This is a genomic window from Ureibacillus sp. FSL E2-3493, from assembly GCF_038077515.1.
Lineage (GTDB): Bacteria > Bacillota > Bacilli > Bacillales_A > Planococcaceae > Ureibacillus > Ureibacillus halotolerans.
Genome location: NZ_JBBOPK010000001.1, coordinates 2334901 through 2565586, shown reverse-complemented (window position 1 = coordinate 2565586; position 230686 = coordinate 2334901). Strand labels below are relative to the sequence as shown.

The window sequence follows — 230686 nt, the reverse complement described above, 5'->3', positions numbered from 1 at the left end:
GTGACTGTTTTGTTAGACCAAATTGTTTCCTTTTTAGTTGGCCAACTATAAAGAACGTTGCCTTCTAGATCGGTCACTTGGCGAATACTTTTTGCTCTTACATAAGTTCCATCTATAAAACTAGTATATGCATCTGCCAATTCAAGAGTCGTCACACCGTAGGATAACCCACCTAGTCCTGCAGCATAGGATTTGTCTTCAGGAACGAGGGATTGAAAGTGGAACTTCTCAATATATTGAAAGGCAGTATTGAGACCAATTGTATCTAACAGCCGTAGCGCGGATGTATTGTAACTATACTTAAATGCCGTAGAAATCGAAACATTCCCATAAACTTTTCCATCATAGTTGTCAGGACAAAAGTCTGCAACACAATATTTTCCACCACTTACAATGGATTTTGGTGTATAATCCGTTGTCTCAAATAGAGGTGCATAGACGACTAATGGTTTGAAAGAGGAACCGGGCTGGCGGAATCCTTGATAAGCTCTATGAAAATCAAATTTCTTATAATCCTTCCCTGCATATAGACTAACAATTTCCCTTGTTTGATTGTCGATGACAACGGCACTACTTTGTAAGCTACCGTTTCCTAAAATTTTATTAATAGCTCGTTCATCTTGTAATTGTTTTTTCGAATCAAGGGCTGTATGAATGATGATCCCCGATTGAAGTAATTGGTTGACTTTTTCGTCAATTTGCTCGTTAATTTTTTGTTTTTCTTCTTCTGATTTTGACTCTTTGAGCAATTGCTCATAGCCTTCAGTTATTGCAACTAAATCCTTTAATTCAGCTAAAACATACGTACTATAGGCAGGGTTTTTTTGAATTTTTTCCTTTGTATTTAAAACAATTTTTTCTTGTTTATATGTATTGGCTTCTTCTTTTGTAATCACATTATTTTCGGCTAAAATATCAAGCAATCGTTCTTGCCGCTTTTTTGTATTTTCAAAATGGTTCAATGGATTATATAAAGAAGGGTTATTTGGAATTGCGGCTATAAAGGCCATTTCAGCGATGGAAAGTTCAGCTAATGGTTTTTGAAAATAAAAACTGCTCGCAGCACCAATGCCATATACTTGATTACCGAAAAACATTTCATTCAAATACATTTCAAAAATTTCATCTTTGTCATACTGCTGTTCCAGCTCATAGGCATAAAAAAGCTCGGTAATTTTACGGGAATAGGTTTTTTCCTCTGATAAATAACGTAGTCGGACAAGCTGTTGCGTTATTGTACTACCACCTTGTTCCATGGAATCTTGGGAGGAATTGACAACCACCGCCCTTGTAATGGCTCCTAAATTGAATCCAACATGGTTATAAAATTCTTTATCTTCACTTAGTAAATAGATTTGTTTAATGATTTCAGGTACTTCCTTTAATGGAATAGGCTGTCTCCACTCAGTATATTCCTCATTAAATACAAATCCATTTCGGTCAACCATTGTTACAGGTAATTGTTTTTCAATGGTAGGGAGCTTAATTTCGCTTTCGATTTGCTCCTGATGGGTTTGGGCTACTGACATTTCATCCGTTATTTCGTTCACAAGTAGCAAAAGAAGAGAGAAACAACAAAATGTAATCATATAGCCTACTACTTGTTTCATATAATTCGTCCTCCCCAAATATTTCCTAACAGAAGAATATCATATATTCAAAAAGAAAAGGAGAGGATTCTAATAGATTCCCCTCCAAATTAATAATCGAAATTATGCATGGCTTTTTAATAGATCATCTAAATATTTTTTTGGATACCTTTGTATGATAATGACCACAATCGCTGCAATGAAAAATAGGAAGCCAGTGGAATAAAAGACAGTAGAAATAGTCGCTAGCCCACTTATAAAACCACCTAATACCGGGCCAATGACATTTCCTAAAAATCGGAAACTTTGATTATATCCCATAATTTCTCCTTGTACTTCAATCGGTGATTCCCGGCGAATAATAGCTGTTGTAATCGGAATAAGGCCACCGGAGAACATACCTAATAAAAATCTCAGTACGATTAATTGCCATAGGGAAGTGACAAAGGCCTGTGGGATAATACATAGGACACTAACTAGTAGTAATACTTTTAATACTTTTTCGTAGCCAATTGAATCGCCTAAACGACCAAAAAATCGTCCAATTAAAATATTCCCGACCCCAGCAGCACTAAAGGTGATACCAGATAAAAGGGCTACTTGTTCGGATGTAGTTAAATGGGAAACGTATAATGATAATAATGGTTGGATACTAAAATTCCCTATTTGAATTAAGGCAGTAACGAACATTATGCTTAATATAAGTGGGTGGTGGAAAATCGCCCAAAGAATATTTTTTCTTGAATAAAGATTACTTTTTTCTTTTCGAATCATTTCAGGCTCATGAATGCCAAAAATGATAATAATGGCAGCAATCGTAATGGCGATGGAAGTGAAAATAAACGTGTAATTAAAGCCGACTGCATCCGCTATAGTACCGCCGATTACCGGTCCAAATAAAGAACCGCCAACGCTACCAATTTGTAGGGTACCTAAGGTTTTGCCAGCAATATTTTTCGGTGTATGTTTACTAATGAAGGCAGTAGAAGTAGGGATAAATCCAGTAACTAATCCCATAATAATTCGTAAAATAAAAAATTGAATTACGTTTGTTACGTAACCCATTAAAAAGATGCTTAGGGCAATACCAAAGCAGTTCATAATCATAATCGGTTTATAACCGTATTTATCAGCAATACGTCCCCAAATTGGAGACATAATAAAGGCGGTTATAAAGGTTGCGCCAAAAATTAATCCTGCCCATTTTTGTACATAGCTCTCTGAAAAATCTCCAAAAGTATTTATATAGAGAGATAAAAAGGGCATAATCATCGTCATGGAGCCCGCGACGATAAAATTAGATATTAAAATAATGATAAAATTATGTTTTCGGTTCGACATTTCTGTTCACTTTCTTCCTAATAATTCTCCATCATTTGTTTCGTGAAATTGATGTTTTGTCAAGTATAACGTATTTCGGAAACCGAAGAAAGGGCAAAAAGGATATTAGCGGAAAATTTAAACGTTCTATGATAAACTGTACGAGGTATTAAATGATTTTTATTTATATAAAGGAATACCTAAATCGAACATATTTTATTGTAAAAGGAGAGACTTTTCATGTTTCCACAATTAACGAAAGAATTAAACCCAGGTGAAGTTTTAGTTGAAATGAATACTACTTTAGGTTCAATCAAAATAAAACTTTTCCCTGAACATGCACCAAAAACGGTAGAAAACTTTTTAGGACACGCAAAATCCGGATATTATAATGGTATCATTTTCCACCGAGTAATTTCAGATTTTATGATTCAAGGTGGTGACCCAACTGGAACAGGGATGGGTGGTGAATCTATCTGGGGCAATTCTTTCGAAGATGAATTTAATGAACAGTTGTTCAACTTACGAGGAGCCCTTTCAATGGCCAATGCAGGTCCAAACACAAATGGTTCCCAATTCTTTATCGTTCAAATGCAACATACACCGAACAATATGATTCAACAAATGGAGCAAGCTGGATATCCAAAAGAAATTATTGAAGCATATGCCAACGAAGGTGGAACACCTTGGTTAGATTTCAAACATACTGTATTTGGACATGTAGTTGAAGGCATGGACGTTGTTGACAAAATTGCGAACGTTGACAAAGATATGCGCGACAAACCGCTTGAAGATGTTAAAATTGAATCGATTACAGTAGTCGAATAATACAATGAAAGAAGTGTGACAACAAAATGGATCGATTCGTTATCCTAGGATTTTTATATTTCCCAGAGGATAAAAGTTCATACATCCCAGCCGCAATAGAAATGGTATTTTTAGTCATCCTATGTTTTTTGGCCTTCATGTGGTTTAAACGTTTGTCTAAAAAGCAAGAACAAAAAACAAAGGATTTGGAACAGCGAATTTTAAGCGAGCGCCAACAAAACATACAATCTAAAGTAGAAAAGTAATGAAAAAAGGGCAACCGTTGTTGGTTGCCCTTTTATGAACTTTATAATAAAGCTTTCTTAAACCGTTCTACTCCATCTTTTACTGTTTCCATGGAACAAGCGACGTTCATTCGTAAATAACCTCTACCTGCTTCACTATATTTTGTACCAGGTTCAATCGCTAATTTTCCTTTTTCAAGAAGACGATGCATCATTTCACTTTCCGTTAAACCTGTATCACGATAATCAATCCAAATTAGGTACGTGGATTGAGGTTTTGTTACTTTAATCCCGTCGATTTTATTTAACTCTTCCACAACATAATCCATATTGTTCGATACATAAGAAATCATTGCGTCGACCCATTCGTCGCCCTTTTCATATGCTGCTTGTACAGCCGCAGCAGCTAGTAAGTTTAAATCGTCACGGCCATGAGCTTCCTTATCTTTCATAAGTTTTAAACGCAACTCTTTATTTGGGACAACCATAATCGCAGCATGAATTCCAGCGATATTAAAGGTTTTTGTTGGAGCGATACAAGTAATAATTTTTGCTTTATCTGCATCCTTTACAGTTAAAGTTGGAACGTGTCGATATCCTTCAAATACAATATCCGCATGAATTTCATCTGAAATAAGTAATACATCATATTTAATACAAAGTTGTACAAGTTTTTCTAATTCTTCTTTTGACCAAACAACACCACCTGGGTTATGTGGACTGCATAGAATGTAAACTTTAACTCCTAATTTAAACTGTTCTTCAAGGCGATTAAAATCATAAGTAAAAGTATTGTCCGTTACATTTAACTCACACTCAATTACTTCGAGTTGTTGAGCTTTTGGGATGTTGAAAAAGGCAGGATAAACGGGTGTAGAAATACAAATTTTATCCCCAGCCTCTGTAAATGTTTCAAGAATGGTTGCAAGGGCAGGTACGACCCCTTGATGGAACATAAGTGAATTCGTGTCAATGTGCCAATTGTGACGACGCTCAAACCAACCCTGTATTGCCTCTTTACAAGCATCACTAACATAGGAATACCCAAAAATAGGGTGGTCTAGCCGCGCTTTAATAGCATCTGAGATTACTTGAGGAATAGCAAAGTCCATATCTGCAACCCACATTGGCAGTATATCAGAAGCGTCTTCCACATTATAAGTGAGTTTTAGACGGTCCTTAAATTGGTCCCACTTAAGACTATTCGTGTTTTTACGATCATAGAGCTCATCAAAATTAAACAAAGTTATCACTCATTTCTTTTTTTAATTATGTATTATATAATAGCATAGTAAATTGTAAATTTAGGGTGAAAACTTTGGAAAATATATTAATGAATAAATCAGCCATTGAATTATTAAAACAATGGGATCCATTTCATATTGGTAGTGACAACTATGACACAGAAGCAGCGGATGTTGTAGCTGCCCTTCAAGGAATTGATGACCCTAGTCAACTGGCAAAAGTAATTCAAACTGTATATGAGCATTCTTTTGAGCAATGGATACCTTTTGAAAATTGTGTTGCGATTTCTTATAAATTAATTGCGATTAAATTTGAAGCAAAATGTATCGTATAAAAAGAAAAAGGACTTCCTTTATAGTTGAAAGGAAATCCTTTTTTTATGCTTGTATGCCGTCTGTTAAATTTGAAGCAGGAACTTCTAATACAGTTGAAAGTTTTAAAATAGTTTGTACTGAAGGAATAAGTTCTCCTTTTTCATAAAGTGCTAATTTTTCAACGCCAACTTGAGTTAATTTCGATAACTCATCGAGGGTTAAATTTCGTTCTTCACGTAAAAATTTTAATTGTTCATGAAATTTTTGTTTCACTTTTAAAGCACTTCCTTTCCAATTTAAACTGGTATTCTATATTATAATTATTTTTTCTTCTAAATTATGAGAATATTTTGTCTGAAATATGAAATTTACAATCGGTTCATTTTTTTAAACTTTTCTTCAAATAATTAATATTCAGTGGGTTAGGGAGATTCTTTGTTCCCTCTTTATACATATGTTATAATTTAACATGACATTTACGTAGATAAAGAAAGTAGGACTGCTTTATGGCAAAAAAATACGAAGTAGGTGAAGTAGTAACCGGTAAGGTAACTGGAATTCAACCTTACGGGGCGTTTGTCGCACTAGATGAACAAACACAAGGTCTCGTTCATATTTCAGAGATAACATATGGGTATGTAAAGGACGTTGCAGATTTTTTAAAAGTAGGAGAAGCAATCCAAGTTAAAATTTTAGATATTGACGAGAACTCGGACAAAATAAGTTTATCAACTCGTGCGTTACAAGAAGCCCCTCCTCAAAAGAAGAAGGAACAACCACGAAAATCTTTACAAGACCGGGTAGATGAAAACGATGCGAATGGTTTTAAATCGTTAAAAGAAAAGTTACAACATTGGATTGAACAATCAGGACAATAAATAAGACAGAGGGAAGGTGTGATTTCCCTCTGTCTTATTTTTTTAGCTTTCTAAGGCGATACTGCAAGTTTTGTCTGCTCATTCCAAGGGCGTTAGCTGTTTTCGTAATATTCCCTTCGTACATATTTAAGACGTTTTGCAAATAATAATTTTCTGCCTCTCGTAAATAATCGTCTAACGGTAATAGTTCTTTATTGGAATGTACAATAAAAAAGTTAGGATTTCGAGTTTTATCGTCCAGTTGTTGAACTTTAAAACGGAAATGTAATGGTAACATTTCATACGTAACTATTTTTTCGTTTGTAATCATAGAAGCGATCTCATCTAAAAGTAATTCAAGTTCCTTTAAATTTCCTGGCCAATCATATTGCTGGAATAAGTTCATCACGTCTGGAGATAATCCTTTAATATTAGAAGCAAATCGTTCACGATGACGGCTAAAATAATCATCGACAAACGGTTTAATATCTTCTCTTCGTTTACTTAACGGAGGAATATAAATCGTCATTGATGCAAAATAATAATAAAGATCTTTCAATAATTGTCCATCGCTAATTAAATCGATTGGATCGTCTCCGATACTTCCGATAAACATATGCTTTTCAGTTGATAAATTGTGTAATAATTTGAGCAATTGTTTTTGCATAGGAATGGATAAAAATTCAATACGTTCAAAGAAAAAAGTGTATGTTTTATCCTGCGACAAATAGTTTTCTAATTTTTCAAAGACCGATTGTTCAGTTCGTCTACTAAATAAGGTGATAAATTCATCATTAGGTGGGCTTAATTCATAATGGATACTTTCAGCAATTAAGTCTTTACCTGTACCATTTTCACCTATTAATAACACGGGGATCCTGGCATGGGATGCTTTTTTAGCATTTTCTATAACTGTTTTCATTTGCTCGGATATGGCTGTAATAATTTCAAAGGTTAACGGTTCACCATATCTTCTTAATGGCTGATATACAAGTTTTTCTAAAGAAGTTATATCTCTGGCAAATTCGATAGCTCCTATAATTTTACCATCGTCCAAAAGAGGGTAAGTATCATTAATCGTTGTAATTTCGTGGCCATCTTTATTCCAATAAGTTTGTTTAACATTCATTTCCTTCATACCGGTTTGGAGGACGCGTAGTAAAGTACTTTCGTTTTGTCTAAAAGCAAATAATTCTAAAATGGAACGATCAGAAACATCTTCTATATCAAAGCCTTCAATTTCTTTCATTTTATTATTATAAATAATCGTATGTCCGTTTTGATCTACCGCATGAATACCTACGGAAACGTGTTCGATAGCGGATTCATAAAATTTTATCAATTGGTTAAGTTGTACCTTCAATAGGGTTCACCTCAAATAGTTTGATTTTTATAAAAATTATAACTTGAAAAACGCAACAATCTTTTGCATTATTATATATATAAATATTAAGTTGGTGCAAATATTTTTTGCACTTATGAATTGCTAGCTAAACACGCACTCTAAGCGTAACTATTAAAGGAGGACTTTTCATGATTCCGTACAAATCTGAGCCATTAACTGATTTTTCTGTTGAAGCAAATCGACAAGCTTATTTAGAAGCTTTGAAAAAAGTGGAAAGTGAACTTGGACAAGATTATCCGTTAATTATTGGTGGGGAAAGAATTACAACTGAACAAAAAATCACATCATATAACCCTGCCAATAAAACGGAAGTAGTTGGTACTGTTTCAAAAGCAAATCAAGAATTAGCTGAAAAAGCAATGCAAGTAGCTGATTCTACTTTTAATACTTGGAAAAAAGTAGATCCTGTAGTTCGCGCTGAAGTTTTATTTAAAGCAGCAGCTATCGTTCGTCGCCGTAAATACGAACTTTGTGCTTGGTTGACGAAAGAAGCTGGTAAACCATGGGCTCAAGCGGATGGTGACATCGCTGAAGGTATCGATTTCTTAGAATACTATGGTCGTCAAATGTTAGCTATTAAAGACGGTCAACTGTTAAATGAAAATCCAGGACAAATTAATAAATACAGTTATATTCCGCTTGGGGTTGGTGTTGTAATCTCTCCTTGGAATTTCCCATTTGCCATTATGGCAGGTACTACAATTGCGGCTGCTGTAACAGGTAATACAGTTCTTTTAAAACCAGCTTCTACAACGCCAGTAATTGCTTATAAATTTATGGAAATCCTTGAAGAAGCAGGTATGCCAGCGGGAGTTGTAAACTACATTCCAGGTTCAGGTGCTGAAGTAGGAGATTACTTAGTAGATCACCCACGTACTCGTTTCATCAGCTTTACAGGTTCTCGCGATGTAGGTTTACGTATTAACCAACGTGCGTCTGTATTAAATGAAGGGCAAATTTGGATTAAACGTGTGATCGCTGAAATGGGTGGTAAAGATACAATCGTAGTAGACGATGATGCAGATTTAGAATTAGCTGCGCAATCTATCGTAACAAGTGCATTCGGCTTTAGTGGTCAAAAATGTTCAGCATGTTCACGTGCGGTAGTTGTAGGTGACCAAGCTTACGAAAAAGTATTAAACCGTGTTGTAGAGTTAACGAATGAGTTAATCGTTGGAGATCCAACGAACGAAGAAACATTTGTAGGTCCTGTTAATGATTCAGGTGCGTTTAAGAAGATTGCTGAATATATCGAGATTGGTAAAGGGGAAGGTCGTTTAGTAGCTGGAGGAAACTATGATGATTCGAAAGGTTACTTCATTCACCCAACTGTATTTAGCGACGTAGATCCACAAGCTCGTATTATGCAAGAAGAAATTTTTGGTCCAGTTCTTGCAATGACAAAAGCAAAAGACTTTGATGAAGCAATTGATATTGCAAACAATACTGTTTATGGCTTAACTGGTGCAGTTATTTCAAATAATCGTTTCCACCTAGAAAAAGCTCGTGAAGATTTTCATGTAGGGAACCTTTACTTTAACCGCGGATGTACAGCAGCAACAGTAGGTTACCAACCTTTCGGTGGATTCAATATGTCTGGTACGGACTCAAAAGCAGGTGGCCCAGATTATTTACAGCTTCACATGCAAGCAAAAACGGTTTCTGAAACTCTTTAGTTCGTTTATAAACTTAAAAGCAGACGTTTTGGCGTCTGCTTTTTTATCGTATGATACCATTAAGAAAATTCAACCTCATATTCTTATGAAAAATGCTTTTAAATTAATAATAATTGACCCATATTTAATAAAAAAGAAATGATTACAAAATGTATAGATATTCATAAACAAATAACAATTAAAGTATGTTACAATGTTTGCGATATAAAATCATTATAATTACTAAAGAGGCGAATCTAGATGGCTGAAAATTTAAATCTTTTTACTTCAACACAAGATGTAATTAAGGAAGCGTTAAACAAGCTGGGTTATGAAGAATCGATGTATGAGCTTTTAAAAGAACCACTTCGTATGTTACGTGTTCGTATTCCGGTGAAAATGGATGATGGTACTACTAAAGTCTTTACAGCATATCGAGCTCAACACAATGATGCAGTTGGACCAACTAAGGGTGGCGTACGATTCCACCCAATGGTTAGTGAAGACGAAGTAAAAGCACTTTCAATGTGGATGACGTTAAAGTGTGGAATTGTTGATCTACCTTATGGCGGTGGTAAAGGCGGTATTATTTGTGATCCCCGTCAAATGTCAATGGGAGAACTAGAACGTTTAAGTCGTGGTTATGTACGTGCGATTTCGCAAATTGTAGGACCTACAAAAGATATCCCTGCTCCAGACGTATTTACGAACGCACAAATTATGGCGTGGATGATGGATGAATATAGCCGAATGGATGAATTTAACTCACCTGGTTTTATTACAGGTAAACCAATCGTTCTTGGTGGTTCTCAAGGACGGGATCGTGCAACGGCTGAAGGTGTTACAATCGTTATCCAAGAGGCAGCAAAAAAACGTGGAATTGATATTAAAGATGCAAGAATTGTTATCCAAGGTTTTGGTAATGCTGGTAGTTTCTTAGCGAAATTTATGAGTGATTTAGGTGCGAAAGTAATCGGCATTTCTGATGCTTATGGTGCATTACACGATCCAAACGGTTTAGATATTGATTATTTATTAGATCGTCGTGATAGTTTTGGAACTGTTACAACTTTATTTGAAAATACGATTACGAATCAGGAATTACTGGAATTGGATTGTGATATTTTAGTTCCTGCAGCCATTGAAAATCAAATTACTGCAGATAATGCTTATGATATTAAAGCTAGTATTGTAGTAGAGGCTGCCAATGGACCAACTACAGCTGAAGCAACGAAGATTTTAACAGAGCGTGGTATTTTATTAGTACCAGACGTATTAGCATCTGCTGGTGGTGTTACGGTTTCTTACTTTGAATGGGTTCAAAATAACCAAGGTTACTATTGGACAGCAGAAGAAGTAAGCGAAAAATTACACAGAAAAATGGTAGAAGCATTTGAAAATGTGTATACTACTGCGACAACTCGTAATATAAACATGCGTTTAGCAGCATATATGGTTGGTGTTCGTCGTACTGCTGAAGCTTCTCGCTTCCGTGGATGGGTATAATCATATAAAATGGGCTATGTAAAGAACAGTTCTTTACATAGCTTTTTTATTTTTCTAATAAAGGGGAGTCTACTTTGAACAATTTTACATTCTACAATCCAGTACGTTTGCATTTCGGTAAAGGTCAAATCGAACAACTGAAACAAGAATTACCTCAATACGGACATAACGTTCTTGTCGTTTATGGTGGGGGAAGCATTAAGAAAAATGGTTTATATGATGAAGTAATGACCATTTTAAATGAATTAAATATGAATGTTTTTGAAATTAGTGGTGTGGAACCTAACCCTAGAGTCGAAACAGCACGTAAAGGAATAGAAATTTGTAAAAAAGAATCCGTCGATTTTGTACTAGCTGTTGGTGGCGGGTCAGTAATTGATTGTTCCAAATTAATAGCTGCTGGCGCTAAAGTAGATGAAGATGCATGGAACATTGTTGTAAAGAAAACAAATGTAGTGGACGCTCTACCTTTAGGTACAATTTTAACACTTGCGGCAACTGGTTCTGAGATGAATTCTGGTTCTGTTATCTCAAATGAAGAAACACAAGAAAAATACGGATGGGGTCATCCATTGGTATTTCCTAAATTTTCTATTTTAGATCCAACTTATACATTCACTGTACCGAAAAATCATACAGTCTATGGTATGGTCGATATTATGTCTCACGTATTTGAGCAATACTTCCATAATGCAACGAATACTCCTATTACTGATGAGATGTGTGAAGGGGTATTACGTACAGTGATTAACACTGCACCAAAATTAATTGAAGACCTAGAAAACTATGAGTTGCGCGAAACGATTTTATTCGCAGGAACTATAGGGTTAAATGGATTCCTATCAATGGGTTCCCGTGGAGATTGGGCAACACATAATATAGAGCACTCTGTCTCTGCTGTGTACGATATACCTCATGGTGGTGGACTAGCAATTATTTTCCCGAACTGGATGCGACACAATGTTTCGGTTAATCCAGAACGTTTTGCAGGTTTAGCAACACGGGTATTTAATGTAAATCCAGAAGGTAAATCAGCAGAAGAAGTGGCATTAGAAGGTATTGAACGATTACGAGAGTTTTGGACATCGATAGGTGCTCCAAGTCGTCTTGCGGACTACGATATTGATGATTCCAAATTAGACGTTCTTGTTGAAAAATCGATGGTAAACGGTCCATTCGGTAGATTTAAAACGTTACAAGCTGAAGATGTCCGAGCTATTTTAGAAATGTCTTTATAATGAAAAGCCCCTTGCAACTAAGATTCTCAGTGCAAGGGGCTTTATGTTATTTCGAAGGATCTTCTTTTGAATTAGCGTTGTTAATTTTCTTTTCTTGCAAATGGTGTTTCCATTCCGTAATGCCGTCTTCTTCGTCGAAGGAAATCGTCACTTTTGAAACACCCTTTTGACTCATAATTAATTCAACTAAATGATCTCGTACATCATCTAAATAGGCTAATGATTTGTTAGGATCTGTTTCTGCAACGAGATCAACATGTAGAAATTCCCCTTCTTTAACTACTTCAAGTCTTTTAATATCCGTTACATTCGGATCTTCCATCACAAGATTTCCAATATGAACAAACATTTCTTCATCTGTTTCGCCAATTGCTCCGCGGGCATTATCTAAAAATACACGTCCGACGACATAGAACATCATTGCACCGATAATCATCGAAACGATACCTTCTAATGCGTGGAAACCGGTATAATAAGCAATTACAATAGCGAGAAAGGCAAGTACATTTCCGCTAGTCGCAACCGCGTCTTCCATCCACACAAGCTTTGTTGCAGGTTTAGCACGTTTTAAATAAGCGATTGATTTTGGAATAGCCATTAAACCAGCATGTTCTTGACCTACTTCATGCAATACTTCTTTTGCAGCTTTATGAAGTACAACTGCTTCTAATACAATCCCTAAAAATAAAACACCTAATGCGATTAATATTCCTTCAGAATTTTCAGCAGGATGTCTAAAGTGATGCCACCCTTCTTTAATTGTTTCATAAGAAAGAATTGCGACGATTAATACGGCGCCTAAACAGACTAAATTTACAACACGTCCGAAACCGTTAGGAAAGCGTTTAGTTGGTGCTTTTTTAGAAAGGGCAGAACCGACAAAAACGAAGAATTGGTTAGCAGCATCACCTAATGAATGCATCATCTCGGCAAACATAGCTACGTTCCCTGTAAAGAAATAGGCAACTCCTTTAATAATTCCTAAAAAAAGGTTTACAAATGCTGCAACAAGGGATGGTTTATTCCCACCCTTTAATAATTTGAAAAATTCACCCATTACATTTCCTCCATTATCCTAGATTTTCTAATTCAATTTTTTGTACATATGGTAATGAATGCAATGTATGATAGATATAGAGCGTATCAGTTCGGAATAAAGTTGAAAAACGAATATCTACCTCGTATAAAAAAAGCTCTGTCGATACAGGTATATCTTTAATACGAATATTATCTATATACATTTCATTTTCTTTCATAAAGTTAAGAAGGTGTTGAATATTTTCTTCTTCCGTTAACCTTACTTTTAAAACATGTTCTTTCATACGCAATCTTTTAGGACCAATTTTTAATAAAAAAGGAGCAATTAGTTCGATTCCTATTACAACAATGACTACTGTAGCGAATGCTTCTATATAAAAACCAGCTCCAACGGCAATTCCGATCCCAGCTGCACCCCATATCATTGCAGCTGTTGTTAATCCAGTAATACTATCATTACCTTTACGCAAAATGACACCTGCACCTAAAAAACCTATGCCGCTAACAATTTGTGCTGCGAGTCGTAGGGGGTCCATTGTAATATTAATATCGTCCCGACTAGGTGTACTATATGCAGTTTCAATCGAAATAATCGTTAATAAACAACTGAAGGTAGCGATAACTAAACTGGTTTTTAAGCCAACTGGTTTCTTTTTTAATTCCCTTTCAATTCCTATTATTAGACTTAATATTGCAGCGATAATAAGCTTCACAATAATCTCGTAGGAGAAAGGTTCGTTTAAAAATAGAATACCCAATAATGGTCCTCCTTTTTCTTGTTGATAACATTGGTTATAAATGACAGAATATGAATGAATGTCTTATTTTATTAATATAGCAAAATTTATCCAAGGGGGTTATCTAATTTTGGAAAAACCAAAAATACATCCATACATTCCAATATTGATAGGTGTTATTTCAATTTCGTTATCTGCAATTTTTGTGAAGTTAGCAGAAGCTGATGCTGGAGTCATTGCTTTTTACCGAATGCTTTTTTCCATATTAATTATGAGTCCGTTGTTTTTTTATAAATTTAAAGGCGAAATAAAAATTTTAACAAAAAGGGATTGGATTTTCTCCTCAATTGCAGGTATTTTTTTAGCATTTCATTTCATTTTATGGTTTGAGTCACTAAACTACACGTCCGTAGCAAGTTCTACAGTGTTAGTAACATTACAACCGTTATTTGCTTTTATCGGTACGTATCTGTTTTTTAAAGAAAAATTATCACTAAAGACAATTGTTTCAGGGATAATAGCCATTTCGGGAAGTGTGTTAATTAGTTGGGGAGATTTTCGGGTGAGTGGAAATGCCCTTTATGGGGATATGTTAGCTTTAATTGCTTGTGGACTTATAACTGGTTATTTATTATTTGGACAAGATGTAAGAAAACGAATTTCTTTAATTACATATACGATGGTAGTCTACTCAATAAGTACAATCTGTCTATTCTTTTATGTACTCATAAAAGGAGAGTCTTTCGGTCCTTATCCATCGATGACATGGGTTTGGTTTTTATTATTAGCAATCATCCCAAATTTATTAGGACATACGTTATTTAATTGGGCGGTAAAATGGGTAAGTACAAATGTTATTTCGGTAGCGGTATTATTCGAACCAATTGGAGCTGCAATTTTAGCTTATTTTATTTTTTTAGAGGATCTAATGACAACCCAAATTGTTGGAGGATTAATTGTAATTGCTGGTATTATACTTTTTGTACTTGATATTAAAATATTAAAGAAGTTTTTTAAAAAAAGTGCTTGATTAGTTTTCTTGGTTATAGTATATTATTACTTGTCCTTAACGACGTGAATGTTTTGAAAAAGTATTTCAAAATAATAATTGACTAATAGTGAAGGATAACTTATAATATAAAAGTTACTATTTGAAGAGTAAGTGGAATTATATTTGAAATAACATTGTTGGAATGTTATAATATAAAAGTTGCTTATTTAAACGGTGACAAAATGAACCTTGAAAACTGAACGACAAAACGTTAATGAAATACAGTTTTAACTTAAGAGTTGAAACAAAATTTTGGACATCATTATGATGCCGGTGTAAATTTAGAGCTTTATCAAATTTTCTTTTATGGAGAGTTTGATCCTGGCTCAGGACGAACGCTGGCGGCGTGCCTAATACATGCAAGTCGAGCGAACAGATAAGGAGCTTGCTCCTTTGACGTTAGCGGCGGACGGGTGAGTAACACGTGGGCAACCTGCCCTATAGTTGGGGATAACTCCGGGAAACCGGGGCTAATACCGAATAATACATTTTATCTCCTGATGAGATGTTGAAAGATGGCATCTAGCTATCGCTATAGGATGGGCCCGCGGCGCATTAGCTAGTTGGTGAGGTAACGGCTCACCAAGGCGACGATGCGTAGCCGACCTGAGAGGGTGATCGGCCACACTGGGACTGAGACACGGCCCAGACTCCTACGGGAGGCAGCAGTAGGGAATCTTCCACAATGGGCGAAAGCCTGATGGAGCAACGCCGCGTGAGTGAAGAAGGTTTTCGGATCGTAAAACTCTGTTGTAAGGGAAGAACAAGTACAGTAGTAACTGGCTGTACCTTGACGGTACCTTATTAGAAAGCCACGGCTAACTACGTGCCAGCAGCCGCGGTAATACGTAGGTGGCAAGCGTTGTCCGGAATTATTGGGCGTAAAGCGCGCGCAGGCGGTCCTTTAAGTCTGATGTGAAAGCCCACGGCTCAACCGTGGAGGGTCATTGGAAACTGGAGGACTTGAGTGCAGAAGAGGAAAGTGGAATTCCAAGTGTAGCGGTGAAATGCGTAGAGATTTGGAGGAACACCAGTGGCGAAGGCGACTTTCTGGTCTGTAACTGACGCTGAGGCGCGAAAGCGTGGGGAGCAAACAGGATTAGATACCCTGGTAGTCCACGCCGTAAACGATGAGTGCTAAGTGTTAGGGGGTTTCCGCCCCTTAGTGCTGCAGCTAACGCATTAAGCACTCCGCCTGGGGAGTACGGTCGCAAGACTGAAACTCAAAGGAATTGACGGGGGCCCGCACAAGCGGTGGAGCATGTGGTTTAATTCGAAGCAACGCGAAGAACCTTACCAGGTCTTGACATCCCATTGACCGCTATGGAGACATAGTTTTCCCTTCGGGGACAGTGGTGACAGGTGGTGCATGGTTGTCGTCAGCTCGTGTCGTGAGATGTTGGGTTAAGTCCCGCAACGAGCGCAACCCTTGTTCTTAGTTGCCATCATTTAGTTGGGCACTCTAAGGAGACTGCCGGTGACAAACCGGAGGAAGGTGGGGATGACGTCAAATCATCATGCCCCTTATGACCTGGGCTACACACGTGCTACAATGGACGGTACAAACGGTTGCCAACCCGCGAGGGGGAGCTAATCCGATAAAACCGTTCTCAGTTCGGATTGTAGGCTGCAACTCGCCTACATGAAGCCGGAATCGCTAGTAATCGCGGATCAGCATGCCGCGGTGAATACGTTCCCGGGCCTTGTACACACCGCCCGTCACACCACGAGAGTTTGTAACACCCGAAGTCGGTGAGGTAACCTTTTGGAGCCAGCCGCCGAAGGTGGGACAGATGATTGGGGTGAAGTCGTAACAAGGTAGCCGTATCGGAAGGTGCGGCTGGATCACCTCCTTTCTAAGGATATATAACGGAATGATTGACCTTGGGTCAATCAACATTAACGTTTTGTGTTCAGTTTTGAAGGTTCAGAAATGAAACTTCAAACTTGCTCCTGCCGCGAAGAAAAGTCTAAGAGGTAACTCAAAGCTTTCGTCGCAAAACTGCACGGAGTAATCTCACTGATGCAAAGTCACGATGTGACTGAAGTCAGTAGTCTTGTTCTTTGAAAACTGGATAAAACGACATTGAAAGCAATAAAATTCAAGCAAATTTTTATTATTCAGCTAAAGCAGAATAATAAAAAAGCCTCCGGCGGATGTCACAGATTTTTAGAGGTATTTAATTTTAAAAACATCTGCAAAGCAGACATTTTTAAAATAAAAATCTGGACGGCAAATTCGTCGAGGACGCATTTGATTGTGTAGTTCTTAAGTCTTTTCTTTATAAGAAAAGCAGTAACTAACTTTTTTAGGTTAAGTTATGAAGGGCGCACGGTGGATGCCTTGGCACTAGGAGCCGATGAAGGACGGCACTAACACCGATATGCTTCGGGGAGCTGTAAGTAAGCTTTGATCCGGAGATTTCCGAATGGGGGAACCCACTGTTCGTAATGGAACAGTATCTTGACGTGAATACATAGCGTCATGATGGCATACCCAGGGAACTGAAACATCTAAGTACCTGGAGGAAGAGAAAGAAAATATTCGATTCCCTGAGTAGCGGCGAGCGAAACGGGAAAAGCCCAAACCAAGAGGCTTGCCTCTTGGGGTTGTAGGACACTCTATATGGAGTTACAAAGGAATGAATTAGGCGAAGCGACCTGGAAAGGTCTGCCGCAGAGGGTAAAAGCCCCGTAGTCGAAAGTTCATTCTCTCTTGAGTGTATCCTGAGTACGGCGGAACACGTGAAATTCCGTCGGAATCCGGGAGGACCATCTCCCAAGGCTAAATACTCCCTAGTGACCGATAGTGAACCAGTACCGTGAGGGAAAGGTGAAAAGCACCCCGGGAGGGGAGTGAAATAGAACCTGAAACCGTGTGCCTACAAGTAGTTAGAGCCCGTTAATGGGTGATAGCGTGCCTTTTGTAGAATGAACCGGCGAGTTACGATTACGTGCAAGGTTAAGTCGAGAAGATGGAGCCGTAGCGAAAGCGAGTCTGAATAGGGCGGTATTAAGTACGTGGTCGTAGACCCGAAACCAGGTGATCTACCCATGTCCAGGGTGAAGGTGAGGTAACACTCACTGGAGGCCCGAACCCACGCACGTTGAAAAGTGCGGGGATGAGGTGTGGGTAGCGGAGAAATTCCAATCGAACTTGGAGATAGCTGGTTCTCTCCGAAATAGCTTTAGGGCTAGCCTCGTGATTAAGAATACTGGAGGTAGAGCACTGTTTGGACTAGGGGCCCATCTCGGGTTACCGAATTCAGACAAACTCCGAATGCCAGATATTTATACACGGGAGTCAGACTGCGAGTGATAAGATCCGTAGTCAAAAGGGAAACAGCCCAGACCACCAGCTAAGGTCCCAAAGTAATCGTTAAGTGGAAAAGGATGTGGCGTTGCTTAGACAACCAGGATGTTGGCTTAGAAGCAGCCATCATTTAAAGAGTGCGTAATAGCTCACTGGTCGAGTGACGCTGCGCCGAAAATGTATCGGGGCTAAACGATTCACCGAAGCTGTGGATGGACATCTTTGATGTCCGTGGTAGGAGAGCGTTCTAAGGGCGTTGAAGTCAGACCGGAAGGACTGGTGGAGCGCTTAGAAGTGAGAATGCCGGTATGAGTAGCGAAAGATGGGTGAGAATCCCATCCACCGTATGACTAAGGTTTCCTGAGGAAGGCTCGTCCGCTCAGGGTTAGTCGGGACCTAAGTCGAGGCCGATAGGCGTAGACGATGGACAACAGGTTGATATTCCTGTACCACCTCCCCGCCGTTTGAGTAATGGGGGGACGCAGTAGGATAAGGTAAGCGCGCTGTTGGATATGCGCGCCCAAGCAATAAGGCGTGGAAGTAGGCAAATCCGCTTCCTAATACGCCAAGCTGTGATGGGGAGCTCTATTGAGCGAAGTACCTGATTTCACGCTGCCAAGAAAAGCCTCTAGCGAGGCGGGAGGTGCCCGTACCGCAAACCGACACAGGTAGTCGAGGAGAGAATCCTAAGGTGTGCGAGAGAACTCTCGTTAAGGAACTCGGCAAAATGACCCCGTAACTTCGGGAGAAGGGGTGCTCTCGTGAGAGAGCCGCAGTGAATAGGCCCAGGCGACTGTTTAGCAAAAACACAGGTCTCTGCAAAACCGTAAGGTGACGTATAGGGGCTGACGCCTGCCCGGTGCTGGAAGGTTAAGAGGAGGGGTTAGCATTAGCGAAGCTCTGAATTGAAGCCCCAGTAAACGGCGGCCGTAACTATAACGGTCCTAAGGTAGCGAAATTCCTTGTCGGGTAAGTTCCGACCCGCACGAAAGGCGTAACGATCTGGGCACTGTCTCAACGAGAGACTCGGTGAAATTATAGTACCTGTGAAGATGCAGGTTACCCGCGACAGGACGGAAAGACCCCGTGGAGCTTTACTGTAGCCTGATATTGAATTTTGGCACAACTTGTACAGGATAGGTAGGAGCCAGAGAACTCGGAGCGCCAGCTTCGAGGGAGGCGTCGGTGGGATACTACCCTGGTTGTGTTGAAATTCTAACCCATACCCCTTAGCGGGGTAGGAGACAGTGTCAGGTGGACAGTTTGACTGGGGCGGTCGCCTCCTAAAAGGTAACGGAGGCGCCCAAAGGTTCCCTCAGAATGGTTGGAAATCATTCGTAGAGTGTAAAGGCACAAGGGAGCTTGACTGCGAGACCTACAAGTCGAGCAGGGTCGAAAGACGGGCTTAGTGATCCGGTGGTTCCGCATGGAAGGGCCATCGCTCAACGGATAAAAGCTACCCCGGGGATAACAGGCTTATCTCCCCCAAGAGTCCACATCGACGGGGAGGTTTGGCACCTCGATGTCGGCTCATCGCATCCTGGGGCTGTAGTCGGTCCCAAGGGTTGGGCTGTTCGCCCATTAAAGCGGTACGCGAGCTGGGTTCAGAACGTCGTGAGACAGTTCGGTCCCTATCCGTCGTGGGCGTAGGAAATTTGAGAGGAGCTGTCCTTAGTACGAGAGGACCGGGATGGACACACCGCTGGTGTACCAGTTGTCTTGCCAAAGGCATCGCTGGGTAGCTATGTGTGGACGGGATAAGTGCTGAAAGCATCTAAGCATGAAGCCCCCCTCAAGATGAGATTTCCCATTACGCAAGTAAGTAAGATCCCTCAAAGACGATGAGGTAGATAGGTTCGAGGTGGAAGTGTGGTGACACATGGAGCTGACGAATACTAATCGATCGAGGACTTAACCAAATCTTAAATGCATTCAATGTCTTTATCCAGTTTTGAAAGAATAATTTTTTCTTTTCATACATACCCAGGAGGATTAGCTCAGCTGGGAGAGCACCTGCCTTACAAGCAGGGGGTCGGCGGTTCGAGCCCGTCATCCTCCACCAAAGCCGGTGTAGCTCAATTGGTAGAGCAACTGACTTGTAATCAGTAGGTTGAGGGTTCAAGTCCTTTCGCCGGCACCATTTTTTAGAGCCATTAGCTCAGTGGTAGAGCATCTGACTTTTAATCAGAGGGTCGAAGGTTCAAGTCCTTCATGGCTCACCAGTTTTTAAATAAGCGGGTGTGGCGGAATTGGCAGACGCACTAGACTTAGGATCTAGCGCCGCAAGGCGTGGGGGTTCGACTCCCTTCACCCGCACCATTTAAATTGCCAGATAAACAAAAGCACATGCGGAAGTAGTTCAGTGGTAGAACACCACCTTGCCAAGGTGGGGGTCGCGGGTTCGAACCCCGTCTTCCGCTCCAAATGTGCCGGGGTGGCGGAACTGGCAGACGCACAGGACTTAAAATCCTGCGGTAGGTGACTACCGTACCGGTTCGATTCCGGTCCTCGGCACCATTTATTGCGCCCGTAGCTCAATTGGATAGAGCGTCTGACTACGGATCAGAAGGTTGTGGATTCGACTTCTGCCGGGCGCGCCAAAGAAGCGAACGGGAAGTAGCTCAGCTTGGTAGAGCACTTGGTTTGGGACCAAGGGGTCGCAGGTTCGAATCCTGTCTTCCCGACCATGACAAATTAAAAATAATATTATGGGGCCTTAGCTCAGCTGGGAGAGCGCCTGCCTTGCACGCAGGAGGTCAGCGGTTCGATCCCGCTAGGCTCCACCAACCATAATAAAGATCCTGGCGGCGTAGCTCAGCTGGCTAGAGCGTACGGTTCATACCCGTGAGGTCGGGGGTTCGATCCCCTCTGCCGCCATCTTTAAGGACCTTTAGCTCAGTTGGTTAGAGCAGACGGCTCATAACCGTCCGGTCGCAGGTTCGAGTCCTGCAAGGTCCACCATAGAAGTATAAAACGGAGGAATACCCAAGTCCGGCTGAAGGGATCGGTCTTGAAAACCGACAGGCGGGTTAAACCGCGCGGGGGTTCGAATCCCTCTTCCTCCGCCATTTCAAATTAAATAAATGATAGTATTATCGCGGGGTGGAGCAGTTCGGTAGCTCGTCGGGCTCATAACCCGAAGGTCACAGGTTCAAATCCTGTCCCCGCAACCAAATGGTCCCGTGGTGTAGCGGTTAACATGCCTGCCTGTCACGCAGGAGATCGCCGGTTCGATCCCGGTCGGGACCGCCATAATATATTCGCCAAAGGCGAAATTGATTGTATGGGTCGGTAGCTCAGTTGGTAGAGCATTAGATTGAAGCTCTAAGTGTCGGCGGTTCGATTCCGTCCCGACCCACCATATATGCGGGTGTAGTTTAATGGTAAAACCTCAGCCTTCCAAGCTGATGTCGTGAGTTCGATTCTCATCACCCGCTCCAATAGGGGCCTATAGCTCAGCTGGTTAGAGCGCACGCCTGATAAGCGTGAGGTCGATGGTTCAAGTCCATTTAGGCCCACCATAAAACATAATTATTCCGAAGTAGCTCAGTGGTAGAGCAATCGGCTGTTAACCGATCGGTCGTAGGTTCGAGTCCTACCTTCGGAGCCATATTGGGGAAGTACTCAAGAGGCTGAAGAGGCGCCCCTGCTAAGGGTGTAGGTCGGGTAACCGGCGCGAGGGTTCAAATCCCTCCTTCTCCGCCATACATAATTTTGTGTTAGGCCCGTTGGTCAAGTGGTTAAGACACCGCCCTTTCACGGCGGTAACACGGGTTCGAATCCCGTACGGGTCATAATTTTAAAAAAATTTATAAAAAGACTTGAAAAATAATGCAATTATGATATTATAAATCTTGTCCTTATTTAAATAGTCTAGTGATGATGGCAAAGAGGTCACACCCGTTCCCATACCGAACACGGAAGTTAAGCTCTTTAGCGCCGATGGTAGTTGGGGGCTTCCCCCTGCGAGAGTAGGACGTTGCTAGGCATTATACCCAGGAGGATTAGCTCAGCTGGGAGAGCACCTGCCTTACAAGCAGGGGGTCGGCGGTTCGAGCCCGTCATCCTCCACCAAAGCCGGTGTAGCTCAATTGGTAGAGCAACTGACTTGTAATCAGTAGGTTGAGGGTTCAAGTCCTTTCGCCGGCACCATTTTTTAGAGCCATTAGCTCAGTGGTAGAGCATCTGACTTTTAATCAGAGGGTCGAAGGTTCAAGTCCTTCATGGCTCACCAGTTTTTAAATAAGCGGGTGTGGCGGAATTGGCAGACGCACTAGACTTAGGATCTAGCGCCGCAAGGCGTGGGGGTTCGACTCCCTTCACCCGCACCATTTAAATTGCCAGATAAACAAAAGCACATGCGGAAGTAGTTCAGTGGTAGAACACCACCTTGCCAAGGTGGGGGTCGCGGGTTCGAACCCCGTCTTCCGCTCCAAATGTGCCGGGGTGGCGGAACTGGCAGACGCACAGGACTTAAAATCCTGCGGTAGGTGACTACCGTACCGGTTCGATTCCGGTCCTCGGCACCATTTATTGCGCCCGTAGCTCAATTGGATAGAGCGTCTGACTACGGATCAGAAGGTTGTGGATTCGACTTCTGCCGGGCGCGCCAAAGAAGCGAACGGGAAGTAGCTCAGCTTGGTAGAGCACTTGGTTTGGGACCAAGGGGTCGCAGGTTCGAATCCTGTCTTCCCGACCATGACAAATTAAAAATAATATTATGGGGCCTTAGCTCAGCTGGGAGAGCGCCTGCCTTGCACGCAGGAGGTCAGCGGTTCGATCCCGCTAGGCTCCACCAACCATAATAAAGATCCTGGCGGCGTAGCTCAGCTGGCTAGAGCGTACGGTTCATACCCGTGAGGTCGGGGGTTCGATCCCCTCTGCCGCCATCTTTAAGGACCTTTAGCTCAGTTGGTTAGAGCAGACGGCTCATAACCGTCCGGTCGCAGGTTCGAGTCCTGCAAGGTCCACCATAGAAGTATAAAACGGAGGAATACCCAAGTCCGGCTGAAGGGATCGGTCTTGAAAACCGACAGGCGGGTTAAACCGCGCGGGGGTTCGAATCCCTCTTCCTCCGCCATTTCAAATTAAATAAATGATAGTATTATCGCGGGGTGGAGCACGAACGAATAAGCATCGTAGCTAAGCTTCAGCGCAACGATTTCGCAAACTTCTTGAGTTGCTATACGAAATCGGGACGGGTTCAGGAAAATCTGAATGCGTCATGTAAAGTCAGTATTATTAAATAAATATTATTATCGCGGGGTGGAGCAGTTCGGTAGCTCGTCGGGCTCATAACCCGAAGGTCACAGGTTCAAATCCTGTCCCCGCAACCAAATGGTCCCGTGGTGTAGCGGTTAACATGCCTGCCTGTCACGCAGGAGATCGCCGGTTCGATCCCGGTCGGGACCGCCATAATATATTCGCCAAAGGCGAAATTGATTGTATGGGTCGGTAGCTCAGTTGGTAGAGCATTAGATTGAAGCTCTAAGTGTCGGCGGTTCGATTCCGTCCCGACCCACCATATATGCGGGTGTAGTTTAATGGTAAAACCTCAGCCTTCCAAGCTGATGTCGTGAGTTCGATTCTCATCACCCGCTCCAATAGGGGCCTATAGCTCAGCTGGTTAGAGCGCACGCCTGATAAGCGTGAGGTCGATGGTTCAAGTCCATTTAGGCCCACCATAAAACATAATTATTCCGAAGTAGCTCAGTGGTAGAGCAATCGGCTGTTAACCGATCGGTCGTAGGTTCGAGTCCTACCTTCGGAGCCATATTGGGGAAGTACTCAAGAGGCTGAAGAGGCGCCCCTGCTAAGGGTGTAGGTCGGGTAACCGGCGCGAGGGTTCAAATCCCTCCTTCTCCGCCATACATAATTTTGTGTTAGGCCCGTTGGTCAAGTGGTTAAGACACCGCCCTTTCACGGCGGTAACACGGGTTCGAATCCCGTACGGGTCATTACTAAACACTCTCAAGATAAACATTATCTTGAGAGTGTTTTTTGTTTAAAATGAAAGAATTTCTCATTGTTGTACAATATTTTACGTTTGAAAAGGCTAAATTAGGTGAACCTTAATTAATAGATAGAAGGAGGTTTAAAATAAATGAATCAATCACAAATGGAACAATTAAAAAACAATTTATTAGAGGAATTGAAGGATTTAAAAGAAGGTTTAGAAACCCACGATGATATAGATCGTACGGAATTATCCAATTATGATAATCACCCTGGAGATAATGCTTCTGATTTAACATCGCAATTAACAGAATATGCAATGGATGATTTTAAACAAGAAAGTATTGAAAAAATAGAGGCTGCGTTAAATGCAATGGAAAATGGAACATATGGAAAATGTGAAGTATGTCAAAAAGAAATTCCATTTGAGAGGTTAGAGGCAGTTCCTACGACATTGACTTGTAAAGAACATAGTCATGAAAAAATTGATATGGAAACTCGACCAGTGGAAGAAGAAATTATGAATGAACTTACACATAAATCATTATTAACGGTCGATTTTGAGGATGGTTCTGGTGAATACCCGTCATCTGATAGTCCGCAGGATGTTCCGCAGGAGATTATTCATCAAAATAATCAAGAAACATCTATTCGAGATCGTCTACAATAAAATGAATAATTGTTCCTTCATCTATAGCAAGAACTATCCATTTTCCTATACAATATAGAAAAACAATGGATAGGCGGGAGAAAAGTGGATATTATTGATTTGCATTGTGATGTGTTGGAGAAATTAACGAGATTAGAAGCGGTCGATTTTCAAAATGATAATAGGCTACATGCGAATCTAAACTATTTACAAGCTGGAAAAGTGAAAGTTCAAGTATTTGCGATTTTTATTCATCCTGATGTCCCTCAAAAAGAAAAGTTTTTAGAAGCAGCCCGTCAAATAGAGGCATTCCATACAAAAGTATTAAGCAAATCCGAGATGGTACACATTACGGATTGGAGACAATTAGATGAACTGAAAGAAGGAGAAATCGGAGCCGTTTTAAGTCTTGAAGGTTGCGATTGTATTGGAGAAGATATAGGAAAGCTTCAACATTTAATCGATGCAGGAGTTAAAATTGTTGGACTTACTTGGAATGAAGAAAATACTGTTGCATATGGGACGTCTGAAGCCCCTTCAAAAGGTTTAAAACCCTTTGCCCATGAAGTCATTCAATTATTAAATCAACATGATATTCTACTTGATGTGGCCCATTTAAATGAACAAGGTTTTTATGAAGTACTCCCTTTAGCAAAACATATCATTGCCAGTCATTGTAATGCTAGAAGCATCTGTGACCATCCTAGAAATCTCACAGATGAGCAAATTAAAGCATTAGTTCAAAATGGAGGAAGAATTCATGTCGTTTTTTATCCTCCTTTTATCGAACCAGCTAAAGAAACTACGACGATAAATGAACTTCTTAAACATATTCAACATTTAACTTCTTTAGTAGGGGTTGAATCGATAGGCTTTGGGTCAGATTTTGATGGAATGGATCCTTTAGCGATTGAAAAGCTATCTAATGCTAGTGAATATCAGAATCTTATTAATGCCTTGTTGAATACTTATTCAATTGAGGAAGTTCAGATGATGGCAAGTAAAGGATTTAGAAATTACGTAATGGGGATTGGAAAGCGTGAGAAATAGATCTTACGCTTTTTTTTAATGGAATCAATTAGTCAATTTTACATATTAAAAATGAAGGCGGTAAGGAATATCGATATTGTATATAAGAAAAAAATGATATGATAGAATAGATATCGAGTGATTCGAAAAGATTATTTAAACAAGCAGATATTTAATTGTCTGTTATTTTTATGGCAAAATTGCCTTTGTTGGAGGGAAAATTCATGCATCAGAAGTGGTTACAAACCACTGAAGTAGAAGTGGGAACAGTCAATTCGACATTAACCTTCTATATTGAAACGATTGAAGTTAACCGATTATCGGCCCTTGCATTCTTTGCAGCAGGGGAGAAACAATATAAAGGACAACGGTTTTTCTGGCAAAACCGTGAGAAAACGTTCACATTAGTCGGATTAGGACATGCATATAAAATAGAAAACAATGCAAATGATGAACGTTTTGATTTCATTGAAAAAGAATGGAAAGCTTTAACGAAAAATATTGTAAAGGAAGAAAGTGAACAACAACCGATTTTATTTGGTGGATTTACTTTTGACCCGAACAATATGAAAGAGGGGGAATGGAACGGTTTTCCCCAAAGCTATTTTGCAATAGCGACTTATCAGCTTGTCATTCGGGATGATAAAGCATATGTAAGCATTCATTTAGTTACGAAGAATGAAAATTGCATAGAAGAGTTTGATTTATTACGAAAAGAGCGGGATCAATTGATTCATGCAGCTCAAGTAAAAGAGTTAAAAATGTATGATAAACCGGTAATGACGAATTATCGAGAAGTTTATAAAGAAGATTATTTAAAAACGATTGCAACGGTAACCAATTTAATTAAAAATAACGAAGCTGAAAAGGTGGTCATTGCGCGTACTTTAGAAATGCAATTTGATGACATTTTAACAGCTCCCCAAGTGTTATCCCACGTAATAAGCGAGCAGCCCGAAAGCTATTTATTTGGATTAGAACGTGACAAACTTTTATTCTTTGGTGCTTCTCCAGAACGATTAGTAAAAGTTGAGAAAGGTAACGCTTTTTCTTCATGTGTAGCAGGTTCGATTAAACGTGGTAAAACCGTTGAAGAAGATAATGCATTGGGAGAAAGTCTTTTAGCGGATTCAAAAAACTTAGGAGAGCATCGCTATGTGGTCGATATGATTGCTCATACTTTTGAACAAAATTGCATTCAATATAAGGTTCCAAAGCAACCGAAACTGTTAAAAATACGTGATATTCAACATCTTTATACGCCGGTTGAAGGGGTATTAAAACAAGATGCAACGATATTACAACTTGTTAAACATTTACATCCTACTCCTGCATTAGGGGGCGTACCTCGTCAGGAAGCGCTTTCGATTATTCGCCAATATGAGTCGATGAATCGAGGATTATATGCGGCTCCATTAGGTTGGATGGATGCAGAAGGAAATGGAGAATTTATTGTGGCGATTCGTTCTGCTGCATTAAAAGAAAATACGGCATTTTTATATGCTGGCGGCGGTATTGTTGCTGATTCCGAACCAATTTCGGAATATGAAGAAACATTAGTGAAGTTCCGTCCGATGTTACGTGCTTTAGGAGGACAACTACATGAATAATCGAGAAATATTAACAAATTACGTTTATAAAATGGTTGCTTCACTTATGCAAAATGGTGTAGAAGATGTAGTAATAAGTCCTGGATCTCGTTCTACACCTCTTGCTTATGCGTTTGCTTCGACGAAAAATTTAAATATTTATCGACAAGTTGATGAACGTTCAGCAGCATTTTTCGCTTTAGGAATTGCGAAAGCAAAAGCTAAACCAGTAGTACTATTATGTACGTCAGGTACAGCAGCTGCAAACTATTATCCAGCAATTGTTGAAGCAAAATATGCCCGAGTACCTTTAATCGTCATTACGGCAGATCGCCCCCACGAATTGAGGGAAGTTGGAGCACCTCAAGCAATCAATCAATTGAATTTGTATGGAGAAAGGGTAAAGTGGAGCGCTGAATTTCCAATTCCAGATGATGCTAAACAAACGTTACCACATATAGAACGTCATATAGCTCGAGGAGTAAATATTGCAACAACAGCACCCTATGGACCGGTTCATTTTAACGTTCCATTCCGTGAGCCTTTACTAATTGATTTTAAAGAAGAACTTCCCGTTCCATCTTTTCAAAACAGCTATGTAGGAGAAGTAACACCTTCTGAAATGGCAAAGGACACGTTAGAAGGAATTATTCGCCAAACGCAAAAAGGTTTTATCGTCGTCGGAGAATTAGCATTAGGTACTGACTTACAATATATTTGGTCCTTTATTCGTACATTGAAATGGCCAGTGTTAATTGAAAGTCTTTCAAACTTGAGAACGAACGTTCCAGCGGATTGTGAGCCTTATATTATTACTACATATGACGCATTATTAAAAAGCGGACCATTTAAACAACAGGTTGCAGCTGATACAGTAATTCGTTTTGGTGCTCAACCTGTATCTAAATTTCTAACGATTTTTTTAACAGAAACTGAGCCAACTCATTATGTAGTAGTTGATGAAGATCCTATGTTCCGTGACTCAGCTGCGGTTTCTACCCACTTTATTCATGCATCCATTGGAAAGTGGTTAAATGAGTTAAATATAAGTGGCAATCGTATTAATGAAGAATATGTAAAACAGTGGCAAAAAGGGGAGACAATCGCGAAAAAGCATATTGAAAATTACAGTGCCAATGAATCCGATGAAGGGGCAATGGTTCGTATGTTTTTAGAAAAGCTTCCGAGTCAGAGTGATTTATTTGTAAGCAGCAGTATGCCAATTCGTGATATCGATACATTCCTTTTACCAACTGCAAAAGATATTCAAGTATTTGCAAATCGTGGTGCAAATGGGATTGATGGTGTAATGTCAACCGCTATCGGTTTTAGTCAAGGTAGACCAAATCGAGAAATGTATTTATTTATTGGCGATTTAGCCTTTTTACATGATTTGAGTGCATTCATTGCTACTCGTTATCAGCCATGTAATATAAATGTGATTGTCTTTAATAATGATGGTGGGGGAATCTTTTCATATTTATCCCAAGCCACTGTAAAAGAGTATTATGAAGATTTATTTGGTACACCAACATCTTTACAATTTGCTGAAATAGCTAAGATGTATGATATGGACTATCTTTCAATTCATACTTTGGACGAGCTATCGCCATTATTTGAACAACCAAAGGCAAAGCCGTTACGTTTAGTTGAAATCTTTACGAATCGTGAGGAAAATGTCGCTGCCCATCGTAAGCTTTGGCAACGAATTCACGAGGAGTTGGAGCAATGATTTTACAAGCCCGTGGCATTAACGTAAATATTCAAATATGGAATGAGCATTTAACGGAAACAATCGTCCTACTCCATGGTTTTACTGGAACCGTTAAAACATGGGGAAAAACGGCTTCGCAATTTTCTGACTATCGGCTTGTTGCCATTGATTTAGTTGGACATGGTCAAACGGAAGCTCCAGAAGATGTGTCACATTATTCAATGGAAGAACAAATTGAGATTTTAGAAAATCTTTTTTATCAGTTGAAGCTAAATCAATTTATTTTAATCGGCTATTCTTTAGGTGGTCGTGTAGCTCTTTCTTATACCGTTAAGTTTCCGGAAAGAATCCAACAGTTAATTTTAGAAAGTGCTTCTCCCGGATTAAAAACGGAAGAAGAGAGAATGGCGAGAAGAAAAGCCGATGAAGAACTAGCGAAAAGTATTGAACAAAATGGACTTCAATCTTTTGTTCAAAAATGGGAAAACATTCCGTTATTTCATTCGCAAAAAAATTTACCGATAGCAGTACAACAAGCTGTTCGGAAAGAAAGGTTGTCCCAATCTGAAATCGGTCTTGCAAACAGTCTAAGAGGAATGGGAACAGGGGCGCAGCAATCCTTATGGGACCAGCTGGATCAACTTAATAGGCCAGTTACACTTATAACAGGAATGTTAGACGAAAAGTTTTGTAACATTGCTCAAGAAATGAAACTGCGATTGCCTTTTGCGGAACTTCGATTAGTTGAAAATGTTGGACATGCAATTCATGTGGAAAATCCTAAACAATTTGCTACAATAGTAAAGGATGCTATAGAGTTTAATGGGACGACTGGATAAGTTTTATCACTAGCTTTGCTTAGCCTAATGATAACTTAGTACAAAATCCTAAACATCTTGCCGCAATAAGTTGCAATCCATTGCAACAAATACGTCATCGTATTTGATAATCAATAAGGGGGTATATACATGGCACGTGAGTGGACAACTTTACATACTTACGAAGATATTAAGTATGAGTTTTACAACGGTATCGCAAAAATTACGATTAACCGTCCAGAAGTGCGTAACGCATTTCGTCCAAAAACAACTGCAGAAATGATTGATGCATTTTCACGCGCACGTGATGATGAACGTGTAGGTGTTATCATTTTAACAGGTGAAGGTGACCTTGCCTTCTGTTCAGGTGGAGACCAAAAAGTTCGTGGAAATGGTGGATATGTCGGAGAAGACAATATTCCACGTTTAAATGTTTTAGATTTACAAACATTAATTCGTAAAATTCCAAAACCGGTTGTCGCAATGGTAGCAGGTTATGCAATTGGTGGTGGTCACGTATTACATATCGTATGTGACTTAACAATTGCAGCTGAAAATGCTCGTTTCGGTCAAACTGGCCCTCGAGTAGGCTCATTTGACGGTGGATATGGTGCAGGTTATTTAGCACGTATCGTAGGTCATAAAAAAGCTCGTGAAATTTGGTTCTTATGTCGTCAATATGATGCACAACAAGCACTTGAAATGGGCTTAGTAAATACAGTTGTTCCATTAGAACAATTAGAAGATGAAACGGTTAAATGGTGTGAAGAAATTCTTGAATTATCACCAATGGCATTACGTTTCTTAAAAGCAGCATTTAATGCAGACTCTGATGGTTTAGCAGGTATCCAACAGCTTGCCGGAGACGCTACACTTCTTTACTATACTTCCGACGAAGCAAAAGAAGGCCGCGATGCATTTAAAGAAAAACGTAAACCAGACTTCGGTCAGTTCCCAAGATTCCCTTAATAGGAAAGATTGAAATAGGAAGCAAGAGAATCTCGATTCTCTTGCTTTTTTATATGGAAAAGAACAGAATAGGAAAGATAAGAATTATAACCTACATATAAATAAGGGCTATAAACAGGTTGTTTCTTTACTTTTTGAATAGCTAGCCCTATAGAGTTAAAATAGTATTGCAATGTACTGGAGGAATGGATATGAATCCGAATTGGATTTTACAACGTGCACATTTAACACCGACTCGACGTGCATTAATATTTGAAGACCAATCATGGACATTCGAAGAAATAAAAAATATTTCAGTCCATAGAGCGAAACAATTAGCAACATTAGGTATTCAACAGAACAGTCGTGTTGCCATTATGGGACCGAGTCAACCGCGCCTTATTTTTATCATGTATGCATGCATGCACCTACAATGTGAAATGGTCATGCTCAATCGTAAGCTTTCAAAGGAAGAATTACAATATCAAATAGAAGATGCTGGAGTAGAAATGGTTTTAGTTGATGACGAGGATATTTCTCTCTTACCTGATAATACGCCCCATCTTTTATTTACAACAATCGAAAATAGTGAAGCGACATCTACTAATATTCGACATGAATGGCCAGATGATCAAACAACATCCATTATGTATACGTCAGGTACGACAGGATTTCCAAAGGGGGTTCGTCAAACCGTCGGTAATCATCAGGCAAGTGCATTATCATCTGTGCTAAATATTGGCCTTTCTGAAGATGATGTGTGGCTGTGCGTAGTCCCTTTATTCCATATAAGTGGATTTTCGATTTTGGTTCGTTCATTACTTTATGGCAATCAAGTAAAGTTGTACAAAAAATTTGATAAAGAAAAATGTGTCAATGATATCGCCAAAGGAAATGTGACCCACATGTCCGTTGTGGCGGTGATGTTAGAGCGTATACTTCAAGGCTTAGAAGAAAAGGGCAGTCAAGCATCTCCTAAGTTTAAGTTAATTCTTGCAGGGGGAGGCCCTGTTCCTGTACATTATCTTGAGCGGGCCCACCGATTAAATTTACTTGTTTCTCAAACGTACGGTATGACAGAAACATCCTCCCAAACAGCTACTTTATCTAACAAAGATGCATTAAGAAAAATAGGTTCTGCTGGAAAACCACTATTTTTCAATCAAATTAAAATAGCTAATGCAACGATGGCTAATGAAGAAGGGGAAATTTTAATTCGAGGTCCCCATGTAACTCCTGGCTATATTGGTCGTTTTTCTGATAAAAGCTCCACTATTGATGGTTGGTTACATACAGGAGATATTGGTTACTTAGATGAGGAAGGGTATTTATATGTACTTGACCGTCGCTCCGATTTAATTATTTCAGGGGGAGAAAATATTTACCCAGCTGAAATAGAGAACGTATTAATGAGTCATGAAGCGGTTCGAGAGGCTGGAGTTTGCGGTGTAGAAGATGAGATTTGGGGACAAGTACCGGCAGCATTTGTTGTTCTTCATTCTACAATTACGGAAGAAGAACTACTTGAATTTTGTAAAGGGAAGTTAGGAAAGTATAAAATACCGAAATATATTTATTTTGTCCCATCCCTTCCACGAAACGGCTCAAATAAATTAATGCGAAGAAAGTTAAAAGAATATATGATATAAAAAAGAGGCTGGGACAAAACCCTCCTCTAAATAAAAAAAGCCGGTGAAATTTTACGAAAAGTAAAATTTCACCGGCTTTGAATTTTTTACAATAAAATAAGGACCTCTTCTGATAAAATTAAGTTACCACACAAAACCATATCGAAAGAAGGATCCTTATGTTTAAAGATTATAACATGAATCAACTCATTTTGCCTTTAGATTTAGAAGTAAAATTACAAAATAATGATATTGCTTTCCATATCCATCATCTAGTTGAAAGTATCCCTCATGAAGCGTTCGAACCATTTCTACGAAATGAGGGGTGTCCTGCCTATCATCCACGTATGATGCTTAAAATTATCTTATGTGCCTATACACAATCTATCTTCTCAGGACGGAAAATTGAAGCCCTATTAAAAGACAGTATCCGAATGATGTGGCTAGCCCAAGGATATGAACCAAGCTACCGTACAATCAACCGATTCCGTATTCAACCAGAAGTGAAAGATTTAATTCGTCAATGTTTCGTTCAATTCCGTTGCCAATTGATTGAAGAAAAGCTTATTGATCAAGAAGCGATTTTTATCGATGGTACAAAAATTGAAGCAAATGCGAATAAATTTACGTTTGTTTGGAAGAAAACCATTGAAAAATATCACCAAAATTTAATTGAAAAGTCAAACCAGCTATACAATGAGCTACTAGAGAGTGAAATCATACCTGAAATTCAACGTGAAAGCGATAAACAGTTATCATTGGAAGAACTCGCTCAATTAGTTCAAAAAGTGGACGATGTCGTAACTGAATATGATAAACAAATTGAAACATCATCAGATGTTCTAGAACGAAAAGCCTTAAGAAATAAACGTAAATACCCGAAACAATTACGCAAGCAGTTGATTGATTTTGTCCTACGTAAACAAAAATACGAAAGAGACTTTGAAATCTTTGGTACACGCAATAGCTATTCTAAGACAGATTCAGATGCGACGTTTATGCGAATGAAAGATGATTATATGCAAAACGGACAATTAAAAGCTGGATATAATGTACAAATCGCAACGGAAGGTCAATATACGCTTGCCTATAGTATATATACAAATCCAACAGATACACGTACGTTAATTCCATTTCTAGATGAGATTGAGCAACATTATTTTGAGTTACCAAAACACATTGTTGCAGATGCAGGTTACGGTAGTGAACAAAACTTTCATGATATCCTTTCGAATAGAAAACGAGAAGCACTTATTACGTATAGTATGTATTTGAAAGAACAAAAGAAAAAGTATAAACAAAACATATTTAATCCCGATAACTGGACGTATGATGAAGAAACCGATACATATACATGTCCTAATCAAAAACGTCTTGAATTTCAATATTATTCTGTCCGTAATGACCACACAGGCTTCCAACGGAAGCTCAAAATTTACGAGTGTGAAGACTGTTCGGGATGCCCATTCCGTTCATCGTGTACCAAAGCTAAAGAAGGCAACAATCGAAAATTAATGGTAAATGAAAAATGGGAACAGCAAAAAGAATATGTAAGAGCGAAGCTTTCAGAAGAGAAAACAAGTGCCATTTATCGAAGACGCAAAATCGATGTGGAACCAGTTTTTGGATTCTTGAAGGCTAATTTGCGTTTCACTCGATTTTCTGTACGAGGAAAATCGAAGGTAGAAAACGAAATGGGCCTCGCGTTAATGGCTGTGAATTTAAGAAAATTCACGGCCATTAACTAAAGAAAAAAAGAATTTACACACCAAAATAGAGAAAGGTGAATTTGAGTTTCCTCAAATTCACCTTTCTCACTATTTGAAGCTAGTTATGTCCCAGCCTCTTTCTTTTAGTTTAATGCTTTTTTGAATGTTTCTATATTTTTTTCCATTAACGTGAAGTATGTTTCATTATTGTTTATATCTTCTTCTGTTAACACACTCAAGTTATGTAACTCCAGTGTGCCTGCACCTACTTCATTTTGTATAACCGAAGAAAGTTTTGAAGAAACGTTTTGTTCAAATAAAATATATTGAATGTTTAATTCTTGTGCCTGTTCTACGATGCTAGCTAGTTCTTTTTGGGAAGGCTCGCTTTGAGAATTAATTCCTGCAATAGCTACTTGTTCTAAACCATATTGTTTAGCGATGTATCCAAAAGAAGCATGGGAAACAAAGAATGTTTTCGTTTTCGCTGCAGAAGCCATTTCTTTAAATTGTTGATCCAACGAATCTAACTCTTCAATTAATAATTCATAGTTTTCATTAAAAGTTACTTCTTGTTCTGGTAAAGAAGCAACAAGTTCTTCCTTAACTGCCAATGCTAAATCCTTTGCTAAAATTGGAGAAAGCCAAACATGGGGGTCGATATCACCGTGATTATGTCCTTCATGTCCTTCACTTTCATCATGATCGTGGGTTTCCCCTTCTTCATGCTCGTGGTCATGTTCTTCTTCTGCAGAAGCATTTAATTGATCATCAGAAATATAGTCTGCTGCTGCAACTAGTTTCACATTTTCGCCTTCTAAAGTCTTTTGAGCATTTTCTACAAAGCCTTCAAGTCCAAGACCAATATAGAAAAATAGATCAGCATCTGCCAATGACATCATATCTTGTTGTGTCGGTTCATAAGTATGTTCATTTGAACCAGGAGGATAAATGGAAGACACATTTACAAAGTCTCCACCAATACGTTCAGCAAAGTAACTTAATGGATAAACTGTTGTATAAACGTTTAATTTTGATGAATCTTGCTCAGAAGAAGATTCATTTTTGGTTGTAGTACTATTTGAAGATCCATTATTCGTACTGTTACATGCAGCTAAACCAATGGATAGAACAGCAATTAACAATAAAAAAGCAAATTTTTTCATTTTATTTCATCCTTTTTAAATAGTAATAATTACGATTTGAAATTTCAACATTCTCAATAATACATGATTCATTAAAAAAATACAATAAAAAAAAGCCTTCGAATTATTTTTTTTTCGAAGGCCATTTTTCAGGAACAGGATCATATCCTCCTGGATGGAAAGGTTGGCATTTTAATATACGGATAGTTGTTAAGATAATTCCCTTTATTGCACCGTGTTTTCGAAAGGCTTCAAGACCGTATTCGGAACAAGTAGGGTGGAAACGGCATGTAGGGGGCGTAACAGGTGAAATAAATTTTCGATAAAATTTAATAAGTAAAATAAAAGGATATTTCATTTTTTGAACTCCTAATCGTATGAATCGTTAGACAGATTGAAATCAAATCTTTTCTATATTTTTTATTATAAAACAAATAGGGTAACAAGATTAGTATTTTTGCATTTTCATAGAAAAGGTTTCGTTCATGATGTTTTAAAGTAATAAAGAACGGTTATAGTAATGATGACATTAACAATAATGTCTGTAAAAAAGGTCATAAATCTTTATTAGTTGTCCAAACTATTCGTAGTATGAACGAAAAAAGACAAAAAAATTATTGATTATCGTCAATAAGATTGAAGAGGTGGATATCATGACAAACAAACCATTAATCGAACAATTAAACGATCTTGTAGCTACTTGGTCAGTCCTTTATACAAAGCTTCATAATTATCATTGGTATGTAAACGGACCTTCATTCTTTACCCTTCATGAGAAGTTTGAAGAATTATACAATGAAGTCACTTTAAATTTAGATGAGGTTGCGGAAAGAATCCTTACTAAAGGTGGAAAACCTGTTGCAACATTAACGGAACATCTTCAAATGTCCCATATTAAAGAGGCAACCGGTTCAGAAACTACGGAAGACATGGTTCAAACAACGATTACTGATTTTAAAACGATTATGGGTTTTTTAAAGGAAGCCATGCAACAAGCCGCTGAAGAAGGGGACGATCGCACGGAAGATATGTTAAATGAAATGGTTCAAAGTTTAGAAAAACATACTTGGATGCTTTCCGCTTTTTTAGGGAATAATCAGTAACTTTTTAAAAGTGAAACGAATCGATGTATCAATGCTAAATTTTGTTCATGAATAGTTCACTTTTTTTCGCTCCATACTGAATAAAAGGAGTGATTGTCATCGATACAACGATATATGTTTCTGTCGTGAACCAGTCATATAGTTATTATCCATTAGGGTTACCTTGTGAATTTAAATTAAAAATGGATAGTGATAAAGCAAGAATTTTTGAAAGGTTATTCATGCAGATGGATTCATTGGAATTTGATAATATTGTTCGTGCCCATTTACCTTATTTACCTTATCATTTAGATGAATCCAATGATGAAATTGACAATCGTTTAAAAAAGATTTATGCGCTAATTCATGAATTTGGTGATGATTATACAAAACAATTTGTAGAACAATTACCGTATTTCCATTGATTACGAAACATCCCTTCGCTAGACTATAATTATGTATAGGAGATGAGCAAAGGGATGTTTACTTTTATTGATGAAAATGGTTGCAAAGTGGATTTAAGATTTGATGATGGTCCATTTGAAATTGAACCAAAACATGTACTTGTTTTCGTTTGTTATAAAGGAAAATGGCTTTGTACGATTAATAAAAAGCGTGGTATCGAATTTCCAGGTGGCAAAGTAGAGCCAGGTGAAACGTTGGAAGAAGCAGCGATTCGCGAAGTATATGAAGAAACGGCAGTACATATTTCAGATTTAAAATGGTTTGCTTATTATGTTGTCCATGATAAAGTCCCATTTTGCAAAGCCGTTTTTACTGGAAAAGTCGAAAGAATTGATGAATTTGTGGAAGAGTATGAGACGTTAGGAATGACGTGGCTTACTACAGAAGAATTAATAAACCATCCCCATTTAAGTTTTTACATGAAGGATAGGGGAATGAAAAAGATGTTACAGGAAGTGAAGCATCATGAAAGACAATGGTAGTATCGAATCAATTCGAAGTTATCCTTCACCAAATCCTAATGTCGTATTAAAAGAAATTATATATTGGTCCCAAGGCCTTCGAGTAAAAGGTTTATTAGCAAAACCCGTCCACGAGGATGATTGTGAAGCATTACTATATTTGCGCGGAGGTTTACAGTCAATCGGTATGGTACGTCCATCCCGGATAGCCCAATTTGCAAGTCAAGGATTTATTGTATTTGCTCCTTATTACCGGGGGAACCGTGGTGGAGAAGGAAGAGACGAAATGGCAGGGGACGACCGTTTTGATGCGATCCATAGTGTAGAAGTTTTAAAGCAATTTGTTGAGAAAAAAGACGTGCATTTATTCGGCTTTTCCCGTGGTGGTTTAATGGCTTTATGGACGGCGATTTTGCGAAACGATATTAAATCGGTTGTAACGTGGGCTGGTGTATCCAATGTTACTTCCATGTATATGGAACGAGTTGATATGCGAAGAACTTTGAAAAGAATTATTGGAGGTTCTCCTAATAAAGAACAGGAGAAATATGATGAACGAACGCCTATTTTTAAAGTGAATGACATTCATGCTCCGGTTTTAATTATTCATGGAACAGAGGATGAGAATGTAAGTATTCATCAAGCCTATGAATTGGAACAAGCATTAATAAAAGAAAATAAGCAAGTTGAAACTTGGTATTCTTCCGGGTTATCCCATCATTATCCACCCCAATTAAACAGACAGACAGTAAAGGCTCTTTGTGAATGGATGAAATTAAAATAAAAAGGGACGTCTAAATTAAAGTGTACCCTTTGTAAAGGACATTTTTAAAAAAGGCTTTTAAGCAACTTGAAGAAGATGGTGACTGTATTGTGCAGGCGTCATCTTTTTTAAGTTCCATTGACCTCGGTAATGATTGTAATAAGTCATATAACTCTTAATCTCTCTTTTTACTTCTTCTAATGTTTCACACGATTTAAAGTCTGTTTCATCTTTAAAATGACCAAAAAACGATTCTTGTGGGGCATTATCCCAACAGTTTCCACGACGTGACATAGATTGCTCTAGTCCCATTTTCTTTACCATCTTTTGAAATTGGGGGCTGGTATAGTGGAACCCTTGATCAGAGTGAATGAATGCGCCATCGGCCAATTTTATCCCATTCTTTTTCAACATCTTTAATGTATTTAATGCAATATCTAGTGTAATTTTATCCGATGTCTCATATGCTAAAATTTCATTGGTTTCGGCATCTTTTATAGCGGATAAGTAGGCACGTTTTCCTTTTCCATAACTCAAATATGTAATGTCTGTTAATAATACTTTTCTAGCGATTCCTTGCTTAAATTTACGGTTTAATAGATTTGGTAAAGTTCTATGTTCTTTCGTTGCTTTGGCCATTCTTCGATATGGATTTGCTTTTCGAATGGGGCAGATGATTTGAAACTTTTTCATGATACGACGAATTCGCTTTAGGTTATATGTAATTTGATACTGATTTTCTAACGTCATTTTAATTTGACGTGCACCTTTCTTACGACCACGGAAATTGAACGCTTTTAAAATGATTTCTTTGACTGTCTCATCTGCCTGATCACTAGCTTGTCTACTAAGTTGTGCTTCTTCTGAAAAATAACGATAGTAGCCCGATCGAGAGACTCCAACTAATTTACAAAGGTAGCTTACCATTCTTTTTAAGCGGTGTTTTTCTATCACATACTGGATCAACTGAAATTTTTGTTCCGCTGTTAATTTCTCTTTTTCTTTATCAACAACCTTTCTGCTAAATCGATCTTTTTTAGTAGTTCATTTTCTGCACGTAATAATGCATTTTGCGCCTCTAACCTTGCGTACTTTTCTTCTATACTTAATTCTCGCTCAAGTGGACGTCCTGAAGAGTGTTTACGTGTATCCACAAGCCCAGCTACACCATTCTTTTGATAAGCAGCACGCCATCGCTCTAAAGCAGACTTTGCACGTTTTTTACCTACGATATCAATATCAAATCCTGCATCTTCAAAAATTTGAAGTGGAAATTTCCCTTCCTCATATTCTTTAATGGCTCTTGCTTTAAATTCATCTGTATATGTTATTGCTTTTTCACTCACTGCTTTTACATAAGGATGTTTCTTGAGTAATTTCTGTTCTTGATCTGTAAATAACTTTTTCGACATGTTCTTCCGCTCCATCAACCATTTATTTTATTTCATTATAAATAAAAGTACCCTATAAGAGAGACCTTTTTTCAAGTGTCTTTCTTATAGGGTACATTTTAAATTTAGACGTCCTTTTTATTATGGATTAAGCTAAAGGGCCACCTTTTTTCAAAATATCTTCAGAAACGTTTGTGAACTTTTTGAAGTTTTCTTTAAATAAGTCTGCTAAATAAGCTGCTTTTTTATCATAAGCTTCTTTATCTGCCCAAGCTTCACGAGGATTTAAAACTTCGCTTGGTACACCTTCTACGGCAGTCGGGATATGTAATCCAAAGATTGCATCTTGTGTAGTCTCAACATTATTAAGTTTTCCATCAATAGCAGCACGAACCATTGTACGTGTATAGGAAAGCTTCATACGGTTTCCAACACCATACTCTCCACCAGTCCAACCAGTGTTTACTAAGAATACTTGAGAACCGTGTTCATCAATTTTTTGACCTAACATTTCAGCATAACGAGTTGCTGGAAGTGGTAAAAATGGTGAACCGAAGCATGTAGAGAATACTGGCTCAGGAGATGTTACGCCACGTTCTGTACCTGCTAATTTTGAAGTAAATCCACTTAAGAAGTGGTACATTGCTTGCTCTTTCGTTAATTTGCTGATTGGAGGTAATACTCCGAAAGCATCAGCTGTTAAAAATACGATTGTTTTCGGATGTCCTGCAACGGAAGGTGTAACAATGTTATCGATAAAATGAATCGGATAAGCAGCACGAGTATTTTCCGTTAATGTTACATCATCATAATCAGGAATACGAGTTTCTGGGTCAATTACAACATTTTCTAAAACGGAACCAAAGCGGATTGCGTTATAAATTTCCGGTTCTTTTTCAGCGGAAAGGTTAACCGTTTTTGCATAACAACCACCTTCGATGTTAAATACGCCATTGTCTGACCATCCATGTTCATCGTCACCAATTAACTTGCGATTGCTATCAGCAGATAAAGTTGTTTTACCTGTACCAGATAAACCGAAGAATAACGCTACATCACCAGCTTCACCAACGTTTGCTGAACAGTGCATTGACAGGATATCACGTTCTGGTAATAGGTAGTTCATAATACCGAAAATAGATTTTTTCATTTCACCAGCGTACTCAGTACCACCAATTAAAATGACTTTCTTTTCTAAAGATACAATAATGAATGTTTCGGAAGTAGTACCATCTACTGCTGGATCTGCCTTAAAGGTAGGAGCTGAAACAATTGTAAATTCAGCCACATGAGAAGCTAACTCATCTTTTGTTGGACGGATGAATAATTGATGACAGAATAGATTGTGCCATGCATATTCATTAATTACTTGGATTGGAAGTTGTGATTCTTTATCAGCTCCTGCAAACCCTTTGAATACAAATAGCTCATCTTTTTCTTTTAAATAGTTTACAACTTTAACGTAAAGGTTATCAAACACTTCAGCAGAAATCGGACGGTTTACATTACCCCAGTCGATTTTGTCTTTTGTGCTTTCTTCTTCTACAATATATTTATCTTTAGGAGAACGGCCAGTATATTTACCTGTTTCAGCACGTAAAGCGCCATCTACAGTTAATGTTGCCTCTCCACGTTCGGTAGCTTTTTCCACTAATTGTGGTACTGAAAGTTGAACATTTATATTTTCTCCGTTTAATAATTCCTTCAGTTCATTTGCAATTTCTACTGAATTCATCGATTTAATACCATCCTTTTTTAAGAATTCCCACTTGCATTGGGAGGGTTGATTAATTTCAAAAATAGTATAACACATTGATTTAAATAATCTATACTAATTCCTGAAAATTATTTTATAATTTTAAAACATTTCATGATTTAGGTAAAATCCATTGACAATTAAAGTTACTTTACGTAAGATGTTGTGTTGAACGGATACTCTTATCCCGAGCTGGTGGAGGGTCAAGGCCCTATGAAGCCCGGCAACCTGCATTTTCATTTTATAATGCGATGGTGCCAACCTGATGCAAGGGGATACCCTTGAACGATAAGAGTGAAAGGTAATGTAATGAAACGACAATTCCTTTTACTCATGCAAAAGTACTTGAGTAGAGGAATTTTTTTTTTCAATTTAGAACACAATGAAAAGGATAGTTTAACTACCTATTTTATATGTGCCTTTCTAAATCCATGTATCAAATTACGAATAAGTGAATTTCACTTGCCATAACTTTTGATGCCACTCGATAAAAACTAGATTTCAAAAATGTTCTACAATACATTTTATACGAAATCTAACACAAAAGGTAGCTAAAAATTGTTCAGAACATGTTTTTGTACATATTTCATTATACAATTACTGTCCTTTTTAACTATCTTTAAAAAGATGGAAAATTTAAGCTAAACAAAAAATATCATTGTGACGGCTTGAAGTACTAATCTTTATAAGTGGGCTAAACATGGGTAATAGAGTACCGTATCAACAACGAGGAAAGAGTCTCGCTATAAACTTAGGAGGAAATCAAATGACAAACCGTCGACTGTTTACATCAGAAAGTGTAACAGAAGGGCATCCGGATAAAATTTGTGATCAAATTTCCGATGCTATTTTAGATGCAATCATTTCTGAAGACCCAAATGCACGGGTAGCTTGCGAAACAACGGTAACAACTGGATTAGTGTTAGTTGCCGGGGAAATTACAACATCTACATATGTTGATATTCAAAGTGTTGTTCGCAATACTGTTGCGGAAATTGGCTATACACGTGGGAAATATGGATTCGATGCAGAAAATTTAGCAGTATTAACTGCTATCGGAGAACAATCTCCTGATATTGCGTTAGGTGTAGATCAAGCTTTAGAAGCACGTGAAGGATCTATGACTGATGAAGATATCGAAGCAATTGGTGCTGGTGACCAAGGTTTAATGTTTGGATTTGCATGTAACGAAACGCCAGAATTAATGCCATTACCAATAAGCTTAGCTCATAAATTAGCTCGCCGTTTAACGGAAGTTCGGAAATCAAAGGAAATTCCATATTTACGTCCCGATGGTAAAACTCAAGTTACAGTAGAATACGATGAAAACAATCATCCAGTTCGGATTGATACGATTGTTATTTCTACTCAACATGATGAAGATGTAACATTGGAACAAATTCAACAAGACTTAAAAGAAAAAGTAATTAATGAAGTTGTTCCTTCTGATTTAATCGACTATGAAACAAAATACTTCATTAACCCGACAGGACGTTTTGTTATCGGTGGTCCTAAAGGGGATGCTGGTTTAACAGGACGTAAAATTATTGTCGATACGTATGGTGGTTATGCTCGTCACGGTGGCGGGGCATTCTCAGGTAAGGATCCTACGAAAGTAGACCGTTCTGCCGCATATGCTGCAAGATATGTAGCGAAAAATATCGTAGCAGCTGGTCTTGCAGAGCGTGCTGAAGTTCAATTAGCATATGCCATCGGTGTAGCTCGACCTGTTTCAATATCAGTGGATACGTTTGGTACAGGTAAAGTAGAAGAAAATAAATTAGTAGAATGGGTAAGTGAATTGTTTGATCTACGCCCAGCTGGCATTATTAAAATGCTTGATCTACGTCGTCCAATGTATAAACAAACGGCTACTTATGGTCATTTTGGTCGCACAGATTTAGATGTCCCATGGGAAAACACTGATATCGCTCAAAAATTAAGAGAAAAGGCCGGACTTTAATTTTCTACATGAAAGAAAATTAGGCTGATTCATAGATAACAAGAAAAAATCTGCGAGATTTCTAAGGTGGTTTTTCCCACTTCAATAGAAATTAAGCAGATTTTTTTTTATTTCGGAATGAATATGTAAAAGAAAAATTAATGGAAGAAAAATTTAAATAATGTTTTAAGCATCCTTTTTACAATAGATAAAATGTATAAAACAATTAAGGAAAAAGCGAATATAAAAACATACAGAAGGATTTTTTGAAAAAACAAAATTAGTTGGTCGCTCCCTATTTCATCTAATGCAATCGATATGATGAGGGGAGTTAAAAATACGATGACCGGTGCAGTAAAAATAATAAGGCTGATTAGTAACCATTCAGATCCCTTTATAAGACGTATTACGAAGCACCCCTTCTTTATTTATATGAACAAAAAATAGAGGTAATACTTCGAAGATTTTAATAAAAAGAGTGTAACATGAAAGTTTACACTCACTTAAGAACATTATTTTTGAATTGATTTGTAGTATTGTCCCTTTTCAACGTATTCTCGGATAATGCGGTCCATATCTTCTCTATCTTCTGGGGTAACCATACGAACTACTTTTGCTGGTCTACCCATTGCTAAAGAATTAGGTGGAATTTTTTTACCCGGTGGTACTAAACTACCAGAACCGATAAATGCACCCTCTCCTATCTCAGCACCGTCTAATATAATGGACCCCATCCCAATTAATGCTCGTTTACGAATCACGCAGCTATGTAATGTTACTTGGTGGCCAATTGTTACTTCGTCTTCTATGATTAAAGGATTGTTCGGGCTTTGATGCAAACAACTTAAATCTTGAATGCTACAGCGTTTCCCGATTATAGTAGCTGATACATCCCCACGAATTACCGTATTAAACCAAATGGACGTCTCTTCACCAATTGTGACATCACCAGTAATTACGGCATTATCGGCAATAAATACAGATGGGTCTATTTTAGGATTTTTATTTTTAAATGGATAAATCATCGAAAAATACCTCGTTTCTAAGTATGATATATTATTATCGTATCAAATAAATAAAAGTATGGAAAATAATAATTGGTATATATATCCACAACTGAATAAGTAATGGGCAGGAGGGTGCGTTATGTGGAAATGGGAAGCAGATGGACAAGCAAAGGCAGTAGTCGTTATCATACATAGCGTTTTTGAACATCATCGTTGGTATGCTTGGTTAATTGAAAAACTTCGCTTAGAAGGTTATCACATTGTTATGGGAGATTTGCCAGGCCATGGCGAACATTTAAAATATTCAAAGGTTCATGACGAAACGATTGAAGAGTATTTAGATTATATTAAAAAGTTAATGGAAAGTGCTTTAACATATCAGTTGCCGGTTTTTATTATTGGTCATGGATTAGGTGGAACATTAGCTATTAGATTTTTAAAGAAGAATACAGTGGAATGTGCAGGTCTAATTTTAGCTTCGCCTTGGCTTCATTTAAAGAAAACGGCTAATTTACTTACGAATGCAATTACAAGTTTAGGAACTATAGCATCGAACAAAAAAATCTCGTTGAAGTTCGATAAAAATATGTTAACTAGAAATTTAGACGGCTACAATGAAATGGTTGATTATTTACCATATCATTCCAATGTAACGGTAAGATGGTTTAAAGATATCCATAATTTAATGAAAAATATGACGGCAGAACAGGAAGGGACATTAGCATTACCCATTTTGTTAATGGTTGCTAAAGAAGATAAAATTACTGATCCTCAGCCTGCAAGAAAATGGTTATTTAATCAAATGTCGTCGGAAATTCAATATAAAGAATGGCCGAACAGTTATCATAACTTATATCATGATTATGAACGGGAAGAAGTATTTACGTATGAGAAGGACTTTATCAATAATGTTATTCGTTCGTTAGGATACATTATTAAATAAAATGACATTTAAAGAAAAGAACTATCCATGAAATTCCTTTCGTTGGATAGTCTTTTTTTATGCGAATTCCAAATAGTAGAATAATGAAAATGAATACAATAAATTATCTTAATATTCTAACGTTTTATTTTTATAGTAATAGATAAAAATTTTTATTGAATTGAGGTTTTAATTTATGTAATATAAAGAATATTCTAAATAATAAATGAAAATGAGGTGCATCCATGATTGAGGAGATTGTTACGTGGTTAAACGATATGTTATGGGGTCCAGTAATGATTTATGGTATTTTAATCGTCGGACTACTGTTCTCCATCTTAACGAAATTTGTTCAAGTCCGAAAAATTAAGGATATGTTTGTCCTAATGTTTACAGGAGAAAAATCGGAAGCGGGTATTTCGTCATTCCAAGCTCTATCAATAGCATTATCCGGTCGAGTTGGTACGGGTAATATTGTAGGTACAGCTACAGCTATTGCTTTTGGTGGACCAGGTGCTGTATTTTGGATGTGGGTAACGGCATTTATTGGAGCATCAACTGCATATGTGGAATCAACATTAGCTCAAATTTATAAAGAAAAGAAAAATGGTGTTTACCGAGGAGGTCCAGCCTTTTATTTAGAAAAAGGTACAGGTCAGCGTTGGTTTGGCGTTGTCTTTGCCGTAGCTGCCATTTTAGCCGTAGCTATTTTAATGCCAGGGGTACAATCAAATGCGATTACTAGTGCGGTAAATAATGCTTTTGGTGTTGAACCGTGGATTACTGGTTTAATTGTTGTAGCGATATTAGCATTTATTATTTTAGGTGGCGTGAAACGTATTGCAAACGCAGCTCAAATTATCGTTCCTTTTATGGCTGTTGCCTATATTTTATTAGCCATTATTGTAATCATAATGAATATTTCCCTTGTTCCAGATGTATTTGCCCTTATTATTCGTAGCGCATTTAATGTTGATGCGACCTTTGGCGGGATGATTGGTGCAGCGATCGCGTGGGGTGTAAAACGTGCAGTTTATTCGAATGAAGCAGGACAAGGTACAGGACCACACTCTGCAGCAGCAGCTGAAGTATCCCACCCAGCTAAGCAAGGTTTAGTACAAGCGGCTTCTATTTATATTGATACATTATTCGTATGTTCAGCAACAGCATTAATGATATTGTTTATGGGTACATATAACACAAATGTAGGAGATGCTAATGGGGAATTAGTAGTTGAAAATGTAGCAGGGGCTACTTATTCAGAATTCACACAATTAGCCGTAAATAAAGCATTCCCTGCCTTAAATGATTTTGGTTCGATGTTTGTGGCCATTGCGCTGTTCTTCTTTGCCTTTACTACAATTATGGCCTATTATTATATTGCTGAAACGAATGTGGCGTACTTATTCACCCAGAAAAGGGAACAATTCTTTACTTGGGTCTTAAAATTTGTCCTCATCATTTCCACTTTCTATGGGGCAATCCGTACATCGGATTTAGCTTGGAAATTTGGCGATTTAGGATTAGGTTTAATGGTTTGGATTAATGTAATCGGAATACTCATATTAATGAAACCAGCTATGTTAGCGTTGAAAGATTACGAGCAACAGAAAAAAGAGGGGAAAGATCCAGTATTTGACCCTATTAAACTAGGAATTAAAAACGCAACCTTCTGGGAGAATTATAAAAAAGATAAATAAAATAAAAAGAGCGGGCAAAAGTAAAATGTACCCTATAAGAAAGACACTTGAAAAAAGGTCTCTCTTATAGGGTACTTTTATTTATAATGAAATAAAATAAATGGTTGATGGAGCGGAAGAACATGTCGAAAAAGTTATTTACAGATCAAGAACAGAAATTACTCAAGAAACATCCTTATGTAAAAGCAGTGAGTGAAAAAGCAATAACATATACAGATGAATTTAAAGCAAGAGCCATTAAAGAATATGAGGAAGGGAAATTTCCACTTCAAATTTTTGAAGATGCAGGATTTGATATTGATATCGTAGGTAAAAAACGTGCAAAGTCTGCTTTAGAGCGATGGCGTGCTGCTTATCAAAAGAATGGTGTAGCTGGGCTTGTGGATACACGTAAACACTCTTCAGGACGTCCACTTGAGCGAGAATTAAGTATAGAAGAAAAGTACGCAAGGTTAGAGGCGCAAAATGCATTATTACGTGCAGAAAATGAACTACTAAAAAAGATCGATTTAGCAGAAAGGTTGTTGATAAAGAAAAAGAGAAATTAACAGCGGAACAAAAATTTCAGTTGATCCAGTATGTGATAGAAAAACACCGCTTAAAAAGAATGGTAAGCTACCTTTGTAAATTAGTTGGAGTCTCTCGATCGGGCTACTATCGTTATTTTTCAGAAGAAGCACAACTTAGTAGACAAGCTAGTGATCAGGCAGATGAGACAGTCAAAGAAATCATTTTAAAAGCGTTCAATTTCCGTGGTCGTAAGAAAGGTGCACGTCAAATTAAAATGACGTTAGAAAATCAGTATCAAATTACATATAACCTAAAGCGAATTCGTCGTATCATGAAAAAGTTTCAAATCATCTGCCCCATTCGAAAAGCAAATCCATATCGAAGAATGGCCAAAGCAACGAAAGAACATAGAACTTTACCAAATCTATTAAACCGTAAATTTAAGCAAGGAATCGCTAGAAAAGTATTATTAACAGACATTACATATTTGAGTTATGGAAAAGGAAAACGTGCCTACTTATCCGCTATAAAAGATGCCGAAACCAATGAAATTTTAGCATATGAGACATCGGATAAAATTACACTAGATATTGCATTAAATACATTAAAGATGTTGAAAAAGAATGGGATAAAATTGGCCGATGGCGCATTCATTCACTCTGATCAAGGGTTCCACTATACCAGCCCCCAATTTCAAAAGATGGTAAAGAAAATGGGACTAGAGCAATCTATGTCACGTCGTGGAAACTGTTGGGATAATGCCCCACAAGAATCGTTTTTTGGTCATTTTAAAGATGAAACAGACTTTAAATCGTGTGAAACATTAGAAGAAGTAAAAAGAGAGATTAAGAGTTATATGACTTATTACAATCATTACCGAGGTCAATGGAACTTAAAAAAGATGACGCCTGCACAATACAGTCACCATCTTCTTCAAGTTGCTTAAAAGCCTTTTTTAAAAATGTCCTTTACAAAGGGTACACTTTAAGGTTGCCTTGCTCTTTTTTATTCTTTAGGGAAATTCTTTACTTTTTCCAATGCTACGATAAAAGGTGGATCATTTTTTTGGTTTAAAAATTCGTACCGGAGAACATGTACATACTTTTGAGGAAGGGAGCTGACGAATTTTAATAGTTCATCCCGTTCCTCTTTTCCACCTTCGTGACCATGATAGATTACTAAAACGATAATACCGCCGATTTTCAATAGTTGTAGTAGTTGTTCTATCGCTTCAATCGTTGTATTACTTTTCGTCACTACATGATGATTGGCACCTGGTAAATAGCCGAGGTTAAAAATAGCCCCACCAATTTGTTGTTGAACATGTTGTGAAATATGTTCATGGCCATCTAAAATAACCGTTGCTAGATGACTAACTCCATTTTCCTTTAGACGATTCTCCGTTGACTCAATGGCTTGTTGCTGGATGTCAAAAGCGTAAACATGGCCTTTCTCTCCAACAAGTTCCGTTAAAAATAATGTATCGTGACCGTTTCCAGCAGTCGCATCGATTGCAATGTCCCCTGCATCAATTGACTCGGAAAGGAGCGTTTTAGCATATTGTAAAACTCGTTGTAACTTCACTACCGTCACTTCCTTTTGGCTAATGCTTTTTTCTTCCATTAAACCATTTCGGTCTTGGACGGAACATATAATTTTCCTTGCCAACTTCCGCGACGTTCGAGTTCAGCATCAATACCGTTTAAAACTTCCCATTTGTTAACACTCCACATTGGGCCAATCATTAAATCAATCGGACCATCACCGGTAATACGGTGGACAATCATTTCAGGTGGAATTACTTCTAACTGATCTGCAACAAGTTTAATATATTGGTCCTTTTCAAGAAATTCCAACATACCTTTTTCATATTGCTTAACTAACGGCGTTCCTTTTAGTAAATGAAGCAGGTGAATTTTTATTCCTTGTACGTCCAGTTTTGCCACTTCACGGGCTGTTTCCATCATCATATCGTAATCTTCTAACGGTAAGCCGTTAATAATATGTGTGCAAACACGGATGTTATGTTTTCGAAGTTTCTCGACGCCTTCTACATAAGTTGCATAATCATGGGCACGGTTAATTAAATTTGCTGTTTTTTCATGAACCGTTTGTAACCCTAATTCCACCCATAAATACGTCCGTTCATTTAATTCTGCTAAATATTCAACAACGTCATCAGGTAAACAGTCTGGACGAGTTGCAATACTTAACCCCATCACTCCTTCGCAGGCTAAAGCTGCCTCGAATTTTTCCTTTAAGACAGGTAGTGGAGCATGGGTATTTGTATATGCTTGGAAATAAGCCATAGTTAAGCCATCTTTCCATTTATGTTGCATTTTTTCTTTAATTTTTTCAAATTGAACTGGGATTGGATCGACCCGATCACCAGCGAAGTCACCGCTTCCGGCAGCACTACAAAACGTACATCCGCCAAATGCAACAGTGCCATCACGGTTTGGGCAATCGAAACCGGCATCTAAAGCGACTTTATATACTTTTTTCCCAAATTCATCTCGTAAATATCGATTCCATGTATAGTAACGTTTCCCGTCGGATGGGAAAGGAAATTGTTGTTCAATCATTTCATTCACTCCTCTATCAAGTATTCTAACACGGGATGTTGTATTGTGCATTTTGTATCATGAAATTCCGTCAATTCAACAATTTTTTTCTTGTACTTCTAGTAAAAGAAGAATACTATTATTTTTTGTGGGAAAAGAGTTTTGGAGGTATAGATATGCCTAAAAAGGTTTGGCTATTAGTTATTGGGACCTTTATTAATATAACTGGGAGCTCATTTCTATGGCCGTTAAATACGATTTATATGCATGACCATCTGGGACAGTCTTTATCGGTTGCAGGACTTGTATTAATGTTAAATGCAGGGGCGACAGTATTAGGGAATTTAGCAGGAGGCCATTTATTCGATAAATTAGGTGGCTATAAATCGATTATGTTTGGCATTATAATTACGGTTATTTCTTTATTTGGCATTACTTTTTGGCATGGTTGGCCCCATTACGTTTGGTTTTTAACGATTATGGGCTTCGGAAGCGGGATTGTTATACCTTCCATTTTCGCATTGGTAGGATCCGTTTGGCTAGAAGGTGGGAGAAAAGGATTTAACGCTATTTATCTTGCTCAAAATTTAGGAGTGGCAGTAGGGCCAGCATTGGCAGGGCCTATTGCAGAAAAGAGTTTTGATTATTTATTTATTTCGAATTTAGGATTGTATGTCGTATTTTTCATTTTAGCTGTTGTCACTTATCGAGATATCGTACCGAAAATTGAGACGGAGAAAAGTAATAATGGGGAAAAGGTGAAATTATCTACTTCCAAATTAAATTTCTACTCGTTAGTTATTTTAAGTAGTGGCTTTTTGTTAGCATGGATAGCTTATTCTCAATGGTCAACTACCCTTTCAACCTACATACAACAACAAGGGATTAGTTTGAAAGAGTATAGTTTACTTTGGACGATTAATGGTGTGTTAATTATTACACTGCAACCTATTATTAGTCCAATTGTGCAAAAGTATGAAAAACAAATAAAGTCCCAATTAGTAATTGGTGTCATCATTATGATGCTATCCTTTACCGTTATTTTGTTTGCCGATAGTTTTAAAATGTTTGCCGCAGCAATGGTTATTTTAACAATCGGTGAAATATTTGTATGGCCGGCTGTACCGACGATTGCTAATATGTTAGCGCCTAAGGGGAAAGAAGGAACATATCAAGGGATTGTGAATAGTATAGGTTCAATAGGAAGAATGATAGGTCCATTTATTGGTGGTATGATTGTCGATTATTATAGTATGAACGTACTAATTTTATTTTTATGTAGTTTATTTATTATTAGTATTGTTCCTTGTTTACTATATGATAAACCAATTAAGAAATCCTCTCATCCTATTTCTATTGATAAGTAATTTTTGCTTTAAAAAGCATTTAACTGGGGGACTTGTATATTTTATGTATTTCCATTAAAATGATTAAAATAATAAAAAAGTACGACTATGAGAAGGAATAGTAGATCTTGAAGCTTTTTAGAGAGCTAGCGGTTGGTGGAAGCTAGTAAGTAGATAAATCGAACTCGCCTTGGAGTCTGTTTTAGTGAAAAAAGTAGCTAAAACCGTCATACCGCGTTAAGGTACTAGAGCTGAGTGTAGTGTCACTAATTTGGGTGGTACCGCGGGAGTTTACAAATATCTCTCGTCCCTTTATTTATAAAGGGGCGGGTTTTTTTATTTTTTAAATATTTCGTCAACTTACCCTGTTAGACGAAAGCTCTATGTATCACGATTTTAAATTGAAAAATTTAGGAACTAATATACTCCAAGATGGATTTGTTTATTATTTCCGTTTCTAGGATAATCTACTTATTATATTAGCTTTTTGACCTAATTTATCATTTCTTCATGTCGAATGATCAGTTCAGAAAACAATAAAGGAGGAACAATGCTCATGAGTTTTAATCATCAACAAATCGAAAAAAAATGGCAACAATATTGGGAAAAAAATAAATCATTTAAAACATTGAATGACGAATCAAAACCTAAATTTTATGCAATGGATATGTTCCCTTATCCATCCGGTGCAGGGTTACACGTAGGTCACCCTGAAGGATATACTGCAACGGATATTCTTTCTCGCTTTAAACGTATGCAAGGATACGATGTTCTTCATCCGATGGGGTGGGATGCCTTCGGTTTACCTGCTGAACAATATGCCCTAGATACAGGAAACGACCCAGCTGAGTTTACAGCAAAAAATATTGCGACATTTAAAAGACAAATTCAAGAACTAGGATTTTCTTATGATTGGGATCGGGAAATTAATACGACGGATCCAGATTACTATAAATGGACTCAATGGATATTTACTAAATTAGTTGAAATGGATTTAGCCTATGTAGATGAAATTCCTGTTAACTGGTGCCCAGCCCTTGGAACAGTACTTGCGAACGAAGAAGTCATCGATGGAAAATCCGAGCGTGGTGGTCATCCTGTAGAACGTCGTCCTATGCGTCAATGGGTATTACGTATTACAAAATACGCTGACCGACTACTTGACGATTTAGAAGAGGTAGATTGGCCGGAATCGATTAAAGATATGCAACGTAACTGGATCGGTCGTTCTGAAGGGGCCGAGGTGAAGTTTGCCGTTGCTGGTACAGAGAAAAACTTTGAAGTATTCACAACTCGACCAGATACGTTATTTGGCGCAACCTATTGTGTATTAGCTCCGGAGCATAAATTAGTTGAAGAAATTACGACTATCGAACATCGTCAGGCAGTAGATGACTATTTAGAAAAAGTGAAAATGAAATCTGATCTAGAACGTACAGATTTAGCAAAAGAAAAAACAGGTGTGTTCACAGGTGCTTATGCAGTTAATCCAATTAACGGTAAACAAATTCCGATTTGGATTGCCGACTATGTATTAGCTTCTTATGGAACGGGTGCTATTATGGCAGTACCTGCCCATGATGAACGAGATTATGAATTTGCGAAAGAATTCGGTTTAGAAATTGTACCAGTACTTGAGGGCGGGGATATTGCTAACGAAGCCTTTACTGGAGATGGACCGCACATTAATTCTGATTTCTTAAACGGTTTAAATAAAGCCGATGGAATTGCGAAAGCGATTGAATGGTTAGAAGAAAAAGGTGTTGGAGAGAAAAAAGTGACTTACCGTTTACGTGACTGGTTATTCTCACGTCAACGTTATTGGGGAGAACCAATTCCTGTCATTCATTGGGAAGATGGTACAATGACAACTGTACCTGAAGAGGAACTTCCATTAGTGCTTCCAAAAACTTCGAACATTCGCCCTTCTGGTACAGGGGAATCTCCATTAGCAAACATTGATGAATGGGTTAATGTAGTAGATCCTGTAACAGGGAAAAAAGGTCGTCGTGAAACGAATACAATGCCACAATGGGCAGGCTCAAGCTGGTATTTCCTTCGTTACATTGATCCAAAAAATAAAGAAGCCATCGCTGATCCTGAACTATTAAAACGTTGGTTACCTGTTGACATTTATATTGGTGGCGCTGAGCACGCAGTACTTCACTTACTATACGCTCGCTTCTGGCATAAAGTGCTATACGATTTAGGTGTTGTTCCAACAAAAGAGCCATTCCAAAAATTATTCAACCAAGGAATGATCTTAGGTGAAGGAAACGAAAAAATGTCAAAATCAAAGGGGAATGTCGTAAACCCTGATGATATTATTAAAAGCCATGGTGCCGATACCCTTCGTTTATATGAAATGTTTATGGGACCACTTGATGCTTCTGTTGCTTGGTCAACGAACGGCCTTGACGGTGCACGTCGTTTCTTAGATCGAATTTGGCGTCTATATACAACAGATGAAGGGAAGCTATCAGAAAAAATTCAAAATAGTTCTGATACAACACTAGAAAAGGCATATCATCAAACGGTGAAAAAAGTGACAGAGGATTATGAACATCTTCGTTTCAATACAGCCATTTCTCAAATGATGGTATTTATTAATGATTGTTATAAAGCTGATATTTTCCCAATGGAATACGCTGAAGGCTTTGTGAAATTATTAGCACCGATTGCACCACACTTATCAGAAGAGTTATGGGAAATTTTAGGGCATACAGAAACGCTTACTTATGCGGCATGGCCTACATTTGATGAATCCAAACTTGTCGATGATGAAGTGGAAGTAGTCGTTCAAGTGAATGGTAAATTACGTTCAAAGGTGAAAGTGGCAAAAGATGTTTCAAAAGAACAGCTTGAAGAAATAGCAAAAGTTGATGAAAAAGTAAAAGAGTTTACGGATGGAAAGCAAATTGTTAAAGTGATTGCGGTACCAGGTAAACTTGTAAATATTGTTGTAAAATAATCCATCATTATGCCTCAAATATATGACTCACATATATTTGAGGCATTTTTGTATATAAAAGGATGAAAATCATACCCTTCAAACAAAATATTTCGTTCGTTTAATAAGTATGTTAAAATAAATTCAACGCTTTAAATCGTTAAAGTAAGGTTTGATTAGGAGAAAAAAATGAAAAATACGTATATGAAAGCTGCAATAGGTTTATATAGTAATTACTTTTTATTAGGAATGGTAAATATCATTCTTTCCTCCAATATGGAAAGTTTAACGGCCAAATGGGGTACAACTAGTACGATTATTAGTTACATTATAGCTGCTATCGGTTTTGGGAAACTATTATCATATAGTAGTTTAGGAGTTTTATCTGACAAAGTAGGAAGGAAGCCGCTTTTAATTATTTCTAGCTTTCTCATGGCAATTTTTTTAGTTAGTATTCCTTTATTGCCAAGTTATAAGTTAGCCTTTCTATTTGCCGTTTTAGCGGGTGTTGCGAATGCGGCGATGGATGCAGGTTCCTATCCGGCATTAGTAGAAATATTTACGAAAAAATCGGGTTCGGCCAATGTACTCGTTAAAGCCTTTATGTCCACGGGTGCAACGATATTACCGTTTATCATTTTATTTTTATCCGATAACGGCTTATTTTTCGGATATTCCTTTTTCTTACTAGCTGCTATTTATCTTTTCAATATGATCATTTTACTGTTGTCCACATTCCCAAAAGTTAATGAAGTTAAACTAGAAGAGAATGAGGAAACAGTGAAACCAATTGTTCCATTTAAATCGGAACCGAAATTGTTAAAAGAAGGTTTATCTTTAATCGTTATTGGTTTTACATCAACGGCATTATTTACAGTAGCTCAAATTTGGTTACCAAGCTATGGACAAGAAGCCGTCTTTATGACTACGAATGAAGCGGTTAAATTGTTAAGTTATTATAGTATTGGATCCGTTGTTTCAGTATTAGTACTAGCCTTTATTTTAGGCAATAAAATAAAAGCAACAACGATTTTAATTGTTTATCCGATGATTACAGTGCTAACCGTTGCCGTTATTTTAACGGTTAAAGAACCTTCTGTTATTACGATTGCTTCCTTTTTCTTAGGTTTCTCAACAGCTGGGGTACTTCAACTAGCTATTACTTTAATGACAGAATTATTTTGGATGAGGAAAGGAACGGTAACGGGTTTAGTTGCGACAGCTTCCAGTGTAGCCTCCGTCGTTATGCCACTTATTACGGGTGCAATTGCAGACAAAGGAGCGATAAATTTTATATTTATATTTGATGGTTTTATCGCCGTAATCGGTATTATTGCGGCCCTCTTTATCTTTGTAAGATATAAAAAATTAACATTAAAGGACTTTTAATAGGAAACGAATCATAATGGTTCGTTCCTATTTTTTTATTTAATTTGTTTAAAAATGCTTCATTTATAACATAATATTAATTTTAAAATCTTTTAAAAAGTCTTTTAATTTAAAAACATAGTTGACCAATAAGAATGGTATGTTTATTATTAAGGTAATATTCGCACTTTTTTGAAATGGAAAAGTGTTTTCATGAGGGGGGTTCGTAATGGGGAAAGTATATATTGTTGGAGCGGGACCAGGAAGTGTCGATTTAATTACAGTAAAAGGGTTGAAATGTATTCAACAAGCCGATGTTATTCTTTACGACCGTCTAGTGAATAAAGAACTGTTGGAATACGCAAAACCAAATGCAGAACTAATTTTCGTTGGTAAGTTACCTAAATTACATGGTGTTATCCAAGAACGAATTCATAAATTACTCGTTCAATATGCTAGTAAAGGGAAAGTGGTAACCCGTTTAAAAGGTGGGGATCCTTTCGTATTTGGTCGAGGTGCTGAAGAGGCGGAAGTGTTAGTGGAAGCAGGTATTCCTTTTGAAATCGTACCAGGAATTACTTCAGGTGTTGCCGCACCTGCATACGCTGGAATTCCTGTTACTCATCGTGATTTAGGTTCTAGTTTTGCCATTGTGACTGGTCATATGCGGGAAGGAAAGGATGATTCTATCCAGTGGAAGGGGTTGGCAGAATCAGTCGATACCCTTGCGATTTATATGGGAGTTGGCAATTTGCCATATATTACAGAGCAGTTAATGAAGTACAAACGTAATCCACAAACTCCTGTCGCATTAATACATTGGGGTACGACGGAACATCAAAAAACGATAACGGGAACATTGGAGTCAATCGTAGAAATTGCGGAAAAAGAAGAAATCCAAAATCCTAGCATGATTATCGTTGGAGAAGTTGTAAAAATGCACGATAAAATCGCCTGGTTTGAACAATCAAAACAATTACAAGAAATATCGAGTTAACAAGGAGGGGGGATCATTATGCAAGCAGTGTTATATGTTGCCCATGGAAGCCGGGTAAAAGCTGGTGTTGATGAAGCAATTGAATTTATTGAAACTGTAAAACCAAAAATTAATGTTGCTATCCAAGAAATTTGTTTTCTAGAATTAGCTGCCCCTTCGATTGTAGAGGGAGTTGCAGCATGTGTTGCTAAAGGAGCAACAAATATTGCTGTCGTTCCAATCCTACTGTTAACTGCTAATCATGCCAAACAAGATATCCCCCTTGAAATGAATAAAGCAAAAGAACTTTATCCCGATGTTACCTTTACCTTTGGTAGACCCTTTGGAATACATGAAAAGTTAATTGAAAGTCTACATGAGAGAGTGTTGGAAAAGGGTGTTGAGCAACATGATGAGATTGATATTTTACTCATTGGACGCGGAAGTAGTGATCCAAGTGTACAAATAGATCTTCAACAAATTGCCAATCACCTTCAAAGCCGGTATCACTACTCAAAGGTAGATATTTGTTTTTTATATGGCAACGGTCCTTCCTTTGAAAAGGCATTAGAGCAATTAAAAAAGGAACGGAATAATCCGGTATATATCGTTCCATATCTTTTATTTACGGGCTTATTAAAAATAGGGATTCAAAAGAAAATAGCTCAACAAGGATTTTTAGAGAATCAAGTTGTGCTTTGTGACTGTTTAGGGTATGACGAAAATGTTCGTCAAGTATTAATAGAGCGCGTAGAAGAAACATTATATTCATATGGGGAGAGTGTCTCGAATGGATAAAAAACAGGCGAATGTTGAGCAGGCAATTGAAAATATAAAAAAAATGCTCGCTACAATGAACTACGGTTCCATAACTTTAATCGTTCAAGACAATACAATTGTTCAAATCGAAAAAAATGAAAAAATCAGATTAAAATAATCAAGTGAAGAGGTGTGTCGTAAGTGAAGTTAGAAGTAACTAATAGCCCTTTTACCGAACAACAAGTAAAGCAATTAAATGAAGTTTTAGCTAATTTAACACACAATCAAAAAATATGGTTAACTGGATATTTAAGTGCAGCAGTTTCAGTGCAAGCTGGTGAAGTTTCAACTGAAGGAAATCAACCAGTATCAAATAATGCTGTTATATCTACACCTGCTAACGTGAAGAAACATATTACAATTCTCTATGCATCGCAAACAGGTAATGCAGGAGGGTTATCTAAAAAATTTGGAGAACAATTAAAACAAGCTGGATTTGAAGTGAATGTTTCTTCCATGAGTGACTTTAAAACAAACGCTTTGAAAAAGGTTGACCACTTACTTATCGTTGCGAGTACTCATGGTGAAGGAGAGCCACCTGATAATGCCATCATGTTCTATAATTTCCTATTTGGAAAACGGGCACCCAAATTGGATCATGTGAAATTTGCTGTTTTGTCATTAGGGGATAGTTCCTATGAATTTTTCTGCAAAACAGGGAAAGATTTCGATGAACAGTTAGAAAAACTTGGTGCTAAACGATTTGTTGATCGGGTTGATTGTGACTTAGATTATGATGAGCCGGCAGCAAAATGGTTTGATGCAGTAAAAGAAAAATTGCAAGAAGGTGAAGTAAGCGAAGTTACGGTTCAAGAGGCTGCACCAACAGTTCTAGCGACAACTACTGAATACTCGCGTAAAAACCCATATACGGCAGAAATTTTAGAGAAAATTAATTTAAATGGTCGTGGATCAAACAAAGAGACGATTCATTTAGAAATATCCTTAGAAAATTCGGGTATTACCTTTGAACCTGGCGATAGTTTAGCTATTTTCCCAACTAATAATGAAAACTTAGTCGATTCACTCATTACTGCATTAAACTTTAATCGAGATACGAAAGTAACGGTAGACGACAAAACTATTTCATTAAAAGAAGCGTTAATGGATATTTTTGAAATTACCGTGTTGTCGAAGCCAGTGATGCAAAAAATTGGGGACTATACAGTAAACGAAAAATTCCATGCATTACTTGCTGATCGAGAGTTATTTAAACAATACACCCATGGCCGTGACTTATTAGATGTTGTTGAATCATTCGGTCCATTTAGTTGGGATGAACAAAGTTTTGTGAACCTATTAAGAAAAATACCTGCAAGACAATACTCCATTTCAAGTAGCTTAGCTGCTTACCCAGATGAAGTCCATGTCACAATTGGTACAGTACGCTATGAAGTAGATGGACGACAACGACTAGGTGTTTGTTCAACACAAGTTGCGGATCGTTTAGAAATCGGAGACAAAGTACGTGTTTATGTTCAACATAATCCGAACTTTAAATTGCCTTCTGATGATACGCCGATTATTATGGTTGGTCCTGGCACAGGGGTTGCACCGTTCCGTTCCTTTATTCAAGAAAGGGAAGAGCGGGGAGCTGAAGGGAAAAATTGGTTGTTCTTTGGAGATCAGCATTTTATGACAGACTTTTTATATCAAACAGAATGGCAAAGCTGGTTAAAATCAGGCGTATTAACGAAACTTGATGTTGCCTTCTCTCGTGACAAAGCTGAAAAAGTATATGTGCAACATAAAATGCAAAAACATGCTGCTGAAATTTATGAATGGTTAGAGCAAGGAGCAGTTTTCTACGTATGTGGAGATAAAGATTCAATGGCTGTTGACGTTCATAATACATTGCTACATATCATTGCGGAACAGGGAAATAAAACAGAAGAAGAAGCAAAAGCGTATTTAGACAATTTGCGAAAAGAAAAACGTTATCAACGGGATGTATACTAAGGGGGAAGTACGTATGGTAGAAAAAATAGTATTACCGCCTCAAGAAGGTAAACCAAGTGATGTGGAAGAAATAAAAGCTGAAAGTAATTATTTACGCGGTACATTGGCTGAATCAATGGAAGATGAGCTAAGTGCTGGAATTTCCGATTGGGATAACCGTTTAATGAAATTCCATGGAAGTTATTTACAAGATGACCGGGACGTTCGTCAAGAGCGAGAACGACAAAAACTTGAACCGGCTTATCAATTTATGGTTCGTGTTCGCATGCCAGGTGGTGTTGCAACACCGACCCAATGGCTAAAATTAGATGAGCTGTCGGATCGTTATGGCAATCAATCCTTTAAAATTACAACTCGTCAAACAGTTCAATTCCACGGCATTTTAAAATGGAATATGAAAAAACATATGCAAGAACTAAATAGTGTTTTATTTGATACGTATGCTGCTTGTGGGGATGTTAACCGCAATGTGATGTGTAATGCAAATCCTTATCAATCTAAATTGCATCAAGAAATTTTTGAATTATCTTCGAAAATTAGTGAACACTTATTACCACGTTCTAATGCATATTATGAAATATGGTTAGATAAAGAAAAAATTGTTGATACACAGGAAGAGCAAGAACCGATTTATGGGGCACTTTACTTACCTCGTAAATTTAAAATTGCGATTGCCATTCCACCGGCAAATGATGTAGATGTTTTTTCACAAGATATCGGTTTAATTGCCGTAGTGGAAAATGATGAGTTAGTCGGCTTTAATGTCGCAATTGGCGGTGGTATGGGAATGACCCATGGGGATACAGCAACGTATCCACAATTAAGCCGTCTAATCGGTTATATTCCAAAAGATAAAGTTGTCGATGCATGTGAAAAAATTATGACAGTACAACGGGATTATGGAAATCGTTCCGTTCGTAAAAACGCTCGATTTAAATATACTGTTGACCGATTAGGTTTAGAAAATGTAAAAAAAGAAATCGAGAAACGATTAGGATATGAGTTTGAAGAAGAAAGACCATATACTTTTGAGCATACAGGCGATCGCTTTGGTTGGATTAAAGGGGAAGATGGAAAATATCATTTTACTCTATTTATCCAAAACGGTCGTGTGAAAGATTTTGAACATTATCCATTAAAAACAGCATTACGTGAAATCGCCCAAATTCATAAAGGGGAGTTTCGTTTTACTGGAAATCAAAATGTTGTCATTGCAAATGTTGGGCCACGAGCTAAAAAGGCAATCGATGAAATTATTGAAAAATATCATTTAACAGATAGTGAACACTACTCAGCATTACGACGTAATTCCATTGCTTGTGTGGCTTTACCAACTTGTGGTTTAGCGATGGCTGAGGCGGAACGTTACTTACCATCTTTAATTGAAAAAATTGAAACAATTTTAGATGAAAACGGCTTGCGAGAACAAGATATTACGATTCGTATGTCTGGTTGTCCGAATGGCTGTTCTCGAGCGGCAATGGGTGAAATTGGTTTCATCGGGAAAGGTCCAGGGAAATATAACCTTTATTTAGGTGCTAGCCATACAGGTACCCGCTTAAATAAAATGTATAAAGAAAATATTGGGGAAGAGGAAATTTTAGCAACTCTTCGTCCTATAATTGAACATTATGCAAAAGAGCGATTAACAGGAGAGCATTTTGGTGATTTCGTTATTCGTGCAGGATATGTGGAAGCTGTAACGGACGGTCGTCATTTCCATAATCAAGCTTAACGATGAAGGATAGGTTCCGCTATTGGCGGCGACCTATCCTTTCTAAAAAGGGGGCATAATATGTATCCAATCATGGTGAATTTAGAATATAAACGAGTAGTAATTATTGGCGGTGGGAAAGTAGCGACTCATAAAACAGAAAAGCTATTGCAGCAAAAAGCGAATATAGTCGTCATTAGTCCAACGTTAACAGATGCGTTATATACATATGCAGTAAATGGAGAAATTGAATGGGTAAACCGTTCCTATCAAGAAGGGGATACAAAAGATGCCTTTTTAGTCATAGCAGCAACAAATGATCCTTATGTAAATAAGGAAGTGAAAAATAGTTGCCTGAACAATCAACTTATTAATGTCGTAGATTCTTCTGAAGATAGTAACTTTTATAATATGGCGTTCTTGGAACGGGGAATGTTAAAAATTGCGATTTCAACAGAAGGAGCTAGCCCTCTTTTAGCTAAACAAATGAAGCGCGATATCATGAGTTTTCTAGACGATAGCTATGATGACTATTTAATTTTCCTTCAAAAGGCAAGAAAGAAAATTAAAACGACTGTATTAGATGAAAAAAGAAGACTATTTTTATTAGGTGAGTTATTGCAAGATCGTTTCCGTAAAAATGAAGTGGAACGGGAACTATTTCTGAAAAATTTATCGTAAAGGTGGTTATAATAGTTCGACTAATAATTTTCGTGAAGGAGAGTAACCTTTGTATAGGTGCCTAAGAAGTTCCTCACGAAAAATAAAGTACAATTCAGTATAAAAACTGGATTGTACTTTTTGCTTTTTATTCTAAAGAGCCTGCACTCATACCAGCGATTCTTCCAGTGACGAGGGCACTTGTAATGTTGTATCCACCTGTGTAACCGTGAATATCTAAAATTTCACCACAGAAAAATAGTCCTTTTTTCATTTTCGATGCCATTGTTTTCGGCTCAATTTCCTTTACTGAAACGCCGCCGCCAGTGACAAATGCTTTTTCCAATGGCAACGTACCGTGAACATCCATTGTAAAACTAACAAGCTCACGGGCTAACTCCCGTATTTTTTCTTGAGTTATTTCCGCTGCTGTTTTAGATGGATCTATACCAACCCGTTCCATTAAAAATAATAACCATCTTTCAGGTGCAATGGATTTCCAACTATTTTTTACAGCCTTTTTTGGATCTTCCTTTGAAAGCTTATTCAAATATTGTAAACATGTTTCTTCGTTATAATCAGTTAACGTTTGAATTCGTAGTTTCACGGGGGCATTGCCGTTCTTTTTACGTTCTTTGACGATAAATTGACTACAACGTAAAATAGCAGGTCCGCTCACACCAAAGTGGGTAAAGAGCATATCCATTTGGTGAGTGACAATAGGTTTCCCCTTTTTATTTAAAACGGAAACAGCAACATCCCGTAAAGCTAAACCTTGCAGCTGTCTAGATTGAATAAAAGGCTCGTTGGATTTTACAGGAACTTCAGTAGGATACAGTTCGGTAACGGTATGACCAGCTCGTTCTGCCCAAGGATAGCCATCTCCAGTAGAACCGGTTTGAGGAACGGCTTTACCACCGACAGCTACTACGACCGACTTTGATAAAATTTCAGTTCCATCTGTTAAACGAACACCTAAAATTTTTTCATCATCCATTAATAATTTACTGACCGCTGTTTGAAGTCGAATTTCAACGTGAAGTCGTTTTAGTTCATTAACAAGGGCATCTACCACATCTTGAGCGCGGTTTGATACAGGGAACATGCGACCGTGATCCTCTTCTTTTAAATGAACACCTAGTCCTTCAAAAAATTCAATAATATTTTCATTATTATAAACGGTAAAAGGACTATATAAAAAACGACCGTTTCCGGGAATATGTTGTATAATTTCATCTACGGACAAACGATTTGTAACATTACATCGTCCTCCGCCTGAGATCGCAAGTTTTTTCCCAAGTTTATTTCCTTTTTCAATTAACAATACTTTTTTATGTTGTTCACCAGCTGCGATTGCTGCCATCAATCCCGATGGACCGCCGCCAATTACGATTACATCTAACATAGTTCGTCTCACTTTCTGAATTTAATTGTTAGTTTTTTGTGAATTCCAATTGCTTACTCTCCACATTATACATAATTATGGAGAAACTATTTGAGTTAATCGACTTTCACATGTAAACTAACATGTAGATTCGTTTTCGAAACAATATTTGTTTGAAATCGTCGACTAATTCAGTCGACTTTTATTTTTCAAAGATATACATATTTTATTCTTATTAATTTCATAAAGATTGGAATGTTTTTATGTCTTCATTAATGAAAGGTACTGCGATTTTAACGATAGGCCTGTTTTTATCGAAAGTCCTTGGTTTAGTTTATGTTTTCCCGTTCTATTCCATTGTCGGCGAAGAAAATGTTGGATTATACCAATATGCCTATATACCATACAACATTATGCTTTCTATTGCGATTTCAGGTCTGCCCATAGCAGTTTCAAAATTTGTTTCCAAATATAATGCAATTGGGGATTATGAAGCAGGTAGAAGACTTTTTAAATCCGGATTTTCTGTCATGCTCATAACAGGTGTTGTGTCATTTATTTTATTAAATTTATTGGCAAACCCGATAGCGAATATTGTCATTGAAGATGACGAACAAATTTATTCAGTTGAACAAATTGCATCGGTGATTCGATGGGTTAGTTACGCATTACTTGCTGTTCCGATTATGAGTTTAATTCGAGGATTTTTCCAAGGATATAATCATTACATGCCTACTTCCGTATCCCAATTAGTTGAGCAAATTGTGCGGATTATTGTTTTACTTGGAGGTTCATTTATTGTCGTCGTACTATTAGACGGTAAAACAGAAACAGCTATTAAGTTTGCCGTATTTGCAGCCTTTGTTGGTGCCCTTGGTGGATTAGTCGTTTTATATTTCTATTGGAAAAAATTAAAACCCGAAATGGATACGCTATTACTCAATAATGTGTCTTCAGGGGAACTTTCTTATAAAGACATTTACAAGGAAATTATTCAATATTCGATCCCAATTGTATTTGTAGGGATGTCCAACTCCTTATTTCAATTAATCGATATGTTAACCTTTAACAGTGCTATGATTTCCATTGGTTTGGCTAAGGTGACAGATACGTATTTAACTATGTTGAATTTCACAACGCAAAAAATTGTCATCATTCCAGTGATGCTTGCGACAGGTTTTTCAATGGCTTTAATACCTACAATTACTAAATATTTCACCCTAGAGGAATATGGCGTTCTTCATAATTCGATGGATAAAACCTATCAAATATTATTGTTCATTACCGTACCGGCTAGTTTTGGAATTGCTATATTAGCCCCCGATATATACCATGTACTGTATGAGCAAAGCGAAATGGGAGCAGAAGTTTTAGCTCATTATGCACCATTAGCCATTCTTTTTGCACTGTTCTCTGTGACAGCTGCAATTTTACAAGGAATCGATTATCAAAAGTGGATTATTTTTAGTTTATTAACAGGTATGTTAATTAAACTTATGTTGAACACGCCGCTTATTAAAGCGATGGAAGTAGATGGAGCGATACTAGCTACTGCAATTGGATATATCGTAACGATTTTCATTAATATCACTGTTATCCATAAAGTGTTACATTATCGTTCGAAAGTTGTATTTAGACGAATATTGTTAATCGCTATTTTAACGTTTGTCATGTCCGTTGCAGTCATTGCTACAAATAAACTACTTTACTTCATTGCAGAACCGACTAATAAAGGGATTACAGCCCTTTATTTACTTATTTGTGTTGGAGTAGGAGTTGTTATTTATGGGTATGCCTCCTTCCGATTAGGACTTGCACAAAAACTTTTAGGAGAACGATTTACGAAATTAGGCAACAAACTTGGATTTAAGTAGGAGGAGTCTCACTTTTGCGATTAGATAAATTATTATCCAATATGGGTTTTGGTACACGAAAAGAAGTGAAACAACTGTTGAAACAAAAGGGTGTAACGGTGGATGGTGTAACGGTAAAGGATGCGTCCATGCATGTGGATCCAGATAACCAAGACGTCAGTGTATATGGAGAAAGGGTTCAATACACTGAATTCATTTATATTATGATGCATAAACCTCCAGGGGTCATTTCAGCTACTGAAGATGTTGCTGAAAAAACAGTAATTGATTTATTAGATCCTTTTGCTCGTCATTTTAAGCCATTCCCAGTAGGACGTTTAGATAAGGATACTGAAGGATTGCTTTTAATTACAAACGATGGACAATTGGCACATAATTTACTATCACCGAAAAAGCATGTCCAGAAAACTTATTATGCGAAAATTGAAGGTGTTGTCACAGAAGAAGATGTCGTGGCGTTCCAGCAAGGTGTGGAATTAGATGATGGCTATGTTACAAAGCCTGGAAAACTTGTTATCCTTTCTTCTGGTGAGAAGTCAGAAATTGAATTAACCATCCAAGAAGGAAAATTCCATCAAGTAAAAAGAATGTTTGAATCCGTTGGAAAAAAAGTAACGTATTTAAAAAGGTTATCAATGGGTAGTTTAATGCTTGATGAACAATTAAAGCTAGGGGAATATCGTGAATTAACGGAAAATGAATTGGAAACATTAATCCATTCATCTAAAGTAGAGCAATTATAAAATTAAAATCGTAGTTTATCTTTACTATGAATAGATAATGAGGTAATGAATTAATGGGGAAAATGGATGAAATTATTATTGTGGCACCACGTGCTCAACTATTCAATAACGAGGAGTTAGCGTTTCAAGGAACTCTTCAAGATAAAAAGTTAGTAGAAGAAATCGTTTCTAACATCAATGCTACTTACACTACAATGAGACGTGGGGATGCTGAGGAAGACGAAAGCTTTAAACAACCTATACCTTATGCAGTAATTAAACGGGGTAATGAAATATTTGTTTACGAACGTTTACAAGGTGCCGGTGAAACACGACTTCATAACAAACTGTCAATCGGTGTTGGTGGTCATATGAATGCTCTTGAAGAGCTAGAAACTTTCGAAGAAGTTTTAATGGAAAACTTGAATCGAGAACTTGAAGAAGAACTTATCATGACAACTAATGAACAACCTGAGCTAAAAGTAATCGGTTTAATTAATGATGATGAGGATGAAGTTGGTCGGGTTCATCTTTGTGTTTTAGTTGTTATTGAAGTTCATGAAAATACAGTGATTGAAGTTCGTGAGACAGACCAATTACAAGGTCAATTCTTTCCAATTGAAAAATTAAAACTTAATCCGTTTTATGAAAGACTAGAAAACTGGTCAAAAATTGCAATGGATATTCTTTAAAATACTTTCTTGGAAAATATTTTTACAGTACGAAACAAATGAAAGAATCAAATAGAAAAGGTATCAAGTTAGTATCTACTATTCACAGAGATTTATTAAAAAATATAACGATGAAAAAAAGAATGACCCCGACGACTAAAATGTACCCTATAAGAAAGACACTTGAAAAAAGGTCTCTCTTATAGGGTACTTTTATTTATAATGAAATAAAATAAATGGTTGATGGAGCGGAAGAACATGTCGAAAAAGTTATTTACAGATCAAGAACAGAAATTACTCAAGAAACATCCTTATGTAAAAGCAGTGAGTGAAAAAGCAATAACATATACAGATGAATTTAAAGCAAGAGCCATTAAAGAATATGAGGAAGGGAAATTTCCACTTCAAATTTTTGAAGATGCAGGATTTGATATTGATATCGTAGGTAAAAAACGTGCAAAGTCTGCTTTAGAGCGATGGCGTGCTGCTTATCAAAAGAATGGTGTAGCTGGGCTTGTGGATACACGTAAACACTCTTCAGGACGTCCACTTGAGCGAGAATTAAGTATAGAAGAAAAGTACGCAAGGTTAGAGGCGCAAAATGCATTATTACGTGCAGAAAATGAACTACTAAAAAAGATCGATTTAGCAGAAAGGTTGTTGATAAAGAAAAAGAGAAATTAACAGCGGAACAAAAATTTCAGTTGATCCAGTATGTGATAGAAAAACACCGCTTAAAAAGAATGGTAAGCTACCTTTGTAAATTAGTTGGAGTCTCTCGATCGGGCTACTATCGTTATTTTTCAGAAGAAGCACAACTTAGTAGACAAGCTAGTGATCAGGCAGATGAGACAGTCAAAGAAATCATTTTAAAAGCGTTCAATTTCCGTGGTCGTAAGAAAGGTGCACGTCAAATTAAAATGACGTTAGAAAATCAGTATCAAATTACATATAACCTAAAGCGAATTCGTCGTATCATGAAAAAGTTTCAAATCATCTGCCCCATTCGAAAAGCAAATCCATATCGAAGAATGGCCAAAGCAACGAAAGAACATAGAACTTTACCAAATCTATTAAACCGTAAATTTAAGCAAGGAATCGCTAGAAAAGTATTATTAACAGACATTACATATTTGAGTTATGGAAAAGGAAAACGTGCCTACTTATCCGCTATAAAAGATGCCGAAACCAATGAAATTTTAGCATATGAGACATCGGATAAAATTACACTAGATATTGCATTAAATACATTAAAGATGTTGAAAAAGAATGGGATAAAATTGGCCGATGGCGCATTCATTCACTCTGATCAAGGGTTCCACTATACCAGCCCCCAATTTCAAAAGATGGTAAAGAAAATGGGACTAGAGCAATCTATGTCACGTCGTGGAAACTGTTGGGATAATGCCCCACAAGAATCGTTTTTTGGTCATTTTAAAGATGAAACAGACTTTAAATCGTGTGAAACATTAGAAGAAGTAAAAAGAGAGATTAAGAGTTATATGACTTATTACAATCATTACCGAGGTCAATGGAACTTAAAAAAGATGACGCCTGCACAATACAGTCACCATCTTCTTCAAGTTGCTTAAAAGCCTTTTTTAAAAATGTCCTTTACAAAGGGTACACTTTAGACAGGTCATTCTTTTTTCTTTATCTATAATACGAAGTCTAGCAACAATTGTTCGCTAAGCTGAATGTATGTTTTAAGCAAACTTTCCTCATAAAATGGAGGTTTTTTGTTGCATTGTATCTAAGATGTCAATTTTACTTTTTTCTTCGTCGTTGTCCATTTACCCCGACTTGGACTTTCGACCAAATCATTAAAGGCTAACACATTCAAATCTCTTTGAATGGTGCGAGGAGTGATATTGAACTCTTCGACTAAATCCTGTGTAGATACCGTCCCTTTATCAAGGATGAACATATACACGTCTTTAATACGATTAAGCATTCTGTCAGTAGTTGGTTTCATAATCATGAACCACTCCTTCGATCTTAATTCTCATGGAAAAGACTAGCGGACGACAAAAGTGCAGAGGCTACTTTGGCTCATTAAATTTCTGCCTTAGACATCCCCTTTTTTATATATTTTTTTGTCAAGTAATTTACTATGACAACGCCATTATATCAGTAAACTATTAATTTTTCCATAATTCTCAGTTAATTATTATAAATTTTACGAAGTCTTTAATATGATAATACGAAAAACACCGGTCGAATATGACAATTAAGCTTGTACTTTATAATAGAAAGAGTAAAATAATCGGTAATAAGTAAAGAGGTGATTAAATGGATTGGTTGAAATTAGCGGAATCTAGAAAAGAAGAATTGATTTCAGAATTACAACAGTTAATTCAAATTGAAAGTGTTCTTGATGAAGAGAGTGCAACAGAGGATGCTCCATTTGGTCAAGGTCCATTAAAGGCTTTACAATTTATGCTTTCAAAAGGTGAACAACAAGGCTTTCAAACGAAAAATGTAGATAATGTGGCTGGTCATATTGAAATGGGAGCAGGCGACGACTTGCTCGGAATTTTATGTCATGTGGATGTTGTGCCAGTAGGAGATTCCTGGACGTATCCTCCTTTTAAAGGGGAAGTAGTGGACGGAAAACTATTTGGCAGAGGTGCCATTGATGATAAAGGTCCAACGATTGCAGCATGGTTAGCTATGAAAATGGTGAAAGATGCGGGCGTTTCATTAAATAAACGTGTTCGAATGATTATTGGGACAGATGAAGAATCAGGATTCCGTTGTGTAACCCATTACTTTACAAAGGAACAAATGCCAACAATTGGATTTGCACCAGACGCTGACTTTCCATTAATTAATGCTGAGAAAGGTATTGCATTGCTTAATTTTTCACAAAAAGCTCAAGTAACGGCAGATGAACAAATTATTGCATTTCAGGCAGGACAACGTTCTAATATGGTACCGGATCATGCAAAAGCGATCATTCAAAATGTAACCTCTGGAGTGGAAGAAGAATTTCAACAATTCTTAGAAGAAAATACGACAGAAGGTACTTTTATTCAAGATGAAGGACGATATATAATAACGGTTAAAGGAAAATCGGCCCATGCGATGGAACCTGAAAAAGGTAGAAATGCGGCTGTGTTACTTGCAAAATTTCTGATTAACTACATTACTACTCCAGCAAGTAACCAATTTCTTTCTTTCATCGTCAATACGTTTGGTGAGGACTACAAGGGTACAAAAATGAAGCTAGATTTTGAAGATATTATGTCCGGTCCTACGACATTAAACCCTGGTGTTATATTATTCCACCATGAACGGGGTGGCCATATTCAAGTAAGTATGCGTTACTCGGTGAGCTATCCATTTGAGGAAAAAATGACAGAAGCTACAAAAGTAGTATCCGATTTAGGATTTGCTTTAGATGTGACATCTAATTCGATTCCCCACTATGTACCAGAAGAAGATGAACTTGTGCAAACTTTGTTGAAAGTATATCGAAAATATACAGGGGATGAATCAAAACCGTTATCTACTGGTGGAGGTACGTATGCGCGGACGATGAAAAAAGGGGTAGCCTTTGGCATGCTTTTCCCAGGTGAACCGGATGTGGCGCATCAGGCGGATGAATATGTATGGATTGATCATTTAGTGAAAGCTGCCGCTATATATGCGGAAACGATTGTTGAGTTAGCTGGGAAATAAAATTTTAAAGGATGGTAAAAAATGGGCTTTGTATTATGGAATGACAAAATTGTGGATGAAAGTGAAGTAAAGATTGATAAAGAAGATAGAGGTTATCAATTCGGTGACGGAGTTTATGAAGTAATTAAAATTTATGATGGTGAAATGTTTACTGCAACAGAACATATTGATCGATTTTATTTAAGTGCTGAAAAAATTAAAATAACGATTCCGTTTACAAAGGATAAACTTCACCAATTATTACACCAATTAGTGGAAGCAAACGAAATTAAAACAGGAAATCTTTATTTCCAGATTACTCGTGGTGCGGCACCTCGTATTCACCAATTCCCTGGGGACAACGTATTACCTGTTTTAACAGGAAATGTGAAGGAAGCTCCTCGTTCAACAGAAAATATGGAAAAAGGTGTGAAAGCAGTTTTTGCAGAGGATATTCGTTGGTTACGTTGTGATATTAAATCATTAAATTTATTAGGTGCTGTATTAGCAAAACAAGAAGCTTATGAAAAAGGGTGTTACGAAGCCATTTTACATCGTGGAGATATTATTACGGAAGGATCATCTACAAACGTATTTGGTATTAAAGATGGAGTCCTATATACACACCCAACAGATAACTTCATTTTAAACGGAATTACACGCAATGTTATTTTAACGTGTGCAAAGGAAATTGACCTTCCAGTGAAGGAAGAACCTTTTACAAAAGAGCAAGCATTGAACATGGATGAATTGTTTGTGTCATCTACAACTTCTGAAATTACACCAGTTATCGATTTAGAAGGGGTAGCTATAAATAATGGAGTCATTGGAGAATGGACTCGTAAATTACAAGCACAATTTGAAACAAAGCTTCCTCAACAATTTCAAGTAAATTTGTCAAAATAATTCATTGAGTTTATTAGTGGGTAGGACATCACCTATCCACTATTTTTTTTGCGTTTCCTCATGTAAAATTGAAGTGGGGATTTAAAGAATAGGAGTGTTTTTTTTGGCTCAATTAGTGAAACTACAAGATTACATTTCAAGATACCAAATCGATTTATCAAGATATCCAACTCAATTTGTTCGTTTGAAAAAAAGTCAATGGGAACGTGTGAAACAACAATGGCTTTCTGGTGAAGAAACACCGGAGTGGCAACATATTGAATCCGATGAAGACACACGACAGGGCAAAAAAACTTTTTCTTTTTTCGAAAAACTAAAGCTGAAAAAAGAGACAAAAGAAATTGAAAATATAGAAGATGTAGATGTTTCGAATGAGCTAATGAATCCGGAGGAAGAAATTCCTGAGGAAGAAACAACGTTATTTTTTGAACCGAAAATTGTGTACCAACCAACTTCGATAGAAGAACTGAAAAAAATGTTCATGGATCAATTTTTTCATTTTCAAATTAAATGGGCAAGTTCAACTTTAAGGGAAAAATCTTATGTGGATCCGAAATTTTTAAGAGATTCGTTACTTCGAACTATTCTTCAACGTTTACCGGATAGCTTTTTAGTACTGTATTATCCAATCATAAAGGTAAAGAAAGCACCTGTTGAATTAGATATTATTTTATTAACACCAACAGAATGTTTATGCATTACATTAGTGGAACAAGAAGAGCAAGCAGTATTTGTTGGGAATAGCGATCGTTTTTGGACAAAAAAGATAGGGAAAACATCGAAAAAAATGTTGAATCCATTAATTCAATTAAATCGGATGGAGTCTATTATTACTCAGTTATTTGCTGCAAATAACGTTGACATGCCAATTCGAAAAGTGCTCCTTTCAAGAAATGGATATTTTGATTATCCAGGTTCTGTTTTTAATGTTCAATTCATTGATAAACGAGAACTTTCCCAATGGATGAACCAATTATCCCGCTATTCTTCACCGATGAAACGGATGCAAATGCAAGCAGCTCAAGCAATTTTACAGACGGTACAAACGACTTCCTTTAACCGTGATATTTGGAAAGTGGAACAACAGGAGCAATAAAAGTGGAATTGTTTTTTATTATTAATGAGCAAGCTGGCAATGGAAAAGGGAAAAAAGTTTGGGAAAAGTTAAGGAAAGAACTACATACCCCTTTTTCTTTTTACATAACAAATCATCATGGACATGCTACTACCATTGCTAGAAAGATTGCTAGCAATTTTCAACTAACTGGACAAAAAATACTTTTGATAGCCGTTGGGGGAGATGGAACAATCCATGAAGTCGTAAATGGTGTGATTGGTTTTAATCATGTATATGTTGGAGCAATTGGTGCAGGTTCTGGTAACGACTTTTCAAGGGAATATTTTACATTCCATACTGCTTATGAAATAGATGAATTTATAAAAGGAAATGAACAATCTTTGCAACAGTTTAATAGCGGAATGGTCAAATGGAGCACTGGACAATCAATTCATTTTGTGAACAATTCAGGAATTGGTTTCGATGCCTTTGTAGCTAAACTGGCGAACCATTCTACTATAAAAAAACGACTGAACAAAATGGGACTTGGTAAGTTTAGTTATGTTTATTTTGTGTTGCTCGGTCTATTTACATTTAAATTATTTACATTAACGGTTGAACAAAATGGTAGTCAAAGAAAGTATGAAAAGGTTTGGTTTGCAACGGTTTCCAATCAACCGTATTTCGGAGGAGGGATGAAAATCTCACCTCAATCTGATCCAATGGATGGGAAATTAGAATTGACCATTGTGTATAACCTTTCAAGATTAAAATTATTACTAATGTTTGTCACTGTATTTTTTGGTAGCCATACGAGATTACAAGAAGTCGTTCAGCAGAAGGGCGACCAATTTACTTTGTACATAAACGATGAATTACCTTGTCATGCCGATGGAGAAGTGATGGGTGTGACAAAAAATAATTCACGCATAGATTACGTTGTCCAAAAGAAAAGTTGGATGTCGATAAAAAGAAATAGCGAGTTTATGAAAAAGTAAGAAAAATAAGCTATAATAAAATGAAATTAGGACATCTAGAAATGAGGATTTAGTAGTGAGATTAAGAAATAAACCGTGGGCTGAAGAATTTATTACAAATCATCCAGAAGTTATTATTCCAAATCCTGAAGAATATAAAGGAAAGTGGAAAGAAGTTTTTGGAAACGACAACCCACTGCATATTGAAGTAGGTACAGGAAAAGGTCAATTTGTTACAGGAATGGCTCTAGCTAACCCTAATATTAACTATATCGGTATTGAACTATACGATAGTGTCATTGTGAGTGCGTTGGAAAAAGTGTTAGATGCTAATACTCCACCAAATTTACGATTATTAAAAGTAAATGGAGCCGATTTAGCAAAATATTTTGCTAAAAATGATGTAAGTCGAGTGTATTTAAATTTCTCAGATCCTTGGCCTAAAACGCGTCATGCAAAACGTCGTTTAACCCACGAAGGATTTTTGAAGTTATATGAGTCCATTTTAGTGGATAATGGGGAAATTCATTTTAAAACGGATAATCGTGGCTTATTTGAATATTCCCTTGTTAGTATGTCGGAATATGGAATGTTATTGAAATATGTTTCGTTAGATTTACATGCCAATATGCCGGAAGACAATATTATGACAGAATATGAAGAAAAGTTTTCTGCCAAAGGTCAGCCAATCTATCGTTTAGAATCTCAATTTATAACGAAGAAATAATGTAAATCGTTTATTTTGAATTCGATTGTCGTTCAATCGAATTTTTAAATAAATATAAGAACAAAGGGGGAGATAGGGATGGATCAACTACAATTTCACAATATGTCCTTAACATGGCTTAATGGGGGCGTCACTTCTTTAGATGGCGGAGCAATGTTTGGAGTCGTACCAAAACCACTTTGGTCAAGAAAGTATCCAGTCAATGACAAAAATCAAATTGAATTAGCTTGTGAACCGATTTTAATTCAATACGAGGGGAAAAATTATTTAATTGATAGTGGTGTTGGGTTTAATAAGTTAACAGAAAAACAACTTCGAAACTTTGGTGTTACAGAAGAATCAACGATTTTAGAAAGCTTGGACCAATTGGGACTTACTGCAGAAGATATTGATTATGTGCTAATGACCCACCTTCATTTTGACCATGCTGGGGGATTAACTCGTTGGGAAGGGGACACACTCGTATCTACATTCCCGAAGGCGAAAATTTATACAACGCAAATTGAATGGGATGAAATGCGTAATCCAAATATACGATCCAAAAATACGTATTGGAAAGAAAATTGGGAACCGGTTCAACATCAAGTTGAGACTTTCTCCGAATCCTTAACGATAGCCCCTGGAATTGAAATGGTTCATACAGGTGGACATAGTGATGGACATGCGATTATAAAGTTAACTCAAAACGGGGAAACGCTAATTCATATGGCGGACATTATGCCAACCCATGCCCATCAAAACCCTTTATGGGTATTAGCATATGATGATTACCCGATGACAAGTGTGTTTGCTAAAGAAAAAATAATGAAAGAAGCTTTAGCAGAAGGGTATAAATTTATTTTCTATCATGATGCTTATTATCGAATGATTCAATGGAGTGCCGATGGAAAAGAAGTGACCGACTCATTGAAACGAAATAAAGAAGCACGAATTCAATTTGAAACAAATGTATAAAAAAAGGGGCTGTTTGATCATTTCAAACAGCCTCTTTCTCTATGAAGAAATTACACTTTTAATAATTCAACAACTACTCCTGAACGAGCATCTGCTGCAAATTCAAATGTTTCCAATTCACCATTTAATACTCTAGTAATTCCTCCACGGTATACGGGAATGGTCATAATACCATTATTATAATCTTCTGTTTTCATATAAATCCAAGAACCATCAATAGGGCTTTCTTTTTTAAACTCTGTTTTTACATTGTCTAGTACTTGATTGGCGGGTACAAAAGGCGAAATTCTTTCAGATGTTTCTTTAATGATAATGGATGCAGCTAAACCCGTGGCCACACCTATTAAAAAATCTCTTAATTTCATTTGCCATCCTCCTTTAAACTATTCCTTATTTTAACACCAATTAAAACAGAAGTCTTGTTCAATCATACAAAGAGAGTGGTCTATGGATAGAAATAATTAACTGGTCTATGCTATAAAAAACCCGTTTTTAATAGTGAGTTTGTAAATTTTCCAATGATACAATTCGAATTACGAAATATATATGATAGAATAGAGAAAAGATTAAAAAAATTAGGGAGTGTTCTTTTATGAATACTGAAACATTACAATTATTTAAAACATTAACGGAGTTACCTGGTGCCCCTGGCAATGAATCCGCTGTTCGAAAATTTATGCGTGGGGAACTAGAAAAGTATGCAGATGAAATTATTCAAGATAATTTAGGTGGCATTTTCGGTGTAAGAAAAGCGGAAAATGACAATGCACCCAAAATATTAGTGGCAGGCCATATGGATGAAGTATCTTTCATGGTAAAAGATATTACAGAAAACGGGATGCTTCGCTTTCAGCCATTAGGCGGTTGGTCTAATCAAGTGTTACAAGCCCAAAGAGTAACTGTTTATGCAAAGGAACAAGAAATTCCTGGTGTAATTGCTTCCATTCCACCTCATTTATTAAGAGGTACTGACAAAAATCATACGATGGAAATTAAAGATATGTTAATTGACGTAGGAGCAGACAGTAAAGAAGATGCACTACAAATGGGTATTCGACCAGGTCAATCAATTATCCCAATTTGTCCATTTACACCGATGGCAAACCCGAAAAAAATTATGGCGAAAGCTTGGGATAACCGATATGGTTGTGGTTTGGCGATCGAATTGTTAAAAGAGTTAAAAGACGAAAAAGTAGTAAACAACCTATATTCAGGTGCAAACGTAATGGAAGAAGTTGGATTACGCGGGGCACAAGTATCTGCAAACATGATTAAACCTGACATTTTCTTCGCCCTAGATGCTTCTGCAGCCAATGATACAACGGGTGATAAAACCCAATTTGGTCAATTAGGAAAAGGGACGTTATTACGAATTTATGATCCAACGATGGTTACCCACCGTGGATTACGTGAATTTATTTTAGATACGGCTGAGACAAATGATATACCGTATCAATATTTTGTATCTAATGGTGGTACTGATGCAGGTAAAGTACATATTTCCAATGAAGGAATTCCAAGTACGGTTATTGGCATTTGTTCCCGCTACATCCATACTTCTGCTTCGATCATTCATGTCGATGATTATGCGGCTGCAAAAGAGTTGCTTGTGAAACTTGTGAGAACCCTTGATAGAAGTACAGTGGATACAATTATAAACAATGGTTAAAATTACTAAGAAGAAAGGTGCCAAATGGGGCATCTTTTTTATTGAGTGGAACGTCCAGTAAAAGTGTTGATGAGGAGATGACAATTTTGTTTGTTGCAATTGGTACGAAAAATAGAGCAAAAACATTAGCTATTACGAATATCGTAAGTATGTATTTTGACAACTTGGAATTTGAGCAATTTGCGGTTCCTTCAGATGTTTCGGAACAGCCTTTTTCTAATGATGAGACGAGACAAGGTGCAATCAATCGTGCCCTTCATACATTAAATGCTTCAGGAGCTGATTTGAACTTCGGACTTGAAGGTGGTGTACATGAAATGGATGGTCAAATGTACTGCTGTAATTGGGGAGCAATGGCATTAAAAGATGGTACGATTATTACAGCTAGCGGTGCCCAATTTTTATTACCAGATGAAATTGCTGTACAATTGAGAGCGGGTAGAGAATTAGGTCCGGTTATGGATGACTATACGAAGCAAAAGGATACACGTTCTTCTTCAGGAGCTGTTGGTGTTTTTACAGCAGGTCTAGTTGATCGAACGGAAATGTTTGAACATATTGTGAAGTTGTTAATAGGACAATATTTATTTTTATTAAATACTAATAAATAACTCTATGAAAATATTACTAAAAACATGACTCTTGCATCATGACCTATTTATCATTTAATATTAATAGAATAGAAAGAGAGGAGTACATATGAAACGTAAATGGCTTCTAGCTACAGCGTGTTTATTGTTATTGTTCGCTTTAACAGGCTGTGGAAAAACTGTCGAAGAGCAAATAGATTCTGGTGTGGCAAGCGCTCAAACTGTTTTTGAAGAAAATCCCCAAGAACCAAATACAAAGCTTGAGGGAATCGAATTATATGTTCCATCGGGTTACAAGGCTGAAAATAGTGAAGATCCCAATAATTTCATTGTGACAAAAGGACAGGATAGTTATATTCTTTTTGTGAATCAAAATGAAACGGAAGATAGCAAACTACATTATCAATTATTAAAAGATGATAAAACAAAACATATTATCAAGGAAGAAACAGTCGAATTTGATGGTGCCTTTGGATTTACTGCAGTGATTGAACATGATGAAGAACAATTTGAACTTGTCGTAAGTTGTGGTGGTATTAAAATGTCTACTATCTCAGAAGATAAAAATATAGATGAGAAACTAGTAGATATGATGACAATCGTTCGTTCTGTAAAGTTACTTGAAAAGTAATAATGGAAGTTAGCAGACAAACTAATCGACTAAAAAACTAAACTTTTGCTACAATAAGGGTAATACTTTAAAAGTACGGTTCACTTTATGTGAACCGTTTATTTTTGTACTTGCAATTTTTGTGAAAAAATTTTACTGCATCGATTGGTAAAGAAAAGCAAGTATTGTAAAATAAGAAAGGATGTGATGAAGTTGAAATCAAAAGAGTTAGTAGAACAATTGAAATTGCGCTTAAGTACGGAGCAATTTGAATTTCATTTTGATAAAGAAAAAGATATGTTGCGACTTAATCATAAATCATTAAATCGAGGGATGGATATTTCCCTTCCTGAAATTATCGCCAAATATCAAACGATAAAAGAAAAAGCCATCGATGAGGTTGTCTATACGATCGAACAAACCTTTCAGGCGATGGAAAAGGAACGAGCTGAAGGATTCCATGATTTATCTTTAGTATACCCTGTTATACGTTCCACTTCTTTCCCGTTAAAATCCAATGAAGGACATACCTTCATCACAACGGATCACACTGCGGAAACGCGTATCTTTTATGCGTTAGATTTAGGAACAACTTACCGATTAATTGATGAGTCGATGTTAGAGAAATTAAACGTTTCGGCAAATCAAATTAGAGAAGCAGCTCGTTTTTCCGTTCGAAAATTACCGACAAATACGAAAAAAGATGAAGTAGCGGGCAATATTTTTTATTTCTTAAATGAAAATGATGGATATGATGCAAGTCGTATTTTAAATGAATCCTTTTTAAAAGAGATGGAATCAAAAATAGAAGGGGACATGACGTTGTCTGTTCCCCACCAAGATGTTCTAATTATTGGTGATATTCGGAACGAAGTAGGGTATGATGTATTAGCGCAAATGACGATGCACTTCTTTTCCGTAGGTGCAGTACCGATTACTTCCTTATCTTTCGTTTATGATAAAGGAGAATTAGAACCAATCTTTATATTGGCAAAAAACAGAGTAAAAAAGGAGCAAGATGACCAATGATCGCCGCTTATAATAAACAATTTGTTGGAGATGTACTTTTAGTCCAACTAGCTACAGAAAAAATCGTTCATACTGAAGTTGAAAAAGTAGGAGATTTCGCTATTTTAAAAGAGAAAGCAACTGGTGAAATAAAAGCTTTCAATTTATTTAATGCAAGTAAATATATGGACTTAAACGTTCAAGGGAATGTGGAAGTAAACCCAGAACTTGTACAAAAAATTGAGGAAGCAATGAAAGCAAACAATGTTTCTATCTCATTAGATGTTGATTTTTCTCCTAAATTTGTTATCGGTTATGTAGAAGAAAAGGAAAAACATCCAAATGCTGATAAGTTAAGTATTTGTAAAGTAAATGTAGGGGATGAACTGTTACAAATCGTTTGTGGTGCACCAAATGTTGAAGCGGGACAAAAAGTCGTTGTAGCAAAAATAGGTGCTGTAATGCCATCTGGATTAGTGATTAAACAATCTGAATTACGTGGAGTCGCATCAAGTGGAATGCTTTGCTCAGCACGTGAATTAGCAATTCCGAATGCGCCATCAGCTAAAGGAATTTTAGTTTTAGATCAAGATGCAGAAGTTGGCGCATCTTTTACGATTCCTTCTAATTTATAATTTGAACATACTTTTTTGAAAGGACGTCTCTTTAATAGAGGCGTCCTTTTTTGTTTTCATCGAAATGTTTTCTCATTGTTATCTTATTGCAATGTAATTATGATATGATTTTGCTAACTAAGGCATATTTATACTATTTATCTATTAAACTCCTAAAAAATAAAAATGAATAGAAAAAATAACCGAAAAAGTTATATCAAATGTGATAGAAAGGTTAAATAAAGATGCCTACTTACATATAATTACTTTATAATAAAAAATGCTATGTTAATAGAAAAGAGTGATCTACATTGAATTGGTTTAAAAAACAGTTAAATAAATTAATATATGATGAAATAGAAGATGAAGAATATTATGAAGATGAGTACTATGAAGAAGAAAGAGTAAAATCAAAAACAAATGATAATGTGATAGAAGAAACGGTTCAAAATAATAGAAAGAGTTTTAAATTCCCATTAATTGATGATCATGAAATGGGGAATACGAGACCCCCTAGTCACGATTTTAACCAATATGAACAACAAACTACCCATCACAACGTGGATCAAGTTAATCGGAAATCGAATTATTTTTATCAACCAAATGCCATTTCCGAAGTGTTTGATGTAGAAGTTTCGGGAATACGAGAACTGTTAGAAAAACGACAAAATAAAGGTAGTTCGACAAGAGGGAATTCCAATCAGTTAAGAAAGGATTCCTATAAAGGACGTCGAGTTGAACAGTCTAAAATGAAGGAACCATTGAAAGAAGATAGGAAAAAAGCTACTTATGCATCAAAAAAGCAAACAGAAACTGTAGATGTTCCTGTTGCCCAAAGAAAATTTGTTCCAAGTCAAGTCCCTTCTCCTATATACGGCTTTAAAAGACCGAGTAACATTAACGATTTATTATCAAAAAAGCAAGGTAGAGTCGAACCTTTGGAAGAAGAGAAAGTTGAAGAAAAGGTACAACAAAGTAAACCCGATGCACAACAGGAAAGTAAAGTAGAGCAAATTTATTCTGATGTTTTAAAAATAAAAGAAGAAGTGGCAAGTACTGTTGACACGATTGCTCTTCCAGAAAGTAAGAAACAAGCTACTTCTTATGAAGAGGAAGAGTCGGTGGAGGTTCCTTCTAATCATTTTTTGCAAATAGAAGATGAACGAGTAGAAAAACCAATCGTATTGGAAGAAACCCTTTATAAAAAAGTAGAAGAGTTTCCTATATTAGCTGAAGAAGTATTGGATGAACCGACTAATGAATTCCAAACTAAGATAGATAGTGTACTTAAAGGGTATGAAGTTGAGCATCAACAAGGGGAAATTATGTCCTTTGACAATCATGATGAGAACGAAAGCTTTTCTTTAAGAGAGCCTGAAATAGAAGTTGAAGAGTTCGATTTAAAAGAAAGCCAAGTCAGTCAACAGGATTTTCAACAAGTAATGGAACACACCCCAATATTCATGCCTATCCAAATTCCAATCGAAAAGCAAGTTGAACTTGAAGAGGCAGTTGTGGAAGAACATCCTTTCGAAGGGGAAAATGCTCAAGTTCAACGCCTTGTAGACATTGCTTTAATGGACAAGTTTGATGACCAAGAGACTGAATCTGATACAAATTCCTTCCTATCAATAGAGCAAGAAGAACCATTTGAACAGAAAGAATATACAGAACTAGAAACATATGAAGAATATGAAGAACATGAACAGTACGAAGAATTTGAAGTAGATGTACAGCAAGATGAGTCTGTGGAACAACAAGAAAAGGTTGAACCTAAAAGAAAAACATTACCTTTTAATGTCCTTATGTTGAAATCAGATAAAGAAAAATATGCTGCGAAATTAGCACAAAAACAATTCAATGAACATAATGATGATATTAAAGAATTTTCTAGGCATACATCTAATGGAGAATTAAAAGAGCAACAACCTATTAATAACAGGCCACATGAGGATGCTACAGCTTTGATAACGACTGACATGGATCAAGGAAAGGAACCGTTCCATGTAGAAGGGGAGACAGAAGAAACAATAAATACAGTTGTTTCCAATGAACCTCAGGGAAAAGTCATTCCAAAACTTTATGTAAAACCTTCATTGGAATTTTTATCACCACCGGAGGAAAAAACAGAAGATCGGGAATGGTTGGAATCTCAAGCGGATGTTTTAGTTGAAGCATTATCCTATTTCCAAGTAACAGCCCAAGTAGAGTCTATTATGCAAGGTCCAGCTGTTACCCAATTTGAGATTACAGTCGGTCACGGTACAAAAGTGAGTAAAATTCGAAACTTAGCAGATGATTTAAAACTTGCTTTAGCAGCGAAAGATATTCGCATCCAGGCCCCAATCCCAGGGAAAAGTTCAATTGGAATCGAAATACCGAATCGTATTTCTCGAGCAGTACGTTTATCCGAAGTAACGACTAGTGAATCCTTTTTAAATTCCGAATCGCCTTTAGAAGCAGCATTAGGATTAGATTTAACAGGGAAGCCGTTAACAATTGATTTGCGTAAAATGCCCCACGGTTTAATAGCTGGTGCTACTGGATCTGGTAAATCGGTTTGTATTAATTCGATTTTAGTAAGTTTATTATATAAAGCAGATCCGAATGAATTAAAGCTAATGTTAATAGATCCTAAAATGGTAGAGCTTGCTCCATTTAATCACATTCCCCATTTAGTAAGCCCTGTTATTACCGATGTGAAAGCGGCAACAGCGGCGTTGAAATGGGCTGTAGAAGAAATGGAAAGACGCTATCAATTATTTGCCCATGCAGGAGTAAGGGATTTAACAAGATTTAATAAACTAGCCGAATCGAACGGGCAATATGGTCATAAATTACCTTACATTTTAATCGTTATCGATGAGCTGGCAGATTTAATGATGATGTCTCCTGCAGATGTAGAGGAAGCAATTTGTCGTATTGCTCAAAAAGCAAGGGCTTGTGGAATTCATTTAATCGTTGCAACTCAGCGCCCATCAGTAGATGTCATTACCGGCTTAATTAAATCCAACATTCCAACTCGTATTGCCTTTGCCGTTTCGTCACAGGTTGACTCCCGTACGATTTTAGACAGTCAAGGTGCGGAACGTTTATTAGGAAGGGGAGATATGTTGTATTTAGGAAATGGGATGAGTGCTCCAATCCGTTTACAAGGTACTTTTGTAACGGATGATGAAATTGAAGAAATTATTGAGCATGTCCGCTCCCAAGGGGAACCAGAGTATTTCTTCCAACAGGATGAATTATTAAAAAAATCCGAAATGATAGAAGAACAAGATGAATTATTTGAAGAGGTATGTCGCTTTGTTTATGAACAAGGTACTGCCTCCACGTCATCCATTCAAAGAAAGTATCATATTGGATATAATCGGGCAGCCCGCTTAATTGATATGTTAGAAAATAACGGATTTATTTCTGAACAAAGAGGAAGTAAACCGAGAGAAGTGTATATTACAGAGTCTGATTTAGCTTCTATGTTTGATTAGATTTTGTATATACAAATAGTGAAAATGAGGGAGGATTCCCTCTCATTTTTTTCGATATAATAAAAATATACATGAATGAGTGAATAAGTAGAAAAAATAAGCTAACAAGTAATTATCCTTTATTAAATTTAATGCTATAATGGGGTATGTTTTTAAAATTTGGCACAAACTAACTTAAATAACAAACGTTCATTCATTGGGATCAAGTGTATCCCGGGAGGTTTTCAATATGACATTTTATCATTTTACAGGAATTAAAGGTTCAGGTATGAGTTCATTAGCTCAAATTTTGTTTGATTCAGGAGAACAAGTACAGGGATCTGATTATGAAACTTATTATTTCACAGAAAAACCATTAAGAGATCGTAACATCACGATATTACCTTTCGATCCAGATAACATTCACGAAGGCATGACCGTTATAGCTGGCAATGCCTTTCCTGATGAACATCCAGAACTTGTTCGAGCGAAGGAATTAGGGGTAGAAGTGATTCGCTACCATAAATTTTTAGGCGATTATATTAAAAAATATACTTCTATTGCAATAACAGGTGCCCATGGTAAAACGTCCACTACCGGATTAATGAGTCATGTGATTGGCGGTTATATGCCAACATCTTTTTTAATCGGTGATGGTACAGGTTCAGGGAAAGAAGATGCTTCTTATTTTGTTATGGAGGCATGTGAATACCGTCGTCACTTTTTAGCGTATCATCCAGATTATGCTGTCATGACGAATATCGATTTTGACCATCCGGATTATTTTTCAGATATAGAAGATGTTAATGCGGCATTCCAACAATTAGCACTTCAAGTAAATAAAGCGATTATTGCTTGTGGAGATGACGAACATCTTCAAAAAATTCAAGCAAATGTACCTGTTGTCTTTTATGGATTTGGTACTCATAATGATTTTGCAGCACGAAATATTGAAAAAACAACAGAAGGTACATCCTTTGAAGTTTACGTGAGAAACGAATTTTACCATAAGTTTTTCATTCCGATGTTTGGAGACCATACCGTTTTAAATTCGTTGGCAGTCATTTCTTTATGTCATTATGAAGGAATTCCGGCGAATCTTATTCAAGAACGTTTAAATACGTATGGTGGAGTAAAAAGACGTTTTACGGAGACGAAAATGGGGAATAGTGTACTTGTAGATGATTATGCGCATCATCCAACCGAAATTAATGCGACGATTCAATCGGCGCGTCAAAAATATCCAGATCGACAAATTGTTGCTGTTTTTCAACCACATACATTTAGCCGTACAGAAGCATTTTTACAAGACTTTGCCGATAGTTTAGAAAAGGCAGATGCTGTTTATTTATGTGATATTTTCAGTTCTGCTCGGGAAAAACAAGGAGCTTTATCGATTGATGATTTAGCAACTTTGATTGAAGGAAGTAAAATTCTTCAAACTGATAAAATTGACATGTTGAAAGAACATAACGATGCTGTCTTCTTGTTTATGGGTGCAGGTGATGTTCATAAGTATCAAGAGGCTTTTGAAGAAGTGTTGAAAGACAATGAAGAAACAGCTTAAACGCCTATGTTTAGGCTGTTTTTTCAAATGAAGGATTTTCACATTTTTTGTCGAATAGTAGATGTAAGTAGACGTAGGAGGTTTTATTGTAAATGGAGATCATTTTATACATCGCAGCATTACTTGCAGCAATTGGTTTTTTAATTTTATGTATTAGTGTAGGTATGACGTTATTCTCATTAAAAAATACGCTAAATAGTATGGCAGGTACCATTGCTGGAATCGAAGGACAAATGGAAGGAATCACACGTGAGACAACCTCCCTATTAGCCAAAACAAATACGTTAGCGGAAGATATTACGGAGAAATCTGAGAAATTAAATTCAGTCGTTGATGCAGTGAAAAATATTGGAGTATCCGTAAATGGATTAAATACTTCTATTCAACAAATTACATCTTCTATTTCTTCAGAGGTAAGTAAAAATGAAGAAAAAATTGCCCAAGTAGTCCAATGGAGCAATGTGGCAATGGAGATTGCTGATAAATGGAAACAGCGAAAAGCAATCAATCAACATGATGTAGATGAAGCTACAGATGAAATTGTCAAAAAATCTTCTAAATTTAAACGAAGAAAATAACAAAGAGGGGGATGTTCAACATGTTAGGGGAAAAACCAAACTATAACGAAGTGAAAAATGCAATACCTAATTTACCACAACTTTATACTGGTATAGATGCTATATATGAAGAGGAGTCGGTGAATATGAAAGATTTTGTTATTGGAGCTTTTGTAGGAGGTATTGTAGGAGCAGCTGTAGGATTATTACTTGCTCCGAAAACAGGAAGAGATTTAAGAAGTGATGTAGCAAGCCAAGCGGCAACTTTAAAGGATAAAGGTGTTACTTTATCATCAACGGCGAAAGAAAAAACAGTTTTATTATCAAATCAGATTAAAGAGCAATCTAGTCAACTAGTTGATAAAGTAAAATCAAAAACAGCAAAAGTACCAACTGTATTTGACGATGGTACGGTTTCATACGAAGGAGAAGAACCTTTAGAAAATGATACGTATGAAGGAATAGACATTGCGGAAGCTTCAAAACCTTCATCTATTTAATAAAAAATAAAAACTGCCCATTCCAATAATGTGTACCCTTTGTAAAGGACATTTTAAAAAAAGCTAGGCAACTTGAAATAGATGATGTCTGTATTGTGCAGGCGTCATCTTTTTTAAATTCCATTGACCACGATAATTGTTGTAATAGATCATATAACTCTTTATTTCTCGTTTTACATCCTCTAATAATTCGCATGATTTAATATTTGTTTCATCTTTTAAATGACCGAAGAAAGATTCTTGTGGCGCATTATCCCAACAGTTTCCACGACGAGACATGGACTGACCTAATCCCATTTTCTTCACAAGCTTTTGGAATTGAGGGTTCGTATAGTGGAAGCCCTGATCGGAATGGATGAATGCACCTTCAGATAGTTTTACCCGATTCTTTTTCAATTTCTTTAAGGTATTAAGGGCAATATCTAGCGTTAATTTATTAGATACTTCATAAGCTAAAATCTCATTCGTTTCGGCGTCCTTAATCGTTTAATTCGTCGGATTCGCTTTAAGTTATATGTAATTTTAAATTGGTCTTCTAACGTCATTTTAATTTGGCGAGCACCTTTAGAACGACCACGGAAGTGAAATGCTTTTAATATAACTTCTTTTACCTTTTCATCCTCTTGATGACGTGCTTGTCTTCTGTTCGCTGCTTCTTCTGAAAAATAACGATAATATCCTGAACGTGAAACCCCAGCTAGTACGCACAGATGTTGTACCATTCGCTTTAATTTATATTTTTTAATGACTGTGTAAATCAGCTGAAATTTTTGTTCAGCCGTGAGTTTTACTTCTTCTTTCTCAACATCCTTTCTGCTAAATCGATCTTTTTTAGCAGTTCATTTTCTGCTTTTAGAAGAGCGTTCTGGGCTTCCAATCTAGCGTATTTCTCTTCTAAACTTAATTCACGTTCCAGTGGACGTCCCGAATGATATTTACGAGAATCTTCGAGCCCAGATGCACCGTTCGTTTGATAAGCTATTTTCCATCTTTTTAACGATGAGTGTACACGCTCCATTCCAACCGCCTCCATATCAAACCCTGCATCTTCAAAGATTCTCTTTGGACCTTTTCCAGTTTCATATTCTTTAATGGCTAGTGCTTTAAATTCATCTGTATATGTAATTCCTTTTTCACTCACTGACTTTACATAAGGATTTTTCTTAAGTAATTTTTGTTCATAAGTAGTAAATAATTTCTTCGACATAAGTTCTGCTCCATCTAATTGTTTTTTTCATTATAAATAAAAAAATACCCCGTAAGAGAGACTTTTTTTAAGTGTCTATCTTATAGGGTACATTTTACAAATGGAAATGGGCAGTTTTTTGTTGTAAACAGTATTATTTAATTCGGGATTGGATGTTCCGATAATATAATTTCTAAATGGTCGCCGCCAAAAATTTCTTCATCAAAGGAAGAAGCTTCCCCATTTCTTAAAATTGTAAAATAACCTTGAAAATCCTTGGGAAGTTGCCAGTTTGAAAAACGGAACACATCTTGGAATCTCCATCGATTAGATTCCTTCTCTACAATCGTTATAGTAGAACCGTTACGAATTGTAGAAGAAGGAGATAAAGCTGTTCCATTAAGTAATACTTCATGGCATTGTTTTGTTAATTCCACCGTTTCATTTTGGAAAGTGACAATGATCTTTTCTTCTAATGATAAATTTAATTTACCCATCATCATTTCTACAGTTGGAAGGGAGTTTTCATCCACTTTAATACGGTCACCATCTTTAACAGGATAGTGAAGTTTACTTGGTTTATCATTAATGAATAAGGTTGGTGTGAAATCCTGTAAAAACATCGGTTGTCCGTCTACATGAATACAAAAAGGTTGTAATTTATGCAATAGATCAATGGCTTTTATATGTTTAAATACGTCTTCGACCGTTTCGATCGTTTCAATGTAAACTCGATCACGATCCTGTAGTTCTAAATCAAGGGAACAGTATTGATCATTTACTTTTACTTTAGGTTCAATATGATAAAGGGTTCCTTGTACCGTAATACTTTTAAATAGGGCATCGTCCACAATGTCACGTACAGTTACTTTAGCGTCCTCTCCATGTCTACCCTCTACTAATGTGATACAATCCCCATTTTGAATGATTGACTTTGTTGACGCCGGTTCTCCATTTACAACAATCGTTGCTGGTTCGCCATGTTCTCCAGGTAAAAAAATGTCGTGGTCATTTACAGTGATGGAAATACCTTGTCCTGGTTTACCGTAGAGCTGTTTTGCCCGTATATTTGCAGCTAAAAAGGCATCAGAAACCGTCATTTCCTTCATTTCAAACAAACGAACAACTTGATCATTCACTGTTACCGTCATGTACTGAATCGGTGCCTTTTTTGCAGCAATCGCAATACCAATAGGAGTTACTAACTCAGGGGTTGATGGGATTGATTCATCTTTTGTTACATTTTGAATGGCGTCGATACCACGAACGGCAACTCGATTTGCAGGAAGGTTCAAAACATGACATAGTTCATTTGTTAAATTAGGAGTTAAACTACCTCCCCCCACTAACATAATTGCCTTTGGAGGTGTTTGATTGTTTAAACGTAAAATTTCAGTGCCAATCGCTTTAGCTAAATTTTGAATAGACGGTTGAATTGCTTGGATTACTTCATCCCTTGGATAAAATTGATCGAATCCTAATATGTCCTTAATAAGTATGTTTTCTTCCGTTGCTAATTGTCGTTTTGCCATCTCTGCCACTGGGAAGTCTAATAAATAGTGGTCACTTAAGCTTTCCGTTATTTCGTCTCCAGCTGTAGGGACCATACCATAAGCAACAATTGTTCCTTTGTCCGTAATGGCAATATCTGAAGTACCTGCACCGATATCAACTAAGGCAACGTTTAAACGTCGCATCGATTGAGGAATTAAAACGTTAATAGCGGCAATCGGTTCTAAAGTTAATGCTTCCATTTCTAAATCTGCTCGTTTAAGGGCAGCTAGTAACGATTCAACAACTACACGGGGTAGGAAGGTAGCAATTACTTCGATTGTCGCTTCATGGCCTTGCTGATCTAGTAAACTACCGATTTCTTCACCGTCTAACTTATAGTATAGGACTGAGTAGCCTACACAATAATAATGATTAAAGGATTCCTCTTCCTTAGAGGAAAGGAGTTGTTGTTGAGCATGTTGAACAGCTTGAAGCTCAAGTCTATTTATATCTTCTTCGGTAAAGATAGGACGATTCTTTATATCAATCGTAACGCTTGCTTGTTCGGTTTTTAATGCACGACCAGCTGCGGCAACACTCACCCTTGTTAGTGGGCCATGTTTTTCTTCAAGCTCATTTTTGATTTCTTTAATTAACTCTGCAACATATAACACGTTATGTATTTGGCCATCTACCATAGCCCGTTCTTTATGTTCTTTTATAAGTATGTCCATGACATGGAAATGGTCATCCTGTTCTTCTAGTATAATACCGACGACAGAACGGGTACCTATGTCTAAAGCGAATAGTTTGGAACTCAAATGAAATCGCTTCCTTTCAAAGGGAATATAGAGAAAACTTTAGCGAGTTGAAGCGCTAAATTGAAATTGCGTGACAATATGAATATTGTTGACTATAATAGGACTATCACTAACAAATGTATCATACATTTCAACGTTCTGAAAGAGTTCGGTACAGAGAGAGGAGAAAAGGAAATGAGTGAAAAAAACTTAGAAATCCTTCGCAGTCAGATAGATGCTTTAAACCTCGAAATACTACGTCTTATTAATGAGCGAGCTGAGGTTGTTAATGAAATTGGTAAAATTAAAGAAAAACAAGGGGTAAACCGATACGATCCTCTTCGTGAACGACATATGTTAGATTTATTAAAAGAACATAATAAAGGACCGTTAAATCAAATGACGGTTGATTATATTTTTAAACAAATTTTCAAAACGGCTTTAAAACAATTAGAGGCAGACAAGAAAAAGGAATTACTTGTATCTCGTAAGAAAAAATCGGAAGATACTGTAATTGAAATTAATAATGAAAAAGTAGGAGTAGGCGATCCAACGTTTGTATTTGGTCCTTGTTCTGTAGAATCCTATGAACAAGTGGCAGCAGTTGCTGCTTCTATCCAATCAAAAGGATTGAAATTAATCCGAGGTGGAGCATACAAACCTCGTACTTCTCCATATGATTTCCAAGGTCTCGGATTAGAAGGATTGAAAATTTTAAAACAAATTTCGAAAGAATACGGCTTAGCAGTTGTAACGGAAATTGTCACACCTACTCATATTGAAGAGGCTTTAGATTACGTCGATGTAATTCAAATTGGTGCTCGTAACATGCAAAACTTTGAATTATTAAAAGCAGTTGGTGCTACAAATAAACCTGTTTTATTAAAACGTGGTTTAGCTGCTACAATCGACGAATTTATTCATGCTGCTGAATACATTATGTCAAAAGGAAATGAAAATATTATCCTTTGTGAGCGCGGTATACGTACTTATGAAAAAGCAACTCGTAATACGTTAGATATTTCGGCGGTGCCGATTTTAAAACAAGAAACGCATTTACCGGTATTTGTAGATGTGACCCACTCCACAGGACGCAGTGATTTACTATTACCATGTGCAAAAGCAGCTATTGCGATTGGTGCAGATGGGGTTATGGCAGAAGTGCATCCGGATCCATCTGTTGCTTTGTCTGATTCACAACAACAAATGGATATTTCACAATTCGATGCTTTCTATAATGAAATACAAAAATTTATGAAACAATATGAATATAAAGCATAATTTCTTTAAAAAACCCAAAAAGTATGTATAGGATACTTTTTGGGTTTTTTATTGGATGAAAAGCTTCAAATATTGAATCTTTATGAAGATTATGTGCTTTATATTGAAAAAGAAATGGAAATTATCGTATGATGAACATATTAATTCAATAAAAGGAGGCGTATCCTTTGACTGTAACGATTTATGATGTTGCACGTGAAGCGAATGTTTCAATGGCGACGGTCTCACGTGTAGTTAACGGAAACCAAAATGTAAAACCAGCTACAAGAAAAAAGGTATTAGAAGTAATCGAACGTCTAGAATATCGACCGAATGCAGTAGCCCGTGGTTTAGCAAGTAAAAAAACAACCACTGTCGGTGTAATTATTCCAGATATATCAAATAATATTTATGCAGAAGCTGCCCGCGGAATCGAAGATATTGCAACAATGTATCGATATAATATTATTTTAGCTAATTCCGATCAAAACGAAGAAAAAGAACTAACACTTCTCGATACAATGCTTGGTAAACAAGTAGATGGCATTGTCATGATGAGTGATGCAGTTACCCCTAAATTACATCAGTCAATGGAACATTCTCCAGTACCAATCGTACTTGCTGGTTCGGTAGATGAATCGAATCAATTTGCTTCTGTTAATATTGATTATTTCCAAGCGTCCTATGAAGCGGTACAGATGTTAATTGAAAATGGCCATAAACGTATTGCTTTCGTATCTGGACCTCTACAATATACCATTAATTCAAAGTTCAAATTAGAAGCCTATAAAAAGGCGATTATTGATGCGAATCTGGAATTGGATGAAAATTTAATTGTATCTGATGATGATACGTATGACAGTGGAATTGAAGCATGGGAAACGTTAAGTGCCCTTGATAATCCACCAACTGCCTTTTTTGCAGGAAGTGATGAATTAGCGATCGGTCTTATTCATGGAGCTCAAGATAGTGGAAGAAAAGTTCCGGACGAAATCGAAGTGATTAGTTTTGAAAATTCAAAACTTGCCCGTATGGTACGTCCACAGCTGACGAGTGTAGTATTTCCTTTATATGATATTGGGGCAGTAGCTATGCGTTTATTAACGAAAATAATGAATAAAGAAACGATTGATAACCAATCCGTAATTATTCCCCACCGAATTGAAAAACGAAAATCTGTTAAATAATAAAAAGGACAACTCATGTTAAAATGTACCCTATAAGAAAGACACTTGAAAAAAGGTCTCTCTTATAGGGTACTTTTATTTATAATGAAATAAAATAAATGGTTGATGGAGCGGAAGAACATGTCGAAAAAGTTATTTACAGATCAAGAACAGAAATTACTCAAGAAACATCCTTATGTAAAAGCAGTGAGTGAAAAAGCAATAACATATACAGATGAATTTAAAGCAAGAGCCATTAAAGAATATGAGGAAGGGAAATTTCCACTTCAAATTTTTGAAGATGCAGGATTTGATATTGATATCGTAGGTAAAAAACGTGCAAAGTCTGCTTTAGAGCGATGGCGTGCTGCTTATCAAAAGAATGGTGTAGCTGGGCTTGTGGATACACGTAAACACTCTTCAGGACGTCCACTTGAGCGAGAATTAAGTATAGAAGAAAAGTACGCAAGGTTAGAGGCGCAAAATGCATTATTACGTGCAGAAAATGAACTACTAAAAAAGATCGATTTAGCAGAAAGGTTGTTGATAAAGAAAAAGAGAAATTAACAGCGGAACAAAAATTTCAGTTGATCCAGTATGTGATAGAAAAACACCGCTTAAAAAGAATGGTAAGCTACCTTTGTAAATTAGTTGGAGTCTCTCGATCGGGCTACTATCGTTATTTTTCAGAAGAAGCACAACTTAGTAGACAAGCTAGTGATCAGGCAGATGAGACAGTCAAAGAAATCATTTTAAAAGCGTTCAATTTCCGTGGTCGTAAGAAAGGTGCACGTCAAATTAAAATGACGTTAGAAAATCAGTATCAAATTACATATAACCTAAAGCGAATTCGTCGTATCATGAAAAAGTTTCAAATCATCTGCCCCATTCGAAAAGCAAATCCATATCGAAGAATGGCCAAAGCAACGAAAGAACATAGAACTTTACCAAATCTATTAAACCGTAAATTTAAGCAAGGAATCGCTAGAAAAGTATTATTAACAGACATTACATATTTGAGTTATGGAAAAGGAAAACGTGCCTACTTATCCGCTATAAAAGATGCCGAAACCAATGAAATTTTAGCATATGAGACATCGGATAAAATTACACTAGATATTGCATTAAATACATTAAAGATGTTGAAAAAGAATGGGATAAAATTGGCCGATGGCGCATTCATTCACTCTGATCAAGGGTTCCACTATACCAGCCCCCAATTTCAAAAGATGGTAAAGAAAATGGGACTAGAGCAATCTATGTCACGTCGTGGAAACTGTTGGGATAATGCCCCACAAGAATCGTTTTTTGGTCATTTTAAAGATGAAACAGACTTTAAATCGTGTGAAACATTAGAAGAAGTAAAAAGAGAGATTAAGAGTTATATGACTTATTACAATCATTACCGAGGTCAATGGAACTTAAAAAAGATGACGCCTGCACAATACAGTCACCATCTTCTTCAAGTTGCTTAAAAGCCTTTTTTAAAAATGTCCTTTACAAAGGGTACACTTTATGTTGAGTTGTCTTTTTTATTTTGCTTGATTGCGAATAATATGTAATGCTTTCATTAACATTTGAGCATTTTTTTCTTCAATCTCTGCTTTACGGGGAATTGGTTCATACAATGGAGTAGGGTCTTCCCACGTTGGGATAAAAGGAACCGGTGATTGGGGCTGCCATTTTTCTAACCATTGGGCAGGTAGGGGACCTGATGGACAAGGCAAGTCTTTCATCTCGGTCCAAATAAAGGACCAAGCCCTCGGAACAACACGCCAAATATCATAACCTCCGCCACCTACTGCTATCCATTTCCCATCACAATATTCGTGGGCTAGCTTATGGGCTAGTTTCGGAATCTCTTGATAGATTTTCATAGTGCCATATAAATGGGTAAGGGGATCGAAATAATGGGCATCCGCACCATTTTGAGTAATGACGACATCGGGCTTAAAATAGTCAAATACTTCTCTAACGGCTTGTTCATAAATCATTAAAAAGCTTTCATCTTCTGTAAAGGCATCGATTGGAAAATTAAAGGATGTACCGTATCCTTGACCGTTCCCCCGTTCTGTCACATTGCCAGTGCCAGGAAAAAGGTAGCGTCCAGTCTCATGGATGGAAAGGGTACAGACGTCAGGATCATCATAAAAAGCCCATTGAACACCATCTCCATGATGGGCATCCGTATCGATATATAATACCCTTGCATTATATTTTTCTTGGATATAGCGTATAGCAACAGTGCTATCATTGTATATACAAAAACCTGAAGCCCGGCCATGGAAACCATGATGGAGTCCTCCACCAAGGTTTAAAGCATGCCTACTTTTCCCTTGCATCACATAATCCACAGCTTGTAATGTACTTCCTACTAATAGTGCACTTGCTTCATGCATATTTGTGAAAATAGGCGTATCTTCAGTGCCGATACCATACATTTCACATTGCTGTGGGGTTAGTAAACCGTGTCCTGCTTTTTTTACCGTATCGATATATTTTAAATCGTGTCCAAGGGCGATTTCTTCATCTGTTGCAACCCTTACCGGTATAATATCATCATCTGATAGGGCACCAATATTTTTCAATAAGTCCATTGTTAAAAGTAAGCGTGTATGATTAAAAGGGTGTGAATCTGAAAATTTATATCCGAGTTGTTCAGGAGAATAAATAAATACGGCATTTTTCATCATAGTTCTATCCCCGGTAAATTTGGCCATAAAACATGGAAGCCTTCTTTTCGTAAATCTTCAATAATTAAAAGAGGATTAATAATTTGAACTCGGATAGATAAAATTTTTGAATGGTCATTTTCAGAATCTGGATAAACTAAAACACTTAAAACGTTTGCTTTATGTTTTTTAAATACTTCGGCTATATTTGATAAAATACCTGGCTTGTCCGTTACCTTAATATCAATTTTGGAAGAAGGTTTGTTAGCACCTGTTAGCTCGATATATGTATAAAGTAAATCGGTTGTTGTAACAATCCCGACTAATTTTCCACCGGTAACAATAGGTAAGCAACTAATCTTTGATTCATATAAAGTAAGGGCAACATCCTCGACTGAATCAAGGGGATGACCGATTAACGGATTCTTTACCATAATTTTGTCTAAAGTAGTGTCATAAGTAACTTGATTTTCATCATCTGTTAATGAAGTAGGTAGTATATTTTTTAAATCATGTTGTGTAATGATTCCAACAACATAATTTTGATCATCCACTATAGGTAAATGTCTTATTTTTTTCTCTTTCAATAGCTGGATAGCATCTTTGACAGTATTAGAAGGTAATAGCGAATAGACATCTTTATTCATAATTTCTTCAATAATCATCTAATTTCCCCCTCGTTAATACATATATCGATTTCTAAAACGTAACTTGTCGAAGCGTTCTAATGTGTCGTCATTTACCCGTTTTCCAACTCGGGCCATTAAACAATTTGCTGGATGGGAACAAATTTCTGGATCATCGGTTGGGTAATATTCGAAGCCTACCACATTCATCATTCTCTCCATCATTTTTCGGTATTCCCAAATATTTAAACCAGTTCCTTTTAAATCCCAATGCCAATAATATTCCGTCGTAATAACTAAATAATCTTCCATCTCATCTCCCATGAAAGAAACTTGTAATAACTTTTTTCCTGCACCAAAACCTCGATAGCTTGGAATGACTTCTATTGCTCCTAATTCAATCATGTTTTCTATAGGATCATCTGACCAACTTTCCATTGGATCGGGATATAGATAAGTTACATAACCAACGACGGTGTTTCCATTACGCATAATGACAATTCGTCCTTCTTCAAGGTTTGCTATTCCTACTAAAGCTTTTTTCTGTTGCATTGGGGGTCTAAAGGATACTAAATCTTCATGGAAATCATAAAGCTGTAAATGTTCCGATGGGACAGGACCTTCTACGATTACAATTCCATGTTTCGTCTCCATTTCTACTGAATAAAAATTTTTAATATGTTCCATTCCAATTCGCTCCACAAAAAATGATAAATCCATTATATGATAAATTATGCACAAAATCGCTGAATTTCGTTAAAAATGCATGAATTATTTCAAAATTTAAAACATTCGACTCAAAATGTTCTGAATATTGTAAAATATGATTAGCTTATTTGAATAGAGAAATAGATTAGCATTTCAAAAACTATTTTGAATAAGTGGATTATTTCGTTTAAGCATTCGAAATTGATGAAAGGGGTAATTTTTATGGGGATAAAAATTACGGACAAACTAGCGATTGTTACGGGGAATCATCATTTAGAAAATTATGATGAAACAGTTGCAACTTTTAATTGGCAAGAAACTGAAAAATCCTTTAGTTGGTATACAACGGGGAAGGTTAATACAGCGTATGAGGCAATCGACAAACATGCAGAAAGCTTTAGAAAAAATAAGGTAGCGTTATTTTTTGATGATGGGATTCGAAAAGAAAGTTATACCTTTTATGACATGATGCGGTTGTCCAACAAAGCAGCGAACGTATTAAAGGAAAACTCAAGCTTACAGAAGGGTGATCGTTTATTTATTTTTATGCCCCGCTCACCTGAGCTATATTTTTCTTTATTGGGTGCTATTAAAATGGGTGTCATTGTTGGCCCATTGTTTGAAGCCTTTATGGAGGGTGCTGTTTATGATCGTCTAGCAGATAGTCAGGCTAAAGTGCTTGTAACAACCCCGAGTCTTTTAAACCGAGTACCAATCGAGAAGTTACCGCATTTAGAAACAATCTTCCTTGTTGGGGAACAAGTAGAAGAAAGTGGAAAAATAATTGATTTTAATCGTAGGTTAAAGGAAGCTTCTAGCTTTTATAATATAGAGTGGGTTGATTTAGAAGATGGACTGTTATTGCATTATACTTCAGGTTCAACGGGTGCCCCAAAAGGCGTTTTACACGTTCATAATGCAATGATTCAACACTATCAAACAGCGAAATGGGTTCTTGATTTACAAGAACAAGATATTTATTGGTGTACCGCAGATCCTGGATGGGTGACAGGAACCGCCTATGGAATTTTCGGCCCATGGTTAAACGGTGCGACGAATTTAATAATAGGTGGACGTTTTAGCCCACAAAGTTGGTATGGAGCTATTGAGCAGTACGGTGTAACCGTTTGGTATAGTGCGCCAACCGCCTTTCGAATGTTAATGGGTGCAGGTTCTAGTATTTTAGAGCAATATGATCTTTCTTCCCTTCGTCATGTATTATCAGTAGGGGAACCATTAAATCCCGAAGTCATCCGTTGGGGAATGGATGAATTAGGACATAGAATTCATGATACGTGGTGGATGACAGAAACAGGTGGTCATATTATTTGTAATTATCCTTCAATGGATATTAAGCCTGGGTCAATGGGAAAACCAGTACCTGGGATTTATGCAACGATTGTGGATGATGAAGGACATGAAGTTCCGCCGTTTACAATGGGTAATTTAGCTATTCGGAAAGGCTGGCCGTCGATGATGCGACAAATTTGGGGAAATCCTGAAAAATATGACTCTTATTTTTTAAAGGGAGAATGGTATGTTTCAGGAGATTCAGCTTATAAAGATGATGATGGCTATTTCTGGTTCCAAGGACGGGTTGATGATGTTATTATGACGTCTGGAGAACGGGTAGGTCCCTTTGAAGTAGAAAGTAAATTGTTGGAACATCCTGACGTCATCGAAGCTGGAGTCATTGGTAAACCAGATCCGATAAGGGGAGAAATTATTAAAGCCTTTATTGCATTACGTGAAGGAGTAGAACCATCGGAACAATTAGCAGAAGATATACGACATTTTGTAAAAGTCGGTCTTGCTGCTCATGCTGCTCCCCGTGAAATTGAATTTAAAGAAAAGCTTCCTAAAACACGGAGCGGTAAAATTATGCGTCGAGTTTTAAAAGCTTGGGAATTAAATCTTCCAACAGGAGACTTATCGACAATGGAAGATTAATAATTATTCATTCATATAATAACGGAAATGTTTCTAGTTATATTCATATTTATACAAAGAAATGAAGGATATTCATCGGTTTTAATGATGGATATTCCTTTTTTTTGTTTAAAAAATTATTAAAAATACAGTTGACTAAATATTTATGCAGAATTATACTATCCTTATCTTAGATGTAAAAAAAGTATATTAACAGATTGGCATAAAAATACATAAACTCATGTCAAAATATTTGGGGTGTGTTTTCAAATTATAGGGGTGAACTATATGAAAGTTGGTATTATCGGGGCTACTGGTTACGGTGGATTAGAACTTATTCGATTTTTACACAATCATCCAGAAGTACAACAGATAGAACTGTTTACATCTTCAGATGAAGGAGCCATTTTTTCATCAAAGTTTGGTCATTTATTAACGATACAAGATACGCCATTACAAAAAATCGATATAGAGACACTAGCCCATTTAGATGTTGTATTTACGAGTACTCCTTCAGGGGTAACAAGTACTCTATTACCTCCTCTAGTTGGTGTAGGACCGAAGATAATCGACTTATCGGGAGACTATCGATTAAAGGATTTAGAGGTATTTGAAAAATGGTATAACAAACAGCCTGCTCCGAAACAGCTTGTGAAGCAAAGTGTTTATGGACTAACTGAATGGAATGAAAGGAATATTCAATTAGCCCATTTAGTCGCCAATCCAGGTTGCTATCCGACCGCTGTTTTACTTTCCATATTACCGTTAATAAAAGAAGGGTTAATTGATCCTAACTACTTAGTCATTGATGCGAAAAGCGGTGTATCTGGAGCAGGAAATAAACTTTCACAAACAACCCATTATAGTGAAATGAATGAAAACTTCTCAATTTATAAAGTAAATGAACATCAACATATTCCTGAAATTGAACAGGCGATTGAGCTATTTGCGGATGTGAAAACGACAATTACTTTTAATACCCATTTAGTTCCGATGACACGCGGAATCTTAGCGACAACATATGCACCAGTAATCAATGGCGTTTCTAATGAACAGTTAACGGAATGTTTAATGGAAACGTATAAAGATCATCCATTTGTCCGTGTTGTTTCTAGCGGCACATCGATAGGAACAAGCCGAGTAAAAGGTTCGAACTATTGCGATATTTTAGTGAAACTAGATGAAAGAACGAATCGAGCAACAATTGTAAGCGTCATCGACAATTTAGTAAAAGGAGCTGCGGGGCAAGCGATTCAAAATATGAACGTTCAATTTCATATGCCTCAAACATTTGGTTTGGATGTCATACCGTTATTTATTTAAGGGGGAGAAAAATGTCAAACGTATTATATGAATTGAAAAAAATATCTAGTAAAAATATAGTTGCACCAAAAGGGTTTTCTGCTGCAGGTATTCATTGTGGTATAAAACATAAGAAAAAGGATTTAGCTATTTTAGCTAGTGAAGTACCTGCCAGTGTTGCGGGTGTATTTACAACAAATGCTGTGCAAGCTGCACCATTATTTGTTACAAAGGAAGTTGTTTATAACACTGGTAAAATGCAAGCCATCATCGTTAATTCAGGAAATGCCAATGCGTGTACAGGAAAACAAGGCATGGCCGATGCATATGAAATGCAAAAGTTAGCAGCTAATAAGCTTGGTATTTCCCCTTCTTATGTTGGGGTAGCTTCAACGGGCGTGATAGGCGAAATGATGAAGATGGAACCTATTCGAACTGGAGTTGAAAAACTTCAATTGGGAAAATCCCTTGAAAACGGTATTGATTTCGCTCAGGCTATTTTAACGACAGATACGGTTATGAAAAATACATCCTATAGTACCCTTATTGATGGGAAAGAAATAATCATTTCCGGTACAGCAAAAGGCTCCGGTATGATTGAACCTAATATGGCTACAATGCTAGGGTTTATTACAACCGATGCCAACATTGAATCAAAGGAATTGCAAGCAGCTCTGTCAGAAATTACGGAGCTAACCTTTAATGCCATAACTGTAGACGGGGATACATCTACGAATGATACGGTAATCGTAATGGCAAATGGATTAGCGGGGAATGACCCATTATCACCGTCCCATCCTGATTGGGATAACTTTTATCGAACATTAAAGGCTGTTGCAGAGGACTTAGCTAAATCGATTGCCCGTGACGGGGAAGGAGCAACGAAGTTAATCGAAGTAAAAGTTGATGGTGCTTTAAATGACGAAGAAGCACGGAAAATTGCTAAAACGGTTGTCGGCTCCCCATTGGTCAAAACAGCTGTATTTGGTAATGATGCCAACTGGGGCCGAATTATTGCAGCTGTTGGTTACAGTGGTGCCAGCATTGATCCTGAAAAAATCTCTATTAAAATCGGACCTGCCCTTATGGTTCAAAATGGTGAACCTATTCCGTTTTCAGAGGAACAATTAACGGATATTTTAAAATCCAATGAAGTAAAAATTACCGTTTCTTTAGCCCAAGGTGATGGACACGGATTAGCGTGGGGGTGTGATTTAACATATGATTATGTCCAAATCAATGCATCCTACCGATCGTAAAAAAATTGTTATTAAACTTGGTGGAAGTACATTAGAAGGTTTAAATAAAACCTTTTTTTCTAATTTTAAAGTTTTACAACAAAGTGGGTATGATATCATCATTACTCATGGTGGGGGACCTGCTATCAATCGAGAGTTAGAAAAGCAAAATATAACATCAAAAGTATTAAATGGGATTCGAATCACGAGTAAAGAAGCGATGGATATTGTGCAATCTACATTAATCGGAAAAGTGAATCCTACACTTGTAGGAGAGTTAAATGAAGCAGGAATAACCGCTATAGGGTTAAATGGTTTTGATGGTCAATTGCTACAGTGTGAATTATTAGATTTTGATACTTATGGATATGTAGGGAAAATAATGAATGTGAATACCGATTTACTGCATCAATTGTGTAAACAACAAATTGTTCCGGTCGTTGCTTGTGTTGGTACCGCAATGAACGGTCAGGGGCTCAACATAAATGGGGATACGGTGGCAAGTGAAGTCGCGTTAGCGATAGAGGCAGAAAGCTTATTACTTGTGACAGATGTTTGTGGGATACGAGTCAATGACGTATACAGGAAAGAAGCTACACCTAGTTTAATCGAGAAGTGGATTGAGGAAGGAGCAATTTATGGGGGAATGATCCCAAAAGTTCAAAGTGCTATTCAAGTTTTAAATTCAGGAATTCCTTCAGTCCAAATTGTGAATGACCAGTTAATCGGAACGACGATTGTTCCTTCCTTTAGTGAAAATGTCGTCTCTAAATAAAATATAAGGGGTGCAAAACAAAAATGAATGCATTATTTAATAATTATTCAAGAAGACCTATTAGCCTTGTAGAGGGAAAGGGAACAGTCGTTACGGATTCCAACGGAAAACAATATTTAGATTTTACGAGTGGTATTGCGGTTTGCAGTCTTGGTCATGCCCACCCTTCTTTAGTGGAAACCATTAAAGAACAGAGTGAAAAAATTTGGCATACTAGTAATTTGTTCGAAAGTCCAGGTCAAGTGGTTTTAGCGGAAAGTTTAATAAAAAATAATCATTTGTCCCATGCCCTTTTTTGTAATAGTGGTGCAGAAGCCAATGAAGCTGCTATTAAACTAGCAAGAAAATATACTGGAAAACACCGTATTATTACTTTTGAAAATTCTTTTCATGGTCGAACGTTTGGAGCGATGTCGGCTACAGGACAAAAGAAAATACATCAAGGATTTGGGCCGCTGCTAGACCAATTTATTTATTTACCTTTTAATGATGTGGAAGCTTTACAAGAGAAGGTAGATGATTCAGTAGCTGCTATTATGCTTGAAGTTGTACAAGGTGAAGGTGGTGTTCATGCAGTTACAGAACCATTTGCTCAAGCGATTCAAGATATTTGTGAAAAAAATTCGATTTTACTAATTGTCGATGAAGTACAAACAGGTATCGGTCGTACCGGTACACGCTTTGCCTTCGAGCAAACACCTTTAAAACCTAACATTGTTTCGATTGCAAAGGGGTTAGGTGGAGGATTCCCGATTGCTGGAATTTTAGCAACTAGTGAATTGTATGAAACATTTGGCCCTGGATCCCACGGTACAACATTTGGTGGAAATCCATTAGCTGTTGCTGTAGCTCAAAAGGTTATCGATATTGTTTTTGAACAATTCTTTTTAGAAGATGTACAAGAAAAATCAAACTACCTCCTTCAAAAATTACATGAAACACTACCAAAAGATCAATTTGCTATTCGTGGAAAAGGGTTACTCCTTGGCATTGATTGTGGTATGGATGTCTCCCATTTTGTAACGGAAGCAGAAGAAGCGGGGTTATTGCTTGTAGGGGCAGGCCCTAATGTCCTTCGTTTACTACCACCATTAACTGTTACGAAGGAAGAGATGGACGAAGCAGTAGAAATTTTGAAAAAAGTGTTATTAACAAACAAAAGCGCAATCTCAACTAGTTGAGATTGCGCTTTATTTATGAATCTATTGATTGGTATCGGTAGAACCACTGTTGACTCCAGCTGCAGGTTTATCTGTACCAGAACCTGTTTCTTTATCAGGATTTTTTCCGGTATCCGTATTGGAATCTTTATCGTTTGTTTTGCCATCCGTATCTTTATCAGTTCCTGCGTTAGCATCATTATTTTGATTATCTTTGTTAGCATCTTTGTCTGCATCTTTATTTTCTTCTTTAGTCGGTTCTTTAGGTTCGACTTCTTTTGTAGCTATCGTATTAGATTGGGAAGACTCTTTACCTGTTATATCGACAGCTACTACCATGTAAGAGCGATCTTTTGCCACTGTGAATTTCAGACTTTGACCGTCTTTTAATGTAGCAACTAATGAACGTTTGCCATCAGTAATTTCATACACTCTGTAACCGACGACATCATTCGAAGACGATTTTGACCAAGTCATTGTTGCCCCTTTTAATGATGCTTTGACACCATTAGGTGCCTTGTCATCGGCATTAAATTTAGCTGAAGAAACGACTTTACTATTTTCACTCTTTGGCCATAGTTTAGAAGGATCTCCTCCTAATCTACCGAGCATTTTATCTGCAAAATCAGGGTTTATACCGGCCCCTCCTTTAATAACAAATTCACTAGGAGTAGATTCTAGAGCGCGATATGCTTTTCCATTAATCATAACCGATGATGCCGAAATTAAACTATCATCAGTACGACTTGGAACAAAGGCATTTCGATTAAATAAATCGGATCGAACAAGACCAGCTTGAGAACACGCCTTCGATGGAGCATCCCCGGAAATTCCACAGAAGGAAGCGGAAATTACATTTTTCGGTCGTGCAAATTGTTTATCCGTATCCACTAATTCAGGGTTTGCATCGTATTGGGAATTCATCAATTTCGCCCAAAGTAAGTTTACTCGTTCACTTGGCTGTCCGTACGTATTATTAAAACGACTAAGGGTTTTCGGTTTGTCATAACCCATCCAAACACCTAATGTTACATTCGGATTATAACCGACTAACCATACGTCTTTATACTCTTGTGTCGTACCTGTTTTAGCAGCAAAATCAGCAGAGAATTTTAAATTACGTCTTGCTTTTGTCGCTGTACCATATTCTAAAGTATCCCTTAACATATCGGTAACGATATAAGATGTCTCAGGCGAGAATACAGGAACAGGTTCTGCTTTGTGCTCGTAAACGACATTACCATCTAAATCTTCAATTCGCTCAATCATATAGGCATCAATGAATTGACCCCCATTAGCAAAGGTAGCAAAGGCATTTGTATTTTCTTCTACTGTTGGTCCTGTATGCATTGCACCGATAGCTAGCGATAAGTTATCACCTTCACCTTCTCTCAAAGTAGAGAAGTCCATTTTTTCTAAATAGGATGTAGGTTGTCTATCTCTAATTGAATCATATAAACGTATAGCAGCTAAGTTTTGTGATTTTGCTAAAGCTTCTCGGGCAGGAATAATACCCATTTCTTGCGTTGCAGAATAGTTGGAAGGTGACCAGCCTCTATAAGAAAACTTCACGTCTACTACAGGACTTCCTGCACCAATTACTCCATATTCAACGGCAGGTGCATAAACTAATAATGGTTTCATCGTCGAACCGTTTTGGCGTTGTGCTTGTGTTGCGTGGTTCAATTGTTCAAGTTTGAAATCCCGACCACCGACAAAACTTAAAATTCTTCCTGTGCCATTTTCAATCATCATTCCACCAAGTTGAACAGGTTCTTCTACCACTTCTTCTTTGCCTGTTTCTTCATTTACCTTTGTGGAAGTATACGTATAACCGTAGCTTTTGAAGTTTTTAGCAGCTTCCTGCATCGCGTCATACATTTCTTTATTGATAGTAGAGTAAATTTTATAACCACCAGAACGTAAATCCCGATCGGCTAAAATCATATATTTTTCCTTTAAGTTTTCTTCTTCCTCTAAACGTTGTGGATCAATGCCATCTTTTTCTGCAAGCTTTTCAGCTAAAATTTTCTTTGCTCGATCTTCCAGTTCATAAGTAAGGTATGGATATTTATCAATTGCTTCTGGTTCCGGTTTACGGAAATCTTTTGTAATATCGTAATTCACCGCTTGTTCATATGCAGTTTGATCTATGTAGCCAGCTGTAAGCATTCGATTTAAAACAGTTTTCATTCGGTCAATTCCCGGTTTTAAACCTTCAGCATCCTTTAATTCACCTGTATTGGTGAAAGGTGTATGGGCAAAGGGTGCTTGTGGAATTCCAGCAATATAGGCAGCCTGTGGTAATGTTAAATCAGCTGCGGAGACACCGAAAATACCTTGGGCAGCAGTTTCGACACCGGCAATGTTAACTCCTGAAGCATTACGACCGTAAGGAATAATATTTAAATAAGCTTCTAATATTTCTTCCTTCGACATAAATTTTTCCAATCTTAACGCAAGTAAAATTTCTCTAGCTTTTCGTTCGTAGGAAACTTCATTCGTTAAAATTTGGTTTTTAATTAATTGTTGTGTTAAAGTGGACCCTCCTGTTTGGGTAGAGGAGTTCGTAAAGTCTTGGAATACTCCACGAAGGACGGCTTTAGGGACAATTCCATCGTGCTCCCGGAAATATTCATCTTCTGTAGCAAGTACTGCATTAATCAAAGTAGGAGATACTTTATTAATAGAAGTTTCTCTTCGTTCGATATCAGTACGAATTTTCCCTATGTAAACTTCATTTGCAAAATACATTTCACTCGTTTCTTCATAGCTATAAATCTGTTCCCTCATTTCTTCTTTAGAAAGGAGTGGATCGTCTTTTACGAGGGATGCAAAATAGCCAAGTCCTATACCGCCAACGAATACGATCGCAGTAGTTAGGAAGATTAAAAATATGAGAGCTAAGTTCCATATCACACTACCAGTAATTCTTAATCGACTCATTTTTTTGGATGAAGCCAAGGTATCTATTTTTTCATTGATATGTTTCAATTTATTTTTTAAATGACTTAACCATTCTTTCACTTTCTCGACCCCCTTAAAATCCTGTTTATTATAGCATATTTCCCACATGTGTTAATATATTTATTGACAATCAATTTAGGAAGAGTACAATATACTATAATAGTTTTTCAAGTGTAGATGAGTCTGAAGTAATGTTTACATTCCCTGTTATAGAGAGCTAGCGGCTGGTGAAAGCTAGACATAATGTAAAACATGAATTACGTTCTTGGAGCTTGAACGACCCCGTTGCGTTAAAACGATAATGAGAGGAAGAAAATCTTATTGATAGATTTCTTCAAGCTGGGTGGTACCGCGTTTTTGTAATGAACGTCCCTGCATGTAATTTATGTTACATGTGGGGACTTTTTATTTTGTTTATCAATTATTTTATAAAATCAAATATGTAAATGGAGGAAAAAACATGACAAACCCTTTAATTGAAGATTTACAATGGCGTGGCTTGTTATATCAACAAACGGACGCAGAAGGTATGGAAAAATTATTAAATGAAGAAAAGGTTTCTTTGTATGTTGGTGTAGACCCAACTGCAGATTCCATGCATATTGGACATATCGTTCCATTATTAACGTTACGTAGATTCCAACAAGCAGGACACCGACCGATTTTACTTGTTGGTGGAGCTACAGGAATGATAGGGGATCCATCAGGACGTTCAACAGAGCGAAATTTATTAACAGAAGAGCAAATTGCGAAAAATGTTGCTGGCTTAAAAGCTCAAATGGAGCGAATTTTTGATTTTAGTAAATCAGAAAATGGGGCAAAGCTTGTAAATAACTATGACTGGATTGGGAAATTAAGTGTCATTGACTTCCTACGTGATTATGGGAAATTAGTGAATGTTAATTATTTACTTGCAAAAGATACTATTGCTTCTCGACTTGAAACTGGAATTTCCTTTACAGAATTTTCGTATACGCTCATTCAAGGAATCGATTTTAATTACTTGTATGATAACTATGATGTACGCATTCAAGTAGGTGGTTCTGACCAATGGGGGAACATTACTACAGGTCTTGAAGTAATCCGTAAAACCCATGAAGAAGAAACGAAAGCATTTGGGATTACGATTCCATTAGTGACAAAAGCAGATGGAACGAAATTTGGTAAAACAGCGGGTGGTGCTGTATGGTTAGATCCAGAAAAAACATCTCCTTATGAGTTTTACCAATTTTGGGTAAATGCTGCCGATGCAGATGTAGTAAAATATTTAAAAATCTTTACATTCCTATCCCGTGAAGAAATTGAAGCTTTAGAAGTTTCAGTACAAGAAGAGCCTCATTTACGTAAAGCACAAAAAACATTAGCTGCAGAAATGACAAAGCTGATTCATGGGGAAGAGGGATTAGACCAAGCAGAACGTATTACAGCTGCTTTATTCTCAGGAGACTTAAAAAGTTTATCGGTAGATGAAATGAAAGTTGCCTTTGCAGGAGTTCCTTCCGTGGAACTTTCAAAAGAGGATAAAAATATTGTTGATTTACTTGTGGAAGCAAGTATTTCTTCTTCAAAACGTCAAGCACGTGAAGACGTAACAAATGGTGCCATTTTAGTAAATGGTGAAAAGGTAACAGACCTAGACTATATGGTAGATGCAAAAGATCGTTTAGAAGATGCCTTTGCCATCATTCGTCGTGGGAAGAAAAAATATCATATGGTGAAATTTAATTAATAAAAAAGGCGATCCAAATTTTGTTTGGATTGCCTTTTTTCATCTTACAAAGTGTTAGCTGCCCTGTAACATATTTACTGATTATTTAAGAAAGTGTGGGGAAATAACCCGTTTTTCTTCCTATTTAACTAGAGATTTCCGAAAAGAAAGGTTTACTTCTTATTATTTTGTGAGGCGATGAATACTAAATTCAAGATCCTTCTGTAAATGATCAATCATTAATTGTTCTGCTAGATGGGCATCATGGGTAGCGATAGCGTTATAGATTGCGGCATGTTCTTCGATTAAATGTGGTCTCTTTTGTTGAACAACAGTTTTTCGAAGTAAATAAATGATGGATTGCATTCGATCGATAATTTTTACGATCTCTGGGTTGTGGGTTTCCTCTACAATAATTTGATGGAATAAGAAATTGGCTTCCATTACTTCTTCCATTGTCCCTTTTTGCCCAATTTCAACACATTCTTTTAGTCTTCCTAGCGCATCTTTTGAAATATAATCAGCGCAATAACGAGCGGCGAAACTTTCTAATAAAATACGTACTTGGAAAATATTGCGAATATCGATCGGTGTTGGACTAAAAATTCGTTTATTTTTTATCAGCCCTTCTTGTTCAAGTTTTGCAATGGCTGAACGAATTGGTGTTCTGCTTATACTAAGTTCCTCGGCAAGTTTTTCCTCTGTCAGTTTTGTATTCGGCTCAATTTTACCTGTTAATATTTGATCGCGTAAATATTCATATGCGTAAGTATAAGAATGTACATCTTTTTTCTTCAAAACAATCGACTCCTGATGTTAAATAATAATCCTAATTATTTCCTATTGTTATTATAGGTTTTTCTATTACTTTTATAAAGATTATTTTATTTTGTGTACATTTAATATAAAAATGTGTACAAAATAAAAAATAATGTGTACAATTCTATATGAAAGTATGAAAGCGCTTTTTTTAAGTGAAACTAAAATATTTTAGAAATATAAATAAGGGAATTTTTCCCTTACATAGATGAAGGAGAGAATGAAGTTGGCTAAAAAGGTTGGATTTGTAGGATTAGGAATTATGGGTAAACCGATGTCCCTTAATTTGTTGAAAGCTGGTTTTGATGTAATGGTATTTGATATTAATCAAGACGCAGTAAATGTTCTTGTAGAAGCAGGAGCAACAGCAGGTTCAGTTGCGGAGATGGGTGAAACTTGTGATTGTATTATTACAATGTTGCCAGCTGCCCCCCATGTGAAATCAACCATTCTTGGTGAAAATGGTATTTTAAAAAATGCTAACAAAGGTTTAGTTATTATAGATATGAGTTCTATTTCTCCAGTAGATTCAGTGGAAATAGCAAAAGAAGCATCAAAATATGGAGTGCATATGATTGATGCCCCTGTAAGTGGTGGTGAGCCGAAAGCAATTGACGGTACATTATCTATTATGGCCGGTGGGAAAGAAGATGTCTTTGAATCAATTAAAGATGTTTTACAAGCAGTAGGGAAAGATATTGTTTTAGTTGGAGACAACGGTAGTGGTGTTACAGCAAAGCTTGCTAATCAAATTATCGTTAACTTAAATATCGCTGCTATGTCTGAAGCGTTAGTATTAGCAGCGAAGGCAGGAATTGATATAGACAAAATGTACCAAGCAATCCGTGGTGGTTTAGCAGGTAGTGCTGTATTAGACGCAAAAGTACCATTAATTTTAGACCGAAACTTTAAACCTGGCGGCACAATTGCTATTAATATGAAAGATTTAACGAACGTAATGGATACTGCTCATAATATGGACGTTCCACTTCCGTTATCTAGTCATTTACTTGAAATATTCCACGCTTTAAAAGCTGATGGGAAACTAATGGATGACCATGGCGGCATCGTTCAATACTATGAAAAATTGGCCAATGTTGAAGTAAAGAGAGTGGAAAAGTAATGGCAAATTTAAATACAAAAGAAACATTATCTAATCTTCTACCTCTTCCAAAGGCGGAATTGGTGAATGAATTATTAGAAAAAGAATTAGCACAATTAAATAAAAAAATTATCGTACTTGACGATGATCCAACAGGTATACAAACTGTTCATCATATTTCCGTTTATACCGACTGGACAAAAGAAAGTATTGAGGCAGGTTTTGCAGAAGAAAATCCGATGTTCTTTATTTTAACGAATTCTCGCGGTTTTACTGCAGATGAAACTAGAAAAGCTCATAAAGAAATTGCAACGATAGTAGAGCAAACGGCGAAAAAATTCGATAAAGAATTTATACTTATTAGTCGTGGTGACTCAACGTTACGCGGCCATTATCCACTAGAAACAGAAGTGTTAAAAGAAACAATTGAAGATTTATCAACTACTCGTTTTGATGGGGAAGTGATCATTCCATTTTTCCAAGAAGGAGGACGCTTTACAATTAACAATGTCCATTATGTACAATATGATGATGTGCTTGTACCAGCAGGTGAAACAGAGTTTGCAAAAGATCGTACTTTTGGCTATACGTCATCGAATCTTGCAGAATGGGCAGAAGAGAAATCAAATGGGAAGTATAAAACAAGCGATGCAACTTATCTCTCTTTAGAAGATATTCGTTCCCTTCAAATTGATCGTTTAGTAGATCAGTTAATGGAAGTAGAGAACTTCAATAAAGTTGTCGTAAATGCTGTTGATTATATGGACGTTAAGGTGTTTGTTATTGCATTAATAAGAGCAATGCGCGCAGGCAAAATGTTTATGTTTAGAAGTGCTGCCGCTTTAACGAAGATTATTGGTGGAGTGAGTGATAGACCTTTACTTACACGACAGGAGTTAGTAAAGGATGATTCTACAAATGGTGGACTTATTATGGTCGGCTCCCATGTAAAGAAAACGACTGAACAATTGGAAGAACTAAAAAAATGTGATTTTATCCACTTTATTGAATTTGATGTTCACCTTGTGTTAAATGATGATGCCTTTAAAGCAGAAGTAGATCGCATTGTCCAATTAACAAATGAATTGATTGCAAAAGGTCAAACGGTGTCTGTTTATACAAGAAGAGAACGTTTAGACCTTGGGGAAAATAAAAAAGAAGAAGAGCTTATACTTTCTGTGAAAATTTCCAATGCAGTAACAAGTATTGTGCAACGTCTAGAAGTTCGTCCAAGCTATATTATTGCAAAGGGTGGTATTACATCGAGCGATATTGGCACAAACGGACTTGGTGTAAAACATGCAACGGTTGCTGGACAAGTGAAACCGGGTATCCCTGTTTGGTATACAGGCGATGATTCAAAATTCCCTGGATTACCATATGTCATCTTCCCAGGTAATGTTGGGTCTAAAACAACATTGAAAGAAGTAGCAGAACTACTTCAACGAAAATAGGGAGGATGAATTGGGATGCTAGTGAATACGAAAGAAATTCTTCTGAAAGCAAAGGAAGAACAATATGCAGTTGCTGCGTTCAATGTGTTTAATTTAGAAACTGTTCAAGCAGCGATTCGCGTAGCAGAGCAACAACAACACCCTGTTATTATTGCTCTTGGTGAACGTTATTTTGGAACAGTGGACGTGGAAGGGTTTGCTAGTCTTGTTAGGGAGTTAGCAATGAAGGCTTCCATTCCAGTAGCCCTTCATCTTGATCATGCCTATGAAAAAGAATCGATTGTACGAGCTATTCGTGCCGGTTTCACCTCTGTCATGTATGACGGTTCAAAATATGAAATTGAAGAAAATACGCGTCGAACAAAGGAAATCGTTGAGATTGCCCATATGGCTGGTGTAAGTGTGGAAGCTGAAATCGGTTCAGTTGCATTAGGTGCCTTTTCAGATGAAGAAGAGGGTGCGGGTACATTAACAGATCCGATAGAAGCAAAAAAATTCGTTGAAGAAACGGGTGTTGATTTTTTAGCAGCAGCTATTGGTACAGTTCATGGTATGTATAAAGGTGAACCAAACATTCGTTTAGATTTATTAGATGAAATACGTAATTTAGTAGATATACCTCTTGTGTTACATGGGGCATCAGGTACACCTGATGAAATTCTACGAGAAGCTGTCGTTCGTGGTATTTGTAAAGTTAACGTCAATACGGAAGTTTCCCTTGCTGCTACCCGTCATCTTGCTGAAAGTTTTGCACAAGAAGAGCGTAAAAATGCCCATTTATCCACAATCATGGCGGATATGCAACAAGCAATGGAAACTGTAATGACGAAGTTTGTCCGACTTTTCATGAATAAATAAAATGGTGGAATGCCGTGGAAACACGGCATTCTAATAAAAAGGAAAGAGGTATATCATCAATGCCAATAGTTTCGATCGTAATAGGAGTTGTGCTTCTATTAATACTTATGATGGGATTAAAGCTAAACGCTTTCATTTCTCTGATAATTGCGTCTTTAGTTGTCGGTATTTTTGAAGGAATGTCACCAGCAGAAGCGATGACATCTGTACAAAATGGTTTAGGTTCTTCCCTTGGAAGTTTAACAATGGTTATCATTTTTGGGGCAGTATTAGGGAAATTAATGACTGACTCAGGTGGTGCCCAACGTATTGCAACATCTATGTTAAATGCCTTTGGACAAAAACGTGTTCAATTAGCAGCTGTTGTGACAGCATCTGTTGTTGGTATTGCTTTATTCTTCGAAACAGGTGTCGTTGTTTTAGTACCATTAGTATTTACAATTGCTGTTGCAGCAGGTGTGCCAATCCTTTATATTGGTATCCCCGTTACAACTGCCTTAATTACAATGCACGGCTTTGTACCTCCGCATCCGGGACCGACGGCCATTGCGGAAGTGTTTGAAGCCAGTATTGGTCAAACGGTAATTTGGGGTGTCATTATTGCCATTCCAGCGATTATTATTGCCGGACCGTTATTTACAAAGTTGTTTAAAAAAGAAGATTTAGAAGTGGAAATACCAAAAGGGTTATTCAATCCGAAGAAGTTTGAAGAGCATGAAATGCCTGGATTTACAGCGAGTCTTCTAACGGCTATTTTACCGGTTCTTTTAATCGCGATTAAATCAATCATTGAACTAGCAGCACCGAATTCAGCAATTCGTCCCTTTACAGATTTCGTTGGTACAGCAAGTACAGCATTATTAATTTCTGTTATTGTGGCGATGTTTACATTTGGGATTAGTCGTGGTAAATCAATGAAAGAAATTATGAATTCTTTCGCTGAAGCTGTAGCAGGGATTGCATTAATTTTATTAATCATCGCTGGTGGCGGAGCATTTAAACAAGTGTTAATCGACAGCGGTATTGATCAATATATTGCGTCATTAATGGAAGGTTCTTCATTATCTCCAATCTTATTAGTTTGGGTCATTGGAGCCGTTTTACGTGTAGCTTTAGGTTCAGCAACCGTGGCAGGGATGACAGCTGCTGGTATTGCAGCACCTCTTGTAGCAACGACAGGTGTTAGCCCGGAACTGATGACTTTAGCAGCCGGAGCAGGTAGTGTTGGTTTCTCCCATGTAAACGATGCAGGTTTCTGGATTTACAAAGAATACTTCAATTTATCAATAGGTAAAACTTTTAAAACATGGACAGTGTTAACTTCTATAGTTTCAATCATTGGATTGATTGGCGTATTAATTTTAGATATGTTCTTATAGACGAAAACACGGTGATTTACGTTTAAACTTAAATCACCGTGTTTTTTATTAGTTTATTAAAAGTAATAAAGAGTCTGATAGATTTAAGCATAATCTTAATTTAACTTTTCAAACCAATTGATACAAGAATTTTAGTTCTTGAGTAGTCATATTAAAATTTTCAAATTTTCACTCATGAAGTTTGTTACAACATTTGTTACTTTATTTGTGTAACAAGCAATTTTTTATAATAAGATTTCCATTAATATTAAATTCAATTAAAAAACCCCGAAAACAAAGGTTTCCCAATGTTCGAGGTTTAGAAAAATTGCTTCTAATTTGAGCAAAAAGATTAACGAGAGTAGAACTCAACGATTAATTGTTCTTGAATTTCAGCTGATAATTCAGAACGTTCTGGAAGACGTACAAATGTACCTTCTTTTTTGTCTGCATCAAATGATAAGTAATCTGGTACGAAGTTATTTACTTCGATTGCTTCATTTACAACAGCAAGGTTTTGAGATTTTTCACGAAGAGAAATCACTTGACCTGGTTTAACGCTGTAAGAAGGGATGTCAACGCGTTTACCGTCAACTAAAATGTGACCGTGGTTAACTAATTGACGAGCTCCACGACGAGTGCGAGCTAAACCTAAACGGTAAACAAGGTTGTCAAGGCGAGTTTCAAGAAGGATCATGAAGTTTTCACCGTGTAGACCTTGTAATTTACTTGCTTTGTTGAATAAAGTTTTGAATTGACGTTCAGTCATACCGTACATATGACGAAGTTTTTGTTTTTCTTGTAATTGTAAACCGTATTCAGATAATTTTTTACGTTGGTTTGGACCGTGTTGACCTGGTGCATAAGGGCGTTTTTCTAATTCTTTACCTGTGCCGCTTAATGAAATACCAAGGCGACGAGACACTTTCCAAGATGGACCTGTATAACGAGACATAGTTTGTCTCCTCCTTTAAATTTGGTTTTTTGCACTGATTGAAACTTAGTTTCCAATCAGTATTTGTAAAACAAAAACCAGTTGTACCCGACACTTGCAGCATTTTATTTTCATGTATCTTCGCCCTTGCAGCCGAAAGGGTTACACAATACACCTTCTAATTTGATTCTTGTTCGAAATTAGAGGAATAAAATACATGCACAGCTTATACAACTGCTGCATTCATTTTACACGAGGATTATTGTATATTTTTTTAAGCCTCGAGTCAAGGAATAACTTTATAAGTATACCATAAATACCGAGGGTAATTTTTAGTAAAATGATATTTGTTAAATTTTTGAAATTGCTATACTATAGTATTATAAAAAATAGATAATAAATCCTAAATTGATGGATAAATATAGTTAATTTTACATAAAAAGTGTATACTTTCTTCATCAAATATATTTGTAATTTATTTCTATTGATATAGAAAAGGTGATGTTATGTTCGAATATTCGAAGAGATTAACTTATATGAAATCGGAGTTATTAGACTTATGCACCAGTTCTGTCAATTCACAAAATCGTTTTCATGAATTTGCTTTACTATTACAAAATTACTTAGAGCAACATTTCCATATTCATCATTGTTGTTTCCTGTTTTATGATGGGGAAGCAGCACTAAAACCTTTTTACGTTCATTCATCTGTACAAGTAGACTATCAACAAATGAAAAAGATTTATTTTAATTCCTTTCTTTCACAACAAAAGGTAGTCGATATAACAGATGTAGAACAAGGTTTTCCGTTTAACCATATGGTTTTCATAAAAGAGAGTCACTTCGATAAATATGGTGTTGTATTTATTCAATCTTCCCCTGAATGGCTCACTTTTTTACAATCTGATTTTTTTGAAGATTTCATCAATTGCGTTTCGAAAGTCTTTTATTTAATTAATGAACAGATGGAAATTCGGCAAAATGAAAATCAATATCGAAAATTGTATAACATGACCGATTTGTTCCATTCGACAATGGATATCGATTTTATTTTGGAAAATATGCTCATTACAATTCAAGAGAATTTTCCAAATCTTGATGTAGAGTTGATCTTATCTAATGATCAAGATCGACAAACGAAACTACAAATAAAACCATTTGATTATTTATCAGAACGACCTACTACAATACAAGCTTTTGTTTCAGGAGAGATCACGATAGAACAAGCCTTTGATTTAAACCGTTGCTTATTAAATGCTCCTATTAACGGTAGACAAGCAATTTATGGAATTTTACAAGTAAGTGCACCGATTTCTTATGTTTTTTCCAATGCCCAAAAGGACTTTATTCGATTACTTGCCCATACATCAGGAAATGCATTGGAAAATGCTAAACTTTATCGACAATCACACCGTTTAATTCGGGACCTTCAATTAATCAATGAAACCTCTCATCATTTGAATAAGCTGTTAACTTTAAACGAAATGTTTCTATTTTTGCAGAAGCAGGTGATGCAACATTTTCAACCGATGGAACTTTGTTTTGTGTTGAAGGAAGGAAATGAATATAAAATTACTGAAGCTACAACGGATTTTTTCAAAACGGAGGAAAGTACCGTATATATCCAACATGTTGTAAAACATTTTGAAAGTAGCCAAGATTCATTGTTTATCGCGGATTTTAGTCGAATTGTTGGCAAGGAAATTTTATTTAAATCTATTATGGTCATTCCAATGATTGTTGAGCAACGGATAAATGGATTTTGTATAGTGTTGCATCATGAACCGTATTTCTTCTCCTTTGATAGTTTTAAATTATTGCAATCGTTAATTCACCATTCATCATTGGCCATTGCGAATTTAGTTTTACGTAATCAATTACAAGAAATGGTGAACCAAGATTATTTAACGAAGCTATATGCACGTAGATATTTAGACCGTTTTATTGAAAGATCTTTAGAAAACGACCGTTCCGGAATGTTTTTATTAATTGATATAGATAATTTTAAACTAATTAATGATACTTACGGTCACCAAGTCGGAGATGACATATTAGTTCAAATTGGTAACCAGTTAAATAAAATCATTGGAACAAGTGGAATTTGTGCAAGATGGGGTGAGGAAGAGTTAGCTATTTACATTCCGAATATTTCAGAGGATGAGGCAGAGAACATAGCAACTGAACTTTTACGAACAATTCCGCAAGCAACGAACCCAACGGTTACGATTTCTGCTGGTTTAGTATTTTGGAATCATGAACAACGACCGGATTTTCATTCAATCTTTTTACAGGCAGACACAGCACTATACAATGCAAAGGAAAATGGGAAAAATCAAGTTTGTGTTTTTAATGGATCGTTTCCTTCGCATCAATAAAAAACTTACTACAGCCCATGGGACGTAGTAAGTTTTTATTCGATATTATAAAAATTGGCTCTATAATATTTGTTGGGGTTTGAAAAAATTTCATAAATAAAAAAGCACGTAATCACCGATTTCTATATACTTGAATTGTCGAGAAACAAGCAATGAAAGGTGATACGTGCAAATGAATTTTAACATGAATATTCCAGGATTAAAAGGTGTAACTGTTCATAAGGTGGAGGAGATGGGGGAACGTATTGTTCTACACGTTTCCATACCAAAAAAAGAACATCAATGTCCAGCATGCAAGAATATAACATCAAAAGTCCATGATTATCGAATTCAAAAAATTAATCATTTAAAATGGTTTGAACGATTAACCGTCCTTTTTTATAAACGTCGTCGTTATGTATGCCAATGTGGGAAACGTTTTTCAGAAAAATCCCCTTTCGTGGATAAATATCAACGTTTCTCGAAAGAATGGAATCAAGTTGTACGAATCCGTTCAATAAAGGCAAAAACATTTAAAGAAGCAGCTGAAGTACTTGGTACATCAAGCTCAACAGTGATTCGTCGCTTTAAAGAAGTAGTAAAGGAACAATTAAATGAAGGGGTTCATTTACCAAAATGTATCGCGATTGATGAATATAAAGCAGATACCGATGCGGGAACTTATCAATTAATTATTGCCAATGCGGAAACACATGAACCAATTGATATTTTACCAAATCGTAGAAAAGAAACCATTAAGGATTACTTGATGAAATACGGTGCAGATGTAGAAATTGTGGTTATGGACATGAATCCAAGCTTTAAAGCAGCAGTTAGGAAGGCGTTAAATCGCCCGATTATTATTGCGGATCGCTTTCATTATTGTCGTTATATTTACTGGGCACTAGATGAAGTACGTCGAAATGTTCAAAAAGAATGGCATGCATATGATCGAAAGAAATGTAAGAAAATGCGTCATGTACTATATAAACGATTTGATAAGTTAACAGAAACGAATCGTTGGTACTTAAATCGTTACATAGGAATGTCGAAGGAACTAAAGCAAGCCTATGAATTAAAAGAAGCTTACTGCGAATGGTTTGATTGGGCAAAAACTTCAAATGATTTGATAGAAATAAAAAAAAGATTAGAAGCCTTTTACCGAAAGGTAGAAAAAGCAAATATTCCGGCATTTTTAAAGGCCATTCAAACGCTAAAAAATTGGCAAGTTGAAATTTTAAATAGTTTAAGTTTTGGATATTCAAATGGTTTTTTAGAAGGAATTAATAATAAATCAAAAGTTTTGAAGCGTAATGCTTATGGTTTTAGAAGCTATGAACACTTTAAAGCGAAAATTTTATTAAATAATTTATCTAAGAAAATTGGGATTCATTTAGGATAATCGGGGTGCCGTGTAATATCACTTCACCCCAACATTTGACATAGAACCTAAAAATTTCATTAATGTTTGAACAAATAGTTCAAGGCCTTCTTTGTCTTCTGAAGTAAAGCGTCCTTTTAACGGACTATCGATATCTAAAACGCCAATCACTTCATCATTTTTAATAAGAGGAATGACGATTTCAGAATTAGAAGCAGCATCACAAGCAATGTGACCAGGAAATGCGTGAACATCATCAATTAACATCGTTTCACGTTTCGAAACAGCTGTACCACATACACCACGACCTACTGCAATTCGTACACATGCTGGTAATCCTTGAAATGGTCCTAGTACAAGTTCACCATCCTTCATTAAATAAAACCCAACCCAATTGATCCGATCTAAAAATTGATTTAGTAAAGCAGAGGCATTGCTTAAATTCGCAATAACATCCTTTTCTCCTTCTAATAACGCATTTAATTGTTTTGATAATGTTGTGTATTGTTGTAAAACCGGACCTTCATAATTAATTTTAGTAAACATACTATTAACCTCCATCATACGTTTTTATAAATCGTTTCATAATGTTGATGCAAATCTTTCACACTATGGGCATCCGATCCGAAAACTAGGGGCAAGGATATAGAACGGGCAAAGTCAATGTATGGCATTGGAGGGTATGGTTCTTTACAGAAGGTTTTACTTAGTCCAGCACTATTGACATCCAGTTCATAACCGAGTTCTTTCATTTTCGTTAACATATCGGTAATGCGAGAATGATCGTTAATTTTCTCACCATGGGCAAGTTGGAATTTATGAATTAAAGTTGGGTGTCCAATTCTCCGAGGTTTAAATCGCCCAAGGTTTGCCTCTAAAGATTTTAAAACTGTATCATAGTATAAGTGATAAAGGGAATCGATTCCACCAACTTGTTTTGCAAAGTCTAAATAAACTTCATCTGAAAAATCAATGCAGGCATATGTATCGTTATGTTTTAAAAAGTGTACCGACAAAATGGCATCATCTAGAAATGGACCGACAATGTCGAGAAAAGCTCTCGTTTCCGTTTCGTAGCCGATAATATAATCAATCTCTAAACCTACATTTATTTTAATCTGTTGTTTATATTGTTCTTTTAATTGTTGAACCGTTTCGATATAAGCTGTTAAGTCCTTTGGATCCATTCCACTGTCCTTATCAGGTGTTGGATCAACGAAATTTGTTGGCAATGGTGCGTGTTCTGTAAAAGTGATTTCGGTAAATCCATGTTCAATTGCTTTTTCAATATAATGCTCGAATGGATCTTTCGTACCATGAGGACAGAAAGGGGAATGGATATGGCCATCTTTTTTCATTTTTGCAACCTCCATTACATTTATTTTTCATCAATATCGTTTACAAGCTAAAGGTTTGGAACGAGTAAAAAGTCTTCTTCATTAAGCTATATATATGGTGAAAAACCGGAACGAATTCTACATAATTTAATTAAATCTAGTTAACTTTAACAAAAACCTTTATTTTTTTAAACAAATGCCTAAAAACATGGTATATTATAGTTACAAAATAGTAGGTACAGTGATTTTTGGAATAGGGGGCTTATGATGCAGTATATCATCATTGTCGTCATCGTACTATTAGCATTATTTATCGGTGGACTTATCATCCGTCGAAAACATAGTGTTGTTATACAGCGACTTGAACAAGAAAAAATGCAAATCCAGCATTATCCTATATTTGAGGAGCTTTCAAAAGTAAAAGCTTTAAATATGAATGGTCAAACGGAAGAGAAATTTGAACAATGGCGAAATATGTGGACGGAAGTGATCGATGTTCACATAATTAAAATTGATTCGATGCTTTTTGATGCTGAAGAATACATAGATCGTTTCAAATTTAAAAAGGCTTCGGTTGTTGAACGGGAAATTGAAGAATATATCGCAACATGTACCGAGAAACAAAATCAAATCATAAATGAATTAAATGAACTGATCGGAAGCGAAGAAAAAAATCGGATTGAAATTGAGCAATTAAAAGAACATTATCGTTCTGCACGGAAAACGTTACTTGCCCATCAATATTCTTTTGGTCCTGCATTAAGCACTTTGGAAACGAGAGTAGAAAATTTTGTTCCGAAATTTGAAGAATTTGATCGGTTAACGGTAGAAGGAAACTATCTTCAAGCAAGGGAAATCGTGCTTGCATTACATAGCGAATCACAAATAATTTTTGATTTATTAACGGAAGTACCTACATTATTATCGGAAATACAAACAAAAATACCGGCAGCAATCCATGAGTTGAGAAGTGGTCAACGGGAAATGGAACAGCAATCGTATTATTTAAACCATTTAGAATTAAATGTTTTCTTAGATAATGTTGAAAAAGAGCTAGATACTTTAAAAGAAAAGTTAGCAGCTTTAGACGTGTCGTCAGTAGGTCCTAGACTTGATGAAATTAATAATGAAATTGAAAACTATTATGATTTGCTCGAAAAGGAAGTTATCGCAAGAAAATATGTTGATCAAAATTGTGATGAAACCTTTAATACGTTAAATGAAGTATTACGTGCAACGAAAGAAATAAGCAATGAAGCGGTCTACGTTCAAAGTAGTTATCATCTTCCAGAAAAAGAAGCTGAAATTCCAAAGCTTGGCTTGAAACAATTAGAAGTCATTCAAAAACGTTTTGAATTACTTGTTTCGCGAGTAAAGGAAGAAAAATCAGCTTATTCAAGTCTACAAGAGGAATTAGTTGAAATTAGCGAGGAAATCGAACGAATTCAAGACGAGCAAGAGCAATTCTCGAATCGCTTGAAAAATTTACGTATTGATGAAAATAAAGCAAGAGCTCAATTAGATTCGTTAAAACGATTACTACAAGAGACGGATCGACAGCTTAATAAAGCGAACATACCAGGTATTCCAGAAGAGATGGATAAACGTTTAGAGGAAGCTGAAGAACAGCTGTTCATTGTAATGCAAAGTTTACAAGAGATTCCTTTAAATATGAGTCATGTTCATAGCAATTTACAAAATGCTGAAAAGTGCATTCAAGAAGTAAATAAACATGCGAAAGAAATGATTGAAAATGTCATTTTAATTGAACGAATTATTCAATATGGTAACCGTTATCGTACGTCCAATTCAAAGGTAAATGAGCTTTTATTACAAGCTGAAGATGCCTTTCATCAATACCGCTATATAAAAGCATTAGAAGATGCGGTGACAGCGGTAGAATTAGCAGAGCCAGGTGCGATTAAAAAAATTGAAGAATTAGTTCAAGATGAGCTATACGCAAAAGTTCAAAACTAAAAGAAAAATGGCCACCTCACAATTGTGAAGGTGGCTTTACTATTAAAGAAAACTGTTAAAAAGGATTCCCATTTTCCATTAAAAGATGGATTTAATTAGTAAATAAAATTAGTTGGTGGTCATTTATGAAAGTTTGCGTTATGATAAATAGCGTTAAATCAAGCTTTGAAGAGAGTGTGATTATATATGAAAGAAAATATTGTCTATCTAGATAATAGTGCAACGACAAAACCGTTAAAAGAGGTTTTAAATACATTTATTCAAGTAAATGAATCCTTTTATGCCAACCCGTCTTCCATCCATGCAGCAGGTGTGGAGGCAAACACATTGCTTGATCGGGCAAGAAGTCAAATGGCCGATATTCTTCATACGGAAGAGCCGCTCGTTTTATTTACTGCAGGCGGAACGGAATCAAATAATTTTGCGATATTTGGTGTTACAAAGGCAAATACTCATATAGGAAAACATATTATTACAACGGAAATTGAACATCCGTCCATTTTGGAAGCTGTAAAGTCTTTACAAAAAGAAGGCTATGAGGTGGACTATTTATCCGTGGATGAAAAAGGTGTCATTTCCTTATCTGAATTACAAGAAAAGCTGCGTAAAGATACCGTATTCGTTAGTATCATGCATGTGAATAATGAAATGGGGGCTATTCAACCGATTGAAGAAGCGGCTAAACTCATTCATGAAAACAGTAGAGCGGTATTCCATGTAGATGCTGTCCAAAGTTTTGGTAAATTACCAATTCGTTTCAACGGAGAAGCTGGACCAGATATTGTTTCAATCTCCGGTCATAAAATTCATGGTTTAAAAGGAACTGGCGTCATAGCCTTCCGCAAAAAAATGAATATCATTCCACTTCTTTTAGGTGGTGGACAGGAAAGAGGATTGCGAAGTGGTACGGTCGCTGTTCCTCAAGCGGTTGCTTTAGCGAAAGCTGCTCGAATGGTGACGGAAAATATGGAACAATCCATGAATAAATATCGAAAATGGTTTAATGACTTATATGAATTTTTAACAGGATTCGGTGAAAATATTCATATCCTATCGACGAAATCCGGAGCAGCTCATATCTTGTCATTTAGTGTGAAAGATTTAAAAGGGGAAATTTTAATCAATGCATTGCAAAGTAGAGGAATTATCGTATCTACTTCAAGTGCTTGTTCCTCAAGACAAAAGAAAACTAGTCATGTCGTTGAATCGTTAAAAGTAAATGCGAATTATAAGAAAGGCGTAATCCGATTAAGTTTTGGACTACTTAATACAGATGATGATATGGAAGCGTTCAAAAAAGCATTTACAGAGGTAATGAATGAATTAAAAGGAGATAATAATTAATGATTTGGAAAGAAATTTTAATCCGTTATGGGGAATTATCCACGAAAGGGCGTAACAAAAAAGACTTCATTAGTCGTCTTCGTACAAATATTCGCCATAGCTTTCACGATATAGCACCTCTAGATATTGTAACGGAACGAGACCGTATGCATATAAAAATTGAAAGTGAAGAGCAATATGAAGTATTGATGAAAAAATTGCCAACCGTATTTGGTATTCAATCCTTCAGCCCTGTAGCTGTATGCGAAAAAGATTTAGATGAAATGAAAAAATTGTCCCTTATTATTATGGAGCAATATAAAGAGAAAGAAATTACATTTAAAGTAGAAGTTCGTCGCTCTGATAAAACATTCCCAATGGAATCCCATGAACTTCAACGAGAAATTGGCGCACACGTATTAAGAAACAATCCGAATATTTCAGTACAAGTAAAAAATCCAGATGTAGAGCTTCGGATTGAAGTGCGAAAAGATGCCATTTATATGATGGCACAAATCATTCAAGGTGCAGGTGGAATGCCTGTCGGTTCCAACGGAAAATCATTACTCATGCTATCTGGAGGGATTGATAGTCCAGTTGCTGGCTACTTATTAATGAAACGCGGTGTTCGTCTAGAAGCGATTCACTTCTTTAGTCCACCATATACAAGTGATAATTCTTTAGAAAAAGTAAAAGTATTAGCAAATGAATTAACGAAGTTTGGCGCAAATATTCGATTACATGTCATTCCTTTTACAGAAATTCAAGTATTAATAAAAGAAAGAGTTCCAAGTAATACAATTATGACATCTACTCGTCGTTTAATGATGCGAATTGCCGATAAAGTACGAGAAGAGATTGGTGCCCTTGGTATTGTGACAGGGGAAAGTTTAGGACAAGTAGCGAGTCAAACGTTAGAAAGTTTAACAGCAATTAATGATGTAACAAATACTCCGATTTTACGTCCGTTAATTGCCTTTGATAAACTTGAAATTATCGATATCGCACAACAAATCGGAACATATGAAACATCGATTCAACCTTATGAGGATTGCTGTACGATCTTTACACCAGCAAATCCTAAAACAAAACCGAAAGTCGATAAAGTAAATTATTATGAAAGTTTTACGGAATTTGATGAATTAATTGAACGGGCAGTACGTAATCGTGAAGTTTATAAATTCCCTGAAACAAAGAAAACAACAGATAAATTTGAAGGGTTATTATAAAAACCAGTCAATCGGAAAAAAAAGAACAATTTACCTCACATCTTTTGTGTATTAAAAAAACAATATCGCACATTCTATATGCACAAGGAGGTGAGAGACATGGCTTCAAACAACAGCGGAAACAGAAACAAGCTTGCTGTACCTGGTGCAGAACAAGCATTAGATCAAATGAAATACGAAATCGCGCAAGAGTTTGGTGTTCAACTCGGACCTGAAGCGTCTTCTCGTGCAAACGGGTCAGTCGGAGGAGAAATTACTAAACGTCTTGTACAAATGGCTGAATCACAATTACGTGGTACTTCTGGCCAATAATATTTAAACAATTTAAAAGGGCTAGTAGCAGAAATGCTACTAGCTTTTATTATGGGGAAAAATATTTTTTAAAAAACTTCAATTATAATTATTTATATGAAATTAATACGGATATTTCTATCTTTCGAGGAATATTTTGATATTTAAGTTGAATATTATTATAATTAGCATAATGTATCAGGGAGATACATCAAAGGGGGATGTATATGAAAAGAGAAGATTTATTAGCTCCTAGAAAATACAACATCGTTGATGAAATTGAGAAATATGCAACTTCAAGTACAAAAACGGCATTAATGATTCATCATGAAAACGGAGAAATTGAGAAAGTTTCCTATCAAGAGTTAATTAAAAAAGCAAACAAGGTTGCAAATTTGTTTAAAAGCAATGGACTGAAAAAAGGTGACGTAGCTCTTGTAATGGTACCTCGCTCAGAAGACGCATATGTTACATACATCGGAGCGCTAAAAGCTGGACTAACGATCATCCCTAGTTCTGAAATGCTTCGAGCAAAAGATATTGATTACCGTATTGTTCATTCTAAAGCGAAGGCAATTATCGCCTTTGAGAAAGAGATTGAGCAATTTAATGAAGTTGAACACTTGGATGGACTAAAATTATTTGTTTACGGTGAATCGAAAGAACCGTGGATTTCGGTAAATGAACAGTTAGATAGTCTATCTGACGTTTTTGAAGGTGTTCAAACAGAAGATACGGATATTGCATTTTTATCCTATACAAGTGGAACGACCGGAAATCCTAAAGGGGTTGTTCATTCCCATGCTTGGGGTTATGCTCACTTACGAACAACGGCTGCCCAATGGTTAGGTGTTCAAGAAGATGATATTGTTTGGGCAACGGCAGCACCTGGATGGCAAAAGTGGATTTGGAGTCCGTTTTTAGCGACTTTAGGAAGCGGTGCAACCGCTTTTGTTCACTTAGGAAAATTCGATCCGAAGGAATACCTTCAAATACTTGAAAATTATCAAATAAACGTTTTATGTTGTACACCTACAGAATATCGTTTAATGGCGAAAGTTGATCATCTTGAACAATATAATTTATCCAGTATTAAAAGTGCTGTATCCGCTGGAGAACCGTTAAATAGTGAAGTAATTAAGAAGTTTTTAGAAGTCTTTTCCCTTCAAGTGCGGGATGGATATGGTCAAACAGAAAATACATTATTAGTGGGTACCTTACTTGGTATGACGCCAAAACCAGGATCCATGGGCAAACCGACTCCAGGTAATATTGTTGAAATCATTAATGAATTAGGTGAACCTACAAAACCAGGAGAGGTAGGAGACATCGCTGTTCATTCATCGACACCAGCTTTGTTTAAAGGTTATTTAAATGAAGAAGAACGAACAAAAAGGCAATACCGAGGAGAATGGTTCTTAACTGGGGATCGAGCATACAAAGATGAGGATGGCTATTTCTGGTTCGAAGGTCGAGGGGATGATATTATCATTTCTTCTGGTTACACAATTGGACCTTTTGAAGTGGAGGACGCCCTCGTAAAACATCCTGCAGTGAAAGAATGTGCGGTTGTTGCCAGTCCAGATGAAGTGCGTGGCAATATTGTAAAGGCATTTGTTGTTTTACGGGATCATAATTTGAAAAATAGCCCAACAATTGTAAAAGAATTACAGGATCATGTAAAGACGATTACGGCACCTTATAAGTATCCAAGGGCAATTGAATTTATCGATGAATTACCGAAGACGTCATCAGGAAAAATTAGACGTATTGAGTTACGTCAAAGAGAAATGCAAAAAGAAATTACGAATTAATGTTCTTATTTCCTAGGGAATAATGTCGAAATGAGGGAAGACTTTAAAGTCGTGTAAAATGACTTTAAAGTCTTTTTATTTAATTTGATAAAATTAAAATTTTTTGAAACAATTGGATTGTAAATACGTATGTATGGATGGAGGAGGAGTAGCAAAATGAATACAAAAAGATGGCTTGCTTTAGGAGCCGCAGTCGTTTTATTAGTCGGTTCCATAGGGTTGAATACGGTTATTTCCATATTCAAAACAGATTTCTTTTCGAGTTTTAATGATGTAATGAGCACAGAACAAACGGTGGTTGAAACTGTTATCGAGCCAGGCGATTATGGTGAACGAATTGCACTTTTATCTGTTGATGGAACAATTCAAGATGTTGGTACAAGTTCCCCATGGACAACACTTGAATATGATCATCAAAATTTCTTATCCCAATTAGAAAATATTTTGTATGACGAAAGTGTAAAAGCGGTTGTATTGTACGTTAATTCACCTGGTGGAGGCGTAATCGAATCAGCTGATATCCATGAAAAGTTAGTAGAAATTAAAGAACAACGAAATATCCCTATTTATGTTTCGATGGGATCTTACGCAGCTTCTGGAGGCTACTATATTTCTGCACCTGCTGATAAAATCTTTGCCCATAGTGAGACTATTACAGGATCAATCGGTGTTATTATGCAAAGTTATAATTTTTCAGAGCTAGCGAACAAATTAGGAATTGAGTTTGAAACAATTAAATCTGGCGAACATAAAGATATGTTTGGTGGAACACGGCCAACTACAGAAGAAGAAAAGGCGATGGTACAAGAAATGATTAACGAATCCTATGAAGCTTTTGTAGATGTTATTGAACAAGGAAGAGGTATGTCCGAAGCGGATGTTAAAAAAGTAGCTGATGGACGTATTTTAGGAGGATCTCAAGCGATTGAAGCAGGTCTAGTTGATGAAATTGGAGGACTTGAAGATACAATTGCGGCTATCCGTGCAGACTATGGTCTAGAAAATGCGGAACTTTTTGAGTATGAATCCAGTTTTGGTGACCTTACTTCGTTACTTGGCGTAAAAATTAGTTCATTATTCGGCCCTTCACCTGAAGAACAATTTTTAACTAAGTTTATGACTTCCAATGGCGGTCCAAGAATGATGTATTTATACGGTGAATATTAAGGAGGAGTTTATAGATGTCAGAATTTGAAAAGAACGACTCAAATGTCTCTCTTCCTAAAAACGAAGCCGTACCTACTATGATTAAACAAACGAAAGTAATCGAACAAATTGAAGAGAAGACGGCAGGATTTTGGATGCGTCTTTGGGCTTTTACTGTAGATTTTTTAATTGTCAGTGCTATTGTAGGAATTGTTGTAAATCCAATATTCCATTTTTTTGACTGGAGTTTTTCAGAAGAAAGATGGTATTCACCTATGACAATCATTTCGGGGCTGTTTTATTATGCGTATTTTGTGTTGACGACAAAATATTGGCAGCAAACCATTGGAAAAATGATATTTGGCTTAAAGGTGAAGTCTTTACATGAGGAAAAATTAGGATGGTTAACCGTTTTATTTAGAGAAGTAGTCGGTCGCTTTATTAGTAATAAACTGCCTATCATTTACATTATGGTTGCCTTTATGCCTAGCAATAAAGGACTAAATGATATTATTGCGGATACGGTTGTTGTACAGGAAAAGGTATTTATTAAACGCAAAAAAGAAATCATTCAAGAAATCGCCCCAAAGGATGAATTCGATGGAGAAAATTCCATTTCACCAATAGGCTAAAGAAAAACCATCTGAACAAAAAAGTTCGGATGGTTTTTTCCGTAAAAATTTGTAAGGTAAGTTATTTGCAAAGAGGGAAATAGGTTTAGTAAGATTATTTACGTAATATAAAGGAGGGGACTTAAAAATGGCACAAGTAACATTTAAAAACAACCCAGTAACATTAGTAGGAAATGAGGTAAAAGTAGGTGATAAAGCACCTGATTTTACAGTATTAGCAAATGATTTATCACCAGTGACTCTTAAAGACTCTGAAGGGAAAGTACGATTAATCGCGTCTGTACCATCTTTAGACACAGGAGTTTGTGATGCTGAAACTCGTCGTTTTAATGAAGAAGTAGCAAGTTTAGGTGGAGATGTGGCATTTTACACAGTTTCTGTAGACTTACCATTTGCTCAAAAACGTTGGTGTGCAGGAGCTGGAATCGATGCAGTGCATACGGTTTCTGACCATAAAGATTTATCTTTTGGTGAAGCATACGGTGTTTATATGAAGGAACTTCGTTTATTAGCTCGTGCTGTATTTGTAATCGACAAAGAAGGTACTGTAACATATGTTGAGTATGTTCCAGAAGGTACAAGCCATCCGAATTATGAGGCAGCGATTGAAGCTGTTAAAGCATTAATTTAATGGTTTCGTTTCTTGCTTTCATAAGGTAAGATAGAATGATTAATAGGCTATTGTCTATAATTTAGTATGGTTAATGTATACCCACTCAAACTTTGAGTGGGTTGTTCATTTCAAAAGGAGTTTATTATGGAAAAGTTTGAGCAAATATTTTCATTCATTAATGATAAAGCAGAGAAGTATGAAAAAGATGAAGGTATGTCCTTTTTAGATGGTGTTTTGCAAGCCCTTGAAGATGTACTTGATGAAAAAGAATCTTGGATTGGCAAAGAGGCAACGAAAGAAGAAGTACGAAAAGCCGTTCAAATCGCTATTTTAAAAGGGATGCGAAAAACTTCTCAACCAAATCATCAAATGACACCTGACACATTAGGGCTTCTAGTTGGTTATTTTGTAGAGCAGTTTTTCGAAGACCAACTAAAAAATAACCCGATTTCTATGTTGGATCCGGCCGTCGGTACAGGTAACTTACTTTTTACTGTGATGAATTTGTTAAATGATAAAGTATCAGCAACAGGAATCGAGGTAGATGAATTATTAATCCGTTTAGCAGCGGATACAGCTGAGTTACTCGAACAACCGGTTTTACTTTATCATCAAGATGCATTACAAAAGATGTTAGTCGATCCAGTTGATGCGGTTATATGTGACCTTCCAGTAGGATATTATCCGAATGAGGAAGTGGCATTAGATTATGAGTTATGTGCCCATGATGAGATGAGCTATGCCCATCATTTATTTATAGAACAGTCGATTAACTATACAAAAGATGGTGGTTATTTATTTTTCTTAATCCCTGCTAATTTATTCGAATCAAATCAAGCGAAGCAATTACAAAAATATTTGAAAAAACATGCTTGGATTCAGGCGGTCATTCAACTACCAGAAAATTTATTTGCTTCAAAAGCCCATGAAAAAAGCATTCTTATTTTACAAAAACAAAGTAAAGAATTAAGAGCTCCCCGTGAAGTGTTGCTAGCAAAAGTGCCAGCTATGTCCAATAAAGAAGCGTTATCGATGTTTTTTGAAAAAGTTCAAATGTGGAAAGAAAATAAATAAAAAAAATTGAAAAGTCATTATAATATTATCCCCTTTAAGTAGATAATGTTAAAAAAACTACAGTACGCTGTAGATAACATTTTACTTAAAGGGGATTTTTCTATGTCGAGAAAAAATAATACGTATTCAAATGAACTGAAATTGGAAATCGTACAGGCCTATCTAAACGGGGAAGAGAGTATGCAAAAAATTGCGGACAGATACGAGATTCGCAATGTTTCGCAGGTAAAGGCTTGGGTGAAGAAATTTAAAGAACTAGAATCGATTGAAGCATTTAACCGTCTTCCATCTACAGGTTCAGGGGCAAAGGGTGTGAAGAATCCGTTAAAAGGCAAACGTGTCCATTTAAAAAATGTAGAAGGAGAAATTAGACAAGCTGTTGAACAATATATTTACTTTTATAACTTCCAACGATTCCAAAAAAGACTCAACCACCTGGCACCGATAGAATATCGACACCAGATGGCTGCTTAGTCTTTTTAAAGTTGTCTACTTGACAGGGGTAAGTCCACATTACTGTAAAGGTAATGGCTTTTTATATTTTACTGCCACGAAAGGATTATTGTCTAAATTTATAGGCTTATGATACATAAAATGATGTATGAAAAATTTAAGATTCTGTAGTAAAAATAGTAAAGTTTTAATAAATCATTTACAGAAGAATTTTAGTTGTTAACGTGTTCCGTTAGATTCAAAAGGAAATGAAAAAAAGTTTTTAGAGATAAAAAATCTTAATTTTTTAAGAAAAAAACTACTTTTTCCTAATTTTTTATTATTAGAAAAATATTTTTTAGTTAACTTCAAAATAGTATCTTACATATTAGCTGGAAAATTGTTATTATGTATATAAATTCAATTATTTGAATACATAAGTTCACAACGGGGAGAGGAATCAGCTATGAAAATTGGAGTACCAAAGGAAATAAAAAACAATGAAAACCGTGTTGCAATGACACCTGCTGGAGTTGTTACATTAATCAGTGCTGGACATGAAGTTTTTATTGAAACAGGTGCTGGTTTAGGTTCATCCTTTACAGATGAAGATTATGTTGCTGCTGGTGCAACAATTGTTAGTTCAGCTCAAGAAGCATGGGCACAAGAAATGGTGATGAAAGTAAAAGAACCAATTCCAAGCGAGTATTCATATTTCCATGAGGGGTTAATTTTATTTACGTATTTACATTTAGCACCGGAACTTGAGTTAACACAAGCTTTATTAGACAATAAAGTAGTTGGAATAGCTTATGAAACGGTTCAATTACCAAATAGATCTTTACCACTTCTTACACCAATGAGTGAAGTGGCAGGTAAAATGTCTGTACAAATTGGGGCGCAATTTTTAGAAAAAATGAATGGTGGAAAAGGTATTCTTTTAGGAGGAGTATCTGGTGTTCCGCGCGGTAAAGTTACAATTGTAGGCGGAGGTATGGCCGGTACAAATGCTGCTCGTATCGCAGTTGGTATGGGTGCCGATGTAACAATTTTAGATTTAAACCCAGAGAGATTACGTCAACTGGAAGATATTTTTGGTTCTTCTGTTCAAACGTTAATGTCTAATCCGTACAACATTGCAGAATCAGTTAAAGATTCAGATTTAGTTATTGGTTCAGTTTTAATCCCAGGGGCAAAAGCACCAAAACTAGTTACTGAGCAAATGGTAAAAAGCATGCGTCCAGGATCTGTCATTGTAGATATTGCAATTGACCAAGGGGGTAGCTTTGAAACAACAGATCGAGTAACGACTCATGATAATCCAACTTACATTAAACATGATGTTGTTCATTATGCAGTTGCGAATATGCCTGGTGCTGTACCACGTACATCAACCATTGCCCTTACAAATAATACAGTACCTTACGCGTTACAAATTGCGAACAAAGGCTATAAACAAGCATGTATTGAAAATGAAGCGTTGAAAAAAGGGTTAAATACATTAGAAGGTCACGTTGTTTATAAAGCAGTTGCTGAAGACCAAGGTCGTGATTATGTACCTGTCGATTCTTTACTTATTTAAGGGAAGCTTATAAAATAAATAACAAGCTACTTGTTAGAAAAAACTAACAAGTGGCTTTTTTTATGGAACGGTATATTTATCAGAAAATACCAACTATTTCGAAATTTATCATTTACTTTTCCATAAAAATGTAATTTAATAGAATTGCTCTACTAAAAATAAAATATTGGGGGAATTCAAATGAAGGGGATATTTCAAAAGTCGTTTACTCTTATGCTCGTATTGATGTTATGTTTACTTACGGCATGTGGTGGGTCAAGCGCAGGTGAAGAAGGCTCAACGAATAGTAATGGTGGCACAATTCAAGCAAAAATTGGCGTAGTCTCCTATTTAACTGGTGCTGGTGCAGCTTATGGAGAAGCCATTACAGAAGGTTTAAAATTAGCCCAAAGTGAAATTAATGAACAAGGGGAAGTTAACATAGATTTAGTAATTGAAGATTCTGCTGGGGAAGCGGAGCAAGCCCTTTCTGCTGCTCAAAAATTAATGAATGATGAAGAGATTCTTGCCATTATAGGTCCTACATTAAGTACAGAATTTTTTGCAGTAGCTCCTGAAGCAGATTTGAACGGCATATCGATAATGGGTACTTCCACTACGGCGGAAGGTATACCGGAAATTGGTGATTATGTGTTCCGAAACTCTATCCCAGAAGCATTAGCTATTCCAACGGCGATGGAAAAAGCCGTTGAAAGAACAGGTGCGAAAAAAGTGGCACTTATTTATGGTAATGACGATGTTTTGACTAAATCGGGCTTCGATACAATGAAAAAGACAGCTGAAGAAATGGGATTGGAAATATTAACGATTGAAACGTTCCAAAAAGGACAAAGCGATTATAATGCACAACTAACAAAAATTAAAAATGCAAATCCAGATTTAATTTTAGCCTCTGCATTATATAACGAAGGGGCTGTCATTATGGACCAAGCACGTAAAATGGGGATCGATGTACCGTTTGTTGGTGGCAATGGCTTTAACTCCCCTCAAGTACTTGAAATTGCTGGAGATGCAGCAAACGGTTTAATCGTTGCTACGCCGTGGTTTGGAGAGTCTGAAGATCCAAAAGTAGTTGAATTCAACAAAAAATATGAAGAAGCCTATGGAAAGCTGCCTGACCAATTTGCTGCTCAATCTTATGACGCATTATATATTTATGCAGATGCTTTAAAAAGAGCTGGTGAAGCAGAACGAGAACTGTTCCATGAAGCTTTAGCAGAAACGAAAAATTTTGAAGGATTGTTAGGAAATTTTTCATTCGATGAAATAGGTGACGTTGTTATGGACGTTAAAGTTGTTGAAATAAAAGACGGAAAATTTGTTGAATTCCAATAATTGCACCTTTAAATAAGTGGAAATGAAAATGATTCATCTTTATGTAAAAAAATAAATTTCATTTTTGCCAATCGAAATAAAAAAATGACTTTAAAGGATGATGATTTTGCTTTTAGAACAATTTATTAACGGAATAACTTTGGGCAGCATCTATGCAATCGTTGCCCTAGGGTTTACGCTTGTTTTTGGCGTTTTAGGTATTATTAATATGGCCCATGGGGAAATTTTTATGGTCGGTGCCTTTGTAGGAGTGATGACGACAGGTGTTTTAGGTTGGCCATTATGGTTAGCCTTTGTTGCATCGATTGTCGTAACAGCAATTTTAGGTTACTTATTAGAAACTTTTACTTTACGACCTTTAAGGGGAAAAAGAGGGGTATCCCATTTGGCTCCTTTAATAAGTACGATTGGTGTTTCCATATTGCTTGAAAACTTATCCCATCATCTATTTGGGGCAGGTAATAAACCTTTTCGTACAGAGTTTGCGGAAATGAGTATTGAAATTGGTTCTATAACGATTTATATCGTTCAAATTGTCATTTTCGTTATTTCGATTTTTTTAATGATCGGCTTATCGATATGGTTATCCAAAACAAAAGCAGGTAAAGCGTTACGGGCAACAGCTGAAAATTTAGAAACAGCTAGTATTCTAGGTGTAGATACAAAGAAAATCATTACGTTAACGGTCATCATCGCCTCTGCAATGGGAGGCATAGCAGGAATATTAGTTGGAATGGCGTTTAACTCTGTCAGCCCACAAATGGGATTAGCTATCGGTTTGAAAGGTCTTGCCATCATCATTTTAGGTGGAATGGGAAATGTCAAAGGTGCCATGGTGGGAGGATTAATTTTAGGATTATCGGAAACATTCCTCGTAGCATATGGTGATTCGGGTTACCGGGATGCCATCGCATTTATCATGATCATCGTCATTCTTTTATTAAGACCACAAGGTATATTCGGATCAAAGATAGTAGAGGGCAGGTGAGTGTATGTTAGCTGATTTTATTAATCCATATCATTTACAAATTGCTTCATTTATATTAATCAATATTCTTCTTGCCATTAGTGTGTACGTCCCATTATCTTCGGGGCAATTATCATTAGGTAGCGCAGGATTTATGGGTGTCGGTGCTTATACGTCGGCATTGTTAACGATTCATTTCGATTTACCTATTTTTGTTGGTATTTTAATAGGTGCTAGTGTTGCGGGATGTCTTGGCATTATTATCGGAATTCCATCTTTAAGATTATCAGGTGTTTATTTAGCGATAGCTACTTTAGGTCTTGGAGAGGTTATTCGAGTCATTTTTGTTAACTGGGAATCCCTTACGAAAGGATCGATTGGATTAACCGGTATTCCCCAAATGGGAAGGGAATTATTAAACTTGGCACGGGATTTCGGTATTCAGCCTGCTATGTTCGGGTTAAGGAATAATAAATTTGTTTATTTAATGGTGTTTGTCATCTTGTTTATTTTAGTCACTGCAACGATCTGGTTTGTTTTTCGCCAACAAAATTCCCGTGTAGGTCGATCCTTCTCATCAATCCAAATGGATGAAAAGGCAGCGGAATCTATGGGGATAAATATTACTTACTTTAAAGTTCTTTCCTTTTCCCAAGGTGCCTTTTTAGCTGGGTTAGCGGGTGCATTGTTTGCCCATGTAATGGGATATATTTCTCCTTCCGATTTTTCCTACCATCGGGCTGTTGAAATTTTAATTTTCACTGTCTTCGGAGGTAGTGAAGTAATTATTGGTTCGATATTCGGTGCAATCTTTTTAACGTTAATACCAGAAGTATTACGCTTTGTAAGCGAATATCGATATATTATTTACGGAATTATGTTAGTTATATTAATGGCCGTTCGCCCTCAAGGAATTTTAGATATTCAATTATTAAGTAAGTTCAAAAGGTTGAAACGTTCTAAAGGAGGGGTCCGTTAATGGTTCTTGAAATACGGAACGTATCAAAAAACTTTGGTGGTATTCACGCTTTAAAAGATGTTTCCTTTCAAATTCAAGAAGGGGAAATTTATGGTTTAATAGGCCCGAACGGTGCTGGAAAAACGACGATGTTTAATTTAATTACGAATATTTTTGAACCAACTTCAGGTCAAATTGTTTTTAATGACGCCAATATTACCGGTTTAAAATCTTATAAGATTACGGAACAAGGAATATGCCGAACGTACCAAAATATTCGCCTCTTTTCCCAAATGTCCGCTTTGAAAAATGTGATGGTCGGTGGTCATTGTAGGAGCACATCTGGCGTATTTACTAGTGTTTTCCGAACAAAAAAGCAAAAGAGGGAGGAGAAAGCACTTACTGAAAAAGCGGAGGAGCTTTTAGATTTAGTTGGATTATTGGAGCATAAAGATGCATTGGCGGAGAATCTTGCCTACGGTCAGCAAAGAAGACTTGAAATTGCTAGGGCGATGGCGAGTAATCCGAAATTGTTATTATTAGATGAACCGGCAGCTGGGATGAATGAAAAGGAAACGGATAGTTTGTATGATTTAATCAAACTTATACAATCAAAAGGAATCACCGTATTAATAATTGAACATGATATGCCACTTGTTATGAAGCTTTGTGATCGGATAACGGTGTTAAATTTTGGAGAGAAACTAGCTGAAGGTACTCCATATGAAATTCAAAACAACGAAGCAGTTATTGAAGCCTACCTCGGTCGAGAGGAGGATGTAGATATTGCTTAAATTAACGAACGTCCAAACCTATTATGGACAGATTCAAGCTCTAAAAGGTATTGATTTAGAAGTACCTGAAGGTCAAATTATTACGTTGCTTGGAGCAAACGGTGCGGGAAAATCGACGACGATGAAAACGATAGCCGGAATTCTAAAGCCAAAAAAAGGGACGATCGAATTTTTAGGAGAAAATGTAACGGGATTAAGGCCAGATCAGTTACTCCGTAAAGGAATCGCCCTTGTGCCTGAAGGACGTGCCATTTTATCTTCAATGACAGTATTAGAAAATTTAGAGATGGGGGCTTATCATCGAAAGGACAAAGGGGTAAAAGAAGACATTGATAACGTTATGAAACGTTTCCCTATTTTGTTTGAAAGACAAACTCAACTAGCCGGTACCCTTTCTGGTGGACAACAACAAATGTTAGCCATCGCTCGAGCATTATTATCTAAACCTAAATTACTTTTACTCGATGAACCGTCCATGGGATTAGCGCCACTAATCGTGTCGGAAATTTTCACGATTATTAAAGAAATAAAAGAAGCGGGAACGACGGTGCTTCTTGTGGAACAAAATGCAAAACAGGCTTTAAAAATTGCTGATTTTGGCTACGTTATGGAAACGGGGAAAATCATCATTGAAGGGAAATCATCAGATTTATTAGCTGATTCTCGAATTGTAGAGGCCTATTTAGGAAGAAAATCAATAAAAGATCAAGAACAATTGCAAGATCAGGGGATATAGATTTTTTACAGGAAAAGGTGATGCGAAAAAATTTTCGCATCACCTTTTAACTTTTTAACAATTAGTTATGATAAAACAACTAATTCTTTTGTGAATTTCGTTAAAACTTCAACGCCGTTTTCAGTCACAACGACATCATCTTCAATACGTACACCTGTCACATCGGCTTTATAAATGCCTGGTTCAATTGTAAAGACCATACCAGGAGAAAGTTCCATTTCATTCGTTCCTGTCACAGATGGGAATTCGTGAACAGAAATCCCAAGACCATGTCCTAAACGGTGGGTGAAATATTCACCGTAACCGGCATCGCTAATTGTATCGCGGGCGATTTTATCTAAATCCATAGCTCGAACACCAGGTTTTACTGCTGCAATAGCTCCTTCATTTGCTTGGCGTACTGCATTGTATATTTCCTTTTGTGCTTCTGACGGTTCTCCAAAGGCAACAGTACGCGTAATATCTGAGCAATAGCCATCATAAATCACACCTAAGTCAAATAAAATCATATCGCCTTTTTGAATTTTTCGATCTCCTGGTGTACCGTGGGGAGATGCTGTTTTAGGACCGGAAAGTACCATCGTTTCAAAGGACATCGAACAACCCTTTTCTTTAATCGCATTTTCAATAGCCGTTAAAATTTCCATTTCCGTTTTACCTTCAGCAATTTCTTTACAGCCTACTTCAATGGCAAAGTCAGCTAAACTTGCCGCTTTTCGTAATTTTTCAATTTCCACTTCATCTTTAATAACACGATATTGGTTAATTTGATCGTCAAGACGAACAAAGTTTGCTTGTGGATATATTTGTTGAAGGGCTTCTAAACGCTCAACTGTTAAATGGGATTTTTCGATTGCCATCGTTGTCATTTGGACTCCGCGGGATTGTACTGCCTGTGCAAGTAACTCCCAAGGGTTGTCTGTATCCAGATGGCCAATTATTTCTCCATTCCAACCAGAAGCTTTCGCATCAGGTGCTTCCATTTTAGGACAGATTAAGAAAGGTTCCGCATCTTTAAAAACCATCACCCCTAATAAACGTTCGTGGGGATTGCTTTTAAAATGGGAAAAGTAAAAAACGTTATCTGGTGTTGTAATAAAAGCTGCATCATATTCATTTTCTTTTAAATAATTTTGTAGTTGATTTAATTTATTCATAAAAACCCTCCTCAAGATTTCAAAAAGATATATCCATTGTTTTGCACCGTTAGCTTGAACGGGGTACAATAAATACGAATAATTCATATTTTAACACTTTTATATAGTATAGCAAAAAGAAGGAAAAAAGCTTATAAAAGCGGAATAAGTAAAATTGAACATCATATTTTAGGAGGATAAATAATGGAATTATCTTATCATGGACATTCAGTAGTTAAAATTAAAACAAATGATACGAATATTTTAATTGATCCTTTTATTCGTGGAAACGGTTCGACAGATTTAAAAGTAGAGGAAGAAAAACCGGATGTTATTTTATTAACCCACGGTCATAACGATCATGTAGGTGATACAGTTGAGCTGGCGAAGGCAAATAATGCCCTAGTTGTAGCACCGAATGAGCTTGCCGATTATTTATCTTGGCAAGGGGTCAATACGCATGCAATGCATATTGGTGGTTCTTATCAATTTGAGTTTGGGAAAGTGAAATTTACACAAGCTTTCCATGGTTCATCGTATGTAACGGAAAATAATGAAATTATTTATACAGGTATGCCATCAGGAATTTTATTTTATGCTGAAGGATTCACAATTTACCATGCTGGCGATACAGCCCTTTTTGGTGATATGAAGTTAATTGGAGATCGTAACGAGATTGATGTAGCCTTTTTACCGATTGGTGATAACTTTACAATGGGGCCTGAAGATGCTGCTTATGCTGTATCGTTGCTAAATCCAAAATCAGTAGTCCCAATTCATTACAATACGTTCCCGGTCATTCAACAGGATCCAAAGCACTTTGCTGATTTAGTAAAAAATAGTAAAGTTCAAATTTTAAATCCAGGTGAAAAAGTAGAATTATAATTTTCCGATATAAATCGAATAGAAATGGAAGTTATAAAAGAAAGTAGCGAAAGGTAATGGAAAGTTTGTATGTAAATCAAACTGGAATAGGCTACTTTCTTTTTTTCTATACATAATTGAAATATGATACACTATTGGCAAGGAAAGATAGATGGGAATAGGTGATCGTAGTGTCTACAAAACATGAGAAAATATTACAATATATCGAATCGTTACCTGTTGGTGACAAAATTTCTGTACGCCAAATCGCGAAGGAAATGCAAGTAAGTGAAGGTACAGCTTATCGCGCAATAAAAGAGGCGGAAAATCGTCGATTAGTTAGTTCCATTGAACGGGTTGGGACGATTCGAATTGAAAAGAAGAAAAAGGAAAATATCGAACGTCTAACCTTCGCTGAAATCGTAAACATCGTAGACGGACAAGTATTAGGTGGTAGAGCAGGATTGCATAAAACCCTTAATAAATTTGTCATTGGCGCTATGCAATTAGAAGATATGATGAGATACACAGATGCAGGAAATCTTTTAATTGTAGGGAACCGATTCAAAGCCCATGAAAATGCCCTTAAGGCTGGAGCAGCAGTATTAATAACAGGTGGCTTTGATACAACGGAAAATAATAAGCGATTGGCAGATGAATTAGAACTGCCAATTATTTCGTCCAGTTATGATACGTTTACTGTAGCAACGATGATCAATCGGGCTATTTATGACCAATTAATTAAAAAGGATATTTTATTAATTGAAGACATTTATGTGCCGATTGAAGAAACCGCTTCGTTAAAAATTACCGATACAATAGCAGATTTCCACAAATTGAATTTACAAACAACCCACGGTGCATTCCCTGTCGTTACGAATGCTAACAAATTAGTCGGTATGATTACAGTGAAGGATGTTATTGGAAAATCGGAATATGAAACGGTCGATAAAGTGATGACGAAAAATCCAATTTCCGGTTCAATGAAAACGAGTGTTGCTTCGGCAGGACATCGAATGATTTGGGAAGGTATTGACTTATTACCTATTGTAAATGAAGACGGTATTTTGCAAGGAGTCATTAGTCGTCAAGATGTATTAAAGGCGTTACAGCATGCCCAAAGACAACCACAACATGGTGAAACAATTGATGATTTAGTTAAAAGTGAAATGAAAGTAATGGGCGAAGAAGATGTGGTCGTAGAATTTACAGTAACCCCACAAATGACGAACCAATTTGGTGCGATTTCTTACGGTGCCTTTACGACATTACTTTCAGAAGTTGGAGCCTTTGCGTTGAAACGGAGAAAACGTGGAGATGCAGTGGCAGAAAATATGACCATTTACTTTATTAAACCGGTTCAAATGGAAAGCGTATTAACGGTTATTCCTCATATTTTAGATATGAGTCGTAAATTCGTAAAAATGGACTTCGATGTTTTCCATGAAACGACTTTAGTTGGAAAAGCGATGATGATGTTCCAACTATTAGAGCGTTAATCATTCAATAAAAAAGCAATATACACCGATTTGTATATTGCTTCCTTTTACTTATTTGTTTAATTCGTATTCTTCTTTTACGAATTGTCCTTCGTGGCGAACTCGTTTGTAGCTTGCAAATGCTTCCATAAATCCAACTAGGATGAATACGGCTGCAATCATAAATCCAACGAGGGTAGGATAAATGATACAAGTATTTAAGCCGAATACCATGATAAAGAGTCCTAGGGCAACGCCAGCTTTTGCTTTGTACCATTTTTTACGAATCGGTAATGTGGAACGAAATTGTCTCGTTTTATAATAAAAATAAGCTACAAAGGATACAACGATAAAAAATACAAAAATATAGTTTAACATTTTTAACCTCCCATTAAGGTGCAACAATTGCTATATGTATGTAGTGCCTTCATTATTGTAACGATTTTTTATTAAAAAAGCTAACACAACCAACAAAAAATAGTAGCTATAGGGGGAAATCCGCTTGAAATTACAAATCATCGACAAAATTGAACAATATGATACAATTATCATTCATAGACATGTTCGTCCAGACCCAGATGCATACGGGTCTCAAATAGGTTTAAAAAGATTGCTAGAAAAGAACTATCCAAATAAAACGGTTTATGCAATTGGTGAGCATGACCGATCCTTAACTTTTTTAGATACACCAGATAGCATTAGTGACGATGTATTTGAAAATGCATTAGTGATTGTAACAGATACAGCTAATACAGATCGTATTGATGATGCCCGCTATACAAAGGGCGATTTTTTAATTAAAATCGATCACCATCCAAACGACGATGCTTACGGTGATTTATTATGGGTTGATACCAATGCCAGCTCTTGCAGTGAAATGATTTATGAATTATTCGTTGAAGGACAAGCATCTAAAGGTTGGGAAATGTCAGATAATGCTGCTCGACTAATTTTTGCAGGTATCGTAGGTGATACTGGTCGCTTTTTATATCCGAGTGCATCCGTCCGTACTTTTGAAATTGCAGGTCAGTTAATTAAGTATAATTTTGATCGCAATGAAGTGTTTAATGGAATGTACGAAAAAGAACCTAATCTATTACATCTTCAAGGTTATATGTATGAAAACTTTGTAATGGATGAAAACGGGGCTTGTTCGATTAAATTATCGAAGGATCTTTTACATAAATTCAACGTCACTGCTTCTGATACTTCCTTGTTAGTCGGTTCTTTAAGCAATATTAAAGGTGTTTGTGCATGGGTTATATTCGTAGAAGAAGAGAATCAAATTCGAGTAAGATTACGTTCAAAGGGTCCTATTATTAATGAGTTGGCGAAGAAGTATAATGGCGGTGGCCATCCGTTAGCATCTGGTGCAACCGTGTACTCATGGGAAGAAGCGGAACGATTAATTGAAGATTTAAAAGTGCTTTGTCAAAATTATAACTAATATAGGAGGGATGAAGTTTGACAGTCGTATATCCGCAAATACGAACAAGTGCAGATCTATTAAAAAGTACAATTCGTATGGAAGAGCTCATCCCTTTTTTACAATCCCAAAAGGCAGAAGCGTGTGCAATGGTAAATACGAAATTGTACGGGCTTTTGCCTTTTTGGCATTCATTAAAACAAGCAGGAATCCATCCAGTAGTTGGATTGTCTGTCCAAGTACAATTTTCGAAGGATCATTCATTACCTCTCTTAATTTACGCTCAAACGGATGGTGGCTATAAAAATTTATTAAAAATTAGTAGTGCCATATCCATTCGAGAAGATGAACTGTTACCGTGGCGTTGGTTAGCAGCTTATTCAAAAGGATGTGCCGTCGTCATCCCAACATCAGAAAGTTTACTAAAGGAACAATACATCTCTTTTATTCAACAAATGGTGGAAACGTTCCATTCGAATCTTTATATGGGGATCTCTCGTAGTGGAGGGATGGTTTCTTCCTTCGAAGGGCAAATTGTACAACTAAGTCATCAATTGCAAATAAAATGTATGGCGATTCATGAATGTTTATATATGAATCGGGAAGATTATTTTGCTTATAAAGTAGCCCGGGCTATTGAAACTGGCGTGAAATTAAATGAGAGCACTCAAATAGAGCAAGAAAATCAATATATGCCTACTGCAATGGAGTGGCGGGAATGGTTTAAGGATACCCCCCAATGGTTAGAAGAAAGCAGACAATTTTTATTAAATTGCCAAGTGGAACTAACAAAGGATCAATATTTTATGCCGAAGTTTCCTTTACAACAAGGGCAAAGGGCGGAAGATGTGCTGACTGAAAAGGCTTTTGAAGGGTTAAAGGAACGTTTACAAACGGATACGCCTAATGAAATATACCGAAAACGATTGCAATATGAATTACAAGTTATCAATTCAATGGGCTACGCTGATTACTTTTTAATAGTGTCTGATTTTATGCATTTTGCAAAAAGTAAAAACATTTTAACAGGTCCTGGAAGGGGTTCCTCTGCCAGTTCCCTTGTAGCCTATTGTCTTCATATTACTCAAGTAGATCCATTACAATTTGGCTTATTATTTGAACGGTTTTTAAATCCTGAAAGGGTAACCCTTCCGGATATCGATATCGATTTTGTTGATACAAAACGGCAAGATGTTATTCAATATGTTGCTCAAAAATATGGACAACAACATGTGGCTCAAATTATTACATTCGGTACTTTATCGGCGAAGGCTGTAGCCCGTGATGTAGCGAGAATGTTTAATTTCGAAAGTGATACATTAGCGATGATTTCCAAGCTAATCCCAAACAAATTAGGTATTTCATTGCAAGAGGCTTATACAAGCTCACAACCATTTAGAACATGGATCGAAGCAGACGATATTCGGAAAACGTGGTTCCAAACAGCGAAAAAGTTGGAAGGCTTACCGAGAAATGCATCTACCCATGCGGCTGGGGTAGTTCTTAGTCCGATGCCTTTAGTGGAAGTAGTACCGATTGAAGAAGGTCATGATGGGATTTATTTAACCCAATGGCCGATGCAGGAAGTGGAACAAGTTGGTTTGTTAAAAATGGACTTTTTAGGGTTACGGAACTTAACGATTTTAGAAACGATTCGTCAATCGATTTATTACACACATAAAAAGTGGATCGATTTTAATCGAATTCCACTGGATGATGCGAAAACGTTCCAATTGTTAAGGGAAGGGGATACAACGGGTATTTTTCAGTTGGAATCAGACGGCATGAAAAATGCGTTAAAGGAAATTGCCCCTACAGAATTTTTAGATATTGTGGCTGTCAATGCCCTTTATCGTCCGGGACCAATGGAGTTTATACCTGTTTACGCTAGAAGAAAGGCAAAAAAAGAACCAGTTGTCATGCCCCATCCGGTGTTAGAGCCTATATTAAAGGAAACTTATGGCGTAATTGTCTATCAGGAACAAATTATGCAAATTGCCCATTTGTTTGCTGGTTTTACAATTGGACAGGCAGACTTACTGAGAAGAGCTGTAAGTAAAAAGAAAAGGGAAGTATTAGAACAACAGCAATCGACCTTTGTAAAAGGTGCTGTACGTCAAGGATATCCAGAACAGGTGGCGAAGGAAGTATATGCGTTAATCGTTCGATTTGCCGATTACGGATTCCCTAAAAGCCATGCGGTAGCATATAGTTTTATTTCTTATCAAATGGCTTATTTAAAGGCGAACTTCCCAGCAAACTTCTATGCAGCATTAATGACTAATGCAACGGGTAATCCAGAAAAACTGTTCCAGCTTATTTTAGAAGCAAAGCAGAAAGGCATTAGTATATTAAGACCGTCCATTCATAGAAGTCAGCGAATTTTTACGGTTGAAGGTGGGAACATTCGATTTAGTTTATCAGCTATTAAAGGAGTTCCCCAACCCTTTTTACAAAAAATTGTTGCCCTTCGAAAGTTGAAAGAACAACCTTTTGAAGATTTATTTGATTTAGCTGTTAGTTTAAGCGGCAGTCATTTTAATCGAAAAGCAATTGAACCGCTTATTAAATCCGGTGCTTTAGATGATTTCGGAAAAGATCGGGCAACCCTTTTAGCAACGGTGGAAGCGGCAGAAAAACATGCCTCTTTAGTTCGGCCAAATGAAGAGGAAAATGATTTGTTTTCTTCGGAAGTTTTACTTTTCGGGAAACCAAAGTATGTGGAAGCTAGTCCAATACCGGATAAATTAAAACTTCAATTCGAAAAAGAAACATTCGGATTTTATTTATCCGAACATCCTGTTGCATTGGAGCGAGCTAAATGGCAGGATATCAATGCAACAACGGCAGCTATAGTTCAATTAAGACCAAATTCATTTGTCAAAATAGTAGGCATGATTGAATCAATCCGTCAAATTCGTACAAAAAAGGGTGAGTTAATGGCATTCATCCAGCTCCAAGATGAATTTGGAACGGTTTCGACTACATTGTTCCCCCAAACGTACAATGAAGTAATTGGCTGGGTTAAAGAAGACCGAATTGTTTATGTTGAAGGGGTAATAGATTATCGTAATGGTAATACACAAATAAAAGTGAAGACGATGACTAATAGCCAATAATGATATAAAAATTAAGAAGTCATTGTAAAAACTGTGCAACGTTGCACAGTTTTTTTCTTTACAAATAGAGAAACATCATGTAGGATAGGTTAAAAGTGGTCAGACCACTTTATGTTTGTTATGTGATTTAGTTTAACAATGCCCATTCATTAATTGGTCCCATGTTAAACGTATAAACGGGAGTTTACAGATTTTGTCAAGGGGTAGACTTATGTGACAAGCATAAGTCCAAAATCTGGACGCAATTACGTAAGGCGTAATTGATAATATTGAACGATAGTGTCTTTTTTTAGTTCCTATTGTCTTGCGAGGTGCTTATGGATAAAAAACAGGAAAACAAAAAAGTATTTTTAGAGATTGTCAAACAGCTGAGAGAGTTAATTAAACACGAGGGGATTCAGCCAGGAGAAAAACTTCCATCAGAACGTGTGTTATCTGAAAGGTTGAATGTTGGTCGTTCATCTGTAAGAGAAGCATTGCGAAGTTTAGAATTGCTTGGACTTATTGAAACGAGACATGGAGGAGGTACATTTTTAGCTTCCATCCATTCGAATCAATTGGTCGAAATATTAGCGTCCTTTATATTACAAGAAAATAAAGCGGTGGAAGATGTCCACACGACAAGAAGGATGCATGAAAAGGAAGCAATTCGCATTATTTGTTCGAATCAATCTTTAAGAAGTTTACCTGTTTGGGAAAGTTTGTTCATGAAACTAGAAGTGGAACATGAAGTAGTTCGAGATCATTTATTGAGGGAACTCATAATCGCTTCTGGTAATCGATTAGCTTTAAAAATTTGGATACAACTCGCGGCATATAGTGCAACACCATTAAAGAAAACGACAACAGAAGAAGAAAAAACGATGCTACAAATTCTTTTAAAATCATTGCAACTAGGCTATGAAAAGGAAGCATTGGAAGCATACGATGATTGGATTCGTTACTTAAAAAAATTAAGGGGGAAAAGCAGTGGCAATTAAAAGTTTATTATCGATTAACAAAAAGAAACAAAAAGGTGTCATTGTAGATCGTAACAAAGAGAACTCCTTTCCCGCAGATTTAATGACAAAATGTCCTGAATGTAAAAAAATTTATTTAACGAAGGAATTAGAACAGAATTTAAAGGTTTGTCCAAATTGTGATTATCATTATAAAATGACCGCTTGGGAACGCGTATCTATATTTATTGACGAAGGGACATTTGAAGCCTTTGATGACAACATTCGAACTTCCAATCCATTAAAGTTTCCATCCTATTTAGAGAAAATCGAAATCGATTCTCAAAAAACAGGATTGAATGAAGCTGTTTTAACGGGAAAAGGAAGTGTTAAAGGGGAACAAGTTGTTGTCGCTATAATGGACTCCCATTTCCGTATGGGTTCAATGGGTTCAGTCGTTGGTGAAAAAATTACTCGCGCAATTGAGAAAGCAACAGAATTGCAAGTACCATTCATTATTTTCACAGCTAGTGGCGGTGCGCGTATGCAAGAAGGGGTTCTTTCCCTTATGCAAATGGCGAAAACGAGTGTTGCTTTAAAACGACATAGTGATCAAGGATTGTTATTCATATCCGTTATGACCCATCCTACAACTGGTGGAGTTTCTGCAAGTTTTGCTTCTGTAGGTGATTTAAATATTGCAGAACCCCAAGCATTAATAGGATTTGCAGGTAGAAGGGTTATTGAACAAACTGTTCGCGAAAAATTACCGGATGATTTCCAAACGGCAGAATTTTTACTTGCCCATGGACAATTGGACGCGATTTTCCATAGAAAAGAAATGCGCGATAAACTTGCAACAGTTGTGAGATTACATCGTAAAGGAGGCATATCTCATGTCTAAATCAATGGCGTTTGAAGAACCTATTGTAAAACTTCGAGAAAAGATTGATGAATTAAAAGAAATCGCTAAAAATGCAGATGTGGATATGTCTGATGAAATTGTAACGTTAGAAACAAGACTAAAACAATTAGAAACGCAAATTTATTCTAATATGGAGCCTTGGGATCGGGTACAAGTTGCAAGACATGCCCAACGTCCAACGACAATGGATTATATAGAAGAAATTTTTGAAGATTTTATCGAGTTACATGGCGATCGTTTCTATGGGGATGATGAAGCAATCGTTGGGGGAATAGCAAGTTTTAATGGACAACCGATAACAGTTATCGGTCACCAACGGGGGAAAACTACAAAAGAAAATATTCGAAGAAATTTCGGGATGCCCCACCCAGAAGGATACCGAAAAGCTTTACGTTTAATGAAGCAAGCGGAAAAATTTAAACGACCAATTATTTGTTTCATCGATACGAAAGGTGCTTATCCTGGGAAAGCAGCAGAAGAGCGCGGACAAAGTGAAGCTATAGCAAAAAATCTAGTTGAAATGGCAGGACTTAAAGTACCCGTTATTAGTATCGTTATTGGTGAAGGGGGAAGTGGAGGAGCATTAGCTTTAGGGGTAGCTAATAAAATTTATATGCTTGAAAACTCTACGTACTCTGTTATTTCTCCAGAAGGGGCAGCATCGATTTTATGGAAAGATGCAGCTTTAGCAAAACAAGCAGCAGAAGCGATGAAAATCACTGCATATGATTTGAAAAATATGGACATTATTGATGATATTGTTCCGGAAGTCGCAGGGGGAGCGCATCGGGATATTCACGTTCAAGCAACATCATTAAAAGAATGTCTAGAAAAGGCATTAGCAGAATTAAATGTATTATCGGAAGAAGAATTAATCGAAGATCGTTATAAAAAGTTTCGAAAAATCGGTCAGTTTAAAGAAGAAGACGAAGTATAATCAAAAAGCGTTTGCGCTTTTCATGAATAAATTTCATTTTCATTTCCATACTTTATATGGTTGGAAAGAGCTCGTCTGAAATAAAAATGACAAAATCCAAAATGGGTTTTGTCGTTTTTTTGTAATAAGGGTAAAATAAAAGTATGAATCGTTATTTTTCTTAAATTTTGATAAAAATTCCATCTTGTTTCGTAATAATTTGCTATTTTGTAAAAGTATCGTTATAAGTAGCTTTGAATAATTACAATGTCTTCATTTTATGCTAATGTGTTTAATATGAGGAAATATTAGGAGGTTTAAGAACGATGAGGAGAATAGCCGTTTTAACAAGTGGGGGAGATTCACCTGGAATGAATGCAGCTATCCGTGCGGTCGTTCGTAAAGCAAACTTCCATGGTGTTGATGTCATGGGGATTTATCATGGATATGAAGGCTTTATTGAAGGTAGAATGGAACTGTTAGATTTAGGTTCTGTTGGAGGCATCATCCAACGAGGAGGGACGAAGTTGTTTTCTTCTCGTTGTCCACAATTTAAAGAAGAACGATATCAACTACAAGGTATTGAAAAAATGAGGGAAGCGGGCGTAGAAGGTCTTGTTGTAATAGGGGGAGATGGTTCTTATCGCGGTGCATTGGCTCTAACTAAAAAAGGATTTCCTTGTGTTGGCGTACCAGGAACAATTGATAATGACATACCTGGTACCGAATATACAATTGGTTTTGATACAGCATTAAATACCGTTATCGAATCGATAGATAAAATTCGAGATACTGCAACGAGTCATGAAAATTCCTTTGTTGTGGAAGTAATGGGAAGGGATGCTGGGGATATTGCCTTATGGGCAGGGCTAGCTGCAGGTGCTGAATCAATATTAATACCTGAAGAAGAGTATGACATCGATGATATCATTAGTAGAATACAGCACGGTGTTTCCCGAGGCAAAAAACATAGTATTATTATTGTTGCTGAAGGTGTAATGTCAGGAAATGAACTAGCAAAACTTTTGAAAGAAAAGGGAAATATTACAACGAGAGTTTCTGTATTAGGACATATCCAACGGGGAGGTTCGCCTTCTGCTCGAGATCGGGTTTTAGCTGGCCGCCTTGGTGCAAAGGCAGTGGAAGTATTACTGGAGGGCAAAGGTGGAAGAGCAGTAGGTATAAAAAATCATCAAGTATATGATTATGATTTAGAAGATGCATTTACAAAAAAACATAAAGCAGATCTTTCGTTATATTCATTATCAAAAGAACTGTCAATATAATAAAAAACGGAGAGAATAATATGAGAAAAACAAAAATTGTATGTACAATCGGTCCAGCAAGTGAATCACCAGAAATCCTTGCAGAATTAATGAATGCTGGTATGAACGTTGCAAGGTTGAATTTTTCCCATGGTAGTCATGAAGAGCATGCTGTAAGAATTGCAACGATTCGTGATGTTGCTGAAAAGTTAGGGAAAACAGTAGGGATTTTACTTGATACGAAAGGTCCTGAGATCCGTACCCATACAATGGAAAATGGTGAATTACATTTAACACAAGGACAAGTCATCGATATTTCCATGACGGAAGTAGTAGGAAATGAAAAACGTTTTTCGGTTACTTATGATCAGTTAATTGAAGATGTAAACCAAAATGACAAAATTCTTTTAGATGACGGTTTAATTGAACTTCGTGTTTTAGCGAAGGATATGGAAGAGGGATTAATCCATACGATTGTTGAAAATGCGGGTGTGCTAAAAAATAAAAAAGGTGTAAACGTTCCTGGTGTTTCTGTAAAACTACCTGGTATTACAGAAAAGGATGCGCAAGATATTTTATTTGGTATTGAACAAGGAGTCGACTTTATTGCTGCTTCCTTCGTTCGTACGCCAAAAGATGTTCTTGAAATTCGAGAATTACTTGAACAAAACGGTGGTAGCCATATTCAAATTATCCCTAAAATTGAAAACCAAGAAGGGGTCGATAATATTGATGAAATTATCGAAGTATCCGATGGTTTAATGGTTGCCCGCGGTGACTTAGGTGTAGAAATTCCTGCAGAAGTCGTACCACTAGTACAAAAATCGTTAATTAAAAAATGTAACTTAGTTGGTAAACCGGTTATTACTGCAACACAAATGTTAGATTCTATGCAACGTAACCCACGTCCAACACGGGCAGAGGCAAGCGATGTTGCCAACGCGATTATTGATGGTACAGATGCGATAATGCTTTCTGGCGAGACAGCAGCAGGTCTATATCCTGTAGAATCTGTCCGTACTATGAATAACATTGCCGAGTATACAGAAAACTCATTAGATTATCGCAACATTGTTACAACTCGTAGCAAAGAAAAAGGCTCTACAATGACAGAAGCCCTTTCACAAGCGGTTGCTTATACGTCCATTAATTTAGGAGTAAAAGCGGTTCTTGCACCAACAGCTAGCGGAACTACTGCTAGAATGATTGCAAAATACCGTCCTGGTGTTTCGATTATTGCCATTACAAATATTAAATCAACAGCTCAAAAATTAACTCTAGTTTGGGGTGTAACACCAATTGTGACACCAAAAGTGTCCACAACAGATGAAGTGTTAGAGTTAGCTGTTGACGCATCATTGAAGCATCAGTTTGTTGATCATGGGGATGTAGTAATTATTACAGCAGGTGTTCCAGTCGGTGAAGCAGGTACAACGAACTTAATGAAAGTCCATGTAATTGGTGACTTGTTAGCGAGAGGCCAAGGTGTTGGTAAATTATCCGTTGTAGGAAATGCGGTTGTTGTGAAAAACGCAGATGAGGCAAAAAGCTACAATACGGAAGGGAAAATATTAGTCACTGTTGGTACGGATCGCGAAATGATGCCAAATATTGAAAAATGTGCAGGAATTATTACGGAGGAAGGTGGCCTAACAAGCCATGCAGCAGTTGTCGGTTTAAGTCTAGGCATTCCTGTTATCGTAGGGGTTAAAGAGGCAACAACGATTATTAAACACGGTCAAGAGATTACAATGGATGCAGAAACAGGTGTTATTTATAAAGGGCATGCTAGTGTTCTTTAAAGATTAATGAATCGATTAAATGAAAGGAGAGCATCTCAAACGGAGAGATGTTCTCCTTTTTAAAATGATAAAGAATGGGGGGAGATGAAACTTTTAATAGAATGAATCGTATAAGAAAGAAGAATACTCTTTAAAATGGAGGGTTATTATTTTGAGAAAGATATTAGGTTTTATTATAGCAATCGGTTTATTGGAAATTGCTATTTTTATATTAGTTGGAAAAGGAATAGGTGTCTTTAACACATTATTGTTGATCATTTTAACAAGTATCATCGGTATTACTGTTGCAAAAAAACAAGGTCTTCAGTCCGTGCAAAATATACAAAATAGTTTATCTGTAGGTGAACCACCTGGACATGCGATGATTGATACCTTTTTAATCTTTATAGGTGGAATTTTATTAGTATTACCAGGATTTCTAACAGACCTTTTAGGCTTTTTATTGGTCATTCCATTTACAAGAAAGTGGTTTAAACCGGCTATTTATTTATGGTTGCGGAAAAGAATGAGAAATGGACAAGTCTTCATTATTCGTAGATAGATTTTTGCTTATATTTAACAGCAATTAATAGTAGAAACGGGCTAAGTAATATTCCGTAAAAGCCAAATAGGAGAATGGAGGCTGCGCTTATAAAGAAAGTGTGTACCGTTCGCAAGTGGAAGGTAGATGCCCACAATAAAGATTCTGCAATTTGTCGTGTTATTTGAATGAAAATATATAAAATGATCAGAGCAAAGCATAAATATTTTTCGCCGATTGAAAAGAAATAAATAGCGATCGGAATAAGAAATAGTCCTATCCCAAAGAATGGTAGAGCATCAGCTAATGAAATTAAAAAGGATTTATTAATCGGATTTTCAAATTGTAACAAAGCCAGTCCACAACTTAATAAAATGAATGTAATAACAAATAACTGAAATTCTACGTAAATGAAATAGCCGAAAAGACTTGTTGCTTTTTTAAAATAATTCTTCCATTCTTCCCGGTATTGTTTCGGAACATATATAAAAAACCATAATCGATTTTTCTTCGATTCAAATATAGAAAAGAAAAAGGCTACTAAGAAAATAAATAACTCAATAATATAAGATAAAATATCTTGTAAAATATTAGCTAGTCCCATTATAGCAGTGTCAATATAGGATAGGGACTTATTAAAAATCGTCTCTAACATAATATGATTTCCCGAATTTAAAATATCTAAGTTTTCGACTTGTACCTTTAATTCAGGATAAATAGAGATGATGCTTTGAACGGTAATATAAAAAAATGAATATGTTGCCATGAAGATTAATATAGATATAAGGATAGCACTTAATATGTATGGTATTTTTAATCGCTTATGACAAAAGTTGATGACGGGATATAAAAAATATCCGAAAAAGATTGCTAAAGAAACGGGTAATATTAACCATAAAAGGATAAAATAAACAATTAAAACTAAATATTTTATGTTATTTTTAAACGGAAAAGTATTGATTTTGTTCGTTTGCAAAGTAATCCACCTCAATTTATGTAATATCTAATCTCGTTCAACTCAATTTTTTCTCTTTTAATCCTTTTTTTCTTTCCCTAATCAATTTTTTCTTAATTTCATCTAATTTCATTCACAAAGCCGTCAAAATTTATTATAATAGTCGTGTAAGCGATTTACTTATAGGTTCATATGAGCAGAACATTTAGGTGCTATATAGAAAAGAAAGAAAGCACTTACAAACTAATAATATTAAGAAGGAGCGATTTTTTATGACAGCAACACGTGGTTTAGAAGGTATTGTAGCTGCAGAGTCAAAAATCAGTTCAATTATCGACGACACACTTACATATGTTGGATACGACATTGATGATTTAACTGAAAATGCTACATTTGAAGAGGTTGTTTACTTACTTTGGCACACTCGTCTACCAAAAGCAGATGAACTTGCCGAGTTAACAAAGGCTCTAGCTGAAAATGCTGAAGTACCTCAAGCAATCTTCGATCAATTCAAATCTTATCCATTACAAACAGTACACCCAATGGCAGCTCTTCGTTCAGCCGTATCTTTATTAGGTGTATATGACGAAGAAGCGGACGACATGTCTCCAGAAGCGAACTACCGTAAAGCAATTCGCCTACAAGCTAAAATTGCAACTGTAGTAACTGGTTTCTCTCGTATCCGTAAAGGATTAGAACCAATTGCACCAAAACCTGAATTAGGATATGCTGCTAACTTCTTATATATGTTACACGGTAAAGAACCAGCACCGATTGAAGTAGAAGCATTCAACAAAGCGTTAGTTTTACATGCTGACCATGAATTAAACGCTTCAACATTCACTGCTCGTGTTTGTGTAGCTACTTTATCAGATATTTATTCTGGTATTACATCTGCAATCGGCGCATTAAAAGGTCCTTTACACGGTGGTGCTAACGAGCAAGTAATGAAAATGTTATCTGAAATCGGTTCTATCGAAAACGTTGAATCTTATATTCAAAATAAATTAGATAACAAAGAAAAAATTATGGGCTTCGGTCACCGCGTATATCGTAAAGGTGATCCACGTGCGAAACATTTACGTGTAATGAGCGAAAAATTAACAAAATTAACTGGTAAACCAGAATTATATGAAATGTCCGTGAAAATTCATGACATGATTGTTGGACAAAAAGGTCTTCCTGCAAACGTAGACTTCTTCTCTGCATCTGTATATGATTCATTAGGAATTGAACATGATTTATTCACACCAATTTTTGCAGTTTCTCGTACATCTGGATGGATTGCACATATTTTAGAACAATATGCGAACAATCGTTTAATTCGTCCTCGTGCAGAATATATTGGACCTGGAATGCAAAAATATGTCCCAATTGATGAGCGATAATTTTATAAAAATATGCTAAAATTGTCTAGGACTGTATTTTTCATAAATTAGTCGGTATGTTACCGACTAATTTATGGCAATTGGCTCCTGTGGGTGTTACAGATTTTTTATCGATTTAAGATATGAAATCTGAATTAGTTACCTAAGGTGTAATTGATCAAATACGGTTCTAGACTTATGAATTTAGGAGGCAACATTCATGACTAACGGTAAAATTGTAGTAGAAAACGGTGTACTTAAAGTACCAAATAACCCAACAATCCCTTTCATCGAAGGTGACGGAATTGGTCCTGATATTTGGGCTGCAGCATCTCGTGTAATCGATGCAGCTGTTGAAAAAGCATACAACGGTGAAAAGAAAATTGAATGGTTAGAAGTACTTGCTGGTGAAAAAGCATTCAACCAAACTGGTGAATGGTTACCACAAGAAACTTTAGATAAAATCAATGAATACTTAATCGCTATTAAAGGACCTCTTACAACTCCAATTGGTGGCGGTATTCGTTCTCTAAACGTAGCATTACGTCAACAACTTGATTTATATGTATGTTTACGTCCTGTACGTCACTTCGAAGGTGTTCCTTCTCCAGTAAAACATCCAGAAGATGTAGATATGGTTATCTTCCGTGAAAATACAGAAGATATTTACGCTGGTATTGAATATGCTCAAGGTTCAGAAGAAGTGAAAAAAGTAATTAACTTCTTAAAAGAAGAAATGGGTGTTAACAAAATCCGCTTCCCAGAAACTTCTGGTATCGGTATTAAACCAGTTTCAGTTGAAGGTACTGAACGTTTAGTACGTGCTGCAATTGAGTACGCTATTAAACATAACCGTCCATCTGTAACATTAGTTCACAAAGGTAACATCATGAAATTCACTGAAGGTGGATTCAAACAATGGGGTTACGCTTTAGCTGAACGTGAATATGGCGATAAAGTATTCACTTGGGATCAATATGACAGAATTAAAGAAGCTGAAGGTGTAGAAGCTGCTAACAAAGCTCAAGACGAAGCTGTAGCTGCTGGTAAAGTAATCATTAAAGATTCTATCGCTGATATCTTCTTACAACAAATTTTAACTCGTCCAAAAGAGTTCGACGTAGTTGCTACAATGAACTTAAATGGTGACTATATTTCTGATGCATTAGCTGCGCAAGTTGGTGGTATCGGTATTGCACCAGGAGCTAACATTAACTATGTAACTGGACATGCAATCTTCGAAGCAACACACGGTACAGCTCCTAAATATGCTGGATTAGATAAAGTAAACCCATCTTCAGTATTACTTTCAGGTGTACTAATGCTTGAACACTTAGGATGGCAAGAAGCTGCAGACTTAGTGACTGCATCTGTTGAAAAAACAATCGCTTCTAAAGTTGTAACTTATGACTTTGCTCGTTTAATGGACGGTGCAACAGAAGTGAAATGTTCTGAATTCGCTAATGAATTAATTAAAAACCTTTAATTCTCCATAAGCGATTTCTAACAATATGAATAATTGGGTAGCTTTTGTGTATAAAGTAGTATTCATTTACTTTATGCACGAATAGCTACCCTTATTTATTTTAGTTCAGAATTTTGTCAATAAGGGGGTAAACTCGTATATAATAAGGATTTAATAAGTCTCCTATTTTATCACATCCGATTTATTACATTTTCTCTTCTCATTCTAAAGTAGCATGTTTGTCGAAAAGGCATATTTTTGAAATGTTCTGATCAACTTCAAACTTTCCATATAATATTGTTATTTTCTGAAATAATTGATACTATGAAATTAATCTCACTATAAAGGGGTTGCTTAATTGCTGCTACGGAAGGGTATAAAACTTGGAAAGAAAATTGATGAAATTACTGTTGGCGAAAAGTTACAAATAACTGAAAAAATCGAGGATAAAGATTTACTTTTATATTTAGGCTTAACAAATGACAGTAATCCACTCTATATTCAACATGATTATGCTCTTGAAACACCATTTAAAAAGCCGATTGTACCGACAATCATGTTAAATGGAATCATTACTTCTGCTATATCGAAACATATGCCTGGTCCTGGTTCCCATGTTCGTGAACAAAATTTAATTTATTTGGAACCGGTCTATCATAACGAAACGATAGAAATCTTATTAGAAGTTCATCATATTGATATTACCCAAAATGTAGTAGATATTTATGTAAATGCTTCTAAAGATAAAAATGTACAGGTATTAGAAGGAGTTATAAAAGTATTGCCTCCCCATTAGTGAAGTGTGGCTTACTGATTTGAAATGGGGGTTTCAAATCGATGTTGGAGGTTCTTTATGTCAAAAACAATTTTAGTGGTAGAAGATGAAGTATCAATTGCAACTTTATTAAAGTACAATTTAGAACGGGTAGGATATGAAGTGCTACTTGCCCATGATGGAAAAGTAGGACTAGATATGGCAATCGAACATTCACCAGATTTAATATTATTAGATTTAATGTTACCGACGATGGATGGTATGGAAGTATGTAAAGAATTGCGCAGTCAAAAGCGAAATATTCCGATCATTATGTTAACTGCTCGTGATGATGAATTCGATAAAGTGTTAGGATTGGAGCTAGGTGCTGACGATTATATGACGAAGCCATTTAGTCCACGTGAAGTTGTTGCACGAGTAAAGGCGGTTTTACGTCGTTTTACACCTATGCAACATCAAGATCAAGATGAACCTGAAAATACCGTTTATCAATATGGTAAATTACAAGTTTATCCAAACCGTTTTGAAGCACTTTTAGACGACGAGCCTTTAGAATTCACACCAAAAGAATTCGAATTACTCGTATATTTATTAGAAAACAAAAACCGTGTGTTAACGAGAGATCAGCTGTTGAGTGCTGTTTGGAACTATGATTTTGCTGGAGATACTCGAATTGTCGACGTACATATTAGTCATTTACGAGACAAAATCGAGGAAAATAGCCGAAAACCGAAGTTTATTAAAACGATTAGAGGGATTGGATATAAATTCGAGGAGCCAAAAAATCTATGAATTCCTATCGTAACCGATTATTTGTGATTTTTATTATATTAACCGGTTCAATTTTAGCTGTCCTTGGCTTCGTTTTAGGTCAGCTATTCCCTTTTTTTATTCAAAACTTTTCAACGGAAACGAATATCGATTTAAATAAAGAGGAAATAGCCTACATTAGTAGGCATTTTAATTATATTATTACTTTCTTATTGCTCGTTTCATTAGTATTAATAGGCTGCGTTGCTAGTTATTTAATTCGAAATTTGTTAGATCCAGTTGAAAATATTACGCAAACTGCTCGTGAGTTAACAAAAGGAAATTACCGTGCGCGCGCTTATGCAGTAGGTCCAAAGAGCATTGTAGAACTAAGAAATTCTATCAATAGTTTAGCAAGGAACCTTCAAGAAATTGAAAAAACTCGGGAAATTGAAGAAGAGCGGTTAAACACATTGATTGAAAATATGGGTAGTGCTCTCATTATGATTGATCGGGAGGCGACCGTATCAATTGTTAACCGTCAATTTTTAAATGGTTTTGATTTAAACATTGAAGAAGTAAAAGGTCGAAACTTTTTAACGTTAGGTTTGCCGGAAGAATTAGAAAAGTTTATAGACCATGTTTTTTTAACTGAGTTGCCTTACAGAAAACAAGTGGAAGTAGTCGTTCATCAAGAGATCCAATATAAACAAGTTTACGGTGCACCGGTAGTAGGTGAACATGGCCGATGGTTAGGTGTTGTCATCGTAATGCATGATATATCGGAGCTAATTCGACTGGAACAAATTCGAAAAGACTTTGTTGCGAACGTTTCCCACGAATTAAGAACACCAATTACATCGATTAAAGGCTTTTCTGAAACCCTTTTAGATGGTGCTTTTAAAGATGAAAAAATGCTTCTTTCCTTTTTAGACATTATTCATCAAGAAAGTAATCGTCTACAAATGTTAATTCAAGACTTATTAGAGTTATCGAAAATTGAACAGCATGGATTTTCTGTTAATCTTATGCCGACGAGTTTACAAGAGGTTTTAATACGTTCTGTTGAATTGACTAGTCCGCGTTTAGATGAAAAAAATATGCAATTTGACGTAGATATTGTTCGAGATGTTACAGTTATGGGTGATTTCAATCGCCTAATTCAAATATTTACAAATCTAATTGCTAATTCCATCACTTATTCTCCTGAAAATACTACCGTTACCCTTCGAATAAAGGAAAATGAAGAGTATGGTATTGTGGAAGTAGAAGACCAAGGAATGGGTATTGAAAAAAATGAAATAGCCCGTATTTTTGAACGGTTTTACCGAGTGGATAAAGCTCGTAGTCGTAATTCGGGCGGCACTGGGTTAGGCCTTGCCATCGTTAAGCATTTAATTGAAGCCCATTTCGGGAAAATAAATGTGGAAAGTGAAGTAGGGAAAGGTACGTGTATGAAAGTGTATATTCCTCTTAAAAAGAGTAATTAACAATTTATTTACAAAACTGTTATTGTAAATTCATATTCGAACGATATGATGATTAACAGAAACCCCCCTATTTCAAATTTAGTAATTAGCTTAAGTTCATAAGAAGTCCCTGAAGGAAGTGTCCCAATTTGTTGGGGCATTTTTTTGTTTTCATACGTTGTTTTAAAGGGGAAAACAAGTACTTTTATTGAAACTTTTTACATAATCGTCCGTAAATTAACTAAAGGTTCATGATACACCTTTAGAAAATAAGGGGGATTATAAATGAGTGTAAAGCGAACGTTATTATTAACAGGTCTAATTCTGCTATCCGCAGTCGCTTTAGTCGTTGTGTTCACTTCTTGGTATACAGTGGACGAATCGGAACAAGCGGTTGTTATTACATTTGGTAATGCAGATGAAACAATAACAGATTCAGGTCTTCATTTTAAAATGCCGTGGCCAATACAAAAGGTTGAAGTTCTATCAAAGGAAACATACAGTTTACAATTCGGCTATGAACAAAATGAAGATGGCGAAATTGAGGCATACGATGATGAAACGAAAATGATAACAGGTGATGAAAACATCGTCTTAACAGACTTAGTCGTTCAGTGGAAAATTACAGATCCAGAAAAATATTTATTTAATGCAGAAAATCCAAAACAAATATTACATAATGCAACATCCAGTGCTATTCGTTCTATTATAGGTAGTTCTACAATTGATGATGCTTTAACAGATGGGAAGGCAGATGTTGAAGCCGATACGCGAAATTTGCTAGTTAGCCTCATTGAAAAATATGATATAGGCGTAAGTATTTTAGGTGTTAAATTACAAGACGTGGAATTACCAAATGATGAAGTTCGTGCTGCATTTACAGCGGTAACGGATGCCCGAGAAACGAAAAATACGAAAACGAATGAAGCGGAAAAATATAAAAACCAAAAGTTAAGTGAAGCAGAAGGGGAAAAGGATGCGATTATTTCCCGTGCAGAGGGGGAAAAAGTTGCCCGAATCCAGGAAGCTGAAGGGGAAGTAGAAATTTTCAAGAAGTTATATGCCGAATATAAAGGGAATCAAGAAATAACACGTCAACGATTAATTATCGAGACGTTGGAAAATGTGCTGCCAAATACTCAACTTTATATTATGAATGATGATGGTGAAACGTTGAAATATTTACCGTTACAACCGACAACAACTTCTCCTGTAAAGGAAACGGAAGAAACAACGGAACCGACAGCAGAAGCGTCTGAAGGGAGTGATAAACAATGAGCAACAACAAATATGATGGGGATTTAGAAAAGTTTATTAAAGCTTTATTTGGCAATAAAAAGAAAAAAAATGTCGTTGATATAGAAGCGGCAAAGGTGATAAAGGAAAAAAACAACAAACAACCTATTAATGGTCGTCAATTTGCCAAATCAGCCATTTTATTCACAGCCATTTTTGCTGTATTCATTATACTCATTGCCAATGTTTATGTTGTAAAGGAAAATGAATACCGCGTCGTTCGCCAATTTGGTGAAGTGGTGAAATATGAAGAAGATCCTGGTTTAAACTTTAAAATACCATTTATTCAAAGTGTTACAACTTTACCGAAAAATTTAATGACGTATGATATGACGGAAGAAGAAATTAACACGCTAGACAAAAAGCGAATTATTATTGATAACTATGCGGTGTGGAGAGTGACAGATCCGAAAGCGCTTATTTCCAATTCTGGTACGTTAATTAATGCGGAATCTCGTATGGAGGAGTTCATTTATTCGGTCCTTCGAAATGAGCTTGGTCAATTAAATTATGACGAAATTATTAATGATGAAAATTCATCTCGAGGTAGTATTAATGAACAAGTAACGAAAAAAGTAAATGAACTTTTAGTAAGTGGGAATTTCGGAATTGAAGTAGTAGACGTACGGATTCGTCGTACCGATTTACCTGAGGAAAACGAACAGTCTGTTTATACACGGATGATTTCTGAACGGGAATCGATTGCACAAAAATACTTGTCAGAAGGGGATGCTGATAAAAATCGTATCGAAGCTCAAACGGACCGACAAGTGAAAGAATTACTTGCAGCTGCTGAAAAGGAAGCCGCTTTAATTAGAGCGGAAGGGGAGTCTCAAGCTGCTCAAATTTATAATAAAGCCTTTTCGGTCGATCCTGAGTTCTATTCTTTATATAGAACGCTAGAGTCGTATAAACAGACGATTGGTGAAGATACAATGATTATTTTACCATCGGATTCTCCTTATGCGAAATTGTTATCGGGATATTTAGAGTAAACTACTGACATCTATAAGTATGGGAAACCATATTTATAGATGTTTTTCTTTTATAGTGTCATATTTTACTACTTTATAATAATATAATTGTTGTTATAATAAAGTTATAATTACTAGAAAGTGAGGTATGGACGTTGAGTAGTATGAATAAATGGATTCAAAATGTATTGCTGGCCTTTATAATGTCTTGTTCGATGACCGCTTTATTTAGTTCAACTCCATACTTTTGGATGAAACTAAATATTTTTCATATACCGATTGTATTTATCGTGGTTTTTTGTTTAACGATTGGAATTGCGGAGGATATTCGAAACAGCTTTAAAAAAGTGTTTAAATTTGAAAAGAGGAAAGATAAACGTCCGATATGGGAAGTAGGGGTAGGGATGATCTTTTTCTTTTCCCAAGTTGGATTTGTTGAAGTGTTTGGACGCCATTTAATGGGGTATGAATTAGGTGGAATGCCGCTTTACTTCGTTTTTGCCTTCATGAATGCCTTTTTACTAACGGTTATTTACGAAGAACTCTTTTATCCAAAACAATCGAAAATACAAGGTTAATATTTTTCATAAATAACACGTATTGATCGTCATCGTATCAATACGTGTTTTATAATGGAAAAAAGGCTCTATTAAGGATAAAGTAAAATAGAGAAGTTATGAATATAAAGAGAATTTTGAGATAAGTGTGAAGGAGACCCATACATGACAAAAGAAAAGTTATTATTATTAGATGGAAATAGTTTGGCCTATCGAGCATTTTTCGCCTTGCCGTTATTAACGAATGATAGCGGGGTTCATACGAATGCTGTTTATGGTTTTACAACGATGCTTCAAAAAGTTTTGGAAGAAGAAAAACCGACGAAAATGCTCGTTGCCTTTGATGCTGGGAAAACGACTTTCCGTCACGAATCGTACGGAGAGTACAAAGGTGGACGTCAAAAAACGCCACCAGAACTTTCTGAGCAATTCCCGTATTTACGAAAATTAATCGATGCGTATCAAATTAAACGATACGAAAAGGAACTTTATGAGGCAGACGATATTATCGGCACCCTTGCGAAACAAGCAGAATCTGAAAATATGGACGTAATAATCGTCTCCGGAGATAAAGACTTAACTCAATTAGCTACAGATAAAGTAACTGTCTACATTACCCGTAAAGGGATGACAGATATCGAAAAATATACGCCAAGCCATATTGAAGAAAAATATGGACTTTCTCCCCTTCAAATTATCGATATGAAAGGGTTAATGGGGGATACATCAGATAATATTCCAGGTGTTCCCGGTGTCGGCGAAAAGACAGCCATAAAATTATTAAAGGAATATGGCTCAGTAGAAGCGCTATATGAACAAATTGATGACATGAAAAAATCGAAAATGAAAGAAAAGCTTGTGGAAAACGAAGAACAAGCGAAAATGTCAAAGAAACTGGCGACTATTTTTACTGAGGCACCGATCGATATTTCATTGGAAGATTTAAATTATCCGGGACCAAATGAAGAAGAAGTTTTAAATGTTTGGCAAGAACTATCCTTTAAATCGTTAATTGAGAAAAGTGATTTCCAAATGGAAGAAAAGGAAACGGCTGAATTAGTCTTTGACATCGTAACAGACGTGACACCAGACATGTTAAAGGATGTTATGGCTGTTCATGTTGAGTTGGAAAATGAACATTATCATACATGCCGTATTTTAGGATTAGGTTTCACTGATGGAACGAAAAACTTTTATATCTCCTTTGAAGATATGAAAAATAATGAAACGATTAAAAATTGGCTCGAAGATGAATCAAAGATTAAATATATGTCTGATAGTAAAGCGGCCCAAGCGATTTTAAACCGTATTAATATTGAATTGCGCGGTGTCGACTTCGATTTAGTTTTAGCGACATACATTGTAAATCCAGCAGTATCGGGCGATGATCTTGCTACATTAGCAAAAGAATATGGCTATTCGGATGTACAAGCGAATGAAACGATTTATGGGAAAGGAGCAAAATGGACTGTACCAGCAATGGAAGTGTTGGCGGAACATGTTTGTCGTAAAGCCTTTGCCATTTGGTCATTACAACCGGTCGTAGAAGAAAAGCTAAAAGAAAATGAACAGTTTGACTTATATCATAATTTAGAGCTTCCTTTAGCTTCCATCCTTGGAATTATGGAAAGCGAAGGGGTTAAAGTGAATATTTCTACATTGGAAAAAATGGGCGGAGAATTAGAACAAAAAATTTCTGCTTTAGAGAAGGAAATATATGAACTTGCAGGAGAGAAGTTTAACATTAATTCACCGAAGCAATTAGGCGTTATTTTATTTGAAAAATTAGGCCTTCCTGTTGTGAAGAAAACAAAAACAGGCTATTCCACTGCTGCCGATGTATTAGAAAAGCTCCAATCGGAACACAAAATCGTTAAATATATATTAGATTATCGTCAATTAGCTAAATTACAATCCACTTATATTGAAGGGTTAATAAAAGAAGTACACAGCGATGATAGTAAAGTTCATACAAGATTCCAACAAGCCCTAACAGCTACTGGAAGGCTAAGTTCAACGGATCCAAACCTTCAAAATATCCCGATTCGTTTAGAAGAAGGGAGAAAAATTAGACAAGCCTTTGTGCCATCAAAGGAAGGCTGGGTTTTATTTGCAGCCGACTATTCTCAAATCGAATTGCGTGTGTTAGCCCATATGTCAAAGGATGAAAATTTAGTAGATGCCTTTATTCAAGGTATGGATATCCATACGCGTACAGCGATGGATGTATTCCATGTGTCAGAGGAAGATGTAACAGCTAATATGCGTCGTGCAGCTAAAGCGGTTAACTTCGGTATTGTGTACGGAATTAGTGATTACGGTTTATCTCAAAACCTTGATATAACACGAAAAGAAGCTGGCGAATTTATAGATAAATATTTGCAAAGTTTCCCTGGTGTAAAAGAATATATGGACAGAATTGTGCAAGAAGCGAAATTAAATGGCTTTGTTACAACGATTTTAAATCGTCGCCGATATTTACCAGATATAACATCTAGAAACTTTAACTTGCGCAGTTTTGCTGAACGAACAGCTATGAATACACCGATCCAAGGTAGTGCAGCTGATATTATTAAAAAAGCAATGATTGATATGGATGCCCGTTTAAAACAAGAAGGTTTACAAACAAAAATGTTATTACAAGTGCACGATGAATTAATTTTTGAAGCACCGAAAGAGGAAATTGAAATTTTAGAGCGAATTGTACCAGAAGTAATGGAACATGCCATCGAGCTAGCTGTCCCATTAAAAGTTGATTTCTCATACGGGCATACATGGTACGACGCGAAATAAGGAAGTGGGATTATGCCTGAATTACCAGAGGTAGAAGGTGTTGTTCGAGAACTAGTGCCTACAGTAGAAGGAAAAACAATCGAACGCGTCAAACTATCCGATACGATCTTCACTTCTTGGGGAGCAGGGAAGCAATGTATTGTTAAAAACATGGATCCCCATCTATTTGAAGAAGTAATGCAAGGAATGAAAATTAATACAATTACTAGAAGATCGAAATATATTTATTTTCATATTGAAAAAGGGGAAGAACGATATCTTTTCGTCAATCATCTAGGAATGACGGGTGCTTGGTTTGTAGTCAAATCGTTGGCCGAAATTGGGGAGGAAAAATTTCGTAAACATGTGCATGCCATTTTTTATTTGACGACAGGAGAACTTCTTGTCTATTCAGATATACGCCGATTTGGTGAAATGCGATTTATGACAAAAATTGAGGAGCATCCCCCCCTTCTTCAAATGGCACCGGAACCATTTGAAGATGATGCTTGTGATTACTTTCTAAATAAATGTGAGCTTCCAAAGTATCAAAATAAGTCGATCAAAGAAGTAATCATGGATGGCCAAGTGATTTCAGGGTGTGGCAATATTTATGCAACGGAATCATTATTTAAAATGGGGATCCATCCGGCTAGGAAGACGAATCGCATTAGTAGAAAAAGAAAAATAGAATTATTTGAAGTGATCCGCGCCATTTTACTAGAAAGTATCGAAAGGGGCGGTTCAACGATTTCAGATTATCGTAATATAAATGGGGAAGCAGGTAGTATGCAACATCGCTTAAAAATGTATGGGAAGAAAAATTGTCCTACCTGTGGCACGTTAACAAAATCGTTGGTCATTGGGGGTCGTACTTCGGTCTTTTGTCCAAAATGCCAACATTAAAAGGTGTGTTGAGAAATGATTATTGGATTAACTGGAAGTATTGCTAGTGGAAAAAGTACGGTTGCAAAGATGTTGAAAGATTATGGTCTTCCAATTGTCGATGCCGATTTAGTAGCAAGAGTAGTTGTTGAACCGGGAACACCGACATTACAAAAAATAGTGGAAGCCTTTGGTGAGGTCGCGTTAACGGAAGATGGGGCGATGAATCGTCAAAAAATCGGAGAAATGATTTTCAATGATGAAGAACAACGTAAACGATTGAATCGTATAATTCATCCTGCAATACGTCAAGAAATGTTGCGTCAGAGAGATGAACATATCGCAAAGGGTGCCCAAACGGTTATTATGGATATTCCATTGTTATTCGAAAGTAAACTTCAACATTTTGTAGATAAAATTTTAGTTGTCTCAGTTACGGAAGACACACAGCTAAAACGATTAATGGAGCGAAATCAGTTAAGTGAACAGGAAGCAACCGCACGCATTTCGAGCCAATTACCTTTATCGGTAAAAGAACAAGGTGCTGATGCGGTGATTAATAATAATGGCACAATCGAAGAAACGGCGGAACAATTACAACGTATTTTACGCAATTGGGAAGTCATTGAATAAAAGAACTTTAAAAGACTTGGTTTTATACCCAAGTCTTTTTTATTTATTATTTTCAGAAAATAGAAATTTTTTAAATCTACAAGAAATATGTTCACCTTTTTATTAAATGTGCTATACTAATTATGAGAAAAAGATAACCTTATTAAAACGTAAATACAGGGGGATATATATATAATGACAGTTTCTATTGCTATTAATGGCTTTGGCCGTATTGGACGCATGGTTTTCCGCCAAGCAATTGTACAAGATGAATTTAATGTTGTAGCGATCAATGCGAGCTACCCATCTGAAACGTTAGCACATTTAATTAAGTATGACACAAATCATGGCAAATTTGAAGGTACTGTTGAAACTGAAGAAAACGCTTTAATTGTTAATGGCAAACGAGTTCAACTTATTAGTGAGCGCGATCCTATTAAATTACCTTGGAAACAACTCGGTGTTGATATCGTTATTGAAGCGACAGGGAAGTTTAACGACCGTGATAAAGCTGCGATGCATTTAGAAGCAGGTGCAAAAAAAGTCATTTTAACTGCTCCAGGTAAAAATGAAGATATTACAGTTGTAATGGGTGTAAATGATGACTTGTTAGATATGGATCAACATGATGTTATTTCTAACGCATCTTGTACAACAAACTGTTTAGCTCCTGTAGCGAAAGTGTTAAACGATACATTTGGTATTGAAAGCGGGTTAATGACGACTGTTCACGCTTATACAAATGATCAAAAAAATATCGACAATCCACATAAAGATTTACGCCGTGCCCGCGCATGTGCTGAATCGATCATTCCAACTTCAACAGGTGCTGCAAAAGCTCTATCTTTAGTGTTACCAGAGTTAAAAGGGAAATTACATGGTATGGCGTTACGTGTACCGACATCAAACGTTTCTCTTGTAGACCTTGTTGTTGATTTGAAAAAGGATGTCACAATTGAAGATGTAAACAACGCATTCAAAGCTGCAGCTGAAGGCCCATTAAAAGGAATTTTAAATTTCACGATGGAACCTTTAGTTTCAACTGATTATAATACAACGACTTATTCTTCAACAGTTGATGGTCCATTAACAATGGTAATGGGTAGTCGCAAAGTGAAAGTACTTGCTTGGTACGATAATGAGTGGGGTTACTCAGCACGTGTTGTTGATTTAACAAAGAAAATTGCAAAAGCTTTAGAAGTAGTAGTAGCTTAATTAAACCAATTAGTTGAGATAGAGGATGGGACAAAACCCACCTCTGAAATGAAAAGCCGGTGAAATTTTACGATAAGTAAAATTTCACCGGCTTTGATTATTTTAAATAAAAAATAAGGACCACTTCTGATAAAATTAAGTCACCACAACAAAATTATACAGAAAGAAGGATCCTTATGTTTAAAGATTATAACATGAATCAACTCGTTTTGCCTTTAGATTTAGAAGTAAAATTACAAAATAATGATATTGCTTTCCATATCCATCATCTAGTTGAAAGTATCCCTCATGAAGCGTTCGAACCATTTCTACGAAATGAGGGGTGTCCTGCCTATCATCCACGTATGATGCTTAAAATTATCTTATGTGCCTATACACAATCTATCTTCTCAGGACGGAAAATTGAAGCCCTATTAAAAGACAGTATCCGAATGATGTGGCTAGCCCAAGGATATGAACCAAGCTACCGTACAATCAACCGATTCCGTATTCAACCAGAAGTGAAAGATTTAATTCGTCAATGTTTCGTTCAATTCCGTTGCCAATTGATTGAAGAAAAGCTTATTGATCAAGAAGCAATTTTTATCGATGGTACAAAAATTGAAGCGAATGCGAATAAATTTACGTTTGTTTGGAAGAAAACCATTGAAAAATATCATCAAAGTTTAATTGAAAAGTCAAACCAGCTATACAATGAGTTACTAGAGAGTGAAATCATACCTGAAATTCAACGTGAAAGCGATGAACAGTTAACATTGGAAGAGCTCGCTCAATTGGTTCAAAAAGTGGACGATGTCGTAACTGAGTATGATAAACAAATTGAAACATCATCAGATGTTCCAGAACGAAAAGCCTTAAGAAATGAACGGAAATACCCGAAACAAGTGCGCAAGCAGTTGATTGATTTTGTCCTACGTAAACAAAAATACGAAAGAGACTTTGAAATCTTCGGTACACGCAATAGCTATTCTAAAACAGATCCAGATGCGACGTTTATGCGAATGAAAGATGATTATATGAAAAACGGACAATTAAAAGCTGGATATAATGTACAAATCGCAACGGAAGGTCAATATACGCTTGCCTATAGTATATATACAAATCCAACAGATACACGTACGTTAATTCCATTTCTAGATGAGATTGAGCAGCATTATTTTGAGTTACCAAAACACATTGTTGCAGATGCAGGTTACGGTAGTGAACAAAACTTTCATGATATCCTTTCGAATAGAAAACGAGAAGCACTTATTACGTATAGTATGTATTTGAAAGAACAAAAGAAAAAGTATAAACAAAACATATTTAATCCCGATAACTGGACGTATGATGAAGAAACCGATACATATACATGTCCTAATCAAAAACGTCTTGAATTTCAATATTATTCTGTCCGTAATGACCACACAGGCTTCCAACGGAAGCTCAAAATTTACGAGTGTGAAGACTGTTCGGGATGCCCATTCCGTTCATCGTGTACCAAAGCTAAAGAAGGCAACAATCGAAAATTAATGGTAAATGAAAAATGGGAACAGCAAAAAGAATATGTAAGAGCAAAGCTTTCAGAAGAGAAAACAAGTGCCATTTATCGAAGACGCAAAATCGATGTGGAACCAGTTTTTGGATTCTTGAAGGCTAATTTGCGTTTCACTCGATTTTCTGTACGAGGAAAATCGAAGGTAGAAAACGAAATGGGCCTCGCATTAATGGCTGTGAATTTAAGAAAATTCATGGCCATTAACTAAAGAAAAAAAGAATTTACATACAAAAATAGAGAAAGGTGAATTTGAGTTTCCTCAAATTCACCTTTCCCACTATTTGAAGCTAGTTATGTCCCAGCCTCCTTTTTTTATTTGTCAAAATATATTAAAATGTAGTTTTGCATACACAAAGAAGAGCTATTTTTCTAGAACAACTAGATTTGTTATAATAAGATTACTAATTAAAAGTGAGACGGGAGAAAAATTTTTATGAGATGTCCAGATTGTCAATATAATGGAACAAGGGTAGTGGATTCAAGGCCAGTAGATGACAATAAAGAAATTCGCCGAAGACGTGAGTGTGAGTCTTGTGGCTTTCGTTTTACAACCTTTGAAAAAATCGAGGAAACACCTTTAATTGTCGTTAAAAAGGATGGTTCCAGGGAAGAATTTAGTCGGGAAAAAGTATTGCGTGGTTTAATTCGAGCATGTGAAAAACGGCCGGTCGCTTTAGAAACGTTAGAGGGGATTGTCCTAACTATTGAAAAGGATTTAAGAAGAATAGGCAATTCGGAAGTCCGTTCGGAAGATGTAGGAGAAAAGGTCATGGATCTATTGGCACATGAGGATGAAGTCGCTTATGTTCGATTTGCCTCTGTTTATCGTCAATTTAAAGATATCAACGTCTTTATTTCTGAGTTGAAAGAATTGCTACATCGCCAAACGGATATAAAAAAATGAATGTGTGGAGGGAATTAAATGGTTCATTTGTATAAAGAAGTGCAGCCTACAGATCATTTTGAAATTAGTCTCCCTCAATTTCTTTCAACAAATGAACGCCAACTGTTAACATTATTTTATCAACCGTTGACAGGTCCTGAACCAATTAGTCTCTATTTAACTTTATGGGCAGAAGGGGAAGATTTACATACTACGCCTATGACCCATTATTATTTAATGAACGTTTTAAATATGTCTATTGGAAAAGTGTTTGAAGCACGTATTGCTTTAGAGGCGATCGGATTACTTCGTACATGGCGAAAGGATGAGGAAGATAGTCGCCATTTTATATACGAATTAATCCGACCCCTTGATGCCCATTCCTTTTTCCAAGACCCATTGTTATCGATGTTTTTATTTTCAAAAATTGGGGAACAGGCATATCGGAAATTGCGAAGACGTTTTATTAAACCGATGAATAAACAATCCTTTAAGGAAGTATCCCGTTCGTTTATGGATGTGTACAAGCCTGTCCATACGAATATACCAAAGGATGTAATAGAGGCAAATAGTAATAATCCAAATCAAAATTATCCTTTTTACTATGAGCAATTTGATTTTAATTTGTTAATGTCTGGTCTTTCAGAAAATCTGATTCCTTCCAGTAGTATTACTACGGATGTGAAGGAAGTGATAGCAAAACTGGCATTTTTATATCATTTATCCCCGTTGGATATGCAAAAGGTTGTGATTTTAGCATTGGATGATAATATGCAAGTTTCTCATGACCGATTAAAAAAGGCGGCAGCAGATTATTATAAATTAACTTTATCGAAGGAAGCGCCAAAGCTAGAGAAAACCTTTGTTCAAAGGGAACATCCAATGCCCGAAAAAATATCAAAGGAACAAGAATTACAATTGTATTTGGAAACGACTCCACCCCTTCAAGTGTTAAAGGATATTAATAATGGGAAGGAACCTTTACCATCTTCGGTTCAATTGGCGGAAGATTTAATTGTGAAACATGGGATGCCCGTTGGTGTAGTCAATGTATTGTTGGAGTATGTTATGCTAACAACGGATATGAAGCTTCCTCGAAAATATGTTGAAAGAATTGCAGATCATTGGATGAGGAAAAATTTAAAGACTGCAAAAGAAGCGATGGAATTAGCTCGTACGGAACGGGATAAATATACGAAGTGGAAAAATGAAAACGACAATAAAACTCAAGTGGCTACTTCCGGCTATAAAAAGCAAGCGAGGGCAAGTAAAGAAATCATTCCGGAATGGTTTTACAAAAGGAATGAAGAAAATAGTGAAAACGAGCAACAAGAACAGAAAGCTATTGATTTTGAGCAAGAGCGTTTGAAAATATTAAAAAAACTTGGTGTACAAGATGGGCAGGTGAACTAACATCGAACCGATTAATCAATCATTAAAAAGAACAATTAAAGTACCGTCCTTTGAAGAACGATACAACCAAATTCGTCGTGAAATATTGGAAAACCGTGAGATTCAACAATTTCTAGCAGAAAATGATCAAATCGTAACGACAGATATGGTCGATAGAAGTTTACCTAAATTACAGGAATATATTAGTCAATCGATTGATTGTTGTCATTGTGGCAATACGGAAAATTGTACAAACTATTTAAAAGGCTTTGTACCAAAATTATATATTTCGCAAAATACGATAGATGTTCGTTATGAAAGATGTCAGCAAAAAATACTTGAAGATGAACGCCGGGAAGTTGAACAGATGATTTCTAGTATGCATATGCCAAAGGATGTATTAAGTGCAACATTGAAAGATTTACAAATTGATCATACGTCCCGTGTCAATATTGCCAATAAAGCGGCAGATTTTATTGCTCAATATAAAAGCACGAATGAACTGCCTACAAAAGGTTTTTACTTATATGGTCAGTTTGGTGTTGGAAAATCCTTTGTACTAGGTGCGATTGCTAACGAATTAGCAACTTTAAAAATTCAATCCGTCGTCGTTTTCGTTCCTGAATTTTTACGGGAAATGAAAAATTCCATTCATGATCAATCGTTAAATGAAAAAGTGGATTATGTGAAACGGGCCCAAGTGCTCATGCTGGATGATATAGGTGCAGAAACATTATCCAGTTGGGCTAGAGATGAAATACTCGGTACCATTTTACATTATCGTATGAGTGAACAGCTCCCAACTTTCATTACTTCTAACTTTGACTATAAAGGCTTAGAACACCATTTAGCACAAAATTCCCGTGGTGACGTTGAAGTGATTAAAGCTGCCCGTATAATGGAACGTATTCGTGCTATTACAGTACCTATTGAAATGGGCGGAAAAAATCGTCGCCACGAAAATTAAAATATTCATCTTTCGTAGTTGCATTTTTGCGACTTCGGGCGTATACTTTCTTAATAATTAATCTAAATATGCAAGCTTTGAAAAGGACAACAAGTTTGTGAGACGACTTTTAGAGAGGGAAGCCTTGGCTGGGAGCTTCCTAGTACGACACATTCTTTACTACCTTGGAGCTTTAGCAGGGATAATCTGCTAACGTCAATCGGTACGTTAACCGACCTAGAGCTTCGTCTGAAACGTTTGTTTCGGAAGGAAGAAGGGTGGAACCACGAGCATACGCGTCGTCCCTTTACGAGGGATGGCGCTTTTTTTATTGAAAAAGGCTTTGTAAGTTCTAATTGTTTCCCTTTCAAAAAGCTGCAAATTTACCATATAAATCTTAAAGGAGAGAAACAACATGTCAGAAGTAATTCAATTAACTTTCCCTGATGGCGCCGTAAAGGAATTTTCGCGCGGTACTTCGACAGCGGATGTAGCTGGTTCGATTAGTCCAGGACTTAAAAAACAAGCTTTAGCTGGTAAATTAAACGGCACACTGATTGATTTAAAAACACCAATTGAAGAAGATGGTGCAATTGAAATTATTACACCAAAATCCGAGGAAGCATTGGAAATTTTGCGTCACTCCACTGCTCACTTAACAGCACAAGCATTGAAACGTTTATATCCTGGTATTAAATTAGGAATTGGTCCAGTCATTGAAGGTGGTTTTTACTATGATGTAGATTCGCCAGAGCCAATTTCTACAGAGGATTTCCCTAAAATTGAAAAGGAAATGAAAAAAATCATTTCTGAAAACATCGAAATTGAACGAAAAAATGTTTCTCGTGATGAAGCGCAAAAAATTTATGAAGAAGTTGGCGACGAATATAAATTAGAATTGTTAGAAGCTATTCCAGCGGATGAACAAGTGTCTATTTACTACCAAGGTGACTTTTTTGACCTTTGCCGAGGAATTCATGTACCGTCTACAGGAAAACTAAAAGAATTCAAATTATTATCGATAGCAGGTGCTTATTGGAGAGGAAACTCTGATAACAAAATGCTTCAACGAATTTACGGTACTGCTTTCTTCAACAAAGAAGATTTAAAACAACATCTTCAAATGTTAGAAGAAGCGAAAGAGCGTGATCACCGTAAAATTGGGAAAGAATTAGAATTATTTACACTATCTCAAACAGTAGGTCAAGGTTTACCTTTATGGTTACCAAATGGGGCAACGATTCGTCGAATTGTGGAACGCTATATTGTTGATAAAGAAGTAAGACTTGGTTACAAACATGTTTATACACCAGTATTAGGGTCTAAAAAACTATATGAAACTTCTGGCCACTGGGGTCATTATCAAGAAGATATGTTCCCACCGATGGAAATGGATAACGAAACATTAGTTTTACGTCCAATGAACTGTCCGCATCATATGATGGTATACAAATCTTCTCTGCATTCATACCGTGAGTTGCCAATCCGTATTGCGGAGCTTGGTACAATGCATCGTTATGAATCATCAGGTGGATTATCTGGGCTGCAACGTGTGCGTGGAATGACTTTAAACGATTCTCATATTTTCGTTCGTCCAGACCAAATTAAAGAAGAGTTTAAAAAAGTTGTGGAATTAATTTTAGATGTCTATAAAGATTTCAATTTAACAAATTATAAATTCCGTTTATCCTACCGTGATCCTGCTGATACTGAAAAATATTATGATGACGATGAGATGTGGGAAAAAGCGCAAAGTATGTTAAAAGAAGCGATGGATGATATGGGGCTGGAATATTATGAAGCTGAAGGCGAAGCGGCTTTCTATGGTCCAAAATTAGACGTTCAAGTGAAAACTGCAATCGGTAAAGATGAAACATTATCAACTGTTCAACTGGATTTCTTACAACCAGAACGCTTTGATTTAACTTATGTAGGAGAAGATGGAAAACAACATCGTCCAGTCGTTATTCACCGTGGTGTTGTATCAACAATGGAACGTTTCGTTGCCTTCTTAATCGAAGAATATAAGGGAGCTTTCCCAACTTGGTTAGCACCTGTTCAAGTGGAAATTATTCCAGTATCCAATGAAGTTCACTTCGACTATGCAAAACAAATCGAAGAAAAACTAATGCAAGCTGGCATTCGAGTAGAAATGGATTACCGTGAAGAAAAACTAGGGTATAAAATCCGCGAAGCTCAAATGAAGAAAATCCCTTACATGCTCGTATTAGGGGACAAAGAAATGGAAGCAGGAGACGTTAACATTCGTCGTTACGGCTCAAAAGATTCGGAAACTGTTTCCTTCGAAAATTTCTTAGAAAGTATTAAAGCAGAAGCAGTAAAATAAATATTTTGTACGAGAATGGTTCAACTTTTTGGACCATTCTTTTTTATCATCTTTCGATCGGGAAATGCAAAAAGATTATCGACAAAAAGTTCATCGTGTTGTAAAATCATAAAGGCAAATAAATCATAGATGAAATTTTGTTGACATCGTAAATCAACAATGATATGATTATTTAGGTTATGAATACAGTTTGTGGTTGAAGTAGAGGCTGCCCGCTTCTCACCTGAATGACGCAATTGCAGTTAACAGGTATTAACACGTTGAATTAATTACGCTGTCTTAGAGCGTATGTATATATAGCGGGCGGACATCTTCTGAAATGTCCGTCCTTTTTTTATGGACATACTTAGGAAGTGTACCGTTCAACCGGGCGTTTTTGCTCTTAATCTCATGTATTCGCGACACAACCTTGGAGGTGGATTCGTATTAGCAAAGACATGTATGTAAACGAAGGCATTCGCTCACGTGAACTTCGTGTAATCGACCATAATGGTGATCAGCTTGGAGTTAAAACTCGTAATGAAGCGTTAGAAATTGCCGCTCGTGCAAACTTGGATCTTGTCCTTGTGGCCCCTCAAGCTAAGCCACCAGTCGCACGTATCATGGACTATGGTAAGTTTAAGTTTGAACAGCAAAAGAAAGATCGTGAAATTCGTAAAAATCAAAAAGTCATCAATATGAAGGAAGTTCGTTTAAGTCCAACAATTGATGAGCATGATTTCCAAACGAAATTACGTAATGCAATTAAATTCCTAGAAAAGGGCGACAAAGTAAAATGTTCTTTACGTTTTAAAGGTCGTGCTATTACTCATAAGGAAATTGGGCAACGTGTTTTAGATCGTTTTGCTGAAGCTTGTGCCGAAGTATCGACGGTTGAACAAAAACCGAAGATGGAAGGCCGAAGCATGTTCTTAGTTCTTCAACCAAAGAACGAGAAAAAGTAATATTGACGAATAGTTTAGGAGGAAATTCGAAATGCCAAAAATGAAAACTCACCGTGGCGCTGCGAAGCGTTTCAAAAAAACGGGCAAAGGAAAATTAAAATTTGACCGTGCTTATGGTAGCCACTTATTCGCTAACAAATCTACAAAACAAAAACGTCACCTACGTAAAGCAAAAGTTGCGTCATCTGGTGATTTCAAACGTATTAAATCTTTATTAACTTACATGAAATAATTTCGTTTATGTAATAAATGTACGTATTTAAATTAAACATTCGGAAGAATTAGCAGGAGGTAATTAGTATGCCACGCGTAAAAGGCGGAACAGTAACGCGCAAGCGTCGTAAAAAAGTTTTAAAATTAGCCAAAGGTTATTTTGGTTCAAAACATACATTATATAAAGTAGCTAACCAAGCAGTAATGAAATCAGGTCAATATGCATATCGTGACCGTCGTCAAAAGAAACGTGATTTCCGTAAATTATGGATCACTCGTATCAACGCTGCTGCTCGTTTAAACGGTCTTTCTTACAGCCGTTTAATGCACGGTTTAAAAGTAGCTGGTATCGAAGTTAACCGTAAAATGTTAGCTGACTTAGCAGTAACTGACGCTCAAGCATTCGCTCAATTAGCTGAAGAAGCTAAAAAAGCAGTTGCGAAATAATTTTTCAATAAATGGCTGGTAGGACATCCTATCAGCCTTTTTGTATATAGAAAAGGAAGGTGAGTTAATCTGATGGAATTAGCATTAATATCATATATTGCCGTAATGTCAATCATCCTATGTATTTTCATGTATGTCGATAAGTCCAAGGCAAAAAAACATGAATGGCGCATTTCTGAAAAATCATTATTTACGTTAGCTATTCTAGGGGGAGCGTGTGGGGGCGTATTAGGAATGTATTTATTCCGCCATAAAACAAAACATAATTCCTTTGCCTTTGGATTTCCGTTAATAGCAGCTATACATATTTATATTGTTGTAAGGATTTTTACGATTTATTAATCAGTAGATATAGGTATGATGGGGTTATTTAATCACATTATAGAATGAGCAGGTGGAAAACAAATTTTGTTTAACTCTACCTGTTTTTATTTTATAAGAAGTTATCAAATAAAAATAACGGATGTGCAACCTCTTTTTGAACGAATCGATAAAAAACGAATTGATGAGGAATTAGAAAAACTATATGCTCGTTCCAAACACTTTTAACAGAAAATATAGGATTGCCTTTCATACATAGTTCATCCCATGTTAGACAATCCTTATTTTACTGTTGTTAAACATTTTGATCTTTCATTAACTGTTCAATAGGATTTTTCCAGTTTATTTTGGCTTTCGGGTAGCTCATTAAAATTTCTTTTTCTAAAAAGTGAAAGTCGTCCTTAGTTAAACCTTGAAGCTTCGTTATATCATGTACCCAAACAAATATGGACACAACCTCAAAGGCATCTTCAGTCGTTCCTAAATATTTCTCTCCCTCAAAAAGGGCACCTTTATAGGAAATGAAAAAGTTTTTTCGGACATTTTTAACATCATCATAGAAGTAATATTGTCCTTTTTCATAGGCTTCATCTAATTTACGTTTTGGATCGGTTAAAAAACGTACGCCTTTATAAAATATGTAAATGATTAGAATGATAATGAGCAGACGGAATAATAGAAGAGCCACGTAAAAGTCCCCCTTGTAAAGACATAGTTACTTCCTTTACGATTAAAGAGAACAATAAGTTTCATTTTTTAAAGAAAAAGAGGGATTTTTTTATGGAATTTAAAGAACTATTTGAAATGCAACGAGAGTTAGATGCATTCATCGAAAAAACGCAAAAGATTGATCGAGATGTTTTTAAGGAAAAAGGGCTCGCTTTAATGATTGAATTAGCGGAATTAGCGAATGAAACAAGATGCTTTAAATTTTGGAGTACAAAAGGTCCTTCTGAAAGAGATGTTATATTAGAGGAATTTGTCGATTCTATTCACTTTTTACTATCTTTAGGAATTGAAAAGGAATTATCATTAGATGCTTGGCCGGAAATTTCAATGAAACAAGATTTAACAGATTGCTTTTTACGCACACAAGATCAAATATTAACCTTTATTCACCAACCAAACATTGATCATTATCGAAGTGTATGGCAATGTTATGGTGTCTTAGCATATAATTTAGGTTTTACCCTTGATGATATTATTCAAGCCTATATAGCAAAAAACGAAAAAAATTATGAACGTCAGAAAAACGGGTATTAATGACCGTTATTTTTGAAAAACTTATAATTGTTTGGGAATTAATATTTCAACATTCGAAATATTAGAGGTATAATAAGGAAAAACACCTATTTAGGAGGCTGCAACATGTCCGAATTAGATCAAACATTAACTATGTTGAAAGAATTAACAGATGCAAATGGAATACCAGGGAATGAACGTGCCCCTCGCGAAGTAATGCGAAAATATATTGAACCATATGCAGATGAGATTGAAACAGACAATCTTGGAAGTTTAATTGCAAAAAAAGTTGGGGATGCCAATGGACCAAAAATTATGGTTGCCGGCCATTTAGATGAAATAGGTTTCATGGTTACTCAAATCGATGACAAGGGCTTTGTGAAATTTCAAACAGTTGGTGGCTGGTGGAGCCATGTGATGCTTTCTCAACGAGTAACAATTACAACTCGAAAAGGGGAAGAAATTATTGGGGTTATCGGTTCAAAGCCGCCTCATATTTTATCTGCTGACCAACGTAAAAAAGTAGTGGATATGAAAGAGTTATTTATCGATATCGGTGCAACTTCTAAGGAAGAGGCCCAAGGATGGGGAATTCGACCTGGCGATATGATTACGCCTTACTTTGAATTCAACGTAATGAAAAACGAAAAAATGTTATTGGCAAAAGCATGGGATAATCGTATCGGTTGTGCCATTGCCATCGATGTGTTAAAACAACTAAAAGATATTAAACATCCTAATGTTGTTTACGGTGTAGGAAATGTTCAAGAGGAAGTTGGGCTTCGCGGAGCAAAAACTTCTACCTTTAAAATTAAACCGGATATTGGGTTTGCTGTTGATGTCGGTGTAGCTGGAGATACGCCAGGTATTACACCGAAGGAATCTACATCGAAATTAGGTGATGGTCCTCAAATCATTATTTTCGATGCATCAATGGTAGGACATAAAGGACTTCGTGATTTTGTAGTTGATGTGGCAGAGGAAAACAACATTCCTTATCAATTTGATTCCACGCCAGGTGGTGGTACTGATGCTGGTTCCATCCATTTAACAGCAAATGGCGTTCCAGCTATGGCAATCGGAATAGCTTCCCGTTATATCCACTCCCATGCAGCGGTCATCCATCGTGATGATTATCACAATACAGTTAAATTACTTGTAGAAATCATTCGAAAATTAGATCGTGATACAGTTAATAAAATTATATTTGATTAATAAATAATGAAAGGGAAGGGTGAAAATGCTCTTCCTTTTTTCATGTCTATAAATAAAAATCATGCATATATATGGTGGAGTATACTATTTTTTGATTCATCGTATAAATGAATATTTATAGAAAATATGGAGTGATAAATAAAAATTATTAACAATATATTATTTTTATACTATCAAAATGTATATTTATTATTGTTGGTATAGATGAAAATTATTATAAAAATACACTTGATTTAATAAATATGCATATGTATAATGAATTACATCATCCATTGTATAAGGGGCGGAGAAAACAATGAAATTATTAGAAGAGGTTCAATTGAAATTAGTTTCCAGTTTAAAAGGGAAAGATTTATTAACGTTGTTAGATTATACGAGCGAGGAAGTCCATGATCTAATTACATTAGCAAGCCAACTTAAAAAGATTACAAAGGCGGGCAAATGTCCAAAGTTATTAGAAGGTAAAACATTAGGCATGATCTTCGAGAAGCATTCCACGCGTACGCGTATTTCCTTTGAAGTCGGGATGAATCAACTTGGAGGAAAAGCAATGTTTATGCATTCCCGAGATTTACAAATCGGACGTGGGGAACCGATTTCTGATACAGGGTATGTATTATCCGGTTATCTTGATGGGGTGATGATTCGCGCGAATTCTCACGAAATGGTGAAGGAATTAGCAGACCATGCCTCTATTCCAATCATTAATGGTTTAACAGATTTATATCATCCTTGCCAAGCGTTAGCAGACTTAGAAACAATTATTGAGAATAAAGGTCATTTTAAAGGATTGAAAATTGCCTATGTAGGGGATGGTAATAACGTTGCCCATTCTTTAGTCGTTGCTGCAGCCCATGTTGGCATGGATATCGTTGTTGCAACTCCTGTCGGTTACGAACCTAATGAAGAAATTATCAAAAAGGCAAAACGCATTGCAAAAGAAAATGGCAGTCTTATTACCGTAACGAATGATCCAGTAGCAGCTGTAAAAAATGCTGATGTAGTTTATGCGGATGTGTGGACTAGTATGGGGCAAGAAAAGGAATCTGCTAAACGTTTAATAGATTTTAAAGGTTATCAAATTAACGACGAGTTAGTTGTCAATGCAAAACCAAATTATATGTTTTTACATTGTTTGCCAGCCCATCGTGACGAAGAAGTGACCGCATCCGTTATTGATGGTCCAAATTCTTATATTTATGAGCAAGCGGAAAATCGATTACATGCACAAAAAGCCGTATTAGCATCCATTTTAGCTTAAAAATGGGGAGCTTCCCCATTTTATGGACTTAAACGAGTAACATTTATTTTTTTACATTGTAGTAGGTGGGAATTGTCCCCACTTACTACAATTACGATGCTGATTTCAATGTGGAAAAAAGTATCGCTACATAGGAATGGCAACTTGGGAGACGCTGAGTTGCCTTTATTTTTTTCCAAAAAAAACAGCGAAAAGAAAATTAGGCAATTTTCTTATCACTGGAATGCACAATTATTGATTGACAATCATTTCTAATTCATCAATCGGAATATTTAATATTTCTAGGATTTTTGTATGGATTTGTTCAATTGACATCTCTAAAGAGAGGGCCAATTCTGCAAATAAAATATTTTGAATAGACATTAATAGCTTTCGATCGTATTCAGGGAATTTCTTGTCGTTACATTCAAGTTCATATTTTTTTATCATTAAAGTTTTAATGATTTTTGCAATATCTTCACGATTCCCTTTTCTTGAAAGATTTGAATACGTTTGAGTACGATGGTTCGTTTTTTCAATCCATTCAATACCAGGTTGTGTAAATACATTTAAAATTGCATTTGCTTCTTCTTTATTCATAATCTCAAGCATGGAAATGGATTTATTATCTACGGGAGTGCAAATTTCTAACTTATTGTTATTGAGTGGATGTAGGACGTAGTAAGTTTTCGTAACACCGGAAAACGTTTTTTCACTGATGTCATCAATATGGCATAATCCGTGAGCAGAGTAGATGATGGTATCTCCAACCTTAAACATATGTTTTGCCCCCTTTTCATCGTCAACTTGGTTGACTAATTTTATTGTACGCTATTTCAAGAGAAATGTCAACTTAGTTGACAATTGAGTAGCCATTCAGTATATTTATTTTCGAATAGATGTACGGGGTGAGAATAGTGGATCATGAACAATTGGATTTATTGGAGTTAATTAGTGAATGTTATAATTCGATTCGAAAAAAAATAGAAGAAAGATGGAGTGAGATAAGCGATATTACCATTTCAAATTCTGAATGGTATATTATGATGAAAATATATAAAAAGCAGCCGACGATTTCTTCTGTTACAAAAAATGTTCGCATTTCGCGACAAGCAACCCATAAATTTATTAAAAAGCTAGAGTCAAAAGGGTTAGTTGAAACGCTGCCGGGAAATAATAATCGGGATAAATGTATTCAATTAACAAATATTGGGGAATTATGTGTAGAGAAATATATCGTATTAAAAAAAGATTTAGAAATGAACATTCGAGAAAAAATTGGTAATGAGAAATTTACGATTATAAAAGAAATTTTGCAAAGTGAGTGGGGAAATTAATAGAGGGCTGACAAAGTATCAAAGAAATGCTTTGTCAGCCTTATTGTTTTAGTTCTGAAAAGCTTTTGAAAGTTTTTCTGTAAATGCTTCTTGCTCTGCTGCGCTAGATGATTTCCACCATTTTTCTAAAAATACACCAAGACCAGGTAATAAATGCTCATCACCACGTGAAATTGCATCTTCTACTGTATCACGGAATTCATTTGCACTATCACCTTTTACATTCGATGTAATGGCATCTCTAATTTGAAAATTCATTGCATTCGCCTCCTCAATGACTAGTCTGCTTCGTCTCGCTGAAACTATACATAGTAAATTCATTTAGAATTGCTTAAATTAAACAAAAATAAATAAAAGGAGTAATTTTTATGGAAATTAAATTTTCAACAAATGTTCAAGAAATACGTGAAGTGATGCTCCAAGCCTTTGAGGAGTATCGTAATGACCCAGCACCTTCTAGTGCGTTAAAGGAAACGGAGCAATCTATTTCAGAAGAGTTGCAAAACGGCGCCTTTGCGTTAGTTGGATATGAAAACAATGTACCAGTTGCAGCCGTTCGCTTTCAATATGTAGAGGATCATGTTTATTTTTATCGTCTATCCGTAAGCCCTATGTGTCAAGGAAAGGGTTACGCAAAAAAATTGTTACATAAGATAGAAGAAATTACAGTTCAACATGGTTATAATAAAATTCAATGTAAAGTTCGTATGAGTGTACGAAGAAACATTCAACTTTATGAATCCATAGGGTATCAAATTTTAAATGAAGAGCTTATTACGAGACCAACAGGTGAACAATTTAAAATTGTAAATATGTTTAAAGAAGTTGCTTTAACCAAGTATCCTCTATAATAGATAGCAAGAACTTAATTCACGATGAAAACATTTTTTACACAGTCCTACTTTTCATGTAAAATTAGGCATTAGAAACAGAAGAAAAAGGCGGTAACTGTCAAATTATGAAACGTATTGAATCAACACAAAATGCCCTCGTAAAACATTGGAAAAAACTTGTCACGACCCGAAAAGAGCGAGAAAAAACAGGGGAGTTTATCGTAGAAGGTTTCCATCTAGTAGAGGAAGCGTTAAAAAATAAAGACCAAATTGTACAAATGATTGTCCGTGAAGGGGTAGACCTTCCTTTACTTTGGGAAACGGATAATATCATGATCGTAGAAGTGACAGAAACTATTGCAAAAGAACTGGCTGAAACGGAAACTTCTCAAGGGGTATTTGCCCATTGTAAACAGCTAGAAGTCAAGTTAGAAGCAAAACAAAATTGGAGAAAAGTATTGCTCGTTGATGCGGTGCAAGATCCGGGGAATATCGGAACGATGATTCGTACAGCGGATGCTGCTGGCATCGATGGGGTCGTATTAGGAAAAGGGTGTGCGGATGCTTATAATCCAAAAACATTACGATCAGCCCAAGGTTCCCATTTTCATATTCCTGTCATTCGCGGCGAGCTAGCAGAATGGATTGAAGATTTACAAGATAGCGGTGTGAAAGTGTATGGAACAGCATTACAAGATGCTATTGAATATACAGAAGTTGAACATTCAGGAAGCTTTGCCCTTATCGTAGGGAATGAAGGAAGTGGCATACATCCGCAACTTTTAGATAAAACTGATCAAAATGTCATCATCCCGATTTTCGGACAAGCTGAATCATTAAATGTAGCAGTGGCTACAGGCATTTTATTGTATCAATTTGTAAAATAAATTGCTTCAAATGAAAAGACAAAGTCAGTTTAAAACTTTGTCTTTTTTGTTATTTAATAGGGGAGGAAGTATTTTATATAGAACTTGGTTAAATACAACAAGCGCTTGAAATGGACTTTAATACAATAGAAGAATAATTTAAATTGCAACATAGAGACAATACTTGAAACCTTTTCCGATTTAACGTAAAATAATTTAAGATTTAGAACATATATGAATAAAAGAAAATGCGCTTGGAGCGGGAAGAGTAAATATGGTTAAGACATTTTAGGGAGCGTAAGCCGAAGACTGGAAGCTTATGTAATGTCATACATATTGAAGTTCACCCCGTAAGCAGCTTCCGGGATCATGTTAAATGAGAAAGGAAAGCCGGCCGATGAGTCGTTATGTCAATGAAGTGATTACAATTTTTTGTAATAACTAGGGTGGTACCGCGAACTTAGTCCTCGTCCCTTTTTTAGGGGCGGGGTTTTTTGTTTTTTCTTAACGAAGGAACGGATACAAAGGCGGATTTTCACTTACAGACGAAAAAACAAAAAATGAACTATTCATAAGGAGGTTTTTATACGTGGAACAACAGTTAAAGCAATTGGAACAAGAAGCATTAACGAAAATACAAGCTGCTGCCAATTTAAAAGAACTAAATGACGTTCGCGTGGCGTATTTAGGGAAAAAAGGTCCGATTACGGATCTATTAAAGGGAATGGGGAAATTATCTCCAGAAGAACGTCCGAAAATGGGGGCCCTTGTGAACGCGGTGCGTGAGAACGTTACAGCCCAACTAGAACAAAGGGCGACTGTGTTAGAGGAACAAGCGATTCAAGAACAACTAGAAAAAGAATCGATTGATGTTACGTTACCAGGACGTCAAGTACGATCAGGAAATCGCCATCCTTTAACTCGTGTTGTGGAAGAAATTGAAGATTTATTCGTTTCAATGGGATATACAATTGCAGAAGGAACGGAAGTAGAAAGAGACTACTACAATTTCGAAGCTTTAAACTTACCAAAAGGTCACCCGGCCCGTGATATGCAAGATACATTTTATATTACAGAGGAAACGCTATTACGTACCCATACGTCACCAGTGCAAGCGCGTACGATGGAAGCAAAAAAAGGGGAACCAATCCGAATTATCAGTCCGGGTAAAGTATTCCGCCGAGATAATGATGATGCGACACACTCCCACCAATTTATGCAAATTGAAGGGCTAGTCGTTGGCGAAAATATTCGAATGAGTGATTTAAAAGGAACGCTGGATAAATTAGCGAAAAAAATGTTCGGCGAAGATCGGGAAATTCGCTTACGTCCAAGCTTCTTCCCTTTTACAGAGCCTTCAGTAGAAATGGACATTTCTTGCTTTAAATGTGGTGGCTCAGGTTGTAACGTATGTAAACAAACAGGTTGGATTGAAATTTTAGGTGCTGGTATGGTACATCCAAATGTACTTGAAATGGCAGGCTATGATTCGAAAAAAGTTTCAGGTTTTGCTTTCGGTATCGGCGCGGAACGTATCGCAATGTTGAAATATGGAGTAGATGATATCCGTCATTTCTATACGAATGACAGTCGTTTCTTATCACAATTCCATCGAACAGAAGGGTAAGGGGGTACGAATATGTTAGTTTCATTAAATTGGTTAAAACAATATGTTGATATAGAAGGAATTGCGCCTGAAGAATTGGCTGAAAAAATTACCCGTTCAGGGATTGAAGTAGATGCAGTGATTAATCGTTCTCAAGGGATGACAAACATTGTCGTAGGTTATATTGTATCAAAAGAAAAACATCCGGACGCAGATAAATTAAATATTTGCCAAGTAGAAGTAGGAGAAGGGGATGTACGACAAATTATTTGTGGTGCACCAAACGTTGCAGCAGGTCAAAAAGTAATCGTCGCATTACCTGGTGCTCGCCTTCCTGGTGGTATTAAAATTAAAAAGGCAAAAATGCGCGGTCAAGAATCCAACGGGATGATTTGTTCCCTACAGGAACTAGGTGTGGAAGGTCGCGTTGTTCCGAAAGCTTATGCTGATGGAATTTACGTTTTACCAGAGGATGCTGTTCCTGGTAGTGATGCATTGGAATTAGTGGGGCTACGGGATATTGTTTTAGAATTAGGCTTAACGCCAAACCGTTCAGATGCATTGTCTATGTTAGGGGTTGCTTATGAAGTAGCTGCTATTTTATCGAAGGAAGTTAAATTACCAGAAATTCAATATGAAACGATTTCTGAAAAAGCAGGGGACTACATTAACGTACGTGTTGAAGCGAAGGAAAACCCATTATATGCAGCAAAAGTAGTGAAAAATGTAAAAATCGCAGAATCACCTCTTTGGTTGCAACATTACTTAATGGCAGCTGGTGTTCGTCCTCATAACAATGTTGTCGATATTACGAATTATATTTTAATGGAATATGGTCAACCGTTACACGCCTTTGATTATGATTCATTAAATTCGAAAGAGATTGTAGTTCGTTTAGCTCACGAAGGAGAAAAGATTGTCACTTTAGATGAACAAGAACGTACATTAAATGCCCACAATCTTGTCATTACAAATGGTGTAGAACCTGTAGCTGTTGCCGGCGTAATGGGTGGTGCTAATTCTGAAGTGACGAATAAAACAACAACTGTTGTCATTGAAGCAGCTTATTTTGAAGGCTTATCTGTTCGTCGTACTTCGAAGGAATTAGGCTTACGTTCTGATTCATCAGCACGTTTTGAAAAAGGCGTCGATCCTAACCGAGTGCTTTTAGCTGGTGAACGAGCTGCCCAAATGTTAGCTGACATTGCAGGCGGAGAAGTATTAGATGGTACAGTATTAGTCGATGATTTAGATAAAACACCCGCGCGAGTAGTTGTATCGCCTGACTACATTAACTCCCGCCTAGGTATGAAAATTTCTTTAGAAGAAATGCTATCTATTTTAAATCGTCTACAATTTGATGTGGAAGCGGCAAACGGTTTATTAATTATTGATGTTCCGACACGACGCCAAGATATTAAAATTGAAGAAGATATTATTGAAGAAATTGCCCGTCTATATGGATACGATGAAATTCCAATGACATTACCAGAAGGAAATGAACAAGTAGGCGGATTAACACCTTACCAAGCTAAACGCCGTATTGTACGAAATGTGTTAGAAGGTGCTGGTCTATACCAAGCGATTACGTATTCGTTAACTTCTGATGAACTGGCCCAAAAATTTGCTTTAAAAACAGAAGATACGACGAAATTATTAATGCCGATGAGTGAAGAACGTTCCACTTTACGTCAAAGTCTGATTCCTCATTTGGTGGAAGCGGCAAGCTATAATGTGGCTCGTAAAGCAGATTCCGTTGCCCTATATGAAATTGGTTCTGTATTCCTTGGTCAAACGGAAGAGCAGTTACCATATGAAGAAGAACATATTGCCTTTGTGTTAACAGGTAAATGGGTTGACCATACATGGCAAGGTGAAAAGTTAAATGTGGATTTCTTCGTCGCAAAAGGCATTATCGAAAGCTTATTTGAAAAATTAGGCTTAACAGATCGTTTATCCTTCTCAAGAACAACAGTGGATGGTTTACACCCAGGTCAAACTGCTGCCATCTACTTAGATGGAGAAAAAATCGGTTTAATCGGTGGTTTACATCCAACTGAGCGTAAACAATACGATTTGAAAGAAACGTATGTGGCCGAATTAAATTTAAAAGCTATTTTAGCTGCAACTGTGGAAGATTTAGTTTATGCTCCAGTACCACGTTTCCCTGCAATGACACGAGATATTGCATTGGAGCTAGATCGCTCAAAACCTGCTGGCGAAATCGTAGAAATCATTCGTCAAGCTGGCACAAAATTATTAAAAGAAGTAAAAGTGTTCGATGTTTACGAAGGAGAAAAAATGGAAGCTGGCAAAAAATCCGTTGCTTTCTCATTAACTTACTTCGATCCAGAACGTACGTTAACAGATGACGAAGTGGTAAATGCCCATAACAAAGTATTAAAAGCATTAACAGAAGCAGGCGCTGAACTTCGCTAATATAAGAGAAGAGTTGCTCGTAATACTCGGGCGCTCTTCTTGTTTTGTTTACTTTTAAAATAGGGAGACCTTCTAGCTGTTTCGCTATTCAAATTTTTATTATAATGAATGGGGATAGCGCAATGATATAAATTTAAGGGGGATGTTTATGTTACAAAAAGAAGAAACAGTTCTTGTATTAATTGATGTACAAGGAAAGCTAGCTGAAATCGTAGATAATAGTGAATTTGTGATTCATAATATTGCGAAAATGACAGAAGGTGTTCAAATTTTAGATATACCTGTTCTTTGGTTAGAACAATATCCAAAAGGACTTGGGCCGACTACGGAAAAAGTTGCCCAAAAACTACAAAATCAAAAACCAATTGAAAAAATTACATTTAGCGCTTACGATACACCAGAATTTGTAGAGCAATTAGAAAAAACGGGACGTAAAAAAGTATTGCTTGCCGGTATTGAAACCCATATTTGTGTGTATCAAACAGCTGTTCATTTACTTCAAAATGGTTATGAAGTGGAAGTATTAGCTGATTGCGTTTCATCAAGAACGGCTAAAAATAGCGAAATTGGGCTTCAAAAAATGATGCAACTAGGTGCGAAGGTAACGAGTGTAGAAATGGCCCTCTTTGAAATGCTTCAAGTCGCTAAAGGAGACCAATTTAAAGCGATTAGTAAACTTGTAAAATAAAAGGGTTCAAATGTAGCCATACTCCTATTTTGGGGTATGGCTTTTTAGTTTGTGGTCGAGTTCTTAATTTACTTAAAAATACATTGAAGGGCATTCGCTTAAAGAAGTGTACGAATTTATAAATAAAAGTTAATTTTTGAGCAGTTACTTTAGTTGAATAACAATCCTCCCTAATCCGATGTATTGCTGATAAACAGTCTATTAAATGGATAATTATGTTAAAGAATAATGGAATGGGCTGGCGATATACAAAATGATTGGTTACAAGGTGTTAAGCCAAAAATAAAGATGGATCAACTTTTAAAAGTGGAAAGGTTTATTGCAAAATAAAAGTATGGCGTGTTTTTTAAACATGTTATTCAATAAAAAAAGCGCATAGTTTTACCTAGCGCCTCTTTCCAATTTATCTCTTTTTCTCCACGAGTTTTTTTGCTTTTTCTGTATTAGCAAAATGCCATTTTGTAATCGACTTTAATGTATCTTGACCTTGTTCTAACCAAATGCGAGCAGCCATTTCATCGACTTTACCACTAGCACCCTTTTGTAATTCGAAGCCGACCATTTCTGCAAGCCGATCCATTTCTTTCAAAAAGGCGTAGCGGGCTAAGATAGAAGCAGCAGCAACGGCGACATGAAGTTGTTCGGCCTTTGTAGAAAACAAAACATTTTCTCGAACAATTTCTTTTTCATTTTTTATATGGTTATAGTAAATGGAGCGTTCTGCAAACTGGTCAATTAAAATATAATCCGGCTTTGCAGGGTCCATTTTAGACAATACATGTTTAATCGCTTGGTTATGAAGCAATGCTTTTATTTTCCCTTGGGAATAGCCTTTCCCTTGAAGTATATTATATTTTTCATTGCGCAATGTTAAGATGCTATAGGTGCACACTGACATAATGTCTGGTGCTATTTTTCGCATAATGCGATCGTTTAACATTTTTGAATCTTTTACACCAAGCTCTGTAATTAATTCAATTTTATCTTTCGGAACATAAACAGCAGCAACCGTTATCGGACCAAAATAGTCACCGGTACCTGTTTCGTCTGACCCAATGACCGACATTGTTGAAAACTGTTCGGGAAGGGTATCGCCCTTTGTTTTAATTTCTTTGGAAGTAGCTGTTTTCGTTTTTACTTCCCCCCAACGACTTGCCTCTCTTTTTGCCCCAACCCCTTGAAACATCACTTTACCAGATTTATAGATCGTAATGGCTGTATCTGGTAGTTTTGCAGCAAAAATAACTCCAGGTGCATTTCGTTCAACGCTTGATGAAGCATAAAAACTTTTCACCTGATTTTGTATATCGGTTGAAAGTTGTAGCACAATATTTGCCATAAATTCGTTCCCTTCTTTGTTCCATGTACTATAAATATTAAGGATGACATAAATCATGATGAAAAAATAGTACATTGTTTTGTGTATCTGTAGGTAATTGATTTTTATAAGATGCTTACATTATATATATTTAAATAAGAATGGAAAAATACTTCTAAGTTTATTTATAGCCTAACAAAAATCCATCAATTATCTAGTACAGAAAACATAGCAAAGATAGTTTGAAAAATAATGTGAGGCTATGATTACAAATTGTCTTCATTGACATATTCCATCTTACCATTTACAATAACCAATTCTAAATTTAATTTTGCGAATGGAATGAGCTAAAAGTCCTGCTAGTATTGGTTTTGTAACCTTATTGTAGTTGTATTATGCAAACTAAAGATGGTATGATATGTATTATAAATTTCGTAATAGATTCAAACGTAGTAGAATTGACCAAACAGTTAATTTGTTTGGTTGTTTTATTCATACTTTGCAAAGAAAAAAAGATTGTAAATGAATCATTGGGTTTTGCTTACGGTTTAGGGGGTATTGCATTGGCTGAACAAGAAAAAAATCGAATATCAGTAGAAATTTTCGGGCATTCGTATAAAATAGTTGGCTCCGAATCTACTGGACATATGCGATTAGTTGCTTCTATAGTAGATGATAAAATGCGAGAAATGCATGTACATAATCCATCATTAGATAGTTCTAAGATAGCCGTTCTAACAGCTGTCAATACCGTACATGAATTATTAAAATTAAAAGAACAAGTTGAAAAACTTGAAGAAGAAGTGAAAAAATTAAAGGGTTGAATTGAATGTTAGATATTATATTACTGATTATATTTGCTGCTAGCCTACTAGTAGGCTTAAAAAGAGGCTTCATCGTGCAAGCTATTCATCTTGCCAGCTTCTTTGTTGCACTGATTGTCGCTTATATTTATTACAAACCGCTAGCAGAAAAATTTGTACTATGGATTCCTTATCCAGGGGTGACAGATAGTTCATCCATGGTACTAGTTTTAGATTCTTTAAATGTAGATGAAACATTTTATCGAATTATCGCCTTTGCGGTCATTTTCTTTGCAGTAAAAATTGCCTTACAAATTCTTGGTTCAGTATTTGATTTTATTACATATTTTCCAATATTAAATTCTGTTAACCGTATTTTAGGGGCTATCCTTTGCTTTATCGAGTTCTATTTCATTTTGTTTATATTAATGTATGTGTTAGCATTAATTCCGATGGGACCGATTCAAAACATGATGGATGGTTCATTCATTGCCAATCTTATGCTTGAGCACACACCAATTTTTACCGATATGGTTCGGGATTGGTGGTATATTTACAAACAATAAGTATATTTGTTATTCGTCTGTCGTTTGACAATCGACTTAAAGGAAATGTCCCAAAGCGACTTTTGGGGCATTTCCTTTTTCAGCGGAATAGTATAGAAATTAGACGGTTATCCACATATGAAAGAGTTGCGGCAAAGTATGTCCCTATATTCTTTCTTAAAGAGGAGGCAACATAAATGAATAAAAAAATGGTCATTAAAACGTTAGAAAAAATTGCCCTTTTATTAGAGTTACAAGGGGAAAATCCCTTTAAAGTATCTGCCTTTCGAAAGGCAGCTAATGCCCTTGAATTAGATGAGCGTAGTTTAAATGAAATTGAGGATATTACGGCTTTAAAAGGAATTGGAAAGGGAACAGCAACCGTTATTCATGAATTGATAGAAACAGGGCAATCTACTCAGCTGAAGGAGCTGGAAGAAGTTGTACCAAAAGGGTTAATCCCATTATTAAAACTTCCAGGTTTAGGTGGGAAAAAACTAGCAAAACTTTATAGTGAACTAGGAATTGATAGTGCTGAAAGTTTGAGAGCTGCATGTGTTGCTCAACAAATTCGTCAGTTAGCTGGTTTTGGACCGAAATCAGAAGAGAAAATATTAAAGGAACTTGACCAATTAGGAGAGCGCAGTGAACGATTACCGATTTGGTATTTACAGCAAATTGTTAATGAAATTAATGAAGTGTTACGTTCTATTACAGAAATTCAGAAATTTTCTGTAGCGGGAAGCTTCCGTCGAGTAAGTGAAATGAGTAAGGATATCGATTTTATCGTTGCTACAGAGAAACCTGAACAAGTAAAGGATCAATTACTGAAACAATTGACAATTAAAGAGGTTGTTGCGGCTGGTGATACGAAGGTATCGATCGTATTAGATGCAGAAGATGTTGTCAATGTTGATTTTCGCCTCGTTACAACGAAAGAATATGCAACAGCCCTTCATCATTTTACAGGCTCGAAAGATCACAATGTACGCATGCGTCAACTAGCTAAGGAACAAGGAAAGAAAATTAGCGAATACGGAGTAGAACAGCCGGATGGTACAATTATGACCTTCGATACTGAAGAAGATTTCTTCGCCCATTTTGGTTTGCCATTTATTCCTCCGATGGTTCGGGAATCAGGGAAAGAGTTGGAACGAGTAGATGAACTCGAAGGACTTGTATCCCTTGAACATATTGTATCGGATTTACACATGCACACGACTTGGTCTGATGGTGCCCATACCGTAAAAGAAATGGGACAAGCTTTAATTGAGCGAGGATATACCCACGGTGTTATTACAGACCATTCCCAATATTTAAAAGTGGCAAATGGTTTGACGCCAGAACGACTTAAAAAACAACGATTGGAAATTTATGATTTCAATGAAGCGAACCTAGATTTTCGTTTATTTGCTGGGACAGAGATGGACATTTTACCAAATGCTACATTAGATTTTGACGATGACGTACTAAAAGAATTAGATTTTGTTATCGCATCCATCCATTCGAGTTTTTCACAGCCCCAAGAAAAAATTATGGAGCGGCTATTTACAGCAATACAAAATCCATACGTCCATATGATTGCCCATCCAACAGGACGAATTATTGGTCAGCGGGAAGGGTATAATCCGGATGTGCCGCAATTAATTCAGTGGGCAGCGGAGTATGGGAAAATTTTAGAATTAAATGCAAGCCCTTATAGATTAGATTTATGTATTGAGCATTTAATGATGGCGATGGAATACAACGTACCGATTGCCATTAATACAGATGCCCACGCCATTGAACAACTGGATGTGATGGAAATTGGCGCGAAATATGCTCAAAAGGCTTGGTTGAAAAAAGAGTTAGTTGTCAATACGTGGTCTTTAGAACAATTTGAAACTTTTATTAGGAAAAACAAGTAAGTATATAGATATGTTACAAAAACAGGAGGTGTTCGGGAGTGATCGCAGAGCGCGCATTGAAAACATTAGAATATGATAAAGTACGTGAACAAGTGGCGAGCTTTTGTACTTCATCAGTAGGAAAAAATGCTATAGAGCAACTAATTCCCGAAACTGATTTTGATAAAGTGGTGGAACTGTTAGATGAAATGGATGAAGGTCTATCCATTTTGCGGGTAAAAGGAAACGTTCCAATGGGCGGTATATTTGATGTTCGTCCCCATGCAAAGCGGGCGCAAATTGGCGGTATGTTAAGTCCAATGGAATTAATGGAAATCGCTAGTACGATTCGTGCAAGTCGCATACTACGAAACTTCATAGAAGATATTGAACAAGAAGAAACGATTACCATTCCACATTTTGTTGAAAGAAAAGAACAAATGCCGATTTTAACGGCACTTCAACATGAAATTAATGATTGTATCGATGATAATGGTGCCGTGTTAGATTCTGCTAGTACGACCCTTCGTTCCATTCGCCAATCTTTAAGGGCAGAAGAGTCAAGGGTAAGACAAAAATTAGAAAGTTTAACGCGGGGCTCCAATGCTGCGAAAATGCTGTCAGATGCTATTGTCACAATTCGGAATGACCGTTTCGTTATCCCTGTTAAACAGGAGTATCGCGGACATTATGGTGGGATTGTCCATGACCAATCTTCCTCTGGGCAGACGTTATTTATTGAACCGGAATCGGTTGTACAGGCAAACAATGAAATTCAACGATTAAAAGTAAAGGAAAAGGCTGAAATTGAACGGATTTTATTGGAACTGTCTGCTAAAGTACAAGAAGTAAGCCATGATTTATTTGTCCTTGTTCAAATTTTAGGGGATATCGATGTCATATTAGCAAAAGGTAAATACGGTCAAGCGAATAAATGTACGAAACCGACGATGAACAAAGAGGGGTATATTCGCTTAGTACGGGCAAGACACCCGCTTATTTCAATTGACGATGCTGTGCCAAATACAATTGAATTTGGTCGAGATATTACAGCGATTGTTATTACTGGGCCGAACACAGGTGGTAAAACGGTTACATTGAAAACGGTTGGTCTTTGTACGTTAATGGCGCAAGCTGGTTTACCTGTTCCTGCCTTAGATGGTTCAGAACTTGCCGTATTTGATCAATTGTTCGCTGATATTGGTGATGAACAGTCTATTGAACAATCGTTGTCGACTTTTTCATCCCACATGGTAAATATAGTGGATATTTTAGCGAAGTTTGATTCCCGTTCCCTTGTATTATTCGATGAATTAGGAGCAGGAACGGATCCACAAGAAGGGGCTGCGCTTGCGATTTCCATATTAGACGAAGTAGTTGGTTCCGGTGCCCGCGTAATGGCGACAACCCATTATCCAGAGTTAAAAGCTTATGGTTATAATCGAAAAGGGGTCGTCAATGCGAGTGTGGAATTTGATGTGGAAACATTAAGTCCTACTTATCGATTACTTATTGGCGTACCAGGTCGTTCCAATGCCTTTGAAATTTCTAAACGTCTTGGCTTAAAAGAATCGATTATTCAACAAGCAAAATCCTTTACCGGATCTGATCGCCACGAAGTGGAATCAATGATTGCTTCATTAGAACAAAGCAGACGTCAATCAGAACGGGAAGCAGAAGAAGCCCATGCTTTATTAGAAGAGGCTCAAAGATTAAGGGAAGAACTGCAAGAACGCTTACGAACTTATGATGAGAAAAAAGAGAATTTAGAAAAGAAAGCAAAAGAAAAGGCACGGAAAATTGTGGATGAAGCGAAGAAAGAATCCGAAAAAATTATCGCTGAACTCCGTGAAATGCGAGCGAATGCAAGTAAAGTTGTAAAGGAACACGAGCTGATTGAAGCGAAAAAGAAACTTGAAAATGCCGCTCCGCAAGAAAATCCAGTATTGAAAAAGCAAGCACAAATTCGTGAACGGGCTCAAAATTTAAAAGTCGGCGACGAAGTTAAAGTTTTAAGCTATGGTCAAAAAGGAACAATCATTGAAAAAGTATCGGACCATGAATGGGTCGTTCAAATTGGTATTTTGAAGATGAAATTAGATGAATCGGATTTACAATATGTAAAACCTGAGAAAGAAAAACAAACCGTTGTTATGACGAATGTAAAAAATCGCAATAGCCATGTGAAGTTGGAATTAGATTTGCGCGGTGAACGTTATGAAGAAGCAATATTGAAAACGGAGAAATATATTGACGATGCCCTTTTAGCAAACTATCCACGCGTATCGATTATTCATGGGAAAGGTACAGGTGCATTAAGACAAGGAATCCAAAATTACTTAAAGGGTCATAAGCGGGTCAAATCGTTCCGTTATGGTGAAGCAGGTGAAGGTGGATTCGGTGTAACCGTTGTAGAATTAAAATAATATAGGGCAAATACATGCAGTGAGCATATCTCATTGTATGTATTTGTGCAAAAGAAGGGGTGACTCGATTGTTTGGTTCGGATTTTTGGCAACACCCTTTAGTAGAGACGGCAGGATACTTCAGTGTTGTTGCCCTTTGCTTAATCGTTTCCATGGTATTATTCGAAATTATTACAAAGTATAAAAATTGGGAAGAAATCAAAAAGGGGAACATTGCGGTTGCATTAGCTACGGGTGGTAAAATATTAGGTGTATGTAATATTTTTAGATATTCAATTGAACGACATTCGACTTTATTCGAAATGATTGGATGGGGATTGTTCGGATTCTTTCTTTTAATTTTTGCGTATATTTTATTTGAATTTTTAACGCCTAGTTTTAAAGTGGATGATGAAATTGCCCGCGATAATCGGTCTGTAGGTTTTATTTCATTTACAATTTCCTTAGGGCTTTCTTATGTCATTGGGGCAAGTATTTGGTAGGAGCGAATCGATGGAGAAATTAGCAAAAATATTAATCGTTGTCTGTATTTTATTTGTCATTGTAGGTATTTATTATTTATTCACTATATAGCAATTGGTTAAAGACTAGTAGAATGTTTTCTATTAGTCTTTTTTTCGTAAACAAATACTATATTAAAAATAAAAAGGGACGTTTTTTGTCAACATTCTACAAAATTTGCAACTCTATTAAATTTCTTTTTAAAATAGAAAAAATAACGCATTATCTAGCGAAAAAGTGAAAGTTTTGTAAAAATAGTTTGAAAGCGTCTTTCTTTTCTATTATAATAATTGTAAGAAAATTTAAAACTTTGAAACAAAGGGGAGTTATGAATGACTGATAAGGTTTGGCTTTCCCAATATCCGAAAGAAATACCTCACAGCATGACTTACGAAAATACACCTGTTCAAAGCTTTTTAACGAATGCATATGAGCAAAATCCTAGTAAAGTGGCGATTCATTTTATGGGGAGAGATGTTACGTTTAAAGAATTATATGAATCGTCTTTGAAGTTTGCCAATTACTTACGTCGACTAGGGATAGAAAAAGGGGATCGAGTTGCTATTATGCTTCCGAATTGTCCTCAATCTGTTATTGCCTATTATGGTACGTTATTTGCAGGAGGTATCGTTGTCCAAACAAATCCTCTCTATACTGAACGGGAGCTTCAATATCAATTGGCCGACTCAGGAGCAAAAGTCATTTTAGCAATGGATATTTTGTATCCACGTATTACAAAGGTGTTAAAAGAAACTGAAATTGAAAACGTTATCATTACGGCTATTAAAGATTATTTGCCATTTCCTAAAAATCTCGTCTACCCTTTCATTCAGAAAAAACAATATGGCTTCCAAGTAAAAGTGGAGCATAAAGGACTGACCCATTTATTTACGGAAGTTTTACGCACGAGTGAGGCAACACCGATCGAAATGGAATTTGATATCGAGGAAGATTTAGCCCTACTGCAATATACGGGTGGTACAACGGGAACGCCAAAAGGAGTTATGCTCACCCATAAAAATTTAATTGCCAATGCGAAAATGTGTGATGTTTGGATGTACCAATGTAAGGCGGGAGAAGAAGTTATATTAGGTGTCCTGCCATTTTTCCACGTTTATGGTATGACGACGGTTTTACTATTATCGGTTTTAAAAGGCAACAAAATGGTTTTATTACCAAAGTTTGATGTGGAGCAAACATTAAAAGCAATTGAAAAACAGAAGGCAACTTTATTCCCTGGTGCACCAACGATGTATATTGGAATTTTGAATTATCAAGATTTAGAAAAATATAATTTATCTTCTATAAAAGCTTGTTTAAGTGGTTCTGCACCATTACCAGCCGAAGTGCAAGAGAAATTCGAAAAGTTAACGGGTGGAAAGTTAGTTGAAGGCTACGGTTTAACCGAAACATCGCCAGTTACCCATGCAAACTTTATTTGGGATAAACGGGTAAAAGGTTCTATTGGTGTTCCTTGGCCAGATACAGAGGCAGCTATTATCCGCTCATCAGATGGAGAATTACTACCTCCTGGGGAAGTCGGAGAAATAGCAATAAAAGGACCACAAGTAATGAAAGGATATTGGAATCGTCAAGAAGATACGGCGATGAGTTTCGTAAATGGATGGTTTTTAACGGGAGATATAGGTTATATGGACAACGATGGCTATTTCTACGTCGTTGATCGGAAGAAAGATATTATTATCGCAGGTGGATTTAATATTTATCCTCGTGAAGTAGAAGAAGTACTTTATGAACACGAAGCGATTCAAGAATGTGTTGTAGCAGGTATACCAGATGCGTATCGTGGAGAAACAGTGAAGGCTTATATTGTTTTACGAGAAGGGAAAAACGTCACAGAGGAAGAATTAAATAAATATTGTCGTGAACATTTGGCAGCTTTTAAAGTACCGAGACAATATGAATTCCGTAAAGAATTACCGAAAACGACAGTCGGAAAAATATTAAGACGTTCATTAGTTGAAGAAGAAAAATTAAAAATGGCGGAATTACAAGCGAAATAAATGAATAGGTTTTATTGACAGAAAGTTTTATAAATTATAATATAAAAATATGAATGAATAGTCATTCATATTTTTGTATTTTTGGTGGTGACAACATGAAACGAGATAAACCCAAATATAAACAAATCATTGATGCTGCCGTTATTGCAATCGCTGAAAACGGCTATCATCAAGCCCAAGTTTCAAAGATTGCGAAACAAGCAGGCGTTGCAGACGGAACAATCTATTTATATTTTAAAAATAAGGAAGATATTTTGATTTCTGTCTTTCGTGAGAAAATGGGTGTTTTCGTTGAGAATTTACGCGAGATTATTGAAAATGGGGAATCTTCAACAGAGAAATTGTCTCAGATGATCGATAATCATTTTAACGTTTTAGCAAATGATCGCCACCTTGCAACTGTCACGCAATTAGAGTTAAGGCAGTCAAACAAAGATCTCCGGTTAAAAATTAACTCGATTTTAAAAGAGTATTTAAAACTGCTTGATGAGATTTTAGTGGAAGGAATGCTAAAAGGGGAGTTTAACTCGACGATGGATGTTCGAATTGCTCGCCAAATGGTATTTGGAACGATTGATGAAACCATTACAACTTGGGTCATGAATGAGTTCCGATACGATTTAATCGAAACAGCACCGAAAGTAAGACAATTGCTGTTAAACGGTTTAAAAGGTTAACGATGTTTCAGTAGGGGTAATGGCCGATTAAATATAAACGTACAATGAACTGAAGCATATTTGTTACAAAGGGAGTGGGAGAATGGAATTTCTAACTTGGAAAGTTGAAGAAGGGGTAGCAATTGTTACAATTCAACGACCACCTGCCAATGCATTATCAAAGGGCTTAATTCATGAAGTCGATGAAATGTTAAGCGCTGTTGAACACGATGATGCGATTCGTGTCATTGTTCTTCACGGTGAGGGACGTTTCTTCTCTGCCGGTGCAGACATTAAAGAATTTACCGAAGTATCTTCAGGAGAAGAGTTTTCAAAACTTGCTAGCAATGGACAACAAGTATTTGAACGTTTAGAATCGTTCTCCAAACCTGTTATCGTAGCCATTCACGGCGCTGCGTTAGGCGGTGGATTAGAGCTTGCTATGGCCTGTCATATTCGATATGTAGCTGAAGATGCAAAGCTTGGGTTACCAGAATTGCAGCTTGGTTTAATTCCAGGTTTTGCTGGAACACAACGTCTACCACGCTATGTTGGAGTAGCAAAAGCAGCGGAAATGCTCTTTACAAGTGAGCCAATTACTGGTGTTGAGGCAGTCCAATGGGGGTTAGCAACTCGAAGCTTCCCTGTGGATGACTTATTATCCAACACGATTGAGATTGCTAAAAAAATAGCTACGAAAAGTCCGATTGCCTTAAAGGCAACGATTGATATGTTGCAATATAGTAAACATAAAGGCTTTTATGATGGTGTTCAAGCAGAATCTGCAAGTTTTGGTTCCGTGTTTAATTCAGAAGATGCAAAAGAAGGAATACAAGCATTTATTGAAAAACGCAAACCAACTTTTTCAGGTAAGTAATTTCTTTAAATAATAAAAAATGGGTTGTGAATTCAGCCTGATAATCGCATTTAGGAGGTTAGGGAAATGAACATTTTTGTACTAGTAAAACGCACGTTTGACACTGAAGAAAAAATTGTCATTGCCAATGGGAAAATTCAAGATGATGGGGCAGAATTTATCATCAATCCTTATGATGAATATGCCATCGAAGAGGCAATCCAATTGCGCGATGCAAATGGCGGTAAAGTAACCGTAGTGACAATCGGTGGCGAAGATGCTGAAAAGCAACTAAGAACTGCTTTGGCAATGGGTGCTGATGAAGCAGTCCTTATTAATACAGAAGATGATTTAGATGAATTAGATCAATATTCTACTGCAGTTATTCTAGCAGAATATTTAAAAGATAAAGAGGTTGACTTAATTTTAGCTGGTAATGTGGCAATTGATGGGGGAACTGGTCAAGTCGGTCCTCGCGTTGCCGATTTACTAGGTATTAACTATGTAACAACGATTACAGATTTAGAGATTGATGGGACAAATGTGAAAATTGTTCGTGATATCGAAGGAGATTCAGAGATTATTGAAACTTCCTTACCGTTGTTAGTAACAGCTCAACAAGGGTTAAATGAACCTCGTTATCCATCTTTACCAGGGATTATGAAGGCGAAGAAAAAACCACTTGCAGAGTTGGAACTGGATGATTTAGACATTGATGAAGACGATGTAGAAGTAAAAGTGGAGACAGTAGATATTTATTTACCGCCTCAAAAAGCAGCTGGTCGTGTTTTAGAAGGTGAGCTTGCAGATCAAGTAAAAGAGCTTGTGAACTTACTTCATTCAGAAGCAAAAGTAGTCTAAAAATACAAAGACGGTATCGGAGGGATCATCATATGGCAAACAAAGTGTTAGTGTTAGGCGAAGTTCGAGATGGTGTTTTACGTAATGTATCTTTTGAGGCAATTGCAGCGGCAAAACAAATTGCTGACGGCGCTGAAGTTGTAGGGGTACTTTTAGGAGAAAGCGTTACTTCATTAGCTAGTGAATTAATCGCTTATGGTGCAGACCGAGTAGTTACAGTAGAGCATCCACATTTAAAATCTTATACTTCTGATGGGTATAGCCAAGCCTTTTTAGCAGTATACGAGGAAGAAAAACCTGAAGCGATTGTTTTTGGACATACATCTCTAGGTAAAGATTTATCACCTAAAATTGCATCGAAATTACAATCAGGTTTAATTTCCGATGTTACAGAAATCGAAGGTTCTGGAGAGGATGCTTTATTCATCCGTCCTATCTATTCTGGTAAAGCCTTTGAAAAAGTAAAAATTAAAGATGGTATTGTCTTTGTGACGATTCGTCCAAATAACATCGCTCCTTTAGAAAAAGATGCAAGTCGTACAGGTGATGTTGCAACCCTAACTGTAGACATTCAAAATTTACGTACAATCATTAAAGAAGTAGTGCGTAAAGCTTCTACAGGTGTTGATTTATCAGAAGCAAAGGTAGTTGTGGCAGGTGGACGCGGAGTAAAATCGGCGGAAGGTTTTGAACCGTTACAACAATTAGCTGATGTACTTGGCGGTGCAGTCGGCGCTTCTCGTGGAGCATGTGATGCAGATTATTGTGATTATTCACTACAAATTGGTCAAACTGGTAAAGTGGTGACACCGGATCTTTATATTGCTTGCGGTATTTCAGGTGCGATTCAACATTTAGCCGGTATGTCTAATTCAAAAGTGATTGTAGCAATTAATAAAGACCCAGAAGCTAACATTTTCAAAGTAGCTGACTACGGAATTGTTGGTGACTTATTCGAAGTCGTTCCAATGTTAGTGGAAGAATTTAAAGCGTTAAAAGTAAATTCTTAATGGATAATTTGTTAAAAACCTTGCCAAAATACAGGTAAGGTTTTTCTTTATGAATAGCTTTACGAATGTCTATTTATTTAGCATTCTAAAAAAATTGTAAATTTTATATTTCAATTTGAGTTCACTTTACTGTTCCTATTTTTTCTATCGTGCTATACTACATTCAGATGTTAGTTTAAGGAGGCTATTTAAATGGCAATTGTTCATGTAACAGATCAAAACTTTTCAGAAGAAATCGCTTCAGGCGTTGTTTTAGTTGATTTTTGGGCTACTTGGTGTGGACCATGTAAAATGATCGCTCCTGTTTTAGAAGAAATCGATGCTGAAATCGGAGATCAAGTAAAAATCGCAAAACTTGATGTAGATAACAACCAAGCTACTGCTGCGGAATATCAAGTAATGTCTATCCCAACTTTATTATTATTCAAAGATGGCGAATTAAAAGGCAAAACTGTTGGATTCCAACCAAAAGAAGCATTAGTTGAGTTCATTAACAACCACAAATAATATACTTGTCCCAAAGGTTTTCATCTTTGGGACATTTCTTTTGAAAACAAAAAGGTATGTCAGAAAAGACATCCTATCCTTTAAAAATCTGCTTACTTTCCACGGTTATTAGCATAATGCTGTTTCCAAAGGAGTCGCGCAGATTTTTTCATTTTTATTAAATCCCTTTTTTACGCCATTTTTTCCTTTATAGTTTCTTATTATTTCTCCCATCTGCCTCTTTAAACCTTTATAATGAATATAAAAACCTTATTAGGGTGATATAAATGAATGAAACAATTCAAAATAAATTGGCGATTTTACCCGATGAGCCTGGTTGTTACTTAATGAAGGATCGTCAAGGAACGATTATTTATGTTGGAAAGGCTAAAATCCTGAAAAACCGTGTTCGTTCCTATTTCACCGGCTCCCATGATGGTAAAACCCAGCTGTTAGTAAGTGAAATTGAAGACTTCGAATACATTGTCACATCCAGTGAATTGGAAGCTTTAATTTTAGAATTAAATTTAATTAAATTGCATGACCCGAAATATAACATCATGTTGACAGATGACAAATCCTATCCGTATATAAAAATTACGAATGAAAAACATCCACGCATTTTAATTACACGGAAAGTTAAAAAGGATAAGGCGAAATATTTCGGTCCTTATCCGAATGCAGGGGCAGCCAATGAAACAAGAAAGCTGCTTGATCGGTTGTATCCGTTACGAAAATGTATGAAACTGCCGAATAAAGTTTGCCTATACTATCATTTAGGACAATGTTTAGCTCCTTGTGTAAAGGAGATTGAAGAACATGTTTATGATGACATGATTGAGGAAATTACAAAGTTTCTAAATGGTGGATTTGAAGATGTGAAAAAAGAGTTACAACAGAAAATGCTCGATGCAGCGGAAAATTTAGAATTTGAACGGGCAAAGGAATATAGAGATCAAATTGCCCATATTGAAACGGTTATGCAAAAACAAAAAATCGTTTCGGGTGATTTATCGAACCGGGATATTTTTGGATATGCAGTTGAAAAAGGGTGGATGTGTGTTCAAGTCTTTTTTGTACGCCAAGGGAAATTAATTGAAAGGGATGTATCCATCTTTCCAATATACCGGGAACCAGAAGAGGAATTCCAAACGTTTATCGGTCGGTTTTACGATATACCTGAGCATATTAAACCGAAGGAAATTTTCATTCCGACGAATGTGGAAAAATCGTTATTAGAAAACTATTTACAAATGAAAGTTGTTACGCCGAAGCGAGGCTCGAAAAAGGAATTGGTCGATTTAGCTACGAAAAATGCTCAAATTGCCATTCGAGAAAAATTCCAATTAATTGAACGGCAAGAAGAACGAACTGTTGGGGCTTGTTTAGAATTAGGTAATGCCATGAACATAGCCCCACCTCTTCGAATTGAATCCTTCGATAATAGCCATATGCACGGAGCGGATGCTGTGTCGGCAATGGTCGTGTTCATCGATGGAAAACCGGCAAAAAAGGAATATCGGAAATATAAATTGCGGGAAACGGCTAAGCACGATGACTATGGTGCTATGCAAGAAGTAATTCGACGTCGCTATACAAGGGTGTTAAAGGAAAACTTACCATTGCCAGATTTAATTATTATTGATGGTGGGAAAGGGCAAATGGAAGTGGCGCGGGAGGTAATTGAAGATGAATTAGGATTATTCATTCCCATTGCAGGTTTAGCAAAGGATGATAAACATAATACATCCCAATTATTGTACGGAGAACCTCCAATCCCAGTGGAAATGAAAAGAACGAGTGATGGATTTTATTTATTACAACGTATTCAAGATGAAGTCCATCGTTTTGCAATTACATTTTTACGTCAACAACATCAAACAAATGCGATCCAATCCGTCTTGGATGGCATTGAAGGGGTTGGACCGAAAAGGAAACAACAGTTGCTGAAACATTTCGGTTCTATTAAGAAAATAAAAGAATCATCGATAGAGCAATTAATGGAAGCCCATATTCCAAGTTCATCAGCAATGGCTATCTACAATCACTTTCATAAAGACACATTGTCAAAGGAATAACGGTGTGCTATTGTAAGTTTAAATATGAATACGAACATGATAGAGGTGCAAGGTTCAATAGTAACCATCTGGAGGATGAACAATTCCTAGGAAAGGTGGTGAAAGGGAGACTTGCCGAAGCGATAAATCCATTGTTCAGATTTATTTGCTGGTTTTGCATTTAAGAAGTGTAAGACTGTCAGAATCAGTCAGAGTGATTCTGGAGGGCTATCTCATAAAAGATTTTACCGATCGGTATATTTTTGAGGCAGCTTTTCACACTCAGTGAGAAGCTGCTTTTATTTTGAAATGGTATAATGAATGTATAAGTTTTCTGAATTGATGAAAAATACACTTTTTCGAAAGTTGTAAAAGGAGTGTGTACCAATGGAGACAATTGTAGTGAAAGTCGACAGTTCTTCCCTTTTAACACCGGAAAGAATTGATAAACTAGCGGAACGAATTTTAAAGCATCGAAACAATGGAAAAAATACTATAGTAGTTGTTCCTTCTATTGAATTACTAGAAGGAAAATTACTTCCTTATTCGTCGATTTTTACCGAAAGAATTGCTGATAGAGAAAGTCATGCGCTAAAAGCGATTAACACGCAAGTTGCTAGTAGTTTACTAGCGATTGTACTAGAAAAGAAAGGATGTAAGGCAGTTTCCCTTTCTGGTTGGCAGGCAGGAATAGAAGCGGTGAAGTCCAATGGAAATATATTAATTGAACAAATACACCACGATTTTCTTCTTGAACGGATACATAACGGGGAAATAGCTATTGTGGCAGGTTCTCAAGGTTATGATCAATATAAAGATTTGTGGACTTTAGGGGAAGGCGGTCCAGAAACGACAGCAATTGCCATTGGTACAGTTCTAGATGCGGAATATGTTGAAATATTAACTGAGCAGGATGGAATTTACACAGCCGAATCCTCGGTTGTAAAGGAAGCTCGGAAACTAAAAGAAGTGACCTATGATGAAATGCTTGAACTGGCCCATTTAGGATCTACTTTTGTTCATCCGAGGGCAGTGGAACTAGCGAAAAAATATGAAATGCCGATCGTCGTTCGATCTAGCACAAACGATGTCGAGGGGACATGGATAAAAGGAGAGGTAAAAATGGAGAAAAATAGAGTTGTTCGTGGTGTAGCATATGAAGCAGACATTATTCGGTTAACAGTAGGTTTTGATTCCTATGAAAATTCCTCTCTAGCGAATATTTTTATGACTCTATCAAAGTTTAACATCGACGTAGATATTATCGTTCAAGCAGCTATCGATGGAGTGAAACCAACCGTATCTTTCTCCATTGCAAAAGAAGATTTTGCTGAAGCTATTAAAGTGTTAGAACAAAATAAAGCCCAATTAGGATTTAGTTTTGCCGATTTTGAAGTAGGCTTAGCAAAAGTTTCAATTGTTGGTTCAGGAATGGTTTCCAATCCAGGTGTCGCTGCCCAAATGTTTGATCGATTACGCAAAGAAAATATAATAGTGAAAATGGTCAGTACGTCGGAGATTAAAGTATCCGTTGTCGTACCGCAAGATGAAATGGTCCGGGCAGCAAATGTGTTACATGATGAGTTTCAATTAGTGGAAGAGTACGTAAATTAAAAAGCCAATTCCATAGATATCCCCTTTCATGTCGATATGGAAGGGGAGTAGTCTTTGGAATTGGCTTTTATAATATGTAGGAATTAATCTACTTTTTCTTTTTTATCCCATTTAAGTGTGAAGACGACTTGTTGCTGTTTCTCGCGTTTTTCGTCGAAACATTCTGTAAGACAACCTTGTAATGCTTGAATTTGTTGAGCGATGAAGCCTGCTTCTAGTCGGAAGGAACGTTCTTCGATTTTTAATAAGTCGGCGTCATTTGTTAGATGAAATATGTAGCCATCCTTTTCCTCTTTATCAAGGGTTAAAACGCCCCAACCTGCGTCTTGGAAGAAGGAGATAATGAGCTGAATATCAGTACATGGAAATTTGCGGGCTAAATCTTTCCCTGCCCAGTAAAGAACATCCTTTTCATGTTTTCCAAGAATGGTAGGAAGTAAATAATCTCGAATAATTTCGTAGCCAAATGCTGGGACAGTGTTGTGGATGTGAGTCATTTTAAAATTACCTCTTTCTTAATTTCTTCATTATTTAGTATAAGAAAGTAAAATATTCTTTAAAAGAGAAAATTCTACCGAGATAGCGCATATTTTTTAATGAAATGATGAGATAAAAAATTGTATGCAACCTTGACGCTCGTAATTCTTGAGAGTACAATGGACATGTCATAATATTGTACCATTATGAAATACACAGTCAATCTATGAACCTTTACAAAATCGTGAAGTGAAATTGGCTCGGGTATTTAAAAGTACTAGGGGGGGTAATAGTCTTGTCAAAAAATCATGAGTTTTACTGGAGACGCTTACATTCACTATTAGGTATTATTCCTGTAGGTCTGTTCTTAGTGTTTCACTTATCACTGAACTTCACTGCTACTGGTGGAGAAGAAAACTACAACAATTCAATAGGGATTATGGAATTGGTTCCACATTGGCTATTGTTAATTGTTGAGTGGGTAGTAATCTACATACCAATTCTATTCCACGGTTTATATGGTGTGTTTATTGCTTTTACTGCCACTTCAAACATACAGCGCTTCGGGACATTCCGTAACTGGATGTTCATGTTGCAACGTATTTCGGGAGTATTCCTTGTTATTTTCATTGCTTGGCACATCTTCCAAACTCGTATCCAAAAAGCTCTTGGTGCAGATGTTGACTTTAATATGATGGAAGAAATCGTTGCTAATCCGTTTATGTTAGCATTCTACATTTTAGGTATTTTAGCTGCTACATTCCACTTAGCAAACGGTATTTGGTCATTCTTAGTGAGCTGGGGTATTACACAATCGAAAAGTTCACAAAAGGTTGCAACTTATGTAACGATGATCTTCTTCGTTCTATTAAGTATCATTGGTGTTGCTGCAATTCTAGCATTCGTATAATAACATAGTAACATTTCCTGGCAGTTTTATAGCAAAGAAAGAGGAGTGAGGAATAATCATGGCGAAAAGCAAAATCATCGTCGTAGGTGGCGGTTTAGCAGGCTTAATGGCTACGATGAAAGCAGCCGAAGAAGGCACTGAAGTTGAATTATTCTCATTAGTTCCCGTAAAACGTTCACACTCTGTTTGTGCGCAAGGCGGAATTAATGGAGCAGTTAATACAAAAGGTGAAGGGGATTCTCCATGGATCCACTTTGACGATACAGTATATGGTGGGGACTTCTTAGCGAACCAACCACCTGTTAAAGCAATGTGTGATGCCGCTCCTGGTATCATTCACTTATTTGACCGTATGGGTGTTATGTTCAACCGTACGCCAGAAGGTCTTTTAGACTTCCGTCGTTTCGGTGGTACGTTAATGCACCGTACAGCATTTGCTGGTGCCACTACTGGTCAACAATTACTTTATGCGTTGGACGAGCAAGTTCGTCGTTATGAAGTAGATGGTTTAGTAACGAAATACGAACATTGGGAATTCCTTGGCGTTGTTCTTGACGACGAAGGTCATTGCCGTGGTATCGTAGCTCAAGATATGAAAACAGAAGAAATCCGTTCATTCCGGTCTGATGCTGTTATTATGGCAACAGGTGGTCCTGGTATTATCTTCGGTAAATCAACAAACTCAATCATTAACACTGGTTCTGCTGCATCGATTGTTTACCAACAAGGTGCATCTTATGCAAACGGTGAAATGATTCAAATTCACCCAACAGCGATTCCTGGAGACGACAAAAACCGTCTAATGTCTGAATCTGCACGTGGTGAAGGTGGACGTATTTGGACTTATAAAGATGGTAAACCTTGGTACTTCTTAGAAGAAAAATACCCTGCATATGGTAACTTAGTACCTCGTGATATCGCGACTCGTGAAATCTTCGACGTATGTGTTAACCAAAAATTAGGTGTTAACGGTGAAAACGTTGTATACCTTGACCTTTCTCATAAAGATCCACATGAGTTAGATATTAAACTTGGTGGTATCATCGAAATTTATGAAAAATTCGTAGGGGATGACCCACGTAAATTACCAATGAAAATCTTCCCAGCTGTTCACTACTCAATGGGTGGTCTATGGGTAGATTATGATCAAATGACTGAAATTCCTGGTCTATTTGCTGCCGGTGAATGTGATTATTCACAACATGGTGCAAACCGTCTAGGTGCTAACTCATTACTTTCAGCGATTTATGGTGGTTCAGTTGCTGGACCTAACGCTGTTAAATATGTAAAAGGCTTAAAGAAACATGCGGAAGATCTTCCTCAATCAATCTATGATGCTCGTGTAAAAGAAGAGCAAGAGAGATGGGATGCTATCCTTAAAATGGATGGTACTGAAAACGCATACCTTTTACACAAAGAGCTTGGTGAGTTAATGACTGACAACGTAACTGTTGTTCGTTACAACGACAAACTTGAATACACTTATAATAAACTTACTGAATTACTACAACGTTGGGAAAACATTAATATCAACGACACTCAAAAATGGAGTAACCAAGGGGCTCACTTCACTCGTCAGTTGAAAAACATGTTATACCTTGCACGCGTTATTACGAAAGGTGCACTTTTACGTAACGAATCTCGTGGGGCTCACTACAAACCAGAATTCCCAGAGCGTGATGACGAGAACTTCTTAAAAACAACAATGGCGAAGTTCAACCCACAAACTGGCGAACCTGAAATTTCTTATCAAGAAGTAGACGTTTCTCTAATTCCGCCACGTAAACGTGACTATTCTTCATAAACATAAGGGGGGTCATTAATCATGACAACAGCAGTAGGAACTGGAAAAACTGTTAAAATGGAAATCCTTCGTCAAGATACTGAAGGTGGACAATCTCGCTGGGAGAAATTTGAGGTCCCTTATCGTCCAGGTATGAACGTTATCTCTGCATTAATGGCAATTCAACAAAATCCTGTTACTGCTGATGGACAAAAAACTACTCCTGTAACTTGGGATATGAACTGTCTTGAAGAAGTATGTGGAGCATGTTCAATGGTTATTAATGGTCGTCCACGTCAATCTTGTTCAACATTGATTGATCAATTGGAACAACCTGTTCGTTTAGAACCAATGAAAACATTCCCAGTTGTACGTGACTTACAAGTTGACCGTAGCCGTATGTTCAATGCGCTTAAAAAAGTAAAAGCTTGGGTTCCAATCGATGGAAGTTACGATTTAGGTGAAGGTCCTCGTATGCCAGAACGTAAACGTCAATGGGCATATGAATTATCAAAATGTATGACTTGTGGTGTATGTATGGAAGCATGTCCAAACGTGTCTGAAAAAGCTTCATTCATCGGACCAGCTCCATTATCACAAGTACGTCTATTCAATACACACCCAACAGGTGCAATGATTAAAGACGAACGTTTAAATGCAATTATGGGTGATGGTGGCCTTGCAAACTGCGGTAACTCACAAAACTGTGTAGCTGCATGTCCAAAAGGTATTCCATTAACAACTTCTATTGCAGCACTTAACCGTGCAACAACTGTTCAAATGTTCCGTAACTTCTTCGGTTCAGACCACATGGTTGACTAATCATTTGGCTTCTTGAAGAAGGAGAAATAGGAAACAAATCCTTTTCAAAAAATATGAAGGGTATCTAAGTCTTTTTATGACTTTTAGATACCCTTTTTATTATGTCTTGCATAAGATAGAACGATGTTACAGAGGAAAGGGTTGTAACATTTGATCGTTAATTTCTTCTATTTGTTTTCCATTCATTTCAGTAGAGTCAAAGGAACTTTTTTGTCGAATGGCGTAAATTTAGTTCAAAGAATGTCGACATAGACAAAAAGGTCACGGCTCCCCCTTTATGTAAATGGACTAGATTTGCTATAATTTAATGAACCGCTATTCATTTTACTTCCTTAAGTTTCACTAAATTCAGTTGATGGATTCCAATTGGGATCATCATGATTGTGTGGACTTAAAAGAAGTTATGACCGTTGGCTTTTCCGAGCTGAATTACTAGTTCAATGGCCATAGCAAAATGATAAAGGGAGAATAGGGAAAATAAAGGGGAAGGGGTTATCGAACATGAAAGCAAGTTATATTGAAGATCCACAAAAATGGGAGGAACAATTCGAATTTTATGTCGAGGTAAAGGTAAGATTTTCGGAAACCGATATGTTTGGACATTTGAACAATACGGTAACCTTTGCATATTTTGAATATGCACGGATTGAATTTTTGAAATATTTAGGTTTTGCCAGCTTCACAGGGGAAATAACGAAAATTCCTGTTGTGGCGGATTTACAATGTGATTATTTAAAACAAGTATATTTTGATGAAACTCTTCGAATCTATGTAAAGGCAGCACGAATCGGAAACTCATCCATCGATATTCACTATCTAGCAAAAAACGAAAATAACGAACCATGTTTCACGGGTAGAGGCACGATTGTTCAAATCGATAAAGCTTCAGGAAAACCAATTCCATGGGATGAAAAAGAAAAATTAATATTGCATGGGAAATAGTTAAAATGCCCTCACAGCCTTTAAACTCTTATCATACTTTACATAGAAGAGGAGATAGGAGGGTGTTGCCTTATGAATAGCCCGCAGCATCGTTCGCTTTTGACGAAAAGAGAACGGGAAATATTCCAGTTACTTATCTTGGATTATTCAACTAAAGATATTTCGCAAAAGTTGGGCATAAGCGAAAAAACGGTGCGTAATCATATTTCAAACACGATTCAGAAACTGGGCGTATCCAGTAGATCACAAGCATTGATTGAATTATTAAGGCTAGAAGAATTATCACTTCATTGATTGGATGCTTGCTATTTCGTCCAAAACACTTCAAAATAGAGTTAAAGCAATTTTATTCAGCAAACAGTTTTTGTTCCTAAGTGTTCACACAGGTTCAAAAGTCGCTGAGACTGATTTGATTCTTGAGGAGTGACTGCACTAGATGAGGAATGACGAAAGGCATAGCAAAGATAGGATAGCATATTTAGAAAAGAAACTTCGCTTTACTTCGAATTTGATAAAACAAAAGGGTAGGGAAATACTCAGTAATTACACAATTACACCTCCGCAATTTATAGCGCTTCAATGGTTACATGAATCGGGCGATATGACAATTGGAGAATTATCGAATAAAATGTATTTAGCTTTTAGTACGACGACGGATTTAGTCGATCGTATGGAAAAAAATGAATTAGTAGTGCGTATTCGTGACGATCAAGACCGCCGAGTTGTACACATTCATTTACTTCAAGAAGGCGAAAGAATCATCGAAGAAGTGATTGAAAAAAGACAAAATTACTTACAAGAGTTATTAGTTGATTTTGATAAAGAAGAAGTTGACATGTTATCGAAATTACTACACAAATTACATTTACAAATGGAACAGGATTGAGGCGGTTTTTGTGAATGCCCCGATAGGCGTTATTGATTCAGGTGTTGGCGGCTTAACAGTTGCAAAGCAAATTATGAAGGTTTTACCAAATGAAACAATCTATTATATTGGTGATACTGCAAGATGTCCCTATGGACCAAGGAATAGAAAAGAAGTGTTACATTTTACATGGCAAATGGCTAAAGCATTAGAAAAGATGCATATTAAAATGCTCGTCATCGCATGTAATACAGCAACAGCTGTCGCGTTGGAGAGCTTGCAGAAGAAAATGTCGATTCCGGTAGTCGGTGTGATTAATGCAGGGGCGAGGGCGGCAGAGAAAAAAACGAAACGAAATGAAATCGTCGTACTTGCAACAGAAGGTACTATTAAAAGTGGGGCATATGAAAATGCCTTACTTTCTTTAAGTACGAAGGCGAAAATAATTCCTCTTGCGTGTCCGACGTTCGTTCCCCTTGTAGAAAGTGGCGAATATGAAGGACAGTTTGCATTCGACTTAGTTGCAAAAGGTTTAAAGCCGCTAGCCAATAAACAGTTTGATACCGTTATATTAGGATGTACCCACTATCCAATTATCCAGCATCATATCGAAAAAGTAGTGGGGCCGGATGTATTTGTCCTTTCCTCTGCGGAAGAAACGGCAAAGGAAGTAAAGGATTTACTAGAGTATTATAATCAATTGAATACTTCGGTAGAAGAACCTTATCATAAGTTTTTCACAACCGGCTCTGTCCCAATTTTTCGAACGATTGCTACAAATTGGTTAGAGTCAAATCATTTAGATATACGCCGTATAAAACTTTAAACTTACTTCATTGGTAATATCTTTTTTTGCACCATTAGCATGCCAATAGTTAAGAAGCTCGTAAGTATTTTTACTTTCGAGCTTTTTATTTTGAAAAACAATACAAAGGTCACTAGTATTCGCATCCACTCGAAAATTAAAATAAATTATGATAAGATGGGTTTCGCGAAGCAACGAGGAGGATTAACATGACAAGACATGATGGTAGAGCTGTAGAACAACTAAGACCTGTTACAATTGAAACGAATTATTTAATGCACCCTGAAGGATCTGTCCTTATTCAGGTAGGCAATACAAAGGTCATTTGTACAGCAACAATTGATGATAGAGTTCCAGGATTTTTACGTGGCCAAGGAAAAGGATGGATAACAGCGGAATATTCAATGCTGCCAAGAGCCACAGCAGAACGAACTCAACGCGATTCTTCTCGTGGGAAAGTAAATGGCCGGACGATGGAAATACAACGTTTAATTGGACGAGCATTACGGGCCATTGTTGATTTAGAAGCATTAGGTGAAAAAACTGTTTGGATTGATTGTGATGTTATTCAAGCTGATGGTGGGACACGTACCGCATCCATTACAGGCGCTTTTGTTGCGTTAACACAAGCATTAGCAAAAATTCACGAGGAAAAACCTTTCCCTAAATTCCCAATCGTTGATTACTTAGCTGCAACGAGTGTTGGATTTGTTAGGGAACTTGGTGCTGTATTAGATTTAAACTATGTGGAAGATTCTTCTGCGGAAGTCGATATGAACTTAGTAATGACTGGTTCTGGTCGTTTTGTGGAAATCCAAGGAACAGGAGAAGAAGCAACCTTCTCCCGTGATGAGTTAAATCAATTATTAGATTTAGGTGAAAAAGGAATTGCCGAATTAATTGCCTTACAAAAAAATGCCCTTGGAGAAGCAGCAAACTTAGTTGGTTCAACGAAGGAGGAAGCATAATGAAACAAGTTGTGATTGCAACAAAAAATAAAGGGAAAGCGAAGGACTTCGAAGCATTGTTTACACCCCTTGGTTACGAAGTTGTAACGATGTTTGAAGTAGCGCCTGATTTAGAAATTGAAGAAACAGGAACAACCTTCGAAGAAAATGCCATTTTAAAGGCTGAGACGCTTGCTAGACAGCTTGGAAAACTAGTCATAGCCGATGATAGTGGACTAGCTGTAGATGCCCTAGGAGGCGAACCTGGCGTATATTCTGCCCGCTATGCTGGCGACCATGATGATGAAGCAAACATTGTGAAAGTACTGGAAAAACTAAAAGGCGTACCGGACGAAAAACGCACTGCCCGTTTCTGCTGTTCATTAGCCATCGCTGGACCAAATATGGATACATATACAGTATTCGGTACATGTGAGGGTGTAATTTTACATGAAAGACGGGGAACAAATGGCTTCGGTTATGATCCAATTTTCTTTGTACCAGAACTAGACCGTGCCATGGCAGAATTAACACCAGAAGAAAAAGGAGCGATTTCCCATCGTGGAAATGCTATTCGTAAGCTGGCAGCAGAATTACCAAACTTGGTAAAGTAGGTTAATTAAAATAATAAGGGTCCCCGAAATAGTGTGTTTCGGGGAATATTCCATTTAAATTAAGTATATGAAAATAACTTCATGCATATAGTGATGGTTGGGATGGTCTTTTAGGAGGTGGAATGATGCGTTTATTAGTAATGAGTGATACCCACGGAGATGAGGAAGTGATTAAAAGGGTAAGGGAAGCCAATCCACAAGTCGATGCGATCGTACATTGTGGAGATAGTGAACTTTCCTATGATCATCCTTATTTAGATGGTGTAAAAAAAGTGCGCGGTAATTGTGACCGGGACGACCGATTCCCAAATGAAGAATTGTTTGAAGTAGACGGTGTGAAAATTTTCGTCGCCCATGGGCATTTGTTAAATGTGAAGTCCACTATTATGAATTTACTATACCGTACGAAGGAAGTGGAGGCAGATGTCGCCTTTTTTGGCCATTCCCATGTATTAGGTACGGAGTTAGTGGATAATATATTATTTGTGAATCCTGGAAGCTTATTAAAACCACGGGCAATTGCGGAAAAAAGTTATGCCGTTGTAGAATTCGAAGATAACACGTGGAAAGTAACAGGCTATACAGATAACGGGAAAGAAATCTTTACAAAAAACTATGCCTTATCAGAGTAACGATTCGATTTAAATTTTTTGATTCATTTATAAATTATTTTTCAAATAGTATTGACAGTTTACCAATAAGTGCATATAATAATAATTGTCTTTCATGATTATTTCCATGTTTGACCAATGTCTCAGTAGCTCAGCTGGATAGAGCATACGCCTTCTAAGCGTACGGTCGGGGGTTCGAATCCCTCCTGGGACGTAATTAAGAAAAAAACGCCTAAAACAGAACGATATTAAAAGTGTTTAAAACGCTGAAATATCAATGTTTCAGGCGTTTTTTCGTTTTTAGAGAATTCGATTGAATACGAGCGAATTTTAGAATTAGGTCTAAAATGTATACAAGGTAAACAGAATTAATTAGCATAGATGTATTCACTGGCGTGTGTTGTAGAGAATGTTTTCTTAACTTAATAAGGGCATTTAGCGCACTATCTCAATGAAAAGAGTCCGATACTTTATAGAAAATTTAGTTCTTTGTCTATTCGATAACATTGTTATAAATGTCAAATTGATATTCAGCGCCTACTTTATGAGCAAATTCTATTAGCCTATGATTAATAACAAGACCTCGGGTTTGATAACTATTAAAGTAAATAACGGTCATGATATGACATTTCAAATTGAACCTTTCCTTATATTTCTTGATGATTTCTGCAGAATCAAATAAGGAATCTATAATTTGGTTAATGGGTTCTTGGGGGAAATCAGTTAGTATAGCATCTGTTTCAAGCCTCCAAGCAGTTTCATCTCTTACAAGTTTATGTTTACCAATTATAAATTCTTCTCCTTGTTTGTACGCGTCCGTTGGATTTATTCCTATCTCTTTTGTGAATTCTTCCAATGGAAAGTGATCTCCATATAAAGTAAAATAGACCATTGTTTTAGTGCAATACTCTTCCAAGTTGAACACCTCTCTTTATTTCTAAAATAAAGTATATGTAATTAAATGTAAACGTCCAATGATTTACAATATTTTAAAAGGAAGGGATATTATGTTAAAATGCTGAAAACTTTATTACCAATTTCGGCTGCTGTATTGATTTTTAGTTTTGTTGCCCCTACAAAACTACACAAGCATCAACTGTTGTAAATGATCAACGCTAGTTGTATATACACCCCATCAGAAAATCGGATTCGTGATTTTCCTAATAGACATTTTCATCGCATTATTGAAGTGAAATTGGTTGTGGTACAACTATTGAAGTACAAATATGATGTGTTTATTAATAAGTAAATCTGATCGCTACCGATAGGATATTTTAAAAAAACAAAGCCTGCTCAATTAAACATTTGAGCAGGCTTTTCATGTTTTTAAATTCTTTATTGTTGGGTATCTTCTGCCAGGGCAGTAAAGATTACACCTAGTCCGTATGCGCCGGCATCTGGGTAGCCTAAACTACGTTCGCCGACAGTGCCTGCACGTCCCATTCGTGCAACAATATGTTTAGTCGATTCGGCACCTTTAACGGCTGCTTGTGCACCACGAGTGAAGCTTTCAGCAAATGTTGCACCTTCATTTGCAGCATCACCCCAAGCATCAACACATGGTACAAGGGCATCAATTAACGTTTTATCTCCGACAACAGCACCGCGTCCAAATGAACGTTCACCAGTCGTTTGGATACCATTAACTGCGGCTTGTAGCATTTCTGCAAAATCAGAAACCGTTAAAAATTCCTTACCTTCAATGGCTTTTCCAGCTGCGCGGAAAGCAGAGCCCCAAATTGGACCAGATGCACCGCCACAATGTTCCATAATGATCATGGAGCAATTTGCTAAAAATCCACTCATCGAAGTTTCGGATGTAAGTTCAGGCCATTCACGTTTTAATTGTTTAAAACCTTTTGCGATACTCGTTCCGAAGTCACCATCACCTGCATGGGCATCAAGCTCACAGAAAGATACTTCGTTTTCAATAATGACCTCGCTCATTTTGTCGATGTAATAGTGTAAATTCTCTAACGTAAATTGTTCGCCTTGGATTTTAGCAAACTGTTTCTCCATTTCCACTTTAAATGAAGGTTCTTTTGTTGTAGTTGTTTGTTCTGATTGAACCATTTGAATCGGTGCTGCCTCTCCGTCTACTTTTAAAGCTGGTGTAGAAGCAGGGGCGTCTATATATTGTTTTAGTTCGTCATCTAATTTTAAAATCGATAAGGATGCACCCGCCATATCGATGCTCGTCATATAATTACCTACAAATACGCGATGAACGTGGACGCCTTTTTCAAAGAGTGAACGAATGACACTATTGTTCAATACATATAGCTCCTGAAGTGGTGTTGAACCAAAGCCATTCACTAATACAGCTGCTTCCTTTACTTCGCCTAAGTCTTTTAATAAGTCATTTACCATTCGATCAGCAAGCGCATCCGCACTCATCATTTTTTCACGGCGGATACCCGGTTCACCATGAATACCAACACCATATTCCATTTCGTCCTCTTCTAATGTGAAGGTTGGTGTCCCTTTAGCTGGAACGGTACAAGAAGTCAATGCAAAACCGATGCTACGTACTTGTGATGCCGCTTTTTCTGCAATTTTTTTAACCGTTGCAAGGTCAAACCCAAGTTCAGCTGCAGCACCTGCAATTTTATGGACAAAAATGGTACCAGCAACTCCGCGGCGTCCAACTGTATATAAGCTATCTTCTACAGCGATATCGTCATCCACTTTTACGTAGTCTACTAAAATGCCGTCTTCTGCAGCAAGGGCGGCACCGTTTTTAAAATTCATCATGTCGCCGGAGTAGTTTTTAATAATCATTAAAACACCATTGTCAGTTGCTACTTGTTTAATTGCTTGATAGACTTGAATTTGAGATGGGGAAGCAAAGACCTCTCCGCAAACTGCTGCATCGAGCATTCCAGTACCTACAAATCCTGCATGGGCTGGCTCGTGACCGCTTCCACCACCACTAATTACACTTACTTTATTTTCTTTCCCTTTACGTCGAGAAATCACTTTATATTTTTCATTTAATTGAAGTTCTGGATGAGCTAGTACAAGTCCATGACACATTTCCATTACCAAATGTTCTGTTTGATTCAATAATTTTTTCATCAATAAAACCTCCTTTTTGTAAAACCTTAACTTGTCCTACTCTTAAATAATACCTGATATTTTGACTTTTGAGGATGAAAAGGGGAACAGTAATACGAATTAAAACGCTCTTACGCCCCAGTTAGTTGCAGGTGGATACGAATACGAGTAAATTGTTCTTCCATCTAATATGCCAACATAAAATTAAATTCGGAAGTAGAAAAAACTATACGAAAAGTAGGTTATAGGATGAATATAAAAACAATTGATACATGTACACTAGGAGATATCATTACAATTTGGAATGAAGGATTTTCAAATTATTTTGTACCGGTTTACAATGATCAAAATACCTTTATTAAACGTCTAGCTAATGAGGATTTAGATGTGGCATCTTCCTTTATTGTAGAAGAAGACGGGGTGCTACAAGGGATTTTTTTAAATGGATTTCGTGAAAATGACGGAGAAGTAGTGGCATGGAACGGTGGGACTGCTGTACATCCAAATGCTAGAAGAAAAGGGGGAGGACAGCTGCTCCTAGAAAAGAGCATAGAAGAATATAAAGCTCGTAATGTGAAACGGGCAAGCCTTGAAGCAATTAAAGAAAATACAGGTGCGATTTTACTTTATGAGAAACTGGGCTACAAAATAAAAGATGAACTGATAATCTTTAAAGGTAGTGTGAAAAAGAAGGGTACCCTTAATGTTGAGTTTACACATCCTGAACGACTATCACAATTAACGATATATAATAAAGATGTTCCTTGGCAATGTCATGTGAAAAGTAACTTAACTGCTCAAGCTGCCGTGTTTTACAATCAATTCAATGATCCGATTGGTTATGTACTTTATCAGCAATCAGATGGGGAAACGAAACAGACAAGATTTATACAAATTGAACTTCTAGATATGGTTTCACAAGATGAATTTTGTGTAATGGTAACTACCATTACACAAGGTGGCAATTTTACAACAGTCAATACCCCTCTTTCTTCACGAGCTGCTCAATATTTCATTAACTTAAACATTGATGAAATGATCCGTCAAGTATGGATGGAAAAAGAGATATAATTCAGGTGCTTTAACTTTCAGAGAATATGTGGATATTTAATAGATTTTACGTCGAGAAAACTTATCTCGGCGTTTTTTATTGTGATGTTAATGAAGCAATGAAATAAAAATTTGTTTGAGGGCACAATTTAACGACAGAATATAATACCGGATGGGGTGACATACTGAAGTTAAAAAGGAGCGAAAAAGATGGGGAATCTTAAACCGATTAATTTAAGTTCATATAAAACAAATCCTTCCGAAAAACTAACGTCAGCAGAAATGGCTAAACTATGGGCTACTTATATGGGAAATAGTATGGCTAAATATATTTTGCTTTATTTTCTTAATCACGTTAAGGATGAGGATATTAGAACTTTATTAGAAAATGCGTTAACGTTAAGTGAAAATTTTGTGAAAACATCGAAAGAGATTTTTATAAAAGAAAATTATCCGGTTCCTATAGGGTTTTCAGAAGAGGATGTAAATCTAGATGCCCCACGTTTATTTCAGGATGAATTTTATGTTCATTATTTAAAATATACTTCAAAAGCTGGAATGAGTATTTATAACGTAGCTATACCCCTCGTGTATAGAAAAGATGTAAAAGAATTTTTTAGATATTGTATGGATTCTACTTTAGATTTATTGGAACAAACGAATGAAATATTAATGCATAAAGGGCTTATTATGAAACCACCATTTATACCCATTCCAAATGAGGCGAAATTTGTTCATGAGGATTTTTTAAATGGCTACTTTGGACACGTACGATCATTGCATGCACTAGAAATTACCCATCTTTACGATTTAATCGAGAGTAACACGACGAGTAAGGCATTGATTCATGCATTTACCCAAGTAGTAAAGGATGAAAAGATTCGAAAATTGTTCGAAAGAGGAGAAGACATTACAACAAAAGGTATTGAGAATTGTATGAAGAAGTTATATGAAGAAAATTTACCTTCGCCAACTTTTTTGAATGATCTAGTAACATCTTCTACTTTTTCGCCTTTTTCGGATAAGCTAATGCTTTTCCATAAGTTAGATATGTATACTCTAAAAATTAGGGCTTTAGGGAATGCGATAGCCGTAAATGGAAGACGTGATATTGGGCAACTATATTCAAAGGCTTTAGTGAGAAATGCAAGTTTTGTTCATGAGGCATCATCTATTATGATTGAAAAAGGTTGGTTTGAACAACCACCGAGTGCCGCAGATAGAGAAAACTAATTTATGTTAAGTATTTAGAAATCTGTTCTATCATCCTTTTGGACTTATTAATACCACAATTTGTACATTATGATCCATAACAAAAAGTCTTGAAACCAATCATGACAGGTTTTAAGGCTTTTTTACTCGGAAAACTCTGTGAAAGGAAATATCATTAAGGAAATGAAGTTTTTTAGATAAAAAAATTTAAAAGTCTGATCTACGTAATCGAACTTTAATTTGCAAAGTGTATGTATTTCAAACTTATTCCAATCGTAATAATATGATTTTCTTAATTAAAATTTTGTTTTCATAATTAGTCAAACAATTGATTCAAAGTTATAGAATATAAATATTTAATAATAATTACCACTTTGTCGATATAGATGAATGAAAAGGAGGTAATTTTAGTGAATTTAATGGAAATATTATTTAAGGGGATAGGAATTACAACTGCAATTTCTGTTGGACTTAGTTATTTGAAATTTGCTATAGATATTTTAAGTATAAGTGAAATAGAAAAAAGTTTTTTTTCTAACTCTAAACGTTTTATGATTTTCTTTTCAAAAGTATTTTTTATTAGTTTAATATCTAGTATTATTATTTTCCCGATTTTACTTTACCATTATGAGAATTTTAATGATAAAGGGGAAATGTTAGGATTAGTTTTATTTACCATAGTATTAACTTTTATAATTTCAATCATTATTTTATCTATTGACAATCTATTTAAAGTAAAAGTTAAATTTTCTTTTAAAGAAGAAAATAAGGAATGGAAAATTGAAAAATGGGTAAGTAAGGATAAACTTTTAGCTAGTAATACTAATAAAACTTTTAAATATTTTGAGATAAATTATATTATGAATAAAGAAATTTCAATGGAATTAATAAAAGTGCCCAATCTTTGGATGTATGATTTTTTTCTTAAGAAAAATTTAAAAAAGTTAAAGATTACTCTTTTAATTATTTTGGTAATTTTTATTGTAGTGATGTTAATTATTAAATCAACAATCTGGAAAGCGTTTTTAGGTACTTTCGGAATTCTTTTATACGGATTTTATTTTTATATTTCTTATATACAAAGAATTGATAACAATTTGAAGATTTTTTCAAGCGAAGAAATTGATAAAGCAAGGAAACATTGATTTCTACTTTATTAAAACTTCCACCCAAAATTAGACTTTATATTAATATAATAATTCAAGTATTCAAGGATTAAGGTTAATATAACCAAGTTTGACGTTCGTAAAATAATTACTTTTATAAAGTCTTTAATTATTAAAAGTAATAATATAAATTTATATCGAGTAATGGACTGTGTTGCGTGTGCTAGAAGAATTAAATTTTTAGTTAGTTTAGATAGAATTTTTTGATATCTAACAATTGATAGAAAGAATTAATAAAACTAATTAATGACTGCTTTTGGGTTTTCAAACTAAGCATAGATAATGCATGCCTATAAATCTACAAATTAACTCTAATATCAGGATATTAGAGTTAATAGATTGAAGTAGTTAAAACTATAAAAAAGTCAGCGTTTTTTTAAAATCGCCGACCTATTTTATAAAGAATCTATTCAGTTAAAGACGTGACGCGATTAAGGGCGGGTGGCTCGATTACTTGTTTTTCTTCTAAATATTCCATGAATGCCCAATAATCGGTCATGACTCGTTCTGGGTCTGTATATTGTTTAAATGTTGGATAACCATCTGCCCCAATGACCATGTAGGCTAATGCTGCTACACGATAAGATTTGTTAAGATCAAGTGGTTCGCCGTTAATGATGACATTTTCTGGATTGATTTTTTCATTAATCGGTTTATTTTTGTTGTAAGAATAATGAACATTTTCCGAGACAGCAATTGGATTGAAGGTAACCGTCCCATCTCCTTTTAAAGTCCATTGTTCTTCTAAAATTTGTTTAATTTGTTGGCCAGTTAACGTAACAACTAATAACGGGTTTTGGTAGCCATAGGCATGCCAAGCTTCTCCGAAAAGAATTTGTCCATCGCGATCTGCAGGATTTGCCCCTTTGTTATACAAAAGATCACCCTTTAATGGACTATTTGCTGTTAAAGCAAAATCAGCAGGATTGTTAGCTTTTCGTCCTGTTTCATAATGTACATCGGCTATAAGATTTGCCATAGAGCTTTCTCCGTTACTATTCCGTGTACGAGTAATATCTCCCGTTAATTGGGCTACAGGTTCCGCGTAACGTTCCGTCCCACGCTCGTCCCAGTAGGAAACAATTTTATCGATTACTGGATCTGGTTGTACATCCCGTGTCACTGGATGGTTTGTTGATGTCGTTAATTTTCGAACAGCATCCTTTGTTTGTGGATCAATATAAAGGTTAATTTCATTTAGTAACTTTCCGTGATTGGCTGCTTCTACAACGGGTCGAGGATTTCCGTTCGGATCATTAATGAAACAATTGAATTTTGCATGCCAATGACCAGTCACAATTGCATCAATGGCAGGTGAAGCTTCTTTTGCAAATTCATGAACCGGACCACTCGGATTTATACACCCATTGAAATCTGAACCTGAACTTTGGGCAGTGCCACCTTCATGAACGACCGCTACAATCGTTTCTACTCCCTTTTTTTGTAATTCTTCTGCATATTGATTAGCTGTTTCCACTAAAGAATCCGCTATTAATACACCTTCTTGAAAGGAGGTAGATCCTTTAATCGTCTCTTCCGTTGTAAGTCCGATAAAGCCAACCTTCATCGTCCCGCCATGCTGATTTTTAACGTTTTTAATCGTATAAGGTTTTAATACTTGTTTACCGCTATCTTCGTATCGAATATTAGCTGAAAGGATATCGTAATCAGCTCCTTTAAAAGGTGACCCTGTTGAATCCACGAAACAACTATCCACATCTTTTTCTCCAAAACATTTTCCTTTAATCATATGCTCTGTTAAAAACTCAACGGAAGCATCGAATTCATGATTCCCCGTAACGGAAAAGTCTAAACCGATAGCATTCATCAATTCAATTGTAGGTTCATTGTGATGGGCTGCAACGGTAAAAGGCCAACCGCTAAAGTCATCTCCAGCTGAAAAGAAAATCGAATTTTCATGCCCCGCTTGTAAATTTTTAACGTGGGTAGCTAAATAGGCAGCACCACCAACCTTTAAAGGACCATCTGGAGAGACAATTTCACCGTTCGATTGGTCATTTAATGCAGGAAGATACCCGTGGAAGTCCGTAATACTAATCAATTGGACATTCACGAGTTCTTCTTTTTGTAAATTATTTTCTTCTGCCAATGTTTGTGAGGGACTGATCAAGATGTTACTAACGAATGTAAAAATGAGAGAGAAAAATAGAAATCTTTTTATCTTTTTACTCAAAAACTTCTCCTCCTTTACCGGTTTTATTCAATATTAGAAAAATAATATGTAGATAATTGTGCATAATTGTAAAATTATATTACTGTTCTGTATTTTTTTGGATGGTTGTTAAAGTATAGAATTTCGATTAAACATGGAAACTTTGTGAGCACCATAAAAGAGTTGTCTACTTAGTATTAGCTAATGATGTTAGGAACATTAGTTTACTTTCAAAATATATTTTATTAGAGGAATCCAATGTTTTTAATAGATTGAACTGTGTATACCGAATTTATAGAGGAATAATAATTTATATGAAAGCAACGGATTTAACTTAATTGGTTAGTTTAAGATTAAATCTGCTGCTTTTTTACTTTTTTTGAATCGAATGAACCATTTTCTATTGATTTAAAAAGATACCAAAAAATGTATTGACTTCTTTTGTAATATTGTCTTACAATTAATTTATCAGAAAATTCGCTCAAGGGGAGGGGGAAAAATGGTTCAAACTAAAATCGACTTTATAACTGGGGGAGTTATAGCGGTCGTTGCTGTCATTATGTTTTCAATTACTTTTTCATTTGAAGCATTTGTAGGAACTGCCGTTGGAGTTGGAGTCGAGTTTATGCCACGAGTTATAGCGGTGTTAATGTTTATAACAGCTGGGGTCATCATTCTAAATGCTTATCGGAACCGTGGTAAACAAGTAAAAGTAATTGATGGTGAAACTGGGTTAGAAGTAGAGGAAGAAGATCCGAATAGTAAAAATTATAAAAAACTAAGTATAAGCCTAGGAGCAATGATTCTTTATGCACTTTTAACTCAGTTGATAGGTTTTTTATTGGCTTCAATTCTTTATCTCATTACTCAAATGTTTATTTTATCGGATAGTGATAAGAAAAAGCTTATTTTAATTACGATTATTTCTGTTGTAATGTCAGTCATTGTGTATTACATCTTTAGAAATATCTTTTATGTTATGTTACCTCAAGGATTTTTAGGGTAAGGGGGGAATAAAATGATCCAAAGTTTGATTGAAGGTTTTGGCAATGTTTTAAGCATTTCTACAATTCTATTAATCTTAGGTGGAACTATTCTAGGATTAATTTTTGGTTCAATTCCAGGGCTTACAGCAACGATGGCAGTAGCTATTTGTTTACCGATCACATACGGTATGCATCCAATAGCAGGGATGTCCCTTTTAATGGGTTTATATATAGGTGGCGTTTCCGGTGGTTTAATACCTGCCATTTTATTAAAACTGCCAGGTACACCGTCATCAATTGCCACTACATTTGATGGCTATCCTTTAGCCCAAAAAGGGGAAGCAGGGAAGGCATTTTCTTTTGCAATTGTTGCATCCTTTTTAGGTGGGTTGGTAAGTATTTTTTTATTAATTATGGTAGCGCCACCCCTTGGACAAGTTGCATTGCAATTTGGACCATATGAATACTTTGCTATTGTCATCTTCTCATTAACATTAATTGCAAGTTTATCAGGAGATTCATTACCAAAAGGGATTTTAGCAGGTTTACTTGGGATTGGTTTTGCTATGGTTGGTTCTGCACCAATTGACGCCTTTCCACGATTTACATTTGGTATTTCAGCATTTGATGCCGGGTTTGATTTAATGCCGGTATTAATAGGGTTATTCGCAATATCTGAAATATTACTTGTTGCGGAAAAACGGGGTTATCAAGCATTAAAAGTAAATATAAAAAAGATTAAATATAAAGTACCGCTGAAAGAATACTTAGAAGAAAAATGGAATTTCGTCAGATCAGCTGCTATCGGTATTGGGATTGGAATATTGCCAGGTATCGGTGGAGGTACAGCGAATTTAATAGCGTATGCTGCGGCTAAAAATTCTTCAAAGAAGCCAGAGGAATATGGAAAGGGGACTCCAGGAGGGGTTGTTGCATCGGAGACATCAAATAACGCAGCTATAGGTGGTGCCCTTATCCCGTTAATGTCTTTAGGGATTCCTGGTGATACAGTGACGGCCATGTTATTAGGAGGTCTAGTGTTGCATGGATTACAGCCAGGACCATTACTTATTCAAAATAATGCAAGCGTGGTATATGGCATATTTGCTGCACTATTAATTGCAAACGTTTTCATGGCTGTCCTATTATTTTTAGGTATGCGCGGATTTGTCCGTTTACTAAGTATCCCACAATATATTTTATTGCCAATTATTATGATTCTTTGTGTTGTCGGTGCTTACGTGTTAATAACCGTATGTTTGATGTGTATGCATTATTATTCTTTGGCTTTATCGGTTACTTAATGTTGAAGGCACGAATTCCATTAACACCTATGGTATTAGGATTCATATTAGGACCACTACTAGAAACAAATTTACGTCGTGGTTTAATGCTATCACAAGGCGACTTTACGCCATTTGTAACAGAGCCGATCGCCGCATTGTTCTTATTTGTAACAGTAGCTTCGATTGGTTGGAAAATATTCAAGTCGATTCAAGCGAAGAGAAAAGCGAATCAGTCAAATGAAAAAGTTGCTTTAGACAATTAAAAGGGGAGGTTTATTTAGAATGAAAAAATATTGGGGAATTTTACTTACCGCATTCATGGTATTGTTACTTGCAGCATGTAGCAGTACAGCAACAGGAGAGAAAAATGGATATCCGTCGAAACCAATTGAAATTGTAGTACCAGCGGGTGCGGGGGGCGATACTGACTTAAATACTCGTACATTAGCAAAATATTTAGAGAAAGAATTAGGAACATCTCTTGTCGTTTCAAACGTAACAGGTTCAGGGGGGACTGTCGGAGTTAGTAAAGTGTTAGATGCTACACCCGACGGACATACAGTGTTAGCCTTTCATAACTCCATGTTATTAAACGATATTTATGGCTTATCTGATCAATCGATTGAAGACTTTAAATTTGCTGGAACTGGCGTTTTAGACCAAGCAAACACGTTTGTCGTTTCAAAGGATAGTAAATTTAAAACGTTAGAAGAGTTAATCGAATACGCCAAAGCAAATCCGAAAAAGGTAACGGTAGCAACTGAAATGGGATCGATGACTTATATTCAAGTGATGGAGTTCCAACAAAAAACAGGTGTTGAATTAAATATTGTCGACATTGGTGGTGCATCCGATAAATTGACAGCTTTACTAGGTGGGCGAGTAGATATTTTGCCAACATCGTTAGGTTTTGTGAAAAGTTATCTTGATTCAGGAGACTTCGTTTCCCTTGGAATTCTTGCTGAAGAACGATTAGAATCTGCTCCAGATGTGCCAACATTTAAAGAACAAGGTGTTGATATGACAATCGATAAAGTATATTATTGGGGCTTCCCGAAAGATACACCAGATGAGGTCGTACAAACATTTAGCGAGGCAATGGAAAAGGTTGTAGCAAATGAAGAGTTCCAAGAAGAGATCCGTCAGTATTGGGTAGAGCCTGTATTTTTAAATAGTGAAGAAACACAAACAAAACTTCAAGAATTATATGATCACTATGAAACGGTTAAAAATACAGCGGAATAATAAAGGGGTGATTTAAATGAAAATTTCAGTAACTGTTAATACGACCGATCTTTCTGATTTGGATTTGCAGCAAATGGTACAGCTAGGAATAGATTGTGTCGACTTCGGAATCGGTCATTCCTTTAAAGGAGTTAAAGAACAAGGCTATCCTGATTTAGATGAACTATTGAAGTTAAAAAAACGATTGCGTAGCTGGGGATTAGAAATGAATCGGGTCACACTCCCTAATATTACATCTGCCTTTATGGAAGAACAGCCTGGTAGTGAAAAAGAGCTGGAAAACTCGGTGAATGCAGTAAAAGTATTTGGAGAGGCGGGAATCAATATTGTCAGACAGCGTTTTGAAGGTGATGTATTTTACGGTCGTTCCCAAAGCTATAAATCGATTCAACGGGGAGGTTTAATTGGGCGAGGCGAGAGTGTTGGTTTATTAAAAGAAAAGACGCCGACTCCAACAAAGGAACAACTAACCCGCTGGTGGAGTCATTTTCAATGGGCATATCGAGAAATTGTGGAAGTGGCACTAGACTATGACGTTAATGTTGCGATGCACCCATCTGACACGCCACACCCGGATTCCCCTTTTGGCGGAATTGGTCTGCATCGAATCATTGATGACTTTCCTCAAAAAAATGTAGGATTTGTCTATTGTATCGGAACGAGAGCTGAAGCAGGTGGTTCTTCCCTTGTAATGGATGAAATCAACCATTTCGGAAGAAAGAATCGTATTTTCCTAGTTCACTTCCGTAACGTACGAGGAAGTCTTCCGACAGCAGGTGCCTTTGAAGAAGCGATGTTAGATGATGGGGATTTAAATATGTTTAAAATTTTACTGGAGTTAGACAAAGTTGGATATGACGGATGCATTAATCCAGATCATGTTTTAACCTTTGCAGGCGATACACCCGATTTAGATGACAAATGGGCATTTTCAAATATTGGCTGGAAACATTCTAGCTTAGGTTTTGCCTATTCTATCGGCTATATGAAAGCTCTCCTTAATGCATTGGTGGAATATAAAGGTAAAGCTTATTAGGAGGTGAAATAGATTGGAGAATAAACAACCACTCTATATTCAAGTCCATCCAACAGATAATGTGGCTATTGTGGCGAATGCTGGTGGAGTTGAAAGGGGTACCCGTTTTCCAACAGGCATCATCGCAGAAGAGAGAATCCCACAAGGTCATAAAATTGCTTTGTGTTCCATAAAGGAAAATGAAATGATATATCGATATGGTGAAGTGATTGGTTACGCAAAAGAACCTATTGAGGAAGGGGCATGGGTCCACGAAGGTCGCATTCATTTACCGACTCCTCCGACCCTTGATAAGTTGCCATTGTCCAATGCAACATCTGTTCCAGTAGAACCATCAACTCGAACATTTTTAGGTTACCGTAATAGGAATGGTACAGTAGGCACAAAAAATATATTGGGCATTACGACGAGTGTTCAATGTGTTGCTGGTGTTTTAGCATACGCAGTTGAACGGATTAAGAAAGAGTTACTTCCATTATATAAAAATGTGGATGATGTAATCTCCCTTATCCATACTTACGGTTGCGGCGTTGCGATAAATGGGGAAGGCGCAGAAATTCCAATCCGAACAATTACGAACCTTTCACAACATCCTAATTTTGGTGGTGAAGTTTTAGTTATTGGACTTGGTTGTGAGAAACTTCAACCTCATGTCATAACAGATTTTGACAACGATATTATATCATTGCAGGATCAACATGGTTTTGAGGCAAATGTTAAAGAAATTTTAAAAAGGGCAGATGAAAAACTTCAAACATTAAATAAGCGAAAAAGGGAACCTATTCCGATTCATGAACTTGTCATTGGCGTGCAATGTGGTGGAAGTGATGCCTTCTCTGGAGTTTCAGCGAATCCGGCAGTAGGATATGCAGCTGATTTACTTGTGAGATCAGGAGCGACCGTCCTATTTTCCGAAGTTACTGAAGTAAGGGATGCGATTCATTTGTTGACGCCTCGCGCTGTAAATGAAGAAGTTCGTGAAGCATTAATAAGGGAAATGGCTTGGTATGATGATTATTTAGCAAAAGGGAATGCGGATCGAAGTGCTAATCCATCGCCTGGGAATAAAAAAGGCGGATTATCTAATGTAGTTGAAAAAGCATTGGGATCCATTGTCAAATCAGGAACGAGTCCAATTGTTGATGTACTGGCACCTGGGGAACGGGTTCGTAAAAAAGGATTGAACTTTGCTGCAACGCCTGCAAGCGATTTTGTTTGCGGAACGCTTCAAACAGCTTCAGGTATTCATTTGCAAGTTTTCACAACTGGTCGGGGAACTCCGTATAACTTACAAGCAGTACCAGTTATAAAAGTTTCAACGACAACAACATTAAAGGAAAAATGGCATGACCTCATCGATATAGATGCGGGAACGATTGTAACAGGTGAGGCGACTATTGAGGAAGTTGGAACGGCTTTATTTGAATATATTTTAAAAGTGGCAAGTGGAGAAGAGGTTACTTGGGCAGATCGTTGGGGTATTGCCAATGACTTGGCATTATTTAATCCGGCACCAGTCACTTAATATTTGTCTTACAATATTACAATAGAAAATTAAATAAATGGAAAGAAGGTCGTCTTTATGCAAACGAAAGAAATTCCAACAGGTATTTTAGGTTTCCCGGTTACACCAATGAACGATGATTTATCGATTGATTATGTGGCTTTTCAACGGAATATTGAATTTTTAATTGAAAATGGCTTAGAATCTATCTTTATTGCATGTGGTGCGGGTGAATTACACGCTATTAATATAGAAGAATATGAGCAGTTAATTGTCAAAGCTAAAGAAGTTGTAAAAGGTCGAGTTCCGGTTTATACAGGAGTCGGGGGAAACATTACGACGGCATTACAGCAAACAAAATTATCGGCACAACATCAAATAGATGGTTATTTAATTTTGCCGCCATATTTAATAGATCCTTCCCAAGATGGAATTTATGAATATGTGAAAACAATCGCCGAAAGTACACCATTAAATGCCATTGTATATCAACGGGATAATTGTATTTTGACATTAGATACATTAAAAAAGTTAGCAAATATTCCACAATTAAAAGGGTTCAAAGATGGGGCAGGGAATATCGAAACAAATGTGGAATTTACTCAAGCATTAGGTGATCGTTTTGTTTGGATAAACGGCATGCCCCTTGCAGAAGTTACGATGCCAACATATATCAATATCGGGTATGCTACCTATTCTTCTGCCATCTCGAACTATATCCCATATGTTTCAAAGCAATACTTCGAAGCGCTACAAAATGGGGATAAAGAAAAAGTAAAAGAAATTTACGACGATATTATTTTCCCGATTCATCACATTCGAAAGCAAAAGAAAGGATATGCTGTTTCGCTAATTAAAGCGGGGATGGAAATTATTGGATTACCAGTAAGTAATAATGTTCGACCTCCTATTGCTCCGGTAGAGCCGGAACATTATGAAGCGCTTAAGGCTATCGTTGCAAAGGCTAAGGAAAAATACGGTAATTTAAAAGGAGATGGATCATATGTCGGTAACTAATCAAGAACGAGAAGTAAAAGTGTATGGCAATTATATTAATGGTGAATGGGTGAATTCAGCGACTGGTCAAGTATCTGAAAGTACCAATCCGGCCAAACCTTCTGAAATAGTAGGAATCGTACAAAAGTCTTCTGTTGAAGAAGTAAACGAAGCCTTTACTGCAGCGAACGAGGCCCATAAATCATGGAGCCGCCTTGCTGGTCCTGCTCGCGGTGATTACTTATTAAAGGTATCAAATATATTAGAAGAACGATTAGACGATATTGCATTAACGATGACAAAGGAAATGGGAAAGACATATGTAGAAGCAAAGGGAGAGGCGGCCCGTGGCGTTGCCATCTTACGTTATTATGCAGGGGAAGGAATGCGTTCAACGGGAGATATAATTCCTTCTAGCGACTCCAGTGCATTGATGTTCACAACCCGTGCCTCCCTTGGTGTTGTTGGAGTGATCACACCTTGGAATTTCCCTATTGCAATTCCTATTTGGAAAATAGCACCTGCCCTCGTTTATGGCAACACAGTAGTCTTAAAACCAGCTAACGAAACATCTGTTACAGCGGCAAAAATTATAGAGTGTTTTGATGAGGCGAAATTACCAAAGGGTGTCATCAATTTAGTAACTGGTTCAGGAGCAGTAATTGGGGATGCGATGTTAGCAAATCCATATATTAAAGCTGTTACGTTTACGGGTTCAAATACAGTTGGTAAACATATTGGTCGTCAAGCTTTTGAGCGGGGAATTAAATATCAGCTTGAGATGGGCGGTAAAAATCCAGTTATTGTAGCAGAAGATGCGGATTTAGATTTAGCGGTAGAAGCGACAATTAACGGAGGGTTAAAATCGACTGGTCAAAAATGTACAGCTACAAGTCGTGTCATTGTCCATGAATCCGTTTATGAAGAATTTAAACAGAAATTAATGTCGGAAACGGCAAAAATTACAGTTGGAAATGGCGAAGATTCATCTACTTGGATGGGGCCATGTGCAAGTGCTTCCCAGTTAGAAACAGTTTTATCTTATATTGAAATTGGTCAACAAGAAGGGGCAGTGCTACTCCAAGGGGGAGAGCGGGTTGAAGGAGAAGGCTACTTTGTGACGCCTGCCATTTTTGAAAATGTTACACCGGATATGCGAATTGCACGGGAAGAAATTTTCGGGCCAGTTCTTTGTTTGATGAAAGTATCAAGCATGGAAGAAGCGGTTGAATTAGCCAATGATTCAGACTTTGGATTAAGTGCATCTATTTTTACAACAAATATTCAAAAAATGTTGACGTTTATTAATGAAATGGATGTAGGACTCGTACGTATTAACGCAGAAAGTGCAGGAGTGGAGTTACAAGCACCATTCGGTGGAATGAAACAATCAAGTTCCCATTCAAGAGAGCAAGGACGCGCTGCCATCGAATTCTTTACCTCGATTAAAACTGTCTTTGTGAAGTAATGACCTATGATTGATTCAAAAATTCGGTACCGAATACTTTTTATCGTTTTCTTCATCACCGCATTGAGTTTTGCTGATCGGGCAATTGTCTCCATAGCAGGAGATGCTATTAGCGAAGATTTTCAAATCGATGGGGTAATTTTAGGGTTAATGTTCTCAGCATTCAGCTTCACATATGTGATTGCTCAAATCCCAGGCGGAGTACTTGTTGATACGTTTGGACCGAAAAGAATTCATATCATATTAATAGCGATTTGGACGGTACTTTTATTCGGCCATGGTGTAACACCATGGCTTCCTATATCATTAATGGCTACTACTTTTATTGTTTTGAGGGCATTAACGGGACTTGTCAGTGCACCAATGTTTTCTGTCAATTCTCGGGTCGTAGCTGAATGGTTCCCCGTAAAGGAACGGGCCTTTGCGACATCCATTTATACATCTTCCCAATATTTATCCGTTGTTTTATTTGTCCCGATATTTGGGTTTATCTCTATGCAATATGACTGGTCCATCATCTTTTTAATGATGGGAATCGCAATGGCATTCATATTAATCCTTTGGATAACCTATTTTCGATTGCCGTTGGAGCATCCAAAAACTTCGGAGGCGGAGCGAGCCTTACTTCAAGAAAAGAAGGAAGTGCAACGTGAAGAAAAGAATATTGTATTTGATAAAAAACCCGTCCGACAGTTATTAACGAATCAAATGACAGTAGGTATTTATATTGGACAATATTGTTCAGCTGTCATCAATTACTTTTTTATGACATGGTTTCCGCTTTATCTCATCCATACATCTGATATAACCGTATACGAAACAAGTCTTTATATGATTTTCCCGGCGTTAGGAGCTTTTATTGGTTCACTTATGGCCGGCTACTTTTCAGATCGATTATTGGCAAAAGGGTATTCCCATACCTTTTCTCGTAAATTACCCATTACAATCGGATTAATCGCAAGCTCTTTGATTATTAGCTTAATATGGATTCAATCAGTTATTATTGCTGTTATTTGCGTAACAGTTGTTTTGTGGGGAAGAGGCTTTAGTGGATTGGGTTGGACGTTAGTAACGGAAACAGTTTCAAAGGAGTTTATTGGAATACACAGTGGTATTTTTAATACTTTTTCAAATTTATCCGGCATAACTACGCCTCTCGTTATCGGCTATTTATTTGAAACGCAACAAAATTTTAATGGGGCTATTTTATTTATTGGTGCCCATAGTCTGTTTGCAATTGCTACTTATCATTTTCTAGTGAAGGAAATTCGGGAGTTTAATATGAATTTTAAAGTAGTGGAGGAATCGTAATGGAAACGGTAAAACTTACTTCTGCTGTTCCTGTGATTCGGGATGTGCAAGTGTTTCCTGTGGCAGGATATGACAGCATGTTATTAAATTTAAGTGGAGCTCATAGCCCCTTTTTCACTCGGAATGTTTTAGTAATAGAAGATAGCGTGGGGAATATTGGCGTTGGGGAAGTACCTGGTGGTGAAGCGATAGCGAAAACGATTGAGGAAGCGATCCCCCTTATTTTAAATAAAAAAATTGGTCAATACAAAACGATACTTTCATCGATTCGTCAACAATTTTCGTATAAAGATAAAGGGGGGAGAGGTTTACAAACCTTTGATTTACGTACTACCATTCATGTTGTCACAGCAGTAGAAGCAGCGTTACTTGATCTATTAGGGCAACATTTAGAAGTGCCGGTATGCGATTTATTAGGTGAAGGGCGACAACGGGAAAGCGTAAAAATGCTTGGTTATTTGTTTTATATCGGGGACCGTAATAAAACGGATTTACCTTATTTGACAGGTGAAGGTGCAGAAGATGATTGGACCTATTTACGCCATCAAGAAGCATTAACGCCGGAAGCCATTGTGAAATTAGCAGAAGCAGCCTATGAACGTTATGGCTTTGAAGATTTTAAATTAAAAGGTGGCGTGTTATCAGCAGAAGAAGAGATGGATGCCATTGAAGCCCTTAACAAACGCTTTCCTAATGCAAGAATTACTCTCGATCCGAATGGTGGTTGGACGTTAGAAGAAGCAGTTAACGTGATGAAAAAGCGCGGTCATTTACTTGCATATGCTGAAGATCCATGTGGTGCTGAACATGGCTATTCTTCTCGTGAAATAATGGCGGAATTTAAACGACGCACAGGATTAAAAACTGCGACGAACATGGTTGCAACAGATTGGCGTCAATTCGGTCATGCCCATAGTTTACAGTCCGTTGATATTCCTTTAGCTGATCCCCACTTTTGGACAATGGAAGGATCGGTAAAAGTGGCGCAACTTTGCCATGAGTGGGGGTATACATGGGGCTCCCATTCGAATAACCATTTTGATATTTCCTTGGCAATGTTTACCCATGTTGCAGCTGCTGCACCAGGGGAGATTACAGCTATTGATACCCACTGGATTTGGCAAGATGGACAACGGTTAACGAAGGAACCATTTCAAATTCAAAAGGGGGAAGTAGTTGTACCAACGAAACCTGGACTAGGAATAGAGTTGGACTGGGATGAATTGAAAAAAGCAAATCAATTATATAAGGAACAACAACTAGGCACCCGTGATGATTCTGTAGCTATGCAATATTTAATTCCGAACTGGGAATTCAATCCGAAAAAACCTTGCCTAATTCGCTAAGAAATTCTGCACTATTTCATATATAATTATTAATAAATCATATAGATGATTAGAATAGGTGAGTGAGTAGGATTGAATAAATTTTCGGCTGGAAATATTAAACGAGCGACACTTTCCCAGCAAGTGCTTGATAACATTGTCAATTTGCTAATGAGTGGTCAGTTAAAGCCTGGAGATCGACTACCTT

The 230686-nt window shown here is 36.5% G+C and carries 196 protein-coding genes, 41 tRNA genes, 3 rRNA genes, 1 pseudogene, 2 riboswitches and 4 other annotated features (2 of these 247 running past the window's edge); of the genes and pseudogenes, 203 read left to right on the top strand and 38 right to left on the bottom strand.

Features of this window, described 5'->3' with window-relative positions; all coding sequences use genetic code 11:
* A protein-coding gene (locus MHH69_RS13250) for a transglycosylase domain-containing protein (protein ID WP_122972193.1) crosses the window boundary here: on the bottom strand, window positions 1-1610 show its 5' portion. The gene continues 241 nt to the left of window position 1, outside the view; the window shows 1610 of its 1851 coding nt (coding positions 1-1610); the start codon lies at window positions 1608-1610; the stop codon falls past the left edge of the window.
* Between the two features lie 102 nt (window positions 1611-1712).
* The gene (locus MHH69_RS13245) at window positions 1713-2930 is read right to left on the bottom strand and encodes an MFS transporter (RefSeq protein ID WP_122972194.1); all 1218 of its coding nucleotides are present in this window, start codon (window positions 2928-2930) and stop codon (window positions 1713-1715) included.
* 219 nt (window positions 2931-3149) lie between these two features.
* On the opposite strand from MHH69_RS13245, the gene MHH69_RS13240 reads away from it, so the two are divergent.
* On the top strand, window positions 3150-3737 hold the full coding sequence (locus MHH69_RS13240) for a peptidylprolyl isomerase (protein ID WP_122972195.1): 588 nt from the start codon (window positions 3150-3152) through the stop codon (window positions 3735-3737).
* Between the two features lie 286 nt (window positions 3738-4023).
* Here the strand turns inward: MHH69_RS13240 and MHH69_RS13235 are convergent, their stop codons facing one another.
* Entirely contained in the window at window positions 4024-5214 is a 1191-nt protein-coding gene (locus MHH69_RS13235; protein ID WP_338322898.1) for a MalY/PatB family protein, read from the bottom strand.
* Between the two features lie 65 nt (window positions 5215-5279).
* Here MHH69_RS13235 and MHH69_RS13230 point away from each other — a divergent pair, with 65 nt between their 5' ends.
* Entirely contained in the window at window positions 5280-5540 is a 261-nt protein-coding gene (locus MHH69_RS13230; protein WP_174232680.1) for a DUF1871 family protein, read from the top strand.
* A gap of 43 nt (window positions 5541-5583) precedes the next feature.
* Here MHH69_RS13230 and MHH69_RS13225 read toward each other — a convergent pair whose 3' ends face one another.
* On the bottom strand, window positions 5584-5793 hold the full coding sequence (locus MHH69_RS13225) for a helix-turn-helix domain-containing protein (protein ID WP_122972199.1): 210 nt from the start codon (window positions 5791-5793) through the stop codon (window positions 5584-5586).
* 233 nt (window positions 5794-6026) lie between these two features.
* Here MHH69_RS13225 and yugI point away from each other — a divergent pair, with 233 nt between their 5' ends.
* Entirely contained in the window at window positions 6027-6398 is a 372-nt protein-coding gene (yugI, locus tag MHH69_RS13220; RefSeq protein WP_122972200.1) for a S1 domain-containing post-transcriptional regulator GSP13, read from the top strand.
* Between the two features lie 34 nt (window positions 6399-6432).
* Here yugI and MHH69_RS13215 read toward each other — a convergent pair whose 3' ends face one another.
* Complete coding sequence (locus MHH69_RS13215) at window positions 6433-7740, bottom strand: PAS domain S-box protein (protein WP_122972201.1); 1308 nt, start codon at window positions 7738-7740, stop codon at window positions 6433-6435.
* A 170-nt stretch (window positions 7741-7910) separates the two neighbouring features.
* Here MHH69_RS13215 and pruA point away from each other — a divergent pair, with 170 nt between their 5' ends.
* The 3 genes from pruA (at window position 7911) to MHH69_RS13200 (ending at window position 12181) form a co-directional block, all read left to right on the top strand.
* Window positions 7911-9458 carry an L-glutamate gamma-semialdehyde dehydrogenase gene (pruA, locus tag MHH69_RS13210; RefSeq protein WP_341362498.1) on the top strand — a complete coding sequence of 516 codons (1548 nt, stop codon included), beginning with the start codon at window positions 7911-7913 and terminating at the stop codon, window positions 9456-9458.
* Window positions 9459-9698: 240 nt separating this feature from the next.
* A complete protein-coding gene (locus MHH69_RS13205; protein ID WP_122972203.1) occupies window positions 9699-10943 on the top strand; it encodes a Glu/Leu/Phe/Val family dehydrogenase in 1245 nt (414 codons plus the stop codon).
* Window positions 10944-11017: 74 nt separating this feature from the next.
* Window positions 11018-12181 (top strand): iron-containing alcohol dehydrogenase, encoded by a 1164-nt coding sequence (locus tag MHH69_RS13200; RefSeq protein ID WP_122972204.1) that lies wholly within the window; start codon window positions 11018-11020, stop codon window positions 12179-12181.
* 46 nt (window positions 12182-12227) lie between these two features.
* On the opposite strand, the gene MHH69_RS13195 is transcribed toward MHH69_RS13200, so the two are convergent.
* Together MHH69_RS13195 and MHH69_RS13190 are read right to left on the bottom strand one after the other, a co-directional pair.
* Complete coding sequence (locus MHH69_RS13195; RefSeq protein ID WP_122972205.1) at window positions 12228-13238, bottom strand: cation diffusion facilitator family transporter; 1011 nt, start codon at window positions 13236-13238, stop codon at window positions 12228-12230.
* Between the two features lie 13 nt (window positions 13239-13251).
* Window positions 13252-13977 (bottom strand): MgtC/SapB family protein, encoded by a 726-nt coding sequence (locus tag MHH69_RS13190; RefSeq protein ID WP_406928001.1) that lies wholly within the window; start codon window positions 13975-13977, stop codon window positions 13252-13254.
* A gap of 109 nt (window positions 13978-14086) precedes the next feature.
* On the opposite strand from MHH69_RS13190, the gene MHH69_RS13185 reads away from it, so the two are divergent.
* The 52 genes from MHH69_RS13185 to MHH69_RS12930 all read left to right on the top strand — a co-directional run bounded on the left by MHH69_RS13185 (window position 14087) and on the right by MHH69_RS12930 (window position 34398).
* Window positions 14087-14986: a DMT family transporter gene (locus MHH69_RS13185; RefSeq protein WP_122972206.1), complete on the top strand. Its 900-nt coding sequence runs from the start codon at window positions 14087-14089 to the stop codon at window positions 14984-14986.
* A 324-nt stretch (window positions 14987-15310) separates the two neighbouring features.
* A 16S ribosomal RNA gene (locus tag MHH69_RS13180) occupies window positions 15311-16863 on the top strand.
* 456 nt (window positions 16864-17319) lie between these two features.
* Window positions 17320-20239: ribosomal RNA gene (locus MHH69_RS13175) — 23S ribosomal RNA — on the top strand.
* A 67-nt stretch (window positions 20240-20306) separates the two neighbouring features.
* Window positions 20307-20382: transfer RNA gene (locus MHH69_RS13170), tRNA-Val, on the top strand.
* Between the two features lie 2 nt (window positions 20383-20384).
* Window positions 20385-20460: transfer RNA gene (locus MHH69_RS13165), tRNA-Thr, on the top strand.
* Between the two features lie 7 nt (window positions 20461-20467).
* Window positions 20468-20542 (top strand) — tRNA-Lys (locus MHH69_RS13160).
* Between the two features lie 12 nt (window positions 20543-20554).
* Window positions 20555-20639 (top strand) — tRNA-Leu (locus tag MHH69_RS13155).
* A 29-nt stretch (window positions 20640-20668) separates the two neighbouring features.
* Window positions 20669-20743 (top strand) — tRNA-Gly (locus MHH69_RS13150).
* A 5-nt stretch (window positions 20744-20748) separates the two neighbouring features.
* Window positions 20749-20837: transfer RNA gene (locus tag MHH69_RS13145), tRNA-Leu, on the top strand.
* 6 nt (window positions 20838-20843) lie between these two features.
* Window positions 20844-20920, top strand: a tRNA-Arg gene (locus tag MHH69_RS13140).
* 10 nt (window positions 20921-20930) lie between these two features.
* Window positions 20931-21007 (top strand) — tRNA-Pro (locus MHH69_RS13135).
* A 23-nt stretch (window positions 21008-21030) separates the two neighbouring features.
* A tRNA-Ala gene (locus MHH69_RS13130) sits at window positions 21031-21106 on the top strand.
* 17 nt (window positions 21107-21123) lie between these two features.
* Window positions 21124-21197: transfer RNA gene (locus MHH69_RS13125), tRNA-Met, on the top strand.
* Window positions 21198-21204: 7 nt separating this feature from the next.
* Window positions 21205-21281, top strand: a tRNA-Ile gene (locus MHH69_RS13120).
* A gap of 14 nt (window positions 21282-21295) precedes the next feature.
* Window positions 21296-21388, top strand: a tRNA-Ser gene (locus MHH69_RS13115).
* Between the two features lie 28 nt (window positions 21389-21416).
* Window positions 21417-21493: transfer RNA gene (locus MHH69_RS13110), tRNA-Met, on the top strand.
* A gap of 3 nt (window positions 21494-21496) precedes the next feature.
* Window positions 21497-21572 (top strand) — tRNA-Asp (locus MHH69_RS13105).
* Between the two features lie 33 nt (window positions 21573-21605).
* Window positions 21606-21681: transfer RNA gene (locus tag MHH69_RS13100), tRNA-Phe, on the top strand.
* 5 nt (window positions 21682-21686) lie between these two features.
* Window positions 21687-21760: transfer RNA gene (locus MHH69_RS13095), tRNA-Gly, on the top strand.
* 4 nt (window positions 21761-21764) lie between these two features.
* Window positions 21765-21841 (top strand) — tRNA-Ile (locus MHH69_RS13090).
* Between the two features lie 14 nt (window positions 21842-21855).
* Window positions 21856-21930 (top strand) — tRNA-Asn (locus MHH69_RS13085).
* 4 nt (window positions 21931-21934) lie between these two features.
* Window positions 21935-22025, top strand: a tRNA-Ser gene (locus MHH69_RS13080).
* Window positions 22026-22042: 17 nt separating this feature from the next.
* Window positions 22043-22114, top strand: a tRNA-Glu gene (locus MHH69_RS13075).
* Window positions 22115-22192: 78 nt separating this feature from the next.
* Window positions 22193-22308: ribosomal RNA gene (gene rrf, locus MHH69_RS13070) — 5S ribosomal RNA — on the top strand.
* Together the 16S, 23S and 5S rRNA genes with 40 tRNA genes alongside form the textbook arrangement of a ribosomal RNA operon.
* 10 nt (window positions 22309-22318) lie before the next feature.
* Window positions 22319-22394: transfer RNA gene (locus MHH69_RS13065), tRNA-Val, on the top strand.
* Window positions 22395-22396: 2 nt separating this feature from the next.
* Window positions 22397-22472, top strand: a tRNA-Thr gene (locus tag MHH69_RS13060).
* A gap of 7 nt (window positions 22473-22479) precedes the next feature.
* Window positions 22480-22554 (top strand) — tRNA-Lys (locus MHH69_RS13055).
* 12 nt (window positions 22555-22566) lie between these two features.
* Window positions 22567-22651, top strand: a tRNA-Leu gene (locus MHH69_RS13050).
* Between the two features lie 29 nt (window positions 22652-22680).
* Window positions 22681-22755, top strand: a tRNA-Gly gene (locus tag MHH69_RS13045).
* A gap of 5 nt (window positions 22756-22760) precedes the next feature.
* Window positions 22761-22849, top strand: a tRNA-Leu gene (locus MHH69_RS13040).
* Between the two features lie 6 nt (window positions 22850-22855).
* Window positions 22856-22932 (top strand) — tRNA-Arg (locus MHH69_RS13035).
* 10 nt (window positions 22933-22942) lie between these two features.
* A tRNA-Pro gene (locus tag MHH69_RS13030) sits at window positions 22943-23019 on the top strand.
* Between the two features lie 23 nt (window positions 23020-23042).
* Window positions 23043-23118 (top strand) — tRNA-Ala (locus MHH69_RS13025).
* Window positions 23119-23135: 17 nt separating this feature from the next.
* A tRNA-Met gene (locus MHH69_RS13020) sits at window positions 23136-23209 on the top strand.
* Window positions 23210-23216: 7 nt separating this feature from the next.
* A tRNA-Ile gene (locus tag MHH69_RS13015) sits at window positions 23217-23293 on the top strand.
* 14 nt (window positions 23294-23307) lie between these two features.
* A tRNA-Ser gene (locus tag MHH69_RS13010) sits at window positions 23308-23400 on the top strand.
* Between the two features lie 179 nt (window positions 23401-23579).
* Window positions 23580-23656: transfer RNA gene (locus MHH69_RS13005), tRNA-Met, on the top strand.
* Between the two features lie 3 nt (window positions 23657-23659).
* Window positions 23660-23735 (top strand) — tRNA-Asp (locus MHH69_RS13000).
* 33 nt (window positions 23736-23768) lie between these two features.
* Window positions 23769-23844, top strand: a tRNA-Phe gene (locus MHH69_RS12995).
* Window positions 23845-23849: 5 nt separating this feature from the next.
* Window positions 23850-23923: transfer RNA gene (locus MHH69_RS12990), tRNA-Gly, on the top strand.
* Window positions 23924-23927: 4 nt separating this feature from the next.
* A tRNA-Ile gene (locus MHH69_RS12985) sits at window positions 23928-24004 on the top strand.
* Between the two features lie 14 nt (window positions 24005-24018).
* A tRNA-Asn gene (locus tag MHH69_RS12980) sits at window positions 24019-24093 on the top strand.
* A gap of 4 nt (window positions 24094-24097) precedes the next feature.
* Window positions 24098-24188, top strand: a tRNA-Ser gene (locus tag MHH69_RS12975).
* A gap of 17 nt (window positions 24189-24205) precedes the next feature.
* Window positions 24206-24277, top strand: a tRNA-Glu gene (locus MHH69_RS12970).
* A gap of 146 nt (window positions 24278-24423) precedes the next feature.
* On the top strand, window positions 24424-24945 hold the full coding sequence (locus MHH69_RS12965; protein ID WP_122973633.1) for a TraR/DksA C4-type zinc finger protein: 522 nt from the start codon (window positions 24424-24426) through the stop codon (window positions 24943-24945).
* 84 nt (window positions 24946-25029) lie between these two features.
* On the top strand, window positions 25030-25974 hold the full coding sequence (locus tag MHH69_RS12960; protein ID WP_341362497.1) for a dipeptidase: 945 nt from the start codon (window positions 25030-25032) through the stop codon (window positions 25972-25974).
* Window positions 25975-26177: 203 nt separating this feature from the next.
* Entirely contained in the window at window positions 26178-27563 is a 1386-nt protein-coding gene (locus tag MHH69_RS12955) for an isochorismate synthase (RefSeq protein ID WP_122973635.1), read from the top strand.
* Complete coding sequence (gene menD, locus MHH69_RS12950; protein WP_122973636.1) at window positions 27556-29274, top strand: 2-succinyl-5-enolpyruvyl-6-hydroxy-3-cyclohexene-1-carboxylic-acid synthase; 1719 nt, start codon at window positions 27556-27558, stop codon at window positions 29272-29274. Before MHH69_RS12955 ends, menD begins: the two co-directional genes overlap by 8 nt.
* Window positions 29271-30095, top strand: coding sequence for a 2-succinyl-6-hydroxy-2,4-cyclohexadiene-1-carboxylate synthase (menH, locus tag MHH69_RS12945; protein WP_341362496.1), 825 nt, complete (start codon window positions 29271-29273; stop codon window positions 30093-30095). The genes menD and menH overlap by 4 nt, the downstream gene beginning before the upstream one ends.
* 129 nt (window positions 30096-30224) lie before the next feature.
* On the top strand, window positions 30225-31043 hold the full coding sequence (gene menB / locus MHH69_RS12940; protein WP_122973638.1) for a 1,4-dihydroxy-2-naphthoyl-CoA synthase: 819 nt from the start codon (window positions 30225-30227) through the stop codon (window positions 31041-31043).
* Window positions 31044-31234: 191 nt separating this feature from the next.
* On the top strand, window positions 31235-32671 hold the full coding sequence (locus MHH69_RS12935; protein ID WP_122973639.1) for an o-succinylbenzoate--CoA ligase: 1437 nt from the start codon (window positions 31235-31237) through the stop codon (window positions 32669-32671).
* Window positions 32672-32829: 158 nt separating this feature from the next.
* A complete protein-coding gene (locus MHH69_RS12930; protein ID WP_341361490.1) occupies window positions 32830-34398 on the top strand; it encodes an IS1182 family transposase in 1569 nt (522 codons plus the stop codon).
* Window positions 34399-34502: 104 nt separating this feature from the next.
* Here the strand turns inward: MHH69_RS12930 and MHH69_RS12925 are convergent, their stop codons facing one another.
* Both MHH69_RS12925 and yidD read right to left on the bottom strand, forming a co-directional pair.
* Entirely contained in the window at window positions 34503-35525 is a 1023-nt protein-coding gene (locus tag MHH69_RS12925) for a metal ABC transporter solute-binding protein, Zn/Mn family (protein ID WP_122973731.1), read from the bottom strand.
* A gap of 103 nt (window positions 35526-35628) precedes the next feature.
* Window positions 35629-35862, bottom strand: coding sequence for a membrane protein insertion efficiency factor YidD (gene yidD, locus MHH69_RS12920; protein ID WP_122973732.1), 234 nt, complete (start codon window positions 35860-35862; stop codon window positions 35629-35631).
* A gap of 295 nt (window positions 35863-36157) precedes the next feature.
* Between yidD and MHH69_RS12915 the strand changes: the two genes are divergently transcribed.
* The 4 genes from MHH69_RS12915 to MHH69_RS12900 all read left to right on the top strand — a co-directional run bounded on the left by MHH69_RS12915 (window position 36158) and on the right by MHH69_RS12900 (window position 38296).
* The gene (locus tag MHH69_RS12915) at window positions 36158-36607 is read left to right on the top strand and encodes a Dps family protein (RefSeq protein WP_122973733.1); all 450 of its coding nucleotides are present in this window, start codon (window positions 36158-36160) and stop codon (window positions 36605-36607) included.
* An 89-nt stretch (window positions 36608-36696) separates the two neighbouring features.
* Complete coding sequence (locus tag MHH69_RS12910) at window positions 36697-37011, top strand: transposase (RefSeq protein ID WP_122973734.1); 315 nt, start codon at window positions 36697-36699, stop codon at window positions 37009-37011.
* A 54-nt stretch (window positions 37012-37065) separates the two neighbouring features.
* Window positions 37066-37533 carry an NUDIX domain-containing protein gene (locus MHH69_RS12905; RefSeq protein ID WP_122973735.1) on the top strand — a complete coding sequence of 156 codons (468 nt, stop codon included), beginning with the start codon at window positions 37066-37068 and terminating at the stop codon, window positions 37531-37533.
* Complete coding sequence (locus MHH69_RS12900; RefSeq protein WP_122973736.1) at window positions 37517-38296, top strand: alpha/beta hydrolase family protein; 780 nt, start codon at window positions 37517-37519, stop codon at window positions 38294-38296. Before MHH69_RS12905 ends, MHH69_RS12900 begins: the two co-directional genes overlap by 17 nt.
* A gap of 57 nt (window positions 38297-38353) precedes the next feature.
* Here the strand turns inward: MHH69_RS12900 and MHH69_RS12895 are convergent.
* Both MHH69_RS12895 and pckA read right to left on the bottom strand, forming a co-directional pair.
* Window positions 38354-39687 (bottom strand): IS3 family transposase gene (locus MHH69_RS12895; RefSeq protein WP_341361629.1). Its coding sequence is split into 2 segments (ribosomal slippage): window positions 38354-39300 and window positions 39300-39687, totalling 1335 coding nucleotides; the frame shifts between segments, so codons are not numbered across the junction.
* Window positions 39688-39814: 127 nt separating this feature from the next.
* Window positions 39815-41401 (bottom strand): phosphoenolpyruvate carboxykinase (ATP), encoded by a 1587-nt coding sequence (gene pckA, locus MHH69_RS12890; protein WP_122973681.1) that lies wholly within the window; start codon window positions 41399-41401, stop codon window positions 39815-39817.
* A gap of 200 nt (window positions 41402-41601) precedes the next feature.
* Window positions 41602-41717, top strand: a riboswitch (SAM riboswitch).
* Between the two features lie 471 nt (window positions 41718-42188).
* On the opposite strand from pckA, the gene metK reads away from it, so the two are divergent.
* On the top strand, window positions 42189-43385 hold the full coding sequence (gene metK, locus MHH69_RS12885) for a methionine adenosyltransferase (RefSeq protein ID WP_341362495.1): 1197 nt from the start codon (window positions 42189-42191) through the stop codon (window positions 43383-43385).
* Between the two features lie 491 nt (window positions 43386-43876).
* On the opposite strand, the gene MHH69_RS12880 is transcribed toward metK, so the two are convergent.
* A complete protein-coding gene (locus MHH69_RS12880; RefSeq protein WP_341362494.1) occupies window positions 43877-44389 on the bottom strand; it encodes a gamma carbonic anhydrase in 513 nt (170 codons plus the stop codon).
* Between the two features lie 121 nt (window positions 44390-44510).
* On the opposite strand from MHH69_RS12880, the gene MHH69_RS12875 reads away from it, so the two are divergent.
* The 3 genes from MHH69_RS12875 (at window position 44511) to MHH69_RS12865 (ending at window position 48449) form a co-directional block, all read left to right on the top strand.
* Entirely contained in the window at window positions 44511-45314 is an 804-nt protein-coding gene (locus MHH69_RS12875; RefSeq protein WP_122973684.1) for an alpha/beta hydrolase, read from the top strand.
* A 224-nt stretch (window positions 45315-45538) separates the two neighbouring features.
* The gene (locus MHH69_RS12870) at window positions 45539-46993 is read left to right on the top strand and encodes an alanine/glycine:cation symporter family protein (protein WP_421930395.1); all 1455 of its coding nucleotides are present in this window, start codon (window positions 45539-45541) and stop codon (window positions 46991-46993) included.
* A gap of 122 nt (window positions 46994-47115) precedes the next feature.
* Window positions 47116-48449 (top strand): IS3 family transposase gene (locus MHH69_RS12865; RefSeq protein WP_341361629.1). Its coding sequence is split into 2 segments (ribosomal slippage): window positions 47116-47503 and window positions 47503-48449, totalling 1335 coding nucleotides; the frame shifts between segments, so codons are not numbered across the junction.
* A 59-nt stretch (window positions 48450-48508) separates the two neighbouring features.
* On the opposite strand, the gene MHH69_RS12860 is transcribed toward MHH69_RS12865, so the two are convergent.
* Window positions 48509-49087, bottom strand: a complete 579-nt coding sequence (locus MHH69_RS12860; protein ID WP_122972964.1) for a tRNA (mnm(5)s(2)U34)-methyltransferase — start codon at window positions 49085-49087, stop codon at window positions 48509-48511.
* 38 nt (window positions 49088-49125) lie between these two features.
* On the bottom strand, window positions 49126-50088 hold the full coding sequence (locus MHH69_RS12855) for a TIGR01212 family radical SAM protein (RefSeq protein ID WP_122972962.1): 963 nt from the start codon (window positions 50086-50088) through the stop codon (window positions 49126-49128).
* A 155-nt stretch (window positions 50089-50243) separates the two neighbouring features.
* Here MHH69_RS12855 and MHH69_RS12850 point away from each other — a divergent pair, with 155 nt between their 5' ends.
* The 9 genes from MHH69_RS12850 (at window position 50244) to MHH69_RS12810 (ending at window position 61880) form a co-directional block, all read left to right on the top strand.
* Window positions 50244-51434, top strand: a complete 1191-nt coding sequence (locus MHH69_RS12850; protein WP_341362493.1) for an MDR family MFS transporter — start codon at window positions 50244-50246, stop codon at window positions 51432-51434.
* 78 nt (window positions 51435-51512) lie between these two features.
* Window positions 51513-51728, top strand: a binding site (T-box leader).
* 241 nt (window positions 51729-51969) lie between these two features.
* Window positions 51970-54384: a leucine--tRNA ligase gene (gene leuS, locus MHH69_RS12845; protein WP_341362492.1), complete on the top strand. Its 2415-nt coding sequence runs from the start codon at window positions 51970-51972 to the stop codon at window positions 54382-54384.
* Between the two features lie 168 nt (window positions 54385-54552).
* On the top strand, window positions 54553-55752 hold the full coding sequence (locus MHH69_RS12840; RefSeq protein ID WP_341362491.1) for an MFS transporter: 1200 nt from the start codon (window positions 54553-54555) through the stop codon (window positions 55750-55752).
* 208 nt (window positions 55753-55960) lie between these two features.
* Window positions 55961-56728, top strand: coding sequence for a uroporphyrinogen-III C-methyltransferase (cobA, locus tag MHH69_RS12835; RefSeq protein ID WP_122972958.1), 768 nt, complete (start codon window positions 55961-55963; stop codon window positions 56726-56728).
* 18 nt (window positions 56729-56746) lie between these two features.
* Window positions 56747-57505 (top strand): sirohydrochlorin chelatase, encoded by a 759-nt coding sequence (locus tag MHH69_RS12830; RefSeq protein WP_122972957.1) that lies wholly within the window; start codon window positions 56747-56749, stop codon window positions 57503-57505.
* Window positions 57498-57644: a YezD family protein gene (locus tag MHH69_RS12825; protein WP_122972956.1), complete on the top strand. Its 147-nt coding sequence runs from the start codon at window positions 57498-57500 to the stop codon at window positions 57642-57644. Before MHH69_RS12830 ends, MHH69_RS12825 begins: the two co-directional genes overlap by 8 nt.
* A 23-nt stretch (window positions 57645-57667) precedes the next feature.
* The gene (locus MHH69_RS12820) at window positions 57668-59485 is read left to right on the top strand and encodes an assimilatory sulfite reductase (NADPH) flavoprotein subunit (RefSeq protein WP_341362490.1); all 1818 of its coding nucleotides are present in this window, start codon (window positions 57668-57670) and stop codon (window positions 59483-59485) included.
* A 13-nt stretch (window positions 59486-59498) separates the two neighbouring features.
* Entirely contained in the window at window positions 59499-61220 is a 1722-nt protein-coding gene (cysI, locus tag MHH69_RS12815; protein ID WP_122972954.1) for an assimilatory sulfite reductase (NADPH) hemoprotein subunit, read from the top strand.
* A gap of 60 nt (window positions 61221-61280) precedes the next feature.
* Window positions 61281-61880: an NAD(P)-binding protein gene (locus MHH69_RS12810; protein ID WP_122972953.1), complete on the top strand. Its 600-nt coding sequence runs from the start codon at window positions 61281-61283 to the stop codon at window positions 61878-61880.
* A 127-nt stretch (window positions 61881-62007) separates the two neighbouring features.
* On the opposite strand, the gene MHH69_RS12805 is transcribed toward MHH69_RS12810, so the two are convergent.
* Window positions 62008-63264 carry an NAD(P)/FAD-dependent oxidoreductase gene (locus MHH69_RS12805; RefSeq protein WP_122972952.1) on the bottom strand — a complete coding sequence of 419 codons (1257 nt, stop codon included), beginning with the start codon at window positions 63262-63264 and terminating at the stop codon, window positions 62008-62010.
* A 242-nt stretch (window positions 63265-63506) separates the two neighbouring features.
* On the opposite strand from MHH69_RS12805, the gene MHH69_RS12800 reads away from it, so the two are divergent.
* From MHH69_RS12800 to MHH69_RS12785, 4 genes are all read left to right on the top strand, one after another.
* Window positions 63507-65117 carry a putative polysaccharide biosynthesis protein gene (locus MHH69_RS12800; RefSeq protein WP_122972951.1) on the top strand — a complete coding sequence of 537 codons (1611 nt, stop codon included), beginning with the start codon at window positions 63507-63509 and terminating at the stop codon, window positions 65115-65117.
* Window positions 65118-65131: 14 nt separating this feature from the next.
* A complete protein-coding gene (locus MHH69_RS12795) occupies window positions 65132-65860 on the top strand; it encodes a pseudouridine synthase (protein ID WP_122972950.1) in 729 nt (242 codons plus the stop codon).
* A 53-nt stretch (window positions 65861-65913) separates the two neighbouring features.
* Window positions 65914-66531: a hypothetical protein gene (locus MHH69_RS12790; protein WP_122972949.1), complete on the top strand. Its 618-nt coding sequence runs from the start codon at window positions 65914-65916 to the stop codon at window positions 66529-66531.
* A gap of 237 nt (window positions 66532-66768) precedes the next feature.
* Window positions 66769-68102, top strand: a protein-coding gene (locus tag MHH69_RS12785; protein ID WP_341361629.1) for an IS3 family transposase whose coding sequence is annotated in 2 segments (ribosomal slippage) — window positions 66769-67156 and window positions 67156-68102 — 1335 coding nt in all. Because the reading frame shifts where the segments join, the coding sequence is not laid out codon by codon here.
* Window positions 68103-68263: 161 nt separating this feature from the next.
* On the opposite strand, the gene MHH69_RS12780 is transcribed toward MHH69_RS12785, so the two are convergent.
* Window positions 68264-68485: a DeoR family transcriptional regulator gene (locus tag MHH69_RS12780; protein WP_121212652.1), complete on the bottom strand. Its 222-nt coding sequence runs from the start codon at window positions 68483-68485 to the stop codon at window positions 68264-68266.
* A gap of 317 nt (window positions 68486-68802) precedes the next feature.
* On the opposite strand from MHH69_RS12780, the gene pepV reads away from it, so the two are divergent.
* From pepV to MHH69_RS12750, 6 genes are all read left to right on the top strand, one after another.
* A complete protein-coding gene (gene pepV / locus MHH69_RS12775) occupies window positions 68803-70194 on the top strand; it encodes a dipeptidase PepV (protein WP_341362489.1) in 1392 nt (463 codons plus the stop codon).
* Window positions 70195-70215: 21 nt separating this feature from the next.
* Entirely contained in the window at window positions 70216-71079 is an 864-nt protein-coding gene (gene dat, locus MHH69_RS12770) for a D-amino-acid transaminase (protein ID WP_122972947.1), read from the top strand.
* A 103-nt stretch (window positions 71080-71182) separates the two neighbouring features.
* Complete coding sequence (locus MHH69_RS12765) at window positions 71183-72175, top strand: nuclease-related domain-containing protein (protein ID WP_122972946.1); 993 nt, start codon at window positions 71183-71185, stop codon at window positions 72173-72175.
* 2 nt (window positions 72176-72177) lie between these two features.
* A complete protein-coding gene (locus tag MHH69_RS12760) occupies window positions 72178-73134 on the top strand; it encodes a diacylglycerol/lipid kinase family protein (RefSeq protein ID WP_341362488.1) in 957 nt (318 codons plus the stop codon).
* A 55-nt stretch (window positions 73135-73189) separates the two neighbouring features.
* Window positions 73190-73840: a tRNA (guanosine(46)-N7)-methyltransferase TrmB gene (gene trmB / locus MHH69_RS12755; protein ID WP_122972944.1), complete on the top strand. Its 651-nt coding sequence runs from the start codon at window positions 73190-73192 to the stop codon at window positions 73838-73840.
* Between the two features lie 78 nt (window positions 73841-73918).
* Entirely contained in the window at window positions 73919-74794 is an 876-nt protein-coding gene (locus tag MHH69_RS12750; RefSeq protein WP_122972943.1) for a YtnP family quorum-quenching lactonase, read from the top strand.
* A gap of 50 nt (window positions 74795-74844) precedes the next feature.
* Here MHH69_RS12750 and MHH69_RS12745 read toward each other — a convergent pair whose 3' ends face one another.
* Entirely contained in the window at window positions 74845-75159 is a 315-nt protein-coding gene (locus MHH69_RS12745) for a hypothetical protein (protein ID WP_122972942.1), read from the bottom strand.
* Window positions 75160-75386: 227 nt separating this feature from the next.
* On the opposite strand from MHH69_RS12745, the gene MHH69_RS12740 reads away from it, so the two are divergent.
* The 9 genes from MHH69_RS12740 to MHH69_RS12700 all read left to right on the top strand — a co-directional run bounded on the left by MHH69_RS12740 (window position 75387) and on the right by MHH69_RS12700 (window position 85376).
* Complete coding sequence (locus MHH69_RS12740) at window positions 75387-76463, top strand: M42 family metallopeptidase (protein ID WP_341362487.1); 1077 nt, start codon at window positions 75387-75389, stop codon at window positions 76461-76463.
* A 77-nt stretch (window positions 76464-76540) separates the two neighbouring features.
* Window positions 76541-77074 (top strand): DUF84 family protein, encoded by a 534-nt coding sequence (locus tag MHH69_RS12735; protein ID WP_122972963.1) that lies wholly within the window; start codon window positions 76541-76543, stop codon window positions 77072-77074.
* 88 nt (window positions 77075-77162) lie between these two features.
* Window positions 77163-77684, top strand: a complete 522-nt coding sequence (locus MHH69_RS12730) for a hypothetical protein (RefSeq protein WP_122972940.1) — start codon at window positions 77163-77165, stop codon at window positions 77682-77684.
* Between the two features lie 192 nt (window positions 77685-77876).
* Complete coding sequence (locus MHH69_RS12725) at window positions 77877-78692, top strand: DUF1444 domain-containing protein (RefSeq protein WP_122972939.1); 816 nt, start codon at window positions 77877-77879, stop codon at window positions 78690-78692.
* On the top strand, window positions 78689-79306 hold the full coding sequence (gene ytpR / locus MHH69_RS12720) for a YtpR family tRNA-binding protein (protein ID WP_122972938.1): 618 nt from the start codon (window positions 78689-78691) through the stop codon (window positions 79304-79306). The genes MHH69_RS12725 and ytpR overlap by 4 nt, the downstream gene beginning before the upstream one ends.
* A 290-nt stretch (window positions 79307-79596) precedes the next feature.
* Window positions 79597-82773, top strand: a complete 3177-nt coding sequence (locus tag MHH69_RS12715; RefSeq protein WP_341362486.1) for a DNA translocase FtsK — start codon at window positions 79597-79599, stop codon at window positions 82771-82773.
* Window positions 82774-83002: 229 nt separating this feature from the next.
* Window positions 83003-84319 (top strand): UDP-N-acetylmuramate--L-alanine ligase, encoded by a 1317-nt coding sequence (gene murC / locus MHH69_RS12710; RefSeq protein ID WP_122973607.1) that lies wholly within the window; start codon window positions 83003-83005, stop codon window positions 84317-84319.
* Window positions 84320-84411: 92 nt separating this feature from the next.
* Window positions 84412-84897, top strand: coding sequence for a DUF948 domain-containing protein (locus MHH69_RS12705; RefSeq protein WP_122973606.1), 486 nt, complete (start codon window positions 84412-84414; stop codon window positions 84895-84897).
* A 20-nt stretch (window positions 84898-84917) separates the two neighbouring features.
* Complete coding sequence (locus tag MHH69_RS12700) at window positions 84918-85376, top strand: YtxH domain-containing protein (protein WP_122973605.1); 459 nt, start codon at window positions 84918-84920, stop codon at window positions 85374-85376.
* 63 nt (window positions 85377-85439) lie between these two features.
* Here the strand turns inward: MHH69_RS12700 and MHH69_RS12695 are convergent.
* Window positions 85440-86583: pseudogene (locus MHH69_RS12695) on the bottom strand (IS3 family transposase).
* A gap of 137 nt (window positions 86584-86720) precedes the next feature.
* The gene (gene pilM, locus MHH69_RS12690; RefSeq protein ID WP_341362485.1) at window positions 86721-88877 is read right to left on the bottom strand and encodes a pilus assembly protein PilM; all 2157 of its coding nucleotides are present in this window, start codon (window positions 88875-88877) and stop codon (window positions 86721-86723) included.
* A 174-nt stretch (window positions 88878-89051) separates the two neighbouring features.
* Between pilM and MHH69_RS12685 the strand changes: the two genes are divergently transcribed.
* The 3 genes from MHH69_RS12685 (at window position 89052) to MHH69_RS12675 (ending at window position 92757) form a co-directional block, all read left to right on the top strand.
* Window positions 89052-90137 (top strand): bifunctional 3-deoxy-7-phosphoheptulonate synthase/chorismate mutase, encoded by a 1086-nt coding sequence (locus MHH69_RS12685; protein ID WP_341362484.1) that lies wholly within the window; start codon window positions 89052-89054, stop codon window positions 90135-90137.
* Window positions 90138-90304: 167 nt separating this feature from the next.
* On the top strand, window positions 90305-91303 hold the full coding sequence (ccpA, locus tag MHH69_RS12680) for a catabolite control protein A (RefSeq protein WP_122973602.1): 999 nt from the start codon (window positions 90305-90307) through the stop codon (window positions 91301-91303).
* 120 nt (window positions 91304-91423) lie between these two features.
* Window positions 91424-92757, top strand: a protein-coding gene (locus MHH69_RS12675) for an IS3 family transposase (protein ID WP_341361629.1) whose coding sequence is annotated in 2 segments (ribosomal slippage) — window positions 91424-91811 and window positions 91811-92757 — 1335 coding nt in all. Because the reading frame shifts where the segments join, the coding sequence is not laid out codon by codon here.
* 57 nt (window positions 92758-92814) lie between these two features.
* On the opposite strand, the gene MHH69_RS12670 is transcribed toward MHH69_RS12675, so the two are convergent.
* From MHH69_RS12670 to MHH69_RS12660, 3 genes are read right to left on the bottom strand one after another with little or no spacing between them, the layout of a single operon-like run.
* Window positions 92815-93972, bottom strand: a complete 1158-nt coding sequence (locus MHH69_RS12670) for an acetoin utilization protein AcuC (protein WP_122973632.1) — start codon at window positions 93970-93972, stop codon at window positions 92815-92817.
* Window positions 93972-94619 carry an acetoin utilization AcuB family protein gene (locus tag MHH69_RS12665; protein ID WP_122973625.1) on the bottom strand — a complete coding sequence of 216 codons (648 nt, stop codon included), beginning with the start codon at window positions 94617-94619 and terminating at the stop codon, window positions 93972-93974. The genes MHH69_RS12670 and MHH69_RS12665 overlap by 1 nt, the downstream gene beginning before the upstream one ends.
* Window positions 94620-94634: 15 nt before the next feature.
* Window positions 94635-95267: a GNAT family N-acetyltransferase gene (locus MHH69_RS12660; RefSeq protein ID WP_341362483.1), complete on the bottom strand. Its 633-nt coding sequence runs from the start codon at window positions 95265-95267 to the stop codon at window positions 94635-94637.
* 243 nt (window positions 95268-95510) lie between these two features.
* Here MHH69_RS12660 and acsA point away from each other — a divergent pair, with 243 nt between their 5' ends.
* The 5 genes from acsA to MHH69_RS12635 all read left to right on the top strand — a co-directional run bounded on the left by acsA (window position 95511) and on the right by MHH69_RS12635 (window position 101713).
* Complete coding sequence (gene acsA, locus MHH69_RS12655; protein WP_341362482.1) at window positions 95511-97238, top strand: acetate--CoA ligase; 1728 nt, start codon at window positions 95511-95513, stop codon at window positions 97236-97238.
* Between the two features lie 267 nt (window positions 97239-97505).
* Window positions 97506-98540 (top strand): N-acetyl-gamma-glutamyl-phosphate reductase, encoded by a 1035-nt coding sequence (gene argC / locus MHH69_RS12650; protein ID WP_122973628.1) that lies wholly within the window; start codon window positions 97506-97508, stop codon window positions 98538-98540.
* A gap of 11 nt (window positions 98541-98551) precedes the next feature.
* Complete coding sequence (gene argJ, locus MHH69_RS12645) at window positions 98552-99778, top strand: bifunctional ornithine acetyltransferase/N-acetylglutamate synthase (protein WP_341362481.1); 1227 nt, start codon at window positions 98552-98554, stop codon at window positions 99776-99778.
* Window positions 99741-100532 carry an acetylglutamate kinase gene (gene argB / locus MHH69_RS12640; protein ID WP_341362480.1) on the top strand — a complete coding sequence of 264 codons (792 nt, stop codon included), beginning with the start codon at window positions 99741-99743 and terminating at the stop codon, window positions 100530-100532. The genes argJ and argB overlap by 38 nt, the downstream gene beginning before the upstream one ends.
* Window positions 100533-100555: 23 nt before the next feature.
* Window positions 100556-101713: an acetylornithine transaminase gene (locus tag MHH69_RS12635; RefSeq protein ID WP_341362479.1), complete on the top strand. Its 1158-nt coding sequence runs from the start codon at window positions 100556-100558 to the stop codon at window positions 101711-101713.
* Between the two features lie 21 nt (window positions 101714-101734).
* On the opposite strand, the gene MHH69_RS12630 is transcribed toward MHH69_RS12635, so the two are convergent.
* Window positions 101735-104638 (bottom strand): transglycosylase domain-containing protein, encoded by a 2904-nt coding sequence (locus tag MHH69_RS12630; protein WP_241559273.1) that lies wholly within the window; start codon window positions 104636-104638, stop codon window positions 101735-101737.
* A gap of 186 nt (window positions 104639-104824) precedes the next feature.
* Window positions 104825-105036 (top strand) — a binding site (T-box leader).
* Window positions 105037-105119: 83 nt separating this feature from the next.
* On the opposite strand from MHH69_RS12630, the gene tyrS reads away from it, so the two are divergent.
* On the top strand, window positions 105120-106388 hold the full coding sequence (gene tyrS / locus MHH69_RS12625) for a tyrosine--tRNA ligase (protein ID WP_341362478.1): 1269 nt from the start codon (window positions 105120-105122) through the stop codon (window positions 106386-106388).
* A 162-nt stretch (window positions 106389-106550) separates the two neighbouring features.
* Here the strand turns inward: tyrS and MHH69_RS12620 are convergent, their stop codons facing one another.
* A complete protein-coding gene (locus MHH69_RS12620; protein WP_122971081.1) occupies window positions 106551-107165 on the bottom strand; it encodes a GntR family transcriptional regulator in 615 nt (204 codons plus the stop codon).
* Between the two features lie 247 nt (window positions 107166-107412).
* On the opposite strand from MHH69_RS12620, the gene garR reads away from it, so the two are divergent.
* From garR to MHH69_RS12600, 4 genes are read left to right on the top strand one after another with little or no spacing between them, the layout of a single operon-like run.
* Window positions 107413-108309, top strand: coding sequence for a 2-hydroxy-3-oxopropionate reductase (gene garR / locus MHH69_RS12615; protein ID WP_341362477.1), 897 nt, complete (start codon window positions 107413-107415; stop codon window positions 108307-108309).
* Window positions 108309-109742, top strand: a complete 1434-nt coding sequence (locus tag MHH69_RS12610; RefSeq protein ID WP_341362476.1) for a four-carbon acid sugar kinase family protein — start codon at window positions 108309-108311, stop codon at window positions 109740-109742. The genes garR and MHH69_RS12610 overlap by 1 nt, the downstream gene beginning before the upstream one ends.
* Window positions 109743-109757: 15 nt before the next feature.
* Window positions 109758-110600: a class II fructose-bisphosphate aldolase gene (locus MHH69_RS12605; RefSeq protein WP_341362475.1), complete on the top strand. Its 843-nt coding sequence runs from the start codon at window positions 109758-109760 to the stop codon at window positions 110598-110600.
* Window positions 110601-110659: 59 nt separating this feature from the next.
* On the top strand, window positions 110660-111979 hold the full coding sequence (locus tag MHH69_RS12600) for a gluconate:H+ symporter (protein ID WP_122971085.1): 1320 nt from the start codon (window positions 110660-110662) through the stop codon (window positions 111977-111979).
* 331 nt (window positions 111980-112310) lie between these two features.
* Here MHH69_RS12600 and rpsD read toward each other — a convergent pair whose 3' ends face one another.
* Window positions 112311-112913 (bottom strand): 30S ribosomal protein S4, encoded by a 603-nt coding sequence (gene rpsD, locus MHH69_RS12595; protein ID WP_122971086.1) that lies wholly within the window; start codon window positions 112911-112913, stop codon window positions 112311-112313.
* A 515-nt stretch (window positions 112914-113428) separates the two neighbouring features.
* Between rpsD and MHH69_RS12590 the strand changes: the two genes are divergently transcribed.
* Together MHH69_RS12590 and MHH69_RS12585 are read left to right on the top strand one after the other, a co-directional pair.
* The gene (locus tag MHH69_RS12590) at window positions 113429-115267 is read left to right on the top strand and encodes a sensor domain-containing diguanylate cyclase (RefSeq protein WP_341362474.1); all 1839 of its coding nucleotides are present in this window, start codon (window positions 113429-113431) and stop codon (window positions 115265-115267) included.
* A gap of 166 nt (window positions 115268-115433) precedes the next feature.
* Complete coding sequence (locus MHH69_RS12585) at window positions 115434-116648, top strand: ISL3 family transposase (protein ID WP_136292374.1); 1215 nt, start codon at window positions 115434-115436, stop codon at window positions 116646-116648.
* Window positions 116649-116666: 18 nt separating this feature from the next.
* On the opposite strand, the gene MHH69_RS12580 is transcribed toward MHH69_RS12585, so the two are convergent.
* A complete protein-coding gene (locus tag MHH69_RS12580) occupies window positions 116667-117173 on the bottom strand; it encodes a GAF domain-containing protein (protein WP_341362473.1) in 507 nt (168 codons plus the stop codon).
* 14 nt (window positions 117174-117187) lie between these two features.
* A complete protein-coding gene (hisJ, locus tag MHH69_RS12575) occupies window positions 117188-117985 on the bottom strand; it encodes a histidinol-phosphatase HisJ (protein ID WP_122971089.1) in 798 nt (265 codons plus the stop codon).
* A 246-nt stretch (window positions 117986-118231) separates the two neighbouring features.
* Between hisJ and ezrA the strand changes: the two genes are divergently transcribed.
* The 16 genes from ezrA to MHH69_RS12490 all read left to right on the top strand — a co-directional run bounded on the left by ezrA (window position 118232) and on the right by MHH69_RS12490 (window position 134867).
* Window positions 118232-119941: a septation ring formation regulator EzrA gene (gene ezrA / locus MHH69_RS12570; RefSeq protein WP_341362472.1), complete on the top strand. Its 1710-nt coding sequence runs from the start codon at window positions 118232-118234 to the stop codon at window positions 119939-119941.
* A gap of 186 nt (window positions 119942-120127) precedes the next feature.
* Window positions 120128-121285, top strand: a complete 1158-nt coding sequence (locus tag MHH69_RS12565; RefSeq protein WP_174232649.1) for a cysteine desulfurase family protein — start codon at window positions 120128-120130, stop codon at window positions 121283-121285.
* Entirely contained in the window at window positions 121285-122493 is a 1209-nt protein-coding gene (gene thiI / locus MHH69_RS12560) for a tRNA uracil 4-sulfurtransferase ThiI (RefSeq protein ID WP_122971091.1), read from the top strand. Before MHH69_RS12565 ends, thiI begins: the two co-directional genes overlap by 1 nt.
* 99 nt (window positions 122494-122592) lie before the next feature.
* Window positions 122593-122805: an alpha/beta-type small acid-soluble spore protein gene (locus tag MHH69_RS12555; RefSeq protein WP_122971092.1), complete on the top strand. Its 213-nt coding sequence runs from the start codon at window positions 122593-122595 to the stop codon at window positions 122803-122805.
* Between the two features lie 206 nt (window positions 122806-123011).
* Window positions 123012-124598 (top strand): acyl-CoA synthetase MbcS, encoded by a 1587-nt coding sequence (mbcS, locus tag MHH69_RS12550; protein ID WP_122971093.1) that lies wholly within the window; start codon window positions 123012-123014, stop codon window positions 124596-124598.
* A 156-nt stretch (window positions 124599-124754) separates the two neighbouring features.
* Window positions 124755-125765: a signal peptide peptidase SppA gene (gene sppA / locus MHH69_RS12545; protein WP_122971094.1), complete on the top strand. Its 1011-nt coding sequence runs from the start codon at window positions 124755-124757 to the stop codon at window positions 125763-125765.
* A gap of 14 nt (window positions 125766-125779) precedes the next feature.
* Window positions 125780-126376 (top strand): RDD family protein, encoded by a 597-nt coding sequence (locus tag MHH69_RS12540; RefSeq protein ID WP_341362471.1) that lies wholly within the window; start codon window positions 125780-125782, stop codon window positions 126374-126376.
* Between the two features lie 127 nt (window positions 126377-126503).
* Window positions 126504-127007: a thiol peroxidase gene (gene tpx / locus MHH69_RS12535; protein ID WP_122971096.1), complete on the top strand. Its 504-nt coding sequence runs from the start codon at window positions 126504-126506 to the stop codon at window positions 127005-127007.
* Window positions 127008-127133: 126 nt separating this feature from the next.
* Window positions 127134-128063, top strand: coding sequence for a class I SAM-dependent methyltransferase (locus MHH69_RS12530; RefSeq protein WP_122971097.1), 930 nt, complete (start codon window positions 127134-127136; stop codon window positions 128061-128063).
* A 102-nt stretch (window positions 128064-128165) separates the two neighbouring features.
* Window positions 128166-128537, top strand: a complete 372-nt coding sequence (locus MHH69_RS19340) for an IS3 family transposase (RefSeq protein ID WP_445954572.1) — start codon at window positions 128166-128168, stop codon at window positions 128535-128537.
* Between the two features lie 424 nt (window positions 128538-128961).
* Window positions 128962-130077: an alanine dehydrogenase gene (ald, locus tag MHH69_RS12515; protein ID WP_122971099.1), complete on the top strand. Its 1116-nt coding sequence runs from the start codon at window positions 128962-128964 to the stop codon at window positions 130075-130077.
* Window positions 130078-130257: 180 nt separating this feature from the next.
* The gene (locus tag MHH69_RS12510; RefSeq protein WP_341362470.1) at window positions 130258-131412 is read left to right on the top strand and encodes an ABC transporter substrate-binding protein; all 1155 of its coding nucleotides are present in this window, start codon (window positions 130258-130260) and stop codon (window positions 131410-131412) included.
* Window positions 131413-131518: 106 nt separating this feature from the next.
* Window positions 131519-132400: a branched-chain amino acid ABC transporter permease gene (locus MHH69_RS12505; RefSeq protein ID WP_341362469.1), complete on the top strand. Its 882-nt coding sequence runs from the start codon at window positions 131519-131521 to the stop codon at window positions 132398-132400.
* Window positions 132401-132404: 4 nt separating this feature from the next.
* Entirely contained in the window at window positions 132405-133358 is a 954-nt protein-coding gene (locus tag MHH69_RS12500) for a branched-chain amino acid ABC transporter permease (protein ID WP_341362468.1), read from the top strand.
* The gene (locus MHH69_RS12495; protein WP_341362467.1) at window positions 133358-134131 is read left to right on the top strand and encodes an ABC transporter ATP-binding protein; all 774 of its coding nucleotides are present in this window, start codon (window positions 133358-133360) and stop codon (window positions 134129-134131) included. The genes MHH69_RS12500 and MHH69_RS12495 overlap by 1 nt, the downstream gene beginning before the upstream one ends.
* Window positions 134124-134867 carry an ABC transporter ATP-binding protein gene (locus tag MHH69_RS12490; RefSeq protein WP_341362466.1) on the top strand — a complete coding sequence of 248 codons (744 nt, stop codon included), beginning with the start codon at window positions 134124-134126 and terminating at the stop codon, window positions 134865-134867. The genes MHH69_RS12495 and MHH69_RS12490 overlap by 8 nt, the downstream gene beginning before the upstream one ends.
* 65 nt (window positions 134868-134932) lie before the next feature.
* Here MHH69_RS12490 and MHH69_RS12485 read toward each other — a convergent pair whose 3' ends face one another.
* Window positions 134933-136024, bottom strand: coding sequence for a M24 family metallopeptidase (locus MHH69_RS12485; protein ID WP_341362465.1), 1092 nt, complete (start codon window positions 136022-136024; stop codon window positions 134933-134935).
* A 183-nt stretch (window positions 136025-136207) separates the two neighbouring features.
* On the opposite strand from MHH69_RS12485, the gene MHH69_RS12480 reads away from it, so the two are divergent.
* Entirely contained in the window at window positions 136208-136888 is a 681-nt protein-coding gene (locus tag MHH69_RS12480; RefSeq protein ID WP_341362464.1) for a metal-dependent hydrolase, read from the top strand.
* 170 nt (window positions 136889-137058) lie between these two features.
* The gene (locus MHH69_RS12475) at window positions 137059-138366 is read left to right on the top strand and encodes a DRTGG domain-containing protein (RefSeq protein ID WP_122971107.1); all 1308 of its coding nucleotides are present in this window, start codon (window positions 137059-137061) and stop codon (window positions 138364-138366) included.
* Between the two features lie 51 nt (window positions 138367-138417).
* On the opposite strand, the gene MHH69_RS12470 is transcribed toward MHH69_RS12475, so the two are convergent.
* Window positions 138418-138723 (bottom strand): YtpI family protein, encoded by a 306-nt coding sequence (locus MHH69_RS12470; protein ID WP_122971108.1) that lies wholly within the window; start codon window positions 138721-138723, stop codon window positions 138418-138420.
* A gap of 124 nt (window positions 138724-138847) precedes the next feature.
* Between MHH69_RS12470 and MHH69_RS12465 the strand changes: the two genes are divergently transcribed.
* The 8 genes from MHH69_RS12465 (at window position 138848) to MHH69_RS12430 (ending at window position 149277) form a co-directional block, all read left to right on the top strand.
* On the top strand, window positions 138848-139792 hold the full coding sequence (locus tag MHH69_RS12465; protein ID WP_122971109.1) for a DHH family phosphoesterase: 945 nt from the start codon (window positions 138848-138850) through the stop codon (window positions 139790-139792).
* 17 nt (window positions 139793-139809) lie between these two features.
* Window positions 139810-142890 (top strand): DNA polymerase III subunit alpha, encoded by a 3081-nt coding sequence (gene dnaE, locus MHH69_RS12460; RefSeq protein ID WP_341362463.1) that lies wholly within the window; start codon window positions 139810-139812, stop codon window positions 142888-142890.
* A 317-nt stretch (window positions 142891-143207) separates the two neighbouring features.
* Window positions 143208-143870 carry a FadR/GntR family transcriptional regulator gene (locus tag MHH69_RS12455; RefSeq protein ID WP_122971111.1) on the top strand — a complete coding sequence of 221 codons (663 nt, stop codon included), beginning with the start codon at window positions 143208-143210 and terminating at the stop codon, window positions 143868-143870.
* Window positions 143860-144732, top strand: coding sequence for an acetyl-CoA carboxylase, carboxyltransferase subunit beta (gene accD, locus MHH69_RS12450; RefSeq protein WP_122971112.1), 873 nt, complete (start codon window positions 143860-143862; stop codon window positions 144730-144732). The genes MHH69_RS12455 and accD overlap by 11 nt, the downstream gene beginning before the upstream one ends.
* Complete coding sequence (gene accA / locus MHH69_RS12445) at window positions 144725-145690, top strand: acetyl-CoA carboxylase carboxyl transferase subunit alpha (protein WP_122971113.1); 966 nt, start codon at window positions 144725-144727, stop codon at window positions 145688-145690. The genes accD and accA overlap by 8 nt, the downstream gene beginning before the upstream one ends.
* Before the next feature lie 305 nt (window positions 145691-145995).
* The gene (gene pfkA, locus MHH69_RS12440) at window positions 145996-146955 is read left to right on the top strand and encodes a 6-phosphofructokinase (RefSeq protein ID WP_122971114.1); all 960 of its coding nucleotides are present in this window, start codon (window positions 145996-145998) and stop codon (window positions 146953-146955) included.
* A gap of 20 nt (window positions 146956-146975) precedes the next feature.
* Entirely contained in the window at window positions 146976-148736 is a 1761-nt protein-coding gene (pyk, locus tag MHH69_RS12435; RefSeq protein WP_122971115.1) for a pyruvate kinase, read from the top strand.
* A 151-nt stretch (window positions 148737-148887) separates the two neighbouring features.
* Complete coding sequence (locus tag MHH69_RS12430) at window positions 148888-149277, top strand: FxsA family protein (RefSeq protein ID WP_122971116.1); 390 nt, start codon at window positions 148888-148890, stop codon at window positions 149275-149277.
* On the opposite strand, the gene MHH69_RS12425 is transcribed toward MHH69_RS12430, so the two are convergent.
* Window positions 149264-150232, bottom strand: coding sequence for an AI-2E family transporter (locus tag MHH69_RS12425; protein ID WP_122971117.1), 969 nt, complete (start codon window positions 150230-150232; stop codon window positions 149264-149266). The genes MHH69_RS12430 and MHH69_RS12425 overlap by 14 nt on opposite strands.
* Before the next feature lie 251 nt (window positions 150233-150483).
* On the opposite strand from MHH69_RS12425, the gene citZ reads away from it, so the two are divergent.
* The 21 genes from citZ (at window position 150484) to MHH69_RS12320 (ending at window position 173399) form a co-directional block, all read left to right on the top strand.
* Complete coding sequence (citZ, locus tag MHH69_RS12420; protein WP_122971118.1) at window positions 150484-151599, top strand: citrate synthase; 1116 nt, start codon at window positions 150484-150486, stop codon at window positions 151597-151599.
* Between the two features lie 199 nt (window positions 151600-151798).
* On the top strand, window positions 151799-153064 hold the full coding sequence (icd, locus tag MHH69_RS12415) for an NADP-dependent isocitrate dehydrogenase (RefSeq protein WP_122971119.1): 1266 nt from the start codon (window positions 151799-151801) through the stop codon (window positions 153062-153064).
* Window positions 153065-153404: 340 nt separating this feature from the next.
* Window positions 153405-153839, top strand: a complete 435-nt coding sequence (locus tag MHH69_RS12410; protein WP_406927982.1) for a MaoC/PaaZ C-terminal domain-containing protein — start codon at window positions 153405-153407, stop codon at window positions 153837-153839.
* A 57-nt stretch (window positions 153840-153896) separates the two neighbouring features.
* Window positions 153897-154610 carry a response regulator transcription factor gene (locus tag MHH69_RS12405; protein ID WP_122971121.1) on the top strand — a complete coding sequence of 238 codons (714 nt, stop codon included), beginning with the start codon at window positions 153897-153899 and terminating at the stop codon, window positions 154608-154610.
* Window positions 154607-156058: a two-component system histidine kinase PnpS gene (gene pnpS, locus MHH69_RS12400; protein WP_122971122.1), complete on the top strand. Its 1452-nt coding sequence runs from the start codon at window positions 154607-154609 to the stop codon at window positions 156056-156058. Before MHH69_RS12405 ends, pnpS begins: the two co-directional genes overlap by 4 nt.
* Before the next feature lie 264 nt (window positions 156059-156322).
* The gene (gene hflK / locus MHH69_RS12395) at window positions 156323-157315 is read left to right on the top strand and encodes an FtsH protease activity modulator HflK (protein ID WP_341362462.1); all 993 of its coding nucleotides are present in this window, start codon (window positions 156323-156325) and stop codon (window positions 157313-157315) included.
* Window positions 157312-158328 carry a protease modulator HflC gene (hflC, locus tag MHH69_RS12390; RefSeq protein ID WP_341362461.1) on the top strand — a complete coding sequence of 339 codons (1017 nt, stop codon included), beginning with the start codon at window positions 157312-157314 and terminating at the stop codon, window positions 158326-158328. Before hflK ends, hflC begins: the two co-directional genes overlap by 4 nt.
* 143 nt (window positions 158329-158471) lie before the next feature.
* Window positions 158472-158885 carry a DNA polymerase I gene (locus MHH69_RS12385; RefSeq protein WP_341362460.1) on the top strand — a complete coding sequence of 138 codons (414 nt, stop codon included), beginning with the start codon at window positions 158472-158474 and terminating at the stop codon, window positions 158883-158885.
* Window positions 158886-159029: 144 nt separating this feature from the next.
* Complete coding sequence (gene polA / locus MHH69_RS12380; RefSeq protein ID WP_341362459.1) at window positions 159030-161657, top strand: DNA polymerase I; 2628 nt, start codon at window positions 159030-159032, stop codon at window positions 161655-161657.
* A gap of 12 nt (window positions 161658-161669) precedes the next feature.
* Window positions 161670-162542: a bifunctional DNA-formamidopyrimidine glycosylase/DNA-(apurinic or apyrimidinic site) lyase gene (gene mutM, locus MHH69_RS12375; RefSeq protein WP_341362458.1), complete on the top strand. Its 873-nt coding sequence runs from the start codon at window positions 161670-161672 to the stop codon at window positions 162540-162542.
* 15 nt (window positions 162543-162557) lie between these two features.
* The gene (gene coaE, locus MHH69_RS12370) at window positions 162558-163154 is read left to right on the top strand and encodes a dephospho-CoA kinase (RefSeq protein ID WP_122971128.1); all 597 of its coding nucleotides are present in this window, start codon (window positions 162558-162560) and stop codon (window positions 163152-163154) included.
* Between the two features lie 174 nt (window positions 163155-163328).
* Window positions 163329-164348: a glyceraldehyde-3-phosphate dehydrogenase gene (locus MHH69_RS12365; protein WP_122971129.1), complete on the top strand. Its 1020-nt coding sequence runs from the start codon at window positions 163329-163331 to the stop codon at window positions 164346-164348.
* A gap of 176 nt (window positions 164349-164524) precedes the next feature.
* On the top strand, window positions 164525-166093 hold the full coding sequence (locus MHH69_RS12360) for an IS1182 family transposase (protein ID WP_341362457.1): 1569 nt from the start codon (window positions 164525-164527) through the stop codon (window positions 166091-166093).
* Window positions 166094-166318: 225 nt separating this feature from the next.
* The gene (gene nrdR / locus MHH69_RS12355) at window positions 166319-166789 is read left to right on the top strand and encodes a transcriptional regulator NrdR (RefSeq protein ID WP_122971130.1); all 471 of its coding nucleotides are present in this window, start codon (window positions 166319-166321) and stop codon (window positions 166787-166789) included.
* 18 nt (window positions 166790-166807) lie between these two features.
* Entirely contained in the window at window positions 166808-168181 is a 1374-nt protein-coding gene (locus MHH69_RS12350; protein ID WP_122971131.1) for a replication initiation and membrane attachment family protein, read from the top strand.
* 1 nt (window position 168182) lies between these two features.
* The gene (gene dnaI, locus MHH69_RS12345) at window positions 168183-169127 is read left to right on the top strand and encodes a primosomal protein DnaI (RefSeq protein WP_122971132.1); all 945 of its coding nucleotides are present in this window, start codon (window positions 168183-168185) and stop codon (window positions 169125-169127) included.
* 394 nt (window positions 169128-169521) lie between these two features.
* On the top strand, window positions 169522-171453 hold the full coding sequence (thrS, locus tag MHH69_RS12340; RefSeq protein WP_341362456.1) for a threonine--tRNA ligase: 1932 nt from the start codon (window positions 169522-169524) through the stop codon (window positions 171451-171453).
* A gap of 193 nt (window positions 171454-171646) precedes the next feature.
* Window positions 171647-171794 (top strand) — a sequence feature (ribosomal protein L20 leader region).
* Between the two features lie 96 nt (window positions 171795-171890).
* Window positions 171891-172397, top strand: a complete 507-nt coding sequence (infC, locus tag MHH69_RS12335; RefSeq protein ID WP_122971134.1) for a translation initiation factor IF-3 — start codon at window positions 171891-171893, stop codon at window positions 172395-172397.
* Between the two features lie 31 nt (window positions 172398-172428).
* Window positions 172429-172629 carry a 50S ribosomal protein L35 gene (rpmI, locus tag MHH69_RS12330; RefSeq protein WP_122971135.1) on the top strand — a complete coding sequence of 67 codons (201 nt, stop codon included), beginning with the start codon at window positions 172429-172431 and terminating at the stop codon, window positions 172627-172629.
* A gap of 68 nt (window positions 172630-172697) precedes the next feature.
* The gene (gene rplT / locus MHH69_RS12325) at window positions 172698-173057 is read left to right on the top strand and encodes a 50S ribosomal protein L20 (protein WP_122971136.1); all 360 of its coding nucleotides are present in this window, start codon (window positions 172698-172700) and stop codon (window positions 173055-173057) included.
* A 72-nt stretch (window positions 173058-173129) separates the two neighbouring features.
* Window positions 173130-173399, top strand: a complete 270-nt coding sequence (locus tag MHH69_RS12320) for a DUF1294 domain-containing protein (protein WP_122971137.1) — start codon at window positions 173130-173132, stop codon at window positions 173397-173399.
* A gap of 274 nt (window positions 173400-173673) precedes the next feature.
* On the opposite strand, the gene MHH69_RS12315 is transcribed toward MHH69_RS12320, so the two are convergent.
* Window positions 173674-174066 carry a sigma-w pathway protein ysdB gene (locus tag MHH69_RS12315; protein ID WP_341362455.1) on the bottom strand — a complete coding sequence of 131 codons (393 nt, stop codon included), beginning with the start codon at window positions 174064-174066 and terminating at the stop codon, window positions 173674-173676.
* 92 nt (window positions 174067-174158) lie between these two features.
* Between MHH69_RS12315 and MHH69_RS12310 the strand changes: the two genes are divergently transcribed.
* The 3 genes from MHH69_RS12310 (at window position 174159) to argF (ending at window position 177096) form a co-directional block, all read left to right on the top strand.
* Window positions 174159-174641, top strand: coding sequence for a dUTP diphosphatase (locus MHH69_RS12310; RefSeq protein ID WP_341362454.1), 483 nt, complete (start codon window positions 174159-174161; stop codon window positions 174639-174641).
* A gap of 105 nt (window positions 174642-174746) precedes the next feature.
* On the top strand, window positions 174747-175835 hold the full coding sequence (locus tag MHH69_RS12305) for a M42 family metallopeptidase (protein WP_341362453.1): 1089 nt from the start codon (window positions 174747-174749) through the stop codon (window positions 175833-175835).
* Between the two features lie 295 nt (window positions 175836-176130).
* Entirely contained in the window at window positions 176131-177096 is a 966-nt protein-coding gene (argF, locus tag MHH69_RS12300) for an ornithine carbamoyltransferase (RefSeq protein ID WP_341362452.1), read from the top strand.
* A 231-nt stretch (window positions 177097-177327) separates the two neighbouring features.
* Here argF and MHH69_RS12295 read toward each other — a convergent pair whose 3' ends face one another.
* Window positions 177328-177855, bottom strand: coding sequence for a CarD family transcriptional regulator (locus MHH69_RS12295; protein WP_122971143.1), 528 nt, complete (start codon window positions 177853-177855; stop codon window positions 177328-177330).
* A gap of 137 nt (window positions 177856-177992) precedes the next feature.
* Here MHH69_RS12295 and MHH69_RS12290 point away from each other — a divergent pair, with 137 nt between their 5' ends.
* On the top strand, window positions 177993-178412 hold the full coding sequence (locus MHH69_RS12290; protein ID WP_338322886.1) for a MarR family winged helix-turn-helix transcriptional regulator: 420 nt from the start codon (window positions 177993-177995) through the stop codon (window positions 178410-178412).
* Window positions 178413-178460: 48 nt separating this feature from the next.
* On the opposite strand, the gene sspI is transcribed toward MHH69_RS12290, so the two are convergent.
* Complete coding sequence (gene sspI, locus MHH69_RS12285; RefSeq protein WP_122971145.1) at window positions 178461-178670, bottom strand: small acid-soluble spore protein SspI; 210 nt, start codon at window positions 178668-178670, stop codon at window positions 178461-178463.
* Between the two features lie 110 nt (window positions 178671-178780).
* Between sspI and MHH69_RS12280 the strand changes: the two genes are divergently transcribed.
* From MHH69_RS12280 to MHH69_RS12260, 5 genes are all read left to right on the top strand, one after another.
* Window positions 178781-179263 carry a GNAT family N-acetyltransferase gene (locus MHH69_RS12280; RefSeq protein ID WP_341362451.1) on the top strand — a complete coding sequence of 161 codons (483 nt, stop codon included), beginning with the start codon at window positions 178781-178783 and terminating at the stop codon, window positions 179261-179263.
* Between the two features lie 107 nt (window positions 179264-179370).
* Window positions 179371-180132 (top strand): TrmH family RNA methyltransferase, encoded by a 762-nt coding sequence (locus tag MHH69_RS12275; protein WP_341362450.1) that lies wholly within the window; start codon window positions 179371-179373, stop codon window positions 180130-180132.
* Window positions 180133-180357: 225 nt separating this feature from the next.
* Window positions 180358-180589 (top strand) — a binding site (T-box leader).
* A 111-nt stretch (window positions 180590-180700) separates the two neighbouring features.
* Complete coding sequence (gene pheS / locus MHH69_RS12270; RefSeq protein ID WP_122971148.1) at window positions 180701-181738, top strand: phenylalanine--tRNA ligase subunit alpha; 1038 nt, start codon at window positions 180701-180703, stop codon at window positions 181736-181738.
* A 12-nt stretch (window positions 181739-181750) separates the two neighbouring features.
* Window positions 181751-184156 (top strand): phenylalanine--tRNA ligase subunit beta, encoded by a 2406-nt coding sequence (gene pheT, locus MHH69_RS12265; RefSeq protein WP_341362449.1) that lies wholly within the window; start codon window positions 181751-181753, stop codon window positions 184154-184156.
* 148 nt (window positions 184157-184304) lie between these two features.
* Complete coding sequence (locus MHH69_RS12260; RefSeq protein WP_341362448.1) at window positions 184305-184844, top strand: hydrolase; 540 nt, start codon at window positions 184305-184307, stop codon at window positions 184842-184844.
* Between the two features lie 403 nt (window positions 184845-185247).
* Here the strand turns inward: MHH69_RS12260 and rnhC are convergent, their stop codons facing one another.
* Complete coding sequence (gene rnhC / locus MHH69_RS12255) at window positions 185248-186183, bottom strand: ribonuclease HIII (RefSeq protein ID WP_341362447.1); 936 nt, start codon at window positions 186181-186183, stop codon at window positions 185248-185250.
* Window positions 186184-186725: 542 nt separating this feature from the next.
* Between rnhC and zapA the strand changes: the two genes are divergently transcribed.
* The 13 genes from zapA (at window position 186726) to MHH69_RS12190 (ending at window position 201887) form a co-directional block, all read left to right on the top strand.
* A complete protein-coding gene (gene zapA, locus MHH69_RS12250; RefSeq protein ID WP_122971157.1) occupies window positions 186726-186986 on the top strand; it encodes a cell division protein ZapA in 261 nt (86 codons plus the stop codon).
* Between the two features lie 5 nt (window positions 186987-186991).
* Window positions 186992-187531, top strand: a complete 540-nt coding sequence (locus tag MHH69_RS12245; protein ID WP_341362446.1) for a CvpA family protein — start codon at window positions 186992-186994, stop codon at window positions 187529-187531.
* Between the two features lie 176 nt (window positions 187532-187707).
* On the top strand, window positions 187708-189417 hold the full coding sequence (gene polX / locus MHH69_RS12240) for a DNA polymerase/3'-5' exonuclease PolX (protein WP_341362445.1): 1710 nt from the start codon (window positions 187708-187710) through the stop codon (window positions 189415-189417).
* Window positions 189418-189455: 38 nt separating this feature from the next.
* Window positions 189456-191822 carry an endonuclease MutS2 gene (locus MHH69_RS12235; protein WP_122971154.1) on the top strand — a complete coding sequence of 789 codons (2367 nt, stop codon included), beginning with the start codon at window positions 189456-189458 and terminating at the stop codon, window positions 191820-191822.
* A 68-nt stretch (window positions 191823-191890) separates the two neighbouring features.
* Window positions 191891-192304 carry a DUF350 domain-containing protein gene (locus MHH69_RS12230; RefSeq protein WP_341362444.1) on the top strand — a complete coding sequence of 138 codons (414 nt, stop codon included), beginning with the start codon at window positions 191891-191893 and terminating at the stop codon, window positions 192302-192304.
* A 351-nt stretch (window positions 192305-192655) separates the two neighbouring features.
* Complete coding sequence (locus MHH69_RS12225) at window positions 192656-194347, top strand: long-chain-fatty-acid--CoA ligase (protein ID WP_341362443.1); 1692 nt, start codon at window positions 192656-192658, stop codon at window positions 194345-194347.
* A 95-nt stretch (window positions 194348-194442) separates the two neighbouring features.
* The gene (locus MHH69_RS12220; RefSeq protein ID WP_122973720.1) at window positions 194443-195024 is read left to right on the top strand and encodes a TetR/AcrR family transcriptional regulator; all 582 of its coding nucleotides are present in this window, start codon (window positions 194443-194445) and stop codon (window positions 195022-195024) included.
* Between the two features lie 82 nt (window positions 195025-195106).
* Window positions 195107-195880 (top strand): enoyl-CoA hydratase, encoded by a 774-nt coding sequence (locus MHH69_RS12215; protein WP_341362442.1) that lies wholly within the window; start codon window positions 195107-195109, stop codon window positions 195878-195880.
* 66 nt (window positions 195881-195946) lie between these two features.
* Window positions 195947-196720: an electron transfer flavoprotein subunit beta/FixA family protein gene (locus tag MHH69_RS12210; protein WP_122973718.1), complete on the top strand. Its 774-nt coding sequence runs from the start codon at window positions 195947-195949 to the stop codon at window positions 196718-196720.
* A 32-nt stretch (window positions 196721-196752) separates the two neighbouring features.
* Window positions 196753-197730, top strand: a complete 978-nt coding sequence (locus tag MHH69_RS12205) for an electron transfer flavoprotein subunit alpha/FixB family protein (RefSeq protein ID WP_122973717.1) — start codon at window positions 196753-196755, stop codon at window positions 197728-197730.
* A gap of 192 nt (window positions 197731-197922) precedes the next feature.
* Window positions 197923-198237 (top strand): thioredoxin, encoded by a 315-nt coding sequence (gene trxA, locus MHH69_RS12200; protein WP_122973716.1) that lies wholly within the window; start codon window positions 197923-197925, stop codon window positions 198235-198237.
* Window positions 198238-198503: 266 nt separating this feature from the next.
* The gene (uvrC, locus tag MHH69_RS12195) at window positions 198504-200294 is read left to right on the top strand and encodes an excinuclease ABC subunit UvrC (protein WP_341362441.1); all 1791 of its coding nucleotides are present in this window, start codon (window positions 198504-198506) and stop codon (window positions 200292-200294) included.
* A gap of 32 nt (window positions 200295-200326) precedes the next feature.
* Window positions 200327-200512: riboswitch (Lysine riboswitch) on the top strand.
* Between the two features lie 148 nt (window positions 200513-200660).
* Window positions 200661-201887, top strand: coding sequence for an aspartate kinase (locus tag MHH69_RS12190; protein ID WP_341362440.1), 1227 nt, complete (start codon window positions 200661-200663; stop codon window positions 201885-201887).
* Window positions 201888-201970: 83 nt separating this feature from the next.
* Here MHH69_RS12190 and MHH69_RS12185 read toward each other — a convergent pair whose 3' ends face one another.
* Window positions 201971-202384: a YslB family protein gene (locus MHH69_RS12185; protein ID WP_122972363.1), complete on the bottom strand. Its 414-nt coding sequence runs from the start codon at window positions 202382-202384 to the stop codon at window positions 201971-201973.
* 275 nt (window positions 202385-202659) lie between these two features.
* Here MHH69_RS12185 and MHH69_RS12180 point away from each other — a divergent pair, with 275 nt between their 5' ends.
* From MHH69_RS12180 to MHH69_RS12130, 11 genes are all read left to right on the top strand, one after another.
* The gene (locus MHH69_RS12180) at window positions 202660-203274 is read left to right on the top strand and encodes a succinate dehydrogenase cytochrome b558 subunit (protein ID WP_122972362.1); all 615 of its coding nucleotides are present in this window, start codon (window positions 202660-202662) and stop codon (window positions 203272-203274) included.
* Window positions 203275-203332: 58 nt separating this feature from the next.
* Window positions 203333-205078 carry a succinate dehydrogenase flavoprotein subunit gene (gene sdhA / locus MHH69_RS12175; RefSeq protein WP_122972361.1) on the top strand — a complete coding sequence of 582 codons (1746 nt, stop codon included), beginning with the start codon at window positions 203333-203335 and terminating at the stop codon, window positions 205076-205078.
* Window positions 205079-205099: 21 nt separating this feature from the next.
* The gene (sdhB, locus tag MHH69_RS12170) at window positions 205100-205879 is read left to right on the top strand and encodes a succinate dehydrogenase iron-sulfur subunit (protein WP_122972360.1); all 780 of its coding nucleotides are present in this window, start codon (window positions 205100-205102) and stop codon (window positions 205877-205879) included.
* Between the two features lie 501 nt (window positions 205880-206380).
* A complete protein-coding gene (locus tag MHH69_RS12165; protein WP_122972359.1) occupies window positions 206381-206821 on the top strand; it encodes an acyl-CoA thioesterase in 441 nt (146 codons plus the stop codon).
* 72 nt (window positions 206822-206893) lie between these two features.
* Window positions 206894-207115, top strand: a complete 222-nt coding sequence (locus MHH69_RS12160; RefSeq protein WP_036198757.1) for a helix-turn-helix domain-containing protein — start codon at window positions 206894-206896, stop codon at window positions 207113-207115.
* Between the two features lie 142 nt (window positions 207116-207257).
* Window positions 207258-207707 carry a MarR family winged helix-turn-helix transcriptional regulator gene (locus MHH69_RS12155; RefSeq protein WP_341362439.1) on the top strand — a complete coding sequence of 150 codons (450 nt, stop codon included), beginning with the start codon at window positions 207258-207260 and terminating at the stop codon, window positions 207705-207707.
* Between the two features lie 10 nt (window positions 207708-207717).
* The gene (gene racE, locus MHH69_RS12150) at window positions 207718-208512 is read left to right on the top strand and encodes a glutamate racemase (RefSeq protein WP_122972357.1); all 795 of its coding nucleotides are present in this window, start codon (window positions 207718-207720) and stop codon (window positions 208510-208512) included.
* 188 nt (window positions 208513-208700) lie between these two features.
* Complete coding sequence (rph, locus tag MHH69_RS12145; RefSeq protein ID WP_122972356.1) at window positions 208701-209459, top strand: ribonuclease PH; 759 nt, start codon at window positions 208701-208703, stop codon at window positions 209457-209459.
* Window positions 209459-210052: an XTP/dITP diphosphatase gene (locus MHH69_RS12140; protein ID WP_122972355.1), complete on the top strand. Its 594-nt coding sequence runs from the start codon at window positions 209459-209461 to the stop codon at window positions 210050-210052. Before rph ends, MHH69_RS12140 begins: the two co-directional genes overlap by 1 nt.
* Window positions 210053-210177: 125 nt before the next feature.
* Window positions 210178-210684, top strand: a complete 507-nt coding sequence (locus MHH69_RS12135; RefSeq protein ID WP_341362438.1) for a metallophosphoesterase — start codon at window positions 210178-210180, stop codon at window positions 210682-210684.
* 119 nt (window positions 210685-210803) lie between these two features.
* A tRNA-Arg gene (locus MHH69_RS12130) sits at window positions 210804-210877 on the top strand.
* A 279-nt stretch (window positions 210878-211156) separates the two neighbouring features.
* On the opposite strand, the gene MHH69_RS12125 is transcribed toward MHH69_RS12130, so the two are convergent.
* The gene (locus tag MHH69_RS12125; protein ID WP_341362437.1) at window positions 211157-211579 is read right to left on the bottom strand and encodes a DUF4279 domain-containing protein; all 423 of its coding nucleotides are present in this window, start codon (window positions 211577-211579) and stop codon (window positions 211157-211159) included.
* Between the two features lie 419 nt (window positions 211580-211998).
* The gene (gene dhaK, locus MHH69_RS12120) at window positions 211999-213741 is read right to left on the bottom strand and encodes a dihydroxyacetone kinase subunit DhaK (RefSeq protein WP_341362436.1); all 1743 of its coding nucleotides are present in this window, start codon (window positions 213739-213741) and stop codon (window positions 211999-212001) included.
* A gap of 228 nt (window positions 213742-213969) precedes the next feature.
* Between dhaK and MHH69_RS12115 the strand changes: the two genes are divergently transcribed.
* From MHH69_RS12115 to MHH69_RS12105, 3 genes are all read left to right on the top strand, one after another.
* Window positions 213970-214791 (top strand): GNAT family N-acetyltransferase, encoded by an 822-nt coding sequence (locus MHH69_RS12115; protein WP_341362435.1) that lies wholly within the window; start codon window positions 213970-213972, stop codon window positions 214789-214791.
* 189 nt (window positions 214792-214980) lie between these two features.
* Window positions 214981-216003: a DUF3231 family protein gene (locus MHH69_RS12110; protein WP_341362434.1), complete on the top strand. Its 1023-nt coding sequence runs from the start codon at window positions 214981-214983 to the stop codon at window positions 216001-216003.
* A 389-nt stretch (window positions 216004-216392) separates the two neighbouring features.
* On the top strand, window positions 216393-217127 hold the full coding sequence (locus MHH69_RS12105; protein ID WP_341362433.1) for a hypothetical protein: 735 nt from the start codon (window positions 216393-216395) through the stop codon (window positions 217125-217127).
* A 427-nt stretch (window positions 217128-217554) separates the two neighbouring features.
* On the opposite strand, the gene MHH69_RS12100 is transcribed toward MHH69_RS12105, so the two are convergent.
* Window positions 217555-219342 (bottom strand): bifunctional metallophosphatase/5'-nucleotidase, encoded by a 1788-nt coding sequence (locus tag MHH69_RS12100; protein ID WP_341362432.1) that lies wholly within the window; start codon window positions 219340-219342, stop codon window positions 217555-217557.
* Window positions 219343-219820: 478 nt separating this feature from the next.
* Here MHH69_RS12100 and MHH69_RS12095 point away from each other — a divergent pair, with 478 nt between their 5' ends.
* The 11 genes from MHH69_RS12095 to MHH69_RS12045 all read left to right on the top strand — a co-directional run.
* Window positions 219821-220327, top strand: coding sequence for a tripartite tricarboxylate transporter TctB family protein (locus MHH69_RS12095; protein ID WP_341362431.1), 507 nt, complete (start codon window positions 219821-219823; stop codon window positions 220325-220327).
* Between the two features lie 12 nt (window positions 220328-220339).
* Window positions 220340-221611 (top strand): tripartite tricarboxylate transporter permease, encoded by a 1272-nt coding sequence (locus MHH69_RS12090; RefSeq protein WP_341362430.1) that lies wholly within the window; start codon window positions 220340-220342, stop codon window positions 221609-221611.
* Complete coding sequence (locus MHH69_RS12085) at window positions 221563-221856, top strand: hypothetical protein (RefSeq protein WP_341362429.1); 294 nt, start codon at window positions 221563-221565, stop codon at window positions 221854-221856. The genes MHH69_RS12090 and MHH69_RS12085 overlap by 49 nt, the downstream gene beginning before the upstream one ends.
* A gap of 19 nt (window positions 221857-221875) precedes the next feature.
* Window positions 221876-222838, top strand: a complete 963-nt coding sequence (locus MHH69_RS12080) for a tripartite tricarboxylate transporter substrate binding protein (RefSeq protein WP_341362428.1) — start codon at window positions 221876-221878, stop codon at window positions 222836-222838.
* Between the two features lie 16 nt (window positions 222839-222854).
* Window positions 222855-223874 (top strand): mannonate dehydratase, encoded by a 1020-nt coding sequence (locus tag MHH69_RS12075; RefSeq protein WP_341362427.1) that lies wholly within the window; start codon window positions 222855-222857, stop codon window positions 223872-223874.
* Between the two features lie 13 nt (window positions 223875-223887).
* Complete coding sequence (gene garD / locus MHH69_RS12070) at window positions 223888-225399, top strand: galactarate dehydratase (RefSeq protein WP_341362426.1); 1512 nt, start codon at window positions 223888-223890, stop codon at window positions 225397-225399.
* Window positions 225400-225456: 57 nt separating this feature from the next.
* A complete protein-coding gene (gene kdgD, locus MHH69_RS12065; protein ID WP_341362425.1) occupies window positions 225457-226395 on the top strand; it encodes a 5-dehydro-4-deoxyglucarate dehydratase in 939 nt (312 codons plus the stop codon).
* A complete protein-coding gene (gene gucD, locus MHH69_RS12060) occupies window positions 226382-227842 on the top strand; it encodes an alpha-ketoglutaric semialdehyde dehydrogenase GucD (protein ID WP_341362424.1) in 1461 nt (486 codons plus the stop codon). Before kdgD ends, gucD begins: the two co-directional genes overlap by 14 nt.
* A 6-nt stretch (window positions 227843-227848) precedes the next feature.
* Window positions 227849-229153 (top strand): MFS transporter, encoded by a 1305-nt coding sequence (locus MHH69_RS12055; protein WP_341362423.1) that lies wholly within the window; start codon window positions 227849-227851, stop codon window positions 229151-229153.
* Window positions 229153-230499 carry an enolase C-terminal domain-like protein gene (locus tag MHH69_RS12050; RefSeq protein WP_341362422.1) on the top strand — a complete coding sequence of 449 codons (1347 nt, stop codon included), beginning with the start codon at window positions 229153-229155 and terminating at the stop codon, window positions 230497-230499. Before MHH69_RS12055 ends, MHH69_RS12050 begins: the two co-directional genes overlap by 1 nt.
* Window positions 230500-230571: 72 nt before the next feature.
* A protein-coding gene (locus tag MHH69_RS12045) for a FadR/GntR family transcriptional regulator (RefSeq protein WP_341362421.1) crosses the window boundary here: on the top strand, window positions 230572-230686 show its beginning. Its footprint extends 569 nt past the window's final position; the window shows 115 of its 684 coding nt (coding positions 1-115); it begins with the start codon at window positions 230572-230574; its stop codon lies beyond the right edge, outside the window.

Excerpts from the sequence above, each read along its gene's own strand:
- MHH69_RS13245 (WP_122972194.1), bottom strand. The coding sequence starts at position 2,930 with ATGTCGAACCGAAAACATAATTTTATCATTATTTTAATATCTAATTTT.
- MHH69_RS13240 (WP_122972195.1), top strand. The coding sequence starts at position 3,150 with ATGTTTCCACAATTAACGAAAGAATTAAACCCAGGTGAAGTTTTAGTT.
- yugI (WP_122972200.1), top strand. The coding sequence starts at position 6,027 with ATGGCAAAAAAATACGAAGTAGGTGAAGTAGTAACCGGTAAGGTAACT.
- pruA (WP_341362498.1), top strand. The coding sequence starts at position 7,911 with ATGATTCCGTACAAATCTGAGCCATTAACTGATTTTTCTGTTGAAGCA.
- MHH69_RS13205 (WP_122972203.1), top strand. The coding sequence starts at position 9,699 with ATGGCTGAAAATTTAAATCTTTTTACTTCAACACAAGATGTAATTAAG.
- MHH69_RS13195 (WP_122972205.1), bottom strand. The coding sequence starts at position 13,238 with ATGGGTGAATTTTTCAAATTATTAAAGGGTGGGAATAAACCATCCCTT.
- MHH69_RS12965 (WP_122973633.1), top strand. The coding sequence starts at position 24,424 with ATGAATCAATCACAAATGGAACAATTAAAAAACAATTTATTAGAGGAA.
- MHH69_RS12955 (WP_122973635.1), top strand. The coding sequence starts at position 26,178 with ATGCATCAGAAGTGGTTACAAACCACTGAAGTAGAAGTGGGAACAGTC.
- menD (WP_122973636.1), top strand. The coding sequence starts at position 27,556 with ATGAATAATCGAGAAATATTAACAAATTACGTTTATAAAATGGTTGCT.
- menH (WP_341362496.1), top strand. The coding sequence starts at position 29,271 with ATGATTTTACAAGCCCGTGGCATTAACGTAAATATTCAAATATGGAAT.
- menB (WP_122973638.1), top strand. The coding sequence starts at position 30,225 with ATGGCACGTGAGTGGACAACTTTACATACTTACGAAGATATTAAGTAT.
- MHH69_RS12935 (WP_122973639.1), top strand. The coding sequence starts at position 31,235 with ATGAATCCGAATTGGATTTTACAACGTGCACATTTAACACCGACTCGA.
- MHH69_RS12930 (WP_341361490.1), top strand. The coding sequence starts at position 32,830 with ATGTTTAAAGATTATAACATGAATCAACTCATTTTGCCTTTAGATTTA.
- MHH69_RS12925 (WP_122973731.1), bottom strand. The coding sequence starts at position 35,525 with ATGAAAAAATTTGCTTTTTTATTGTTAATTGCTGTTCTATCCATTGGT.
- yidD (WP_122973732.1), bottom strand. The coding sequence starts at position 35,862 with ATGAAATATCCTTTTATTTTACTTATTAAATTTTATCGAAAATTTATT.
- MHH69_RS12915 (WP_122973733.1), top strand. The coding sequence starts at position 36,158 with ATGACAAACAAACCATTAATCGAACAATTAAACGATCTTGTAGCTACT.
- MHH69_RS12905 (WP_122973735.1), top strand. The coding sequence starts at position 37,066 with ATGTTTACTTTTATTGATGAAAATGGTTGCAAAGTGGATTTAAGATTT.
- MHH69_RS12900 (WP_122973736.1), top strand. The coding sequence starts at position 37,517 with ATGAAAGACAATGGTAGTATCGAATCAATTCGAAGTTATCCTTCACCA.
- pckA (WP_122973681.1), bottom strand. The coding sequence starts at position 41,401 with ATGAATTCAGTAGAAATTGCAAATGAACTGAAGGAATTATTAAACGGA.
- metK (WP_341362495.1), top strand. The coding sequence starts at position 42,189 with ATGACAAACCGTCGACTGTTTACATCAGAAAGTGTAACAGAAGGGCAT.
- MHH69_RS12880 (WP_341362494.1), bottom strand. The coding sequence starts at position 44,389 with ATGATTTATCCATTTAAAAATAAAAATCCTAAAATAGACCCATCTGTA.
- MHH69_RS12875 (WP_122973684.1), top strand. The coding sequence starts at position 44,511 with ATGTGGAAATGGGAAGCAGATGGACAAGCAAAGGCAGTAGTCGTTATC.
- MHH69_RS12870 (WP_421930395.1), top strand. The coding sequence starts at position 45,539 with ATGATTGAGGAGATTGTTACGTGGTTAAACGATATGTTATGGGGTCCA.
- MHH69_RS12855 (WP_122972962.1), bottom strand. The coding sequence starts at position 50,088 with ATGATTGAACAACAATTTCCTTTCCCATCCGACGGGAAACGTTACTAT.
- MHH69_RS12850 (WP_341362493.1), top strand. The coding sequence starts at position 50,244 with ATGCCTAAAAAGGTTTGGCTATTAGTTATTGGGACCTTTATTAATATA.
- leuS (WP_341362492.1), top strand. The coding sequence starts at position 51,970 with ATGAGTTTTAATCATCAACAAATCGAAAAAAAATGGCAACAATATTGG.
- MHH69_RS12840 (WP_341362491.1), top strand. The coding sequence starts at position 54,553 with ATGAAAAATACGTATATGAAAGCTGCAATAGGTTTATATAGTAATTAC.
- cobA (WP_122972958.1), top strand. The coding sequence starts at position 55,961 with ATGGGGAAAGTATATATTGTTGGAGCGGGACCAGGAAGTGTCGATTTA.
- MHH69_RS12830 (WP_122972957.1), top strand. The coding sequence starts at position 56,747 with ATGCAAGCAGTGTTATATGTTGCCCATGGAAGCCGGGTAAAAGCTGGT.
- MHH69_RS12825 (WP_122972956.1), top strand. The coding sequence starts at position 57,498 with ATGGATAAAAAACAGGCGAATGTTGAGCAGGCAATTGAAAATATAAAA.
- cysI (WP_122972954.1), top strand. The coding sequence starts at position 59,499 with ATGGTAGAAAAAATAGTATTACCGCCTCAAGAAGGTAAACCAAGTGAT.
- MHH69_RS12810 (WP_122972953.1), top strand. The coding sequence starts at position 61,281 with ATGTATCCAATCATGGTGAATTTAGAATATAAACGAGTAGTAATTATT.
- MHH69_RS12805 (WP_122972952.1), bottom strand. The coding sequence starts at position 63,264 with ATGTTAGATGTAATCGTAATTGGCGGCGGTCCATCGGGATTGATGGCA.
- MHH69_RS12800 (WP_122972951.1), top strand. The coding sequence starts at position 63,507 with ATGTCTTCATTAATGAAAGGTACTGCGATTTTAACGATAGGCCTGTTT.
- MHH69_RS12790 (WP_122972949.1), top strand. The coding sequence starts at position 65,914 with ATGGGGAAAATGGATGAAATTATTATTGTGGCACCACGTGCTCAACTA.
- MHH69_RS12780 (WP_121212652.1), bottom strand. The coding sequence starts at position 68,485 with ATGAAACCAACTACTGACAGAATGCTTAATCGTATTAAAGACGTGTAT.
- pepV (WP_341362489.1), top strand. The coding sequence starts at position 68,803 with ATGGATTGGTTGAAATTAGCGGAATCTAGAAAAGAAGAATTGATTTCA.
- dat (WP_122972947.1), top strand. The coding sequence starts at position 70,216 with ATGGGCTTTGTATTATGGAATGACAAAATTGTGGATGAAAGTGAAGTA.
- MHH69_RS12750 (WP_122972943.1), top strand. The coding sequence starts at position 73,919 with ATGGATCAACTACAATTTCACAATATGTCCTTAACATGGCTTAATGGG.
- MHH69_RS12745 (WP_122972942.1), bottom strand. The coding sequence starts at position 75,159 with ATGAAATTAAGAGATTTTTTAATAGGTGTGGCCACGGGTTTAGCTGCA.
- MHH69_RS12740 (WP_341362487.1), top strand. The coding sequence starts at position 75,387 with ATGAATACTGAAACATTACAATTATTTAAAACATTAACGGAGTTACCT.
- MHH69_RS12735 (WP_122972963.1), top strand. The coding sequence starts at position 76,541 with ATGACAATTTTGTTTGTTGCAATTGGTACGAAAAATAGAGCAAAAACA.
- MHH69_RS12730 (WP_122972940.1), top strand. The coding sequence starts at position 77,163 with ATGAAACGTAAATGGCTTCTAGCTACAGCGTGTTTATTGTTATTGTTC.
- ytpR (WP_122972938.1), top strand. The coding sequence starts at position 78,689 with ATGATCGCCGCTTATAATAAACAATTTGTTGGAGATGTACTTTTAGTC.
- murC (WP_122973607.1), top strand. The coding sequence starts at position 83,003 with ATGACATTTTATCATTTTACAGGAATTAAAGGTTCAGGTATGAGTTCA.
- MHH69_RS12705 (WP_122973606.1), top strand. The coding sequence starts at position 84,412 with ATGGAGATCATTTTATACATCGCAGCATTACTTGCAGCAATTGGTTTT.
- MHH69_RS12700 (WP_122973605.1), top strand. The coding sequence starts at position 84,918 with ATGTTAGGGGAAAAACCAAACTATAACGAAGTGAAAAATGCAATACCT.
- MHH69_RS12685 (WP_341362484.1), top strand. The coding sequence starts at position 89,052 with ATGAGTGAAAAAAACTTAGAAATCCTTCGCAGTCAGATAGATGCTTTA.
- MHH69_RS12670 (WP_122973632.1), bottom strand. The coding sequence starts at position 93,972 with ATGAAAAATGCCGTATTTATTTATTCTCCTGAACAACTCGGATATAAA.
- MHH69_RS12665 (WP_122973625.1), bottom strand. The coding sequence starts at position 94,619 with ATGATTATTGAAGAAATTATGAATAAAGATGTCTATTCGCTATTACCT.
- MHH69_RS12660 (WP_341362483.1), bottom strand. The coding sequence starts at position 95,267 with ATGGAACATATTAAAAATTTTTATTCAGTAGAAATGGAGACGAAACAT.
- acsA (WP_341362482.1), top strand. The coding sequence starts at position 95,511 with ATGGGGATAAAAATTACGGACAAACTAGCGATTGTTACGGGGAATCAT.
- argC (WP_122973628.1), top strand. The coding sequence starts at position 97,506 with ATGAAAGTTGGTATTATCGGGGCTACTGGTTACGGTGGATTAGAACTT.
- argJ (WP_341362481.1), top strand. The coding sequence starts at position 98,552 with ATGTCAAACGTATTATATGAATTGAAAAAAATATCTAGTAAAAATATA.
- argB (WP_341362480.1), top strand. The coding sequence starts at position 99,741 with ATGATTATGTCCAAATCAATGCATCCTACCGATCGTAAAAAAATTGTT.
- MHH69_RS12635 (WP_341362479.1), top strand. The coding sequence starts at position 100,556 with ATGAATGCATTATTTAATAATTATTCAAGAAGACCTATTAGCCTTGTA.
- MHH69_RS12630 (WP_241559273.1), bottom strand. The coding sequence starts at position 104,638 with ATGAGTCGATTAAGAATTACTGGTAGTGTGATATGGAACTTAGCTCTC.
- tyrS (WP_341362478.1), top strand. The coding sequence starts at position 105,120 with ATGACAAACCCTTTAATTGAAGATTTACAATGGCGTGGCTTGTTATAT.
- MHH69_RS12610 (WP_341362476.1), top strand. The coding sequence starts at position 108,309 with ATGGCAAATTTAAATACAAAAGAAACATTATCTAATCTTCTACCTCTT.
- MHH69_RS12605 (WP_341362475.1), top strand. The coding sequence starts at position 109,758 with ATGCTAGTGAATACGAAAGAAATTCTTCTGAAAGCAAAGGAAGAACAA.
- MHH69_RS12600 (WP_122971085.1), top strand. The coding sequence starts at position 110,660 with ATGCCAATAGTTTCGATCGTAATAGGAGTTGTGCTTCTATTAATACTT.
- rpsD (WP_122971086.1), bottom strand. The coding sequence starts at position 112,913 with ATGTCTCGTTATACAGGTCCATCTTGGAAAGTGTCTCGTCGCCTTGGT.
- MHH69_RS12590 (WP_341362474.1), top strand. The coding sequence starts at position 113,429 with ATGAAATCGGAGTTATTAGACTTATGCACCAGTTCTGTCAATTCACAA.
- MHH69_RS12580 (WP_341362473.1), bottom strand. The coding sequence starts at position 117,173 with ATGTTTACTAAAATTAATTATGAAGGTCCGGTTTTACAACAATACACA.
- hisJ (WP_122971089.1), bottom strand. The coding sequence starts at position 117,985 with ATGAAAAAAGATGGCCATATCCATTCCCCTTTCTGTCCTCATGGTACG.
- ezrA (WP_341362472.1), top strand. The coding sequence starts at position 118,232 with ATGCAGTATATCATCATTGTCGTCATCGTACTATTAGCATTATTTATC.
- MHH69_RS12565 (WP_174232649.1), top strand. The coding sequence starts at position 120,128 with ATGAAAGAAAATATTGTCTATCTAGATAATAGTGCAACGACAAAACCG.
- thiI (WP_122971091.1), top strand. The coding sequence starts at position 121,285 with ATGATTTGGAAAGAAATTTTAATCCGTTATGGGGAATTATCCACGAAA.
- MHH69_RS12555 (WP_122971092.1), top strand. The coding sequence starts at position 122,593 with ATGGCTTCAAACAACAGCGGAAACAGAAACAAGCTTGCTGTACCTGGT.
- mbcS (WP_122971093.1), top strand. The coding sequence starts at position 123,012 with ATGAAAAGAGAAGATTTATTAGCTCCTAGAAAATACAACATCGTTGAT.
- sppA (WP_122971094.1), top strand. The coding sequence starts at position 124,755 with ATGAATACAAAAAGATGGCTTGCTTTAGGAGCCGCAGTCGTTTTATTA.
- MHH69_RS12540 (WP_341362471.1), top strand. The coding sequence starts at position 125,780 with ATGTCAGAATTTGAAAAGAACGACTCAAATGTCTCTCTTCCTAAAAAC.
- tpx (WP_122971096.1), top strand. The coding sequence starts at position 126,504 with ATGGCACAAGTAACATTTAAAAACAACCCAGTAACATTAGTAGGAAAT.
- MHH69_RS12530 (WP_122971097.1), top strand. The coding sequence starts at position 127,134 with ATGGAAAAGTTTGAGCAAATATTTTCATTCATTAATGATAAAGCAGAG.
- MHH69_RS19340 (WP_445954572.1), top strand. The coding sequence starts at position 128,166 with ATGTCGAGAAAAAATAATACGTATTCAAATGAACTGAAATTGGAAATC.
- ald (WP_122971099.1), top strand. The coding sequence starts at position 128,962 with ATGAAAATTGGAGTACCAAAGGAAATAAAAAACAATGAAAACCGTGTT.
- MHH69_RS12510 (WP_341362470.1), top strand. The coding sequence starts at position 130,258 with ATGAAGGGGATATTTCAAAAGTCGTTTACTCTTATGCTCGTATTGATG.
- MHH69_RS12500 (WP_341362468.1), top strand. The coding sequence starts at position 132,405 with ATGTTAGCTGATTTTATTAATCCATATCATTTACAAATTGCTTCATTT.
- MHH69_RS12495 (WP_341362467.1), top strand. The coding sequence starts at position 133,358 with ATGGTTCTTGAAATACGGAACGTATCAAAAAACTTTGGTGGTATTCAC.
- MHH69_RS12485 (WP_341362465.1), bottom strand. The coding sequence starts at position 136,024 with ATGAATAAATTAAATCAACTACAAAATTATTTAAAAGAAAATGAATAT.
- MHH69_RS12480 (WP_341362464.1), top strand. The coding sequence starts at position 136,208 with ATGGAATTATCTTATCATGGACATTCAGTAGTTAAAATTAAAACAAAT.
- MHH69_RS12470 (WP_122971108.1), bottom strand. The coding sequence starts at position 138,723 with ATGTTAAACTATATTTTTGTATTTTTTATCGTTGTATCCTTTGTAGCT.
- MHH69_RS12455 (WP_122971111.1), top strand. The coding sequence starts at position 143,208 with ATGGATAAAAAACAGGAAAACAAAAAAGTATTTTTAGAGATTGTCAAA.
- accA (WP_122971113.1), top strand. The coding sequence starts at position 144,725 with ATGTCTAAATCAATGGCGTTTGAAGAACCTATTGTAAAACTTCGAGAA.
- pfkA (WP_122971114.1), top strand. The coding sequence starts at position 145,996 with ATGAGGAGAATAGCCGTTTTAACAAGTGGGGGAGATTCACCTGGAATG.
- pyk (WP_122971115.1), top strand. The coding sequence starts at position 146,976 with ATGAGAAAAACAAAAATTGTATGTACAATCGGTCCAGCAAGTGAATCA.
- citZ (WP_122971118.1), top strand. The coding sequence starts at position 150,484 with ATGACAGCAACACGTGGTTTAGAAGGTATTGTAGCTGCAGAGTCAAAA.
- icd (WP_122971119.1), top strand. The coding sequence starts at position 151,799 with ATGACTAACGGTAAAATTGTAGTAGAAAACGGTGTACTTAAAGTACCA.
- MHH69_RS12405 (WP_122971121.1), top strand. The coding sequence starts at position 153,897 with ATGTCAAAAACAATTTTAGTGGTAGAAGATGAAGTATCAATTGCAACT.
- pnpS (WP_122971122.1), top strand. The coding sequence starts at position 154,607 with ATGAATTCCTATCGTAACCGATTATTTGTGATTTTTATTATATTAACC.
- hflK (WP_341362462.1), top strand. The coding sequence starts at position 156,323 with ATGAGTGTAAAGCGAACGTTATTATTAACAGGTCTAATTCTGCTATCC.
- hflC (WP_341362461.1), top strand. The coding sequence starts at position 157,312 with ATGAGCAACAACAAATATGATGGGGATTTAGAAAAGTTTATTAAAGCT.
- MHH69_RS12385 (WP_341362460.1), top strand. The coding sequence starts at position 158,472 with ATGAATAAATGGATTCAAAATGTATTGCTGGCCTTTATAATGTCTTGT.
- polA (WP_341362459.1), top strand. The coding sequence starts at position 159,030 with ATGACAAAAGAAAAGTTATTATTATTAGATGGAAATAGTTTGGCCTAT.
- mutM (WP_341362458.1), top strand. The coding sequence starts at position 161,670 with ATGCCTGAATTACCAGAGGTAGAAGGTGTTGTTCGAGAACTAGTGCCT.
- coaE (WP_122971128.1), top strand. The coding sequence starts at position 162,558 with ATGATTATTGGATTAACTGGAAGTATTGCTAGTGGAAAAAGTACGGTT.
- MHH69_RS12365 (WP_122971129.1), top strand. The coding sequence starts at position 163,329 with ATGACAGTTTCTATTGCTATTAATGGCTTTGGCCGTATTGGACGCATG.
- MHH69_RS12360 (WP_341362457.1), top strand. The coding sequence starts at position 164,525 with ATGTTTAAAGATTATAACATGAATCAACTCGTTTTGCCTTTAGATTTA.
- nrdR (WP_122971130.1), top strand. The coding sequence starts at position 166,319 with ATGAGATGTCCAGATTGTCAATATAATGGAACAAGGGTAGTGGATTCA.
- MHH69_RS12350 (WP_122971131.1), top strand. The coding sequence starts at position 166,808 with ATGGTTCATTTGTATAAAGAAGTGCAGCCTACAGATCATTTTGAAATT.
- thrS (WP_341362456.1), top strand. The coding sequence starts at position 169,522 with ATGTCAGAAGTAATTCAATTAACTTTCCCTGATGGCGCCGTAAAGGAA.
- infC (WP_122971134.1), top strand. The coding sequence starts at position 171,891 with ATGTATGTAAACGAAGGCATTCGCTCACGTGAACTTCGTGTAATCGAC.
- rpmI (WP_122971135.1), top strand. The coding sequence starts at position 172,429 with ATGCCAAAAATGAAAACTCACCGTGGCGCTGCGAAGCGTTTCAAAAAA.
- rplT (WP_122971136.1), top strand. The coding sequence starts at position 172,698 with ATGCCACGCGTAAAAGGCGGAACAGTAACGCGCAAGCGTCGTAAAAAA.
- MHH69_RS12320 (WP_122971137.1), top strand. The coding sequence starts at position 173,130 with ATGGAATTAGCATTAATATCATATATTGCCGTAATGTCAATCATCCTA.
- MHH69_RS12310 (WP_341362454.1), top strand. The coding sequence starts at position 174,159 with ATGGAATTTAAAGAACTATTTGAAATGCAACGAGAGTTAGATGCATTC.
- MHH69_RS12305 (WP_341362453.1), top strand. The coding sequence starts at position 174,747 with ATGTCCGAATTAGATCAAACATTAACTATGTTGAAAGAATTAACAGAT.
- argF (WP_341362452.1), top strand. The coding sequence starts at position 176,131 with ATGAAATTATTAGAAGAGGTTCAATTGAAATTAGTTTCCAGTTTAAAA.
- MHH69_RS12295 (WP_122971143.1), bottom strand. The coding sequence starts at position 177,855 with ATGTTTAAGGTTGGAGATACCATCATCTACTCTGCTCACGGATTATGC.
- sspI (WP_122971145.1), bottom strand. The coding sequence starts at position 178,670 with ATGAATTTTCAAATTAGAGATGCCATTACATCGAATGTAAAAGGTGAT.
- MHH69_RS12280 (WP_341362451.1), top strand. The coding sequence starts at position 178,781 with ATGGAAATTAAATTTTCAACAAATGTTCAAGAAATACGTGAAGTGATG.
- MHH69_RS12275 (WP_341362450.1), top strand. The coding sequence starts at position 179,371 with ATGAAACGTATTGAATCAACACAAAATGCCCTCGTAAAACATTGGAAA.
- pheT (WP_341362449.1), top strand. The coding sequence starts at position 181,751 with ATGTTAGTTTCATTAAATTGGTTAAAACAATATGTTGATATAGAAGGA.
- MHH69_RS12260 (WP_341362448.1), top strand. The coding sequence starts at position 184,305 with ATGTTACAAAAAGAAGAAACAGTTCTTGTATTAATTGATGTACAAGGA.
- rnhC (WP_341362447.1), bottom strand. The coding sequence starts at position 186,183 with ATGGCAAATATTGTGCTACAACTTTCAACCGATATACAAAATCAGGTG.
- MHH69_RS12245 (WP_341362446.1), top strand. The coding sequence starts at position 186,992 with ATGTTAGATATTATATTACTGATTATATTTGCTGCTAGCCTACTAGTA.
- polX (WP_341362445.1), top strand. The coding sequence starts at position 187,708 with ATGAATAAAAAAATGGTCATTAAAACGTTAGAAAAAATTGCCCTTTTA.
- MHH69_RS12225 (WP_341362443.1), top strand. The coding sequence starts at position 192,656 with ATGACTGATAAGGTTTGGCTTTCCCAATATCCGAAAGAAATACCTCAC.
- MHH69_RS12220 (WP_122973720.1), top strand. The coding sequence starts at position 194,443 with ATGAAACGAGATAAACCCAAATATAAACAAATCATTGATGCTGCCGTT.
- MHH69_RS12215 (WP_341362442.1), top strand. The coding sequence starts at position 195,107 with ATGGAATTTCTAACTTGGAAAGTTGAAGAAGGGGTAGCAATTGTTACA.
- MHH69_RS12210 (WP_122973718.1), top strand. The coding sequence starts at position 195,947 with ATGAACATTTTTGTACTAGTAAAACGCACGTTTGACACTGAAGAAAAA.
- MHH69_RS12205 (WP_122973717.1), top strand. The coding sequence starts at position 196,753 with ATGGCAAACAAAGTGTTAGTGTTAGGCGAAGTTCGAGATGGTGTTTTA.
- trxA (WP_122973716.1), top strand. The coding sequence starts at position 197,923 with ATGGCAATTGTTCATGTAACAGATCAAAACTTTTCAGAAGAAATCGCT.
- uvrC (WP_341362441.1), top strand. The coding sequence starts at position 198,504 with ATGAATGAAACAATTCAAAATAAATTGGCGATTTTACCCGATGAGCCT.
- MHH69_RS12190 (WP_341362440.1), top strand. The coding sequence starts at position 200,661 with ATGGAGACAATTGTAGTGAAAGTCGACAGTTCTTCCCTTTTAACACCG.
- MHH69_RS12185 (WP_122972363.1), bottom strand. The coding sequence starts at position 202,384 with ATGACTCACATCCACAACACTGTCCCAGCATTTGGCTACGAAATTATT.
- sdhA (WP_122972361.1), top strand. The coding sequence starts at position 203,333 with ATGGCGAAAAGCAAAATCATCGTCGTAGGTGGCGGTTTAGCAGGCTTA.
- sdhB (WP_122972360.1), top strand. The coding sequence starts at position 205,100 with ATGACAACAGCAGTAGGAACTGGAAAAACTGTTAAAATGGAAATCCTT.
- MHH69_RS12165 (WP_122972359.1), top strand. The coding sequence starts at position 206,381 with ATGAAAGCAAGTTATATTGAAGATCCACAAAAATGGGAGGAACAATTC.
- MHH69_RS12160 (WP_036198757.1), top strand. The coding sequence starts at position 206,894 with ATGAATAGCCCGCAGCATCGTTCGCTTTTGACGAAAAGAGAACGGGAA.
- MHH69_RS12155 (WP_341362439.1), top strand. The coding sequence starts at position 207,258 with ATGAGGAATGACGAAAGGCATAGCAAAGATAGGATAGCATATTTAGAA.
- rph (WP_122972356.1), top strand. The coding sequence starts at position 208,701 with ATGACAAGACATGATGGTAGAGCTGTAGAACAACTAAGACCTGTTACA.
- MHH69_RS12140 (WP_122972355.1), top strand. The coding sequence starts at position 209,459 with ATGAAACAAGTTGTGATTGCAACAAAAAATAAAGGGAAAGCGAAGGAC.
- MHH69_RS12135 (WP_341362438.1), top strand. The coding sequence starts at position 210,178 with ATGCGTTTATTAGTAATGAGTGATACCCACGGAGATGAGGAAGTGATT.
- dhaK (WP_341362436.1), bottom strand. The coding sequence starts at position 213,741 with ATGAAAAAATTATTGAATCAAACAGAACATTTGGTAATGGAAATGTGT.
- MHH69_RS12115 (WP_341362435.1), top strand. The coding sequence starts at position 213,970 with ATGAATATAAAAACAATTGATACATGTACACTAGGAGATATCATTACA.
- MHH69_RS12110 (WP_341362434.1), top strand. The coding sequence starts at position 214,981 with ATGGGGAATCTTAAACCGATTAATTTAAGTTCATATAAAACAAATCCT.
- MHH69_RS12095 (WP_341362431.1), top strand. The coding sequence starts at position 219,821 with ATGGTTCAAACTAAAATCGACTTTATAACTGGGGGAGTTATAGCGGTC.
- MHH69_RS12090 (WP_341362430.1), top strand. The coding sequence starts at position 220,340 with ATGATCCAAAGTTTGATTGAAGGTTTTGGCAATGTTTTAAGCATTTCT.
- MHH69_RS12085 (WP_341362429.1), top strand. The coding sequence starts at position 221,563 with ATGTTTGATGTGTATGCATTATTATTCTTTGGCTTTATCGGTTACTTA.
- MHH69_RS12080 (WP_341362428.1), top strand. The coding sequence starts at position 221,876 with ATGAAAAAATATTGGGGAATTTTACTTACCGCATTCATGGTATTGTTA.
- MHH69_RS12075 (WP_341362427.1), top strand. The coding sequence starts at position 222,855 with ATGAAAATTTCAGTAACTGTTAATACGACCGATCTTTCTGATTTGGAT.
- kdgD (WP_341362425.1), top strand. The coding sequence starts at position 225,457 with ATGCAAACGAAAGAAATTCCAACAGGTATTTTAGGTTTCCCGGTTACA.
- gucD (WP_341362424.1), top strand. The coding sequence starts at position 226,382 with ATGTCGGTAACTAATCAAGAACGAGAAGTAAAAGTGTATGGCAATTAT.
- MHH69_RS12055 (WP_341362423.1), top strand. The coding sequence starts at position 227,849 with ATGATTGATTCAAAAATTCGGTACCGAATACTTTTTATCGTTTTCTTC.
- MHH69_RS12050 (WP_341362422.1), top strand. The coding sequence starts at position 229,153 with ATGGAAACGGTAAAACTTACTTCTGCTGTTCCTGTGATTCGGGATGTG.